Origin of the sequence: Rhodococcus sp. JS3073 (genome assembly GCF_026810085.1) — a bacterium.
GTDB classification, from domain to species: domain Bacteria; phylum Actinomycetota; class Actinomycetes; order Mycobacteriales; family Mycobacteriaceae; genus Rhodococcus_F; species Rhodococcus_F wratislaviensis.
Genome location: NZ_CP113952.1, coordinates 1149950 through 1380635 on the forward strand (window position 1 = coordinate 1149950; position 230686 = coordinate 1380635).

Genomic DNA, 230686 nt, shown 5'->3' on the forward strand with positions numbered 1-230686 from the left:
CGATGGCCCTCATTCCGATAGCGCTGACCACGATGGTGGCGCTCGGAGACGTCAAACCGGTGCTGCACAAGCTGGCGCGATCGGTCGATGCCTCGCGCCGGCAGCAATACTTCAAGGTGCTGTTCCCGGCCGCCACGCCGCTCATCTTTCCCGGGATCAAGCTCGGATTCATCTACGCAGTCATCGGCACCATCGCGATGGAGTTCATTCTGGCGTCGAAAGGCCTGGGGTTTCGTGCGGGCTTTATGTACCGCGAACTCTACGTCGCGGACATGTGGGCCTACATCGCCATTGTCGTGGTCTTCAGCATCGCAGTGAACAGTGCACTCGGCCTGGCTGAACGAGCCATTCGAAGGGACATGTTGTGAACGCCACCACGCTCAACGCCGGAACCGAAGTCGAAGCAGGCAAACAGAATACGGAACAGCGATTCCGCCTGTCACAGCGGTGGACCGACAACCTCCTGCGAATACTCATCGTCATCGGGTTGATCGGTGTCTGGGCTCTTATTGCAGCGACCAGCGACCTTGTGCCGTCCCCGGGCGCGTCGATGTCGGCGGTATGGGGACTGTTCGCAGACGGTTCCATCTACAGGAACCTCAACGCCACGATGAGTGCTGTCGGACTCGGATTCGTCATCGCAACAGCGGTGGGCTTCCCGACCGGATACGTCATCGGGCGAAGCAAGTTTCTCGGTGATGTGTTCGATCCGATCATCGCGGGCGCTTTCGCCATACCACGGGTAATCTTTTTCCCGATCCTGCTGCAGATCTTCGGCCTGGGACTCGGGGCGCAGTCAGCGATGGCCGCGTTGGCCGCGGTGTTCCCCATCATCGTCTCGACGGCGGCGGGAGTACGCGCCATCAACCCCATCCTGCTGAAACTCGGCCGGGCCACCGGTGCAAGTCCGCTTCAGACAATGAGCAAGATCGTGGTGCCCGCGATGGCGCCCTCTCTCATGGTCGGTATCCGGATCGGCTTCAGCATTGCCTTCATCAATGTTCTGATCGCCGAGTTCTTCGCGACCAGAGCAGGGTTGGGGCAGATGGCGATGCTTGCGTACGGCAAGTTGGATCTGCCGACGATGTACGGAGTGATCATGCTGCTGGTCTCGATGGCGCTGGTGGGCAACATCGCCCTGTGGGCCATCGAACGGAAGATCACCGACGCGGTCAACTGATCGCCGCACGCAACTATCCGAATCGGCAGTGGGCCTTTTCGGCCCATACCCACACCCATTTTCCGGAGGACACTGATGAGCGCCCTGACTGCCGCAGCAGAGGAATACCAGCGGTTGCGCACCGAATTCCGGGAGAAAGGTCTGGGCGGCCGCATCGGCTTCGGCGTGCGGCCGGCAGTGGTGGTGGTCGACTTGATCACGGGCTTCACCGATCGCCGTTCGCCGCTCGCAGGTGACCTCGATACCCAAATCGACGCAACGAAGATTCTCCTCGCGCTTGCGCGAAAGGCCAAGGTGCCGATCATCTTCTCCACAGTGGCCTACGACGCGGAACTCCAAGAGGCCGGCGCCTGGATCGGCAAGATCCCCTCGAACAAGTATCTGGTCGAGGGCAGTCAATGGGTCGAGATCGACGAGCGGCTCGAACAACAGCCAGGTGAGACGACATTGGTGAAGAAGTACGCATCGTGCTTCTTCGGCACCGACCTGGCCGCTCGGTTGATCAGCCGCCGGATCGACACCGTGATCATCGTGGGCTGCACCACGAGCGGATGTGTTCGTGCCACCGCGGTAGACGCCTGCTCGTACGGGTTCCACACCATAGTGGTCGAGGACGCAGTGGGGGACCGGGCGGCACTACCGCACACTGCCAGCCTCTTCGATATCGACGCCAAATACGGTGACGTCGTCGGACTCGACGAGGCCAGCGCCTACCTCGAGAGCGTTCGGTCGTCGGGTTGACGGTCACAGTGCCCGCGAGAACGTACCTCGCCGGGTGGACCGGACACTCACCCGAGCGCTGCCGCTAGCTGATCAGCCGCGTCCGTCAGGGCGCGGCCGATGCTGCGTACCTGTGCCGGGCGCAGGCGGTGCTTGGGCGCTGAAACATTCATTGCCAGGCGCATGCCGGGGGCGTTTGTCGGGACCGAGACAGCCACGGAGGCAACACCTTCCTCGGATTCCTCCCGGTTGACCGCGTACCCGTTCCTTCTGACCTCTTCCAGTTGGGCTTCGAGCTCGGTCCGCGTGCTGATGGACTGTGGAGTCACCTGTTCCAGTTCCTCGGTCGGGTACAGCTGATGCAGTTCGTCGAGGGAAAGTTCCGCCAGCATGGCCTTCCCGGTGGACGTGCAGTGCGCCGGCATGATCTTGCCCAACCGGGACGCAACCCGGACTGCCGATGGGCTCTCCAGGGCGGCGATGAAGCGCACGGTTCGACCGTCGAGTGCCCCGATATGGACAGTTTCACGCAGTTCCTCGCTGAGGGTGCGCAGGATCGGTGCCGCCGTCTGAGGAATGTCGAGCCTGGCAAAAATCGCAAACGCGACCCCCGTCAGCGCTGGGCCCGGACGATAGGCCTTGCTGGCCGGATCCTGCCGAATGAAGCCCCGGTACTGGAGCATCGCCAGAAGTCGGTGAGCCGTCGACGAGGCAACTCCGAGGTACTGGCTCGCCTCGGTCAGCCGAATTTCGGGCTGTTCACCGAGCAGCAACAGCAGACGAAGTGCGTTGTCGACGGATTCGATCGGGTACTGCGGTGGTGTCGCCTCCGGCGCCTGTTGCCGTGGACCGTGGTTCTGCATAGCAGAGAGCATACGTGTCAGGTCGTGTCTGCGGTCGACCTGCCAGCGGGTGGAATCCGCGTACGCGCAGGGGGTTGACTCGTCGGGCAGGAGAGAGCAACATCTATATAACAGAAGGCACTTCTGCATAGCAGAGAGACTGTCATCGTCGATCGAAGAGGAATGAACCTTGGAACCCCGGACGACCCACCACACACAAGCGATGGAAGACATTCGCCGCGGCATGATCCCGGCGCACATCTACAACGACAAAGAGATTTTCGAGCGTGAGAAGGCGACCGTCTTCAGTCGATCGTGGTTGTTCGTCGCGCACGAATCCGAGGTACCGCAGGCGGGGGACTACGTTGTCCGCCGGGTGCTCGAGGATTCGTTCATCATCTCCCGCGACTCCAAAGGTGGGATTCGGGCGATGTTCAACATGTGTCTGCACCGCGGGATGCAGGTGTGTCGCGCGGAAATGGGAAACGCGTCGAACTTTCGCTGCCCCTATCACGGTTGGTCGTACCGAAACGACGGCCGCATCATCGGACTGCCGTTCCACGAGGAGGCGTACGGGGGCGAGGAGGGCTTCAAGAAGAAGGGCCAGACACTCCTCCCTGCACCCAATCTCGACAGCTACAACGGAATGATCTTCATCAATATGGATCCGAACGCGGAATCGCTGTCGGACTATCTGGGCGACTTCAAGTTCTACCTCGACTACTACACCAAGCAGAGCGAGTCGGGGCTCGAGGTACGGGGCCCGCAGCGTTGGAGGGTCAAAGCGAACTGGAAGATCGGAGCCGAGAATTTCGCGGGCGACATGTACCACACGCCGCAGACACACACCTCGGTCGTCGAGATCGGCCTGTTCCGCGAACCCAAAGCGGAGAAGCGCAAGGACGGAGCAACCTACTGGGCAGGACCAGGTGGGGGAACGACGTACAAGTTGCCCGACGGCACCTTCGACGAGCGCATGCAGTACGTGGGATACACCGCGGAGATGACCGACCGGGCCAAGGAGGTGTGGTCGGACGAGCAGCAGCGAGTAATCGGCGCAGACGGCTTCATGATCTCGGCAGCATCGGTGTTTCCGAACCTGAGCTTCGTGCACAACTGGCCGAAGGTCGAGGACGGCGACGACGTTCTGCCGTTCATCTCCATTCGACTCTGGCAACCGATCAGTGAGAACGAGACCGAGGTGTTGTCCTTCTTCGCGGTCGACCGGAGCGCGCCGGAAGAATTCAAGAAGAAGTCGTACAAGGCATACCTGATGTGCTTCGGATCCACCGGCATGTTCGAACAGGACGATGTCGAGAACTGGGTATCGCTGACGAACACCTCCGCAGGATCGATGGCGCGGCGCCTGCTACTCAACAGTCGCATGGGTCTGCTCGAGGACGGGACACGCGTCTCCGATGAGCTCACCGCCGACGAGTTCCACGGCCCCGGGACGGCGCAGGTCGGATACAACGAGGCCAATCAGCGCAAACTTCTCGAAATGTGGGCGGACTACCTCGAAAAGCCGGCACTGGAGGTGGGGCCGACATCGGTGGGAACCGACAATCCCGACGGAATCAGGCCGCTGACTCCGACGAACGGCAGCTGCGACCACGCCGCCGGCACCCACAGCAAGGACGCGACTGTCAACGGGGCGGTGCTGGCATGACCACGTCTATCCGCGCTACCAATACCGGTTACAGCCGCGTCGGTGAAGGCTCGACCTATTCGGAGCAAGCCGTGCTGGGCGACCATGCATCGCGCGTCACGCGCACCGGAACTCCGCTGCGGTTCGACGATCGACGGCACCTGGACGCGCACCAATTCTTGATCGACGAGGCATATCTGCTCGACGCACAGGAATACCAAACCTGGCTCGACAACATCACCGACGATATCCACTACCTCATGCCGGTTCGGGTAACCACGGCGCTCAACTCGGGATTCGACACCTCACCAGGAATGGCACATTTCGATGAGAACAAGTATTCGCTCAGCCGGCGGGTCGCGCGGTTCGTCACCGAGCACGCGTGGACCGAGGATCCCCCGTCACGACTGCGCCACTACATCACCAACATCCGGACCTTCGTCACCGACGCCGAGGACCACCTCGTCGTCGAAAGCGCCGAATTGCTGTTCCGCAGCAGAGGCGATGTCAATGAGTCGGCACTCGTCTCGTGTGGACGCGAGGATCTGCTCAGGCGCGTCGGTGACGAATGGAAGCTCGCACGACGCACCATCTTTGTCGACGAGTCCGTGATGCGGATGCAGAATCTCGCGGTGTTCCTATGAGCTTGCAGTGGGAAGGCGAGGAGCAGGACGCACGCGCCGCGCGCCGTGCCACAGACGAGTTCGCGCAGCTCCTGGCTGGTGCCGTCGGAGATCCGCTGACCATCGCCAACGAATTCGCCGAGGTCAGCGTGCACAAGGTGGCGACCCGCAACGGCGTACGTCTGCTGGTGCACGCCCCGAAGTCCGGACAGTGGGTCTGTGTGGACCCGCTGGAACTCGAGGCGCTGACCTGGCAGAACCCGGCCACCTTCGCCGCGATGGTGGGAAACATGTTTGCTCCGTTGATCGCAGAGGGAGACAACGAATGACTGGCTGGCTCGACGGCAAGCGGGCACTCGTCGTTGGCGGGGGATCGGGGATCGGGCGAGCAGTCGTCGATGCGTTCCTCGCCGAAGGCGCGTGCGTCGCGGTACTCGAGCGTGACCCGAACAAGTGTCGGGTGCTGCGCGAACACCTACCCCAGGTACCGGTCATCGAAGGTGACGCCACACGCGCGGCGGACAACGACGCTGCCGTCGCGGCCGCGGTCGCCGAGTTCGGAGGGCTCGACACACTGGTCAACTGTGTCGGGATCTTCGACTTCTACCAGGGCATAGAGGACATCCCCGCGGACACACTCGACGTGGCGTTCGACGAGATGTTCCGAACCAACGTGCTCAGCCACATGCACTCGGTCAAGGCCGCCGTACCGGAGCTCCGCAAGCACCGCGGATCGTCGATCGTGCTGACGGAGTCGGCCTCGTCGTTCTATCCCGGACGAGGCGGAGTGCTCTACGTGTCTTCCAAATTTGCCGTACGCGGGCTGGTCACCACCCTGGCCTACGAGCTCGCCCCAGATATTCGCGTCAACGGAGTCGCCCCAGGCGGCACGCTGAACACCGACCTGCGCGGGTTGGCGAGCCTGGGACGCGACGCCGATCGACTCGACGACAATCCGAATCGTGCACGCGAGTTGGCGGCGCGGACACCGCTCAACGTGGCCCTCTCAGGTGAGGACCACGCCTGGAGCTTCGTGTTCTTCGCTTCCGACAGATCCCGAGGAATCACCGCAGGCGCGACGCATCCCGACGGCGGCTTCGGAATCGGAGCCCCCAAACCTTCGACCCGCTGATACGAGTTCGACCAGTTCGGAAAGAGAGGAAACCGCGATGGCTGTCGTCAAAGCGAATCTTGGTGCATGTCAGGGATATGCCAATTGCGTCGTCGCTGCCGACGACTACTTCGACATCGACGACGACGGTGTCGTCGAACTGTTGAGTGTGGAGGTCCCCGAATCGGAACGGGGACGCGTCGACAGTGCTGCCCGGTCCTGCCCGGTCTCCGCGCTCTGGATCGAAGACTGATGCCGGAATCGACCACGGTCATCGTCGGTGCATCGATCGGTGGTGTCCGAACTGCGCAGGCACTGCGGTCGGAAGGGTATCCGGGCGCCATCGTTCTCATCGGTGCCGAAGGCGAACTCCCCTATGACAAGCCGCCATTGTCGAAGTCGATCCTGGCAGGTGACTCGACGATGGCCGAGATTACGTTGTTGACCACCGAACAGGCTCGGGAACTCGATCTCGAGCTTCGGTTGGGCCAACCAGCCATACGGCTGAGCACGGCAAACCGGGATGTCGAACTCGCAGACGGTACGAGGGTCGCATTCGACAACCTGGTGCTCGCCACCGGCGCTCGCGCCCGGCCGTCACCATGGGGAACGCCGAACGGCCTACACGTGATACGAACAGCCGCGGACGCCCGCGCACTACGCCGCCATCTCGGCACCACCGACCACCTCGTCATTATCGGCGGCGGCTTCATCGGCGCGGAGACCGCGGCAACCGCGGTCGAACTCGGGATACGCGTGACGCTGGTGGATCCAGAACCCGTGCCCATGGCACGCGTGATGGGTGCGGAGATCGGCGAGCTGTTCATCGACCTCCATCGGCGTCGCGGCGTCGACACCAGATTCGGGGTCGGTGTCGAGTCCGTGCACGGTGAGCACGGGTCCTTCGCGATCGGCTTGTCCGACGGGTCGACGCTCGCCGCCGACACGGTGGTCGTCGGAATCGGGGCGATACCGAACGACGACTGGCTCGAGTCGTCCGGTCTGGAGGTGAGCAATGGTGTGGTGTGTGACGTGTACTGCCGTGCAATCGGTCACGACAACATCTACGCAGTCGGCGACGTGTGCCGGTTCGACAACACCCGACGCGGCGGCTCGACCCGGCTCGAGCACTGGACGAACGCGGTGGAGCAAGCCGTCGTGGTCGCCCGGAACATCGCTCGCCCGGACAAGAAGATGCGCCACGAACCGGTCGAATACGTCTGGAGCGATCAGTACGACTGGAAGATACAGACGGTCGGACTGGCGGGCTCGTCGACGCACACTGTCATCGGCGAGGTGACGAACAAGGCTCGGTTCGCGGTCTGCTACCCCGACGAGAACGGCAGACTGGCCGGGGTCGTCGTCGTCAATTGGCCGAAAGCGCTTGTCACCGCCCGCAAAGCGATCGCACTCGGGGTCGAATATGCCGAGTTTGCGGCACGTCTCGAGGCAATGACGGTGTCAGCCCGCACCACGGTCAAGGAAACCACGTGAACGAGACGGACATCGAGGGTGCACGGGTCGTCGTAGCCGAGGCGTGCAGGGTTGCCGCTGCCCGGGGTTTGATGGAGGGCATCCTGGGCCACATCAGCTTCAGAGTCTCCCCTGACCTTCTGCTCATCAGGTGTCGCAGTGCAGACGACACCGGCGTGGCCTATACACGCCCGTCCGACATTCGACTCGTACGGTTCGACGGAACAGCCGGCGCTCCAGGTGAACTCGACAACGGCTATCAGGTACCCAAGGAGTTGCCCGTTCACGTCGAGTCGATGCGGGCCTCGCCCGACATCCGAGCTGTAGCGCACCTGCACCCCCCGTCGATTGTTGCAGCCGACCTAGCGGGTATCTCGCTGCGGCCCATCTACGGGGCCTACGACATCCCCGGTGCAGTTCTCGCGCGGGGTGGGGTGCCGGTGTACCGCCGCGCAGTGTTGATTCATCGCACCCAACTCGGCAAGGAAATGGTGACGGCGATGGGTGATCGGCCCGTCGTCATCTGCCGCGGACATGGCATCACCTCCGTCGCGTCGTCGGTGCAACAGTCGGTTCTGCAGGCCGCCAGCCTGGAAGAGCTGGCGCGCATGTCCTTGGCTGTCGTGAGCGCGGGTGGCACGCTCGTCGACATCGACGACGCCGATTGGGAGGATCTTCCCGACCTCGGCGCCAACTTCAATACCGGCGCAGTCTGGCGACACGAGGTCGCACGCGCAGCGACGGTATAGGCCAATCGTGGGTACCGGCGGTAATTGTCAACCTACTTGAGACACGTGCGTGTTGATTCCCTACGAGTGCGGCGTCTAAACACGGGGCGCACGGTCTGACTCGGGTGGCGATCATGGAAAACGCCGCGCTTGTCATCCGGGTCAATATCCTCGCGCGGGGCTGGACCCGAGACCCCGCTGGATACGGCCCGTGGCTACTCAGAATCGGCGCCAATAGTATCTGGTTCGTCACTCGACGAATTGATTCTCCTTGGACTGATCGCCACGCGTGCGTGCTTTGCGTGACGACCATGCAGAGCATGGGACTCCTCCGTCAGACCCGGATGACGCGACGATCCGCCGATGAACGCCGAATTGAGCCGTCTCGGTGCCCGAGATGCGGCGTCCGGTCAGTCCGCGGTGTTTATGTCTGGTCGTGAACGGGGTGATTGCCCAATGGTTTTCAAATTGGCGCGGTGACCAGCGCGCCGTGCTGACCGGCCAGCTGTGCTGCCCGCCGTACTGCCTGGCCCGCCGGGTCGGACAGGTCGGTCGCCACCAACACCTGCCGCGGCGGACCGTGAACATCGGCAACGCACTCCTTCCGGTGGCTTCATACTGGCAGCATTCGGCCCAACGGTCCTGCGGATCGGGCGCGAGGCTTCCGAACGGCCTTGGTAGTAAGCAGAAACTGATGTGTCACTATTGGTCTTGCGCCGCAAAGCGGGTCTCTTCAGCGCTGGCCAGGCCGAACGAGACGAGCGGGCGGGGGGCGACCATCTCGAGGAGGTACGCCGCCGCGACGGCGAACCGGTTCGCGGTCCGCGGCAGCGCATACAGATGATAGAGGCGGGTCACTATCTTCGCGGGTAGGCCGGACAGGTTGATGCCCAGCGGATTCGCGACCGCGAAACGAGGGCCGAGGTCGACGACCAGCCCCATATTGCGGTGCCTGTACGGTGCCGGCCGACCCATTCCAAGGCTGCTCGCTACGTTTCGGGCCAGCAGGTGGCCTTGTCGAACGGCGTGCTGTGCGGTCGGCGGCGTGATGTGCCCGGGATTTTTCAGGTCGGGTACCGCTGCGGCGTCCCCGGCCGCGAACACGTCGGGAGCCCCCGGCACACTGAGATCGGGTTGGACGATGAGCCTGCCCTCGGTGAGAGGGAGATCGAGTGTGGAGATCAGCGGGCTGGCCGTGACACCGGTGACCCATACGACGGTGCGGGTGGGAATCGTCGTGCCGTCACTGAGCACCACGTGTTCGCCGGTGAGGGCATCGAGAGTCGTGCCGAGGCGCACCTCGATGCCGCGCTGGCGAAGCACCTCCAGTACCTGTCTGCCCAACTTCTCGCCGAGCTCGGGCATCACCCGGTCGGCTCTGTCGAGCAGCAGGAACCGGACCTGCGTGGGATCGAACCGGCGTTGACGCGCCACCTCGTCGGCGAGCGCACGTAGCTGGGCGACCAGTTCGGTGCCGGCATACGAAGCTCCGACCACGACCACCGTCCGCTGCGCTTCCCTCTGCACGGGATCGGTTTCGTGGGTGGAGAGTTCGAGCTGTGTCAGCAGCTGGTCCCGTAGGTACAGTGCCTCGCCTACCGTCTTCAGGCCACAGGCGTTCTCCTTCAGGCCCGGAATGTCGACCGTCCGTGTCACCGAGCCGGGGGTGAGTACCAGTCGATCCCAGTGCAACTGGGCCACATCCGCGTCACAGTCCATCAGCGTGATGGTGCGTGAATCGAAGTTCACCGACGTCACCCGTCCGGTGATCAACTCGACGCCGGGGAGCGAGCCGGCCAGCGGCACCGAGACGTACCGCGGGTCGAGGATGCCGCCGGCCACGTCCGGCAACAACGGGGTGTAGAGCATGTAGTCGTGTGTCGAGACCAATATCACCTCGGTCTGGTTCCGTGGGTCCTTCGCGAGGAGATGCGGGAGTCTGCGGGCACACTCGAAGCCGGCGAAGCCTGCGCCGACGATGAGTACACGTTCTCGGGTCGAGGAATTCTCGGTCGTCACGGCCAGGGCACCTCTCGGTCGTCCTACTTGTGTTTGCCATCTCGAGTCCCGCAGCAGGTCACAGAGCGAACGGGTAGGTCTCCGGCATTTCGCCTTCCACCCACAGGCTGGTGCGTTCGAGCGGTTCGAGGGCGTGCGTGGTGTCGATGTGGATCACCGCGTCGAACTGATCGGACAGCCGCGTGTAAAAGTAGTGGCTCTGCCGTTCCGTCTCCGGGCGGTAGATCACGCCGATCGCCCGCTCCAGGCGCGCGACCCGAAGGGTGTCCGCGGTCCTCCGGTCGTGGTCGGTGCGGACGAGGAACGCGTCCTTTCCCACCTCGTGGAAGAGTTCTTCGACACTGCTGGGCAACGCGGCGCGGACCACCTTCCGTTCCGCCGGTCCACCCCACTCGCTGGCCGCGGTGACCGTTCCCGCGTAGGTGCTGAATCCGATCAGGCGGCAGTCGTCGCGGTACCGTTCGCGCACCAGTTGGCCCACCGTCAGTTCGCCCTGGGTTCCGACCTCGGTGGCACGCGCGTCGCCCACGTGGGAGTTGTGAGCCCAGACGACCACGCGGGCGGTACTCCCGAGCCGGCGGTCGAGATGAGCGATCAGTGCGTCGAGCGTGTCGGCCATGTGACGGTCGCGTAGGTTCCACGACGACACCCGGCCACCGAACATGGTGCGGTAGTACTCCTCGGCGTCGCGCACACTCCACGCGTTCCGTTCCGCGTAGAACTGGTCGTCGTCGGCGAGGATACCGCCGCGGCGGGCGTACTCGAGGGCGTGGTGTTGCAGGTCCACGAGCTGGTCGACGACCTGCTGCTCGCAGGATTCCCCCGCACCGAACGCTGCGGCGTAGCCGTACGCCTGACCGTCTTCCTCGGATACGTGCTCGAAGCACGAATAGCGGGCGCGTGCCCGCTGGGCCGCCGCCGGGTCGACCCGGTCCAGGTAGTCGATCACCTCCCGCATGGAGCGGTGCAGGCTGTAGAGATCGAGTCCGTAAAAGCCTGTCTGGTCTCGGCCGTCCGTCGCGCACCGGTCGTTGTGCTCCCTCAACCACGCGACGAAGTCGCGGACCACCGTGTTACGCCACATCCAGGCCGGGAAGCGCTCGAATCCGCGCAGCGCCTCCTCCGCCGACGTGTCGCTGCCGTGTCCGCGCACGTAGCGGTTGACCCGATAGGCGTCGGGCCAGTCGGCTTCCGCCGCAACAGCGGTGAAACCCTTCTCCTCGATCAATCTCCTGGTGATCTCCGCGCGTGCGGCATAGAACTCGTGTGTTCCGTGCGAGCTCTCGCCGATCAGCACGATCCGCGCGTCACCGACGAGGTCGAGCAGGTCCTGCGGTGCCGGCACACCGTCGGGCGCCTCACGAGATGCCAAGCGAACGATTCCCGCGGCCGAGTTGAATTCGAGTATCCGGGCGTTCGGGGTCCCCGGGCCGACGGTGGGTGTGCGCAGCAACGTCCGCACCTCCTCGTCCGTCACCTGGGCGAAGTTCCAAAACGAGTTCCCCACGGCGCGGAAGGGAAACGGCATCGTCGCACACACGACGTCGTCGACCACCGCTCGGAGATCGCGGCACGTCGATTCCGGCGCGGCCGGTACCGCGACGACGATCTGTTCGGGCTCTTGCTCACGCAGCGCGTCGACCGCCGCATGCATGCTGGCTCCTGTCGCGAGACCGTCGTCGACGAGGATCGCAATCTTTCCCGCGACGTCGGTCGGGGGCCGGTTTCCCCGGTATGCCGCTTCACGGCGGACCAATTCGCGTCCCTCCCGGTCCACGACCCGACGCAGTTGTTCCGGGGTGATCGCGAGATCTCTCACCAGGTCGTCGTTCAGGACCACCACGCCGCCACTCGCCAGTGCCCCCATCGCGAACTCCTCGCGGCCGGGAACCCCGAGCTTGCGTACGACGAAGGCATCGAGGGGTGCACCCAGGGCAGCCGCCACCTCCCACGCGACGGGTACACCTCCGCGCGCGAGGCCGAGGACGACGACGCGTGGGTCTCCCCGGTACGCCTCGAGCAACTCGCCCAGAACGCGTCCAGCTTCTCGCCGGTCTCGAAAGATGCGTTCCGGTCTGTCCGTCGATGTTTGTCCGGAATCCTTCATCGGGTCCTCCTCCCGAGCTGACCGCCCGGCGTCGCACCGCGCGGTGTCGTTGTCGTTGTCGATCGTGTCGTCCTCGGCCCGTGGGTGACAGGGTCGAAGGCCACTTTCGGGGCCAGCACGAGCGCAAGCGGCCGGCTCATGGTTCTCATCTCCTCTTGTGGGTGCGCACCAGGCCCGCTTCCCCTCGGCGAGGTCGGCGCGTGACCGGACTGGCCCCGTCCATCGGGAACGGAGCATGGGGGTTGAGCCGAAAGCCCTTCTCGCCGCGGGTATGACGACCTCGACCCCGGCCGTCGGTGGAGGCCCGAAGAGCGGATCGGGGGAAACACCGTCTGTGGCAACTAGCCGGCATGCGGCAGATCATGACCAGGGCCGAGGGCATGGTGCAGGAGGTTCTGGCTCGTCGATCCCTGAAGGGATCCGGCGAGCCACGACACAGCCTGCAGCGATGACGGTGATCCGTCGGTTCCGACGACGATCGGACGGTCGGCAGTCATTGTGTTCCTACCTTTCTCGACGAGTGATGGAACGCGGAAGTGCCTGTCGGTGATCTCGATGGTCGCCGCCAGCAGATCGTCGCCGTAGGGCAGAAGGTCACCGCCTTCGGGTCGGAGGTCCACCCGCGGCCTGACGACAAATTCACGGCGGCACAGTGACAACGCTCGCGCGCATTTCGCCACGCGCGTGCGCTACCGGTTCATCGTGGTGCGGCAACTCATTTGGTGTGTGCGGACGAAGCCCAGTCCGATAGTCATCGAAAGCAGGGAGAGGGCGGCGTGAATGTCGCGCGGTGCGATTCGCCCGGCACTGCAACGAGCCATGCCGTACCCCTGTTCATCGTCCGCGAAAGGGTCGGGTGGGGGCCGGAGGCCCTCCGACGGACAACAGGTGTCATTGACCTTGTGCCCTACACCGGTCGCGGGCAAGGCTGAAGACTCGAACCGTAGCGATCGGAGGAGTTCTCTCCGAACCGGCGCCGCTGCTGTGGACTCGAGTGCGGGGGTGGCCCTGACCGGATAGATCGGGGTCGCGCTCTTGACTTGCCGGAGCATGTCATCTCCGTTGTCTGGTTGCAAGGATTTGGGGGACCGGGAGATGTGAACGGCGAGTGCAACTCGGGCGGCGGCGGAACCGCTCCGAGCAGGTGACCGCTGCTCCCGTGTCAATCCAGGTTCCCTTCAGAAGGAGGAAAGATCATGGCTCTCATGCGTTTCGATCCGTTCCGCGAGTCGACTGGGTGCGGCCGCTGCTCGCGAGTATCACGCTCGCCTGCTACGGGCTGATTGTCGGTGCCCTCGTCGGTGCCCTGTTCGGGCTGGTCATGTAGGCGCTGCAGCGGGGCGGCGTGATTTCGCGTCCGTCAGCTCACTGCGACCTCGCTATTACGAGGTCCTCGCCGACATCGGGGTTGCGGACGAAGCCATCCGGCTGCTCGCCGGAAGTACCGATCAGAAGGAATAAGAGCGTGGATGGAGAAATGATGTCGATCAAGCTCAACAACACCGCGTACGAACACGCAAAACGCCTCATCAAGTCCGGTCACCGCGTTCTCGACGACCGCGATGCCTGGAGCGAGCATCGGCCGTCGACGCAGCAGGAGAACGAGTACATCGCCGAACACGGCCTCACCGAGTATGCCCACTGGTATCTCGGCATCGACGACGAGCACGACCCGGACACCAAGGGCAGGTACAAATTCCCCTACGGCGACTTCGAGAGCGTGCACAGGTGCGGGGTGCTGTCCGCAGAGTCGCGGGCGGCGCAGTACAAGCACGACGACATCGAGGCGGCGGCCGCCCATCTGCACGGCATGCTGGACGCCTACCGCTGACCGCGGTCGCGGTCATTCTTCCCCTGTTCGTCGAAGCACGCAGGACAGTGCGCTGTGGGATGGAAAACCATCTCCACGACGGCGTCGACGCCGGCACCGAACCCGTCCGGCTGGCGGAGCCGACCTGGAGAAACCGCGCGGATCTCGGTGTCGGACCTGGGCGGGCGGGAGGATCGGAGGAGGGTTCGGTGATGACCCGCGACGTGGAGACACGGTGGGCCGACCGGTCGGTATTGTGCACCGCCGGATGGTATTCGGCCGGCGTGGTCGGTGCGGCCCTGGTCGTGATGGGCGCCGCGGTGGGCTGGGCGGCGGCGGGCCGGGAGCAGTGCGCCGACCCGACCTCGCTGGTGTGTACCGACCCGGCCCGCTACTTGCTGGTGTTCGCGCCGACCGTGATCCTGCTGCTCGGGTGTGGGGGCATTCGTGCGCGCCTACGCGGCGTGGCGGGCGTCGGCAGACCTGGCCGATCTGGCACGGCGCCGGATGGCCTGCCCTTCTCCGTAGATGACGAAGCCCGGCTGACGGCGGAGGCTGCGGAGCGGGCGGTCCTGGCGGAAATTCTGGCCGGGTTGCGTGACCGTTTCCCTACGTCTCGGTGCGGCAGACCTCGTCCGGGACCAGCCGGTGCGTCACCTCCTCGAACTGGCCGACGAGGCCCAGCTGATTGTCGTCGGAAACGGGGGGCGCGGCGGCTTCGCCGGGATGACGCTCGGCTCGACCAGCACGGCCCTGCTGCACACCACTACGTGCCCCTCCTCATCGTCAGACAGTGCACCGACGGCTAGTACGCCGCCGCGATCCAGTCTTTCATCAGGCGAGGAGGGGACCGAAGTCCTCGAAGAGCTGACCAGGTCAATGACCTTGGGCCCTACATCGGCATCTAGGCCTAGAAGAGATCAGCTGGGACGAGTGGTTCGAGAAGTTCGACGAGGCCGGTCTGGCGTTCCTGTACCAGGAGCAAAAGTCGAGCGGCGACGACAGCACTTTCTTCAAGCTGGCCGACCGGGAGTGAGGTTGCCTTCGGCGCCGACGGGTTTCGTTGTATCCCGGTTGGGAGCAGTCTCCGCGCGACGCGTCCGTCGGCACACGCACGGAACTGAGAGCGGTTCGACGGTGAACCCGACGAGGTCGTGGAGGCTACCCACTGGCGAGGCCCTTGCCGTGCTTGAGGATTCGCCGGTCCTGACCGCACCTGTCGGTCCGGTCAGGACCAGGATCAACGACCTTCTCGGCCGGCCGCCAGTCAATGCCCCTCCTGGTCCGACAACGTCTTACCCTCGAGAGCCTTGACCCGTCGGTGCTCGAGAAGGACCAGGACGATGCCGGAGAGGAAGCAGAGGACACAGACCGTACCGGCGACCACGGCCCAACCCTCCATGCCATAGCCGGCGGCCACCAGAGCCATTGCGAGTAACGCGATCCCTATCCCGAGGAGTAGGAATCCCGGCCAGTTACGGCGATCGATGATGGCCTCTCCGGCATGCTCACGCATGGTGCGCCCCTCATCGTGTGGGTGATCTTCGGTGCCTGCCATATTCACTCCTCGTTGTCGGGCGGTCCTCGGGGACCGCGACGAAAAAACATCTACCTCTGCATTTCGCGCTGCGCCGGTGTCTGGAGCCGATTTCCCTCGACCGGCATTCGGGTAGCGAGAGCATCGCGTACGACGGTGCGCACCACCGGTTCGCATGGGGTGCGGTAGTCGGGCTGTGGGCCGGCGTAGATCAGGCCGACGACTGGGACGGGTGCCGTACGGCTGCGGAAGCTGAGGTCCAGGCGACCGGGCTCGCCCGGGCGGTCTCGGGCTATCACGGTATCGAAGTGGCCCTCAGCATCGGGGGGAGTGGTGGATACACCCCACGCGATTCGGGGTTTGCCGGCGAAGACCGCGAGCAGCGGCGTCTCCGCGTCGACAGGTGGTGGACCACGTATCCATACCAAGATGTCGGCATCGGCGGGGTGGACAGTGTCTGCCCGTACCATCGGATAACTGATCAGGTCGGCGTAGCGGGCGATCTCGCTGACGGCAACGCTGAAGCTCACGCGTCGTTCTCGGAGCCAATCCGCCACTGCATCGAGCGCGAGTAGATCCCCGCCGGTGTTGCCGTCGCTGTGCACGGAGAACAGCCGCCGAGCCGTCGAGCGCTCACCGTACCGGACCGCGCCATGCCAGAGGCGGCTACCGGACGATGAGAAGTGGGCAGTTGACCGAGTGCATCAACGCCCTGCTGGTCGACCCCAACAGCAAGCTGGTGAACCCGCCCCGACCGCGGCTACCCACGACGAGCAGCTGCGCATTCTCGGCTTCCTCACGCAGGCCGTGTGCGGGTTGGTCGATGACGACGACTGGGCGGACCTTCACGTCCGGGTATTTCTCGGCGTGACCGGCGAGTCTTTCCGACAACCGGGCTGTTTCGTTCTTCACGACCTCCTGCATCCACGTGGGGTCGGTGCCGCCCTCGAATGCGAGGTGAAGATCGACGTCGGACCAGGCGTGGACGGCCACGAGTTCGGTGTGCCGCAGTGCGGCTTCCTCGAATGCCATGGAGACGGCTGGTTCGGTGTGCGCGGATCCGTCGACGCCGACGACGACGGGTCCTGCGAGGGCGTTGATGTCGGTGTCGGGCAGGCCGTGGATGACGGCGACGGGGCAGTGTGCGTGGGTGGCGACGGCGGAGCTGACCGAGCCCAGGAACATCCTTTCGATGATTCCTTGCCGGTTCGCCCCGACGACGACCATGCGCGCAGTTTTCGACCGCTCGACGAGTTCACCGGCGGGTGTCTCGGTGCCGAGGACGGTGTGGATCTCGAGTGAGTGACCGGGTACCGCGTCGGCTGCGACCTCGGCGGCCCTGGCCAACCTCTTCTTGGCTTCGAGTTCCTCTTCTTCGAAGAAGCTGGGGGGCAGGCCGACGGGAAACCCGTACGCGCCCGGAACGAACGTGGTGGTGAGCACCGTCAGGGGAGCGTTCCGCAGTGCCGCTTCCTTCGCGGCCCACGACACTGCCTGCAGCGATGACGGTGATCCGTCTGTTCCGACGACGATGGGACGGTCGGCAGCCATGATGTTCCTACCTTTCGTGACCGGGTGATGGGACGGCGGAAGTGCCTGTCAGTGATATCGATGGTCGCCGCCAGACGATCGTCGCCGTAGGGCAGAAGGTCACCGCTTTCGGGTCGGAGGTCCACCTGCGGCCGTGCGACCCCCATCCACAGCGTCACAGTAATCCCGCTCGGCGTATTTCGCCCGGCACCGGCGCCACTTGATTATCGGTGTGCGGCAACTCATGTGATGTGCGCGGACGAATCCCCGTCCGATAGTCGGCGAAAGCAGGGAGAGGGCGGCGTCGCGGGAATGTCCCTTGGTTAGCCGAGCGCGGCACTGTTCCATCCGGCGCCGTACCCCGCGCATCGTGCGTGAAGGGTCGGGTAGAGGTCGGAAGTCCTCTGGCAGGCAACGAGGGTCACTGACCTTGTGCCCTACGCCGGTTGCGGTCGTCGCGGAAGACTCGGGAACCGAGCGATCGGAGGAGGTATCTCCGAACCAGCGCAGCTGGGGCTCGAGTCATGGGTGGCCCTGACCGGTTCGAAGCCGAGTCGGCGCCGCCGCAGAGAATTCACGCATAGGAGCAATGATGGCAACACAGTCGAGTGCGGGAACATCGGCAGTACGCCCGAACGAGCCCGCCCACCGAGTAATAGCAACGTTCGACAACTATGCCGACGCCGAGCGTGCCGTCGACTACCTCTCCGACCAGCACTTCGCGGTGGAGAAGGTGGCCATCATCGGCCGCGATCTCGAACTGGTCGAGCAGGTCCTCGGCCGGATGAATTACGGCTGGGCGGCACTACAGGGTGCAATGTCCGGCGCGCTGATCGGCGCGCTGATCGGGTGGATCTTCGGCCTTTTCGACTGGGTGCGGCCGCTCCTCGCGAGTGTCACGCTCGCCTGCTACGGGCTGATCTTCGGCGCCCTCATGGGTGCTCTGCTCGGTCTGCTCATGTATGCGCTGCAACGGGGGCGGCGCGATTTCGCCTCGGTCTACTCATTGCAGCCCCGCCACTTTGAAGTCCTCGCCGACGTCGAGGTCGCGGACGAAGCCACCCGGCTGCTCGCCGGCCGGACCGATCGAAAGGAATGAGTCATGGGAACCGCTGTAGGCATCGATCTGGGCACCACCAACTCGGCCATCGCGTGTTGGCAGGGCGGTGAGCCGGTGGTGATCGCCAACGCCGAGGGAGCGCGGACGACGCCGTCGGTGGTGGCGTTCACCGAGAGCGGTGAGCCGCCTGGTCGGTCAGCTCGCCCGACGGCAGGCGATCTTGAATCCGAAGGGCACGATCTACTCGGCGAAACGGTTCAGCCGAGGCGCCGATCGTGCGAGGTGGAGGACCACGATCGCGACCAGCGGTGCCCAGTTCGAGGAACGTACGGTCGACGGCACGTGCATCAGCGACCGGTTCCGTGCGGCATCGGCACCCTCCTACATGCACCTACCGCGAGTGGGCCCACCAGATCAACATACCCCTGGCGCCGCCCGTGGCCGGCGACTGCCGAACCGCTTCAATGCCCCCAGACAACCGACATCGACCGCAGTGCACATGTCGCCACCACTGCGAGCCGAGCCGTATCATGTTGTGCTACTTGAATTGTCAAAGCACGCGAACCTTGGGTTCGACCGATTCGGGCGCCGTCCAGTGAAATCCGGTCTGGATGGATCCAATGGATGGATAAACCGACAGTCGGAAAATGGATTTCGCCGCTGGTTCGCTTCTGCGCCCGGAGCTTCGGTTCCAATCGCCGAGCACCTGATCCTGTACGTGAGGATGAAGGAGCTGTTATTCCCGGTGCTCCCGCGACTGTACTGTCATGGCGGAATCGGCTTCCTACTTTCGACTTACCGGGACCTTGTCACACACCTCTTCGGCTACGAAGATCCTTCGCATCGGGAGTTCTACTCGTGGAAGCACCGGGGTAGTGGCCGATGCCCGGAGTGCGCGTACCGGCCGCCTCGAGCGGGTTCCGGCGGACGTCTATGCCCAGGGCAGGTGTGGACGCCACTGTCCCCCGTTTTGTCGACGCCCATAGGCAGATGAAGAACTCCCAGGCGGTTGGGCCGTTCGTGAGCTCAACCGGTTGACCGACGTCCGGGCCGTACCGGTACGCACAGGCTCGGCGGATCCCAAGTCATCGACGCCTAGGGGGCGTGATGTCAGAGTCCAGTGGCGGGACCTCCGCGGTACGTCCGAGCCGACCTGCCCGCCAGGTGGTAGCAACGTTCGACAACTACGCCGACGCTGAAAGCGCCGTCGACTATCTCTCCGACCAGCATTTCACGGTAGACAAACTGGCCATCGTCGGTCGCGATATCGAGCTGGTCGAGCAGATCGTCGGCCGATTGAACTACGGCTGGGCCGCTCTGCGCGGCGCCGCCGCGGGCGCGCTGACGGGTGCGCTGTTCGGCTGGATCTTCGGGTTACTCGATTGGGTCCAGCCGCTGCTCACGGGCCTCGCGCTCGCCTTCTACGGGTTGGTGTTCGGTGCCGTTGTCGGTGCCCTGCTCGGCCTGCTCATGTATGCGCTGCAGGGCGGCCGGCGCGACTTCACCTCGATCCAGTCATTACAACCACGTCACTACGAAGTTCTCGCCGATGTCGAGGTCGCGGACGAAGCCGTCCGCTTGCTCACCGGCCGGACCGATCGAAAGGAATGAGTCATGGCGACCGCTGTGGGTATAGACCTAGGCACCACCAACTCGGTCATCGCAAGCTGGCAAGGCGGCGAGCCGGTGGTGATCTCCAATGTCGAGGGAGCGCGGACGACGCCGTCGGTGGTCGCGTTCACCGAGAGCGGCGAGCGCCTGGTCGGCCAGCTTGCCCGACGGCAGGCGATCTTGAATCCGAAGGGCACGATCTACTCGGCGAAACGCTTCATCGGACGCCATTACGACGAGATCTCCGAGGAGGCCAAAGCGGTCAGCTTCGACGTCGTACCAGGTGACAACGGTGAGGCCCGATTCGACGTGCGGGGCAAGAAGTACGCGCCGGAGGAGATCAGTGCCCTCGTGCTGCGCAAGCTCGTCGACGACGCGAGCAAGTTCCTCGGTGAGAAGGTCAAGGAAGCGGTCATCACCGTTCCGGCCTATTTCAACGACGCGCAGCGCAACGCCACCAAAGACGCCGGCCGGATCGCTGGCCTCGAGGTTCTGCGGATCATCAACGAGCCGACCGCTGCGGCGCTGGCGTACGGCATGGACAAGCAGACCCACGAAACCGTACTGGTCTTCGACCTGGGTGGCGGCACCTTCGACGTGAGCCTGCTCGACGTCGGCGAGGGAGTGGTCGAGGTTCGTTCCACGGCCGGCGACTCCCACCTCGGCGGCGACGACTTCGACCGACGCCTGGTGGACTACCTCGCCGACGAATTCCAGCGTGCGGAGAACATCGATCTGCGCAAGGATGCGCAGGCGTTGCAGCGCCTCTTCGAGGCCGCGGAGAAAGCCAAGGTCGAGTTGTCCTCGGTGACACAGGCCCAGGTCAACTTGCCCTTCGTCACCGCTGACGCGAACGGTCCCAAGCACCTCACCACCACGATCATGCGATCGAAGTTCGAGGATCTGACGGCGGATCTGGTGGAACGCTGCCTCGACCCCGTGAAGCAGGCGATGAGTGACGCCAAGGTCACCGCCAACGACATCGACGAGGTGATCCTGGTCGGTGGTTCGACACGTATTCCGGCGGTGCAGGCGCTGGTTCGCCGGCTCACCGGCGGTAAGGACCCCCACATGGGCGTCAACCCGGACGAGGTCGTGGCGCTCGGTGCCGCAGTCCAGGCGGGCGTGCTCAAGGGCGAGGTCTCCGATGTGCTGTTGCTCGATGTCACCCCGCTGTCCCTCGGCGTCGAGACGCAGGGCGGGGTGATGACCAAGATCATCGAGCGCAACACCACGATCCCGGCCCGGCGCAGTGAAGTGTTCTCCACGGCGGAAGACAATCAGTCCGCCGTGGACGTCGTGGTGCTGCAGGGCGAACGCGAACGGGCCGCCGACAACCGGGTGCTCGGCCGGTTCCGGCTGGAAGACATCCGCCCCGCGCCACGTGGCGAGGCCCAAGTCGAAGTCACTTTCGATATCGACGCCAACGGCATCCTCAACGTCACCGCCCGCGACAAGGACACCGGCAAGGAGCAGAGCATCACGATCAGTGAGCAGGGCAACCTGGACCAGGGTGAGGTCGAGCGCATGCTGGCAGAGGCCGAACGGAACCGGGGTGAGGACGAGGCGCTGCGCAAGGCGGTCGACGCACGCAACGCGCTCGATTCGGTTGCCTATCAAGTGGAACGGCGACTCGCCGAACTCGGTGACAGTGCGCCACCGCACGACAAGGCGCGGGCCGAGATGCTGATCGCCGACGCCAGGAAGGCCGTCAAAGACGGTGCTTCACCCGCGGAGGTAGAGCCACTGACCTCGGAGCTCCAGCAGCTGCTCTACGGGCTCGCGCCGGTCCAGGACGGCGGCGACGGACACCAGGCTGGCGGCGCAGAGGCTGCGTCGTCGGATGACGACGACGTGATCGACGCCGAATTCGATCGAAGCTGAGGCACACGATGGAAAGGTCTGCAGATCATTCGACGACCGAGCCGGCTACCGACGGTACCGGCACGGATCAGACCGAGACGGCGCCCGATCGCACCGACACGGGGGCCGAGTTGGCTCAACTCGAGGACCGCTGGCGCAGGGCCCTCGCAGATCTGGACAACCTGCGCAAGCGGTATGCCAAGGATCTGGACCGTGAACGCGCCGCGGAGGTGGCGAAGGTTTCCGCGGCGTGGCTGCCGGTACTGGACAATTTGGAGCTTGCGCTGGCGCATGCGGGCAGCGATCCTCAGACCGTCGTCGAGGGTGTGAAGGCGATCCGGGATCAGGCGGTGCAGGTGCTGTCACGGTTCGGCTTCGAGCGCCACGACGAGGTCGGTGTGCCGTTCTCCCCCGAGCTCCACGAAGTGGTCAGTGTGGTGGCCCAACCCGACCTTCCCTCCGGGACCGTTGTCGAGGTCTTGCGCCCGGGCTACGGAGAGGACGGGCGGCAGCTGCGTCCCGCCGCGGTGGTCGTCAGCCGCCCCGAGGGGTGAGCACCGATGGCGCGCGACTACTACGAAGTGCTCGGGGTCCCGCGGGGCGCCGGCACCGACGAAATCCAGCAGGCCTACCGCAAGCTGGCCCGCAAGTACCACCCCGACGTGAACAAGGACCCCACTGCGGAGGACAAGTTCAAGGAGGCCAACGAGGCCTACCAGGTGTTGTCCGACCCGGACACCCGGAAACGCTACGACCGATTCGGTGACGATTTCCGGCGTGTGCCCGAGGACTACGACGAACGGGTCCGGGCAAGCGCCGGTGGGTACGGCGGCGGCGGGGGGTTCGGCGGCGGCGGGGGCAGAAGGGTGCACTTCGGTCACGGTGTCGGTGGCGAGGGCGGCGTCGACTTCGAGGACCTCTTCGGGCAGATGTTCGGCGGCGGTGGCGGGTACGGGCCGATTCCCGGCGCCGATCAGGAAGCGGAACTGGAACTGCCCCTGGAAGAGGCGTATCGGGGCGGCAAACGCACTCTCAGACTGGACGGCCGGCAGTACGACGTCGACATTCCGGCCGGTGTCCTGGACGGACAGCGAATCCGGCTGGCCGGGCAAGGCGGCCGGGGCAACGGTGACGCGCCGCCCGGGGATCTGTACCTCGTGGTGCGGATCAAGCCGCATCCCCGGTTCCGCGTCCAGGGCCGGGACATCTACGTCGACCTGCCCGTATCGCCATGGGAGGCGGTCCTCGGGTCGACCGTCGTCGTTCCCACCCCGGGTGGCGAGGCGAAAGTCAAAGTGGTGCCGGGCTCGTCGACGGGAAGGAAGCTTCGCCTGCGCGGAGAAGGAATGCCCAATCCGCGGGGCGCCAACGGCAACCTCTACGCCGAAATCAAGGTGATGGTGCCGCCGAAACCGACAGCACGCGAACGCGAGCTGTTCGAGCAGTTGGCCACCGAATCGAACTTCGATCCGAGGAAAGAGACATGAGCACCCCGACCCCGGTCACCCAGTACGTATTGGTTCGCCGTGCCGGTTTGTCGCCAGATGCCTTCGCCGAACGTACCGGGCTGCACCCCGACCTGGCACGAAAGCTTGTGGCTCTCGGCCTGCTCGACGCCCGCCGCGACGCCGGCGGCGAGATGTCGTTCGAACCATCCGAAGTGGTCCACGCCGCCCGCATCCAACGGCTGCGGACCGGTCTGGGCCTGAACTACTCGGCAATCGGGCTCGTGCTCGATCTGCTGGATCGAATCGAGAAACTCGAAGCAGCTTCCCGCAGAAGGAGGACACCCCCATGGACACTGGCAGCCTGACTGAAAAGTCACGAGAAGCCCTGCAGGAATCCCAGAACGTCGCGACCAGAATGGGTCACACCGATAATGCGCTCGCGCACAATCTTTTCCGCTGCGAGAGCATTCTCAACGCCCCACTGTTCGCGGGCTTCCCCGAGTTTCGAAGCTGTGGCTGGCCCACGACGAGAGCAACCGCTACCGCAAAGAAGTGTACGAGTGGGACACGGGCGGGCGCGCCGAATCGTACGTCCGCCACGGTGGTGGCCACTGGCAGTCGTCAGGCCCTTCCAGTCGATCCGGCCTCACATCATCCCGGGAAGACGCCGAGACGAAGCCCTCGCACACCCGCGGCAGAGACCTGGGGCGGAATCGCACGAGAACGAGTGGTGGCGGCCGGTGACCGGCTTGCGGTGACCAGGTCTACACGAGAGATGACTTTCGGCCCTCCCACCTGCGGTCACCGTTACCGCACCGTTGTCCGCAGCCGATCTGCACACATGGAAGTCATCGGCACTGGAACGAGGACATCATGCGGGACAAGCACACACCGCCGTCGTCGAACACCACCGGCGGATCCGCAGGCCGCGGGGAAATCGGCCTCTCCCACGGTGACCATCGGCCCTAACCCCTCGATCGCGGACGGCGAAGACTGAGAGACATGTACCAGACTCCCGCCCCGAATTTGTGGGGAACCGAAGTGGAAGCGTTCGTGGACAGCACCATCCCCGACGTGAACGTCGTTCGCATCGCCGTGGACCTCGCGTGCCGGGCACCCTCGGTCCACAACAGTCAGCCGTGGCACTGGCGGTACGCCGGCGGCCGGCTCGATCTTCACACCGAACGTGGCCGGCTGTTGGCCTCGACGGACCCGACCGGACGGCAGCTGGTGATCAGTTGCGGGGCGGCCCTGCACCACCTGCAGACAGCGCTCACCGCTCTGCGATGGTCGACCGACATCCAACGTCTTCCCGAGGGTCCGCACTCGGGCCATCTGGCGACAATCCGGTTCCACCGCGACGCTCGTCCGCAATCGCACGACTTCGATCTGCTCGCCGCGATCAGGCACCGCTTCTCCGACCGCCGACCGTTCGGCCCAGTCAGCCCCACACACTCGCTTCCCCGTTCACTGCCCGAGCTCGTGGGCCGGTTGGGAGTTGCGCTGACGGAGCTGCCCGAGGACGCGCGCCCGGTGCTCGCCGCCGCCACCGCATACACCGCCGCCGCGCGGAAGTACGATTCCGCATACCAAGCCGAGTTGCATTGGTGGGTGGGGCATTCCATACCCGCCGGCGGTATCCCTGCCGAAGGGCTGGCAACCGCAGACAATAGTGCCCGGGTGGACATCGGACGGAGGTTCCCCGCCGGCCGCGACGATGGTTCGTCGGCGGAGGTGGATCGGTCGACCGTCCTCGTGCTGAGCACGGACAGTGACGGCCGGCCGGATTGGCTCCGCGCCGGCGAGGCGCTGTCCTTGGTGCTTCTGGAGGCCACGGTCGGCGGACTCGCGACGTGCCCCCTCACACATATGACCGAGCTCCGGCCGAGTAGAGAGATGATCCGCGAACTTCTTCCGGACGGTGGATACCCGCAGGCACTGATTCGCGTGGGTGTCACGGAGAAGAGGCGCCCGCCGCGACAGACTCCGCGGCGGCCGACGGACGCGGTGTTCTCGGTGGGCACCCGACGCGGCGGCTACCGATGACGGCGCCCGCACCTCGCCGTGTGCTCATGACGGGCCCGGCCCCTGCCGCAATCTGTGAGGTGATGGCGCCGACCTGCGGACTGGAGGTTGCCCGATGATCAACGTTTTTCTCGTCGACGATCACGAGGTGGTCCGCCGTGGGATAGCGGATCTTCTCACCGTGGACCCCGAACTGGCCGTGATCGGGGAGGCGGCGTCGTATTCGCAGGCGCTGGCTCGGATCCCGGCACTCAAACCCGACGTTGCCGTGCTCGATGTCCGGCTGCCCGACGGCAACGGCATCGAACTGTGTCGTGAACTGCTCTCCCGGATGCCCGGCTTGCTGTCTGATGCTGACGTCCTACACCGACGACCAGGCGATGCTCGACGCCATCCTCGCCGGGGCCAGCGGATATGTCGTCAAGGACATCCGCGGGATGGAGCTGACCGAGGCAGTCCACGATGTGGGTGCGGGCAAATCACTGCTCGACAGTCGTGCCGCCGCCGCGTTGATGGCGAAGCTCCACTCGGACGCACACGCGGAAGACGGCCCTTTCGCGGGGCTCACCGACCAGCAACGGACACTGCTCGCGCTCCTCGGTGAAGGGCTGACCAACCGGCAGATCGCCGAACGCATGTTTCTCGCGGAGAAGACCGTCAAGAACTACGTGTCACAGCTGCTGACGAAGTTGGGCGTGGAACGACGGACGCAGGCGGCCGTCCTTGCGACCAAGATGCCCCTGAACCAACCCCGGAATTGATCGGTTCCGCCTGATTTCCCGGGCCGGAGCGGACCTGTTCGGCCTCTCGAAGTGGCTGCGACGTCCGAGTACGAGGCGATCACCCGCAGCGCACTGCGGATCCGACATCGAACGTCCCCGGCGGCTCCCCCGCGCGTGTGGTCCCCGGCGACTCATGCGTCACCCGGGCGGCAGCGTAGTCCGTCACGTCGGTGAGGGTGACGAGCCTTCCGTAGTCGGCCTCCGGTATGTCGATCCCGAAGGTCGAATGCAGCCTGACGAGGAAGTTCAGCCAATCCAGCGAATCGAGATCCACCTGATCCCGATGCGGCTGGTCCGCGAGCACGACTTCGGGGTGCGATGGCAGTGCGGCGAGCACCACGGCACCGATGTCCTGAGTGTCCACGATCGAATCCTCACAATCGTTCCGACGCATGTCGCGGGCCCTGTGCACCGTCACGCCAGGTTCTGCGGCTGCCGACCCGGCGTTCAGCAGCACGAGCAGCCGGTGAATCGTGCCCTTTCGCCAGATTTCCACGTCCACAGCCGCTTTCACCGTGTCGACGGTCGCGATGGCCTGCCCGCGATCGACTTCGTCTCCGGGCTTGACCAGCCAGTCGATGAGTGTTCCGTCGTCCAGGTCGGAACCGAGAGAGGGCAACGCGAAAACAACCATGAGGCATCCCTACTCTCACCGATCGCCGATCCCAAGCGGTGGAAACAATCGTCTCCACCTGGGGAATCGCAGCCTGTTCCAGGTGTTTGGCGTACGGCACGGGAACCTCCGCACTGCATATACGTCGCGGTGGTGCGTCGAGGTCGTAGAACGCCGTCTCGACGATTCGGCCATCGAGAGGATGCGAGAGTGCCGCTGCGCCAACCTTCGTCGACCACGACTGCGCGACCCGGCTCTCGTGGGCGGCGGAGCGCTCTGGCCGCGCATGATCAACAACCGGGCACCGAGTGAGCAGATCCTCCCCGAGGTTGGGCGCCGGCTTTCCGCCGTGCATCGGGGAGCTGGGACCGAGGTCCTCGAGGCAAGGACTGTCGGCCCTACTGTTACGGCGCGGTGGAGGAGTCCAATCGAAGTGTCACCTTCCACCTCCCTATTGGATTGGAGTAGTCATGAGCATTCTGTCCCCCCGACGCCCGCATCGGTCCACGATGTTGACTCTGCCCGCGCTACCAGATTGGTCGGATGTGGTGGCCGGGTTCGAGTCACTGCCGATCTGGCGGCCGTTCGAAAATCACCTCATCCGGGTCGAAGAACACGTCGACGACGATCGTTACACCCTCCGGGCCGAACTGCCCGGGGTGGACCCCGCCAAGGACATCGACATCAGCGTCCGTGATGGACAACTCACCATCACGGCCGAGCGCACCGAGAAGCAGGAAGAAGGCACCCGGTCGGAATTCCGTTACGGCAGCTTCTACCGGTCGATGCCGCTGCCCCCCGGCGCGCAAGAGGACGACATCAACGCCACCTATACCGACGGAATCCTGACCGTCACCGTGCCGGTCACCGAATCGCAGACGGCGGAGAAGCACGTGGAAGTCACGCAAGGTCCCGCGAAGGAGGCGCCCATTGACCGTGGTGGTAAAGAGTCCTGACCGCAGACGATTCGCGTCTCGCGGCCGAAACGGAGCGAGACAGCAGCCCGAGCGCGGCGCCGAGCACCTTCGTTCTTCCACTCGATCACGATCCCGCTTCAGTGGAACGGCGCCCGCGCTCGGCCTCGCCGGAACGGCAGTCGGTCTGCTGTTTGGAGTGGTGCGGTGCAGCATCCCGGGGTCGATCAAGCCGGGACCACGCCCGAAGGGGGTCGGACAAACCATGGCCACGCGGGGTGCTGCGTCCGAGGTGCTCAGGCCGCCGCCTGCTGCCGGGTCAGGGCATGATTCTGCCCTTCCCGTAGCCCGTAGCCCGTAGCCCGTAGTTGGTGAGGGTGAGCAGCTTTCTCGCCGCGGCGACCTTGGCGACGTACTTATCGTCGACGATCTTCGCCGTGCCCGGGTGCAGCTGAATCGCTTCGATGGCCGCCCACCGCACCTTTCGAGCCCTGTTTGGTCACTCGTGCACCCTTCTTGTTACGGACCGCGAGACGCGTGTCCGTGGTGATGTGCCCGCGACGGACGGTGGTATCGGACTCGTGATGGCGTGGAGTCAGACCCGCCCACGAACACAGCCGGTCCGGGCGGAGTACCGGTGAACGTCGCCGATCTCGGCGCGGCGGCACAGTCATACCGCTCGCGCGCATGTCGTCCAGTAGGGCGCCGCCGGATCACCGGCGTGCGGCAACTCGTGTGATGTGCGCGGACGAAGCCCCGTCCGATGGTCATCGAAAGCGGAGAGAGGGCGGATTCGAGGGAATGACCCTCGGTTCGACGAGCCTGGCACTGCTCCATCCCGCGCCGTACCCCCCGCTCATGGTGCGCGCGAAGGGTCGGGTAGAGGTCGGAAGTCCTCTGGCAGGCAACGAGGGTCACTGACCTTGTGCCCTACGCCGGTTGCGATCCTCGCGGAAGGCTCGGGAACCGAGCGATCGGACGAGGTATCTCCGAACCAGCGCAGCTGGGGCTCGAGTCATGGGTGGCCCTGACCGGACGAAGAAAGGAGCCTCGATGGAACGCCTGATCAATATCGACAACGGTGGGCTGCACGCTATGACACACGCCCACGAACTCTCGAACAGTAGTCGATCGAACGGCCGGGACATCGCCCGCCCGGAATTGCCCACGCCGACTGTCATGGTCGTCGACCCGCGCTTCGGTGAACTGGCCGGCCGGTTCTTCCGGCTCTTCGGCCAGACCTCGGACGGTGGCGGTGCGCTGGCGGTCTACCTGGACGGTGAACCCGTCGTCGACATCTGGTCGGGATGGGCCACCCGGGACACGCGCTGGCAGTCCGACACGGTGTCGGTGTCGTTCTCGACCGGCAAGGGCGTGGCGAGCACGGTACTCCACCGTCTCGTCGACCGGGGGCTGCTCGACTACGATGCACCCGTCGCGGAGTACTGGCCCGAGTTCGCGAGCGCGGGCAAGGACACCGTCACGGTGCGCGAGCTGCTCAGCCACCGGGCCGGGCTCCATCGCGTGCGCGGCCTGGTTCCGGGCCGGCTGGCGCTCCTGAATCATGACGGCGTGGCGGATGCCCTGGCGTCCGCGACGCCCGACCGTCGCCGGTCCGTCATGCCCGGCTATCACGCCGTGACCTTCGGTGCGCTCGTCGCCGAGCTCACGACGCGGGTCACCGGGATGTCGTTCACCGACCTGGTACGCACCGAGATCGCCGAACCCCTCGGCATCCGCGAGTTCTGGTTCCAGGTGCCCGACGAGGAGCGCCGCCGCATCGCGAAACTGTTCCCCCGGATCACTCCCTTCGGAATACCCTGGGAGGCAGCCTCCTTCGCCTTGTCGCGCACTCCCGTGCTGAAGAACATCGCCGCCGCCGGCATGCCGGAAGGATTCGACGAACTGGTCCGGAACCCCGCCATCCACGACTACGTGATGCCCGGCTGGAACGGTGTGTTCAGCGCCCGCGCCCTCGCCCGGATGTATGCGGCGATCGCCAACAAGGGCTTGGTGGACGGCATCCGGTTCCTGAGCGAGGAGACCCTCGACCAGATCGGTGAGGTGCAGACCACGGCCCGCGACTACGTGCTGGGTGTCCGAATGAACTGGCGACTCGGTTACCACTCCGCGTTCGTCGCCAGCCGGACGCAGTCACCGCACGCCTTCGGTCACTACGGTCTCGGCGGCTCCGGTGCCTTCGCCGATCCGCAGACGGGCCTGTCGGTGGCGTTCGTGACCAACCGGATGGGCAACAACCTCACCCCGTTCGCCGACCTGCGGCTGGCCAAATTGGGTGCGCAGGCCGAATCGATCGCGCGACGGTTGTAGTCCGGACGGACGTGACCAATGACCCGGGCCAGGGGTCCGCGCCACGCGGTGCCCGCCGAGTCCGGCATCGGGTCGCACGACGGGGACTCGGCCCGTGGTGATGTCGGCAAGAGCGTGGGAGATGCGGGTGTCGGGGCTGGGAATTTTTTCGCCATGACTCTTGTCATGTTCTATGTCGAACGATATAACAAATCTACAGCGCATGCTGTAGATACTGTGAACAAACAGAGAGGTTTCTGGAGGTGGAAACAATGTTGATGCGCACGGATCCGTTCCGCGACCTCGACCGGTTGACTCAGCAGATCCTCGGTACCACGGCACGACCGGCGGTGATGCCGATGGATGCCTGGCGTGAGGATGATCGGGTCATCGTCGAGTTCGATCTGCCCGGGGTGGACGTCGATTCCCTGAACCTCGACGTCGAACGCAACGTGTTGACGGTGCATGCCGAGCGACCCGCTCGCGACGAGAATCAGGAGATGCTCGCGTCCGAGCGGCCGCGGGGTGTGTTCCGCCGGCAGTTGTTCCTGGGTGAGAATCTCGACACCGACAAGGTCGACGCCACGTACGACGCCGGGGTACTGCGGTTGATCATCCCCGTCGCGGAAAAGGCCAAGCCGCGCAGGATCGAGATCAGCGGCAGCGGAGAGAAGAAGGCGATCCACGCCTGACCCCGACCCGCACGGGAACGGAGTGAGTGGGGTGAGCACGATGACATTGGCGAACATCGGTCCCACGGTTTCGGAGCCGGATGGGTGCGAGGTGTGGCCCTGGTACGAGTTCGGCCTGTTCGTGGCCGATTCGGAGGGCATCCTCGCCGACGCGCTCACGCCGCAGGCCGTTGTCCTGCTCACGTTGGTGGACACCGATCGGCTCGGCTCGCCGCCACCGCTCCCGGCTTCCGCGCAGGGGTGGACTCCGCTACCGGCCCCGCCGCCGGGGCGACCCCGCGCCAAGCAGCGCTCCCCTCCGGAACAAGGAGGGAGCAGGGTCGCGCCTAGGAAGGATGCGGAGCCGCAGGCGCCGGATGGCATCGGCGGCTTCTCCCGTTCCGCCTGGTCAATGGCGGCCGGGGAGACCCACCTCGTCGGCTGATTTGTCGTTGCGCAGTCCTTTCCAGCTGGGATGCCGGAGCCCTTCACCGGTGTATTCGCGGTATTCGACGTCGCCGACGAGGAGCGGTTCGACCCAGTGCGCGCCGCGTGCGATGGATCGCGGTGGGGGAACGTCGAATGGGCTGGTGGGGTGTTTCGAGTTCTGCGAGTTGGGTGCCGACAGGCTGCGATGTCTGCAGCGATGGCACCGGCCGGTTGCGGCGGACCTGTCACCAGGTTCGCTGACGTCGATCGGCCACGGGGTCACCGCGGGTATGCTGTGGTCTTTCGGCCGCCCGCATCGTCCGGATTGGGAGTGCCGCATGGAGGCCTGGAGAATCCGCGATTTCGCGCCGGAGGATCTCGAAGCAGTCGTCCGCATGGACGCGAGTTCCTCAACCACCGACCAGCCTCCGGTGTTCGCGATGTCGGACGTGGTGGGCAGTCTGCTGAACCGTCACCCGGCCGTCGTCGCGGTCGCGGGTGGGCGCATGGTCGGGTCGGCAGTCAGTCGCGTCGACGACGACCGCGCATGGATCATGCGGATCTCCCTCGACCCCGAGTGGCGGGGACGAGGCCTCGGCAGCGCGCTGCTGTCCGAGCTCGAGTTCCGCCTGCTAGCGAAGGGGGTGCGGCGCATCACGGCGCTTCTGCCCGAGGGTGAGACCGGGGCGAGGGCGCTGACCAATTCGGGTTTCGAACCCCGAACTGGGATCACGCACTACGAGAAGGTCGAGACGGTCTCGCCGCGCACTGCGGGGGTGCTCACCGAACTCGGTGGCGGCGTTCCGCCTGCGGGTTTGTGGAAACAGGTGGCGGGCATGACCCGGGAGAAGTCGCTCATCGAACGGCGGATCGTGCTGCCGCTGTCAAAACCCGCCCTGGCGGCCGAGCACGGGGTGATACCGCCGCGGGCTGTCGTGTTGTTCGGTCCACCCGGGACGGGGAAGACCACGTTTGCGCGCGCCACCGCGAGCCGGCTGGGGTGGCCGTTCGTGGAGTTGTTTCCCTCACGCCTCGCGTCGAGCGAGAGAGGACTTGCCGCAGGAATCGGGGAGGCGTTCGCGTCGTTGTCCGAACTCGACCGTGTCGTGGTCTTCATCGACGAGGTCGAAGAGGTGGCAGCCCGCCGCCGACCGGGCTCGACCTCGGTGGGCGTGGTGAACGAGCTGTTGAAATCCATCGTCCGGTTCCGCGAGCGTGCGGGTCGCCTGTTGGTGTGTGCGACCAATTCCGTGCGCGAGCTGGACGAGGCGTTCCTGCGGCACGGGCGGTTCGACTACGTTCTCCCGATCGGTGCACCCGATTCCGAGGCCCGGTATGCCCTGTGGGAGCGCTATTTGGGTAACGAGCAGGTCGATGTTGCCGCGCTCGTCGCGGCGACCGAGGGCTATACCCCCGCGGATGTCGCGCACGCGGCGCGAATGGTCGCGCAGGCGACGTTCGAATGCAGCGTCGATTCGGGCGTGCGCTGCCATGCCAGCACCCAGGACTATCTCGATGTGATCGCGACGGTTCGACCCACGCTGACCCCGGAGATGCTGCAGGCGTTCGATGAAGACATCGAGCACTACGCCCGCACCTGAGTGCTTTCTCGCTTCGGCGCGAGCCCGAGGTCGGTCGGTGGCCGACCCGGTGTTCGGGAAGAACAGAAGCGCGGTGCTCGCGTCGAGATCTTCGATTTGGACGTTCGCCCACGGGTCACCTTTCTTGTTGACCCGCCGGTCGATCGCAGCGACTATCCCGCCCAGAACGACTTGCTGACCGTGTCGGATCCGGCCCTCCAGGATTGTGGGAATCGGTGTATCTGCCAGCGAAGCCAGCGCATCGTTGACCCCGTTCAGCGGATGTCCGGAAATGTTGAGGCCGAGCATTTTCGCTCGACGGTGAGCAGTTTCGCCTTGTCACACTCCCGATCGGGCCACCCCTACGATCGGCGAGGTCAGTGAGGTCCGGTGTGGTGTCGTAGTCTCCGGTCAGACCGAACGCCGGATGGTCGCTGAACTGAGGATTATGATCCCGATCCGCAGCCTCAGCGCCCCACGACACTCGGTGGATCGACCATTGCAACCTCCTCGAAGCGATCAGTCGAGACCCGTGGATTGTCACCGGATGAGCAGTACCCACACTGTTATTGCCGCAGATGGCGACTGGCGGGGCGGTTTCACGATCAGTTCAGGGTGATCGGCGAGCCCTGTATGCGTCCTGCGCCAGTGATCGAGCACGTCAGGGTACGCTCCACTGGCTCCTGCCGGCGGGGGCACGGGCCTGCGCTTCGCGGTGCCTACGCAGTCAGGGGCTGCGCGATATCATGCAATGATGCCCGGCCCGGTCGCGAGGTTGGCACCTCAAGCAGTCCTCACTCCGCCGAGCTCTGCCTCCCTGTTCCTGGTGCTCGTCGCCGGGGACTCCGACGACGACCGCGTGACGGTGTGCGATGTGATCTCCGGGATCGACGGACTGCTCAAGGCGGTGGGTTTCCGCGAACTCGCCGGCTCCCTGTCGTGCGTGGTCGGTGTCGGTGCGCAGTTCTGGGACCGCGTGAGCTCGTCGTCGAAACCGGCGCACCTGCATCCGTTCGTCCCGCTGTCCGGGCCGGTCCACAGCGCGCCCTCCACGCCGGGTGACGTCCTGTTCCACATCAAGGCCGCCCGCAAGGACCTGTGCTTCGAGCTGGGCCGCCAGATCGTCTCCGCGCTGGGCTCCGCCGCCACCGTGGTCGACGAGGTGCACGGCTTCCGCTATTTCGACTCCCGCGACCTCCTCGGATTCGTCGACGGCACCGAGAATCCCACCGACGACGACGCCGCGGACGCCGCACTGATCGGCGACGAGGACCCCGACTTCCGGGGCGGCAGTTACGTGATCGTGCAGAAGTACCTGCACGACATGAGCGCGTGGAGCACGCTGAGCACCGAGGAACAGGAACGGGTCATCGGGCGCACCAAGCTCGAGAACGTCGAACTCGACGACGACGTCCAGCCCGTCAATTCGCACGTCACCCTCAACACCATCGTCGACGACGACGGCGTCGAGCACGACATCCTCCGCGACAACATGGCTTTCGGCAGCCTCGGCGAGGCTGAATACGGCACCTACTTCATCGGGTACGCCAAGGATCCCGCCGTCACCGAGCTGATGTTGCGACGCATGTTTCTCGGCGAACCGCCCGGCAACTACGACCGCATCCTCGACTTCTCCACGGCGGCCACCGGCACGTTGTTCTTCGTGCCGAGCCGGGATGTGCTCGAATCGCTCGGCGACGAGCCGGGCGACGCGGAGTCGGCACCCGAAGACCCGGTCGGGCCCGCCGCGGCCGGCCCGTACGACCTGTCCCTGAAAATCGGTGGTCTCAAAGGAGTATCGCAATGAGTGATTCGAGCAATCTGCACCGCAACCTGGCACCCGTCACCGAGGTTGCCTGGCAGCAGATCGGCGAAGAGGCCGCCCGCACGTTCAAGCGGCACGTCGCCGGTCGACGCGTCGTCGACGTCGCGGGACCGTTCGGATACTCCTACTCGGCCCACAACCTCGGCCGGGTCACCCCGATCAAGACATCGGACAGCAGGATCCGCGCACAGCAGCGGCAGGTGGACCCGCTCGTGGAACTCCGGTTCCCGTTCACCCTCAGCCGCGCCGAGGTCGACGACGTCGCCCGGGGTTCCCTCGACTCCGACTGGCAGCCCGTCAAGGACGCCGCGAAGGCCGTCGCGTTCGCGGAAGACCAGTCGATCTTCCAGGGATTCGACGAGGCGGGCATCCGCGGACTCGGACCGTCCAGCGACAACCCGGTTCTCAGTCTGCCGGAGGATCCGCTGCTCATCCCCGACGCCGTGGCGTCCGCGCTGTCGGCGCTGCGACTCGCCGGTGTCGAGGGACCGTATTCGGTGGTACTCGACGCCGACGCGTACACCGCAGTCAGCGAGACCCGCGACGAGGGACATCCCGTGTTCCACCACCTGCGTGACCTGGTCACCGGCGACATCATCTGGGCACCCGCCATCAGCGGTGGGTACGTGCTGTCCACCCGCGGTGGCGACAACCAGCTGACCCTCGGCACGGACCTGTCGATCGGCTACGACAGCCACACCGCCACCGACGTCACGCTCTACCTCGAAGAGACGTTCACGTTCGCCTCGCTCACCGCGGAGGCTGCGGTCGTCCTCGCACGCTGACCCCGGCCGGGGTCGTCAACCGCCGAACAGCAGGTACAGCCCACCGAAGGTGTACGTCACCATCGTGAACAGCAGTGCCAGCTGCCCGGTCAGCTGATGACCCCGGGGCAGGACCCGAACGGATTTGTCGTGTGCCGCAACCACTCCGAACCATGGAAGCGTCGCCGGCCAACTCGAGAAGGAGGTCGGCGGTCGTCCCGGCGGGCAGCTTGCTCGAGCTGCTCGGGCGCGGCCAGCAAGGCGCGCCTCGAGGAGCTGCGTAAGGAGCTGGCCGACTTGCGGGCCGAGGCCGAGCATCTCGAGCAAGCTCAGTGGGAGGCGGAGCGGCAGGCGATCCGGCGGGTGCAGGAACTGCGGGGAGAGCTGGAACGATTGCGCCACGAGACCGAGGAAGCGGAGCGCAACTACGACCTCAATCGGGCCGCCGAGTTGCGCTACGGCGAGATCACCGAGCTCGAACGCAGGCTCAGGGCGGCGGAGGAGCAACTGGCCACCGGGCAGGGCCGGAATCCGTTGCTGCGCGAGGTGGTCACCGAAGACGAGATCGCAGAGATCGTGGCCGCATGGACGGCCCGCGGCCGGCGACGGCAAACCCCGCTGCGGGAACTGCCACGATCCGCTGCCCCGGATCGCCCGAATCGGTCTGAGCGCAGTCCGGTCCGGACCCCCAACTCGCTCAGCTCGAGGACCGCTGGCGGGCAATGTCTGGATGATGGGTCAATTTGGACAGACTGCCAGTGTCCATGGGCAGGTCCCTCCTTCGACCAGGAGCGGCATCTTCGTCACACAAAATTATCTGTGCCCGAGGATAGATGTTCCTATCAGACCAGGAAGTGTTGGCTACGCCGGAGGCGAGTGCGGTGGTGCGACGGGAGATGGCGAGCGCAGGGTTGACGGTGGGCGCGCGCGTGCGGATCACCGCCGGAAGGGTCGATCGCATCTCGGCGACATCCGATCCCGCACGGACGGGTGTGATCGTGTACGACGTCGGTGTCGACGATGCGAATGTGCTACTCGACGACGGGAATCCGCGGGTGCGGCGCGGTGGGGAGTTCTCCTCGTCGATGGGACGTTGCATTTTCACCACTCCGCGGACTTGACGTCGGTCGCTGCCCCGGCGCCGCCAGTCGAATCGACCAAGACCAAGTTGAGTGTCTGAGTGTGGAGTTCGGCGTGGTCCCTGATGCAGCAGCGGCGAGGGGCGCATCCCGTGTAGTCGAGCAAAATGTGATGGCTCGTGCGGTCGGTCAGGGGAGGGGGGCGGACCACCGGAGGGTGGTTCCGCCGCCCGGAGTAGTGCCAATGGTGCACTGCCCATTGGATTCGCGTGCGCGGGCAGCCAGGTTGTCGAGTCCACTTCTCGCGACGTTCTCGGGAATGCCGGTGCCGTCGTCCGCGACCTCGATGACGAGATCGTCGTAGACGGAGATGCTGACCGTGATCGTGCCGGCGGCAGCGTGGCGGACCGTATTGCTCAGAGCTTCCCGAAGCACAGCTTCTGCATGGTCGGCCAGCGCGGCGTCGATCACGGACAGCGGACCAGACATGTGCACGGTGGTGCGCAACCCGGAGTCGGCGGTGACCTCGGCGATGATTTCGTGAAGCCGGCGTCGAAATTGGGTCGTTCCATCCGCACCAGAGTGAAGATCGAAGATCGCAGTACGAATATCGCGCACGATGTCGTGGAGATCGTCCACCGATTGCCCCAACCGCTGTTTGACTTCCGGCGACTTCGCCCGCTGCAGGGTGCCCTGGAGGGACAGTCCGACCGCGAAGAGCCGTTGGATCACGTGATCGTGAAGGTCACGCGCAATGCGATCGCGGTCGGACAGCACGTCGAGCTCGCGCATCCGCCGCTGGCTGTGGGCGAGCTGAAGGGCGACGGCCGCTTGATCCGCAAAGCCGGACATCAATGCCAACTGTTCGCCGGTGAACGGTGCGGCGTCGGCGTTGCGCAGTGCTACCAGCACCCCGGTCACCGATTGTGCCGCGCGGAGGGGCAGTACCAGGGCCGGGCCGAATGGCGTGGCCGATTCGAAGCCCGGGTCGAACGCCAGCTCGGTGACGCGCAGGGGAGTTCTGTGGCGAAATGCCTGACCAGACGTCGACCCCTCCAGTGGGATGGTTCTGCCGAGGAGGCGGCCGGGTACCGTGCCGGCGGATGCCGTCACGACGAGTTCGGTGACCTCGTGCGACGGAGTGTCGGGATCTTCGGGGACGGCGAGGAAGGCACTGTCCGCTGCGGTGAGGGCGAGTGCGTCGTCCGTTATCACCTGCAACACGTCGGTGGTGTCACTGCCGGCGAGCAATTCCGTGGCGATTTCACGAGTGGCCTCGAGCCAGGTCTGCCTCGTTCGTGACTCGTCGTACAACCTGGCGTTCTCGATCGCGATTCCCGCCGCGGCAGCCAACGCGCGGAGGACCACTTCGTCGTCGTCGTTGAAGGGCCGCCGGTTCGCCTTCTCGGTGAGATACAGATTTCCGAAGACTTTGTCGCGCGTCTGGATGGGGACACCGAGGAAGGTCTTCATCGGAGGGTGGTGGGGTGGGAATCCCGCCGAGGCGGGGTGGACGGAGAGATCGTCGAGCCGCATCGGCTTCGGGTTGGTAATGAGGTATCCGATCAAGCCTCGCCCCCGCGGAAGTTCCCCGATGCGGGCGCGTGTCTCGTCGTCGATGCCCTCGAACACGAACTCGCTCAACTCGCCGTCCGGGCCGAGGACCCCGAGTGCACCGTAGCGGGCGTCGACCAGGTTGATGGCGGCATGGACGATCGTGCGCAGCGTGTTGTCGAGATCGAGTCCCGAGATCACCGAGAGCACGGCGTCGAGCAGGCCGTCGACGTGGTCTCGTGCGTCCACGATCTGCTCGACGCGATCCTGCACTTCGGTCAGGAGCTCGCGGAGTCGAAGCTCGGAGAGGCTGCCGAGGAGTGGCGGGTGATCGTGCTCGTCTGGTTGCCGGGTCACCGCAGGCGCCTACGACTCGGCGCGAGGGGGCGGCATCTTCGCGGCCAGGACGGCGGCTTGGGTTCGGCGCTCGACACCGAGTTTGGCCAGTAGCCGTGACACATAGTTCTTCACTGTTTTCTCGGCGAGAAACATCCGCTCCGCTATCTGGCGGTTGGTCAGCCCCTCCCCGAGGAGCGCGAGTAGTGTCCGCTCCTGATTGGTCAGGTGGCCAAACGGCCCCTTCCCTTCGCTCGAGGTCGCGCGCAACTTGTCCATCAGAGCGGCGGCGGCTCTACTGTCGAGCAGGGACTTGCCCGCCCCGACCTCGTGTACTGCCGCCGCCAATTCCATGCCCCGGATGTCCTTGACGACGTACCCGCTCGCACCAGCGAGGATGGCGTCGAGCATGGCTTGCTCATCGGTGAACGAGGTCAAGATGAGGCATCGCAACTCGGGCATCCGCGCGTGTAACTCGCGGCACAGCTCGATGCCGTTGCCATCGGGAAGCCGTACGTCGAGGACAGCGACATCGGGCCGAAGGGCAGGCACCCTCGCCATCGCCTGCGCGTAGGACGCGGCCTCGCCAATTACTGTCAGATCAGGATCAGCGGTGAGGAGATCCGCTATGCCGCGGCGCACGACCTCGTGATCGTCTACGAGAAAGACCTTGATCATACGGAAACCTCCAGTCCCCGCGTCACAGATTACGCCGCCGACCGATACAAACAGGCGGAGGAGTTGACTTCGTCGTCGAGCTCAGCATCAGTAACACCTCATGCGGGCGTGTGCGCTCAATGTCAGGGCGGAGTCTGCCGGGCGAGGGGGAGCCCCTCCGGGCTCTCTCGGTCGCCGCCCCCGGACGGATGGGGGCCTGTTCCGGACGCCCGATTCCGGGAGCAACTCTCCGATTGCCAACCTGCTTTGCCGGGGTCGGTGACGCGGGTGAGCGCGGTGAGGCGCGTGAGCAGGTAGGCCATACTTCGTTACCGCCGCACCGCAGTCCATTTATGTGCCGGATTCGGTACTCGGGACTCGGGACCGGTATGGGGTCACCTAAACGGTAACGGGGAGTGCCAGGGCTTTCGTCGACGTGGTCGAGGCGGCATCACACCATTGCTACTGCAAGGCATGCGGTGCCGATGAGAGTCGCCGCTGCAGATACTCCCACGAGCGGAGTCGCGAGCCACGCCCCGAGACCGACGACCAAGCCGGCGATGGCGGCGCCCGACAGCAGGGCAAATGCCAGACCCAGGGGGCGTAGATACTTCACGTCCCCGGGATCGTCGTCTCGGGTGGATGTTGCGTCCTGACGCCAGGTCGGCTGTCCATGGTTTTCGACCATCGTGTCCTCCTTTGCCACGGAAACGGTCATGCCGGCTCGAGACCACGATCCGATAAACCCGCTGAGACGGGCAGGGTCGAAGGTCACTCGTTCGATGGACGCTGGTCTTCTGGCGTGCGAACAGGCCGCCGCCATCGGGTGTCCTTCGAAAGTCCAGTTCGGAAGGCTATTCGGGTCTGCGGGCTCGTCCCGCCGGAGGCCGGGAATGATCTGTGCACAGTGTGCGTGGCGCGCCACGGCCGAGCTGACGGAGCCGACCAGACCGCCAGTGAACTCGCCGAGTCCGCGGGCGGCCGACCACGACCATCGCCGCACTCTCGGACCGCGCGACGAGCGCCGCGGGAGCGTACTGATGCGACAACTCGGCGCGGATCTCGACCGCTCCGACGGCGTTCCCTGCCTCGGCGACTTCGACGGCTGCGGCGCGCTCATGCTGTGCCCTGGATTGCAGCTCCTTTCCATGACGCGGGCACGGCATCCATGCCGCGGTAACTGACACAGGACAGCAGCAGCGGCGCCCTGCGAAGTGCCGCCTCTCGACCGGCCCACCACACCGCGTCCAACGACGAGGCCCCGCCCACCCACGACAATCGACGGATCGACCATTGCGACGTCCCGAGCGATCGATTGTGAGGTTCTGGTTGTCAGCGAATGAGCAACGCCCACACCGTTACTACCGTGATGGCGACTTGCGGGGCGAGCCAGGCCGCCAGTCGGAGGGCGAACGACACGGACCCGGCTATTGCTGCGAGCGTGAGCTTGGTGAGCAGGTTCGTGCCTACAGCCACCGTCGCCGCCATCGTTGCGGCGTCAACCGACAACGATTCTCCGGTGGCCGAGGCTGCAGCAAGGGCCGCGGAATGTGCGTCGGCGAGGCCGCCCACTGCGGCCGCCGCGACCGCGCCGCCGCCACCGAAGACGTCGGCGGCGCCTCGGGTGACGACGAGAGAAAGCAGCAGTATTGCTGCCAGCGAGAGGGTCGCCGGGATGGAGATCGGCCGGTCCAGCAGCCCGGCCGACAGATACTGCTCCCGGCCATCACCGCCCTCCGGGGTTCGCCCGCGCCGCCGGAGGATGCAGAAATGCAGTCTCTGCGGCGATCATCATTGCGGCGTCACCGAAGACGAGCGCGAGCCGGGACGAGACCTCAACATTGACGTTCGTGTCGGGCGTCGCGGCGACCGCGGTCATGGGCCGCGCAGAGGAGGCCGCCCCCGAGTCCGACGGCGGGCGACGGGTGATGCCAGGCGAGGGCGCCGAGCAGGAACGCGACCGGGGCGGCGAACGGCCACCGATCTCATGCGCGTGTGCGACCGGACGGCGCTCGGACGCCCCGTCCGCAACCACCCAAGGGCCCCGGACGACAGCGGACCGTGATCGTCACCCGCATCACCGGTCACAGAGCGAACGGGTAGGTCTCCGGCATTTCGCCTTCCACCCATAGGCTGGTGCGTTCGAGCGGTTCGAGGGCGTGCGTGGTGTCGATGTGGATCACCGCGTCGAACTGATCGGACAGCAGCGTGTAAAAGTTCGTGGTCGGTGCGGACGAGGAACGCGTCCTTTCCCACCTCGTGGAAGAGTTCTTCGACACTGCTGGGCAACGCGGCGCGGACCATCTTTCGTTCCGCCGGTCCACCCCACTCGCTGGCCGCGGTGACCGTTCCCGCGTAGGTGCTGAATCCGATCAGGCGGCAGTCGTCGCGGTACCGTTCGCGCACCAGTTGGCCCACAGTCAGTTCGCCCTGGGTTCCGACCTCGGTCACCCTCGACGACATGCGTGATCCGGCCCGGCTAGCCATCCGACGTGGCCGACCGCCGAACTCGTCCCGGCCGTCCGTCGCGCTGGTCAGGTGGCGAGTGTTTCGGCTTCGTCGCGGGCGCGTTGGGCGGCCTGCAGCTCGAGTCCGTAGAGCAGTCCGAAGGTGAATCCGTTCTCGCCCTCGGTGGCCCCGGCGCGGGCGCCGAGCGCGCGGAGGACGCCGCGGGCCACCACGCTGTCCTGGTGTTCACCGAGTACCTCCTGGATTTTCTTGTACTTCGCGACCTTCTTTCTGCTCTTCTTCCTACCGAGGATTGGGATGGTGAGCTCGGCGGCGTAACGGGCCCGCTTCGCGGCCTTCCGTGCCCGGTGGAGGGCCTCATCCCCGCCGTCGTCGAGGGCGGCGGCCAGCCTCTTGTCGGCCTTCTTCCACGCCTTCCGGGCGGCCTTCTCGAGCACCCGGGAACCGGATGAGGCCTCGTCGGTCAGCGGAGGCGCCGTGCGCCACTGGGCCAGGCTGGCGAGCAGCGCACGGTAGCGGCCCGTGTCGAGGGTCGCCATCACCTCGTCCTGATACCGGCGCTGCTCGGCGAGCAGGTCGTTGTCGATGCGGGCGGCGACCGGGCCCATCACCAGCTCGCTCGGCAGGTCGGCGACCGCCTTGGCGAACCGGGCGCGCTGGACCTGCCGGTCACGGACCTCACCGAGTATCCCGGCGTACCAGGACAGTTCCTCGTCGAGGTGCGACCGCGCGGCCGGGTCGAGAACCTTCTGGAACACGCGCAGGGTACTGCGGAACCGCCGGATACCGACCCTGGTGGAATGGATCGAGTCCAGCCCGCGGCGAGCCACACGTCACCGGCGACGATCGCCTGGGCGTGTTGCTCGAGGTAGTCGGTCAGCAGCTTTCGGACAGTCCCCACACCGGCATCCCCGTCGTCGCCTTCGCTGGCGTCCGCGCGACCGCGGTCCGGCGTCAGCGCCGGACAAGCTTCGACGCATACCGCGACGGGTGCGCACCGCTACGGGTCAACCGTGTGCCGATCGCCCGCAGGAGCTTGTCGTCACCGCGGTCGCCGAGCTCGACCTCCACTTCGCGCCACTGGCTGGCGACGGCTCCCTCGTCGCCGGCGGTCGCGGTGGCCTGCACCGTATCGTCGGCGGCCTCCGCCAACAGGTTGCCGTCCGCGTCGAGCAGGCGGTGCCGGTGTCGGGTGGTGGAGATTTCGGCCACCCGCCGCACGGGTTTGCCGAGTGCCACACCGACGACCAGCGTCGCCAACTCGTCGGGCACCGATTCACCCTCGGTGATCGGCAGCCGGATCTCGGTGCGCGCCGTGCCCGCGGGCACCTTCAGGTGCCAGCCGGCGTCCACATCCCCGGATCGGCGCCGCAGCGTCAGGTGCTGGCTCAGCAAATCCCGGTCGGCGGTGTCGTAGTACACGCTGTCGAGGGTGACGGTGTCCCGCTCCACCCGGCCTCCGGCCGGAACCAGGTCGTCGAGGCCCGGTACCACGAAGTCGAGGCTCACGTCGTACTTGTCTTCCCGCTCCCGCCGCATCGACGTCGTGAGTCCAGTCTTCGCTCTCCGGCCCACACGTTCGGGCGACCAGGAAAAGTGGCGGTGCCTGCCCGCCGGGCCGTCGTCTCGCGTGTACGTTGCGCCCTGACCCCAGGTCTGCGGTCCATGGTTTTCGGCCATCTCGTGTCCTCCTTTGCCACGTTCACACGGTCGTGCCGGCTCGGTACCACGATCCCGATAGCCTCGCTGAGACGCGCAGGGTCGAAGGTCACTGGTTCGATGGACGCTGGTCTTCTCGCCTGTGCACACTCGGGTCTGCGAGGACTTCGTCCCGGCACCGCGCATTTCGTTCGGTACGGGCGCCATCGGATCATCGGCGGGCGGCGCCACATGATGGGCGTAGGCGATGCCCAGTCCGATTGTCATCGAAACCAGGGGGCGGCTTTAGGGAATGACCCTCGGTTCGACGAGCGCGGCGCTGCTACGCCTGCTGTGCCGTACCCCGCTCATCGTGTGCGAAGGACGCAGAGGACTGAAGTCCTCCGACAAGCAACGAGTGTCGATGACCTTGTTCCCTACGCCGGGCGCGGTCTGCGCGGAAGACTCGGAACCGAGCCAACGGAGGAGGTACACGATGGACACGAATCAGGCACTCCCGCTGCGCTGGTGGCGAATGGCACCGTGGAGCCGAAACCCACTCATGCGACGCTGCGACCGCGTCGATGCCGCCGCGGCTCTTCTCGCGACCGTGTTCGTACTGATCATGGTGCCGTGCGCGGCCGCCTTCGGGACAGCGACATACACGGGCCTGAGCGAACAATCCCACGCAGACCGCCAGCGCAGCCACCGACAGGCTGCCGTTCTCGTCGCCGACCCGCGGCCCGGATCGGTGGCAGACACACGTACCAGCTCCCGGGAACCCCAGAACCATGCGTCGGCGCACTGGACCGCACCGGACGGCACCCTGCGCTCGGGTGATGTACCGACGCCACCGGACGCGAAGTCGGGCGACAGCATCGACGTGTGGATCGACTCGAACGGCAACCTCACGGCCGAGCCGAGGACTGGGCAGGAAAACGCCACCGTCGCTGTGAGCGCAGCACTTTGCGTGTGGGCCGCCGCCGCGAGCGGTGCCTTCCTCTTGCTGTCCTGCATTCGATGGATGAATTCACGGCGCCGGATGCGGCAATGGGATCGCGAATGGAACGAATTCGGCCGGACACCAGGATGGCCCGTCAGCTGACCCCGTCACTCGAAGCCGCGTGACGCAGGAGCAGCGATCAACCCGACAATCCCCGACCGCAGCACTCACGATCTGGCCGAGACGAACGAGAACGACTCCGGCGCAGCTGGATCCACCGATACGAGAGCAGGACATTCGCGCGTGAACACCTCGACGACAGACGCACACCTTTCCGGCGGGCCCGCCGCACACCTGATCGGTATGCCAGGTATTGCACGTGAACCGGGGGGTGAGGCGGTGGTGGTGGGATCGCGTGTCGTAGTCCGTACCGGTACCGGTTCCGAGCATCTGCACCCGGTTCGTGGCGTGGTGATCGAGGACTACGCGGACGAGCCCGCCGTTCGGGACCAACTCGGCGGGGGCCGGGCGCCGGTCCGCCGGTGGGCGATGGTGCTCGACGACGGCCCACTCGTGTTCGCTGATGACGGCGACCTCGAGCTCGACGCGGAACACCCTGCCGCGGGCCCGGCGGATTTCGACTTCCGGCGCGGCTAGACATCACCGCCTTGCCGCGGACAACAACACGTCTCGGCACCGACACCGCCCTGATCAGAGCAGAAAGGACCACGGAATGAACACCCGCCCCTTCGATTTCGTGCCCGAGGCCGACCGGCTCGAGCAGACGCACACCATCGACACCGTCGGCGGCCTGCTCGACCCCGAACCGGCTTCCCGCGTACCGGTGCCCTGGGATGCGCCCGAAGCCGACCGGCTCGAGCAGGCGCAGCCGGTCGGCACCGTCGACGATGCACTGTCCTCCGCCGGCACCGACCATGCCTGGGACGCGCCCGAGGCGGACTGGCTCGAGCAAGCCTTCGCGGTCCCCTTCGGCGACGACCACGACGTCCGCGACGGGTAGCCGGTCAGAAACTCGCCATCCCGGGGCGCGGCGGACCGTGGACCCGCACCACCCACACGTGCTCGAACCGCACGGCGCTGTGTCGCCACACGGGTGGGGTTCGCCGCCACGCGGTGCCCGCCGAGCCCGGCATCGGGTCGCACGACGGGGACTCGGCCGGTGGTGATGTCGGCAAGAGCGGGGGAGATGCGGGTGCTGGGGCTGGGAATTTTTTCGCCATGACTCTTGTCATGTTCTATGTCAAACGATATAACAAATCTACAGCGAATGCAGTAGATACTGTGACAAACAGAGAGGTTTCTGGAGGTGGAAACAATGTTGATGCGCACGGATCCGTTCCGCGACCTCGACCGGTTGACTCAGCAGATCCTCGGTACCACGGCACGACCGGCGGTGATGCCGATGGATGCCTGGCGTGAGGATGATCGGGTCATCGTCGAGTTCGATCTGCCCGGGGTGGACGTCGATTCCCTGAACCTCGACGTCGAACGCAACGTGTTGACGGTGCATGCCGAGCGACCCGCTCGCGACGAGAATCAGGAGATGCTCGCGTCCGAGCGGCCGCGGGGTGTGTTCCGCCGGCAGTTGTTCCTGGGTGAGAATCTCGACACCGACAAGGTCGACGCCACGTACGACGCCGGGGTACTGCGGTTGATCATCCCCGTCGCGGAAAAGGCCAAGCCGCGCAGGATCGAGATCAGCGGCAGCGGAGAGAAGAAGGCGATCCACGCCTGACCCCGACCCGCACGGGAACGGAGTGAGTGGGGTGAGCACGATGACATTGGCGAACATCGGTCCCACGGTTTCGGAGCCGGATGGGTGCGAGGTGTGGCCCTGGTACGAGTTCGGCCTGTTCGTGGCCGATTCGGAGGGCATCCTCGCCGACGCGCTCACGCCGCAGGCCGTTGTCCTGCTCACGTTGGTGGACACCGATCGGCTCGGCTCGCCGCCACCGCTCCCGGCTTCCGCGCAGGGGTGGACTCCGCTACCGGCCCCGCCGCCGGGGCGACCCCGCGCCAAGCAGCGCTCCCCTCCGGAACAAGGAGGGAGCAGGGTCGCGCCTAGGAAGGATGCGGAGCCGCAGGCGCCGGATGGCATCGGCGGCTTCTCCCGTTCCGCCTGGTCAATGGCGGCCGGGGAGACCCACCTCGTCGGCTGATTTGTCGTTGCGCAGTCCTTTCCAGCTGGGATGCCGGAGCCCTTCACCGGTGTATTCGCGGTATTCGACGTCGCCGACGAGGAGCGGTTCGACCCAGTGCGCGCCGCGTGCGATGGATCGCGGTGGGGGAACGTCGAATGGGCTGGTGGGGCGTTCGAGTTCTGCGAGTTGGTCTCGGAGCTTGCGGCGCATGGATGCCGTGAAGCCGGTTCCAACATGCCCGATGTAGACGAGGGCGCCGGTGTCGCCGTGTGCGCCGAGGATCAGTGAGCCGACGGCGTTGTGGTGCATGCCGGTGCCGGGCACCCAGCCTGCGATGATGGCCTCGGTGTTCTTGCGCAGAGGCGTTTTCACCCAGGACGGTGAACGGATCCCCGGGCGGTACGTCGACTCGACCCGTTTGGCCACGACACCCTCGAGGGATTGTTCTCTCGCGACATCGAGCATGGTCTGTCCGTCGACGTCGACCCAGTGCGGCGGGACCTGAATACGAGGTCCCTCCAGTTCGAGATCTGTGAGAGCTGTGCGGCGGTCGAGGTAGGGAAGGGACATGATTTCCGCGCCGTCGAGGACCAGGAGGTCGAAGACGTAGTAGGTGGCAGGCGTTGTCCTGCGAAGTTCCGCAGTCGGTTTCACCACATGCATTCGATGCTGCAGGCGGCGGAAGGACGGTTTGCCGGTGGCGTCGAGGGCCACTATCTCGCCGTCCACGACTGCCGGTCTACCGGCGAGCGCCGTGCTCAGTGCCTCGACCAGCTCCGGATAGGATTCGCTGACATCGTGGCCGTTCCGGCTCCACAAGATCGGAGCATTCCCTCTGGTAGAGGCCACCATTCGTTGGCCATCCCATTTCATTTCGAACGCCCAACCATCGCCGACCGGCGGGGAACCGAGGGTCGCCAACATCGGTGCTATCGGTCGTTCGCGCGCGGGGCCCACCCACTCATTGTGCGCAAACAGGACGCGTGGGGGGCCCAATCCGTGTCCCCGAAAACCTTCGATTGCCGGCCACCCTACAGACGCGTACAGGAAGTAGGGAGTCCACCTTCAATCAGCTGCAGGACTCGAGGCGCCACGTGTCCACCTACTCCCTGACCTCGCCGAAGTTTGGACTGATCGCACTCGAGGCACGAGGACGACATCAGCCGGATCGGTCCTCCGCCAACGATCGGCAACGAGAACTGGGGCCCGAGTTCGGTGTTCTACTTGGCGGCCCGCCTCGGTGACCTCGAACTTCCCGGTTTGTGCGCGTTCCGCGTTGCACCCGCACGGTCAGCACTCCACCGGCCAACGAAGCCCCGTTTCCCGTTGCCCCGAAGCTCACCCGGCAGCGTGACGCGATACTCGAACTCCCCGGGCGTTCCCGCACCGGCGGGTGCTTCCGCGGGGCCGCGATGTCCCGCGACCATTCGATTGGGAGGCCGTGCTGCCGCGACCTAGCCATCAGCGGGCGCGATATAGCGCAGCGTTTCGGCCGGATCGGCGGTGCGGTCGACGACCCAGGCTCCGCCTTTCGCGGTAGTCGCCGCCCGCGGCACGCATGTCGATCCTTGCGCTCGCGCGAGCTCTGCCAGGGCGTCGAGCACCTCCCGATGGGTACAGAAAACGGCCCCGTCGACACCCGGCGCACCGAGCAGGGCGAAGAGTTCGTCGGTCGGTGCGCCTATTGCCAGTAGCGGGTGAATGTCGATACGCAGCCCGCGCGCCGCGGCGAGAGGCATCAAGGTCTGACGGCACCGTAGCGCTGGACTGGACCACAGTGCCCGTACCTCGATGCCGCTCAGCGCAGCGACAAGGCCGCGTGCCTGCCGATGACCGAGCGTGCTCAGCGGGCGGTCGGCATCGGGGCCGCGCCACCTCTGCTTCTTACCTGCATGCGCATGACGTACCAGGACGAACATCGACACCCTCTCCGGCCGCCCGGCCGGCGAACGCTCCCGGGTGCAGATCACATCCTCGTCGAAGTTCGCTCGTTATGGGACCTTCCCGAGCGCTGATCGCTGATGCCGAAGCTATACCCCTGATCGACCGTGTGTGGGCGTGAACAGCGCGTTACGGACCCCCAGCGGTGGGGTGATTCATTGTGAATCAGAGAGGTGTTGATGATGGGACACGGTCGATCGAGACCGAGCGGTTGCCGCACTCGACGTTGCTGTTGCACGTCGCAGGATCGCGGAACTCGATCTCCTCCGAGCAGTAGTCGAGGCGGACACTGCCCACATTGCGCAGCGCGTGATCCGTGGGCACATCGGGATCTCGCTGCCCAGGATCCATCGCATGCTGCGCACTGTTTGCAGAACCCGGCGCTCCTCGATCGGACACCGACTGACGTCATCGATCGCCGCACTGCTGGAGACATAACCGACGACGAGATGATGGCCGCTCTCCTCAACTGGGGTTACACGTTCGGTCGTGTTCCCGTGAGCGGTGGAATATTGACTGATGCATATGGGCCGGGTAGCAGGGATGAGGGTTGAACGCGCTTCCTGCCGCGGACATCTGACCGAGGATGAGCTCGGCCGGCGCTCATGAAGCGGAACAAGGACGCACTCGAGCGAGCGGCGTTGTCTGCGTGATCAAATCAGATTCACCGCGCGGTGAGGTCGCCGCGCAGCTCGCCGGCATGTCGGCAAGCGGGGCCCCGCTGGACACGAAGTCTCCGACGAACACCAATATCCGCTATGCGGCATCGCTTTCGCGTCGGTCGTTCCGCAAGAACGTCGTTGAGCGGTATCGGTCTCGTGAGACACCGCCGCGTGAAGCGCGTTCTGCGGTTCTCACGGCAGGTGCACCTGGCCCGGGGCGAGAACGTACTGATCGAAGGGACGGTTCTATTCGGTATCGGTTTGCCGGGGGGGGTGTCCCTATGGTTTTCGTCAAGCGGCTGCGGTTACTGGGGGTTGGTAGAGGGTCTTGTTCTTGAGCATGGCGTAGAGGACGTCGCATCGGCGTCGGGCGAGGCAGATCAGGGCGGCATTGTGCTTCTTTCCCTCGGCGCGTTTGCGGTCGTAGTAGCCGCGGCTGGTCGGGTCACCCAGGGCTGCGAACGCGGACAGGAACAGGGCACGTTTGAGCTTGCGGTTGCCTGACCGGGCGGGGTGTTCACCGCGGATGGAGGAGCCGGATCGATGGGTGACCGGGGCAATGCCCGCGTACGCAGCGAGGTGTCCGGCGGACTTGAACGCGGAACCGTCGCCGACCTCGAGCAGGATCCGTGCTGCCGTCCTGACACCGATGCCGGGCATCGAGGTCAGGGCTCGGGAAAGAGGGTGGTCATCGAGCATCCCTTCGACGTCTTCGCCGATCGTTTTCCGTTGCAGAAGGACTTCTTTCAGGGAGTCGGCGAGCTTCGGCAGGACGATCTCGGCGGCCTTGCTGCCGGGCACCGTCACCGATTGTGTTTCCAGTGCGGTGAGGATCTCGGTGGCGAGGCGGGCTCCCATGCGGGGCGCGTGCTTGACCGCGAGCGTGGTGAGTTTGCGTTTGCCGGCCTGCCGGATTCCGGCGGGTCCGCCACAGCGCGTGAGGATCTCGAGGACTGCGGGGTGGGTAACGCGGGGGCCGAGGACCCGTTCGAGGGCTGGGTGGATGGAAGTGAGCAGGCCGCGGATCCGGTTGCTGATGCGGGTGGCTTCGCCGGCGAGGTCGTCGTCGAAGCCGACGAGGACCTCGAGTTCGGCCAGCGCCTCGTCTCCGGGGTCGACGCGGCGCAGGGTGTGCGGCATGGTCCTTGCGGTGTCGGCGATGATGAATGCGTCGCGGGCGTCGGTTTTCGCCTGTCCGGGGTACAGGTCGGCGATGCGGCGCATCGACAGCCCCGGCAGGTAGGCAACGTCGTGTCCGCAGGCGCGGGCGACGGTGACCGGCAGGGCGCCGATCGTGTTGGGTTGATCGACGATCACCAGGACCGGACCGCGCGCGGCCAAGCCGTCGAACACCGCACGCAGCTTCGTCTCGTCGTTCGGCAGTGCCTTGTCATAGAGGCGGCCGCCGGAGGGATCCAGCCCGACGGCGTGGTGTTCGCCTTTTCCCACATCGATGCCGCAAAACACGGCGTAACTCGTGTCCATTCAGCAGTCCTTCGTCCGGCCAGTCCGGTCGCCGATCCAGCATCGATACCCGACACCCACGTTACGAGGAGACCTACCGCAGTTTCCGGTGGCCCTGTCCCTATCAGCGGTCCATCGACGCCACCAGGTTCGGCGACACCCCCCCCGGATCATTCGAGAGACAGGGGCAAGAAGTCATACCGAACATGGCGACCGCAGTCCCGCGGAACGGGACCACGAAGACGGTAACGGGCGTCGGGTGCGTGCGGCGTCGAGGATGCGGTCGCGCATCCATCTGTCGAGGCGTTGGCCCGCCTCGGCGGCCGCGTCCGCGCACAGGGAGTGCTCGGCGTCGGTCAACCGCACGGTGGTGATGTGGGTCGGGCCCGGCCCGGCGGGTTCGCGGCGGTCTTCGGCGACCTGACGAAGAACGTGTTCCCGCAGTCTGTCCAAACTCGCGGGCCCGGCTTCGTCGAGGATCTGTGCACCGGCCGATGACCTGTTGTCGATGAGAGCGAGCAGGAGGTGTTCGGTGCCGATGCCATCGTGGCCGAGCAACGATGTTTCGCGCAGACTCTGTTCGAGCACCTTCTTGGCGTGTGGGGTGAAGGGGATGTGCCCGGCCGGGTCGGCACGCGTGGGCCGATGTCGGAGAGCTTGCTGTTGATGACGTCGGTGGAGATACCCCACGAGGTCAGTGACGTCGCCGCGACACCGTCGGCTTCGAGGACCCCGAGCAGCAGGTGCTCGGTGCCGAGATAATCGTGGTGGTGTGTCCGGGCTGCGTCGGAGGCCAAGACAACTGCTCTGCGTGCCTGCTCGGTGAACTTTTCGAACACCACCACCACTCCCCTCGAAACTCGTCCGGCAATGGGCCGTGCCGGGGCGGCTACCGGACGATGAGGAGTGGGCGGTTGACCGAGTTCATCAACGTCCTGGTGGTCGATCCCAACAGCATGCTCGCGAACCCGCCCCGCCCGCGGCTGCCGACGACGAGAAGCTGCGCATTTTCGGCTTGCTCGCGCAGACTGTGTGCGGGTTGGTCCATGACGACGACTGGGTGGATCGTCACGTCCGGGTATTTCTCGGCGTGGCCGGCGAGGGACTCCGACAACTGGGCTGTTTCGTCCTTGACGATCTGCATCCACACGGGGTCGCCGTCCTCGAAGGCGAAGGGAATGTTGACGTCGGACCAGGCGTGGACGGCCACGAGTTCGGTGTGCCGCAATGCGGCTTCCTCGAATGCCATGGAGACGGCCGGTTCGGTGTGCGCGGAGCCGTCCACCCCGACGACGACGGGTCCTGCAAGGTCGTTGATGTCGGTGTCGGGCAGGCCGCGGATGACGGCGACGGGGCACTGTGCGTGGGTGGCAACGGCCGAGCTGACAGAGCCCAGGAACATTCTTTCGATGACCCCTTGCCGGTTCGCACCGACGACGACCATGCGCGCAGATTTCGCGTGCTCGAGAAGTTCACCGGCGGGTGTCTCGGTGCCGAGGACGGTGTGGATCTCGAGCGAGTGACCGGGTACCGCGTCGGCTGCGACCTCGCCGGCCCTGGCCAACCTCTTCTTGGCTTCGAGTTCCTCTTCTTCGAAGAAGCTGGCGGGCAGGCCGACGGGGGCGCCGTAGACGCCCGGACGGAGCGTCGTGGTGAGCACCGTCAACGGAGAGTTCCGCAGTGCCGCTTCCTTCGCGGCCCACGACACTGCCTGCAGCGCCGACGGTGATCCGTCTGTTCCGACGACGATCGGACGGTCGGCAGCCATGTTGTTCCCTACCTTCTTGGCGGGTGGTGGCACGGTGGGAGGGCTTGTCCTGAGATCCATGGTCGTCGCCTTCGGGGCGGAGGTCCACCGCGGCCTTGCCAGTCCCTACACTTCCGACGATGTCAACGGTGACCGTTGTGCACATTCACCGTCGTGTCGGTCGCCTTTGATGGAGCTGGTCGTGGACCCCGCGGGGCCGGCGTTCGTGTGGTACTCGCGTGCCTTCGTTCGGGGCTGAGGCCGAGGTAGTCCAGGTCCCGTTGCGGGGACGTTGCGCTGCTCGCCGCCCTACGGGTCGTACGGCGGCGCGGGGAGCGGGTATGTTCCTGCTCCGGGTGTCGCCGGATGTCGCCGGGTGGCGAGGCCTGGCTCAGGGGAGGGGAGGACCATCGGAGAGCGGTTCCGCGCCCGAAATATAGCCAATGATCGTCTGCCCTTTTGATTCTCGTGTGTGTGCCGCCGAATTGTGGAGTCCGCTGGTAGGGCAGCCAAGAATATAGATAGCCCGCCAACCCAGCAGGGATGCCGGAGGAATGCCTCTCGAGATATCGAGCATGGTCTGTCCGTCGACGTCGACCCGGTGCGGCGGAGAAATAGCTGACAGATGAAGTTGCGGGTTCCGGGCGGGGTGGGTGGATCATTCGCTGCCCGATGTTTTTCCAATGACACAATCTGCTTATTTACGCCCTACCTGGTCAGCCGTGTCTGGATACAAGGGAAAACGAAATCCGTCAATATTCTCCCAATCGTACATCCACTTTCGCTGCGCTTCCGTGAATAAAAACTCATCCGCAGTAATCCCTGCGGTGACCTCTTCTCCGCCTTCGCTCTCAAGCAAAGCTGGCACCAACACCTGCTCTGCGATCAGCGCTCTGCTGAGAGCATCGTGCCCCCGCAGCGCAAATACTTCCGGCGAGCTGTATCCGACAACAGGTTGCTCCCACGCCGGTGCGGCACCTGACTCAATTGCAGCCAATTCCGATCTGGCGACACGGGATCAACAACAAGGCTGACGATATTACGGTCTGGGCAGCGGTTCGTGCGGCGAGCCCGGTCTGTCACCTTCAGGCTGGGGGCGTCCGAGCAACGATCGTTGCGTCTCGAGCGGACTCGCCATCACCTGCTCGCCCTCGACGGGATCCAAACCCTGCGCACCACCCTAGCGCCCTCGACCTCAACCCCACCGGCGCGTGCACCGCAGGACGTCGCACCCGAAGTCGAGGGCGGCAACGTGGTCGCGGACCAGCCGGTTCGGGATCAGGTGGATCTCGATTCGCTGGATTGGCTGAACTTCCTCGTCAGCCGGCATTCGGCCGTCGAGATCGACATACCGGAGGCCGACTACGGAAAACTCGTCATCCTCACCGACGTGACAGACTACGTCGCCGCCCGGGTGACGCCGTGATTCGCCGAGGACCACATGCGAGGGGGAGCCGCCGCTGACGTTCGATGTCGAAGCCGCAGAGCACTGCGGGTGATCGCCTCGTACTCGGAGGCCGATTCGAACAACTGGTGTGACAGGTCGGCCAGTGCGCGGGCGACGGCGAGCTGCTTGCCGATCGTCACCACGTCGAAATGGGTCGAACGGAGGCCCGCAGATCCCGTGCCCTCGAGTGCGGTGTCGTCCGGTCTCGGTAGGCGGGCCCGCGCCGACACCGACATGTCCGCGTCGTCCGGTTTGTGCTCATCGATGACGATGCTCACCGACCATTGCTCCCCGTTCACATTCACTCCCGTCGTCGCCGGACTCTGCGATCTCTTTCTTCACGTGCGTCGCGTGCGCCTCCATCGAACCTCGGCCGGGAGCGCCGGAAAAGGGTCGCAAGTCCTCGGCCGCGGTGACATCCGACGCTCACCGTGGGGGCCGCGGACGTCGGGCCCCGCTGCGGGTTGTCCCCCGCCGTCGCGGCGCTGTCACGGATGTACTGCGCGAACTCGCGCACTGCCGCAACAACCGGGTGCGGCGCCGAGCGCATTAGCGGACGATGAGCAGCGGGCACAAGAGCACGGAGTGTTCGTTCCTGTTCGGCGGGCCCCGCGAAAGGGCCGTCCTCCGCGTCTGCGCCCGAGCGGAGCTTCGCCATCCACGGGGCGGCGGCACGACTGTCGAGCAGCGACTTGCCCGCACCCACCTCGTGGACTGCCTCGGTCAGTTCCATCCCGCGGATGTCCTTGACGACATATCCCGGCGAGGATGGCGTCGAGCATCGCCTGGTCGTCGGTGTAGGACGTCGGCATCAGACAACGCATGCCAGGCATCCGGGAGAGCAGCTCACGACACAACTCGATGCCGCTACCGTCGGGCAGCCGGACATCGAGCGCGGCAACGTCGGGTATCAGTGCCGGGGTTCGAGCCAGCGCGCCCGCGAATACGTTGCCGGTTCCCCGATCACGGTCAGTTCGGGGTCCACGGTGAGAAGATCCGCTATCCGACGGCGGACCACCTCGTGATATCGACCAGAAAAACGCTGAGCGCAGCCGACTGTCGGGAATGGCAGTGGAGGGCTACGCCGCCCCGCGGGGAGGGTTAGTGCGTGCCGGCCGCGTCGATCGGTTCGAGTAACTCGATGGCAGGCGGGCCCTGGGCCCCTGCGTGCTCGGTGACCTGGGCGATCTTCGTATTGCCTTCGAAGAATTTCCTGGAAGGGCTCGATGCTGTCCCACTCGTCATGACGACGAGCTCACCAATGCCCTCGGCGAACCCGATGATGTTGTATGCCAGCCTGTTTCGTACCGTCGGTGATCTCGTCGAGTAACGCAGCGTTCATCTCTGATGGACTGTTTGGCCGCTTCCAGATCTGAAACGGTGAACCGGCCAACTTCGATCAACTCATCGTCGGCCGCCTTCGAGTCGACAGTGGTTGCACCGTCTGCGAGTCTATCGCGAAGTTCGCCTTGATCGAGGATCGCAGGCGTCTACCGGTCGCCACCGCCATTGTGACTGCGACCAGCACAGCAATGGGCCCCCGGTGGCCGGAGCCTGTCAGGCTGACTGAGTGTCGCCGGGAGACCAGGCGTGGTCGTCAGTTGTTCCCGGGCGGGAATCTCGAGACCGACAAGATTGACGCCACGTACGACGCCGGGTACTGCGGTTGACCCATCCCGTCGCGGAGAAGGCCCCACCGTACACGAAATCAGCAGCAGCAGAGGGAGGAAGGCGATCCATGCCTGACCCCGACCCACGCGGGGACGGGAGTGAGTGGGACAGCGCGATGGCCCTTGGTGAACATCAGCCCCCGGGTTTCGGAGCCGACGAGTTGCGAGTGCGGCGGTAGCAGGAGTAAGAGTACGACCTGCTCGCACGATTCGGACGGCACGGTCGCGACCGGCGACGAAACGACGGAGGGGACGAATGGATCGGACTTCGGTCTACCGTCGTAGCGATGGGCGGATCAGGCTCCCTCGTCCGCGGCCAGGTGGTCGATGTCGGAGAATTTCGTGTCAAGCCCGCTGCGTTTGTTGATCACGAACGTGATCGTCCACAGCACGATGCCGACGACCAGCATCAGTCCGGCGATTCTGTATTGGATCATCTGCTCCTCGGTACGTGCCCACGGTCCGGCGAGGAAAAGACACAGCACCGCCGCGACAACCGGCACCCAGACGGGAGCGCGGAAGAACGTTTTGTCCGCCCGCCGTTTGAGCACCAGGCACGCGATGTTCACGACCGCGAATACGAACAATAACAACAGCCCGGTCGTCCCTGACAGGGCGCCGACCACTGAATTTCCGGACATCTGGTTGACCACGACGATGAGCACAAGAGTCATGCTTGTCGTGAACACGATGGCCGCCCAGGGCGAGCGGCGCGCCGGCAGGACGGACCCGAGTACACCCGGGAGCACCTGCTGCTTCGCCAGCCCGTAGATCAGTCGACTCGCCATCAGCATGTTGATGAGTGCGGTGTTCGCGACCGCGAACACCGTCAGATAGGGAAAGATCTCATCGATCGGAAGCCCGGGTGCCCCGAGCCGGACCACGTGCAACAGGATTCCCTCACTTCCGGAGTCGTAGTCCAATGGGAGCACGGCGATGACCGCGGCAACGACCAGGATGTAGATCAAGCAGGTGACTCCGAGCCCGGTGAGCATCATCTTGGGAAAGATGCGTTCGGGGTTCTTTGTCTCCTCGACCATGTTCACCGAGTCCTCGAATCCGACCATGGCGAAGAAGGCGATGGCGGTCGCAACCGTGACCGCGAGGAACCATCCCTTCTCGTTCGGGTCGTCGAATACCACCAGATTCCCGATGTCGCCTTCGGCGCTGCCGCTGCCGGCCGCGACGAGGCCGATGATGATGACGACTGCGAGCGCGGTCATCTCGATGAGGGTCAATACCACGTTCAATTTCACGGATTCGCCGACGCCACGGAGGTTGATCACAGCGAGCATGCTCATGAAACCCAGCGCGACGACGAGTTGTGCGGTATCCCCGGTCGGAATGTCGAACCAGCCCACTCCCTCTGCATCACTGAATGTTTCGTGCAGCCCGGCTAGTAGGTTACCTGCGACGACGTTCGATGACGTCGACGCACTCGTGATGCCCGAGCAGATGACGGCGAACGCAACAATGAACGTGACGATATGGATGCCGAAAGCCTTGTGCGCGTACAGGGCGGCGCCGGCGGCCTGGGGGTATTTCGTGACGAGTTCGAGGTAGGAGAAGGCAGTCAGCGTTGCAATGATGAACGCGAGAATAAACGGAAGCCAGGCCATCCCGCCAACGTTCTCGATCATGCTTCCGGTGACCGCGTAGACCCCCGCACCGAGAATGTCGCCGACAATGAAGAAGAGTAGCAACCCGGGCCCCAGAACCCGTTTGAGTTCACCGCGCTTACCGGCGGCGCCCGGGTCGCCAGTAGCATGTGCCATGCAAGAAATCCTAGACCCGCAGGTGATCACGCAGGTAGTGCTCGGCAGCACCTACCCGCCTGGCTGTGACCGGCCCGGACGTTTGGGTGGGATCTCCACCCTGACCGCGTTCTGGCCGGCCGTGGAGATCGGGGATTGGCAGCGGCTGACCGGGTGCGCCATCGGTACTTTACTGGGATTGCCCAACACTCTTTCGGCGCAATGCGTGTCCCGGAGTCGATCACCAAGACCGTTAGCCTCCGGCTGCTGATCGAGGCTGCATGGCGTCACCGCCCGTCCTACCACCGAAGTGCGGAGCTGCGCAGACGGTGGGCAAGGCTACCCCGCCGCCGGCGGTCAGCAGGACAACCGGCGACTGCACTTTCCTGGGCTGCGCTTTGAGCGCGCACGGAACGTCCCTCCCTCGCGAACACCGCGGTGGCCCGGGAAACTTGCCGGCTGGTGCTGGTCATTGGCAGTCTTGGAGAGCGGCCGCGAGCCGCAAATGCCCGGACGCGGCCCACGGTGGTGGCGGTGGCACCTGGGAGTGACTCGCGACCGATCTCTGAGCACACATCAATCTCGCGTTGAAAAACGTTCGCGGTCATCAGCTCGGATGCAGTGCCCCGGTAACGGGCTGACGACCGGCACCCGGGGAGCGTCCCCCCGCGGCGCTGTTCGACCGCACCCGAGATCGGGCCGCCGGCGATCCGCGCGTCGAGTACATGCTTGCCGCGTATACGCGCGGCACAGGTATCGGTTTGCCGGCATCATGGTCATGTTCGAGGCCGCCCCCGCGGTGACCGCGTGGTGGTCGATGTCAGCGACCGTGAAGACGAGGCGCTGTCCTGAATGCCCCGCGTTCGGGCGAACCGGTGTCGAAGGCGGTGATCGCCTGGGCGGCCGAGGTGAGCTGAGTGGGACTGTGTGCCGGACAACTCCACCAGCTCGCGCTGTGCGCGTGCCTGGCTTCCGCGACACGCAGGGAGAGGTGCTCGATATTCCGCGGTTAGCGCCTCCGGGACGACAATGGGAGCCGGACCTGCAGACGAGGAGCACACCGTGACCACTGAGTCCGGAGGTAGTCCGCCGGTTCGTGCCGTGGACGGTCGGGAAACGTGTCGGGCCGCCGCGGTGGTTGGGGCACTCGGTGTCGTGTTCGGTGACATCGGGACCAGCCCGATCTACACCATCCAGACGGTATTCAACCCGAAGGACCCGCACCCCGTGCCGATCAGCACGAACAACGTCTACGGCGTCGTGTCGCTGATCTTCTGGTCGGTGATGATCATCGTCACCGTGACCTACGTTCTGTTGGTGATGCGCGTCGACAACGACGGCGAGGGCGGGATCATGGCCCTGATCACGCTGCTGCGGCGCCTCGGTGGCGCGGGGGGCCGTCGCGTGACCGCGGTGCTGGCCGGTCTCGGTGTCTTCGGCGCCGCGCTGTTCTTCGGCGACAGCGTGATCACACCCGCGATTTCCGTGCTGTCCGCGGTGGAAGGCCTGAAGGTCGTCCAGCCGGGACTGGAGAAGCTGATTGTGCCGATCACGGCGGTGATCATCGTGGGATTGTTCTCCGTGCAGCGGCGCGGCACGGCGGCGGTAGGTCGGTTGTTCGGGCCGGTGATGTTCGTCTGGTTCGTCTCGATCGGTGCATGCGGTGTGACCGGCATTGCCCGACATCCGGAAATCCTTCGGGCGCTCTCGCCGACGTATGCGCTGAACTTCATGTTCGGGCACTTCGGCATCGCGTTCTTCGCGTTAACCGCGGTCGTGCTCGCGGTCACCGGTGCCGAGGCGCTGTATGCCGATATGGGCCATTTCGGACGGCCGGCGATCACCCAGGGCTGGCTGCTGCTCGTTTTACCGGCGTGCGTACTGAGCTACCTCGGCCAGGGCGCGCTGCTTCTCGGTGACCAGGGCGCGGTGGGAAGCCCGTTCTTCCTGCTCGCCCCGGGCTGGGCGCGGTTGCCGATGGTGCTACTGGCCACCGCTGCGACGGTGATCGCCTCCCAGGCGGTGATCACCGGCGCCTACTCGGTCGCGTCGCAGGCGGCGAGGCTCGGTTACCTGCCGAGGTTGCGGGTGGTGCACACCTCGGAGTCGAGGATCGGTCAGATCTACGTTCCGTGGATCAACTGGGTGCTGATGGTGTCGGTGCTCACGCTGGTGTTCGCCTTCCGCAGTTCGGCGGCATTGGCGTACGCGTTCGGCATGGCGGTGACCGCGACGATCACGATCACGACGCTGCTGTTCTTCTACGTCGCCCGCACCAAGTGGGGCACGCCGTTGTGGCTGGTCGTGATCGGCGGCGGCTGTTTGCTGGTGGTCGATCTGCTGTTTCTGGCGGCGAACTTGACCAAACTGGTGCACGGGGCGTGGTTGCCGTTGCTGATCGGGCTGACGGCGTTCACAGTGATGACCACCTGGCAGCGCGGTCGCGCCATCGTCACACGCGCGCGGGGACAGGTGGAGGGACCACTGCGCGCGTTCGTCGACCAGCTGCACGATTGTCGGCCGCCGCTGGTTCGGGTCCCCGGCACCGCGGTGTTCCTCAACCGCGGGAAGCAGACCGCGCCGTTGGCGATGCGGGCCAATGTCGAGCACAACCGCGTGCTGCACGAACACGTGGTGATCATGTCGATCGACACGCTGCCGGTGCCGCGCGTACCGGATACGGAGCGGACGGAGGTCGATGCTCTCGGCTACGCCGAGGACGGGATCGTCCTCGTGACAGTGTATTTCGGGTACATGGAAACGCCGAACATCCCGGACGCGCTGCGCCTGCTCGACCCCGCCAACACCGAGGGGCCGATCGCGATCGATGACGCCTCCTACTTCCTGTCGAAGATCGAGCTGACGATGGGGACGGCACCGACGATGGCGCAGTGGCGCAAGCGCCTGTTCATCACCACCTCCTACATCACGGGCGACGCTGCCGAGTACTTCCGCCTGCCGGGCGAGCGGACGGTGATCATGGGTTCCCGAATCGACGTGTAGGGAAGTGGACCCGGCCAATCCGGTTCGTCCGACCCCGCGACAACCGACCGGCTCTGGCCGCACGTACATCGCCGAACATGGCTGGTGCTGAGCCCGGTTCGGTCTGCGACGTGTTTCTGCGTCGGCGACCGAGGCTGAATCGATCGACGGACACAACACCTTCGAAGGGAGCGGGGTGGTACTCATCAAACGAAATACCCCCGCAGTCTGGTGGTGCCCTTAATTCCGCCAGTTCGGCGACGGCCTGCACCCAGAGGAAGGACTTTGTTGGTGCCCAAATCCGCCACCGTCTTGATGTTGAAGGCGGCCTCGAGGTGTTCGGCGTCGGATTCGCTCACACCCTGAAGCGCGGCGATCGGGGCCTGCGCGAGCTCGTCGACCGAAAGGGTCTCGTAGGCCTTGTCGAACTTCGACGCGGCACCTGCCATGTGCTCGTCCTCCAGTCCGCGTCGGATCGATATACCCGGCCCGATCTAATCGAGCGGACTGAAAATCAATTTAATGCTTCGGAAATATGGCCCCGTTCTTCTTCACCGGGAGCGTCAAGGTCACGTAGCCCATGCCTCCTGCCGAATCCGCATTTCATGTACGAGTAAACGGGTTTGCATGGTGCCCAAGACTTTCCAGTCGGCGACGTCGGCGATGAGGGTTCCCGTGGCCGGGTCGTAGACCGGGAACGTGCCGCCGTCGATCGGGTCGGTCTGGGCGCCGTCGATCCACAGACCGGTGGGCAGGGTGGCGCGGAGCCGTTCGAAATCAGTCATCGGAGTCCTCGTGGTGGGAATGGTGGTGATCGCACGCCTCCGGGGTGGGGGCGACGTCGAGGGCGGGGTTGCGGTCGAAGAATCCGACCGGCTTCAGCCAGAACGACTGTGACCAATGCCCGCTTGCGAGATGCCCTCTCACGGACGATGAGTCCGCCTCAGTTGGTGCTCGGGGGTCATCGTCTTGTCCCTTCCTTCTGTCGAGCGCTGGTGTGCCCGCAATATTGTTGTGGCCTGCTCTGAGAGAGCTCGAACTGTGGGCGCGTCCAGTAGCCATGTCCATCGCCGGTAGCCGAGCAGACAGGAGATGCGCTGCCAGAATTGCGTTCGATCGATCCCGAACTGCACCCAGATGTCTTCTGATGAGGGTCCGTTGAACGGTAGCCATTCGATGGCGAGTTCGAGGAGTAGTTGATCGTCGCAAGGGCGGGTGGCGGCTTTCGAACCTCTACCGGCGCTGCCACCACGTCGATTTCCTGTGCTCATGTGGATGTTCAATCTGTGAAGGCCCTGATGAGGATCGACGGCCATGAATGGGAGGCCTGTGCGGTTGCTCCGCGTGGAAGCGATTGTCGGCGCCGGGTGTTCTGGTTCGGGCCTGCGGGAACCGAACCCGCTCGTACAGAGCGGGTTCGGTGCGGCCGCCAGGGCATGGGGTGCGCGTCGATGCGTTGACGGCTCAAGCACGTCGTCTGGATGGCCTATTGCTGTGTGGCGTACTCGGCGAGGTTGGTTTCGAAGCCTGTTTGTGTTCCGAGGGCCAAGACTTCACCGTTGCCGATGTCTTCTTGCCATACGAGCGATCCCGTGGAGGTGTGCAGGGGGTGGTCTTGAACGGTGAGGATGCGGGCTCCTTCACCGCTGATGGTGTGGGCGTGCGCGGCCCATCCGGGTGCGGACAGCATCAGGTCGCCTGCGGACCAGTCGAAGCGTTGGCCGTCGACGATGCTGTATCCGTTGCCGGCGAAGTGGTAGTTGATGGCGGAGCTCATGTGCCGGTGGGTTCCGCCGGCGAAGTCGCCGCCGATCGCGGTGATGGTGGCGAAGAACGAGGGTGTGGTGCCGTTGAGGCGGCCGGTGGAGGGGTTGTACAGGCAATACAGCGGCCGACCCGTGTACCCGGTTTTGAGGCCGAGGACGCCGCTGAGGTGTTGGCTGACCTCTGACCAGGCGAAGAGGAGGGGGGAGTCGGTGACGGGGTCGGGGTCGATGATGTGTTCGTAGGGCAGGAGTTGGCTGCCGTCATCGCCCAATTCGATAGCGGGTGCGAGGTCTTTCGCGCGGCGGCCCGGTGCCGAGACGACATCGTGGTCGTGGGTTTCGGCGGTGCTGCCGAAGTCTTCGTAGTAGGCGGAGATGGCTTCCAGAAGTGCTGCGTTGGTGTAGCGCAGGTACCTGAAGGCGGTGGTGCCGTTGTTGGCCAGCGCCTCGAGGTTCATCGACGGCTTGGTCCACACGTCTTGCTGGACCACGTGCACGGTGCGGGCCCCGATACTGACCGTGCCGCTGCCGGCCAGACACATCGACAGGCCGGTGGTGTTGGCGCGGACGGGGACGGTGGATTCCCCGGGCAGGAGGACGCAGAGGCTGACCTGTGTGGCGGGGGCGAGGCCGCGGACCCCTTGCGGCGCTTGCGGATGCACGATCAGCATCTCGCGGCGGCCCCGGTCGTCGGGTTCACCGGCTTCGAGTGCGGTGAAGGCGGTTTCGATCTCGGTGGCGCTGATCATCAGCGGGGACCATTGTTCCCGCTGGTAGCGGGGTGCCTGGCGACTGTCGAGCAGGTGGGCGTGCGGGCTCATTTCTTCTCCTGGATCGGATCGGTGCGATCGGGTGTGGTGGGTTCGAGGGAGATGCCGGCGGTCTCGGGGGTGAACCGCATGACGAGGGCGCCGAGGAGAGCGGCCACTGCCAGGTAGCCGACGAACACGTACGCAACGTTGTGTTGCGCGGTCCACTGCTGCAGGTAGGGGGCGGTTCCGCCGAACACGACGGCCGAGAGCGCATACGGCATGGCGATGCCTGAGGCGCGTACGCCGGTCGGGAACAGTTCGGACAGGACCGCCGGCAGGATCGAGGCGACGAAGGCGAACAGTACGAGCGCGATCGTCATGGCCAGACCGAATTGCCATGCGCCTTGTCGGGCGAGGTGGTCGAGGGGGAAGGCGGTGACGGCGACGCCGAGACCGTAGATGTAGAAGCTGCGGCGTCGACCGATACGGTCCGACAGCGAACCGAGCAGCGGTAGGACCGAGGCGCTGACGGCGAGCGCGATCACGCCGGCCCACAACGCTGCCGTGGGGTCGAGGTGGGCGACGGAGATTGCCCAGGTGGGTCCACTCACTGCCCAGGCGTAGAACATGGCGGTGACCGATGCCATGAGCAGGAATACGCGTGTCCCGGCGGCGCGGTAGGTCCACAGATTCGCAAAAAGAGACCGTTTCGAGCCGGCGTTCCGGGTGGGGGCCGCGGTGGCGGATGTGAAGGCGTGGGTTTCTTCCATGCCGCGGCGGAGATAGAGGGTTACCAGGCCGAGGGCGGCGCCGAGGAGAAAGGGCAGGCGCCAACCCCAAGTGGCCATCTGGTGCTCGCTGAGGGCGGTGGTCAGGAGGGCGCCCATGATGGTGGCGGCCATGATCGCGAGGAATCCGGAGACATAGATCGAGGAGGACCACAGGCCTCGGCTGGCGGGAGGTGCTTCTTCGGCGATGTAGGTGTAGGCGGCGGCGACTTCCCCGGTGTGTGCGAGGCCTTGCAGAAGTCGAGCGACGAGAAGGACTGCGCCGGCGAGAACACCGACGGAGGCGTAGGTCGGTGTGAGACCGATGAGGAGCATCCCGGTCGAGGCGCAGCCGATCGCGACGAGCAGTGAGTGCTTGCGGCCGAATCGATCAGCCATCCATCCGAAGAGGAGTCCGCCGAAGGGACGGATCGCGAATCCGACGCCGAAGACCACCAGGGTGGACAGCAGTGCGGAGGTGGCGTTCTGGGGGTTGAACAGTGCCTTGGCGAAGAAGGGGGCGAATACGGCGTAGCAGGTCCAGTCGAATACTTCGAGACCGTTGCCGAGTGTGACGCCGATCAGGCTGCGTCGTTGCCGCAGTGCACTGAGGGGTGTTTCGGCGGGGCCGCCGGGAAGCGGCGTGCTCGTGTTCGGGTCAGGACGATCGGTGGGCGGTGCGGTCATGGCACGTCCTCGTTCAGTGGTAGATGTGGTCGGCGTGCATCACGGCTGCACGCTGGTCGACCAGTTGTTTGCGGATCTTCGCCAGGGCGCCTTGGGCATTGAAGCCGGTTGCCCCCACTGTGACCCCGTCACGCGAATAGGTGAACACACGAGCGGAGTGCGAAACTTGCACTGCGTCGACGTCCACTGCGGTCAGGTTCGGGTCGCCCACGTGTTGGATCCGGGTGCCGTGCTGATCGGACCAGACGAACGGCACCGTCGCCGCGTGGCGTGGCGTGTGTGGATGCCCGATGTTGTGCGCGGCGATCCCGGCGTGCTCGCGGGCGTTGGTCCAGTGCTCCACCCGCATCTCCTTGCCGTAGCGGGGGTTGAACCAGCGGGCGACGTCACCGATGGCGTAGAGATTCGATGTGCCCTTTACCCGCAGGTCGGGGCCGCACACGAAGCCGTCCCGGATGGGGAGTGAGGAGTCGGCTGCCCAGTCGGTGCAGGGCGTGGTCCCGATCCCCACCACCACGACGTCGCCGATGATGGTGTCCCCGTCGTCGAGGTTCAACTCGACGGCTTGCCGATCTGCGTCGTAGGACGCACCGTGCACGGCGGTTCCGCATCGCACGCTCACGCCATGTTGTGCGTGTAGTGCCGCCAGCGCGTGGGAGACCGGTTCCGGCATCACCCGGGCCGCCATCCGTGGTCCGGCTTCGATGATGGTGACGTCGAGTCCGAGTTCGCGCGCGCTGGAGGCGACTTCGGAGCCGATGAATCCGCCGCCGATGACGACGACGCGTGGGCGGCGACGCAGGTCGTTGCGCAGTGCAGTTGCCTCGGCGAGGGTTCGGAGATAGTGCACGCCCGGTATCCCGGCGAGCTGGGGGAGGCGGCGGGGTGCGGAGCCGGTCGCGAGGATGGCGCTGTCGTAGCCGATGACGCTCCCGTCGCCGAGGGTGAGTGTCGACGCTGCTGGATCCACGGCGACGGCCTGTGTTCCCCGGAGGTAGTCGGTGCCGTGTCCGATGTGGTCGGTCAGGGTAGGCGACGGGAGGTCGGTGTTCGACAGCACCGCCTTCGACAGTGGTGGCTTGTCGTACGGATCTTCGTCTTCACCGTCGACGAGGACGATGCGGCGGTGCGGGTCGTTGTGTCGTAGCGCCGCCGCCGCTCGGATTCCGGCGACGGAGGCGCCGACGATGACGGTGGTGGCCCCGGCGTTCATGGTCAGGACTCGGAGATTCGGATTGCCCGGACGGGGCAGTCGGCTTCGGCTTCACGAAGGCTGTCGTGGTCTGCCTCCGTGGGGTGGCCGGGCTGGGTGAAGGCGATGTTGGTGTCGGGGTCGAGGTCGAAGACGTCGGGCGCGGCGACCAAGCAGTTTCCGTAGCCATTGCAGGCCGCGGTGTCGATGTGGATGCGCGGTGTCATAGTGCTTCAGCTCCTGGGTGCAGCGTCGATGAAAGCCAAGGGGAGTTTTCGTAATCCGAAATGTGTCCCGGCCTCGATGGCCGTGAAGGCGGGGTCGGCCGCCAGCGTGATCGGCGGATAGTGGCAGAGGGTTTCGAGAAGGATGCGCAGTTCGGATCGGGCAAGTGCAGATCCGACACATTGATGAATGCCCCACCCGAATGCCAAGTGGCCTCTTGCAGAACGGTCGATGTCGAACGCCGTGGGGTGCTCGAACTGGCGGGGGTCGCGGTTGGCTGCGGCATTGAGAAGCAGTACCCACGAGCCTGCCGGGATGGTGGTATCGCCGACATCGACTGCGCGAGTGGTGCGGCGGGCGAACATCTGTGCAGGTGTACGGAGCCGCAGCATCTCCTCGACGTACCGGGGTGCGACACTGGGGTCGGCGCGAAGCCGCTCCTGCAAGGGCGAATCCGATGCCAGCAGATACAGCAGGGTGCTCACCGAATTCAAGGTTGTCTCGTGGCCGGCGACAGCAAGCGTCAGAAGCACCGAGTGTATTTCTCCGATGTCGATCGGGCGTCCGTCGACTTCAGCATCGAGGAGCCAGGTGAGGTAGTCGTCGGGCCGGCGGGCGCGGTGCTCGTCGATGTCGCGGTCGAGGGCATCGACCAGCGCCGCGCGGCCTCGAAGCTGAGACTCGGCCGTCCCGTCCTTCCAAATGTCCTCGGTCAGTTCGCGAAAGCGCGCCACGGTTGCCGGGGAGAAACCGACGATCTTGGTGAGCACGCGCAGCGGAATCGACAGTGCGACCTCAGCCACGGCGTCGCCTCCACCTGACTGGTAGAACGCGGCGACGACCTCGGAGATCATCGAGGTGAGCCACGGCTGCACATCGCGTATCGAGTCGGGAGTCAACGCACGCGTGAGCAACGACCGATAGTGGGTGTGCACCGGGGGGTCGTAGTCGATCGGTATCGACGACATGCCGTCCACCATCGGGATCCGGTGACCAGAGGCCGAGGAGAAGGTCTCGTGGTCACGAAGCGCCTTCTTGACCTCCGAATAGCGACTGATGATCCAGTATCCGCCGTGGAGAGGCGAGTAGGTCGCAGCGCCGGCGGATAACAAGCGCTCGTACGCGTCCCAGAGGGTCGTGTCATTCCAACCCGGACTCAGGTGATCGAATTCGAATCCTTCTGTCGGCGAGGTCATGTGCTCGCCCTCGGCTGTGTGCGTCGTGATGGTTTCCGACACCGGGCAATGCGGTATCCGGTCTCCCGTGCCGATAGTGGACATGGTCCGGTCCTTTCGTGGGCTCGCGACGGCCCCGCCTCGAAATCAGTGCTCCAGGTCACACTAAGAGCGCACCGCTATATAAAACAATTACCGAATTGGAGATAAGGGCATAAGTCACCACTTATTCCGCAAATCGACAAGCGAATAACCGTCTTCTTATAGACTCATCAGAAAGATGATTCTTGCCTTATATCGTGGGAACGATAGTGTGATTGCGATCACTATCCACCTTTGTGCGGGGAGTTCCGCGCAGCACCCGAAGAGGACCACCATGAAGCCGAGAACCGAAGACCCTTCGCAGCTGAGCCTCGGGTACTTCTTTCCCAGCGGAAAGACCAATTTCCTGTACTCGGACGAAGCTGCTCGGCGAACACCGGCGATGACGAAAGCCAACCTGGTCGAACTCGCCCAGGCGGCCGAACGGGTGGGCTTCGACTCCCTGTTCATCGCCGACAACTGGTCCGGGCACCAACGCGTCGCCGAAGAGTTCGGGCACCAGTCGCCGGCGTATCACGCGCCGCTCCTGGCCATGGCCCTGCTGGCAACGACGGAGCACATCGGCGTCATCTCCACGTTCCACACCACTCACCACAAACCCGCCCATGTCGCCCGAATGGGCGCCACACTCGATGCGTTCAGCGACGGGCGGTGGGGCTGGAACGTGGTGACGGGATTCAGCGCCGACGAGGCAGCACTGTTCGGGGAGCCGTTCATCGACCACGACGAGCGCTACGTCATGGCAGCCGAATTCGTCGACATCGTCAAAAGATTGTGGACCGAGCACGAACCCATCGACGTCGACGGCAAGTATTACCGCGTGACCGGGCGAATCAAAACTCCCCGCCCCGTGCAGGATCCACACCCCTTGTTGGTCAGTGCGGGCGCGTCTCCGGCGGGCGCCGAGTTCGCTGCACGGTTCTGCGACCAGTTGGTGACGTTGGCAAACACCGAGGAGTTGGTGCGCGAGGTCGATCGTCGGCTGGCCGCGCTGACCGAAAAGAGTAAACGAGCCGTGGGCACGTGTCCGTTCTCGATGGCGATCGTGCGCCCGAACGAGGGCGAGGCCGAGGAGGAATATGAGCGTCTGCTGCAGACTCTCAACGTCGAGGCCACCAAGGAGATCGCCGCTGATGTGCTCGGATCGATCGAATCCTCCCGGTCGATGTACGAGAAGATGGGGGAAGACGAAGCCACCCGCGCGTTCGGCGGTGCCGGATCGGTTCTGCAGCTGATCGGAACCCCCGAACAGGTCGCGGAGAAGATCATTTCGCTCAAGCGCACCACGGCGACATCGAATGTGCTGATCAACTTTCCCCTGTGGAGTCCGCAGGAGCTGGAGTCGTTCTCAGCGGTGTTGCCGTATCTGCGGGAAGCGGGAGTCTGGTCGCCGCCGCAGGAGCGGAACTGGTCGTGGTGACAATGCGTGACGGCGGCGTCACCGGGATCGAAGCGCGTCGCGGATCTCGTCGACGGCCGCTTGCTGCAGTGGCGAGAAGAACTTGTCCCGCCGCCACAGCAACGCAATACGCTCGGTGAGTTCGAGGCCGGGAACGGCCAACTCCTGTAGCCGGCCCGCGGCGAGATCGGATTCGACGACGTAGCGCGGGGCGAAAATCGCCCATGCGTTCTCGGCGGCGGCCTGCTTCATCGGTTCGGCATGCCCGAATCTGATGATGAAATTCGGCTCGATGCCGCTGAGCCGGGTGAGCTGTTCCATGAGGTTGCGTTGGTAGATCACCTCCCGCGGCGCGCCGACGAACGGCAGCGCCAATGCCTCGTCGAGAGACAGCGCCCTCGACGGGGCGACGAGACCCGGCCCGGCGCAGAGGGTGATCGGCTCGGTGCGGATGACGTCGGAGGACATGGTGTCCGGGAGGTGCCGCTGATCCCAGGTCACGACGGCGAAGTCCGCCTCACCGGTTTCCACCGCACGCAACGCTTCGTTGGGTTGCGAACTGGAAAGGGTGAGGTCCGCACCGGGCCGGCCACGCTGGAACCGGGACAGAATCGGCGGCAGGAGGTAGCTGCCCACCGCCATGCTCGACGCGATGGACGCGGCGCCGCCTCGCCCCGATCCGAGTTCGTCGACGTCGCGCCTGATCTGGGCTGCCGAGGCCAACATCTCCTTCGCCCACTGGTTGGCGCGTTCGCCCGCTTCTGTCAACAGCATGCGGTTACCGCGGCGGACGAACAGCTTTGCGCCGAGCCATGATTCGAGAGCCCGCAACTGTCCCGATACGGCCGGCTGGGCGACCATCAGCACTTCCGCGGCTCGCGTGACACTTCCCTCTTCGACGACGAGCCGGAACACTTCCAGACGTTTGAGCGACAGTTGCGCTTCCATGGTTCCTCTATAAGCAATCGATGATGCGTGTATCGATATCTTGATATTTGCTTTATACCACGGAATCTCTATTGTTAGGTGCATCACAGCCTCAGTGGGATGGATCGCCGATCCGTTCCGCGGGAACGAGGACCACACACCCCGTGCGCACCGATTGCACGGGTGTGTCCGCCCTCGAACACACAACTGGCAAGGAACACGATGAACGTACCGTGGATAACGGAACAGCAAGTACGCGAAAGGGTCTCGATCCTCGACGCCATCGAGTCGGTCACCCGATCGATCACCCGTGAAGTCGACGGCACCGCCCGAAACATCCCGAAAACGATGACGACCTGGGAGCCGGCCAGCAGCGCGCACGCCCTCGGCGCCTATGACGAGGGCGCCGGCCTCGTCGCGTTCAAGACCTGGGTCAACACTCCGGCAGGTGCCTCGGCGCTGATGACGCTGTTCGACGCCACCACCGGTACCCCCCGTGCGGTGCTCGAGGCCGGTGCGCTGGGTGCGCTGCGGACCGCGGCGGTCTCCGGGCTGGCGACACGCCTGATGAGTGCCCCCGATGCGTCCGAGCTCGCCCTGATCGGCAGCGGACGGCAGGCATTGGGACAAGTTGCTGCGGTGTGTGCAGTTCGACCGATCACCCGGGTACGGGTGTGGAGCCGCTCCGAGAACAGCCGGACCGGTTTCGCCGCAACGGTGCGCGAAAACCTCGGCATCGACGCCGTCGCGGCCCCCACACTCGCAGAGGCCGTCGACGGGGCCCCCATCGTCACCCTCATCACCCGAGCGACGGAACCGTTCCTCCCACGAGCACTGTTGTCCCCGGGAACACACCTCAATGCCGTCGGCGCGATCTTGCCGAGCAACGCCGAGTTCGATCCTGCGGTGCTGGCCGACGCCGACCTGACGGTCGTCGACAGCATCGCCAACGCACGTCGATCATCCCGGGAGCTGACCGAGTACTACGGCGAGGACTGGACCCCCGTCAAGACCCTCGGCGACCTTCTCACCGGTGCGGTGGCACGTCCGCTGCACCCCGCTTTGACGATCTTCAAGGGACTCGGGATGGGTCTGGCCGATCTGGCGGTGGCAGCAACGGTGCTCGAGTCGACCAATCGCGAAGGAGCACTGGCATGAGATTCCGCACCGACACCGCACTGATCACCGGATCGATCGCACCCTTGATCACCCCGTTCACCGATGGCGGGGCCCTCGACACGGCAAGCCTGCGCCGACTGGTCCAGTGGCAAATCGCGGCCGGATCGCACGGATTGTCGATCGGTGGATCAACCGGGGAGCCGAGCGCACAGACCGTCGCCGAGCGGATCGAGGCGATCGACGTCGTCGCCGACGAGATCAACGACCGCGTTCCCTTCATCCCCGGAACCGGATCGGCCAAGCTGGACGAAACCCTCGAGATCACCGCAGCCGCTCATGCCGCCGGCGCCGATGCGGCCTTGATCATCACCCCCTACTACGCGCGACCCACCCAAGAGGCGCTGTACCGCTGGTACGCCACCATCGCCGGGGAGTTCCCGGACCTGCCGATCATCATGTACAACGTTCCCTCGAGAACCGCCGTCGAACTGGACCCCTCCACGGTCGCCCGCCTCTACCGGGACTTCGACAACATCGTCGGTATCAAGGAAACAACGAAGGACTTCGAACACTTCTCCCGGGTAATTCACCAAGCCGGAGAAAACATCTCGGTGTGGTCCGGCATCGAACTGCTCTGCCTTCCCCTGCTGGCACTCGGCGGTGTCGGATTCGTCAGCGCCGTCAGCAACATCGCCCCCCACACCGTCGCGCGGATGTACGAACTGTGGACATCAGGTGATCACGACGGTGCCCGCGCACTTCACTACGCGCTGCACCCGCTGGTGGACCTGCTGTTCGTGGAGACCAACCCGGCACCGGCCAAGTGGGTCCTGCACCAGCAGGGACGGATCGCCTCACCGCACGTGCGGTCCCCGCTGATTACACCCACACCGACGGGCATCGACCGGATCGAGACCCTCCTCGGGCAGGCCTCGACCATCCTCACCGAAGAAAAGGCCTTCTGATGCGATTGGCAACGGTCGAACAGGACGGTGATCCGCGGACCGTCGTCCTCGACGCAGACGGCCGCCCGCGGGACGTGACCGGGCTCACCGGTGTGGTGACCGCTGACGTCGACATCGACAAGTTCGCTGCCCTGACGGATCAAGAACTCCACCGATGCCCGGTAATCGATCTCGACCAGATCACCCGCTGGCTACCGCCGGTCACCGATCCGCGGCGGATCCTCTGCGTCGGTTTCAACTACCACAACCACGCCGTCGAGATGGATAAGGAACCGCCGCAACATCCCACCTTCTTCGTCCGTTTCCCCTCGTCGCTCGTCGGGCACATGGAGCCGGTCGAACGAACGCCGGCGTCCGACAGTTTGGACTGGGAGGGGGAGATCGCGATCGTCATCGGCCGCGGCGGCCGGAATATCCGGGCCCGAGATGCGGCGCACCACGTCTGGGGCTACACCGCCTTCGCCGACAACAGTGTCCGGGAATTCCAACTCCACGGAACCCAGGCCACAGCGGGAAAGAACTTCGACCGATCCGGGTCGGTCGGCCCGTGGCTGGTCACGGCGGACGAGATCGCCAACCCGAACGCCCTGGAAGTACACACCTACCTTGGCGACAACCGGGTACAGGCCGGGGTTCTCGCGGATCTGGTATTCGACATTCCCGCGGTCATCGAATATGTCAGCACGTGGACGACGCTGACCCCCGGAGACATCATCGCCACCGGCACGCCGGCCGGGATCGGTTACCGGCAGGATCCGCCCAGATACCTACAGCCCGGGGAAGTGCTGACCATCGACATCCCCGGCGTCACTCGACTCGTCAACCACATCCGCTGACGTAGCGAGGAGGAAGAACATGACGACATGCTCGACAACACCGCACGAGGACATTGCAGCATCACTCAAGGAGGTGATGGCTGCGGTCTGCACCCCGGTCTCGGTGGTGACGGCGATGGACGGGGATCGACCGCACGGGACGACCGTCAGTGCCTTCGCATCCTTGTCGATGGCACCCCCCATGGTCCTGGTTTCTCTCGATCGCACCTCCGAGCTCCTCGGAATCATTCAGCGCGGCAGACGGTTCGGCGTCAACATCCTCGGTAGCGCCCAGTCGGCGGCAGCAACGGCCTTCGCACGCAAGGGGACCGACAAATTCGCCGACACACCGTGGACTCGGGCCAGTGGTGTTCCCCGTTTGACCGGCGCACCGGGCTGGGTGGTCTGTGACGCGTCCTCCTTCGTCGAGGGTGGAGACCACATCGTCGTGTTGGGCGAAGTTCGTGAGGCGGTCGCCCACGACGGATCGCCTCTCACCTACTTCCGCCGCGATTTCGGTACCCACATGTTGCTCGGCCAGGAGCACCGGTGACCCCGGATCGAGCAGGCGATCACGCGGTCAACCGGGCCGTCACGGCGCTGCGGGCCGGCGGCATGGTCGTCGTGCTCGATGGCGAAGATCGCGAGAACGAGGGCGACCTCGTGGCCGGTGCCGACACCGTCAGCGCCGAGCAGATAGCTTTCATGGTCCGCCACACCACCGGCATCCTCTGCGTTCCGATGACCACCGAACGAGCCGATCAGCTCGAGTTGGCGCCGATGGTGCCGGTGAACACCGACACCCACCAGACCGCCTTCACCGTCACCGTCGACCACATCGGCGCCGGGACCGGGGTGTCCGCCAGCGACCGCGCGATGACCGTACGCGCCCTCGCCCGCTCGACCAGTGTCCCCGGTGACTTCCGGCGCCCCGGACATGTCTTCCCGCTTCGCGCGCGCCCGGGAGGTGTCCTGGAGCGGCCTGGGCACACCGAAGCCGCAATCGACTTACTCACCCTCGCCGACCGTGCTCCGGTCGGGTTGATCGGGGAAATCGTCGCGGAGGACGGCTCGATGCGGCGGGGGCCGGATCTGCTCCGATTCGCGGACAGCCATTCGCTGCCCGTGGTCACCATCGCCGACCTCGCGCAATCCCTGCATCCGGAAGCAGCACCCGTGGAAAGACTCTCGACCTCGCGCATGCCCACCGCCTTCGGAGAGTTCCAGGCAATCGCGTACCGGTCGAGCGATGACGGAGTCGAGCATCTGGCGTTGGTGATGGGAGACGTGGCCGCGGCCGCCGAGAGTGAATCCGGTGCCCTCGTGCGCCTGCACAGCGAATGCCTGACCGGCGACATTCTCGCCTCGACCCGGTGTGACTGCGGCAGCCAACTCGAGCAGGCACTGATGGCGGTCAGTCAGGAGCACTGCGGCGCGGTGATCTATTTGCGGGGGCACGAAGGCCGTGGCATCGGTTTGGCGCACAAGATCCACGCCTACGCGCTGCAAGACCGCGGGATGGACACGGTCGACGCCAACCTCGCCCAAGGCCTCGCCGCCGACGCCCGCTCGTACAGGGTCGGAGCCCACATCCTCAGGGAACTCGGAGTAGGCAGAGTGCGCCTGTTGACCAACAATCCGGCCAAATGCGCGGCATTGACCACCGACGGGCTCGAGGTCCTCGCCCGCGTCGGGCTCTCGACCAACGCGACCACCGACAATGTCCGTTACCTCCGTACCAAACGCGACCGCATGGGCCATGTACTCGACATTCCCGATGTCACCGACTCTGAAAGAAGCGTGCTGTGACCGCTCATCTCGGCAATCAGGTCCTGACACCCCTGAACTTTCTCGAACGCGCGGAGGCCATCCACGCCGATCGCACCGCCATGACCTACCACGCCCAGACGTGGTCGTACGGCGAGTTCGCGGTCACCGCCCGCCGCATGGCCGGCACCCTCGCAGGCCACGGAGTCAAACCGGGCGACCGCGTCGCCGTCCTGGCCTCGAACACCCCGCTGATGCTGCTCGCGCACTTCGCCGTTCCCTTGGCCGGCGGCGTGCTCGTCACCCTCAACCACCGCCTGGCCGCCCCGGAACTGAAGTACATCGTCCAACACTCCGGCGCATCACTCGTCCTGGTCGATAGCGAATTCAGCGCCGCCGCAGAATCCTTCGGCATCCGGACCCTCGCTGCCGAACAGGTCCTGGACGCGGACGGACCCGAACACGCACGCACGGTCGAGGACGAACGCAGCCTCATCTCGCTGAACTACACCAGCGGCACGACCGGCCGGCCCAAGGGCGTCATGTACCACCACCGCGGCGCCTACCTGCAGGCGCTTGCAATGACCCACCACGCCAAACTCGGCCTCGAGACCGTCTACCTGTGGACCCTGCCGATGTTCCACTGCAATGAGGCTTTCTCAGTAACGTCCGCGTTGCAGATTTGATAGGAAGATCGTCGCTGCGACGACCCGACCGATCTTCCATGGGCACAGTCGGACTCGTTGCAGGCACCGCCACCGACCCTTGAGTTCGGCGTGAGCGCGTTCCCCGATGGCGCGGACCGCAGTGAGCAGCATGTTGTAGCAGCGATTATCGACATGAAGACCGTGTCCTTTGACCGGAGAGTGCACTCCGATCCCGGCGCCTTGGTATCCCTTGTCGGCCAGGGTAGGAATTCCATCTGCGGCGGCCTGGTACAGAGCACCCAGACAGTGCGTGCGGGCAGCGGTGATGTCCGGGACACTGCCGGGCTCGACCGGAGACGACCACACCGGGAACCCGGTCGGGTCAGCGAGGACCTGTACGTTTCCGCCCTGGCGTTTGTGTTTGCCCGAGTACCACAGATGATGCCCGTTCTCCTTCCGCTCGTTGATCCGGTCGATCTCGATCAACGTCCCATCCAAGATCAGGTGTGTCCACGCTTCCCGCCGGGCCCGATCGAGAACATCTTCCAGTTCAGGGGCTTGTTCGGCGATCAGTTCGATACCCTCGTGCAGGTACCGGTAGGCGGTGGAGATCGACACGCCGGCTTCGGCGGCCAGGATCCGCAGCGGCGCACCGTCACGTAGCCACCGCAGCACCAGCTTCGCCTGGGTACGCGCACTGCCGGCCCGACGGGAGGGTCGGGCACCGAACAGGTGGCGGTGCGCCCACAATAATGCGGTCACCCGCAGCAGGGTTTCGGCCGGCACGTCGCAGAGGGCAGAGTAGGTGAACAACGGGGGTTTCCTCCGCGGATCGACTTCTTGGTCGAATCGATCCCAGCGGAGGACCCCCGTCCCACCGCTACGACACGCTCAAACGTCCTGCTGGCGACAGGAAATCCGCTCGTTAGCGAGAAAGCCTCAATGGCTGGTGTTTTCCCTGGCGGTGTCGACCCGGTGCGGTTTGAGGCCCCGTGCCGACCACACGCGCTGCACGGTGTCTTTCGAGACCCCGACTGCCTCGGCCATTGTCCGGCAACTCCACTGAGTTTCGCCTTCGGGGCGCTGGTTCTGCGTCAGATCGATAATCTTCTCGATTGTTTCCTGCGGGATCGACGCCTTGCGGCCACGGCCCTTGCGGACGTCACCCAGCCGTGCCACCCCGTCCTCGACGAACCGCGCCCGCCAGTTCGATACCGACCCGGGCGAGACGGACAACGCCCGTCCGATCGCGGCATTGGTCTGGCCGTCGGCTGCCATCAACAGGGCCTTGGCGCGCACCACCTCACGGTGGGCACCTGACTGCGACCGGGCCACCGACTCGAGCACCTCAGGTTGACCCGGGGTCATCTCCAGGGCACGGACCGGCTTTCTCATGCGGAAACCCTACCCACCACAAAACCAATTATTTGCGAGACGTAGTACGGGTGGGTACGCCCGACCCGAGTGCAGTCGAGTCGCTTGTCAGGTACGGCCACCATTACCGGACCGGTACGGTAGCGCGGGACTTCATGACCGACCACAACCTTCGGGCTGCGAATTGCCGAAAGTACTCTTCTTTCGGTGCGTCGACCAGCGCCGGCAGAAGGAGCCGCCACGACGTCGCCATCCCTTCGAGCAGACGGTCCGGGTCGGCGGAGGCCGCAGACAACAGACGAATCCCGTAGGCCATGTGCACCAGGAGGAGTCCGAGCTCGTCAGGATCGCTGTCGTCGCGCAGATCGCCCTCCGTGACCGCTCGGCCCGCGAGCTCCCGGCACGTCGCTATCCAGTTCTCGAATGCCAGCGTGCGTGAGCCTCCCCGGTAGTCACCGATCTCGGTGACGAGCCGGAACGCGGCACGGATCACATGATCGTCTCTTCCGTAACCGGCCATCGCATAGGAAATTTCGATGAGCAATTCGAAGGCGCGGGGGTGCGATTCGATGCGCTGCGCGTATGCGCGTTCGAATCGGGTCAGGCCCTCGTCGATGACAGCGCGGGCAAGGTTTTCCTTGGAGCTGAAATGAAAGTAGAGGGCACCCCTGGTGGCGCCGGAACTTCCGATGATGCCGTTCAGGGTTGCGTGCACGTAACCTTGCCTGGCGAATTCTATGGCTGCGTGCTGTAACACCGTATCCCGGGTAATTCGTGCTCGCTTCTGCATGACGATGACCACCCACCTCCGCACTCTTCCGGCGGACCGAGTACCGGGCTCGAGTATGACTGAATCGGGGTATCTCCGAGGCAAGAGTGCGCCACACCAACATTGGAGATTCCAGCCCCAGGCAAGGCGCCTGCCCCCGGCCGGCAGACGCCTTGTGTCACACGGTAGGTCCTGAACAACTTCCTGACCGGACCATGCCGCTACTTCCCGTGAACTTCCTGGTCGGCCAGGTCATTTCTGGCCGGCGGCGGCGGGAGCTTCCTCGCTGTCGGTATCGACCAGAGAGGTGTAGGCCACGATGTTGGACAGGTAGCTGCGGGCGTCCGGGTCGTACTCTCCTCCACAGGTGACCAGTTGCAGCGTTTCATCACCGTGCGAGCCGTACACCTCCTCGGCCGGGAACTCCGTCTTCGGGTACGTCTCCACCTTGGTGACCGCGAAATGAGCGGTGCTGCCGTCGGCCAAGCTCACCTCGATCGGGTCTCCCGCCTGCAGGTCTTTCAATCGGTAGAACACCGCCGGACCCTCATGGGAATCGACGTGCCCCAGGATCACTGCTGAACCCAGTTGGCCCGGAGCCGGCCCGAACTTGTACCACCCCGGCTTGTCGAAATCGGTGGGGACCTCGACTGTTTCGTCGGGATTGAGTCCGAGTGTGATGAGTGATTCGTCCACCCCCAGCGCAGGGATCCGCAGCGCGACCGGTGCCGGTCCGGACGCCCCGTCGGAGGGCGCCGGCACGGTGTCGGTCACCGGTGGCGGTGTCAGCTGCGGATCCGCCCAATCCTGATAGCTGCGCAGGGCGAGGACAGCCGTCGCGATGAGTATCAGGACCGCGGCCAGCACCCACCAGCGTTTCGTCCTGCCCATCGCCCCCTCGGGCCCTGGCCACACGGGACCCGGGGCGGGGTCCGGGAATTCGGGGTTCGGGTCGCTCATCGCTGCCTCCTGCGCAGTCGGGCGCCCTGGGCTACCGCTATGGCTGAGCCGGCCAGGGCCAGACCTGCGAGGGAGCGGGGAAGCCCGCTGTCACCGGAGGGAGGAGTGGTGCCGCCCGCACCCGTTTCCGGATGCCCCTTGGGGATGACGTATCCGTTACCGCCAGGGCCGCCCTTGCCGCCGCCGGGACCGCCCTGACCGGGGCCTCCCTGCTCACCGGGGCCGCCCTGGCCGGGTCCGCCCTGCTCACCGGGTCCGCCTTGTTCACCGGGTCCGCCTTGTTCGCCGGGTCCGCCTTGTTCACCGGGTCCGCCTTGTTCGCCGGGTCCGCCCTGTTCACCAGGTCCACCAGGTCCACCGGGAGGAGCCGGAGGAGCGGGAGGAGCGGGAGGAGCGGGGGTGCCGGCGGGCCGGGGGGTGCCGGCGGGCCGGGGGGTGCCGGCGGGCCGGGGATACCCGGAATGCCGGGAATGCCCCCGCCGGGGGGAATCGGGATGGGAATGGGGATCGGGATGGGAATCGGAATGATGGGACCATTGGTAATGGTGGTCGTGGTCGGCGGTGCCGTGGTTGTGGTTGTGGTCGTGGGCGGCGGTGTCGTCGTGGACGTCGGCGGCGGCGTGACGCAGTTGGGCCGGGAGATGGTATTGGTGTCCAGGGTGACTGCGCCGTTGCGTGCCAATACGCGTCCGTTCACGGTGGTGCCGGTCTGCACCGAGATCGAGGTCAACGCCATGATGGTTCCGACGAAGGTGGTGTTGGTCCCCAGGGTCGCTGAGCTACCCACCTGCCAGAACACGTTGCACGGTGAGGCTCCGTTGATGAGGGCGACCGTGCTGTTCGACGCGGTGATCAACGTGGATCCGGCCTGAAAGATGAACACCGCGTTGGGATCACCCTGCGCATCGAGGGTGACGGTCCCGGTCAGACCCATCGGGCCGGCCGTGTTGTAGGTGCCATCGACCAGGGTCAGGCCACCGAGATCGGGGGGCGCCGCCGCGGTGGGCGGCCGGCCGGCCGCATCGTTGTAGGCCGTCGTCAGATCGGATTGAGCTTGCAGTGCAACGGCATCGGCAACGTGCTGGGTGCCGTTGATCACCGTTCCTGGTGGAAAGCCGGTGACCGCGCTGCCCGGGCTGACACCGAGGTCTCCGGAGATGATCGACGGGCCGGTGTTGGTGACCGTTTGGCCCGCCAAGATCGCGAAGGAGGTGGCGGTCCCCAGTCCGACCGGAGGGTGCGACGCTGACGCCACCCCACCGAAGATCATCAGGGCCGCGGCGGTCGCCATGGCCGCCCCCGCAACAAACCACCGACGCGGAGTACGCGCCTGGGTCGAATTGTGCACCGACGTCACGAATTTCCCCTCAGCGTGGAGCGGTTGATGGCAGGAATCATTCGCAAACCAGCTGGTCTGTGTCAACGACCCCGTCGGTGTGTCGCTTAATTGACTAATTCCCACCCGAGATGGTGGACGTGCTCATCACGGGAATTGTCGAGATTGAATTACCGGCGCCGCTAGCGTGAATCCTTGCCTTTCGTAAGAAATAGAATTCGTTGCGTCCTCGAAAAGCTAAGGTGTACCTGCATAGCGCCTGGTAGAAGGCTTCGTTTAACCTTGTTGGACGTACAGTAAGGTTTTTTGTTGGCTTGTTACCAAGCTACATTGCACGCTTTTTCATACTTATAGTTCATTGGTGGGTCTCCTACCGTTTGCGTGGCAGGGAAAATGGGGAGTTTTTCGGCCAATCGTCATATTTTACTCAACCATTACTTTGCTGGTAACAAGTTACATTGCCGTCATCGTGTTATCTTTCGACGTGTCAGCTTCAGTTCTTGTCCGTTCGTGAATGTGCTTAACAAGCATTTCCGTTACTCGGCGTAACTCTAAAGCGTGTCCGCAGTGCCTGTATCCCTCAGGTCTTTTCGATTCCGGGGTGGGCACGGGAGGTCTGGCAAAGGGTCGCCGTTCTCGTCGACAGCTACCTCATCGGTTCGTCAGGGAGATGAAGATGTCCAAGGACCAACCCGCGGGAGTATTCGCCAGTGCGATGTCGCATGCGGTCCCCGATGGTGATGCAGATTCGCTCGTACCAATGGCTTCAGCCGAGCCCGTTGCACCGTCCGTGGGCGCGAAGAAGCTCCCGCAGTTCTCGGCCCGGGTGGATCCCGAATTGCTGCGGCAGGTGAAAATCGAAGTAGCCACTCGTGGGACGACTTTGCAGGCCGCGACGGCGGAAGCATTCAGGTTGTGGCTGTCCTCGAAGTAGGCACCTCGAGGACAGCTCTCGCCACCATGCCGAACAGATTCACGGTGAGTTTGCCAGTTCGTTCTCCACTTGATGATTACGCAGTGAGGATTCCAGGGCGCCAAAGGAGCCGCGAGTCTGCGCATGGTCGCACGCCGCCTCCGCCCGAGGTCTCCGATGCATGCCCAGTATCACCGGATCGAGTTCCTGGCGAGGCCGTGGGCGGGGCAGCGGCAATACCCTGGATGCGAACGCGGGTTTGCGCAACGTTTCGCTGAACCTACTGCTTGCAAAGGCGTTCCAAGAAATCCTGTAGGTGCCGTCAGCGAAGCCAGGTCGCGTGCAGGGCGGCATCTTCCCGCCGCGTGCGTGGTGCCGTTCTGAGGAGACCTCCCCCCAGAATTGCTCTCAGGACACCTCGTGTCCCCGCGCCACGAACGCAGGGGTGTCTCATTGTTCGGGCCCGGATCGCGGCGGCGACACGACGTCCGAGGAGAGTCAACGCGTGGAGTTCGAGATCGGATGGCGCAGGAAGGTCGGGAAGCCTAGAACGCGTGTGCCGTGTTGCCGATCGTCGTCGGAATTGATTTCGATGCGGCGCGGAGGGGTACGCGGTGTTCTCGCACGGACACAGCGACGACGCCACCGGCCTCTATCGAAGTCCACTCCGGTGAGGCGGCGGCGGTACGGGCCGCCGCCGATCCGCTGGATCAACCGGACAGCGCCGGGCGAGTCCCCGGTGTCCTTCGCCCCGAAATGGTCTCGCAGCGTGAACGAGCCACGAGGCCGAGGGGTGTCGGCGGGTTGTTCGTGAGTGGAGGGCGCCGGGGGACGATGATGCGTGCGGCGGGTGTGTCAGCCGTTGGCGTGGAAGGGGGCGCCGTGTCCGCGGCGCCGTGGGGTGGGGTGGCGGAGGGGGATTGGAGGGCGGAGGGGGATTGGAGGGCGGCGGTGCCGTCGAGCAGCAGCATGAGCAGTGTCTTGTGGATGTTCACGGGATTCCTTCTAGGGTGCGGCCGCGCGACGGGTGCCGTCCTGGGTGCGCTCGGCCTTGGGCGAAACTGGCCATCGATGAAGAGATCCGGATGCCATCGAAGAACGGATCCGCGGGATTACCCCTCACCGGACACCGTTAGAACGGTGTAGCGCTACAACGTCGGTGGGCGCTGCTCACGTGTCAACTCTCCGACGCAATGGCGGTGCATTTTGAGGAGGTTGCCGGTCGTAGTAGCTCAACGGAGGTGCCTGCAGAGGAGACGCTGCGTGAATGTTGTCGAGCGTTCGGGTTGCATGCGCAGCACGTATGCGACGCGTTGTATGGCCCGCACGTGTAACACGTACCGACGGGATCGCCCGTCCTTCTCGCCGAGTAGGTGGCGCTGTCACTCGAGTCGGTGAGCTCGGCGAGCCATCGTCACTGACCGAACCAAATGTGTGACCTCAACTCGCTCAGAATGGGTGCGTGTGTGGGGGTGGGTCCTGGTTCAGGAAGGTGGTGCAGTTGTCTGCGGTCATCGGTGGTGTGAGGTAAAAGCCTTGCGCGAGGTCGCAGCCGCAGGCACGCAGTGCGTCGAGTTGGGCCCGGTTTTCCACACCGGCTGCGGCCACTGTGGCGTGGAAGGCGTGGGCGAGGGCGACCACGGCCGAGACGATTGCGGCGGAGCGCCGGCCGGGTAGGGATGCGGTGTAGGACTTGTCGATTTTGCAGCAGGAGAAGACCGGTCGTTGGCAGCCGAGGTGGGTGAGGGTGCTGTGCGCGGTGCCGATGTTGTCGAGCGCGATCGCGACCCCGAGTTCGTGTAGGGCGCCGAGGGTGTCGACCGGGTGGGCGGTCTCGGCGATCCAGCCCGCTTCGCTGATCTCGAGCCCCAGTTTGGTTGCCGGGAGTCCGGTGGCGGCGAGGACGTCGGCCACCTGAGCGACGAACCGGGGGTCGTGCAGTTGCAGGGAACTGATATTGACCCGGATGTCGACGTCGGCGATATCCTGCCAGTCGGCGGCCTGGGTGCAGGCTGTGCGCAGGACCCACAGCCCCAGCGCCCCTATCAAGCCTGCCCGCTCGGCGACGGGAATGAACTCGGTGGCACTGATCGGCCCGAGCGTGGGGTGTGTCCACCGCGCCAGCGCTTCCACGGCCACCACGGCGCCGTCGCGCAGGTCGAACAGGGGTTGGTAGGCGAGGGTGAGCTCGCCGTGGTCGCCGTGGTCGCCGTGGTCGTCGAGGGCGGTGCCCAGGTCCCTCGACAGGCGCAGCACCCGGTCGGCGTCATCACCGTCGTCGTCTCGGTAGACCGAGTACCGGCCCGCGCCGGCTTTCTTGGCCCGGTACATCGCCAGGTCGGCGCGGCGGATCAGTTCCTCGGGTGTGCTGACCGGACCGGAGAGGGCGATGCCGATGCTGGCGCTGAACGTCAGCGGGTGACCTGCGGCCGGGTCCGGGGTGGCGACCGCCTCGATGATGCGGGTGGCGAGATCGAGAGCCTCGTCCGGACCGGCCATGTCAGCACAGAGGACCAGAAATTCGTCGCCGCCGAGGCGGGCGACGGTGTCGGCGGGACGCACCGCGCCGGTCAGTCGTTCGGCGAGGCCGATGAGCGCGACATCGCCGCCGGCGTGACCGAGGCGGTCGTTGACGGTTTTGAACTCGTCGAGATCGATCAGCAGTACCGCGATCCGGGCGTCGGTACGGTGCGCGGTGGTGAGTGCGGTGGCGATGCGCTGATAGGCCAGGGCGCGGTTGGGCAGCCCGGTCAGCGGATCGTGCAGGCTCTGGTACCGCAGGCGGGTCTCGGCGTCGATTCGGCCGATCGTGGCAGAGAGCACGTCCGCGACAGTGCGCAGGAACGACACCTCCCGGTCGGTGTAGTCGCGGGGGCGGGCGCTGTGCGCAGTCAGCACCCCCCACGCGGGCCGGGCAGCGATCGGAATCGGAACGCAGATACCGCTGCGCAACCCACGGCGGACCATCGACCCGGTAGAGAACCGGGTCTCGTCCTCCCCGTTCGGGCACACCACCACCGACCCGGTGGCCAGGGCATATCCCGGCTGGGATCCCGTCCCCGGCGCGAACGTGTCCGGCCGGGGCAGCTGCCCGCTGTAGGCCAGCACCGTCAGCGGATCACCCGGGGCAGGGGGACGGGAAACCGAGGTGCACTGCACTCCCATCAGGGTGGCCGCTGCCGTGGTCGCCGCAGCGAGGAGCTCGGTGAGCTGGCCGTCGACGGCACGCCGGCTCAGCTCCGCGACCGCGTGCTGCTCCCTGGCCCGATACGCGGCCAGCTCGAGGGCATGGTGGAGTCGACGTTCCTGATCCTCCCAGCGCCGACCATCACGGGCGATCGCGGCGATCACCGCGGGGGCGCCGCCGCCCGTACGGTGGAGCACGAACGTGGCCAGGGACACCGGAATAGGCTTCCCGGTTTCGAAATGCCGCAGTTCACTGAGCCCCTCCCACCGCCCGTGGCGCACGAGCGCCGATTCCACCTCCGGGGCCTGGACCAGTCCCACGTCGGTGAAGAACTCCGCAGTCGTTCTGTTGCGTGCATCGGCACCGTCACGTAGTCCCACCAGCCGCACACCGGCCGGATTGAGATAGGAAACGCGGTCGGTTTCGAAATCGGACACCGCCACCAGGTCTGGGGCGTGCTCGCACACCGCCAGCAGCGCCTCGACCTCCGTCCCCGCGAACTCCACACCCACCTCCCAGGCCGACCGACGCACACCCCACGGGCGGGCACGCCGCACCGGCGCACGCAGCCCACCGAACCCCCGCTGCACGAGCCGAGCCGCCGCCGGGTCTCCCGAACGACTCTAAGCCTCTCCGGGGGCGTTCGGTGCGTACTCCTGGCGTTTCTCCACTGGCTTTCGGTGATGTTCAGCGGAGCGGGTGGGAACGGGTGGGATCGGCGTCGGCTCCTAGGAAGAACGCCGCCGGACGCAATCGGCCCCGGTGCGGCCGAGGTGACTGTCCCCCCATCACTTTGCCCCCGGATGCTGGGGTCGGTCGTTGCTTGGTCCATATCCGTCGTCCACAACCCCGTGTTCGACCACCGCCGCTGCCCGCGACGATCCGCAGGTGACAACAAGTACATCTTCCGATGTTTCTCCTGCGCTTGAACTACCCGGTGGCGCGGATCCCACTGCAACTGGTCGAAGACCTCGGGATGTCCCAACTCGACCAGCGGGCGCCCGTGCGGCTCGCGTACGCACAACTCCTGATCGAATGCGATCGCGCAACTGCGACGTCAAGCACGACCGTGCCACGCTGCCGACGCCATCCTCATCCCGTCGTGTAACCCCGCCCGAAGGCGACTATGCCATGTGGCCTGGGAATCCCGTCGCCGACTACACGTCCTTCGCGTCTGTGTCGGCCCGACCTCCTTGCCTCGATCGGAGTCGGACCGCGGGCTTCGGCAGGCACAATCTCTCCATGCCCGGAGTGAGATGTCGCGAGAACCGGAAGATACCGTGCCGGCCGTCGAGCTCGACTGCGCCGAACTGACATACGCATGTCCTTCGAAGTACTCGCGCTGATCTCCGCCGCAGCCTTGGCCGGCCCCTTGCTTGCGAGTCGCCGGATGTGGCATCTGCCGGTCGTGCTCGGCGAGTTGCTTGCCGGAATCCTCCTCGGCGCCACGGGATTGCGCCTGCTCGATCCCGGCGATCCCATATGCACCTTCCTCGCGGACATCGGCTTCGCACTGATCATGTTCGTGGCCGGGACACATGTGCCGATCCGGGACGCACGCATCCGGCCTGCTCTGGCGAAAGGCGTGGTTCGGGCTGTTCTCGTCGGTGTCGGTGCCACTCTGGCAGGGTTCGGGATCGCTCAGGCATTCGGTACCGGCCACGCCGCTCTGTACGCGGTCCTCATCGCGTCGTCGTCCGCAGCGCTCGTCCTACCCCTGATCGACTCGCTCGGGCTCGAGGGCACACCGATCGTGCAGACCGTAGCCCAGGTCGCGGTTGCCGACATCGCGTGCATCGTCGCTCTGCCGCTCGTGATCGATCCGGTGCAGGCCCCGCGCGCCGCAGCAGGCGCGGTAGCCGTGACGGGAGCGACCGCCGTCTTCTACGCGGTTCTCCGTGCGAGTGACAGCCGCGGCTGGCTTCACAGCCTCCATCAGGAGTCCAAGGAACGCGGCTTCGCACTGGAACTGCGGATCAATCTTGGGGTCCTGTTCCTGCTGGCGGCGTTGGCCGTCCACTCCGACGTGTCGATCATGCTCGCCGGTTTCGCACTCGGACTGGTGATCGCGGCAGTGGGCGAGCCGCGACGCCTGGCCAAGCAGCTGTTCTCGATCACCGAAGGATTCTTCGGGCCGTTGTTCTTCGTCTGGCTCGGCGCATCATTGAATGTCCGGGACCTCGGGGCGGACCCCTCCCTGATACTGCTCGGCGTTGCACTCGGCCTCGCTGCCGTTCTCGTCCACTGCCTGACACGGCTGGTCGGTGTGCCGCTGCCCCTCGGTGCGTTGGCCGCCGCCCAACTCGGCGTGCCCGTGGCCGCGGCAGCGATCGGTGCGCAATCGAATCTCCTGGGCCCCGGCGAACCGTCGGCACTGATCCTCGGCGCGCTGGTCACCATCGCTTCCACCACATTTGCCGGCGCGATGGCGGCACGTCGGGGGTTCTGCGCGCCCTGACAGGCGTCAGGGGCCCACCCACACGCGTCACTTCTCCGCCAGGGCGGTGGGGTGTGGCTCCGTGTCGACTCTCCGTATCCCGCGACCGCGGATGGACGCGCCCGCCGTCTCCGCCACGAAGTACAGGCGAACCCGCGCGTGGGGAACATTGCCGGGAACGTCGCCGACCCGACCATCTGGAGTTGCACCACTCGGTCTTCAGCGATGGAGTCGAGGTCGCTTGGGCGTAGAGCGACCCTCACCGTTCGCTCAAAACCACTCCCGTAGAATTATTTTGATGTGTTAGTTGTCATAAACTAGTCGGATTATTGCCGCGGGACTGCTGCGTCGGGTGGAGTTTCGCTTCCATTGCTCGTCCGGTGCCGGCGGTGGGGAGGCGGCCCGGAGCTGATCGAGCGAGAGCGACACCTCGGTGACCGCACCGAGTCGGGACCGTGCCGCAGGAAGCGCCTCGAAGGCGGTCGACATTCCCAACGCCCACGGCGCCGACTCGACCGGTGTCAGCCCAACACGATTGGAAATGGTCGGACAGCCGGCTGATGGCGAGCTTCACCTCGATCGGCGCTTTTCGAATCGATGGTCAATCGATTCGCTACCGGGTCCGCTGGAATGTTTGCAGCAGCTGGTGTCACGGGAGTGTTCGCCGCAGTCGGACGAGGCGCTGTCTCGGGCGCTGGCCGATCTCGGTCATGTAGTCGCGCGCAGGTCCCGCTGCCCGAGATTTCCGAGTAGTGCACGAAGGCGTCCGGAGTTCCGTCGTCGGGTGCGATGAACCGAAGCCCTTCTCGCCGTTGAACCTTCACAATGTCCTGCGCCACCTACTGCGACTCCCGACTTCGCCGCCCGTCATCGATCAACGAGAGCCGATCCGTCGAGCGACCGCCCGGTGACGTCGACGGAACCCACTTGCCCCTGCCGCGTATGAAATCCCTGGTCAGCCGACTCCAGAATTTCTGTAGTGGCGAGTGTAGACATTGAGGTGTCACCGCTGTAGAGTTCCTTTCGTCGCAAGGAAAGAGTTCACGAGGTGCGGGAGAGGATGAACTGCCCGTAGAGAAGTGCCGCAAGACCAGGATGTGCCGGGCAAGGGATGATGTGAGTGTGTAAGGCCCCGGCATTTCCGACCGGCGGCCGGGCAGCAAAACGAGCCTGGCAGCCGGTAAAAGTGCAGTGAACAAGGAAGTGAAACCCGCTCCGGCCCCCGGTGCCTCACGGCGCCGGGGGCCCTGTCCGTTGGAAAGGTGTCACCCCATTCAGCAAGACTCGCCCGATCACAACCCGGCCGGGAAGCTCGACGACGAGGACTACCCGGCCTACAGCATGGGCCACGCCGCCGAGATCCTCGGCGTGACACAGGCATTCCTGCGCAGCCTCGACTCCGCGAAGCTGCTCACCCCCGGACGCTCAGACGGCGGCCACCGCCGCTACTCCCGATACCAGCTGCGTCTCGCCGCCCGAGCCCGCGAACTGATCGACCAGGGCACCGCACTCGATTCCGCGTGCCGCATCATCATCCTCGAAGACCAACTCGCCGAGGCCCGACGCATCAACACCGAACTCCAGCACCCCCACCGCCCCAAATCGGACGGGCCCGGCCCCGCATCCGGCTGAAACACCGCCGCCTGTTGCCGAACGGGAGATGAAGATGTCCAAGGACCAACCCGCGGGAGCCTTCGACAACACGGTGTCGCATGCGGTCCCCGATGGTGATTCAGATTCGCGCATACCGCAGACTCCGGCCGAGTCCGCTACGCCGGCCGCGGGCGCTGCGAAACACCCGCAGTTCTCCGCGCGGGTGGACCCCGAACTGCTGCGGCAGGTGAAAATCGAAGTAGCCACCCGTGGAACGACTATGCAGGCAGCGACGGCCGAAGCATTCCGGCTGTGGCTGTCCTCGAAGTAGACCCGATATCCGGGCATGAGACCATCCAAGGTGAGTGCGAGTGTCTCACTTCATTCTTTCGGGGAACATGACCACCACACAGGAGTTCGTGATACCCGTCCACCGCACGGTGGTCGAGACCGAGCCAGCAGGGAAACGCTGGGTGGTGGTTCTTCCGCAGTGCCAGCCAGGTCACAGCTTCCAGAGTCGGAGCAGTGCGGCACGCAGGCTGGCGGAGATGATCCGGTGATCGGTGGCCAGCCGGGGATTGGGGTGCCCGAGGGCGGCGAGCTGCTGCTCGGCGTCGGCAACCGGCAGCGGCTGCAGGTCCGCTCGGGTGCGCAGGAGGTGGCCGAAGGCTTTATGGGTGTGCGGGATCGCGATGGCGTCGGAGTCCACGACCGCCGGCGGGTAGATCCATTCGTTGTCGTCGGTGACGAAGATGACGACGTCGCCGCGGTTGAGGCGGGCACGTCGGTCGCCTGGGCGGAACCATTCGAGCTGGTATGTCGCTGCCGGCCCGGTGGCGGCACCGGATCGGTGCGCCTGGGTGGCGGCCCATGCCTGTTTCTCGGCCGGGCTGGGTTCGTATTCGACGATGTGCCGCAGGAACATCCGGGTAACCCGTGCAGGAAGGAAATCCAGTTCGGCGCGCATCCGGCCACCGATTCCGGGGATCGGCACCGACCGACCGATCTGCCATTCGGTGCTGGCGTTGTCGAGAAACACCTGATCGACCTCGGTGATCTCGTCGATACCGTCGATGAACGTCCAGGCGGCGGCGACGATCTCCGGGTCGTCGGTGATGACGACGGCCTCATCGGCGATCGTCGAGCTGTGGGAGGCATTCGCGGAGCCGATGACCGCTCGCCGACTGGTGGCGATCACGCCTGCGTGCAGGTTCGGTGACGACAGGACCCGGACACCGGCCTCGACGTAGTACGCGAGCGCAATCGGCGAGGTCACATGCGCGCGCACCGCCGCCCGGGAAGCGTTCACGACGAGGAGATCACCGGCCCGCAGTGGCAGCAGAGCGGGTGCGTCCTCGCCCAGGTATGCGATCGCGGCATGCCGCGGCCCCCTCACTCGAATGGCGCGGGTGATGTGCGGCCAGGGACTCGGCCCGTGAAATGTTGTCCCCATACGTCGAACGGTAGCGCGGGTGGGATGCGCTGTACCCCTATTGGCTCGGGCCCGGATCGTACGGTGCAGCCCATGAGGCCAATTGCGCCGCCGGTCTCTGCGAAAAATGGTGATGAACTGCGGATATGACACGTCCCCATCTCATAGGGCGACGACGCGTGCCGCCTTACAGTGGCGGCGGCGGTTCATCGCCGTGGACGAGCTTCCACCACAGTGTCGCGCGCTGACGAGGGATCGGGTCGACGATGATCACGTCGGCCCGGTCGGCGGCGGCGAGCATGTAGGGTCGGCGGCGCTCGCGCCATTGCGCGGCGACATCCCCGGGGGCCGTCGATGCTCATCGGACTTCTCGAGGGTCTCGCACGCCAGTTTCAGCCACGGGACGAGGTGGCGTTCGGCTTCTCGGCTGATTCTCCTCGCCCGCTAGGGCGTTCTCGACGAGAAGACTTGTCAGATCGCGGCGGATCCGCCACCGCAGTTCAGCTTGATCGACAATGCAGGACCGTTCGGTGGCCCGATCGTGGCCTGAGCCGGCCGAGTCACCTGGGGCGGTGCGAAGCCGTCGGGTGGCCCTGCGGGGTATGGCCCCGAATATCTCGGGCCGTTGGTGGTGATCGAGGGTGCGGGCATGGCGGTGCAGGCGTCGCACAGTTCGGTGAGCGCGGGCAACGACGGCCGCCGGTGGGTGGCGAGTTGGGCGAGCATGTCGGCGCCGAGGTCTTCGGCGCGCGCGAAGACCTCGAGCCCGTGCCGGTAGCGCATGACCGCCGCGTTCTCCCAGTGGCCGGCGAGTGTGCGCTCGCGGCGGGGGAGCCCAGCGGCAGCTGCGAAGAATCGTTCCTCGGCGTGATGCGCTCTGTCCCGTAACTCGGCGGCTGCGGCATCGCAGCGGTCGGGGGTGATGCCGCGTCGCGGGATCAGCGCTTCCCGGAACTCGTTCGCAGCGTATGCGAGGTTTGAGGGGTTCGACGGGGTGGGCGCGGGTGCGCCTGGTGAGTCCAAGCGCCATGTCGGGAAGCTTAACCGGACCGGTAGGACGGCGATTGTGCTGCCGGCTGGCCGCGACCGAGCTTGCCGGCCGGGTGAGAACGCGCACCAGCGGCACCGGCTCGACATCAGTGCTGGTGGTGTCGTATCCGCCCCTGGATTGTTCTTTGACCAGCAGAAATGACACGTCCCCTGCCCCGGGATTCGGTGCGCTGGTAGTCTGGTCGCCGCGCTCCCACCCGGGAGATTCCTGAGGTCTGTCGTGGTCGGCTTCAGAGGTGGCAATGAGCTTGTGGCACAAGTGTATCCAAGTGCCGCAGCCCCCCTGGGTGGATCAACTGTCTCGATTCCGCCCCAGGGCGTCGGCCTCGATTTTGTGGGGCGGCGGCAACCAGCTGTCTTTGGAAGGGGATCGGATCGAGACGGATGGAGGAACCGCATGAGCGAGCAGCGTGGACGCGACTTCAAGGTCGCACCCTTCGGAGGTCGCGCAGATCGGACAGCGGAGGAAGCGGCGCCCGCAGACCGCGGTCCAGCTCCCAGCCGACCGGCCGGGTCAGGCCGTCGTGGGAATGGCGATCTCAGCTCTGCCGTCGATGGCCGATAGCAGGTAGTGCGGACAGGTGACCACCTGCCGAGGAACGGGAATCGCCTGACAGTCGGTATCGAGATAGAGGCGGTATGCGAGCTGCCCGCGTCGATGGCCGCCGGTGTCCGGGTCGACGGCGCCGAGGAAGTACCCGTGCGCGTTGTCGACGGTCGAGAAGATCGCCCGCGCCCACTCGGCGGGCTCCGCGGGCGGCAGATACCGTGGCACGCCCGTCTGCGCGTCGACGGTGTGCACGATGACCGTGACGGCGAACGCTGCGCTCGATGGCGGTCCGGCCGAGCTCCAGCCGGAGCTTTCTGACAGAGAAACCTTCACGGCAGGCGTACCGTGGGCAGCCTCCGGGTGACGAATTGTCGAAAGTGGTCGGCGGCGAGGTTGAGGTTAACGGTGGCCGAGGACGTCTCCGGCCACGCGTGCCGTGAGGCCTTTTATACCTCGACGACGATTTCCACTTCGACGCACGCATTCAGGGGCAGCGCTGCGACACCGACCGCGCTTCGTGCGTGTTCTCCGATTTCCGGGCCGAAGACTGCGGCGATCAGTTCGCTCGCACCGTTGATCACTTGCGGCTGATTGGTGAAAGACGGAGCGGAGGAGACGAATCCCACGACCTTGACGACACGTTTGACCGCCTGCAGGTCACCGGTCAAGGCGCGTACGGCAGAGCGTGTTCACCGCGCAACGCTGTGCGGCTTCCTTGGCCTCGGCGGGCCGGCGCGAAGGCCCTCGGTACAGCCTCGCCGGGCACATCCACCAGCTGCGCGCACCAGGAGCCGGTCGCCCAGTGGATAATCGTTGACGCAGCACCGACTGGCGGTGCCGTGTACGCGAGGGGAGAGATGGTGCCGGGCAGCAGGAGGGTCGCGGCGCGGCCGTTGCAGCGGGCGGCGTGCACCACACTGTGGCAGCAGTTGCAGGCGGATCTGCAGCGTCGGCTGGCAGAGGGGGAATTCGCCGAGGTCTTCCCGGGTGAGCTGGAACTACGCGACGAGTACGGGGTGAGCCGGTCCACCGTGCGGGAGGCTCTGCGCGCCCTGCGCGAGGACGGGATCGTCACCGCCGCCCGCGGCCGTGCCCCCCGCCTCGGTGGCGACGTCGAGATCTCCCAACCCCTCGGGGCCATCTACAGCCTGTTCGAGTCGGTGGAAGCGGCGCACCTGCATCAACGCAGCATCGTGCGCCGCCTCGACGAGCGGCGGGACGCGCACGCCGCGGTCCGTCTCGGGCTCGAGGAGTCGACGCCGTTGATCTACCTCGAACGGCTACGCCTGGCCGACGAGGAGCCGCTCGCCCTGGACTGCGCGTGGCTGCCCGCGGAGCTTGCCCGGCCGCTGCTCGACGCGGATTTCACCCACACCTCCCTCTACGACGAACTCGCCGGGCGGTGCCGGGTGCGACTGACCGGAGGCCGCGAGCAGATCCACGCGGTCATCCCCACCGCCGCCCAGCGCCGTTTGCTCGAACTGGGACCCGATACCGCCGCGATGCGGGTCCAGCGGACCGGCACCGTCAACGGCGTCGGAATCGAATGGCGCACCACCGTAATCCGCGGTGACCGATTCAGCGTCCTCGCCGACTTCTCCGCCCGCACCGGCTACACCGTCCACCTCAGCGGCGACAACCCTGCGCCGTCGCGGTGAACCATCCCGTGACGGAAAGGCTGATCGCCTGGGAAAAAGATGCGGACGTGTGGTCCGGCGGTCATCACGTGGCGGTGCGCCTGGCCAACAGACTGCTGGCTTCCTGCGCGGCGCTGCCCCCGTCCGCCAGATGTGCCTGCCGAACGGGCCGGGGAAGGTCATGGTGGGCCATCGCCTGCGCATAGAGACGGCTGGCGCGGTACGACGAGCGCACGAGCGGTCCGGCCATGACGCCGGCGAAGCCGATTTCCTCGGCGGCCTTCGAATGCTCGACGAACTCCTCCAGCTGGCCCACCGTTTCGACGGGATGGTGCCGCGGTGACGGGGCGCAGGTACTGGGTGATGGTGAGGATGTCGCAGCCGGCCTGATGCAGGTCGATCTTCGTCTGCTGCACCTCCTGCGGGGTCTCACCCACACCGGTTTTCGGGGATCACGGCGTGAATCTGCCGGACTGTATTGGCGTAGAGCCAGGCACCCTCGTCGGGGAGATCATCGCGGGCGACCCCGGTGACGGTGGAGTCCCGCAGTCCCATCGCCTGCACGGACTCGGCGACCTGGCGGGGCTCGGCGCGGTCGAGATCGGTGGGCTTGCCGGTGTCGATCTGGCAGAAGTCGCAGCGGCGGGTGCACTGATCCCCGCCGATGAGGAAGGTCGCCTCACGGTTTTCCCAGCATTCGTAGATGTTGGGACAGCCGGCTTCCTCGCGGACCGTGTGCAGCCCTTCGCGTCTGACCAGACCCCTGAGTTCCGATTACTCGGGCCCCATCATGGCGCGGGTCTTGATCCAGTTCGGTTTGCGTTCGATCGGGGTTTCGGTGTTGCGGACCTCGATGCGAAGCAGCTTCCGGCCTGCGGGAATAGCGGTCATGGTATCGGCTTTCTACCATTGTCGGCTGACGAGGATATCAAGCACTCCCTCGGGTGCAAGCGTGTGACGGACCGCGAGACGGCTCACTGCAGTGGCGCCGACCGGATTGGCGTTGTCTGCACACAGCACTCCGAATTCGTCGACGACGTTGGGCTCCCCGCTGCAGGGCGTCGTGTCCGTGAGTTGCACATTCGGAGAACGGCCGCGGTCTTCGGCTGCGCCCGTCTCGGTGCTGTGAGGGCAGCGCTGTCGGTGGTGGACCCGCCACTGCGGTGGACGAGGCCACCACCGACATTGTCAGGAGTGCGATGCCGGAGCAGCCACTTCGTCCCACGCGGTGTAACCGCCGATCAGATCGGTGGTGCCGTTGTGGCCCCGCGCCCGCAGCAGGCTGGCGGCCACACTCGACCGCCACCCGCTGCGGCAGTGGACGACCAGCATTTTGCCCTGCGGAATCTCTCGGTGACGATCGGCCAGTTCCGGTAGGGGTATGTGCACGGATCCTTCGATGAAGCCGCTGTCACGCTCACCCGGATTCCGAACATCGAGCAGCGTGATCGCACGACTGTCAAGCAGGGCGGCGAGCTCGGACACCTCGATACGATCGGTGGATTCCACGAGATCGGCGAGCGACGTCGGGAACGCGGGGCCGGGGCCGGGTGTGGTGTTGTTGAATCCGATGACGTTGTCGTAGCCGATGCGCGAGAGCCGAAGCGCCGCTTCCTGTGCGTCACCGGGAGCCGTAACCAGAACGATGCGGTCCTCGAGCGCTGCCACCATGCCGCACGTCTCGGCGAATCGTCCCGCGAGGCCGACGTTGACCGACCGAGCCAGATGGGCTTGCGCGAACTCCTCGGGAGTGCGGGTGTCGATCACGACCGTGTTTCCGTCCGCGACGTGTGCGCGGAGGACGTCCCCGGTCAACCTCGGCAGGGTGCGCGATCCGGTCAGGATCGTCCGAACGCGGCGGTTGAGGTCCGCGTCGGTCTTGAAGTAGCCGGGGATGGACGGTTGACCCGAGGTGACGAGGGTGACGAAGTCGTCCTCGCTCATCGGCTGGACCGATTGATTGGTCAGACGTTGTTCGCCGATGGTCGAGACCAGGTCGGCGGACATGTTCTTCCCGCATGAGGACCCGGCACCGTGTGCCGGCATCACCTGGACGTCGTCGGGCAGGTTCAGCAGTGTCTGGTGGATTGTCGTGTACATAGCACGCGCGAGGTCGGTGTTCGTGCCGTCCCCGAGGTTCGCCAGGTCCGGGCGTCCGACGTCACCGATGAACAGCGAGTCGCCGGTCAGCACCGCGGTCGGGGCAGCATCGACGCGTTCGCGGATCAACAGGCTGATCGACTCCCAGGTGTGGCCGGGGGTGGAGAGGACCTCGATGTCGACGTCACCGAGCGAAATGTGCTCACCATGCCGGAGCCGGCGGATGGGGTAGTCGGTCTGGGCGGCCTCCCCGAATCCGATCCACGCGCCGGTTGCCTCGACGAGTTCGAGGTGTCCGGAGACGAAGTCGGCGTGGAAGTGCGTGTTGATCACGCCCTCGATCTGCAGGCCGCTGCGCTGTGCTTCCTCGAGGTAGTCGGTGATATCGCGGCGCGGGTCGACGACGATCGCTTTCTTGGTGGTCTCGTCGCCGACGAGGTAGGAGGCGTGCGAGAGGCATTCGAGGTAGAACTGCTTCAGTATCACTGGGATGCTCCGTTATTCTGGGTGGGGGAGAGGGTCTGCCGGGCGCGACATGTGGCCGGCCCGGGGAAGTGCTGGACAGTGGTGTTCATTGAGGTACTAGGCCTAGGCTGCGGGCCGCGACGTAGCCGGCGACGACGACCAGCAGCGCAGCGAACGCCCGGGTCAGCGCGGCCTCGGAAACGCGTTGCGTCGCATATTTACCGGCGATCGAACCGATGATGGCTGCGGCCGCGACCGGCAGGATGATCGTCGCGTCGAGGGAATCCTCGCCGACTCGGGCACCCAGAGCGAACGCGGAATTGAGGGTGATCACGAGCAACGAGGTTCCCACTGCCACCGGCATCGAGTATCCGAGGAACAGGACCAACGCCGGAACGATCACGAATCCGCCTCCGACGCCGAAGAATCCGGTGAGCAGGCCGATGGCGGTGCCGGTGAGCACGATCTTGACGGCGGTGACGACTCGACCGGGGCTGCGGTTGTCGTCGGAACCAGTCACCTCCTCCCGGGCCCCGGTGGTGGTGGGCGCACCGACCGTGACCGGGGTTCGCGCACTGTCGTGCTGCGCGCTGGACCGGGTGGTCGCTCTCATCAGCAGGGAGATCGCCACCACCATCATCAACACCGAGAACGCGGCCAGCGTGGCAGCGGGGGAGACAAGCCGACCGAGTGCCGTTCCGGCCGATGCTGCGCCACCACCGACCGCGCCTAGGCAGATGCCGGCGCGCCAGCGCACCCGTCCCCCTCGTGCGTGCGCGAGCATCGCGACCGCCGACGAGATACCGACGATGACCAGGCTCTGGGTGATGGCTGTCTGCAGTGGTTGATGCAGGAGGTAGACGAGGGCGGGAACGGTAATGATCGAACCGCCGCCACCGAGCGCGCCCAGACACAGTCCGATACAGGCCCCGAGGGCAACGGAAATCACGATCATCGGCGCGTGGGCCGACCGCTGCCAGCCGTCATCGAATCGGAAGCGGCACGGGAGGCGGTGGGACGCAGATGTGGACAGGTCAAGTCGGTGGGGGTATTCGGGCCGGCGATCGATCCCGGTGAACACGGGGAGGGACGTTCCATCGAAGCTCCTACGAAGCGGGGTTGGTCTCTGCTGCGGTGAGGTGGACGGTGTAGCCGGTGCGGGCGGAGAAGTCGGCGAGGACGCTGAATCGGTCACCGCGGATTACGGTGGTGCGCCATTCGATTCCGACGCCGTTGACGGTGCCGGTCCGCTGGACCCGCATCGCGGCGGTATCGGGTCCCAGTTCGAGCAAACGGCGCTGGGCGGCGGTGGGGATGACCGCGTGGATCTGCTCGCGGCCTCCGGTCAGTCGCACCCGGCACCGCCCGGCGAGTTCGTCGTAGAGGGAGGTGTGGGTGAAATCCGCGTCGAGCAGCGGCCGGGCAAGCTCCGCGGGCAGCCACGCGCAGTCCAGGGCGAGCGGCTCCTCGTCGGCCAGGCGTAGCCGTTCGAGGTAGATCAACGGCGTCGACTCCTCGAGCCCGAGACGGACCGCGGCGTGCGCGTCCCGCCGCTCGTCGAGGCGGCGCACGATGCTGCGTTGATGCAGGTGCGCCGCTTCCACCGACTCGAACAGGCTGTAGATGGCCCCGAGGGGTTGGGAGATCTCGACGTCGCCACCGAGGCGGGGGGCACGGCCGCGGGCGGCGGTGACGATCCCGTCCTCGCGCAGGGCGCGCAGAGCCTCCCGCACGGTGGACCGGCTCACCCCGTACTCGTCGCGTAGTTCCAGCTCACCCGGGAAGACCTCGGCGAATTCCCCCTCTGCCAGCCGACGCTGCAGATCCGCCTGCAACTGCTGCCACAGTGTGGTGCACGCCGCCCGCTGCAACGGCCGCGCCGCGACCCTCCTGCTGCCCGGCACCAATCTCTCCCCTCGCTCTTGTTGGATGTGACCCCACCAAGGTAATGTACGGACATTGAAAAATGCAATGTCCGGACATTACTCTCCGGCGACCGAAGGGTAAGGCCTGTCACGTATGTCCCCCCATTCCACACATCACGAGATCGTCATCCTGGGCGGCGGTAGCGCGGGCATCAGCGTTGCCGCTCGCCTGAAGCGGCAGGGCAAAAGCGTCTGCGTCATCGACCCCGCGGTCACGCACTACTACCAGCCGCTGTGGACCCTGGTCGGGGGCGGTTGCGCCGGCATGGACGAGAGCGGCCGACCGCAAGCATCAGTCATGCCCAAAAACGTCACCTGGATTCAGCGAGCCGCCGAGGCCGTCGACCCCGAGGCCCGAGAAGTCCGGACCGAGACCGGTCAGGTGGTCGGCTACGACCGACTCGTGGTGTGCCCCGGCATCCAGACCGATTGGGATGTCATCCCGGGAGTGCGCACCGCCCTAGCGACGCCGTACGCATCGAGCAACTACGCCCGCGAACTCGCCCCCAAGACCTGGGAACTGATCCGCAACCTGCGATCGGGCACCGCCGTCTTCACGATGCCGTCCGGCCCGATGAAATGCGCCGGTGCGCCGCAGAAGATCGCCTACCTGGCCTGCGACTACTGGCGCCAACAGGGAGTGCTCGACGACATTCGCGTCGTCCTCGTGCTGCCGACGCCGGCGATGTTCGGGATCAAGGCGTTCGCCGACGAACTCGAGCGCGTCGCCACCGACTACGGAATCGAGGTCCGGACGAACAGTGAACTCGCCGAGGTCGATCCCGACGGCCGCGAGGTTGCGATCGTCGACAACGCCACCAAGAGCACCGATACCATCGCCTACGACATGCTGCATGTCGTCGCACCCCAATCCGCTCCGGACTGGATCAAAGCCTCGCTCATCTCCGATCCGACGAACCCGGCCGGTTGGGTCGACGTCGATCAGTACACACTTCAGCACAAACGGTTCGACAGCATCTTCGCGCTCGGCGATGTTGGCTCGACACCAAACTCCAAAACCGGTGCCGCCGTGCGCAAGCAGGCTCCCGTCGTCGTCGAGAACCTCCTCGCCACGCTGCATGACACGCCGCCGACCGCCCAGTACAGCGGCTACGGATCGTGCCCGCTGACGACCTCACGCAAGACGATGCTCCTCGCGGAGTTCGACTACAGCATCAAACACACTCCCTCGATCCCGGTCATCGACACGACCAAGTCGCGTCGTGACATGTGGTATCTCAAGCGCTACGGCCTGCCGTTCCTGTACTGGAACCTGATGCTCAAAGGCCGCGCGTAGTGACGACGCGAACCGGGGCGGTCGACGGGCTGGGGGACTCCGCCCTTCCGGTCCGTCGGCGGCCACGTGCCCGAGCGCGGTCAGAAGGGCCGACGCCTGCCTCTCGCCCTGTGTCTGGAAACGTCCTTGATCAATGACCGGCGCACAGATGCCGCCGGATACCCGACGGCGAAGCCGATTTGAGAGGCCGCACTGATGAGAACGCCCGCCACGGACCAGCGTAGCCCCGCGCAGCGACACCAGCCGGAACCGTCGCTTTGGATGAGATCGACCGCAACATCCTGCGGGAGCTGCATCGTGACGCCGAACTCACGAACAAGGCGCTCGCCCGGCGGATGGGTATCGCGGAGTCCACCAGCTTTACCGTATTCGGTCCATGCGTGAGTGGGGCGTGATTCTCGGCACGCGACTGCAAATCAGTGCGGTAGCGCTCGGCTCCCCCTGCAGGCGGGGAGCTTTCGACGTGGAAGCTGATGTAGATGCTAGGGAACTCGGGCGACCACGGGAAGATCCTCGCCGGCCGCAACTCGCATGCTGCATCGCGACAGCCTGTCACCACGCAGGCCTGCGCGACGCAGGTACGCGGCCGGCGAAGCCATTGATGTCCGGGGCCTAGGGCTACAGGAGCCTTGGCTGCCACTCGAATCGAACGCTGCGCAGCTATGCCCCCTCTGGGCAGACGTCGTACCCGTCGGTCTTCGCGCGGTCGTGGAGTCCTCCGTTGGCAGATTGGGTGCGAGCTTGTACTCCATCAGGTGGTCTGGCGCGGCGGCGGGACAGCAGCTATTGAGTTGTACCGCAACCATCTCCGCCGTGCCGGTCGGACTAACCGATCGAGGAGTTCAGTGTTGATCGGGTAGTCCGTTCAAGCTGGAGCTATCCGTGCGTGATCGTCAGGGTAACGTTGCTGCCGGCTTTGAGGGTTCGCCCAACGGTACAGAGCTTGTCGACTGAGCGTTCGACGAGCGCGATGAGTCGGTCTTGTGCGTCGGGGTCGAGTTCGCTGAGTTCGAGTTCGAGGACTTCGTCGATCGCTGGGATAGACCTCGTTGTCCTCATCGGCGAGGCCTCCGACGCGAATGGTGACGTTGTAGTCGTCGCCGAGTCGTCGGGCCAGCGGGCTCTCGGAGCTCATGCCGGTGCAGGCTGCAACTGCGATCTTGAGTAGTTCATCGGGGGTGAGGGCTCTCCCTCGGCACCGGCTGTTCCGAGCTTGACCTCGGCGCCCCGGGAGCTGTATCCGGTAAACAGGCCTGCTCCAGTGCGCTCCACCCACAGTTGCGTCTGTCCGGCATTGACAATGGTGGGAGTGGTCGAAAGACCAGCAATAGTCTCAGAACTGATCACGATCTTTCAGCCCCTCGGTTGATTTGTTGAGCATGTTCTGTCGAACATTGTCGTCCCGTGTGCACAAGCGTGTGCTACAGCGATGAAACTATGTATACCACCGCGACCGACAACCGCGTGGGCTGTGTGCAATCTGTGCACTCGGACGAGTGGCCGGCGGTTCAGCGATGTGGGGAGTACAGCGCCACAGAAGAATTCGACATTTGTTAATCTGTTTCAGTAGCGCCTGGCTTGCAGAGGCGCGCGACGTCGAAATTTTTGTATTGCGGCTGTCGGCCTGGGCCCGCGATCCAGGTGTAGTGGTTGTCATCTGGCTCTCTTCTGGATTGTCACGACGAGGCGATGATCTTACGGATAATGCAGAGGTATCGCCTCTTTCGCACGATCGGCGAGCTCGATCTCTTCTGTCCGTGAGGTTTAGTGAGATCAGATCTGGGCAGGTGGGTTTCACTGTCGCTCAGCGAGGAACACACGGCTCGCGAGCTATTTGAAATCGCACCTTCTAAGGAACTTCGCAAACGTGTGCGGCCCCGCTGTGTTCGCGCAGGCGGCCTTGTGGCGCAGCCGTCATGGCCACGACGTCGGTGGGCGTTGGGGGGCGGGTTTCGTGCCGCGCCAGTCCGGCCGGAAGGGCTTCGGCGGTCAGCACCCTTGGCAGCTGGATACCGCCGGGAAGGAGAGGCTTTCCGGCAGTGTCAGGGTCAGATCGGAGCGGCGGCCAGCGAGAAGGACCGGGCCACCGATCCGGACTCCACCTGTGGGCGGCGCGGCGGCCGCCGCCTTCGCGTAGTTACTACCGGCGACCGGCCCGAGACGACCGTGTCCTGTTCAACGGATCGGCTTACAGGGACGGTGGGAGGATTCCCCGCCGACCCCAGACGTAAGTAGTTCGGCTTGACCTGCGCGCGGGCAACGTCGAGCGCTGATCACCCGTCGGTCACGGAGTAGTTCCAGTCGGGTCCGCCGCCCTCCCATTGCTGGGCATCGCGCACGCGGCACCTGCCAAGTCATCTCACAAAGCTTCTCGCGTACCTCCACGATCTCGAACAATCAGCCTCGGTGTATTTCTCTGACGCTCGGGGGATTCCGAACACTGGGATAAAGAATGGGATCCGACGTGAAGTGTGGAAACAAACACGCGATGACCACTCTTGCGATGCCGGCCAAAAACGTTTCCAGCGACCCGCGAATCAGGCGTAAATGCCGACTACGGCTACGATCCAGTGCACGTCGGACACGGTCCGGTACTTGTTTAGTCGGCCTGGCAGTTGACGCTTGGGTTGATGACCATAAAATGGAATGTATTCTTCACGAGGCGGGGATTGATTCGGTGGTAATGAGCGCTCGTTACGTCCGGACCACCAATCAGCCGGCGGGGTCTTCCTGCGGCCAACGCTCCGCGGGCGGGGGTGCCACAATCATGCCCATGCACGACACACCGAAGGAGAACCATGGCCGGATCGGGCCGGGATCACGGGTCCGGGTCGGCGGCGCCCACAGTTCGGACCGACTGGGCCCCGGTGCGCCGGTGGGCCATCGCGGTCGACGACGGGCGTCTGGTCTTCGCCGACGATGGTGACGTCGAACCCGCCCAACCAGACGAGAGCTGAGACGACGTCCGTTGCGGTACCGCACTCGGCTGGTGCGCTGGACGTGTCGCCGAAACATGCGCGCGGCGGGCGACCAGGGTCGCGCCGGCACTGCGGTGATGTGCCGATTCCCGCGGGGACGATGACCCCTCGGGTTTCAGCCGACTGCCGCGGTGGTTTTCATGACGTCGGGCGATGTCCACGCTCGCCGTCACCGCCGAGTCGCCCTGGCGGGTCGGGCCCGCTCACGTCGGAGCGGTTCGCGGTGCTGCAGCTGACGTTCCGATCGGACTCAACCCGTACCTGCCCACGAGCAGCCGAACAGATGACCACCGCGGGTGTGATCGTCCACTCACCATCAGCGGGGGACCATCACCAGGCCGGGCAGTAGTGGTGGCGGTTGCTGGGGTCGGTGCGCCCCGGCCGCCGCCAGGACGGGAGTAGCCGACCCAATGCTGGGGGTCATCTCGGTGGTATGTCGAACTGATTCCACTCGCGGGCCCATTGCTCTACCTTCGGTGGCTCGCACACCGGCCTGTCGATGTCGATGAGGCGACGGCGGAAGCGTTTCATCGTCGTTGGCTGGGCGGCAGAGCAGCTGATCCCGCAAGTAGTGCGGCGCGTGCTGCATCCTGTCCGCCGCGGCTGACCCGATCCCGCCGCCGAAACGGGGTCTGTCGATGCCGGCTGCCGTAGGGGATTCCTTGTGTCGGCACGTGCTGCACTCGAGACTGGAGTCGTTCAGTGACGGTGTCTGGGGTATTGGGGGGTATCACGGGTGAGGGTTCGTAGTGGAGGCCGGCGACGCCTCCTCGCGGCGGTCACCACCACCACCGCCGCGGTGGTGTGCGGTACCGCCCTGCTGTCCGCGCCCGCGATCGCGGATGCGGACCCGGCCGGCTGTGCGTCGTCCTGCCCTGACCACCACCCGAGAGCTGGTGCATGACTTCGCCGAGATCATGACCGACCGCCGCGGCGTCGACCTCGCCGCCTGGATGACCGCTGTCGACGCCGACGGGGAACCGGCGCTGCGGTCCTTCGTCCGGGGTCTGCGCCGAGACCTCGACGCCGTCACCGCGGGACTGACCCTGTCGCACAGCTCCGGTCCCGTCGAAGGCCACGTCAACCGCATCAAATGCTCAAACGCCAAATGTACGGACGCACAAACCTCGACCTTCTCCGCAAACGCGTGATCCACGCCGTATAGTCAAGCCCCGCAACAGAATCACGGCGAGTGCGCCAGATCCGCAAAAGGTGCCCGTGTTATCTGCGTACCAGTCGGAGGTGCGCAGCGGTTTCGCGGAGGTCGAAAACCGGTGCGGTGGTGTCCTCGCGGGTGCAGGTGCCGATCCACTGGTCACGCCACCTCAGTTCTTCCATCGCTCGAGTATTCGGCTGCCGCGGTACACATTGAACACGCATACGTGGCGGTGTCTTTCGCGGCCTGCGTTTTCGATTGTCTGCTCTCAGCCACGCCCAGTACTCAATCCACCGGGTATTTTGGGAAAAGCTTCGAGACTTCGAGTCGACCATCCAAAGCAACTCGCATCGCTGTTGTCTGGCTGCGATGCCGACCTGCTCGCTGAGATCGCTGGGCGAGCTGAAGAATACGTCAACGCAATAGGAAGACTCGGTTTGAGTGAAGTGCTTACGGCTGTTGCGACGTTCGGTAGGGCATCTCTGTATCGGTTGCACGGCCTACGTGCGATTACCCCACAAAGAATCGGACCGCTCTACACGAAGATCATCGGTCTCGAGACCGAACTGGTTGCCGCGGACGAGAACGCTTCCGACCGCCGCGGACATGCATGGTGTGAAGATTCACCGCCAATATTCTAGACCGTATTGCCGCGGTGTGGTCGCGCGCGCTCTCGTCGATTGGCCTGGTAGCGCGCGCCATCGCACAATTGTCGATTGACGGCCGCCCCTGCGCTCCTCGGTGTTACGGGCCCCTGGATACGATCGCCGAGTGGGATTCGGTAGGTGCGGGAACGGACTGGTCCGAAAGGACGCTGAGCGGAGCGCCGGCCCCGTAGACGTGAGTTCCGGACCGTGTCCTCGAAAGCCCCACTCCGTATCGAGTACGGGGTATTGCTTGTAGACACAAACGGGGAGCGTTCCGAGGGCGCCCGGGTGACGACCTTGGTGTGCAAGCCTGTAGCTCAGCTGTTCTCCGGAGCCGGAGCGTTCATCAGGACAATTCGGGCAGGCGGTGCCGCTGACGCTGGCGACGTCGGTCGCCGAATCGCGCGTGAAGAAAGCCACTGAGCTACTCCGCGGTCGGTGATCTGAGCGAACCCAACTCCACGCTCGCACGCTGCGTTGGTCGACGGGAGGACGAACTCGGGGACCTCAACTTGATACTCCTGGTGGACTCGGTGCTCCGCCGACCCAGTTGCCGCGCGCCTCGGGCGATGAGGGCGGCCAGAGTCCGCGCCGGGCTTGCGTGCTTGCTCGAGAACTGTGCGCAGTTGCTGGGTGGCGTGGTCGGCGCCAACAGACCGGAGTGCGCCGGCGGCCACGGCAGGTGTCTCAATTTGACTCAGTATCTTTACGAGTTCCAGAATATGCGCCATAGTTTGCGCGTGTCCTCGACTATGGATTACGCAAGCCGGTTGCGACTCTCCGACTTGCGGGTGACTGGCCCCAGGGTCGCGGTTCTGGAGGCGGTGCACGCGCATCCGCACGCGGGTACGGACGCGATCTTTGAGGCCGTGCGTGCTGTTCTGCCGGGTGTCTCCCGGCAAGCTGTGTACGACGTGCTGCATGCTCTGACCGGCAGGGGACTAGTTCGACGGATCCAGCCATCCGGTTCTGTAGCCCGTTACGAGTCGCGAGTCGGTGACAACCACCATCACGTGGTGTGCCGTTCTTGCGGAGCGATCGCGGACGTCGCTTGCGCGGTCGGCGCGATGCCGTGCTTGACGGCATCTGACGACAACGGATTCTGCGTTGATGAGGCGGAGGTCATCTTCTGGGGCCTGTGCCCGGACTGCTCCACGTCACACACTTCGTAGTCACGCAACTGAATACAGCCCCCCCGAAATATGCACTTGTGGAAGGAAAGCCGTGTCCAAAAACACCACCTCGACCCTCACAGAGGAACATCCGCCGACCGCGGAGGCTCATATAGAACCCGCACAGAGCGGTGGCTGCCCGGTTGTGCACGGTCGGCTCAAGCGACCAGTAGAGGGTGGGGGCAACCGTGATTGGTGGCCGAACCGGCTCAACCTGAAGGCCCTTCAGAGGAACCGGGCCGTGCGGAATCCGATGGACGAGGACTTCGACTACGCCAAGGAATTCGCGGGCGTCGACCTCGATGTCCTCAAGCAGGACATCGAGGAGGTCATGACGACCTCACAGGATTGGTGGCCCGCTGACTACGGTCACTACGGCCCCTTCTTCGTTCGCATGGCGTGGCACGCGGCGGGCACGTACCGCATCACCGACGGTCGCGGTGGTGCCGGGGCGGGCATGCAGCGCTTCGCGCCGCTGAACAGCTGGCCCGACAACGTCAACCTCGACAAGGCGCGCCGGCTTCTGTGGCCGGTGAAGAAGAAGTATGGCAAGACGTTGTCGTGGGCGGACCTGATCGTCTTCGCCGGTAACTGCGCGCTGGAATCGATGGGATTCACGACCTTCGGTTTCGGCGGCGGCCGAGTAGATCAGTGGGAGCCCGAGGAGATCTACTGGGGTCCGGAGACGACTTGGCTGGGCGATGAGCGTTACACCGGGGACCGTGACCTCGAAGGGCCTCTCGGCGCGGTTCAGATGGGTTTAATCTACGCGAACCCGGAAGGCCCGAACGGCAACCCGGATCCGCTCGCTTCCGCGGTCGACATCCGTGAGACGTTCCGTCGCATGGCGATGAACGACGTCGAGACCGCAGCGCTCATTGTTGGTGGCCACACGTTCGGTAAGAACCACGGGGCCGGCCCGGCCGACCTGGTCGGCCGCGAACCCGAAGCTGCTCCGCTCGAGGAGCAGGGCCTGGGGTGGAAGAGTTCCTTCGGTACCGGCAAGGGGGTCGACACCATCTCCAGCGGACTCGAAGGTGCGTGGACCCCCACCCCGCGGACGTGGGACAACAGCTTCGTCGAGACTCTCTACGGGTACGAGTGGGAGCTGACGAAGAGTCCGGCTGGTGCGTGGCAATGGATCCCGAAGGACGGCGGCGGAGCCGGAACTGTACCCGATGCCCACGACTCGTCGAAGACACATGCACCGGTGATGTTGACGACGGACATCGCGATGCGGGTCGACCCGGTATACGAGAAGATCACTCGTCGCTGGCTGGAGAACCCGGACGAGCTCGCCGACGAGTTCGCCAAGGCCTGGTACAAGCTCACCCATCGCGACATGGGCCCCGCCGTGCGCTACCTCGGATCGCTCGTCCCCGAAGAGACGCTGCTGTGGCAGGACCCCATCCCCGCCGTGACGCACGATCTCGTCGAGGCCGCCGACATCGCTTCCTTGAAGGTTCAGATCCTCGAGTCGGGTCTGACTATCGCGCAGTTGGTGTCCACGGCGTGGGCGGCGGCGTCGACCTTCCGGGGCAGTGACATGCGCGGCGGGGCTAACGGCGGTCGTATCCGCCTGCAGCCTCAGAGCGGGTGGGAGGTCAACAACCCTGACGAGCTCGCCAAGGTCGTCCGTGCACTCGAGGAGATACAGGAATCGTTCAACTCGGCACAGACCGGGGCGAAGCGAATTTCGTTCGCCGATCTCGTCGTGCTGGGTGGCAGTGCGGCCGTGGAACTGGCCGCTAAGAACGCCGGACACGACATCGAGGTGCCCTTCACCCCGGGCCGCACGGACGCCACTCAGGAACAAACCGATGTCGAGTCGTTCTCGGCACTCGAGCCGCTCGAGGACGGATTCCGTAACTACCTCGGAAGGCCCCATCGTCTCCCCGCCGAGTACCAGTTGATCGACAAGGCGGACCTGCTGACACTCAGCGCACCCGAACTGACGGTGCTCGTCGGTGGTCTGCGCGTGCTGGATGCGAACCACCAGCAGTCCCCTCTGGGTGTCCTCACCGCGAACCCCGGATCGCTGACCAACGACTTCTTCGTCAATCTGCTCGACCTGGAAACGCAGTGGGCGCCCACGGACGCGGACCCACACGTTTACGAAGGGCGCGACCTCACTACCGGTGCGGTGAAGTGGACCGGAAGCCGCGTCGACCTGGTCTTCGGATCGAACTCGGAGCTTCGTGCTCTGGCCGAGGTCTATGCCGCCGACGACGCGCAGCAGAAGTTCGTTCGGGACTTCGTCGCTGCGTGGGACAAGGTGATGAACCTCGACCGGTTCGACCTCGCCTGAGCGTCCCGCAAACAGTTGCGGCACCCCGCGATCTCACCTCACGGGGTGCCGCAACTGCGGGTGATCTATCGAACGAGTAACTGGTCACGTGGTTTGTGGAGTCCAGGGTTCTCCGGTGGCGAGTCGGATGAGGGCGTCGAGTCCGTCGATGCCGTGTTTCGCGGTGGTGGCGAGGTAGCTGCGTAGGGAGGCGAAGTGTTCGGCTCCGGTGAGGGTGCGCATGCCGCCGGAGATCTTCTACCGCAGTTTGACCATGCGGATTTCCCGTTGGGCAGCATTGTTGTCGAATGGTGTGTTCGGGTCGGTCGCGAACCGCAGGTAGTCCTCGATCCGGGTTCCCATCCGGCGGGCCAGGGCCCGGTGTTTGGCGCCGACCTTGTCGGGTGGGGATTCGTTCGCGCCGATGCGGGCGGCGTGGACGATCAGGTGCCGGTGGTGGGCCAGTACGTCGGCGTCGACGAGGGCCCGGCCGAAGTCGGTGTGGGTTTTGATCGCGAGCAGGCTGTCGATGACCTGGGTTGCCCAGCACCAGGATTCGGGATCATCGGCGTGTACACGGTGGTGGTCGATGACGGCGATCAACTCGCGCAGCAGGTGCGCATTGCACAATGCATGCGTGATCTGCCGGTAGGTGTCGTACGGGGCCCGCGCGTCGTGCACGACGACACCGGTGAAGATGGGCAGGATCCCGGCGGCGTTCATCGTCCCCCGGCCGCGCCGACGGTGGCAGGTGATCGGGGTCCACAGGGAGGCCGAGGCCGAGTGCAGCCAGTGCAGTTTCCCGGCGGCGCGGAACCCGGTCTCGTCGAAGTGCGCCACCTCGGCGGCGGCGATCTCCGCCGCCACCGCGGCGCGGAATCCGTCGAGATCGTCGGCGGCGCGGGCGGTTGCCGAGCTGACGGTGCCCGCCGACACCGGAGTTCCGAACAACTCGCTCAGCGCCTGCGCGGTGCGCTGTTTCGACAGATACTGGCCCATGCACAGGTACACGATGACCGCGAGGATCCGCGGCCCGTACTGCACGGGCGCACTCACACCGGCCGGGGCCTCGGCCCTGGTGGTCGCGCCGCATCCGCAAAGACGGGCGACCAGCTGATGCTCGGTGACCCGGACGCGGATCGGCGGCAGGTCGAACCTGACGCCGGCGATGCCCGCCTCGAACACCTGACGCCGGCGATGCCCGCCTCGGGCGCTGCGGACAGTCCGCCGCCGCATCCCTTGCAGCACGCCGGCTCGTGGCGGATCACCTCATCCGGGTCCGACACTTGGCGCAGGGTCTCGCCCTTGCGGCCGGTTTGGCCTGCGGGCTTGCGCCCGGACTTGGTGCGCAGCGACTTCGGGGCGGGCTTGCCCAAACCATCCGACGACGGTGGCTTCGACGAGTTCCGCGCGTTCGCCGCGAGCTGGCGCTCCAACTCCGCGATCCGGGCATCTTGCTCCGCGATCCTGACGTCCTGGCGCGCGATATGCGCCTTCAACCGCGCGATCTCCTCGGCCTGCAGGGCCACCAACTCGGCAAGCTGCTCATACGTCGGACTGGACACAAAATGTGTTGTCCAACACAAGAATCCGAGACCATCACCGACACGCCGTCAGAGAACGTGACCAGTTACTCGAACGAATAGCAGCCGGTACTGGCAAGAACGGCCGCACACCGCAGTGGCGGGCGAGTCGGATCCCCTTCAGAATCTCAAAGCTGTTGTAGCCGTGCATCGTAAAATTCGAGGTGTGCGCGGGCGCTGTCATTCCAACTGTGCGCTCGTGCCAGTGCTCGGCCCCGCCTAATCCGTTCTCGGCCCACCCGCTGACCAAGGGCAGCTGCCATCTCGTCGTGCGTGGAGGCGAAGGTCGCAGCGTCGCCGAAAACTTCGCGCAGAACGGGTAGGTCGCGTGCTACCACGGGCACTTCTGCGGCGAGCGCCTCCATGGCCGCGAGGCCGAAGCCCTCTTTCGTGGAGAGGAACGCGAATACGGTGGCTTGCGCGACGAGTGAGGGGAGCGCGTCGTCGTCGACGGTGCCGAGGATGGTTGGCCGTACGTCGAGTTGAGCACACCGAGTGTCGAAGTCGTCGCGATACCCCCGGTAGTCGAACAGTGTCTCGCCGCCGGCGAATACCAAACGCAGGTCGGGACGCACGCGGGACAGCAGCGCATAGGCCTCGACGAGGTCGATGCTGCCCTTACGGGGCTCGATGCCGCCGACGGCCAGTACGTAATCGCCGAGTTCGTCGGCCCAGCGGCGCCTCCCCGCCTCGTCGGCGGCGGCCTTCTCGAATCGTGCCGCGTCGACGCCGTTCGGGATCACGGTGGGATCGAGTCCCCATCCGGTGCGCACCTCCGCCGCGACGGCCTCGGACACGCAGATCCGGGCATACGGTTCCACGACCGCGCGTTCGTGACAGGCCGCGAGTGCGGGGGTGGTGAACTGGTCGAGGTGGTGGATGGTGCGGATACATCGGCCGACGGCATTGGCGCTGATACAGTCCTGGGCGTGCACGATGTCATAGGCGTCGGGGGTGAACGCGTCGCGGAGCACGGCGATGGACCGCAAGATCCGATCGCCAACATCCTCGCCCTCGATCGCCGCGAAAGGCACGATGCGCACGGTCACGGCCGGGTCCACCGTGCGGAAAAACGCACCGTCGCCGCCGCGTCCCAGTGACCACACGGTGACCTCGGCGCCATGCCGGGCCAGCGCCTCGGCGAGGGCGAGAGTGTGGACGACACCGCCCCGCGGTTTCGTGGAGTACGTCAGCAGAGCGATCCGCACGTCAGGATGTGCCTTTCTCGAGCAGTGATCGGTAGGTATCGATCCGGCGCTCCTTCAAGTGCCGCAACACCTTCCGGGCCCGATCCACCTCGTAGTCGACGTCGAGGTCGACGACGGCGAGACCCCCTTTGACTCCCGTGCGAGCGAGGACGTCACCGCCCGGACCCACCACCTTCGCCTGGCCCAAGAAACGCAAGCCGCCCTGGATGCCCGTCTGGTTCGACGACACCAGCACCACCTGGTTCTCCGCCGCCCGCGCCGAGTCGTAGAGGTCGAACAACCGGGACTGGCGGTCCTGCGCCAGCCGTTCGGCGCGGTCGGTGATACTCGCCGGCCACGCGGAGAGGGCGGCGATGATCCGCGCCCCGTCGAGGGCCAGGGTGCGAGCGGCCTCGGGAAACGTCTTGTCGTAATCGATGAGCATTCCCATGCGGCCGACCGGGGCGTCGAACGCGGTGAACGTATTGCCCGCGGCGTAGGCGAGCGACTCCCCGGCAGGCTGGTGCACCTTCCGGTGGCTGCCGAGGATCCCGTCCCCGGTCACGCACGCCGCGGTGTTGTACCGGATGCCGTCCGCCATCTCGGTATAGCCGATGCAGACGGTCATCGGTCCTGCCATCCGTGCGATCGCCTTTAATTCCGGTCCGTCCGCGTCGAGGGCGGGCGGGAGTTCCTCCGGATCGGGGCTGCGCAGGTCGGAGATGTAGCCCCCGAGGCAGGCGTCGGGGAGTACGAGCAGGTCGATGCCGTCGGCGCGAGCCTTGGCGAGGAGCGCCTCGAGCTTGAGCAAAGCCCGTTCGACGTCCCGGCCGAAGTGCCCGGCGAGTGCAGCCAGCCTCATGATGGCCACATCCTCAGGCTAGTGAGGACACGGGTGGGTGCACACTTGCCTCAAGCTCGATGCGGTCGGCGAGGTACTCGGCGTCGCGGGCCACCCCGGCAAACCGCCCGGAACCCCAGGTGTGCTGCCACGGCAGGCCGAGGAAGAACAGTCCCGGCACCGCGGTGACACCACGGTTGTGGCACGGATGTCCCTCGCCGTCGAACACTCCGGCGTGCAGCCACCGGTAGTCGGTGCGGAAACCGATGGACCACACCACCGACGTGATCCCGGACGATGCCAGCGCAAGCGACGTCGTCTCGGACTCGGGGTGCCACACCGGGACGTACCGGTTCTCGGTGGGAGCAACGACGCCGTTCCGTTCAATATAGGCGTCGATAGAATCCTTGATGCTCTCCGCGACAACGTCGGCGGCGTCGAGCGACGAGGACAGCGTCGGCGCGAACTGCAGGGTGCCGTCGACGACCTCGAGCAGCCGCCCGTACAGCTTCATGCCCCGCAGGGCGAAGGCGCGCAGGTCGATGTCGCGGCCACCGCCCCGGCCGGTGACGTAGTGGTTCGTGTTCTCCCGCTTGGCGAGGCCACCGGGGTGGTCGGCGATCGACACGTCGTAGGTGCCCATCTCGTGCAACCAGGCGACGCAGTCGCGGCCGCGGTAGAAGCGGGCGACGCGAGGCGCGCCACCGGTCACCAGGTGCACGGTCCGCCCCGACAGCATGAGGTCCTCGGCGATCTGCGCCCCCGACTGGCCATTGCCGACGACCAAGACGTCGCCGTCGGGAAGCGCGTTCGACGACCGGTACTGCGAGGAGTGGACCTGCTCGATCGAGGCCGGAAGCCGTTCGGCGAACCGCGGAATCACCGGGGTGTGATAACCGCCGGTCGCCACCACCACCTGGCCGGCGTGCAGCGGACCCTGCGTGGTGTCGACGTCGAAACCACCATCCGCGGACTGATGTACGGATGTGACCGTCACACCCTCGCGGACGGGCGCCGGGAAGGTGTCGGCGTAGCCGCGGACGAAATCGTAGGTCTGCTCCCGCGTCATGAACCCGTCCGGGTCGCCGCCGGAGTAGGAGTATCCGGGGAGGGTGCACTGCCAGTTGGGGGTGACCAGGGTGAAGTTGTCCCAGCGGCTGTCGCGCCATTCATGGGCGATCGAGTCCCGTTCGAGGACCACATGGTCGATGCTGCGGTGCGTCAGGTGCCAGCTGATCGACAGACCGGCCTGGCCGCCGCCGATCACCACCACGTCATGATGCGTCGTCATCGCGTTCCTTCCGAGACGGTCGCCGGGTGCATGTCGAGGACCCGGACGAGGGAGGTGGGGGTGTGCGCGGAGGCGACCTTCTCCAGCTCGTGGAGTTGTTCGGCCGCGGAGGTGCAGTACATGCCGAACTTTGCCTTGACCCGTTCACTGGCTTCGGTGAGTGCGGCCCGCGACCGCCGCAGGAAATCGGCGACGCTGTACTCCTCGCCGGCGGTCAGGTAGTCGTGCATCACCAATGAGGGGGAGTAGCAGGACTGTTCATGTCGGTCCGGCCACTGCACTCGGAACGTCATCTCAGGCATGGGCGGGTACCTTCCGGGTGGCTGCAGGTCGTTGTTCGGGGGAAAGTAGTGTCCCGGTCACGTGGTTCTCGGCGACGACGTCGCCGTAGACCTCGGGGCGCCGGTCGCGGAGGTTGTACATCCCGCCGCTGCGGATGGCCGCGATCTCCGCCTGCACGTCGAGGCGTGCGGACGCCAGCCCCGAGCGGATGCCGGTGTCGGCGAGGATGTCGCCGCCGGGTCCGACGATCTTGGCGCTGCACACGAATCGGAGCGACCCGAAGGTGCCGGCCTGGTTGGACGCGACCCAGACCACCTGGTTTTCGGTGGCGCGGGCCCGGTCGTAGATGTCGAAGCGCTGCTTCCAACGGTCGTGCGCCATGTTCTCCGCCGGCGCCGTGCGGGCGGTCGGCCACGCCGACAACGAGGTGATGATCTCCGCGCCGTCGAGTGCGAGGGTGCGGGCAGCCTCCGGGAACGCCTTGTCGTAGCAGATCTGCATGCCCATCCGGCCGACGGGAGTGTCGAATGCGTTGTAGGTGTCGCCTGCTGCGTAGCAGAGGTTCTCACCGAGTGGCTGGTGCACCTTGCGGTACGACCCGAGGATACCGTCACCGTGCAGGGTCACGGCAGCGTTGTACCGGACGGGGCCGTCCGCCTCGCAGAAGCCCAGGGTGATCACCAAGTCGCCGGCCATCTCGATGACCCGGCGCAGTTCCGGGCCGTTCAGCTCGAGCGCCGGAGGCAGCCTGCGCAGACGACGATCGCGTTCCTCCTCGGTCTCGTCGCCGCCGCCGAGGCTCGGCAGATACCCGCCCAGGCACGCCTCCGGCAGCACGAGCAACGCGCTACCTGCTGCTCTCGCCTGCTCGATCAGATCCCCGATCGTGGCATATGCCTGTTCCATGTCTCGGCCGAATTCGGCGGCCGCGACAGAGATTCCGATTCCTGTCATGCTGGTCCCAATCCCGTGACGGTGGAGTGCACCGCACGTGTGATCACACCGTCGGGCCAGCGCAGGCCGACCCCCGGTTCGGTAGTCAATTCGCCGCACACCGCGGAGGCGGCGGGCGCTGGAGTAGTCATGTTGGCGCGGTCGGGCCGGTCGGCGGTCAGCATCCCGAACCCGGGGAAGCACGTGAGCCAGTCGCCCATGGTGGCCGTCTCCGGTTTCGGAATCGCCGCCATGTCGAGTACGGCACCGGTCCCGGATGCCTCGGCGAGCATGCCGGCGGTGCCGGCGATGCCGGCCATGCTGACGTCCTTGGCTGCGGCTGGCCGGGCTCGGCGCACGAAGGATCCGAGCGAGATCAAGTCGTCGGAGCTTCGCTGCGAGGTCGAATCCCACTGCGTTCCGGCATATCCGGGTCGCCAGTGCCCGGACAGGTCCGCGGTCAGGCGCAACGCGTCTCCGGCGCATCCGCCGCCGGAGGGGACCGGGTCGGTGGTGCGGCCGAGCGCGGTGACCGACAAGGCGGCCGGGACACCGACCTGTGTGTGCCCGCCGAGCACCGGCACGCCCCACATCGCACTGGCTCGACCCAGACCGCGCATGACCCGGGTCAGGATGGACTGGTTGGGCGCGCCGACGGCGTCCAGCAGTCCGACCGGTTCGGCGCCCATCGCGGCGAGGTCATTGAGGTTGACCAGTGCCGCACACCAGCCGGCCCACTCCGGGTCGCGTTGGACCATCGACGGCACGATCGCATCACAGGCGGCGACCAGGTCGCTGCCGGGCACGGGGGCACCGTCGTCACCGCGAAAACCGGTGCCGCCGAGAGCGGCCGGCGTGGCATCTAGGGGTGCCAGCGTCTCGGCGAGGAGCGCTTTCGTCGATCGCGCGAGTCCATCGATGCGGTCGATCGGCCACCGCATCAGCACGTGCGGTTGGCTGGCGACGGTAACCTCGGCGATCCGGTCCCAGCCGAGCCGGATGAACATCGGCTCGTTCCGGGACTGCACGGTGGCGTCGAACCGCAACACCCCATGCGTCTCGGCGTACGCGCACGCAGCGCGGACGAGTGCCTTGCCGATCCCGTGCCCGTTCCGGGCGCGGCGGTCGACGACGAGCCGGCTGCCTGCCCACCAGCCGATATCGCGGCCGCCGCCGACAGGGGCCAGTCGTACCCCGCCGAGCACGGTCCCGTCGTCACCCGTCGCGATCAGGACGACAGTGCGCGGATCGTCGTCCAGGTCGTCCCGGTCGTGACCGGCGAACAGCCCCTGCTCGGCCACGAACGTCTCTCGGCGCAAACCGTGATAGGTCGCCAGCGCCGCGGCGGTATCCGCCACCCGGACCAGGAACGACGGGCCGGTGGACCTCGGTGCCGGCCCGGTCAGAATCTCGAGATCAACCGCCGCGGCGGTATCGAGCCCGGACAGCGAACTTAGATCGAGCATGTCAGCCCCCCGCATTCTGGAGCACGCTGCAGGCGCCGCACGCTGCACACCCTGCATTCTGATCCGCCCCGCGCATCCCCGCGGCGCGCAGCGCCTTCGCCACGCGAGATGTGACGTCCTCGAGCAGCGTCGCGCTCGGCGCCAGTGCGCCGTCGACATCGACGGCAAGCGTGCCGGCGAGCGGGCGGAACGGGACGACGAACGGGTACACACCCATTCCGATCAGCTCCTCGGCACCGGCGACCAATTCGTCCGGGTCCTCACCGAGGCCGACGAGGAGATATGTCGACACCTGATTGCGCCCGAACACCCGCACGGCCTCGCGCCACGCCGCCCGGTATTCGTCCAACGGCACCGTCGATTTTCCTGGCATCCAACGCCGGCGTACGTCGTCGTCGAGAGACTCGACGTGGATGCCGATCGAGTCCGCGCCGGCCGCGTGCAGGTCGGTGATCGTGGCCAGGTCGCCGGGGGGTTCGCACTGCACCTGGATCGACAAGTCCGGTACGACCGCTTTGACCGCCGCGACGCACCGCGCCAGGTGTCGCGCGCCGCGATCCTTGGCCGCCGAGGTGCCCGTTGTCATGATCATCTGTCTGACCCCGTCGAGCCGGACCGCGGCCTCGGCGACCTCGGCGAGTTGCTCGGGGCGTTTCACCGCGACGGTTGAGCCGGCCTCCAGCGATGCCTCGATGGAACAGAACCGACACCGCTGATCCACGTCGTAGCGGATGCAGGTCTGAACGACGGTCGTGGCAAGCACGTTCGACCCGTGCAGGCGGGCGATCTGCTCGTAGGAGATCCCTTCCGCGGTGTTCAGATCGTAGAACTTCGGCCGCCGAACGGGTTCGACGTCGACCCCCATGTCGGTACCATTCATCAGAAGTCGACTGCCGCTGACCTCGTACGGGCTGTCCGATCGGATCGGGATCGCGCCCCCGAATCCACCGATGAGGACGTGGCCGTCGTCGCTGGGGCCCGCACCCGACTGCCTGCGGACGGGCGCGTCGAGACGGCGGACGCCGCGTACGGCCAGATCGGCGCGAGTTGACAGACCACTCATGCGGTTACACCTCAGACCATGTAGGTGGAGTTGATGATCGCGCCCTTGCGCGAGTAGTGGATGATCGCGTCCTGCACATCGAGGGGATGGGCAGGGATCGCTCCCTCGATGAGGTCCTCCTCGCGGTGTCCGTGGAGTGCGAGGCCGAAGCGGCACACGAACACCTTGCCGCCTTCCTTGATGAAGGTCGTGAGGGCGTCGTTGATGTTCTGCTCGCCCGGGAATCCGTTGTCGCCGGTGGTAGGGAAGCCGCGGGTGGCAATCGCGTTCATCGCACCGGTTCCGTAGAGGTAGATGGCCGACTCGAAGCCCTTGCGCAGTGCGCGGGTGGCCTGCAGGACGGCAACGAAGCTCACCGACGATTCGTGGGCGATCCCGTGAACCAGTGTGAAGTAGCTTTCGCCGTCCTCGGCCTTGTAGTCTGGGAAGATCTTGGTCGACCCGTAGATGTTGCTTCCCTTCGGCAGGGCGGGATGGGGGATCTCCGCGAGGGACTTCTCGATGTTGGCTGCGATGGTCGAATCGATGTCGGACACGGGCTGCTCCTCGGCATCAGTGGTCTCGAGTGGAATCGGCACGGGAGAAATTCCCGGCCTCGTTACTGAAACCAGTACACGCATCAAGCATTTCGTGATGGTTGCCCAAGGAATAACGTCGTGTTTCGTACTCCTCACCGAGGTCCGATTCGCGTAACACGGCCGTAGCATGCGGTAGTCCCCGCGCGGCAATGTCGGCTTCTGGCCCAGTAAGAGCGAGACGTGCCACTGAGACCGCCTCAGTGGTTGACTGCGAAGGTCCACTCGCCGGTCCGGTACTTCGTCACCGTCTCACCTCACCTGACCCGAGCCCCGAGCCGCTGTAACCAAAGGCATGACTCGTCGGGCCCGGGCGAAGCTGCCCCGTCAGGGCCGGGCCGCGTCCAGTCGGGCCAGCTCGTCGGCGGAGAGCTTCAGATCGGCCGCGGCAACCGAATCGCGGATGGTCTCGGGGCGCGACGAGCCCGGAATCGGGATTGTGACAGGTGATGTGGCGAGGATCCAGGCCAGGCACACCTGTTGCGGACTCACCCCGTGCGCCTGCGCCACGTCCGCGAACACGGCGAACCGTGAGCCCAGCTCACCGGCGCGCGAGATCCCGCCGAGGGGGCTCCACGTCAGGAACGTGATCCCCAGCTCCGCGCACAGCTTCATCTCCGGTTCGCTGGAGCGGAACGCCGGCGAGAACTGGTTCTGCACGCTTACCAGCCGCCAACCGAGGATATCGTTGGCCTGCCGGATCTGGGCCGGGTCGGCGTTCGAGACGCCCGCGAACCGGATCTTGCCCGCGTCCAGCAGGTCTCGGATCGCCCCGACCGAGTCCGCGTAGGGGATCGTCGGGTCGGGCCGGTGGAATTGGTAGAGCCCGATGGCCTCGACGCCGAGGCGCTTGAGCGACTCCTCGCAGGCTTTTTTCAGGTACTCGGGCGAACCGTTCAAGGTCCAGGAGCCGTCTCCGGGGCGCAGGTGACCGCCCTTCGTCGCGATCAGCACGTCGGATGTGTCGCCGCCGTAGGTGGCCACTGCGCGGGCGATCAGGGTCTCGTTGTGGCCGACCTCGTTCGCGTCCCGGTGGTAGGCGTCTGCGGTGTCGATCAGCGTCACGCCTTCGTCCAGCGCGGCGTGAATGGTGGCGATCGAACGCTGCTCGTCGGGGCGGCCCTCGATCGACATCGGCATCCCGCCGAGACCGATTGCACTGACCTGGATGTCGCCGATGCTGCGCGTCTGCATGTGAGTTCCTCCTCGGGGTTCAATTCGTACGCGTTCAGCCTCCACGCCAGTCATCGAGCTGTCCAACAGAAGAAGCTGATCCCATTCAGCAGCGCAGGCGATTAATCGTGGAATAGGCGGCGCGATCCAATTGATCACGCGTGTACCGCCTTACGAGGTGGGCCTGACGTCGTCGCGGGAGAGCAGTGCCTTGGCAGCTGCGTTGGGGTGCCTGCCGGTCGCCGTGGCAATGGCGATGTGCCAGGTGGGCGCCGCCGCGAGGGGAATGAACCGCGCCGCAGTCTTCTTGTGGCTGAACACCTCGGGGACGACGGCGACACCCAGGCCGTATCCGACGAGGTCGAGCAGCCAGTGCACATCGTTGACTTCGAACGCGACCCGCCGTTCGACGTGGGCTGCTGCCATCGCCTGGTCCACGACGTCGCGGGTCACCCAGCCGGGGTAGAAGTCGACGAACGTCTCCTCGCGTAGCTCCCGGAGGTCGACGGTGTCGCGATCGCGCAGCGGGTGTGTGGGCCCGCAGGCGAGCATCATGGGCTCCGCCGCGAGCGGTGTGAGCGTCACCCCGGATGCGGCGCCCTCGTCGAAGGGCGTGGAGATGAATGCGAGGTCGAGGTCGCCGGCACGGACACGTTCGATCAGATCGGTCGAGCCGCCCTGCCGGAGCCGGAGCTCCACGCCGGGGTGGGAGGCGTGAAATCGGGCCAGGATCGCGGGGAGGTTTACGGCGCCGAGGCATTGCAGGGTGCCCACCGTCAGCGTGCCGCGCAGCAGCCCCTGCACGGCGGCGACGGCGTCCTTGGCGGCGGTGACGTTCGCCAGGGTGTGACGGGCCTCGGTGAGCAACGCGTGCCCCTCGTCGGTCAGGTGCACGCTGCGGGTGTTGCGCACGAACAGGCGCGCACCGAGCTCCCGTTCGAGCGAGCGGATCGACGCAGACAGGCCGGACTGCGCCACATGCATCCGGGCGGCCGCGCGGGTGAAATGGCGTTCCTCCGCGACCGCCACGAAATACTCGAGTTGACGTAGCTCCACGATCAATCACCACTCCACGTGCCGAGCAACTGGGTCGCATTCGACGGTGCACTCCGCAACGCGAACACCGATCTACGCGACGGCCGGAGTAGGCGGTGGCTCGGTGTCGTTCCCATCCGGGCCATGCACCGACCTGAAACCGCGCCTCGCGTACCGCTTCCCGCTGCACCCTGCCCACCCGTATGTGCGTGGGCGGTCCTGTACGACAATTTCGACGCAGCGGCTTCCCGGATTGCGTGGCAGAGAACCACGATTGAATGTCGATTCCGCCGCGCGGATGGGTGGTCGTCGTGGAGCATTCGACTGCCGATCACGAGAAAAAGCTGTGGTGCATGACGGGACAAACCTCACCAATCGCGGGTGCCGGGACCATGTGTCGTTCTCCGGCAGCCGCGGATGCAGGATCGCTTGATGCGGTGAGGCTCGCGTGACAGGCAGCGATCAGTCGAGTCGTTGCGGGGCTGCTGCCGTCGCCGCAGCGCGGGCAGCGCATGCTCACCGTGCGGGCGATCTCGTCGACGATGACCGTCAACGGCACAGAACAATTGCGGCACCAGCGATGTCGGGTGACCGAGTTGACGTGCGCCGGCGATGCAACACATTGGTGATCCACCGCCGATGCACAGGACAGGTGATCCGATCATCTGGTGACAGAAGGAGCATCTCCTCGGCGAAATCTTCACGGGCCAGTTGCGTATCGAGTGTCGCGCTGCCGTGGGGGTGGTGCATTCCGGGTTGGAAGGACTGCCCTGGGCGGGTCCCTTGCCGCGGCACGGTGTCCGTGGTTGCGGACATCATGATGTCACCTCCATGAGATCGAACCGGGCGTGCAGTTCTGCCCACGTGGCACGGCGTCGGCCGTTGGGGCTGCGGTAGCCGGTGCCCCGGTCGGGAAGCCAGGTGCGCATCAGATCGTCGCGCACAGCAGGTCGGTCGGTGGGCTCGCCCGTGTTACTCAAGGCGGCGACGAGCCAGACCCGCGCGGCGGTGGCAATCGGACGGGCGGAACCCGCGCCTGCACTGTGCCTGTTGTTCGAGATAGTCATGGCGGTCGGCCCTTCCACGTTCCGGCGCGCTGTACCGCGGTGCGGCGGTAGAAGCCGGGGCGAACTCGCTGGGAGGTGCCCGGCCAGTTGCGCAATGATTGTGTGTCTCTATGGTGTGCCCGACCCGATGTGACGACCGTCTCATTTTTCTACACTCTGCGCGTAGAGCTCGTGCGACTTGGTCGGACATGGCTCTCCTTCGGGGCTGATCGATCGGTGGGGTGTCGATTCCGGTTGCGGTGGACGACGGCGAGCAGGGCGTTCGGAGGTCATCTGTTCCCTGGCCGAGACGAGAACCGTCCTACCGCCAACGCGCCCGCCCCGGGCGTGGTGCCATTGACAGTTCGGAAGGCGAGGTCGATGCGCGATGACACCTTCGGGTGGTCCCGGGATCGTGGCAACGAGGTGGTCCCATCACCCTGGCAAGCGACACTTGAAGATCAAGTCACCGGAGCAAGACCGGGCCGGCGTCGCCGCCACGATCGGGTGGACAGATCCTGGAAAGTGCACCCCGGAGGGGCCAAGCGGTTCAAGAGTCACGCCCGGTCGCGGCGACGACATCAATCCTGTCAGCCAGCCCCGGGCCAGCCACTGCAACCACTTACAGGCGGTTCACCCTCCTCCCGAACCAGACTGCCAGCTGCCCACGCTTGGGGTAGCCTCACCCCAGGAGCGTTAGGCGGAGTGCTCATTCCTTTGGCCCGTGTTCGCTTGTTTGATCACCCACGCTGCGATCTGTACGCGTGAGGTGAATCCCAACTTGGACAGTGTGTGCTCAACATGTCCTTGTGCAGTACGTTGCGAGATCATCAGCCTCTCGGCGATAGCCTTGTTGCTGAGTCCCTGCGAGACCAGGTCCGCTACTTGTAGTTCGCGGGGAGTTAGGTTCGCGCCCGTGCCCGTGCCTGGGTTGAGTGCTCGTGCCGGCGACTGATCTTCCCTGAGCGCGAGTGCGATCGCGGCGTGCAACGTGAGCGTTCTCCCGTCTCTGTTGGCTTCGTCGTAACTCCGTTCGCCGAGATCGAGGCGGATCCGGCGTTCACTGTTGTTTGGCTCAGGCTGACAGGTGTGCGGCCTGTGTCTATCGGTTTCCATTGTTTCGCGCAGTGATTCAGCGGCGCTGTGCAGCAGTGCCGCGTGTTGTGGGCGGAGCTCGGTAGCCGCTAGTGACGCGGCTGTTTCCAGGCAACTCGCGGTCGTCGCAGGATCGTTCAGCTCTCGACTCAGTCGTAGACACTGGTCGAGCAAGTAGGCCGCACGTGCGGGCTGGTCCTGCCAAGTAAGGGCCGCCAAGCCAGCGAGTGCTTCTGCACGGCAGACTGATTCACCACACTTTTCGGCGAGGACAAGGGTTTCCTCGAAGCACGTGATGGCTCCTGGCTCGTTGCCAGATCGCCAACGCGCGAGTCCCAGCGTGAGAAGATTGACGAATTCGTTGTCGAGGTCCGCTGCTGCTCGGGACGCGGCGAGCGCAGTCTCGAAATGGGTGACCGCCATTGTCTCGTCGCCGACCGCGAGCGACAGTTGTCCCTCGGCGTGACTCACCAGTTGATCCAGGATGGGGTCTGCTGTGCGGGCCGCGATCTTTCGTGCCTGCGACACCAGGGCGCGCGTGTCCGGAATCTCACCTTGTGCCCGGGCGAGCGTGGCTTCCCGTGCAGATCGCCCTGACGTGCGCCCGGGTTGATTTTTCGGATTGGTGAGCCCTTGCTCGGGCGAGCCAGTATCGGCCTTCGCTCAGTAAGCCACGCAAGATCCAGAATCGACTTAGCGCATTGGCTATCCGTAGGCCGCCGGCCCGGCCGTCATCATTGTCGAAGCAGTATGTCATTGCATCGCGCAGATGTTGTTGCTCGACGTCCAATGTGCGGATCCATTGTCGCTGTTGTGGACTGTTCCAGTATGCGTCTGCGCGTAACGCCTGCTTCATGAACCAGTCTCGGTGCCGCTGTTGCAGGCGTGTATATTTTCCCGCTTCCTGAAGTCTGTCGAGTCCGTAATCGCGAAGTGTCTGTGGGAGTCGGTAGCGGACGACATTGTCGGTCCGTTCTACCGTGAGAATCGACTTGTCGACAAGGGAGGCGACTACATTCAATAACTCGAAAGGTGAGAGTTCCTCTGCAGTGATCATCTCGGCCGCGTCGAGTTCGAACCCGTCCGAGAAGACGGACACCGCCGCCCAAACCGAACGTTCATCACGGGTGCAGAGGTTGTGACTCCAGTCGATGCACCCTCGTAGGCTTTGATGTCGTTGCGGGTCCACGCGACTTCCCGTGGTGAGCAGGCGGAATCGGTTGGTCAGCTGGTGGAGAACTTGATCCACAGACAGTGCGCGCAATCGCGCCGCGGCGAGTTCGATGGGAAGCGGTAGGCCGTCGAGTCGTCGACAGATCTCGGCCACCACGAGTCCGTTCTCTTCTGTCAGGTCGAACCCCGGAACCGCCATCGAGGCCCGTTCAGCGAACATTCTCACTGCCTCGCAGTCGCCGAGTTCTTCAAATGAGCTTCGCCGATCTGGAACAGACAGTGGCCGAACCGGATACGTGACTTCGCCGCGCACACCCAATGGTTCCCGGCTGGTGCAGAGAATGTGTAGTCGCGGACACGTGCGTAGCAGCGCTGCGGCGCTGGTGGCGATGGCCTCGACGAGGTGTTCACAATTGTCGAGGACGAGCAGGAGGTGTAGGGGGCGAGGTGCTCGGCTAGTTCGGTGAGCGCCTTCCCACCGGATTCGAGCTCGATCCCCAGTTGGTCGGCCACACGGCTAGCGAACAAGTGACCATCACGATGCCCATCGACGTCGATGAGCCACACGCCCTCAGCGAACGTGTGTCCCGCGTCAGTGGCGACCCGCAGTGCGACTTTGGACTTGCCGATCCCGCCCATTCCACAGAGGGTGACAAGTCGAGATGCCCCGACCAGCCGTCGTACTTCCGCGACATCATTTCGGCGACCGACGAAACTGCTCAAATCGAGAGGCAGGTTTCCTGACGTTTTCCCCGTCATGGGCGACATGGGACCTGTGCGCACGGAGGCGGCGCCGGTCTTGTCGTCTCGCGGGTATGTCACTGGGACTCCCGGGAGGAGGGCGCACATGTCCGGCGGTTTGCTGGTGGGCCTGGGTAGGAGCCTTCGAGGTGGTGAATGAGCTCGGGATCGATGTCGTTGTTCTCGAGTATCTGACCAATCCCGTGGATCAATCGTGTCTTCATCATCCCGAATTCTGTCGACGCCTCCTCTGCGGATGGCCCGCCGTGAGGCGCCCTGATCTGTGTGAACCTCAGGACAACGCTGGCCTCGTTACCGAGGGCAGAGTGACTGGTTCGTCGGTGTTGTCGCTTCTTCCGTTGCGTGCATTTTGCCCCGGTATCGTCGCCTCTGAGCTTCGATGTCTCGGGCTTCCCGGGCATCCACCCCGCGGTTGGCGCGTGGTTCGAACTGCCGGTGTTCGGTGCAGGGGCTGTCCTCGTGTGTCGACATGGTGTACGTCTGTTCGGCCTCGAACTGCCCCGGCCGGGAGGAAGCCAGGTGCGCATCAGATCGTCGCGCACGGCGGGTCGGTCGGTGGGTTCGCCCGTGTTGCTCGAGGCGGCGACGAGCCAGACCCACGCGGCGGTGGCAATCGGATGGGCAGAACCCGCGCCTGCACTGTGTTTGTTCTTCGAGATGGTCACGGCGGTCGGCCTTTCCCTGTTCCGGCTCACTGTTCCGCGGTCTGGAGGGGGGAGTCGGGGCGAACTCGCGGGGACAGTCCCGCCCGGCCAGTTGCGCAATGATTGTGTGCCTTTATGGTGTGACCGACCAGCTGTGGCGATCGTCTCATTTTTCTACACGGCGTGGCGTAGGGCTCGTGGACGCCTCACCCCGGCGCTGCTTCACGGCCGTCCAGCGGCGCGCCCATGGTCCGACCTCTGGTGGGGCGCTCGAGGCTTTGCCGACGGCAACATCTCATGAGGCGCAACGGCATTCTGCGGCAGACCTGCGTCGCGGAGAAAGTGAAACCGGGGTCCGGGTGTCAGAGGTCGATGCCGAACTCGTTGATCTTGCGGTAGATCGTGGCGCGTGAGATGCCGAGGGCCGTTGCGGCTGCCTTCTTGTTGCCGTGGTTCTCCTCGAGGCTGCGGACGATGGCGTCGCGTTCGAGGGCCTCGATCTGTGTGAGGGTGTGCCGGCTGAGGGCCCGACACGTTGGTGGCAGCTGATCGACCGCGATGCTCCCGGAGCGTTGCCGTTGCACCACCTCGTGGAGGATCTGCCGCAGTTGTTCGACATTGCCGGGCCAGTTGTATTTGCACAGTTGGCGCATCGCCGGTGGGGAGAGGGACAGTTCGTCGCCGCGACTGAGCTGGCGGAGCAGAAGTGGGACGAGGTCGTGGAGGTCCTCGATGCGGTGGCGCAGCGCGGGGACGGGCACGGTCTGGCCGAAGAGGGGCAGGATCAACGCGCCGACGGTGGTGTCCTGGTCGGCGTTGCTCCCGGTGGTGGCACCGATCCATCCGGCGTGCTCGCGCCCTTGGAGGAGCTCGGCGATGGCGGTCAGCTGGGGTTCGGTGAGCAGGTCGAGGTCGCGGAGGATGATGCTGAAATGTTCCTGGTCGAGTTCATGCTCGAGGGCTGTGAGTGCTGCTGGGCGGTTCCGGAAATCCTCGGTGGTGAAGATCCTCGGGTGAGAACGCGGATTGTATTGTTCGGAAGCGGCTTTGAGTGTGGCGGTGCGTCCGGTGCCCTGCTCACCCGAGACGACAATCCATTGTCGTTCACGCACACAGCGGGCGATCTGTTCGCAGCCGCGGCGCCACGACGAGCTGGTTCCCGCGATGCCGGGCAACGCGACCGCGTCGCGCCGCACCGGGGAGCTCGGCGCGGCGGAGGTAGCGAGGAGATGCACGTGAAAGAGGGCCGCCTCGCCCCGCGTGCCGGAAGGGAAGTCGTCCGTGCAGGAAAGGCGGACGGTCTGTCCGCTCGGAAGGACGGTGACGAGGCTGTGTGCGGCGGTCGGGTGTGTCGAGTCGACGGCGTACTCGAGGAGCGCGGCCTGGTCCTGGGTGTTCAGTGCCCGTCGCAGTCGCCGGTTCATCAGGACGACATCGTCGCCGAGGGCGAGGACCCCGGCCTGCGGTAACCGGCGGCAGACCCTCAGGTACGCGTTGAGTAGGGCGGTCTGCGCTGCGCTGGACTGTTCGAGTAACCGGCCTTCGATCTGGTTTGTGGCGGATTTCGCCAGCGTGGCGAGCAGGGGGCCGCCGTCCTCCACCCAGCCGGTGAGGTCGAGTGCACCGACGAGGGTGCCGGATATCGGGTGAATGATCGGGACGCCAGCGCACGCCAGCTGTTCGAGACAATCGGCGTAGTGTTCGGGTCCGGTCACCAGCGTGGGTTTGCGAGTTTCGAGTGTGGTGCCGATTCCGTTTGTTCCGGCGAATTCCTCGGAGTAGCTGTAGCCGGGGGCCAGCTGGACGTCGTCGAGGGCCCGGTTGAGGCGGTTGCTGGCGGAGATCCTGGTCAGTACCACCCCGTCCGCCGATGTCAGGATGACGCCCACGGGTTCGTCGGCCAGCCCGTCCGCCAATTGTTGGAGCACCGGGGCGGCCGCCGATACCAGGGGGCTGTCCAGATTCGGTTCCCGCACGAAGGGAGGGTCGAGCCGATCAGCTCGCACCTTGAGCAGCTCGGACCGTCGCCACGACGTCGAGATGCTCTCCCGCACCGTGCGATCCAGATCATGTTCGGTCAGGAAACGCTCACGCGCCTCATGCGTGTCCTTGGTCGTCATGATCTCTTTCGCCGCGCCTTTCCGCCGACTTCACCGTCGAGGCTACGCCGTCCAAATGTGATACAGGTCTCATTTTGAGACACTGTGCGGTCGGCGGACCGGCGGCGACAGCCGATGCCGTTGATGATGGCGCCGGCGATGACGGTAAAGGGGACGTGGGGTCGTTCACCGCGGTTCCGCTGCGTGAGAGATGAGGGTTCGGCGGTTCCGCGCCGGTCCTCATCTCTCATGAGCGAACGCCCGTGAGGGCCTCGATGACCAGGGTAAGATCTTTTTGGGTCAACACGCCGGGTTCGGGGCGTGTTGCTCGTACCTCCTGATCGCCTTGTCGGGTCTGACGGTGCCTGGCGGTCACACTCGCCTCCTTGATGTCTTCGGCGCCACCACCGCCGGGCCGCGCCCAGAGGATGTCGCGCTTCAGCACGTCGGTATCGACTTGGTCGGACATGGCTCTCCTTCTGCTGCTGGTCATACCGCCCGGCCGGGGTTCAGGATCCCTGCCGGGTCGAAGACGGCTTTCACTCCGGCCATCAGTTCACGTTCCGTCGGACCGATCATGGCCTCGAGATAGGGGCGCTTGAGCACCCCGATTCCGTGCTCTCCGGTGATCGATCCACCCAGCGCCAGGCACTGGGCGACCAGGTCGTCGAAGGCGCGGTGTGCGCGAGCGGTCATGTCAGCGTCTGCTGCGTCGAACACGATCGTCGGGTGCAGGTTTCCGTCGGCGGCGTGCCCGAAGGTGCCGATGAGAAGCTGGTGGCGGTCGGCGATGGCGGTGATGGCGTTCAGCATTTCCGGTAATCGGGGGACCGGGACGGCGAGGTCGTCGAGCAGCGTGCTGCCGCGGCGTTCGAGGGCGGTCAGCGCGACGCGACGTGCCTGGATGAGGCCGTCGCTTTCGGCGGGGTCCGTGGTCTCGTAGATCTCCGTGGCCGCGGCGTTGCGGCACGCTGTCGCACACCGGTCGGCTTCGGTGACCGCACCGTCGCCGTCGCATTGGACGAGCAGCAACGCACCAGCCGATTCGTCGAGGCCCATATGCGTCATGTCGTTGACTGCCGTGATGGTCGTCCGGTCCATCAGTTCGACCAGGCACGGGTCCGCCACGGTCTGAATTGCCATCACCGCGTTCACGGCGTGGACGGGATCGGCGAAGGCGGCGACGACGGTGGCGGTCTTGGACGGCTTCGTCCGTAGCCGCATCGTAGCCTCGACGATCACCGCCAACGTGCCTTCGGATCCGACGAGAAGCTGGGTGAGGTTCAAGCCGGCGACGTTCTTCCGGGTGGCGGAGCCGGTGTGGATGATGCGCCCGTCCGCCAGCACCGCCGTGATCCGTGCGACGTGGTCGGAGGTGACACCGTACTTCGCGCAGCACGCCCCGCCGGCGTTGGTCGCGAGATTTCCTCCGATGGTGGAGATGGCGCGGCTACCGGGGTCGGGCACGTACCAGAGTCCGTGTCCGGCGACCGCGGCGGCCAAGTCGCCGTTGATCACACCCGCCTCGACGGTAGCCGTGCGGGATCGTTCGTCGATCTCCAGAATGCGGTTCAGTTTCTCGGTGCTCAGAACGATGCAGCCATCGAGCGCGTTTGCGCCGCCGGCCAGTCCGGTACCCGCGCCGCGGGTGACCACCGGAATACCGTACCGGTGAGCGGTTTTCAGCGTGGTGGCAACGTCGGCCACGGTCCGGGCCCGAACCAGCGCGAGCGGCTCACCGACGGGGGTCAGCAGTGACTGGTCCCGCCTGTAGGCAATCAACCGGTCGGGGTCGTCGACGACCGCCTCACCGAGCAGCACCGTCAACTCGGCGACGGGATCTGCCACCACTCCGGTCATGATGTCGTCCTTTCGCGCTGGTTCTTTGTCTGTGTCGCACCCACTCCAGGGCCCCGAGCGGAGTAGTCGTCCGCCGCAGACACCGGTGGTCTTTCACATCGCCCACCGATGACGCTCCGGGCGCACTGTGTCCAACCCGGTCAGGTTCGGCCCGGGCGCCGGAAAATGGGCGCGAAAACAACTTCGTGCCCCCGGACACCGGGCAGGGTCGTGTCGTGTCGTGACTTAAGGAAATCGCCGATGATGCGGTGTGCGTTGACTACTGAGTGATCTCGAGTTCACCCATGCGTGACCAGTCGACGCCGGGAATTTCGGTGTTGATGATCCGAGGCGTTTCGCTCAGCGCCGGGCGCATGGATTCCAGACCCCTCTTGAAGTGATCGGCGTTGACGTGATCGGCACCGGCCTGAGGATCCCGGAATGCCTCTACCAGCAAATATTCGGCGGGATTGTCTGCACTATGGAACCACTCGAACCAGAGGTTTCCCGGTTCGGCCCTGGTGGCCTCGGTGAATTCCTTCGTGGCCTGCAGCCAATCGTCCTGATGCCTGTCGAGAACAGCGAACTTCACCACAATAAAAATCATCGTGACCCCAATCAGTATTTCCGGTCGAATCGCCAACCGCGAGCGACGGAAGAAGAAAACCTTGGTCGAAAGAAATGAGACCGCGCCCCGACAACCCGAATAACAGTGATATCGGGAATTATGAGAAGACGAACACCGGACATGAAGCCGTAGACGTCTGCTGTCCTGCGGCAGCATCACAGCGGTTCTCCGTCGGGGCGCGGTGGCGCGGTCGGCCACTGCCTCGAAGGAAGAGACGAGGGGTGGCCGACCGCGACCTGCGTGAGAGGTCAGTAGATGTTCGAGGGGCGGATCATGCCCTCGGCCAGATCTCCGAACCCGGGTGCCACGATGGCGCCGGGGTTACCGAAGACCTCCTCCACCACGGCGGTCTCGGTCGTGATGAGCAGCGCCGCGATCGATGCGGCACTCTCGAGCGCTGCACGGGTGACCTTGAACGGGTCGATGACCCCATCCTCGAACAGGTCGCCGTATTCCCCGGTCAGGGCGTTGAACCCATGGCCCAGGGGCAACCCCGCGACGGTGTCGACGACCTCGTCACCGTCGAAACCGGCATTGATGGCAATCCAGCGCAGGGGCTCGGCCAACGCGCGCCGGACGACGTCACACCCGACCCCCTCGTCGCCCGGAAGGTCGAGTCCAGCGAGCGCGCGGTGCGCCTGGGTCAGAGCCGTGCCACCGCCGGACAGGATGCCCTCCTCGAGGGCAGCCCGGGTAGCGGCCAAAGCGTCTTCGACCCGCAGCATCCGTTCCTTGAGTTCGACGCTGGTGGCGCCGCCCACCCGGATAACGGCGACCCGACCGGTGAGCCGGGCAATACGCAGCTCGAGACTGTCCTGATCGGCGTCGATCTTCGCCCGCTCGAGCTGCGCCTCGAGTTGTGCGATGCGGGCGTCGACCAGGCTCGGATCGCCGTGCCCGCCGACGATCGTCGTCTCGTTCTCGGTCACGGTGATGCGGTCACACGACCCGAGGTGTTCGAGAGATATCTCGGACAGCTCGATACCGGTGTCCTTGGCGATGACATGCCCACCCAATGCCACCGCGAGGTCCTGGAGCTCGGCGACGCGACGGTGACCGAAACCGGGCGCCCGGACGACCACCGACTGCATCGTCTTGTGCATGTTGCCCCCGACCAGAAGCTGCAGGGCGGGACCGTCGACGTCCTCGGCCAGCACCACCAGGGGCCGGTCGGCGCGCTTGGCCACCTCGATGCTCGGCATGATGTCCTGGACCTGGTTGATCTTCTTGTTGGTCAACAGGATCAGCGGGTTCTCGTGCACCGCTTCCATCCGCTCGGGATCGGTGACCATGTAGCCGGAGATGTAGCCGTGATCGAACTCGATCCCGTCGACGATGTCGACCGACATACCGAGGGTGTCGCTCTCCTCGGTGGTGACGACCCCGGACTTACCGACGTAGTCGACCGCCTGGGCGATGGCCAGACCGATGACCTCGTCATCGCTTGCGGCGAGGCTCGCGATCCGCTGCAGGTCGCTCTGGCCGCCGACCTGTGTCGATTGTTGGCGAAGCGAGTCGACGACGACCGGGACGGTCTGCTCGATGCCGCGGCGCACCCGCATGGGGTTGGCGCCGGCCTCGACGGCGCGCATTCCCTCGCGCACCATCGCCTGTGCCAGCACGGTGGCGGTGGTGGTGCCATCACCCACGACGCCGTTGGTCTTCATCGCCACTTCCTTGACCAACTGGGCTCCCATGTTGGCGAAGGGGTCGCGCAGTTGGATTTCCCGGGCGATCGTGACCCCGTCGTTGGTGATCGTGGGCGGGCCGGTGAGCTTCTCGAGTACGGCGTTGCGCCCCTTAGGGCCGAGGGTCACTTTGACCGCGTCGGCGAGGGCGTTGACACCGTGCTCGAGGAGAAGACGTGCCTGCTTGTTGTACCGCAGCTCCTTGGCCATGGCTGTTTCCTTTCGTGCTGACTGAAGTGGAGGAACGCGGTCTAGGGAACGAGGATCGCCCGGCCGCGCACCCGCCCCGAATCCAGATCGTCGAGTGCTTTCTGGAATTCTTCGAGCGGGTACTTGGTCGTATGCAAAGTCACCTTGCCCTGGGCGGCGAGGGTCATGAGCTCCTGCAAGTCGTTGTAGGAACCGACCAGGTTTCCGATGAAGTTGATCTCCGTGGAGATCACATCGATCGTGGGGACATCGATGTTCTCGCCGTATCCGACGACGTAATAGTTTCCGGCACGGCGCAGCATCGCGATCCCTTCCGCCGTTGCACCACCCTCGCCGACGAAATCGACGACGGCTTCCGCGCCGTGGCCGCCCGTCAGGTCCAAGACCTGCTGGATGTGGGTGCCGTCGGCGACGATCCCGTGGTCGGCGCCGATGCTCACGGCGAGCTTGATCGCCTCGGGATTGCGGTCGAGCACGACCACGGTGACACCGGAGATCGCCTTGAGGACCTGGATGCCGATGTGACCGAGCCCGCCCGCACCGATCACCACGCACACATCGCCGGGCCGGGTCGTCTTCGCCACCTTCGCGACCGCGTGGTACGCGGTGAGCCCTGCGTCGGCGAGAGCGGCCACGTCGGCGGGCTCGAGCGAGTCGTCTATCCTCACCACGCTGCGGGCGGTGGTGCGCAGGTATTCGGCGTAGCCGCCGTTGGTGTCGATGCCGGGGAACCGGCTGTTCTGGCAGTGCACGTCGTCGCCGGACCGGCAGGCACGGCAGAGCCCACAGGTGATGAGGGGGTGCAGGATCACCGTGTCGCCCACTGCCACGTTGGTGACGGCGTCGCCGACGGCGTGCACCCAGCCGGCGTTCTCGTGACCGATCGTGTAGGGCAGCTCGACCCCGGACTTCTCCTCCCACTGTCCTTCGAGAACGTGGAGGTCGGTGCGGCACACACCGGCACCGCCGATCCGCACGATGACATCGAGGGGACCGTCGATGGTGGGTTCGGGAATGTCGGTGAGCTGCAGCTTGGTGTGGTATCCCACCACTTGCACGGCCTTCATCGTGGGCTCCTGGTTCTGAGGTTGGTGATTCGCGGTGTGGCGCCGACGGATTCGCTGTCGGCGTAGCGGGTGGCGAGTAGGCCCCGGCAGAAGTGCGCGTTGCCTTCCATCGAGATCCGCACCGACTTGGCGAAGCGCAGCCGCATCGGCACCGACTCCGGTGCGATGCGCTTGCCGTCGTCGTCGACGAACACCCGGCTGGCCGGGCAGATGCTCAACCCGATACCGATCCGGCGACGCAGCAGCGCGGCCTTGGCCTTCCCGGGTGCAAGGTCGCTGAGGGTGAGCCGGTAGATCTCGTTGACCCCCACGTCGGTGGTCTTCAGGTGCGCCTCGACGCACCGCTCCATCGCCGCGGAGTGTGCCTTGGACAGGAATGTCCGGCGCAACTCGTGCAAGCTTTCCTGCGCCTCGGAGCCGAACGTCCCGACGTATCCGGCGTCGGCCGCGAGGCCGGCGTTGATCTTGTCGCTGTCATGATGGTCGTCCAGCAGCACACGCACCTCGCCGATGTCCTCGACCAGGCGTAGGGCGTCGAGGGCGTCGGAGGCCATGAGGTAGGCGAAGTTCGGCGAGCAAAAGGCGGTCGGCAGCCGCAGGTGCACGGTCACCCCGTCGTCGTCGAGCATCACCGACCGGACGAAACCGAGATCGGTGATCGGCTCGTCCAGCTCCGGGTCAGTGACCGTCGACAGGGCCATCAGGACGTCCTGGTCGGTGCAGACAACGGCGGCGGTCATGACGACACGGTCTCCCGCGCCCCGGCGGCGACCTCGACACCCTCCTGCCCGGCCAGCTCGGACAGCTGCAGGCCCGCGGGAACAGCGATGTCGTAGAGCGCCGCCGCGTTGAGGCCGAGGATCTTCTTCTTCTGCTCGACCGTGATCGGGGCGTACTCGCCCTGCATGTCCTCGGGGATCTGGAAGTCGACGAACTGCTCGATCAGCCACCTCGGGGTCCACAGCGCGTAGTCGCTGCTGAACAGGATCTTGTCCTCACCGATCCAGTAGAGGAGCTCGCCGATGATCTGCGCGAAATACCGTGGGCGGGTGTGGATGAAGGGCAACGCCACCGCGAGGCCGCCGTAGACGTTCGACTCCTGGGTCGCGATCCAGCAGAAGTCCTCGAGCCGCGGCAGGCCCACGTGCTCCACGACGAAACGCAGGTCCAGGTAGTCGGTCGCGACCTTGTCGACGTCCGCCACGTCGAAGGCGTCGCGGTCCAGGGGTCGGATCGTGGGGCCCTTGTGTATGTGAATGTTCTTGATGCCCAGCTCGATGCACTCTTCGAGGTAGCGCCGTGACCATTTGTCGTCGAGCTTGTAGCCGCGGGAGTCTCCGTGCCACTCGGCGGTGTAGAGTTTGACGCCCTGCAGGTTCATCCGAGCCGCGTCCCTGCGCAGTTGCTCGAGCCCGGCCTCCTCGTGACGCGGGTCGTAGGCGTGGTTGTAAGTGAGCTTGTCGGGGTGCTTCCGGGTGAGGGCGAACGCTTCCTCGGTCTGCCCGAATCCGTTGCGGTAGAACTCGCTCAGCAACGCCGGCTGGAAGATCGCGTGGTCGACGTATCCGTCCACGAAGAGGTCCTGCATCAGGCGGTCACCGCCGTAGTACGTGTAGGTGTCGTAGTCCCACACGACCTCTTCGGGGCTGAGGTTCTTGTGGTAGTCGTAGAAGCAGTCGATGAACTGCTTGCCGTGCACGTTCTTCTGGTTCGACTCGCGGGCGTCCCAGAGGGCTACATGCGCGTCCACGATGTAGTACTTCTCGCCGTTCTTCTCATACATCTTACGTGCTCCAATTGATGGGATCGGTTGGTACAGAACCGGATATGGCAACGTCGGGTCGTTGGTCACCGAGAGATGGTGACCTTCAAGGCGTCGTGGGAGTCCGCGTGCGCGAAGACGTCATATGCTTCGATCATTTGGTCGAGACCGAATGAGTGGGTGCCGAACGCGCCGGCGTCGATCTTGCCGTGCGCCACCAGATCCAGGAGCGTGGCGATGGTGGTGCCGTTGACCAGGCCGGTGGTGATGGTGATGTTGTTGATCCAGAGGTCTTCGAGGTGCAAGTTCACGGGTTTTCCGTGCACGCCGACGTTGGCGATGTGTCCCCCGGGGCGCACCAGCGTGGTGCACAGTTCGAAGGTCGCCGGGATCCCGACGGCCTCGATCGCCACGTTCGCGCCCTGACCGTTGGTGAGTTCCAGGACGCGTTCACGCACGTCCTCTCTGCCACTGTTGATCGTCTCGTCGGCGCCGAAATCGAGCGAACGTTTGAGCCTGGCCTCCGAGAGGTCGACGGCGATGACGGTCGCGGCGCTGTACAGGCCGGAGGTGCGGATCGCGGATAGTCCGACCGGGCCGACCCCGACGACGACCACGGTGTCTCCGGGCTTGATGTGCGCGTTCTGCACGCCGATCTCGAAACCGGTCGGAAGGATGTCGGCCAGAAAGATCGCCTGCTCGTTGGTGACACCCTTGGGCAGTACGTGCACGCTGGTCTCGGCGTAGGGAACGCGTACGTACTCGGCCTGTGTGCCGTCGATCAGGTGGCCGAAGATCCAGCCGATACCACCGACGGACGCGCAGTGCGAGGGCATCGCGGTCTTACAGGGTGCGCATTTGCCGCACGAGGTGATGGCCGGCACAAGCACCCGGTCGCCGACTTCGAGCGAGGTGACCGCCGTCCCGACGTCGGTGATGGTGCCGACCGCCTCGTGGCCGAGCACCCGACCGGGCGTGACGGCTGGCACGTCGCCTTTGAGGATGTGCAGGTCGGTCCCGCAGATCGTGGTCGTATCGACCCGGACCACCACGTCGGTGGGGTCGATCAGTTGTGCGTCCGGAACGTCGGTCCACGACATCGAGCCCGGGCCCTGGAACACAAGTGCTTTCACGACGGTCTCTTTCGTTGAGGGAAGGCGAGAAATCAAAGGCGGCTATGTCGAGTTGTCTGCCGGCGCCGCCGCACTTTCGAACGTGAATCGGCGGCACCGACGGACATAGGTGAGCTCAGGGGCTAGATCACTGACGCTCCGTGAGATCGAAGCCGATGTATTCGGCGGCGTCCTCGGGGCTGGCGAACAGCATGGTCTTGTCGTCGAGATGGACCATGCGTCCGTAGTGGGTGGAGCTGATCTCCTCGAAGATGGAGCCGTCGAATTCCTCGCCGAGGGCGTCGGTGAGCTCCTCGTAGTCGAAGTTGAGCAGCTTCTGGCCGTCGACGCGGATCATCGAGGGGTACTCGGTCAGCTCCACGCCGTCTTTGGCCCCCATCACTTCGGCGACGACGCGGCCGGTCGGGGTGTTCATCAGGGTGACGCCACACATGTTGGAGAACTCGGTGGACGATCCGAATTGCATGCTCACTGGTCCAACTCCTTGGGGATGTCGAGCCCGAGGTCCTCGAGCAGGGAACGGAACTTCGCCGCGGCGGCGTCGAAACTGGTGGCGAAGGTGACGGCCTTGTCGGCCGGCTGCGACCAGATCGGTTGCAGCGCCCGGGCGGCGTCGAGGCACCGCGGCACCCAGGTCGCCATCCAGGTGCCGAAGAGTTCCTTGTTCGCATCGCCGGTCTCGGGGTCCCGGGTCAGCAGCTGGAAGAGGTTGCGGGTGTAGGCGAGGTCGCGGTCGTAGTCGTGCTCGCCGGTGCCCACGATGGTGGGGGTGATGTAGTCACCGTTACCGGCGGAGATCTGCATGACCAATTCACTGCGGAACAGCGAACCCACGAGCTGTTCGAACACGATGTTGGTGGCGAAAAGCAGCTCACACCAGTCCGGCACCGCGGTCAGTCGTTCGACGACCTCACGGGTCGGCTGCCATTCGGGCGCCGCCTGCCAGACCTCCTTGTGCGCGGGGCCGTCGAAGGCCTCGGCGGCCTCGGACAAGTCGAGGTTGAACAGCGCGAGATCCTGCGCGAACCGCATCTTGTGGACGGCGTTGACGGCGACGGCGGTATTGATCATGTTCGTCGGGCCCGAACGCTGGATGGCTGTGAACACGTGCAGTGCCAGACCGTTCTCCGCGTGCATCCACGCACCGAGGTTGCGTTCGATGAACTTGAGCCACGGCGAGTTCCATCCGTCGTAGGCCCGCGCCCGCTTGGCGTTCGACAGGCACAACTCGACCTGATGTACCACCTTGGAGTTGTTGCGGAAGATGGTCTGGTCCCACTCCTCGTTCGGGTCGAGGAAGGCGTGCCAATTCGACGACTTCGCGGCCGTCCACTCCTTCGGGTATCCGCCGGGACCGTTGCCGAAGCCGTAGATCCAGCCCTGCGACAGGTGGCGGTCGGGGTCGGGCTGCACGTCGACGGTGACGTCCTCGTACATCGTCGCCCGCCGTTTCGCCGGCGTGTAGTAGCTGTAAGTTCTGCTCTTCGAGCTCGGGAACTCCAGCGCCCCCGCCTCGGAGTCGGTGAATTCGATCGAGGGGAAGCTGCGTTGTTTAGGTTCTTTGGTTGCAGTCATCTTTTTCGGTTCCTGTCGATGGATTGGAGGGCGGGATGCCCGCTGCAGTTACTCGAAGGCCGGGCTGGTGAACTTGTCGTAGAAGACCTGGTCGTTCGGGACTCCGTTGGCCTCGAGCAATGCGAGGGCGGCATCGACCATGGGCGGGGGGCCGCACAGGTAGACCTCGGACTTGGCGATGTCCGATTCCCGGCGATCGACCACGTCGGTGACGTTGCCGTCCTCGAACGTGATCAGGCCCGACGTGACCGGGTCCATCGTTTCCGAGAGGCAGGCGACGAACGTGAAGTCCGTCAGGTTCTTGCCGAGCTCGAGGATTTCGTCGAGGTAGAACAGGTCCTGCGGGGTGCGGGCCCCGTAGTAGAAGTGCACCGGCCGCGTGTTGGCTGTCTCGCTCATGTGCCGCAGCAGCGACAGGATCGGGGCCATCCCCGCCCCGCCACCGATGCAGACCACGGGAAGGACGTGGGCGTCCTTGAGGGTGAACGAGCCATAGGGGCCGGTCAGCGAGATGTCGTCACCCACCGAGATCCCGTCGTCGAGCAAGCCGGCGAACCTGCCACCGGGATACTTCTTGATCAGGAACTCGACCTGCCCCGGCGTCGATTGTGTCGTCGCCATCGAGAAGGAGCGGTGCTCGTCGGAGCCGGGGATGTGCAGGTCGGCGTACTGGCCGGGTTTGAACTCGAATGTCTCGGGTTCGACCGGCGCCAGGCGAAGCGAGACGATGTCCTTGGTCATCGGCTCGATCCCGGTCACCCGAGTGCGCACATCCTGGATGGGGACACCGCCGAGGAGTTCGTCCTCGTCGAAGTTGAGTAGCTCAATGGTGCAGTCGCTGTACGCAGTCGAGCGGCAGAGCAGGACGTGTCCCTCGTCGACCTCGGCTTCGTTGCACGCAAACGTCGAGTAGTTCTCCATCTGGATATCGCCGTCGAGGACAAAGGATTTGCAGGCCGAGCATCGTCCTTCGCGGCAGCCGTGCATCAGGTGAATGCCTTGCCGGAAGGCGGCATCGAGGATGTACTCGTCCTCGCCGACCTCCATCTCGATGTCGACGGGCTCGAAGTTGATCCGGTGAGTGTCGGCCACGGGGTATCTCCTGGGCTCGTGGATGATTGCGCTGGATGCGGTGGGCGGCGCCGTGGTGATCAGGCGCCGCCCACCGAGCCTGGGTCAGGCTGTGTCAGGCGGGAACTGCGCCGGCGCGGTACGCCGCGATGTGCGCCTTGCGTTCGGCTTCAGACATCTGGTTCAAGAGCACGTTGGGGCTCTGGAACGTATTGCCGCGGACGTCGTCGAGGGTCCACAGCTTCTTCGGGTCGTCCAGGTGCAGGTGCGGCTGACCGACCAGGGTCTTACCGTCGTCGCGGACATAACCGAGGTCCTGGACGATGTCGGCGAGATCCTTGCCGTGATGCAGCGTTTCCCACTCCCGGAATCCGGTGAGACGCCCCATGTTCGGGGTCGGGCGGCCCTGGTACTCCTCACGGAATGCGACGGCGTCGGTCCAGTAGCAAGTCTCCGAGCAGTAGGTCCGCCACTGGTTGTCCACCTTCTCCACGACCATGTCCTCGCGGATGAGGGCGGGCACCATGCAGGTCCAGCAGCGGTGCGGGTACTGGTACCCGACCTCCTCGAACGCGATCGGCTTGTTGCGGCCGGGGTAGGCGAGGCGGTTGTACTCCTCCCACCACTTGCCGTACTTCGAGTACCAGCCCGGGTACTTGTGCTCGAACCACTCGAAGTCCTTGTCGGTCATAGTATCGATCCGCCAGTAATTCACCGGCCAGCCGGTGGCGAAGAACCGCGCCACCTCGTGCACGTAACCCTTTTCGGTGATCCGCTTCCACGACTCCTCGACCAGATCATGCGGAATCGTCAGCCCGTACTTCTCGAGCGGGATGAGGTAGCTGCGGTAGTAGTCGTCGTAAATCCACCGCCGCCACATCTCGGCGTAACTTTCCCGGTCCTTACGGCGATCCTTCGTCCCGTATTCGATGAAGGTGCCGATCGCGGCGTCGACCACACAGTGGTTGTTCCACCACGCGTACCGCAGATCCCGCTCGAGCAGCGGACGGTTGCGCTCATCGGCGAGTGCCATCAGCAGGATCGAGTAGCCGTTGGAGATGTGCCGCGACTCGTCGGACTGCACCGAGTGAAACACCGTCGGCAGCAGGTAATCACCATTTGCTGCGGCCTCGTCGGGCATCGCCACGAACAGGGTGTTCGTGAACGCGGTCTCCGCCACCACGGTCAGGTAGATGTTCGCCGCGGTGATCGCGTCACCGGTGATGAATCCCTCACCGAACTGCCGGCCGATGGTGCCCGCGTAGTTGTTCGCGAACGCCTTCTCGGTCATATCGAACCCGGCCGGGTCGATGTAGTTGTTCATGTACAGCTTCTTGAGGTTCATCTGAATCGTCGAGTGCCGAACCTCGTCGATCATCTGCACCGCCAGCCCGTTGTGGATTTCCGGGTTGGGGACGGCGTCGATGGCCATCGGCATCGCCCTGGCCGCCGAGATCTCCGGGAACGGGATGATCGACAGGAACAGCTTCTGCCATTCCATCCACCGCTGCTGGACCTGGCGGAACATGTTGCCGCGGATCGCGCCGTCCATGGCGCCGTACACGCGGTTGTCCTTCTCCTCCTCCATCGGGAAGTAGGACCGCATGATCTGCTTGAGAGGGTCCTTCTTCGGGGCCTTCTCGAACGTGTAGTCGGTGCCGAACCGGGTGGCCGGGGTCGCGAAGGTCGGATCCCACGTCATCTCGCTGATCTTCGCGTGGGCCTTCGTCAGGCTCTGTTTACTCAATGTGCGCCTCCTAGATCGAGAGCCGGCTGTGTGCCGGCTTGGGGGGGACGTTGTGCGATTTATTGAACCCCGTGATCCGCGCCGCAGCCGTCTCAGTCTGAGACTGATGTCACACTTGACGGGCTCCCTATACTGCTCCGGCCAGAGAGCAGGGTGCCCGTGACACCACAGCCACCCCCGGGGGGAGATCGACGATGGGCGCACAGAACACGAGCACTTCCCACGATCCCAGAAATTCGAAAGGGGCTACGCCCGCGCCCTTTTCCTCAACCGCGCCCTCCCCACCCAACCCGGCGGCCCTCCGGCTCCGGCACTGGCTACGCGTTTCCTGGTCACGCCCGCCCGAAGCGCTGGGGGAGAACGACGCCCTGACGGCCGCCTATGTCGAACCCGTTCCGGTCGATACCGTTCTCACCCGCGCCGCCCACCCGGGTTCTGTCCGCCTGCGCTTTCACCTCGACGACATCCCCGACCTGGTGCAGGCACTTTTCAACGCTGCCGGGGCCACCGAGCTCGCGCTCTCGCCCGCATCGTTGAACCAAGCTCACACGCCTGGCATGGCGCGGAAATGTCACCCACCTACGCAGCGTCCCTGAAGAAATCCATCGCCGCCGGCCGCTCCGGCGTCATCGAGCCCGACGCCCTGCCCGCCGAGTGCCGAGCGACCACCCGGGCGAACCTGAGCAAGCTTCAATCGCTCGAGCGTGACGCGATCGTGGAGGCGCTCGCCCTGCACGCGGGCGACAAGACTGCCTCCGCTGACAGCGTTGGGCATGTCCCGGGCACGATCCACCGCAAGATCCGCGGGTTCGGCATCGCCTATTGAGCCCCGCCTGTCCTGCCAATATCAAATTGAGACATCACCGAGCCCGGTTCTGAGGGACACTCCTGCCCCAGAGACGTTCACCCGCGTTCCGGCCAGGGTGACCAAACAGGAGAGATCGATGAGCAACCCCCACGGACTCACCACCGCAAACGGTGCACCGGTACCGGACAACTCGAACGTCGTGACCGCACGGCCCCGGGGGCCGATGCTGCAGCAACACTTCTAGGCAGTCAACCACTGCGCCGTGCCGCGTACTTGCAGCCTCACTGCGCGGTGGGTGCTCTGCGCGGTCAGTTTGACAACTGGCGCAGCTTCGAACGCAGGCTTCCCATTACAACGATCCCTCGAGCCGCGATGATTCGAGGCCGAATACCTTTCCGAGACATCAGTAGAACCAGGATTGACACCAGTGCCGACGTTTATTCTCCACGCCCTGATCGCGCTCCTGACACCCCGTGTCGAAATCAATATTTTTCATGGGCTGATCCGCCAGATGGCCCTCGCTCGGACAGAGGAACGGTGGGTACGAATGTGTGTCGAGGAACTGCAGTGCGATCGTGTCCCAGTGGTGCAGGACGCAATTGGGATGTTTCCCAGTGCTTCCCGGAGGCCACCGACCCGTCCGCACACTCACTCGAGGTGCCGAGTCCCGTTGAACACCGGCTCAATACACGGCCCATAAGGCAGAGCAGAAATGCTGCGACCACTCACCGCCCACGACTCACTAGAAGCACAGAACGATGGCATCGCCCCAGCTTTCTGTCCGTCTCCCGCGACCCCTGATGCACCTTTGGGACCGGCAATTCGACGCATTGTGCCGATCATGGATTCCGAGGTGTTCTTCCCCCGGGACGGCGAAGACCGGGGTGCTCGGATTCGCAGAGAACGGGTCGCGAAGGAGATCTGCGGGAGATGCCCGGTTCGGCAGGAATGCCGCGGCTATGCCCTGGCCAGCGGCGAAGCCTGGGGAATCCGGGGAGGCACCAACGAGATCGACCGCCGCCATCTCAACCCGACACCCACCCACCACACTCCCGCTCCACCACCAGCTCTCCGAATCTCGGCACGACATCGTCCCCCGGGAAGGCGGAACGTGTCATGACTTTGACGTTCGCCCCCTCCTGCGGCCACGTCTCGGTATGTGTGCGCCACATGCAGACGTCGGCAAGGGCCAGCGGCTGCCGGCCGAGTACGCCCTGATCGACAGGGCGAACCTGCTGACCCTCAGCGCACCGGAGATGACCGTCCTCGTGGGCGGCCTGCGTGTCCTCGGCGCGAACCACCAGCAGTCGTCTCACGGCGTCCTCACCACGAAGACGGGATCGTTGACCAACGACTTCTTCGTCAACCTGCTCGACCTGGGCACCGAGTGGGCGTCGACGTCCGAGGCGGGCATCTACGAGGGCACGGATGCCGCCACCGGCGAGGTCAAGTGGTCCGGAACCCGCAACGACCTGGTCTTCGGTTCCAACTCGGAGCTGCGTGCGCTCGCCGAGGTCTACGCCTGTGATGACGCGCAGGACAAGTTCGTCCACGACTTCATCTCTGCGTGGAACAAGGTGATGATGCTCGACCGGTTCGATATCGCCTGATCACGGCGCGATGATCGCCCCCGGGCGGATCATCCACAACCTCGTGCGGCACCCCGCGAGCTGACACCGCTCGCGGGGTGCAGTGCACTTCCTCCAGCGCATGGAGTGGCGTGTGGGGGAATCGAAAAGCATTGGTGCCCAGGTGAAACAACTTACCAAGAACGGATAGTGTCGGGTCCTCGCGTGGCCGTGCCCCGTGTGGCATGAGGCCGCCACGCTGCTCGATGGATCGGCATCGAGCAGCCGCTGCCTAAACGCCGACTCACGCAGCATCTCGTCTGGAACCACAGATCGGGAAACGGGTATCTCTCGGAATGCGGTACTGGCCTGGACCGACATCCAGGTCCAGGCGCCCAACACCGTAGGCGCACAGCCGTGCTCTTCCGCGGAGGTCGGTAATCCGTAGCATGTGCGCTGCTGAATGCGTCGTAGCCCCACCGCTCTCCCGCGCGAGCGGGTCCGGATGTGCCTCGTCGTCGGCAACCGAATTCGTCAGTGCGCGACCGCGCGGCGGGTGGGCCTGCGGTCGTCGGCGAACATGGCCTCGATCCTCGACGTGATCTCCGCGGTGCTCATGGAGCCGCTGCGCCGCAGATCGGCGACGAAGCGCCGGGGTCCTCGACGCGATGCCGAAAAGCTCAGTCGCCGAAAAGCTCAGACACCGCGCTGGCGAGGTTGACATCGGGCCCGAACGACTGGCGGGAGACGAACAACGCCCTCCGCGGTGGCCGGCGAGCCCTGCAGGTCGAGATCATCAGACGGATCCCCGGCCGCGTGCGGATTCCACGTGCGGCCCCGGGTTTGGGTAGTCGAGCGCACGTTTGCGTGGATCAACAAGCACCGCCGTTGCGTCCGCGCTTACGAGAGCCGACCCGACCACCACGAGGCCGTCATTCACGTCGCCATGATCGGCCTCATGACCCGACGCCTCGCACGGGCATGACCCACTTTCCGAATGCTTTCTGAGTCCCGTCGCCGGTAATCCGGTGCTGGCAATCGCGCTGCTCTCGGTGACCGCGTCCTGTGTCTATATCGCCCTTCCGCTGTTCTGGCAGTTGCCACTCCGATTCCTGTCTGCGGCGTTCGCAGCCGCGGGCATCGCGATGATCAACTCGGTCGGCAACCTCAGCGGGTTCGTCTGGCCCTACACGACGGGAGCGCTCAAAGCTGCTACCGGTACTTCCACCGTCGCGTTCGTCCTGGTCGCCGCCATGATGTTCATCGCGGCCATAGCCGTCATTGTTCTCGATAGGTCCCGGAAGGAGTCGGCCAGCGAGCCATCCGCGCGTGAGGAACCGGAACTCGCGCCGACCGCCCGAGCCGACCGGTAGAACCAGTCACTCACGAAGGAATCGAGGCTGGATGGTCCGGCCGGACATGCTCGGATCATCTCGCCTCCGGTGAGATGTCAAGCGAACCATCCTCCACCCGTGGCAGACCAGCCCTGGCCAACACCTATCGCCGTGCCACCAGGCAGACCGCCGCCGAGCCAATGCACGCCACGATCCGAGCGTTTGGCGGCCACCGGCAGGAGTTCACCGCCGGGACTACCATCGCGCAACAGCGGCAGACGCCACCCCTTGAGTGCCCTGCGCGTGTATTGGCAACGACCCCTATCCATCTGGTGGACGATGGCACACACAGACACACGTCTTGGTCAGAGTCGCGGGCACCGCGGCTGCTGGTCGAACCACTCGGCGGCGACTGCTCGAGTGGTCGCCGGCAAGCCCCGACGCCTCCGCCATCAAGCTCACGGCGGTCGGCTATTCGACGAGAAACTGCGTTAGTTCATCCTTGTCCTCAAGCTCCGCTGTTTGCGTGCACAACGGCAACAGTCGAACGGCAAGTTGAAAGCGAAACGATCGCTCCGGCGAGGTGAGATCCACGCCGGATGTCTTTGCTGCCTGGCGAAGCCGATAGTCCAGGGTGTTCGGGTGAATGCCGAGTTGGGATGCGGCGGCTCGCCTGTTCATTCCGAGAGTGAAGTACACATAGAGTGTGTGGACCAGATCGACTTTGCTTGTTCGTTCCGTCCCGCCAAGGCCGCCGAGCACGGTCGCAACGAACGTATCGACAGGTGTTCCTTGTCGGAACAGATCGAAGAAGCCGGTGGCCTCGTAGGTGTGCAATCCCCTTTTAGGGAAGAGAATTTCGCCGAGAGTGCGGGCCCGCTCTGCTTCGTGCACGGCCGCGGCCAGGCCCTCGGCTGTAGGCGCAGGCCTGCTCAAGCCTGCGCTGACGTCGTCCGGACCGGCCTTCGACTGACGGAGTGCCTGATTTACCAGAGCTTCGATCCCGCTCGTCGCAGCTGCGGGGACGAGGATGACTACTCCTCGGCGCGTCAGCGCCGACGTAGCGCCTGGGATCAGCCGTCGGCACGTCTGGAGGAGCTCCAGAAGGAGAGCGTCAACTGTGGTGCTTGCGCGTCGTGTCGGCCCAATCACCACTGTGACGTGCGGCTGCTCAGGATTGAGCCCGAGAGAGCGCACGGCGGCGTTGCGTTCGTCGGCGGTGTGGAAGTCGTCGGCGACAATGCGCGACAGCAGCAGGCGGGTCGCCTCCAGCTTCGAGTTCAGCAAATTGTCACGTTCGGCCAAATACGCTCGTTCGGCCTCGCTGCTCACCCAGTCGATGTAGCGAAGGGTGTAATCCGTTAACGCATGAGGGTCGAGGTCTGGCCTGCTTTCGCTGAACTTTTCCCACATGGCTCGGGCGCCGATCCTGTAGGCGCGAAGCATCCCCTCGAGTGGCACGCCCTGACGAACTCTCCTTCGCGCAGCGTCGGCTAGCGAGGCGAGCTCCTGGCTTGTCGGCTGGCTCTGGTGGGCGACGGCATGGAGGTAGATGCGCGCGTTTTGCACATTCGTTTCCACGACGTCGACTAAAACCGCTGCTGGCAGTTGTGCGTAATCCGGGTTCGCCGCACAGATCGTGTCCGTGACGTATCGACCGACGCTGTCGAAGTCCTCCGCGTCTGGTTGTGACTCTGTCACAAATACCGTCCTTCAGGGGGTGTGATGTCTCCGATGACGCCGCGCTGGGACGAGGCGAGACTTACTTTATTCACCGATCTCGTCCGAAGGCTTTCCAAGTAGGGCGGGAATCGACATAAATCTTCACCGAATCAGGAGAAGTCCATGTCGCTCACCCAGAATGTCAGCGAATCGCCGGTACACGCTGACACGATCGAGCAGAGTCTGCTGCGGGCAGTCGCCGGCACATTCGCCACAGGCATAACCATCATCACCTGCTCCACCGACGAGAAGGAGCACGGGTGTGCTGCCAATGCGGTCCTGAGTGTCAGCCTCGATCCGGCCCTGATGTTGATCTCTCTTGCGCACACCTCTCGCACCCGAGCGGCCATCGAGCAAGCCGGCTCCTTCGCAATCAACATATTGCCGGACAGTGCGGAGGGCAGTGATTTGTGCTCGCTCTTCGCCAGCCGTTCCGAGGACAAGTTCGATCAGATTTCCCACCGTAGAGGCAAGGCTGACACGCCGATCCTGAACGGTGCTCTGGGCTGGCTTGAGTGTGCCGTCGAAACCGTCCAGGTCGCGGGTGACCACACCCTTATCGTCGGTCGCGTGATCGACGCCGAGCACGGGCCAGGAGAGCCGCTGGTGTTCTTCCGCGGTCGCCACCGTCGGCTTGCGGCTTGACCACCCACCATCAATGTCCACAAACAGGAGAACTCGGATGCCGAGTACCGATGAGAACAAGAGCCAATCTGATTCAAAGATGGCTCGCCGCGCTCTGATAGCGTCGACCGCAGGCAGTGCCATCGAATGGTACGACTTCTACGTCTACGGCCTGTCCGCAGCCTTGGTCTTCAACCACCTTTTCTTTCCCTCTAGCAGCCCCTACGCCGGGACGCTCTTAGCGCTCGGGACGTTCTTCGCCGGATTCGTGGCCCGGCCAGTGGGCGCGATGATCTTTGGGCACTTCGGTGACAGCATCGGCCGCCGCGGAGTCTTGATCGTCACAACATTGCTCATGGGATTCGGTACGTTTTTCGTCGGATTGGCTCCAACCTACGACATGGTGGGGATCTGGGGCGCTGTGATCCTGGTGGCCCTGCGCGTGGTCCAGGGCATCGGCGTCGGTGGTGATTGGGGTGGCTCGGTCCTGATGGCCACCGAATGGAACTCAGCCAAGGGGAAGCGGGGTTTTATGGGAAGTCTCCCGCAATTCGGCAGCCCGCTCGGACTGATCACCGCAACCATTGTCACCGAAGCCGCCAACCGCATGATTCCCCAGGAGTCATATGAATCGTTCGGATGGCGTATTCCGTTCCTGTTCAGTTTCTTGCTCACAGGTCTCGCGCTGTTCCTGCGGTTGCGGGTAAAGGAAACGTCCTCGTTCGAGGAAGCCAAACGAGACGGCACGATCCGACAGGCACCGGTCGCTTACCTGCTGCGCCACCACTGGCGCAGAGTCCTGCAGGCGACGCTGATGCGAGCGGGCCAGCACGCGTCGTTCTACATCTTCACAACATTCGTTCTCACCTACGGCGTTACCTCGCTCGGACAGACACGGTCGTCCATGCTGCTGGCGGTGATGCTCGCCGCAGCGGTCTCGCTGGGAAGTACGTTGTTCTGGGGATCGATGTCCGACCGAATCGGTCGCAAGAGGATGCTGCAAATCGGCATCATCGTGATGTTCCTCTTCGCGTTGCCCTACTTCGGGTTGCTCAATTCCGGTATCACGGCGCTCATGGTTGCGGGGATCGTACTCTCGCTTGTCGTCCACGACATGCAGTACGGACCGCAGAGCTCGTTCATCGCTGAAAGCTTCCCTGCCGAAGTTCGCTACAGCGGCGCATCGCTCAGCTACCAGCTGTCCTCGATCACGTCAGGAGGCCCAGCTGCACTGATTGCGACGGCCTTTATGGCCACTTTCAATTCCACGCTGCCTATCGCTCTGTATCTGATGGGAATGTGTCTAATCGCTTTTCTGGCACTGTTTTTCATGCCAAGCGTTGACGACCCACAAGACATGCAGGACACACCGGTGCCGGTACGTGACCGGCAGACAGCTTCCTAACCACCCTACGAAGAAAAGGTTGACCTATGTCGACGTCACTCACCCCGGCAACCGCGCTGGCGCCGAGTTCGCCGCTGACCGCAGCAATGGAAAACAAGCTGATCCTGGGTCTCTTCCTGCCGTTGCAGGAGGGCGCATGGAGCCCGTCGTCCGCGCCCCGTGACACCACCTGGACGTACGAGTACAACGCCAAATGCGCGATTGAAGCGGAGAAGTACGGCTTCGACCTCGCCTTCGGCCTTGGACAGTGGCTCGGCAAAGGCGGCTACGGCGGCGACACGAACTTCCGTGAGCACGAGCTCGATCCGCTCATCAGCTCGGCCGCACTCGCCGCCCAAACCTCGAAGCTGATGCTGATCAGCACCGTGCATGTTCTCTACGGTTGGCATCCGGTCCATCTCGCGAAGTACGGCGCATGCATCGACCACATCTCCGGCGGTCGCTGGGGCCTAAACGTCGTGACCGGCTACAAGCCCAGCGAGTACCGGATGTTCGGGCTCGACCCGATCGAGCACGACCTGCGCTACTCCATGGCGGCCGAATTCACCGACATGATGGAAATGCTCTGGGCGAGCGATGACAACGTGACGATGCAGGGCAAGCACTGGTCCATGCAGGACGCGCACATTTTGCCCAAGCCTGTCCACGGGCGTCCGGTCATGGTCAATGCCGCGTCCTCACCGGCTGGTCTCGAATACGCAGCGCAATACTCAGATCTGATTTTCATCACCAGCCCTGGTGGTGCGGATCCTAACCGGGCCGTCGAGACTCTGCCCGCACACAACAAGAAGATCAAGGACCTTGCCCGGGCACACGGTCGCGACGTTCGCACTGTAATCAACCCGCACGTCATTTGCCGCGAGACCGAGAAGGAAGCGTGGGCGGCATATCACGCCATCCTCGAGAACGAGGACCCCATCGCCGCGGACAATTTCGTCGCCGGGTTCACGGGCGGGGACAACACGTCCTGGCGTGGCCACAGTCGCGCACAGTGGGTAGTCGGCGGCAACGTCCACCTGGTAGGTACCCCCGAGCAGATCGTCGAGTGGTTCGTGAAACTGAACGACGCTGGTTGCGATGGCATGCAGGTGAACTTCTACGACTACCTGCCTGATCTGAAGATCTTTGGTGAGAAGGTCATGCCCCTGATGATCGAGGCCGGATTGCGGAAGGCAGGTGCGTGATGCAAACCAACACGGCCGAAGCCCCCTTCGCAGGGCTACGCGTGCTCGAATTCGGGCAGATAGCTGCAGGCCCATTCACCGGATCTCTGCTCGCCGATTTGGGAGCGGACGTCGTCAAAATCGAGCGCGCCGGTGACGGCGATGGCATGCGCCAGTGGCCCCCGTTAATGGATGCACCCGACGGACCGTCCCGCTACAGCGGCAACTTCGCATCCATCAACCGCAACAAGCGCAGCGTCGCATTCGATCTGAAATCGCCCGATGACAAAGCCTCGGTCCTCGAACTTGCCCGCACGGCCGATGTCGTCGTCGAGAATTTTCGTGCTGGAACACTAGATCGTCTCGGCCTAGGCTACGATGTGCTCGCCGACACCAACCCGAAGATCGTCTACTGCTCGATCTCCGGGTACGGCCAGATCGGACCCTATTCCCGGCGAGGCGCATTCGACGTCACCGTACAAGCCATCTCCGGGCTAATGAGCATCACCGGCGATGAACACGGCGATCCGGTAAAATGTGGAGTACCCGTTGGCGACTTCGTTGCCGGTCTTTACGCCGCATACACGATCGCAGCCACCGTGCATCGCGCGACACGTACCGGAATAGGCGGGCGAATCGACTGCTCGATGCTCGGCACACTACTCGGGATCTCGGCGCTACAGACCAGCGAGTATTTCGGCAGCGGTCGAGACCCACGCCGGCTGGGCTCAGCGCACCCCCGCAATGCGCCTTACCGAGCATTCCGTGCCGCAGACAAGAGCTTTGTGGTGGCAGCTGGAAACCACGACTTGTGGAAGCGATTCTGCGACGTCGTCGAGATGCCCCAACTGGTGAGCGACGAACGATTCCGAACCCAGGAGTTGCGGGCCCGCAACCAGGACACACTCACGCATGTACTCGCTGTCCGCTTTTTGGAAAAGAAGGCAGCAGCGTGGCTGATCACCTTCGAGGGGGCGGGTGTGCCTTGCGCGCCGATCAACACCTTCTCCGAAATCCTCGACGACCCACATGTCGCAGCGATGGGACTGGTTAAACCGCTGCGTCTGCCCAACGGAGTCACGACCGACACCATTAGCTTTCCTGTGCCGATCACAGGTCACGAAACAGAACTACGGACCCCTCCCATGCTGGGAGAACACAACGACGAAGTAATGAAGGAGTGGCTCGATGAACGTTGCGATCGATGATTCCAAAATGACTGGCGATGTGCGCGTCGAACGATCCCGAGAGGTCGTCACCGTAACGATCGACCGGCCAGGACGGGCGAACTCGCTCGACGCGGCCACAGTCGAACAACTCCTGGAGGTGCTCGAGAACGTGAGCGCCGAAGACACCCGGGTACTTGTACTGCGAAGCGAAGGCCGCCATTTTTGTGGTGGCTTCGACATGGAGGGTGTTCTGGACGGCTCTGAGGGAGACCTGCTACTCCGCTTCGTCCGAATCGAACAACTACTCCAACGGCTGCGCCGGGCACCGTTTCTCACCGTCGCCTGTGTGAGCGGGAAAGCGGTCGGGGCCGGCGCCGACATCGTCGCTGCCTGCGGTTACCGACTGCTGGATCCGGGAACCTCGATGAGACTTCCGGGATTCAGGTTCGGGGTGGCCCTCGGTACTCGACATCTTGCCGCGATCGTCGGATCCCACGTGGCCCGAGATCTCCTCTTGGAGTCTCGCGATGTAGATGCCTCGACAGCCTTGCGATTAGGGCTTGCGACCGTCATTGTTCCGCGCGAGCACCAGCAGGCAGAGGTAGAGAAGATCGTCGCAGCCACAACTGGTCTCGATACGCCATCGGTGACCATGGTGCTCAACCGTACTTCGATCGCGTCGGACGCAGACGACGCTGCCGACATGGCGACGCTAGTGACCTCGCTGACCAGGCCAGGTCTGCGCAGACGGCTTGCTCACTACTTGGACGGTGCTCGTGGGTAAGAGTTCATTCCTCGCAGCAGGGTGCCTTCGCGGCAGTTGATCGGCCTGAGCCGACATACCGAGCCGATGTGGAGTGTCTGAATCACGATGACACGGCGACGCAGACACTCCACACCGGACAGACAGCAGTCAGCAGCATCAACCGTGCGGCAGAGCGTGGCGATGAACCGAGGAGGCCACGATGACGTTAGAGGAATGGGCGCCCGCATGTCGTTGCCATGTTGGACTGCCCATATCGGCCGCCTTGCGGTCCCGACTCGTCCGTGCCTCGAGTAGATCCACCTCGTTGTCCCCCCGGGCAGGTGGATTGACCCATCAACAGTCGAGGCGGTAACCAAACACGACAACGGCACTCGGCGTTCCTTCCCACACGATCCCACCCACGCCACGGCTCAGGCGTCATTGGTCCAGTGTCCCCACACGCAGTACGGAGTATGAGATGAAATCACGCGTCGCAATCGGCGTTGCTGTGCAGGCAATAGCGGAAGGCCGCATGGTCTTGGTCGCCGACGACGAGGACAGGGAGAACGAGGGAGACCTCGTGATGGCGGCCGAACACCTCGATACCGACGACATGACATTCCTCCTTCGCCATGGCAGCGGAATCGTATGCACACCGATGTCGAACGAGATCGCAGATCGCCTCAAGTTGGACTTCATGGTGGAAGTCAATACTGACAACCACGGCACCGCTTTCACGGTCACGGTCGATGCTAACGGAGCGGGAACGGGCATCTCGGCGAAAGACCGTACAAGAACAGTCCACTCTCTTGCCTCACCAGACACCCGTCCCGAAGATCTGCGGCGTCCCGGTCACGTGTTCCCGTTACGCGCTCGGCCGGGGGGTGTCCTGGAACGCGATGGGCATACCGAGGCGTCCGTCGACCTGGTGCGGATGGCCGGTTGCCGTGAGGTTGCGGTGATAACTGAGCTTGTTGCCGACAATGGTGTCCCTATGTCCGGGCAGACCCTCGCCGCATTCGCGGTCGAACACAACATCCCCATGATCACGATCGCTGACCTCATCGCGCATCGCCGGAACACCGAGACGACCGTCAGATTCGGTGGCTCAGCTAATCTCCCAACCGATTACGGCCACTTCGAGGTACGTTCCTACCTGTCAACCGCAGACGGCGTCGAGCACCTGGTCCTCACTCACGGTGATATCAAAGAGGTCGCACTAGGGTCCAGCGGTCTGTTGACGCGGATCCACAGCGAGTGTTTGACCGGGGATCTCATTCGATCCCGCCGATGCGATTGTGGCCACCAGCTCGACGCAGCGCTCCAGGCCATCGTCGCGGAAGAGGTCGGTGTGCTGATCTACATGCGGGGGCATGAAGGACGTGGCATCGGACTCGGTCGCAAGCTGTCTGCATATGCTCTACAAGAGGCTGGATGCGACACCGTTGAAGCCAACCTACGGTTGGGCCTTCCCGTAGACAGCCGCGATTTCAGTGTGGCCGCAGCGATACTTCAGGACCTCGGAGTCGACAAGATCCGGCTGATCACCAATAACCCGAACAAGGTGGAGGCAGTACGGTCCGGCGGAATACAAGTCGCCGAACGGGTCGAGCTGCCCCCGGCCGTGACCCCGGACAATCTGAGCTACCTGCGCACTAAGCGAGACCGCATGGGCCACCTTCTCGACCTTCCCCGGGCATTGCCCTCATAGAAGCCGAGACGGGTATTCTGGTGCGTTCCCAATCACGGTGCAAGGCTAGCAGTTGCGCCTGGGCCGCCGTGAAGCCTGCTGTGAGAAGGGATCCGAAATCCCAACGGCGACGTCGCCTGCCCGGAGCCACCACAACGTACCCCAAGCAAAGTGAACCAAACGGCGTCATTCGCCTCTACCCAGTCTCGGAGCCGACGCATGCCACGGACCAAGAACGAGCGCCTTCGCTCAATAACCCAGATGATGAAAGGGAAAGTGCTCGACGCTGCCTCCACCGTGGACGCTCTGCAGCGTGTGCTCGAACCAGGAGACCGGGTCGCTCTCGAAGGTAACAACCAAAAGCAAGCAGATTACCTGTCTCGGTCACTCGCACAGGTAAGTACCCGTCGCATCCACGATCTTCACATGGTGATGCCGTGTATCACGCGCCAGGAACATCTTGATCTGTTCGAGTCGGGGCTCGCACGCCGCGCGGATTTTGCATACTGCGGACCAATGTCACAGAAGGTTGCACGAGCGATTACTGAGGAAACGCTTCAGACGAACGCAATCCAAACTTACCTTGAGCTGTATGCACGGATGTACCTCGATCTGGCCCCCCAGGTGGCGTTGGTGGCCGCGGAAATGGCCGACACTGATGGCAATCTCTACACGGGCGCCAACACGGAAGAAACGCCGGTAATCGTGGAGGCCAACGCGTTTCGCGGAGGTGTAGTGATCGCACAAGTGAACAAAATCGTCAATACCGCGGACCTGCCCCGCGTCGATATACCCGGCTCGTGGGTAGATGTCGTAGTCGAGGCCGACCGCCCCTATCACCTCGAGGCGCTGTTCACCCGGGACCCTGCAAAGATCACCGACACGCAGGTATTGATGGCGATGGCCGCCATCCGCGGAGTGTACGAGCGCCATTCGGTGACGTCTTTGAACCATGGCATCGGATACAACACGGCAGCGATCGAATTACTTCTTCCGACATACGGTGAGTCATTAGGGCTGAGAGGAAAAATCTGTCTCGACTGGGCCGTCAATCCCCACCCCACACTCATTCCTGCGATCGAGACCGGCTGGGTGAGATCCGTGATGCCGTTCGGCGGGGAGGTCGGAATGAACGACTACGTCAATGCCCGGCCCACGGTCTTCCCCGTTGGAGCGGACGGCACACTGCGTTCGAATCGAATGGCCGCTCAAACGGTAGGACTCTACGGCACTGACATGTTCATCGGTTCGACGCTGCAAATAGACTCCCTTGGGAACTCCTCGACTGTGACCGCCGGCCGGGTCACGGGATTCGGCGGAGCCCCGAACCTTGGGAACAACCCTGGAGGGAGACGGCACAGCTCACCAGCATGGGCTAGCATGGCCGAATCAAACGACGGCCGCGGGCGCAAGCTGGTTGTACAGATAGTGCAGACCCAAAGCAGCAAAGGCGTTCCACATTTCGTCGAGTCACTAGACGCCGTACAGGTAGGTCGCGAGGCAGGGTTCGATGCTGCACCGATAATGATTTATGGTGACGACATCACTCACATTGTCACCGAACAAGGTGTCGCCTACCTGCACAAGGCCAGAGATCTCGAAGAGCGGAAAGCTGCCGTGTCCTGGGCAGCTGGAGCGACGCCGCTCGCGTTGTCCCGAGATCGATTGAGAGATGAGCAGATGCGGCGGGACGGTCTTATCGCAGCCCCCGAGGACATCGGTGTCAATCGAGGAGATGCGAGCAGAAAGCTACTGGCCGCGCAAACATTCGACGATCTCGTCACCTGGTCGGACGGTCTGTACCTCCCGCCCGTCAGGAGGGTGTAGATGTGTCAGCAGTCAGTACCGCCATCGTCCCGATAGTCCTGCTTCTCGTACTCGGTCTCACCCTGCGACGTCACGTGTTGACCGACACCGCGTTCTGGCGCGGACTCGAGTCCCTGACCTACTTCGTGTTCACCCCGGCACTATTCGTGCACTCGCTCGCCGACGTCGACCTCACCACGGTGCCGGTCCTGCCGATCGCCGCCGCGGTAATCGTCCCGGTCGCGGGCATGACCGGTATCCTGATCGTGTGCCGGCGCCCGCTTCGCCTCGACGGCCCGGCACTGACGTCGATGATCCAGGGCAGCACACGCCTCAACACCTATATCGGCCTGAGTCTCGTGTTCGCGCTGCACGGCCAGGACGGGGTGGCGACATTCGCACTCGCCGCCGCGGTGATGGTGCCGACGGTCAACATCGTGTGTGTGACCGCGCTGTCCGTCTTCGGTGACCAGGACAGTCAAGCAAGCCGTGTCCCCCTGGTACGGGCGTTGGGCACCAACCCTCTGGTCTTGGGATGCCTCGCGGGATTGCTGCTTAATCTGCTCGCTGTGAGGCTTCCCGCGTACGCCGCATCGACGATCTCGACGCTTACGGCACCGACCCTGGCCTGCGGAACCTTGGTTGCTGGCGCGTCCGTAGAGGCTGGCCTGCGACGCACGGACCTCCCGCACGTGGCACTCGCGTCGATCCTCAAACTCGGGGCCCTCCCGCTCGCTGCGGTCGGCATCGGCGCTCTGCTCGGTGTCCGCGGCGTCGCGCTCGACAGCGTCATCATCATCTGCGCGGTACCCACGGCGCCGTCCGCGTACATCCTCGCCACACGGATGGGCGGCAATGCTCAACTGATGGGTTCGATCACCGCTGTGCAGACGATCCTTGCGCTCGCGACTCTGCCGCTCATCCTGACTGCGCTCGGGACCTGACCCGACCATGCTGTTGCGCCGGTAACCGCAATGGCAGGCGGTGCGCAACGGGCGAGCGGAGTATGTCAAGCGAGCCCCCGGAAGCGGCGACGAGTGCCGCCCCGCTCATGACAATTTCACGGTTGGGATGGCACATTCCGCACACCATGCCGGGCGGCATCGCAGTTTGCAAGCCCTCGATTGTCAGGAGGTGAAACTATCGGTTCAGCGCCCGGAAAACGGACTCACGGCGACCAGGCGACGGCCAGTAATCCGGATTGTCGGGCACCACGGCTACCATCACGACATAGAAAACAGGTGCGAGCGCCGCGCTCGCAAGTCCGCTGGCAGTAACGGCGCCAGCAAGTGCGATCCGCCAAGTCTCGATCTTGGGTACCACGAGTAAGTCGGAGATCTGGGCCCGGCGCGCAACGGTATCCAAACCGAAATGAATGTGAGGTATGGAGTTCTCAACGACCAGTATCTGGATTGGTCAGTCACCCTTACGCCCGACGCGGCGACCGCGACGAGTTCTGGCGTACCCAGAAGCAGCTCGAGCGCCGCAAGATCGAGTCGGTAGCGATCACCCCTACAGCGATTCAAAGGCAGACCTTCGACGTCGACACCCCGAGATGCAGGCGCAGCGCGATCCGCTCGGACACCAACGCCGCCAGCCGATGCGTGGCTGAGCGCCACCAGATCGGCATTGTGATGGCGGCCGGCGCCGACCGGACCGTCCTGGACATGTTGCCACCGCGCCCGTGAGGGCCGGCCGAGCCCGGAGTGGGTTTCGACGGGCGGATGGGGGTGTCTCCGGGAGCGAAGTTGTGATGGTGGGTGCGGGCGGCGTCGGCTGCGAGGCCGAGCGGCCTGCGGGTGTGGTCGGAGAATCTCTCCGAAGCATTTCGTCCTAGATGGTTGATTCCTTGAAGGCGTGTCGTTGCGGGGGTGGTAGGCGGAGGGTTTCCAAGATCAAAGCGTGACCAAAGAACTGGAAACCCTCCTGACCGAACTCTATGTCCTCATCGATGATCATGTCGTCGAACCCCGCTCCGGGCGGGGCCGGCGACCCGCGCTCTCCGATGCCGAACTGCTGACTCTGGCGGTGGCCCAGGTGCTGCTCGGATTCCACTGCGAGCGCCGCTGGATCCGGCACGCCCATCACGACACCGAGTTGCGCGCAATGTTCCCCTACCTTCCCGGCCAGTCGGGGTACCACATACGGCTCAAATCTGCACGAGGGTTGCTGTGCAAGGTGATTCGTGTTCTCGCCGAGGTCACCCCGTCGTGGTTCGACGACCTGTGGATCACCGACGCCACCCCGGTACCGTGCGGGATGTCCCGGGAGACGGTGAAACGCTCGGATCTGGCCGGGCACGCAGGGTACGGCTACTGTGCCTCCCACTCGCGGTACTACTGGGGCCTGAAGCTGTACCTGGTCTGCGCCGGCGACGGGATGCCCATTCATGTGGTGCTTGGCGCACCCGAAGATCGGCGAACGCGACGTCGTCGCGGCACTGCTGGACCGCAACCACCACCTGATCCGTTCCGGGCAGGTGCTGCTCGCCGACAAGGGCTTCTCGGGCAAAGAGTTCGCCGCCACCACCGCGGCGATGGGTCTTCGCCTATTACGGCCGGACCGCAAGGACGAAACCTACAAGAACGGCAACCTGGGCGGGGTGCGGCAGTGGATCGAATCGGTCGACCACACCTTGAAAGGGCAGCTTGGCCTGGAGGAACACGGCGGCCGCACCACCCATGGGGTCTTCACCCGCGTCGCCCAACGCCTGCTCGCGATGGCTGCTGGGATCTGGCACAACTGGAACACCGGCACCCCCGCCAAGCGATCATTGATCGCCTATGACCACTGACTCCGTCCAAGGAATCAACCATCTAGGCAATCGCCACAGCGCGACGCGAAACTGATACTGCTGGATGCACTGCTGGCTCATCCTGGGACTCAGCGTCGGGGGTGTTCATAGGTCTTGATGAGGTCCTTGGTCGCCGCGAAGGCTGGACTCCACGGCGAGCCACGGATCGGAAACACGGGGGACGAGTTGGACCTCATTCCCCTCGCGGGGTTATGACGTGTAAGGACAAGACATGTTTGACTCATCGTAATCAGGACACAGTCGACAGGTCACCGCTTTCGGAGACCGTGGCGCGTGCCTTCAGCTCAGCCGCTCGAATCCGATTCCGCCGTTGCCGCCCGTGTGTCCGTGGAGATCCGACGACGCGCCGTCACCGAGGTGCGTGACGGCGCACCCATCGTCGACGTTGCCGAACGGTTCGGGGTCACCCGGCAAACGGTCACCACATGGCGTAAACGATACGAAACCGCAGGCCTCGATGGACTGTCCGAGATCTCGCGCCGACCCCATTCGAGCCCGAGACGTATCTCGCCCGACGTCGAGGCCCTGATCTGCGAGATGCGCCGTCACCACCGACGGTGGGGAGCGCGGCGCATCGCCTACGAATTGCACCGGGAAATCGGTGATCGTGCCCCGTCCCGCTCGACGATCCACCGAGTCCTGGTGCGCAACGGGCTCGTCAATCAACAAGAACAGCAACACAAACGAGTCTACAAGCGGTGGGAGCGAGAAGCGCCGATGCACCTGTGGTCGCTCTGGTTCCGTAGCTGGTACGCCACGTTGACGCGGGTAACCAGGCCGGCGACCAGATTGGCGAATACCACTTCGGGTACGTCGAATCCGACCATCAACATGACCGGAGTCGCGATGAGTGCGGTTCCGAAGCCGGTGGCGCCTCCGATGATCGAGGCGATGCCGATACACAGGGCGCCCACGAGGAGCAGCGTCATCGCGACTCCCTTCCCATTCGGGCAGCACACTCGCGCACAGGTGTGATGCTCAGGTGGCCAGGGATTGACCGCACTCACGAGCGACGTCAGCTCGATGTCGATGCTGCTGCATCCGCGCGAGAGCATTCAATGAGGACATGCCTTGCAGGATCGGTCCCAACGCTATCGCGCCCCTGAGCGGCTGGGCAATCTTGTAGCCGATGTTCCCGGTATCGACATTGGGGAAGACCAAGACATTCGCCCGGTCGGCGACTCGCGAACCGGGCGCTTTGGACGCGCCGATCTCGGCGACCAGGGTGGCATCGAATTGCAGATCTCCGTCCACGTGCAACTGTGGGTCCCGGACGCGCACCAATTCCGCGGCCTCGCGGGCTTCGCCACTCGCCGATGGCTGGGCGCTGCCTGCTCAACGACAATCGCAGCGATCGGAGTCTGCTCGGGGAGCTGAAGTGGGTGGCGCTGGCGGCCAGCGCGATGTCGACCAGTTCGTCGACCGTGGGGTCGGGTACGACGGCGCAGTCGGAGAACGTCCGCTGCCGGCCGTCCGGTAACAGCATCAGGATCGAGCTGGGAAGGGTGGTCGAACCCGGTGCGAGCCCGACGATGCGCAGCCCGGCCCGCAGCACGTTGGACGTCGGCCTGCTCGCACCCGCGACGCAGGCATCGACCACTCCGGCGCGCATAGCCGCCGCGGCGAGGCACACCGGGTCGGACAGAGCCGACTCGATCCGGTCGCGATACCTGGCGAACCCCGATTCGACGGCGTCGCGGATCGCGGTATCGATGGCCGCCTCGGCGATGTCGACGACGAGTTCCTCGGCCAAGGGGATACCCGCGACCTCGGTGATACGCCCGATGACGTCCCGCCGCCCGAACAGACGGGGGGAAACGACACATTCGTGGTGCAGATCGTGGGTTGCACGTCTGTCGACCGTGGCCGCCACGAGCATCGGGTCGCCCTGTCAGCGAAGCGTCCGGGGAGTAAGCCGCGATGGCTGTGGAATCGATGAGTACGTCTGATACCGAAGCGATGGGTCTGGACCGCGACGACGTTCACCTCGACGACTCGCTCCTGATCGTGCGGCGCTCAAAGTTCGACAAGTCCCGGCAGGTTCCGTTGCACCAGACCACCACTGATGCGCTTGAGGACTACGCACGCCGACGTGATGATCTGTGCCCGCACCCGGCCGTGCCGTGTTTCTTCCTCTCCGGCGCCGGCACGCGACTCAACCACACCAACGTGAGCAAGACCTTCGCCGGCCTCCTCGCCGCCGCCGGCGTCGTGGCGCCACTGGGTCGGCGTCGCCCCCGACCCTACGACCTACGCCACAGTTTTGCTGTCGCGACGTTGGTCGCCTGGTATGCCGACGACGTCGCCGTGCCGGCGCGGCTACCGGCACTGTCCACTTACCTGGGGCGGATTCAACCGGTCGTCGCAACACTGTGTCGTGGGGGCGAGTGTAGTTGTTCGGCAAAGACTTCCGCTGGGGAATTCCAACGGTGGATCTTTCGGGGGCGGTTGTTGAGCGCGTCGGCGACCGCATAGAGTTCGCGACGACCGTATCGGGACAGATCAGTTCCATTCGGGAAGTACTGCCGCAGCAGTCCATTGGTGTTCTCATTCGTTCCGCGCTGCCATTGACTGTAGGGATCGCAGAAGTAGACGCGGATACCGGTTGAGGCGGTCAGCTCGGCATGCCGCGCCAGTTCCCTTCCCCGATCCCATGTCACGGATCTGCGTAGGTGCTCGGGCAATGGTGTCAGCGTCGCGGCGGGCGCATGTCGAGGTATGCATTTCCGATCACCTCGGTGGTGTCGGCGTGGCGAGCCTGCAGGGCGCTGGGCAACACGATGTGAGTGGCACCGCACACGTTGCGGGTGCACAGTCACGGTGACGGTGCCCGGCGAGCGGACGGTGCGGGCACGCCCGGACCCCCACTTGGCCACGCTGCCTCGGCGCCGCGGGCAGCGCATGGCACCCGCAGCGTGATAGGCATCGGCCTTCTCGGGCCGGCGATTGACGATCACTGACGATGGCTCCGCTCATGGTGGGACCAGTCTTGACTACCACACCAGATCACGCCAGTGGCCAGTTCGTGTTGGTAGCAGCGCTTCTCACGACATGACGTCACACCGGATGCCGACGAGGCCGCCTCCGTCACCACGCAGTCGTCGGTCAGCGCTCCGCGCAACGGCAACGATCTGGATCCTCGTTCTTCGAATTCACCTTCCGATTCAATCGACGCAGGTCACGAACTCGCGGGATGCTGTTCTACCGGTTGCTGCAGCAGAGCGTCAACACCGATCCCTACCCTCTCGCCGAGCTCATCGGCGGCACCGCAGCCGGCCACCATGTCGAGCATGGGGACGTGGACCCCTTGTCCAGCAATGCAGTCGGCGAATTCTGATCAATCAGTCCACTTAAGCAGATAAGCAGGACGTGCGTCGGATGATCGACTTCCACAACAGCCAAGTCGAGGACTACGCCGCATACTGCATGGCGCCGTCTGCCTCGTCGATCCGCCGACACGTTCGACGTGGAGGGGAAGCGCGCGTACGCCCCACCGACGCGTTGCGGAACCTGTACGCGCTGCTGGTGCGGGCGGGTGTGGTCGAGATCGTCGACTGAACCGGCCGGGTGCGAGCAGCGGTTGCTGTTTCGGCGGAACGGCGATGGGTAGGAAACGATTGTATCGTAAGGCATTCTAGCACAACATAATACAGTCATCGCGTGTTGCTGCGACAGCAGGGTCGAGATCATTGCGGCGGGCCCGGCCGCCGGTCACGGTTCGCAGCCCCTTCCATGGCCTCGAGGAATACCTCGGGAACCGAAGCCCATTCGTCGTTCCATCGGCCAGCCCGCTGATCGTCGCGGAGTGCGACCAGCAGTGCCGCCACTTCTTCGCCCCCATCGAGCAGATACCGGTTCATGCCCTGCCCCGCGCAGATCGCCGCAGCCTCGGCCAGATGCGCCTTTGCCTCCTCGACCCGACCGTCGGCGGCCAGGCAGGTCACGAGGAGCCTGGTTGCCGCCAGCATGGCTCGGCGACGTCCCGTGCCGGTGAGGGACTGCCACCATTGCCGGGCCCAGGCCACGGCGCGGGCCGTGTGCTCCGGGGACCGCTTCGCGAGCAGGGACCGGATCGCGGTGTCGTCCTCGATCTGCGCGGTGACCTGACCGATGCCATCCGCCGACGGCGCCCTGGATGTGTCGCGGGGGCGGGACACGGCGAGGGCACCGGCGGGAAGGCCCAGCAGGATGCGCTCGTTGTCGATGCGGGCGCGCAGCCGATCGAGTGCGAGGAGTTCCGCGGTGCGGGCCCCGTCGGCCAGGTAGTCGGCGGCCGCGATACGGTCGCCGCGCCACGCCTTGATCCGAGCGCCGACGACATAACGCGCGATCATGAAATCGACGACCCCACCTTCGGATCCGAGCTGGTAGCTCTCGTCGATCAGGCGTTCGGCTTCGTCGATCCGGCCCTGCGCATACCGCAGTTCACCGAGCAAGGCGCCGGCGAGCCGGGTCGCGTGCGAGTGCGCTCCGCCGGCCCGCCGGGCCACCTCCAGCGCGTTCGTGAAGTTGTCCTCCACCGCCGCAAGGTCGAGTTGTTCGTAGGCGGCGATCCCGGCGAAGGCGTACCCGTACATGACGCTGAAAGGACCGTTCGTGCGCCCGTGGTAAGTACGTGCCCAGTCCTGCACCTTCGTTGCCGCCGCGTAATCGAATCGGTAGATGAGGCAAAAGGTCTTGACGTTCGCGGCCACCGAAACCGTCCAGGGACGCAAGGTCTCCGGTCTGGTGAGCGCTTCCTCCACCAGTGCGTCGACGCCGTCGATCCGGTCGGCATAGATCTCGAGAACGCCCTCGGCGACCAAGGCTTCGACCCGAATGCTGTCGCGCTCGGTATCGGGAAGCGTGCTCTTGTCGAGAGAGGGCCGGATGTGGTGGAGCGCCCCTTGGGCTTGGTCCGCGCGTTGGAGCAGAATGTTGGCCCACGCGACGGCGAGTTGAAGCGGTGCGCTGTCCCCGACGACCAATGAAGGCAGTTTGGCGACGAGCCCCAACAGCGTCGACATCTGCGAATGCTCGAGCAGGTAGGTTCCGTTCTTCTCGACAAGAGCGACGGCCCGGTGCTCATCTCCGGCAGCAAGGGCGTGGTCGACGGCCTCGCTGAGGAACCGGTGGTCGGCGAACCACCGCGATGCTCGGCGATGTAATTCGTCGATGCGGTCAGGCCGGCCGCGTTCGAGGCGGCGGCGAAGATACTCCGCAAAGAGGTGGTGATAACGGAACCACTCGCCCTCCTCATCGATCCTGCGAAGGAACAAATCACGCTGCTCGACCTCTTCCAGCCGTATCTGCCCGTCCGGAACGGACGCGAGCGTCGAGGCGAGATCGCCACTGACCCGCCCAGTGATCGACGTGGCCATCAGGAAGTCGAGGAGAGCGGGCTCGAGGGTACCGAGGACGTTCTCGGCCAAGAACTCCCCGATCGCGTGATGGCGTCCCGACAAGCTTCCGATCATCTCGGTCGGGTCGTCGCACCCGCGCAGGGACAACGACGCCAGTTGCAGCGCCGCCACCCAGCCGTCGGTCGAATGCGTCAGATTCTCCACATCGTGTTGTCCCAGTGGCAGCCCACCCAGGTCGACGAGGAACGTTCGCGATTCGGAGGGATCGAATCGCAATGCCGCGGCATCTATTTCGAGTACTTCATTGCGCACCTGCATCCGGCTGAGCGGTAAGCCGGATCGTGTTCTGCTGGTCACGATGACCTGAAGTTGCGCACAACAGTTGTCGAGAAGGAAGCCGATGGCGGCCTGGGTTTCGAGACTGCTCACGCGGTGCCAGTCGTCGATGACAACCGCCACCGCGTTCCCGCTGCGGTCGATCTCGTTGATCAGCGTCGACAGGACGTAACGTTCGGCTTGGTCACCATGCTCTTCGAGGGCCTGGCCGAGTTCCCTGGCCAGGGTGGGGCGCACCTGCCGAATTGCCTCGACCAGGTGTGAGAGGAACCAGACGACGTTGTTGTCGTCCGGGTCGACGGAGAGCCACGCGACCGCTATTCCCTCCTCCACCAGCAACTCGCGCCACTGCGCGGCGAGAGTCGTCTTGCCGTACCCGGCGGGGGCATGGATCAGCGTCAGGTGCCGTCCCTTGCCCATACGGAGGAGATCGACCAGGCGGCGGCGCTCGACCAGGGGCCGGTTCGGGGCCGGTGGCCGGTACTTCGTCGACGGAGTGGGTGGCGTCAGTACCGTCTCCGCCCGGATCTGGCCGGAGCCGGTCATCATCTCCGCGAGTGGTGATTGCGCCTGAGTAGCGTCGCCTACGGGTTGTTCCCCCCTGGTGAGCGCCGGCAGCGCCATGTCCACGACGACGAGGCCGTTGCCCTCCTCGGCTCGGCGCAGCTCTTCCCCGAACGCGAGTGCGCTCGCGGGACGGTTGCCCGGCACCGGTTTCATCGCGTGCTCGATCGCGGCGGAGACGTCACGCGGGATGCCCGATTCGTGCAGGTCGGGCACCTCATGGGCGCTGATCCGCAAGAATTGGGCAACGAGCTGCTCACCCTCCCGGCGTTGGAATGCGGCGTGCCCGGTGATCGCGCAGAACAGTGTGGCGCCGAGGCTGTAGACGTCGGAGGCGGGAGTGGGCGATTGTCCTTTGAGCACCTCGGGCGCGGTGTAGGCAGGGGATCCGGTGATGACGCCTGTCGATGTTTCGAATCCGCCGGCGATATGAGCGATCCCGAAATCCGCCAGCTGTGGTTCTCCGTAATCGGTGAGCAGGATATTCGCGGGTTTGACGTCGCGGTGCAGCAGGCCCAGCCGATGCGCGGTCTCGAGCGCACCCGCCATCTTCACCCCGAGCGGAAGCGACTCACGCCAGTCGATCGGGCCCAGCTGGCGAATCCGCGACTCCAGCGATCCCAGTGGGTGGTATTGCATCACGATGTAGGGTCGCCCACCGCGGGTCGTGCCGTAGTGGTGGATGTTCACGATGTTCGGGTGGCCAGACAAGCGGCCCATGGCGCGTTGCTCACGCAGAAATCGTTCGAAATTGTCGGGGTTCAGATCCGCCGTGAGTACCTTGACGGCCACGGTCCGGTCGAGGGAGCGTTGCAGGCAGCGGAGCACGACACCGAATCCGCCCCGGCCGACCGTCGTCGCGTTCTCGAAGCCTGCCGCTTCCAGGTCCGCGGCAAGAACCGTATCGAAGGCACTCACGCCCCCAGATGTTTCAGGATCGGCCATGACTGCAGTCCTCGGCCACCGGAGTACGACCACCGACGATGCCCGTGCGCAGATCCTCGTCGGACGAGTCGGCGACTGCCAAGTGCGGAACCATATGACCACCTCACGCGACGCACCCCGAGCCAATGCTATCGCCGGTCAGGACCAACAAGGGAAAGACAGAAGCGGCCTCCGTCGGCCGGACCATCTGGAGTCAGTGTCTTTCCAACGGTGAAAATGCCCTCGACAGGTAGGCCACCGCCCGGCGCATCACCTCCGCCTCCTACTCGAGCAGCCGGATCCGCTTGCATGCTTCTCCGAGCTCGTCCGACTCGTCCTTGCTGACACCGGGACGCTTCCCGTCCTCGACGTCGGTCTTGCACAGCCAGTTCAACAGGCAGGACTCTTCAGATCCCGAAGTTCTTCCGAACTCTTCCGGATGCGGCTTCGGCATGGCGATCATCCTTCCACCGTGAGGGGCAGATCCCTCACAGGCCAGATGTCAACCAAAGCCGGGGCAGTCCCTTGTGGGTGGATGTGTTGTGCCTCGCGTGTGCGCGTTAGTGAGTACTTCGCAACGAAAGATATTGATTAGGAACGTTAGTACTGGGAGGTAGGGTGTCAGCGTCCGTGGTGTGGGGATGGGTTGTGCCCGCGGGGGTGGGTAGGTGGGATCGGGTGCGGTGGCGTACGAGGCGTCGGTGGGCGCGGCTGCGGCGGTGTGGGGCCGCCGCGGTCGGCGTGTGATGGGGGAGTGCGTCGATGATGTCTTTCGGGAAGCTGAGTGTTCCAAGGTTGCTTGGGGTCGTTGCCGCCGTGGTGGAGTTCGGCGCGCCCTGTATTCGTGGGCGCGGAGTGTTGGGTCGTGTTCGAGTTCGTGGATTGCCGGGCTACCTTGCCGCGGCCCACGAAGGATGCTGTGGTGCAGGCACCACAGCAAACAAGCAGGAGGCCTCGGTCAGCAATCGACCGCACGGTCGTCGCGCACCTGGGGAGACGATCACATGGAAGCGGTGGTGCGGTCCGCGATGACCCAATCGAAAGCATGGGCACGGGAGCGGGCGCCCTGGGCCGCTTTCGAGCGGGGGGCCTCGCCGAGTTCGGCGAGGAGTCTTTCGGAGGTTTCGACGATGCGGGCGAAGGCCGGTGGGTCGAGGTAGGTGGGGCGGGTGGCGAACAGGATGTCTTCGGTGGCGGTGTTGCCGCTGGCGCCGGGCGCGAACGGGCAGCCGCCGAGTCCGCCGAGGGCGCCGTCGACGACATCGGCTCCGGCGGTGATGGCGGCGAGTGTGTTGGCTACCCCCATCCCCCAGGTGTCATGGCCGTGAAAGACGGTGCGGCGTTCGGGGAACAGTGCTTGGGCGTGGTGCACGAGGGAGGTCACCTGGGCGGGGACGGCTTGCCCGAGGGTGTCGCACAGGACGGTCTCGTGAGTGCCGTCGGTGCGAGAGTCGGCGACGATGTCGAGTACTCGTTGCTCGCGAACCGGCCCGTCGAAGGGGCAGGTGAAGGCGGTCGCGATGCACAACTGGATGCGGCCGTCGACCTCGCGGGTGGTCTCGATCGCAGTGGGCATTGCAGTGAGGCTGTCGTCGGTGCTGCGGCCGATGTTCGCCTGGTTGTGGGCGTCGGAGGCGGACAGGCAGTACTGGAAGTTCCTCGCGCCTGCCGCGGCGGCCTTGTCGACGTGTCGTGGAGTGGCCACCCACACCCAGCAGCGGGCGAGCTCCTCCGGGGTCAACTCGGCGATGACCTCGAGGGTGTTGGCCATCGGCGGGACGAGGTCGGGGCGGGCCAGCGAGCCGATCTCCAACTCGGGCACACCGAGGTCGAGGAGGGCGCGGATGATCGCGAGCTTGCGGCCGGTGGGGAGCATCTTGCCGGTCAGCTGCAGGCCGTCACGCAAGGTCACATCCCGCAACGCGGCTCGGGGTTGGTCGGTCATGCGTGGCTCCCATCGAGGTAGCGGGCGCGGATCTCGGCGGTGTGTTCGCCGAGGTCGGGTCCGACGGTGCGGACCGGGAGGGACTTGCCGCCGATCACGGGGACAATGCCGGGGAAGCCCACCTGCTTGGGTTCGTCGTCGCCGATGTCGACGGGGAAGTGCTGGATCATCTCTCGGGCGGCGTACTGGTCGTCGGCGGCGGTGAAGATCGGCCCGGACGGCACCCCGGCTTCGTCGAGGATCTTCAGCGCCAGGTCACGGGGGTGACGGATTGTCCAGGCTCCGATGGCCTGGTCGAGTTCGTCGCGGCGGCGCCACCGGCCGTCGTTGGTGGAGATCGCATCGCGCGCGGGCCCGCAGCGTAAGCAGGTTCGTGGGTGCACTGATCGGACTGTTGCCGATGGGAGCAGCGAGTGTGAACGGCTACGCACGGTGCTCGAATGGCCGGCGGGACCCCGCCGGCACAGCTGTCCCGGCTCGGCATGCCCGGAGTTGAGGAGCCGCGCATGCGGGGGCCGGGGAGTCTCTACCCGAAGTAGCTGTCACGCAATGAAGCAGTGCGCGATTATCTTCCGGGTGGTCGGCAATTGTCGCCCCGGTGTGGACAGCCTCGCTCATTCGGGAAGTCGGCGTCCCTCGAAGCACGTCGAGTAAGTCCCGGCGCGCAGCTGACGAGCCGTGCTGCCGTGCGCACCCGGCTGATGTTGGTCCGCGATGCCGCGGTCCGGGTGCTGTCCGGTTCGCCCCGGGCGGGGTGACACTATTCGACACCACGGCAGTGTGAACCCTGGGTAAAGCTCCTTGCGGGGAAGGGCGGAGCGGTCGATGTGTCCGGGGGTGTCTGCGAGGCTGGACGGACCGCCGCAATGACATTCGGAGTCCCATGAGCACTCACCCACCACACAGTGAACCCGGTACCGCCGATTCCCCGATCGGCGATGCTCTCCTCTGGCTGGGCGGCGGCCAGGCGAACGACCGCGCCGAACCCGTCGAGCGCACCACATACCAGGTCACCGGGCTGGTCGTACTGGCCAACGCACTACTCGCCTGGGTAGTCGCCACCATGGCCGTTGCAAACGCGACAGCCTGGCCAGTCCTCACGCTGCCGCCGTTCACCGTGATCTTCGGTCTGCTGATGGGCGCCCTGGCCCGCACCCTTGCCAGCGGGCGGCAGGTTCGATGGTCCGGGTTGGTGGGCCGCGCGGCGGTCGCACTGTTCATCGGGGCGGTGCTCGGTGAGCTGGCCTTCATCGGCATCACCGCCGGACCGATCGACCGGATACTCGATGACCGGGCCGCCGCGCAGGTCGCCGCGGCCCCGGCTGTCGCGCAGTCGGCGCAGACCCTGGACCGGCTGCGGGCTCAGCGGGCCATTCTCGACGAGTCGGTGCGCGACGCCCGCGCCCAACGCGACGAAGCGCTCGTCGTCGCCCGCTGCGAATTCAACCCATCCCCGGCCTGCCCGCCGGAGAAGATCACCGGTGTGCCTGGCGCCGGACCCGAGACACGCACCGCCAACGAACTACTCGCCGACGCCCAGCACGAACTCGACACCGCCCTCGCGACCCACGATCGCGAAGCACGTGCCCTCGACGCCGACATCGCGCAGGCCACCGACGGTCTCACCGCCGCACAGGCCGCGGCGCCGTCGGACCTGAACCGCGGCCTCGGCGCGCGGTGGACGGCGATGCACGACTACACGGTCGGCCACACCGGCGCGTTGATCCTGCGGTTGGCCACCACTGCCTTCTTTGCGGTGCTGAGCTTGCTGCCGCTGGTGCTGAAGCTGTGGCGCGGTGAAACCGAGCAGGATCGTCGCGACGTCGCCCGTGCAGAGCGGGAGCGGGCTGAACGTGAGGCCGACACCGCGATTGCCGTGAAGCGGGCGCAGGTCAGGGCCGCCGCCGAGGCCCTGTGGGCGGAGCAGCAATTGGCTGCGACCCGTCTCGCCGCCGAGGCGGAGACCGCGATCGCGCGGGAGCGGCAGCGGCGAAGGGTCGTGGCGGCACACGGTGGGGAGCTCACCGCACCGTCACAAGCACTGCGATCGTCCGGAGATCTCACCGAGCCCACGCCGCTGGCGGAGCTGACCGCGGCGGCGCTCACCGCACCGTCCGCCACCGACGAGCCCCCGGCGGGGCCGGAGACCGACGACACCGACACCGACATCGACACCGGGAACCTGCCCGTACCGGTCGACTCGGCGCCGGTGGAGCAGCGCCGAAGCGGGCCGCTCGGCATGCTGCCCGCCGCTCTACCATTAGGCAATCCGATACCGGACATCACCAGGGCCGTCACCGGGATCATCCGCCCGTTCGTGCCGCCGATCCTCGCCCGGGCGGTCGGCCACACCCGGCGGACCCTCGTCGAGGAATTCGAGGAGGTGAACGTCAGCTACACCCGGCGCCGCACGGTGACCGTGGACGAGCAGCAGAGCACCTCGACACCGGTCGGCGATCAGACCGAGGCGGGCGTCGAACAGTCGCTACCCACTCGGGTGACCGCGACCCGCATCGCCGAGCCCCCGCACAGTGGATCGAGGCCTGAGTGGCTGCCGGACTCGCTGGAGCCGGCACCGGACCTCGACGACTCGCACACACTCACCGCGGCGGTCCGCCACGTACCAACTGCACCGAAGGGTCCGCGGGAGCTGCCGCCGGGCGAGTGAAGCGGGCGGGAAGTGCGAGCGACAGAAGGCCGCTGACGTATACGACACACCCCAGTGGTCGACGGAAAGCCCGGGTGGCACAGCGCCGTTCAATTGTTCGGCGGGTCAGTTCGTCTCGATGTCGGAGTACATCGGGAGGCCTTTCCAGTCGATGGTCACGTTGGACACGTTCTCGGACCAGCCGCTGGCGGCGTTGCGGTACCACATGGGGACCGCGGGCAGGTCGCGTAGGAGCACCTCCTGGGCCTGGTCGGTGAGCTGCTGTGCCTTCTGCGGGTCGGTCTCACCGGCGGACGCGCGGAGCAGGCGGTCGAATTCGGGGTTGGAGTAGTCGCCGTCGTTGGAGCTGCCGCCGGTCTGGTAGTTCTGGGCGAGGAAGCCGTACTGCTGCGGGTAGTCGCCTTGCCAGCCCGAACGGAACGCGCTGGGGATGGTGCGGTTGGTGGCCTCGGTGCGGATCTGCGCGAACGTGGGGTATTCCTTGCCCTTCGCGTCGATGCCGAGGGTGTTGCGGATGCTGTTGGTGGCGGCGTCGACCCATTCCTTGTGGCCGCCGTCGCCGTTGTACGCGATCTCGAAACTGCCGGTCCACGGGGCGAGGACGTCGGCTTGGGCCCATAGCCGCTTGGCCGCCTCCGGGTCGTATTTCAGGTTGCCGTTTCCGGTGAGCGAATCCGACCAGCCGGGAAGTGCGGGGCTGGTGAAGTCGAGCGCGGGCGTGCGGGTGTTGTTGAAGATCTGCGCGGTGATCTGGTCGCGGTTGATCGCCATCGAGATGGCCTGGCGGCGCAGCCTGCCCTCGTCACCGCTGAAGTGCGGCAGCCGGCCTGGGATGGTGAAGGCCTCGTTCGTCGCGGACGGCTGGTTTACCGTGCGCCCTGGCAGGTCGGTCTCGTAGGTGGTGACGGCGCTCGGCGGCACCTGGTCGAGGACGTCGAGGTTGCCCGCGAGCAGGTCGGTGTAGGCGGTGTCGAGGTTGTTGTACATGATGAAGTCGACGCCGTCGTTGTGCGCCTTGCGGTTGCCGTTGTAGTCCGGGTTCGGGACCAGGTCGATCCGCACGTTGTGCTGCCAGGCGGCCGGCGCCGCGAACATGTACGGGCCGTTGCCGATCGGGTTCTCCCCGAACGCGGTCATGTCCTGGTACGCGGCGGCGGGCAGCGGGTAGTAGGCCTCGAAGCCGAGGCGGTCGGGGAACGCCGCCTCGGGTTGCTCGAGTTCGATGGTGAAGGTGGAGTCGTCGACGACCTTGAGCCCGGACATCGTCGGCGCGGTCGGGTTCTCGGCGGCCACCTCGTCGTAGCCGCGGATGGGGTCGAAGAACGAGGCCTGGAGTTGCGCGTTCGTCGACAGTGCACCGTAGTTCCACGCGTCGACGAAGGAGGCGGCCGTGACGGGCGTGCCGTCGGTGAACCTCCACCCGCCCTTCAGCCTCACGGTGAAGGTGCGGCCGTCGGTGGTCTCGATCGATTCCGCGACCTCGTTGTGCATGTTGCCGTCGGCGTCGTACGAGACCAGCCCGGCGAACAGCGAATCGACGACGCGCCCGCCCTGGCTCTCGCTGGTATTGGTGGGAATCAACGGGTTCTGCGGTTCACCCGCCCAGGCGTTGACGACACCGGCGCCGCCGCCGCTCGTGGAATCACCGGACGAGCAGGCAGTCAGCATCGTTGCTGCCAGGCCCACCGCTACCAGCCCGGTTGCCACGCAGGTGATGTGCACGAGGGTCCTCCCAGATCTCCCAGTCCCCGGGAGTTGCTTCCCGGCTCGTTCGGTTCCGGTGAGCCGGTCCGATTCCGCGGTGAGATTCCGCGGTGATTGTGACTGGCTGATGGAACCGCCGTCCTCTTGGTCGGGTTCAGAGTGTGTAGCGGATCAGCCGTGAGCTGTTACCGACCACGGCGACCGAGGAGGCGTTGTGCAGGACGGCGGCGAGGACGGGGGAGAGGGCGCCGCCGGCGCTGACGAGCAGTCCGATCGCGTTGACGGCGATGGACATTCCGTAGTTTTGTGCGATGACGGCGACGGCGTGGCGGCCGAGGTCGCGGACATCGAGGATGCGGTCCAGGTCGTCGCTGGCGAGGGCGACGTCGGCGGTCTCGACGGCGACATCGGTGCCGGCTAATCCCATGGCGATGCCGATGTCGGCGGCTGCGAGCGCGGGGGCGTCGTTGGTGCCGTCCCCGACCATGGCGACGACGTGGCCGGCGTGCTGTAGTGCGCGCACCGCTGCGAGTTTGTCGTCGGGCATGACCTCGGCGCGCCATTCGTCGATGCCGAGTTCGGTGGCGACCGCGGCCGCGGTGTCGGGATGGTCGCCGGTGAGCATCACGATCCGTTTCACCCCGTCGGCGCGGAGTTTGCGCAGCACGGCGGCGGCGTTCGGTCTAGCTTCGTCGCGGAGGCTGATCAGCCCGACGAGGGTGCCGTCGACGGCCAAAAGGAGCGGGGTTTCGGCGTGGCCGCGGAGCCGGCTGACCCAGTCGGCGGCCTCGTCGGTGACGGTGATGTTCTCGTTGCGTAGCAGGGAGGGGCTGCCGAGGAGCAGAGTGCGCCCGTCGGCGATGGTGCGCATGCCGAGGCCGACGAGGACCTCGCATTCCTCGTGTGGGGGGATGGCGATGTGCCGTTCCTCGGTGCTGCGGATGACGGCGGCGGCCAGGGGGTGGCGGGAGTGGATCTCGGAGCTGGCGGCGTAGGCGAGCACTTGCTCGGGGGTCCAGGCGTCGTCGAAGGCGACGATGTTGGTCACCACCGGCCGCCCGACGGTGAGGGTGCCCGTTTTGTCGAACACGACGGCGTCGACGCGGCCGGCTTGTTCGAGGTGTGAGCCGCCCTTGATGAGAATGCCGCGGCGGGCACCGTTTCCGATTGCCGCGCTGATCGCGGTCGGGGTCGACAGGCCGACGGCGCACGGGCAGGCCACCAGCAGCATCGTCATCGCCCGGCGAACATCGCGGGTGAGCAGCAGGGTCACCGCCGAGAGCACGAAGGAGGCGGGCACGAAGCGGCGGGAGAAGTTCTCTCCGACGGTCTGGATCGGGGCCCGATCTTCCTGGGCCTGCTCGACCCGGGTGATGATGCGCCCGATGGTGGTGTCCTTGCCGACGGCGGAGGCGCTCACCACGAGGCGACCGCGGATGACCACGGACCCGGCATGCACCCGATCGCCGGTTTCGATGCTGACGGGCAGGATCTCACCGGTGATCGCCGACTGGTCCACGATGGCGTGACCGTCGACGACGATTCCGTCGACGGGGAGCGCCACGTGGTCGTGGACGATGACCTCGTCGCCGACCTCGAGGCGCTCGACGTCCACCGATACCTCGGAGCCGCCGGGGAGCCGCACCCAGGCGGTGTCCTGCGTTCCGGTCAGCAGATCCGAGATCGCGCGGCGGGTGCGGCGCAGGGTCAGATCCTGCAGGTATTCCCCGATGTTGAGCAGCCACAGCACGGTCAGGGCCACCACGTTCTCCCGGAGCACGAGGCTGGCGATGGTGGCGGCCGAGACCAGCGCATCGGTTCCGGCGGAGCGGTTTCCGACGAGCGAGCGCAGCGCCCCGCGCAGGAACGGGTAGCCGGTGAAGACGGTGGCACCGGTGGCGACGAGACGGCCGGTGGGGCCGAGCATCGGGGGCCGGCGTAGTGCGTACCGGCGCAAACCCAGCAGGGTCAGGGCGGCGCCGCCGATCGCCATCCGCAGGACATCACCGTTGGTGACGTCCGCCGACCGGGGCGGCCGATGCGGGATGTGTGACCGGGAGGTCTTCTGCCCGGTGGCGATGGCGCCCAGGACCTCGTGCAGGTCGGCTCGGGTGCGGGAGTACCAGACCACGACCGACGCGGTGCGCGGGTAGGCGTGCACGGCCCGCACCCCGGAGATCATGGTGACGGCGTCCTCGACGGCGACCGCCCGTCCTGGGCTGGATTTGAGCCAGTCCACCTGGATCCGCAGGCGACCAGCGGCATGGGCCACGACCCGCACGCCCTCCGGCACGTCGGCATCGGTCAGCGTGCCGGTTGGTGCGGGGGCGGCGCTGATGTCAGTGAGCGTGGTCATGCCCATGCCCGGGTTCGGTGGGCAGGGATGCCTCCTCACCGATCCGCTCCTTGGCTTCCGCCACGACATCCGAGACCGCGAGCCGGGCGGACTCGGCGCCTTCCTCGGCCTTGCGGACCCCGCGCAGACCCCACGCGGTCGCCGTCACCGCGGCGCCCCGCACCGGGGTCTTCCCGACGAGTTTGCGGACCCCTTCGTATGCGGCCACCCCCACCGCGCCGGTCACGACCGTCGACGCCGCCTTCACCACCAGTGCGTGCAACATGAACCCACTCCTCTTCGTCACGGATCCCGTGCCCGCACCACGTGCCCGAGCCGGCAGGACCTCTCTACCGGGGACTTGCGTCCCATGCTAGTGCCCCGCCAAGCGCCTTGACCTGCGCAAGGGGGAATGGCCGGAAGCTACTTTTGCTGACTGCACCTCGTGGGCCTCCGGGCTGCCGCGCGCCTGCGCTCGCGCTCCGTCATTCCGCCCCACACGCCGTACGCCTCGCCCGCCGCGAGTGCGTAGTCACGACAGGGCCGCATCACCGGGCACTGTGCGCACAGCGTCTTCGCCGCAGTCTCGCGCCGATCCCGTGCCTTCCGGCTCTCACCGGTGGGCGAGAAGAACGTGCTGGTGTCGGTGCCGCGGCACCGAGCGCGCATCGGCCAGCCGGTCGGGTGACTCGGGCGGTGCGCTTTCCGCGGAGGCGACCCGGATCCGGCAGGCGGAGGTGGGGGTACAGCAGTCATCCCTTAATGGTAACTATTGCCAATAAGGGTCGGTGGGGTGGCTGCACTGTCGAACCGGCCTCCGGGCGCCGCACCATCGCCGGACTCGGAAAGACTCTGGTCAGCGGGCCGTTACCGCCCAGCCCGCCGTGGGCTCGGGAGGGTGGGTTCGTCGGCCGTCGTTCGTGCGGTCAGTACGCGTAGGTGTTGGCCGGGGCCGGGATTCGGCGTACGTCCGTGACCGTGAGGGTGGGTGTGTAGCCGGTGTCGGCGGTGGCGGTGTCGGGTTGTACGTCGCCGGTGACCGACAGCCAGGTTCCCTCGGGGATGTCGCCGAGGTTGCCGTCGAGGTGGACCCGGATGGTGCGGGCGTCGGCGGCGCAGCAGATGATCAGGATCCGGGCCAGGTCCAGGCCGTCGCGGCCGTCGTTGCGGGTTGCGAGCACGAAGCCGGCGGTGGTGATCTGCCGGTCATCGAGGCTGCCGGCCCGGTCGCGGGCCGCCCGCCCGATGACCTCGAGGAGCGGCACTTCCGGTGCGGGACCGTCCGGGAGCGGGGGGAACGCTGTCTTGTCCGGCGCCGCCATCGTCTGCTGCGCCGTCGACGAACCTACCGACGACGCCCTGAGGGCGGGCGGTGCCACGAACAGGATCATCGCGGCCGGAATCAGCAGCATCCAGTAGGGCCTCGTGCTGTGCCGGTGCTCGTCTGCGTCCGGCGCCTGCCCGCGGCGGATATCGTGGGCGATCGCGGCGATCCCCAGGACGATGATCACCAGGGCGGCGGCCAGAAGGTACGGGAGCAGGCCGGGTTTGACGTAGCGGACGTAGCTGCCGTCGACGGCGATCTTGACCAGCGCCCCGCCGACCAACAGGAGCAGGACATTGGCGGTTTCGCGGTTCACCGGACACCGCCGAGCACGAGATACCCTGCCACGCAGGCGCAGAGCACTGCGACGACGAAGGTGAGTGGGGCGAACCGGACGGTGAACGCGCGGCCGAAGCTGCCCGCCTGCATGGCGATGAGTTTGACGTCCACCGCGGGCCCGACCACCAGGAACACCAACCGCGGCAGCAGCGGCAGCATCGAGATGCTCGCCGCCACGAAGGCGTCGGCCTCCGAGCACAGGGCCAGCACGACCGCCAAGAGCGCCATCACGAGGATGGCGAGGAGCATCTGACCCGCGAGGTGCTCGTAGATCCACGACGGCACCAGCACGTGCAGGGCGGCCGCGGCCGCGGCGCCGAGGACCAGGTACGACCCGGCCTGCAGCAGATCGTGGCGGGCGGATTCGGCGAACACCACCCACCGGGAACCACCCGTGTCGGTGTCGTGGTGGTTCAGCCTCGCGGTGATCCACTCGGTTCGCCCGAACCGGGACCATACCCACCCCATGACCAGTGCGGTCGCGAGCGAGCCCGCCAGTCGCGCCACCACCATCGCCGGCTCACCCGGGAACGCGACGGCGGTGGCGACCAGTACCACCGGGTTGATCGCAGGAGCGGACAGCAGGAACGTCAATGCCGCCGCGCTCGGCACCCCCTGCTCCATCAGCCGCCGGGCCACCGGCACCGCACCGCATTCACACCCCGGCAGGGCGGCCCCCGCCGGCCCGGCCACCCCGACCGCCACCGATTCACGCCTGGGCAGCACTGCGCGCAGCACCCGCGGGGAGACGAACGCGGCGATCGCCCCGCTGATCAGGACACCGAGCACCAGGAACGGTGTCGCCTGCACGAAGACGCCGGTGAACACGGTGGCAGCGGTCTGCAGTGTCGGAAACGAGTTGACGAACCCGATGAGCGAGTGGCGGAACAACAACGCCGCGACCAGCAGCGCCCCGAATACGTGCATCGAGGTCAGGCGGGGCCCGGTCGCAGCATGCACGAGCCCCATCATGCCTGCTCCCGGGGACGCCACCCCGGGCCACGGGCCGCCCGCATCACTCGTACCGCGCTACGGACGCCGCCGCAGCGACTGTGGCGCCGTCACCGGGCCTCGTGACCAATCGCCGGCGACCCATTCCACGAGGGCGGAGTAGGTCCGCGGAGTATCGGCGCACGCTATCCACGTCGCGCCCTCCGATGTCGCGCTGTGCGCGGGCCGGTAGGCGACGCCGACCATAGGCCCGTCGCTGCACGACCCCATGCACGGGAGTCGCACCAGCACCCCGCCTTTCGTGGCGCGGATCAGGTTCCGAATCCGTGCGGGGCCTTCCGTGCAGAACACATCGGAGGTGGATTCGGCACTGTGCCGGCGCCACAGGGCGGCGCACCGCATTCCTGCGCACAGTCCCACCGTCGGGCCGCCCTCGTCGGAAGGGTCGGTGCGAGCGCCCATGACAACTCCTTAATGGAAATCATTTCCGTTAAGAAGAGCAGGGTGCTGTGCCCTCGTCAGTCCTCGCCAGGGCAACGGCGCCGTCACGTAGCGGTCGAGGACACCTGCTGCTCACTGGTCCTCCTCGGGGAGGTAGCGCACGCGCCCATTGGGGGGCAGTCCGCCGGCGCCGGTGAGGGCGTCGAGGTCGTCGCCGGTCCCGATCACGATGACGCGGCCGCGTACGTGCAGCACCTCGACGTCGGTGCCGTACAGCTCCGACAGCACCGCCGAGGTCATGACCTGGTCCGGTCTGCCGATGCGGAACCGCCCGTTCACCAGATACAGCATCCGGTCGATCAGCGGCAGGATCGGATTGATCTCGTGGGTCACGAACAGCACCGCGGTGTCGTGGGTGCGCCGGCGCCGGTCGATGAGACCCGAGACCAGGCGCTGGTTGGCCAGATCCAGGCTCAGCAGAGGCTCGTCGCACAGCAGGACCTGCGGGTTGCCGACGAGGGCCTGCGCGATCCGCAGCCGCTGCTGCTCCCCGCCGGACAGCGACCCGATCGGCGCATCCGCATAGTCCTGCGCCCCGACCTCGGCGATCGCGGCGTCGACGATCGTGCGCCGCCACCTCCGCCGACGCAGACCGGTGCCCCACCGGTGGCCGTCGACGCCGAGCCCGACGAGGTCGCGTCCCCGCAGCGGCAACCGTCGTCCATGGACCTCTGCTGGGGGATGTACCCGACGTCCGCATTACCCGACCGGGCCGGGGAACCGGCGATGCGTGCGGTGCCGGAGCTGAGGGCCAACTGCCCGAGCAGAATCTTGAGCAGCGACGTCTTGCCGGACCCGTTGGGGCCGAGGACGGCGACGAACTCGCCCGGTTCCACGGTGAGGTCGAGGTCCTGCCAGAGGGTGCGGTCACCGAAGGACAACCGCGCCCCCCGCAGCTGCACTGCGGGGGTGCGACTGTGGTCGGCGTTGCTCGACATCCGTTCGGTCACAAGACGATCAACCCCTATTGCAGGGCTGCGGCCAGCGCCTTCGCGGTGTCGGTCTGCCACTGGAGGTAGTCGAGGCCCTCGGGCAGGGTCTCGGTGACCTCGACGACCGGAATCCCGGCCGCCTCGGCCGTCGCCCGCACGTCCTCGGTGACGTTGTCCTGGGTCTGCACGTTGTAGACCAGGGCCTTGACCTGCTTGTCTGCGAACAGTTGCCGGATGGCCGCGATGTCGGCGGCCGCCGGGTCGTTGCCGTTCTCGATGGCGCTGGTGAACCCTTCCGGGGTGACATCCTGCAGGGAGGCCTCCTCGAGGAGATAATGGGCGATCGGCTCGGTCTGCACGACGGGCGCGTCCCTGTGGGTCGCGGCGATCGAGTCGGTCACCGCCGTGATCTGCGCGAGCTGACCGGAGAAGCTGTCCGCGTTGGCCCGATACGCGCCGGCATTGTCGGGATCGAGTTCGCCCAACTGGTCCGCGATGGCATGCGCGGTCGCGTCGACCGCCGCGACGTCGTACCAGACGTGCTCGTTGATCTCGCCGTGATCGTGCCCCTCGGGTGACTCGCCGGTGTGAGCCGCCGCGCTCTCGTGCTGGTCCCCTCCGGCAGGCGCCCCGCCCTCGAGGATGTCGAAGGCGTTGACGGTGCGCTGATCACTGCTTCCGTCGCCGCTGCCCAGGATGTCGTCGACGAACTGGTCGTAACCACCACCGTTGTAGACCACCAGGGACGCGTCGGTGACCTCGGCGGCGTCGGCCGGGCTCGCCTCGAACGAGTGCGGATCAGCCGAGGGATCGGTGATGATCGAGGTCACCTGCAGGTGGTCGCCCGCGACGGCCTGCGCAACACTGCCCCACACATCGGTGGATGCCACGACGGTCACCGGGCCGGCGGCTGTGTCGGTCTCCTGGTCGGACCCGCACGCGGTGAGGGTCAGGGCTGCGGCAGCGGACAGGCCTGCGGCCACAGTGGTGACACGGAACGATCGGGACCAAGACACGCGAAACTCCTCGATAGGAAAAACATGATCGGTATTGGGAATCATTACCACTAAACCGTCGGCCGGTCGACCCTCAGGCGATGTACGGCGTCACGCACCCCCCGGAATGGCGTGCCGCGGACAACTCCCCTTCTCGCATGTCGATGACCTCGTCGGCGACGGTCTGCACGACGGCGGCGTCGTGGCTGATCACCATCAGGGAGATCCCACGTGTTCGTGTGAGTTCGGACAGGATGTCGAGCACGCGCCGCTGGGAGACGGGGTCCAGGCCGGTGGTGATCTCGTCGCAGATCAGCACTGACGGCGCCGCCGCCAGTGCCCGTGCCAGCGCGGCGCGCTGCGCTTCGCCACCGGAGAGGGTGGAGGGGCGTGTCTGCGCGATCTTCCGGTCCAGGCCCACCTGCTCCAGGGCGGTGTGTGCCGCCGCTGCGGCCTCCGCGTTGGTGGCGCCGCGCAGTCGTAGGGGTCCGCGCACGATCTGTTCCCACACGCTTCGGTAGGGGTCGAAGGCTGCTTTGGCGTCCTGGAAGACGTACGCGATCGCGGCGATGTCGTTTCGGGTGCGGTTGTGCGTCGTTCCTGCCAGCGGCCGACCGTCGAGGAGGACCCGGCCGGCCGTGGGCCGGTGCAGGCCTGCGACGACTCGAGCCGCGGTGGTCTTGCCGCAGCCGGAGGGGCCGACCAGGGCCACGCACTTCCCGGGCTCGACCGAGAGCGAAAAGTTCTGCAGCACCGGGGTACTGCGGAAACCGGCGCAGACGCCGTCCATGCTCACTCGGGTACTCACCCCCGGGGTGGGGTGGCGGATCCGGTTGTGTCGCACCGCCGGGGACTGCGCCTCGACCAGCGCCCGGGTCTGCTCCTGCGCCGGCGCCTCCAACACCCCGGTCTCGCCGGTTTCGATGACCCGCCCGTCTGCCATGACGATCACCTGCTGGGCCACCTGCCGGACGGCGTCGAGGTCGTGCGTGAGGAGTACGACCGTCAGGCCCTGGCCGGCCAGCCGGGTTATCTCGTCGAGGACGGCTGCCCGGTTCGCCGGGTCTTGCCCGGTGGTCGGCTCGTCCATGATCAGGCAGGTCGGGTTCGTCAGCAGGGTGTGGGCGATGACCAGTCGTTGCTGTTGACCACCGGACAGTTGGTGCGGGTAGCGGCGCAGCATGGCCGGATTGGACGGGAAGCCCGCCCGCTGCAGTGCGCCTGGCACCGAGACCTGATGGCCCGCCCGGTGGGCGGCGCGTGCGATGTCGTCGAGGACGGTGCCGATCCGCAGGACCGGGTTGAGCACTGAGGACGGTTGTTGCGGAACGTAGCCGAACCGCACCCCGGCTGCGTCGCGGTGGTCCATCGACAGTGTCACGCCGGGCCGGTGTTCGCCCATCAGTGCCAGTGCGGTGGTGGTCTTTCCGCTGCCGGAGCTGCCGATGATCGCGGTGACGCGGCCGTCGGGGATGTCGAGGTCGACGCCCGCGACCAGGATCCGGTCGCGGGTTTTCGCGGTCACCCCGCGCACGCGGATGGCGGTGCGCTGCGCGTGTACTACCTGCACTGTTTCGGTCATGTCGGATCCTTCGGGGAAGACTGGCGGATGGCGGCGCGGGCCCCCGCGTCGAACAGCAGATTCACGCCCATCGCCAGCGCGATGATCATCACCGCGGGGACCACGACACCCCAGGGGACGAGGGCGATACCGGAGCGGTTGCGGTCGATCATCACGGCCCAGTCGGTGCCGGCGGAGTCCGCGGTCAGGCCGAGAAAGCTCGCGGAGGCCACCAGGTAGATCGCGCCGACGAACCGCAGCCCGGCGTCGGCCGCGAGCACGGGGAGCAGTGATCGGCCGAGGTAGCCGATGCCTCGGCGCCACCACGTTTCGCGTTGCAGCCGCAGCGCCTCCATCGCCGGGGTGTGCGCGGCGTGCAGCGCGCAGGCCCGCACCAGACGGGCCGCGTCCGGGAACAACAGGACCGCCACCGTCACCGCCAACACCACCGTGTCGGCGTCGGTGAGCGCGACCACCAGGAGCAGCAGCATCATCGAGGGCAGCGACAGCAGCAGATCCAGCGGTCGCATCAGCGCCTCGTCGACCCCCCGGCGCCGCGTGGTCGCGGCCGCCACCCCCCAGGGCACCGCGAGCAGATAGGTCAGCCCTACCGCCGCCGTGGCCACCAGCACCAGCGGGCGCCCGCCGAGAAGGAGTTGCGTGAGCACATCGCGGCCCTCGGAGTCGGTGCCGAGGAGCCAGTTCTCGCCGAGGGTGAACGCCGGACCGCGGACGGCGGGCTCGGCGATCAGCGGACCCAGGACCGCGATCAGCAGCGGGACGGCGGTGAGCGACAGGCCGACGAGGTGGCGCGGCTTCGGCAGTCGGCGCCGCACGTCCGACCGTCCGGGGGCGGTCATGACGCCTCGCCTGCGGTGGGGTTGAGCCGGAACGCGACGATGTCCGCGATCGTGTTCACCGTGACGGTGATCAGCGCGAACAGCGCGGCCAGGCCCATCAGCAGCGGGATGTCGCGGCTGCTGACCGCGCCGACCAGGACCTGTCCGAGGCCGCCGAGCGCGAAGACCGCTTCGACGACGACGACCCCGCCGAGCAGCCAGTCCGCCACCCGGGCGAGGTGCTGGACGGCGGGGGTGAGCGAGCCGGGGAGGGCGTGCCGCCAGATCACCCGGCGGGCCGGCACCCCCAGCCGCAGGGTGTGCCGGGTGTATTCGGAGTCGAGGGTGGTGATCATCGAGGCGCGCACCAGCCGCGACAGCGAGCACACCGGGCGGATCACCAGCACCGCCACCGGCAGCACCCACAGTTCCGGCTGCCACAGCAGGGGCCCGTCGGCCCCGACCGCGGTGGGGGCGAACACCCCGAGCCCCACCGCGAACGCCGCGACCAGGATGATCGCGAGGGCGAACTCGGGCACCGCGTAGAGCGCCACCACCGCCCCGGAGATCGTCCGGTCGACCCGCCCGCCGCGGCCGACCGCGGCGGCCACCCCCAACCCCACCGCCAGCGGAATCAGCACCGCCAGCGCAAGAGCGGCCAGGGTGAGCGTCGGTGCCAGTGCCGCGGACAGCATCTCGGTGACCGGGCGGCCGGAGACCGCGGACGTGCCCAGGTCACCGCGGAGCAGACCGCCAAGCCAGTCACCCAGTTGCACGAGCAACGGTCGATCCAGCCCGAGGGTCTCCCTCAGTTGTGCAATCCGCGCGGGGTCGGCGTCGTCCGCGGCGATCACCACCGCCGCGTCCCCGGGCAGCACCGACGCCACCACAAAGACGACGACGAGCACACCGAGCACCTGCGCCAACCCGACCGCGACCCGCACCCCGGCGTACCGGGTGAGGATCACGACAGCCAGGCCTTGTCGAAGCGGGCATACCCGAGGGTGTTGCTGGGCGCGTTCTGGGCCATCCCGGCCAGGTTCGGGGCGAGGCCGTGCAGGCCGTCGGAGAACCCCCACACCAGCAGCCCGCCCTCGGTGTACAGCTGCGACTGCATGTCCCGGTAGGCGCGGGCGCGCACCGCGTCGTCGGTGCTCTCGCTGGCGGTGGCGAACAGTGCGTCGAAGTCGGGTCGCCGCCACTGGGTGTAGTTCTTGGGTGAGGTGGACAGCATCCGCTGCGCCAGGTGCGTTTCGATGGGCATGGCCCCGGATCGGAAGCTCGACAGCACTCCCTCGTCGAGAGTGCGTGTCCAATACGTGGAGCCCTCACCGACTTTCACGTCGATCTTCAGTCCGGCGCGCCCGGCCTGTTCGGCGAGGATGTTGGCGGCCTCGACGAAGCCGTTGGTGGCCCCGGTGGTCTGCAGTTCGATGGTCGTGTTCTGCGCGCCGGCCTTGCGGATCAGCGCCTTCGCCTCGTCCAGGTCCAGGCCGCGCTGCGGCAGGTCGTCGGCGTAGTACTGGGCGCCGCGGCCGAACAGGTCGTTCCCCACCACACCCGAGCGGCCCAGCACGGTGGAGACCAGCTCGTCGCGGTCGACCAGCGCGAACATCGCCCGGCGCAGGTCCAGGTTGTCGAACGGCGGGCGGTCCACCTTCATCGCGAATCCCGACATCGCGCTGCGGGGTGAGCGCAGGATCTGCACCCGGCCATCGGTGTCGTAGGTGCGCGCCGAGGTGACACCGAGGTCGTCGGCGTATTCCACCTGCCCGCCGAGCAGGGCGTTGATCCGGGCCGTCTCGTCCGGGGCGGTGAGGATTTCGAGTTCCTGGACGTGCGGGGCGCCGTCCCAGTAGTCGGTAAAGCGTGCGGCGACGAACGAGCGGCCCGGCTCGAACGAGGTGAAGGTGAACGGGCCGGAGCCGACCGGCGCGGTGAAGTCGGTGGTGCCCTCCGGGATGATGTAGGCGCCGAACGCGGCCAGCACATTTGCCAGGTCGCCGCAGGGCCGGGTGCAGACGAATTCGATGGTGCGGTCATCGAGCTGCCGGGAACGGGCGATGTCGATCACCTCGAGCGATGCCCGTGGGCGCAGGGCGTTCTTCGGGTCCAGGATGCGCTGGTAGGAGTACAGCACGTCCGCCGCCCGCACCGGCCGCCCGTCGTGGAACACCGCGGGGCGCAGCTCGACCGTCCAGGTGGTCGCGTCCTGGTTCGGCTGCCAGGTGGTGGCGAGCCGCGGTACCGGGCCGAGGTCGTCGCCGTATTCGACGAGCTTGTCGTAGAGCGCGTTCGAGCGTGCGACGTCGGCGTACAGGTTGGTCTTGTGCGGGTCCAGCACTTCTTGTGCGCCGCCGCCGGCGAAGACGGCCCGCAGCCGGCCGCCGTCGCGCGGGGCGGCGGTGGGCTGGGTGCCGGTCTCGGCCGAGCTGCAGGCGCCGAGCAGCACGGCGCCGGTGGTGGCGGCGCCGAGTCCGAGGAAGGACCGCCGACTCAGACGCGGCAAGGGAGGCAGGCTCGATCGGTTGACCGGATTCATTGGATTTCTTCTCCTGGGATGGTGGATCAAAGGTGGTGTGCAGGTTGCTCGTAAGCGGACGGTCAGGTCGCCTCGGCGATGACGTGCATCCGGTCGCCGGACATCGGGCCCTCGCCGAGGCCGGGCAGGCCGACCCGCCCCGATCTGGTCGGCCAGCCGCGGTCGGTGCGGGGCCCGGGGGTGTCGAACATCGCCCGCACCGTGAAGCCGGCGCGGCGCAGGTGGCCGGTCAGCTCGAGGGGGAACAGCAGCCGCCACGCGGAGGTCTGGACGAGGTCGTCGGTGGTGTCGGGGATCTGCCACTGTCGGCGGCGGCGGAGCAGTTGGGCGGCGTGGTCGATCCACAGGGTCGTCTCCGCCCGCCAGGTGCTGCCCTGCCATTGGAACGACGACCGGGTCGGGTGGTCGAGGAGTTCGGTGTTGCCGAGGAAGAACGCGCCGTTGCGCATCTCCGCCACCAGTAGTCCGCCGGTGCGCAGGTGGGTGCGGCAGCAGCGCAGGCACGATTCCAGCTCGCTGTCGGTGTGGCAGTACAGCAGGGAACTGTCCAGGCAGATGACCGCGTCGAACCGTTCGCCGACATGGAAGTCCCGCAGGTCGCCGAGTGAGGCGGTCACCCCGGGATACCGCTTTTGTGCGTAGTCCACCATCGCCGGTGATTGGTCGAGTCCGCGGCAGTGGTACCCGCGGCGGGCCAGGAAACCCAGGTCCCGGCCTGTTCCGCAGCCCAGGTCCAGCACCGCGGTGGGGCTGGTTCGAGAACCGTCGGCATCGCCCGGAAGGTAGGCCTGCAGGACGTCGTCGACGAACCGGCCGGCGGTGTGGTCGGGGTCGGGGAACCGTGCCTCGTACAGTGCGGGGTTGTCGGTCAACAGGTTTCGGGCCTCGGCCATGGTCATGCCCGCACCCCGGCCGGACTGGCGAGCAGACCTCGGCGCTGCAGCAGCCACACGCCGGCCGCGGATCCCGCCCCGAGTGCGATGCACACCACGGCTCCGGGCCACCCGTTGCCCAGCTCGATGCCATAGCCGATCAGCGCATTGCCGCCGGCGGCGACCACCCCGGAGACGAGGTAGAACATCCCGAACAAGGTTCCCGATATGCGGGAATCCCCATACGCCGGAATGAGTTCCATCACAAACGGTTGCGCGATCATGATCCCGGCCTCGAGAATCAGCGCGGAGAGCACCAACGGCGCGATCGCCAGGACGATCTCACCGACGCTGTGCCCGCGATCGGCCCACAGCACCGGCAGCAGCACCACGAAGGCGCCGCCCATCAGGGCCAACCCCACCGCGATCGCGGTGCCCCGGCTGGTCCGGGCAGCGAACCACCGGGTCAGCCGCACCTGGAACAGCAGGCTGGAGACGGTGGTGCTCAGGAACAGCGCCGCGACCGCACCCGCCCAGTCGGTGATCCGCCCGGCCAGCACCGGGTACACCAGATACATCTGGGTCTGCAGGGCGAACATGCCGAGCATGGCCAGGGTGAACAGGACGAACCGGCGGTCGGCCAGCACCTCGCCCCAGCCGCGGAGCACCGTGGTGTCGGCGGGTTCGACGGGGTGGGCGGGCAGGAACCGCAGTTGCGCCAGCGTCAGCGCCGCGAAGATCACCGCCGCCGCGAGGGCGACGGTGCGGAAGTCCACCGCCAGCAGGGCACTGCCGATCAGCGGCCCGGACAGCGCGCCGGCCTGAGCGAAGACGTTGAACACCGCGAACGCCTCCGCCCGCCGCGTCGGTTCGGCGACCGCGATGTAGGAGCGGACCGCCGGATTGAACAGCGCCCCCGCCAGTCCCGACAGGATCGACGCGAGCAGGAGCAGCGGCACGCTGGTGCCGAAGGCGAATACGGCGAAGCCCACCGACCGCAGCGCGCAGCCGGCGATGATGACCCGGTGCGGTCCCAGCCGGTCGGCGGCGGTGCCGCCGATCAGGAACAGGCCCTGCTGGCTCAGCGTCCGGACGCCGAGGACCAGGCCGGTGATCGTGAGGGACAGTCCGAGGTTTCCGGTCAGGTGCATCGCCAGGTAGGGCACCAGCATGTAGAAGCCGGTGTTGACGCCGTACTGGTTGAGCACCAGCAGTTGAACGGATCGGGGGAAGCTGCGCAGCAGCGCGAACGTCCCGGGCTTGGCGGCGAGTTCGGTCATCGATCGTCTCCTTCACGGGGGTGCACGCCGAGGCCGGCGACGCCGCTCGGGCGCAACACCCCGTCCTCGCCGCCCAGCCCGGTCCACGGATCCCGCGCGAGCAGCAGGTGCCCGTCGAGATCGCACCACCGCGCCACCGATGCCAGGTGCACGGCCGGGGCAATGCTCAGCGAGCTGCTCGCCAGGCAGCCCAGCATCACGTCCATCCCGCGTTCCCGGGCAGCGGCGGCGAGCTCGTGGGCCCGGTAGATGCCGCCGCACTTGGGCAGCTTGATGTTCACCGCGTCCACGAGACCGTCGAGGTGGTCCAGGTCGGGCAGGGTGTGGATGGCTTCATCCGCGATCACGGGCACGTCCGTGCGGCTGCGCAGCTCGCGCTGTCCGTCACGGTCAGACGCCGGGAGAGGTTGCTCGAGGGCGACCACCGGCAGTCCGCGAGTGTCGGCGAGTACCTGTAAAGCGGTCGTGGCCGTCCACGCTTCGTTCGGGTCGACGATCAGGTCGGCATCGGGCGCGGCCGCGGCGACCGCTGCGAGCCGCCGAACCGATGCGGTCGGGTCGGCATCGGTCTTCACCTTGAGCAGCCGAAATCCCTGGGCGATCAAGGCGGTGGCCTCGGTGGCCATCGACTCGGCTGCCCCGATCCCCAACGTCCGGGAGATGGGAACCTCGGTCGGCAGTGGCAGCCCGAGGTGGTCAGCCAGTGGCTGGGCGGCCGTGCGTGCCCGCAGTTCCGCGACCGCCGACCACACCGCGGCGGCCACCGCCGGATGCACCGCAGTAAGCGCGCGGTCGAGGCCGGTCCCGTCGCGGCCGCAGTGCTCACGGGCATGGCGCAAGTGCTCCTCGATCCGATCGACATCCAGCTGTGCGTAGGGTGAGGTGACGACTTCGCCGCGGCCGACGTGGTTCGAGTTCGGGCCGGTCACGGTCACCGTGACGGCCTCGCGGGTGGCCATGACACCACGGCTGATTCGGAACGGATGCGTGAGTTCGAGGGTGTCGATGGTCCAGGTCAGTCTCATACTGCGGATACCTCCGCCTTGTCGGTGATCTGGTGCGGTGAACGCACCGTTTGGCATCGGGTCCAGCACGCGGTGGGGTCGTGGCAGTCGTCGATTTCGTGGGGTGAGGCGCGCGGTGGGTCGAGTAGACGGTGTCGGTGGCACCAGTCGTCGTCGAAGATGCTGCGCAGGTACCGGTCCGGGCCGTCGGGGAAGATGGTGACCACGGTGCCCGGCCACCGGTCGGCCGCCCACCCGGCGACGGTCGCTGCCGCGCCGGTGGACCATCCTCCGGTGTGGAAGCCGCCGCGGGCCAGGGCGCGGCAGGCGTGGACGGCCTCGCGCGGGCCGACCCAGTGCACCTCGTCGAACATCTCGTAGCGCACGTTGCCGGGGTGCACGCTGCTGCCGAGTCCGCGCATGACGCGGTGCGTGGCGGGTTGGCCGAAGATCGTCGACCCCAGGGCGTCGACGCCGATGATCCGCAGGTCCGGCCACACCTGCCGCAGGCGGTGGCCCACTCCGCTGCTGTGGCCGCCGGTGCCCACGCTGCACACCAACACCTCGGCCCGGTCGACACCCGCCTCGGCGAGACCGGCGACGATCTCGTCGGCGAGACCGTGATAGCCGGCGGCGTTGTCCGGGTTGTCGTACTGATTGGGCCAGTACGCATCCTCGTGCTCGGCCAGGAGGCGGTGCAGGGCGTCGAGTCGGGCCTGCTGCCACCCGCCCGTGGGATGAGGCCTCTCGACGATCTCGAGGGTCGCGCCCAGTGCCCGCAGCAGGTTCCGCATCGGCGGTTCGAGTTCGCGGTCCACCACCAGCGTCACCGGGTGGCCAAGCGGCTGCGCCACGTACGCCAAACCCACTCCCAGGGTTCCGCTGGTGGATTCGACGATCCGGGCGCCGTCGCGCAGCTCGCCGCGCCGGCGTGCGCCGACCAGCATCGACAGTGCCGACCGGGCCTTGAGGCCGCCGAATCCGAGCGACTCGATTTTTGCGAAGTAGCCCGGATGGGGCTGCGGCACCGGGGTGTGGATGCGCACGAGCGGGCTGTGCCCGACCCGTGCGAGCGGTTCGATGATGGTCATCGCGGACACGATCCGCGGTACAGGTGAAGGGTGCTGGTGTCGCCGGTGAGCCAGAAGAACGGGTACGGCTCGGCCGAGAGGGTATCGACACCGCGCCCGAGCAGCTCCCGGGCCACCGCGGCCCCGCTCTGCGCGAAGACGGTGACCGGGACCGGTCGGCCGTTGGCCGCCAGCAACTCGAGTAGCCGGTCGAAGGTGCCGTTGCCGAGCATCATTCCGCTGGCCAGCACCGCATCGCAGTCGTCGAACCCTTCGGCGAAGTCGGCGACGATCGGCTCACCCCACTCCGTGGTACCGCCCTTCAGATCGCACGGCACATACCGCAGACCGCGCTCCCGCAGGCACGCGAGCAGGGAGTTGACGACCCCGATGGCCAGGACCCGTCCACCCGGGGGTGCGTCCACCAGCCCGGTCACGTGATGTGCCCGAGCGAGAGAGCGCTGCAACGAATCACCCGGCGGCACCTGCACTGTCACCGCGCGGTCATCGCCCGCGTGCGGGTTCAGGTGCGCCAGGTACGCGTCGAGCGCGGCGACCTGAACGGCGAGTTGGTCGTGGCGAAGCAACTCGGCCACGGGCACCCCGGCGCAGGCGTACACCACATCCGGATTAATCGACCCGGGTTCGACCGCGCACGAACCGGTCGCCGCGCCCACGCGCAGGCTGATCACCTGATTTCGGTACCCGCCGTGGCGCCCCGGGTGCCGAACCCCCTGAGCGGTGGTGAAGGCCGTCGAGACCGCAACGCCGCCCGGGGAGATAAGGGCCGGATCGGTGCGGTAACGCTCCAGGAGCGCGGTGACGGGACCGGACCGGTCGGTGCCGGTCTGGGCGGCGGCGGTCATGACGTGGGCTCCGCGCCGTAAGTGACCGAGATCGATGACAGCAGAGTCTCGGCGAGCGGCCGGGCCCCGGCCCGCTCGGATGACACGGTCATCAGGCTGCCCAGATAGCTGTTGTTGTCCGCCCCCACCGTCGTTCGGTGCCCGGGCGCCTTGAACGTGGACGCCACCACGTCCGGATGGTCCTCGATCGCTCCCGCACCGTGAAGGTCAGTGAGGACCCCCGCCTCGGTCGGTACCAGCATGCTTACCGCGGCGCTCAACGGCCTTCTCTTGCCCTGCCCGGGGTCCGGGACCGCCGAAGAGGTGGGTTCACGCCCGAGCGCGAGCTCGACCGCGACCCGGGGCAGGTCGACGCCGGTGACGTGCCTGATCAACTCGGTGATCTGGTTACCCGCGGGCCGCGGATTGATCTCGATGATGCGCGGCCCTGAGGCGGTCAGCCGCAGCTCGGTGTGCACCACACCGTGATCGAGGCCCACCGCGTGGATCGCGGTCTCCGCAGCGGTCACCAAGCGTGCGCGGTCCCGGTCGTCGACGGCGGCCGGGAACATGTGTCCGGTCTCGACGAAACCCGATGTGCCGCCCAGGCTCTTGTCGGTCAGCCCGACCGTGTGGACCTCGCCGTCCCGGATCCAGCTCTCCACGCTGAACTCGGGACCGTCGAGGAACTCCTCGAGCAACACCACCGGATCCCGCCGTTGCCCGCGCGCATTGACCTCGAATCGACGCAGATCGCCCGCCGCTGCCTCGACGGTCTCCCAGTCGTCGGCGCGCCGCACGAACATCCCCGCACACAGGTCCGTCGGCTTGATCACCAGCGGAAAACCTACGCCATCGGCCGCAGCGCGGAGCAGTGTCACGTCGTCGACCGGTGTGGTGACGTGGCGCGGTCCCGGGATGTCGTACCGGTCCAACGCCGCTCGGGTGCGCGCCTTGTTGCAGGCCGTCTCGACCGCATCCGGTGGCGGACCAGCAAGCCCCAACTCGGCGGCGATCCGCGCGGCCGTGGGGAGGTAGTAGTCGCAGCTCGTGAGGACACCGTCGATCGGTGCGCCGGTATGGATGCGGCGGGCAGCCTGGAGTGCCGCGGCCGGGTCGTTGGTCTCGGCAGTCACCACCGCACGGCCCAGGTGAAGCGGATGCGGCGATCCCTCGGGCGTGGACTGCGGGTAGTGCTCCGGGCGGCGCGTCAGGAACGTGAACTCGACCCCCAGCTCGGTAATCGCCCTCGGCAGCAACGTTCCCATTGCACCGACCCAGCTCTCCACCAGCAGTAGGTGTGCCACCCGTGACCTCCTTTGTCGCCCGGACCCAAGCGAAGCAACAGTAATGACAATCGTTATCGATAGCAATACGCTTGCAAAGCTGCACGCTGTTCCGGCAGTCGAACTGTTGCGCCACAACGCCAAAAGTCCTGGCGTGTCTGCGCCTCAAGCGCGAGAAGAAGGTGCACTGACATGGCAGCAGCTCGGATCGGCGGCGCGGTCTGAACTCACCCAAGGGGATGTAAGTTCCATCAGCCAGCCACAGCCCATCGGGCAAGACTCTCCATGTCGGGCGCACAGTGACATTGGGTGGCGGGAGAGGGCATTGGGTGGCGGAGAGAGTCGAATACAGGGGGATTAATGAAAACAGTTATCATTACTGGATGACTGTTACGCGGCCTCTCCCGGTCACCGTCCTGTCCGGGTTTCTCGGAGCGGGCAAGACCACCCTGCTCAACCACCTCCTCGCCAACCGGGACGGCCGACGGGTCGCCGTCATCGTCAACGACATGAGCGAGGTCAACATCGACGCGGCGCTCGTCGCCGGGCAGGGCCACCTGGACCGGACGCAGGAAAAGTTGGTGGAGCTCACCAACGGCTGCATCTGCTGCACCCTGCGGGAGGACCTGATCGAGGCGGTCGCGAGGTTGGCGGAGGAGGGCCGGTTCGACCAGCTCGTCATCGAGTCCACGGGGATTTCGGAGCCGATGCCCGTTGCGGCCACGTTCGACTGGGAGTTCGAGGACGGGTTCAGCCTCGGCACGGTCGCGGCACTGGACACGATGGTGACGGTCGTGGATGCGTCGACGTTCCTCGGTGAGCTGGCAAAGGGGCAGCGCCTCGACGAGCGCAACCTCGAGGCCGGAGAGGGCGATCAGCGCAGCATCTCCGACCTTCTCGTGGACCAGGTGGAGTTCGCCGACGTCATTGTGTTGAACAAGACCGACCTGGTGAGCGAGCGCGCCGCGGGGACGGTGGAGGCGGCGCTGCGCAGGCTCAACCCGACCGCGAAGCTAGTGCGAACCATGAAGGGGGCGGTGGACCTCGGCGATGTCCTGGAGACGGGTCTGTACAACCCCGAGCTCGCCGCCCAGGCTCCGGGCTGGGCCGAGGAGCTGGCCGGAGGTCACACCCCGGAGACCGAGGAATACGGGATCCGTAGCGTCACCTACCGGGCGTCGCGGCCGTTCCACCCCGCGCGGCTCGAGCAGGCGTTGGGGCAGTTCACCGGACTGCTGCGCAGCAAGGGTTTCTGTTGGATCGCCAGCCGTCCCGACCTCGCGGCAATCTGGTCGCAGGCCGGTCCCAATCTGGTGATCGAGCCGGCGCAGCTGTGGACGTCGACCAATGAGGCACCCGGACAGGAGATCGTCTTCATCGGTGTGCGACTCGATCCGGACGGGCCCGCGCGCATCCTCGATCGTGCGCTGCTCACCGACGACGAACTGGCGGCAGGGAGCTCCGCGTGGACCCGTTTCGAAGACCCCCTACCGTTGTGGGAGCCGGTGCACGAACACTAGACCGGCGATATGGATGAGAAGTCCAGGTCTCGGCCGACTTGTCGAAAATCGATCGTCTCCGGCCCGATCCCGTTCGTCTACGCGCTGGCCAGGGACTGCGCCATATCCGGTGTTTTTCGGCGATTACTACCGGAACCCCGACTTGCGCGCATCGGGCCGCTCGGGCTCGATCGAGCGCGGGGAGTGGGGCGGGCTCGCCTACGCGGGTTCGAGGTCGCGCTCGAACTCGATTTCATCCCGAAGCGGGATCTTGTGGTAGCCCACGTCGGGGATGTCCGGCTTCAGGGTCCGTCGCGCCTCGTCCACTGCGCCGCATCGAACGGCCGACAGGCGGAAGCCGCGCCGCTGGTAGAACTGCATCGAGTCGAGGTTGTCGTTTGTCGTGACCAACCACAGTCGCGAACAGCCTTGTGCACGGGCGACTTCGGCGATGCGTTCGATGAGTGCCGTGCCGACGCCGCCCCATTGGCCGGATGCGCGCATGTTCACGATTTCGCAGTTCGTGCCGTCGATGTCGTAGATCAGCACCCCGACCGTCTCGTCGTCGGTCGACGCGATCAGGGCCGGGCGGTCGCGTGCGTCGACCAACTCGCCGCGCCGGGCGATCTGGGTGGTGCGCTGCGCCTGGAGGAATGACGTCAGGCGTGGCTCTCCTGCGGGTACCTCATAGATGTCGACCATCGTCCCTATTGTCCTCGCCCCACCGAGGCTGGACCAGGGTGGATCTGTCGAGTTGGGGCCGACCGGCGGTCCGGCGGGCCGTACGGACCGCCTTGCGCACCCGATCCTCGGCCGCATCGACTTCGAGCTGTTCCATCTCGGCGAGACCCAACCAGCGGAAAAGGTATGACGAAGGACTTTCAAATGCCACTGCTCGTTCTTCACGCTGTAACTGCGGGCATCAGTGCCGTGGCACCGAATACCCGACACGTGCGCCGACAGAGGCAACCGATCATCCGCCGTGGGCAGGCTCGGTCCCACGGCCGCCGGCGTCGCCGGACAACCCGATGCCGGCGGTCGCAGGAACCTCTCCGCCCGGGCCTCGGGTCAGCCGGCGCAGTCGCGGCAGATCATCTGCCCGCCGCTGGTGTCGGCACGGCGGATGCTGGACCAGGAAGCACCAGGTACAGGTAAATTCGTTGACCCGCTTCGGGATCACCCGCACGCGCAGTTCCTCCCCGGACAGATCCGCGCCGGGCAGCTCGAACGACTCGACTACCCCGGAGCGGGCATCACCGCGCCGGGTCTGCAGTTCGTCGAGCGATTCCTCGTCCGTTCCTCGGGACGGGTTCGCAGGGGTGCGTCGTGGTCGGTGGCCATGACCTCTCCCTGAGTTCGGGTCGGCACCGGAATCCCACCCGCATTCGGGGTGCTGTCAGGACAACGTCCGGGCGGGCCGTCTCGTGCCCACCAGGCGAAGGTCGCCGCCAACCCCCGTATGAGGTCGGGCTCGAGCGCGCTCTCGATCACCGAGCGAAGCTCCTCCGAATTGGAATGGGCGTGCGAAGAGATGCGTGCTCCACAGCGGCTTTCAGGATCTCCCCGCGTTAACCGGCGATCGTCGGCGCGCAGTTGTTCGCGCTCGGTTGCGCACGACAATCCACGACGCAGCGCGTGTCTCCACCTCAGGGACGGATCTCCGGAACCAGGTTGAGCGGGGTCTCGGCCGCACCGCGGAAGCAGTGCAGTCCCGCGATGAAGGCGCCCTCACGGAGCCGATCCTCGCCGGCGTGCGGCCCCGGCCCGGGACCTCCCGGTCCGACACCGGCCGGGACGCTGGTGTCAGTAGGTGAACTCGCGGTAGGCGAAACCGTCGGGGGCGTGCAGCACCACCTTCGCCGGGTGGTGTGCTTGCGCCTGTTCGCGGGCGGCGGCGATCGCTTCGCGCTGGGTACCGAAGTAGGCGTGCTGGCGCGTACCGTGCTGGTGCATCTCCCAGCGCTGCGCGGCGTCGCCCTCGTGCGGCAGCACGTCGTAGGTCCTCAATCTTGTCGATGGGGTTGCCCGCTTCATGCCGGGCCTCCTGAGCGTGTGGTGGCCACCCTGCGGCGTCTCGACACCGGTGCCGAACGGGGGATGGGGGATCTGTGACGCCTCCAGTGAACGCCCCGCCGGTACCGGACACAACCACCAGTCAGGGGCGGCGGCCGGAGTGGTGAATGTCGCCGGGCTGCACAGCCGCCGAGAGCGAGATCGGAATCCTCGCGGCGGCACGGATCGGGGCTGGCAGGGCAGTCGCGCCCACACGCGTTGCTGGGACTCGAGCACCGCGGCCGATGCCTCGGTGGGTGCACCCCGGCCGACGTCGACGCGTGGCACGCTCAGTGGCCGATCACCTTGACTTCTCGGTGCCGATGACGAACCGGCAGCGCTCCCGCCGACCACCGGCCGGTGTGCAATTCGTAGTCCGGCGGACCTGTCGACCGAACTCGGATGTGGGGTTCCCGTCGTGGGAGAGCGCGTTTCGAGGAGCATCCCGGTATCGGCGTCAGGTCGCCGCGATTCGACGCCGCGCTCCGCAACGTCCTGGGCGAGTAGTTCGAGAGCGTCGTGCGGCGGCTCCAGTCCGCTTCTCGTGGGAGGCAAGTGCACCTGGCGTTCGCGCAGGTCGAGTGCTACACCAGAGGTAGCGCAGCCGGCCGACACCTGTCGCGGTGGCGAGGTGCGGCCACCAACCCGCAGGAGGTGGTTGCTGTGCTTCATCCCGATCCCTTCCGTGACATCGACAGACTCACCGAGCAGCTGCTCGGTGAGTCGGCCGGATCCGCCCGAGCCCCACGGTTCATGCCGATGGACCTCTACCGCTCCGGCGATCACTACGTGCTCCACGCCGACCTCCCGGGCGTGGACCCCGGTTCGGTGGACGTCAGCGTCGATGGCGGCATCCTCTCCGTGAAGGCGCAACGCAGCGAACGCACCGAACTCGACGTGCAGTGGGTGACCTCCGAGCGCTTCACGGCGGCTACCTGCGTCAGCTGGCTCTCGGTCAGGACATCGACGCCGACCACATCGCCGCCACCTATGAGAACGGGGTGCTCACGGTCACCCTCCCCGTGGCGGAAAGGGCCAAGCCGCGCCGCATCGAGATCACCCCCGGGGCACGTGAGGAAACCAAGGTCATCGAGCCCAGCGACTCAACAGACCAGACCACCACGACCTAATCGGAGTGATCGGTGAGCCTTCGTTAGCTAATGGGGCTGGAGGCAGCTGATCGCTGAGCCGCCGGCCGGTGAGCATTGGCGCTGGAAGACCCTGTTCGCATGCCCTCGACTGCCCAGCCCGGTGGAGCCCCGCGGTCGCGACAGGCGCACACCACGAATCCATCTCACCAACGAGGGTCCGATAGTGCTCGAACCGGTGCGCCGGTTCGTCGACGGCAACTCCGCCCCCGTTCAACGTGCCGATTTCCTACATTCCCGGCCCGAGAAGACCCCGGTACTGGAACGGTGCCCACCTGATGCCGTCTGCCCCGCCGCGGCCGTGCTCGGCGGTCAGGCGCTGTCCATCACCGTCACCAGCCGGGCCGGCCAGCTCGAGGTCGGTGTCGTCGGCGACCGGAGCGCCGTCCCCCACCCGCAGCGGATCATCACCCACCTCGAGACCTCGCTCACCGACCTCGAGCACCCGCTCGCCCCACGGGGGAGGTGAGCGGAGGCGTCGGCCACGCTGGAAAAGGCCGTACCACCTGATGTTCAGCGGCCGAACATCACGACCACATCAGTCCCGGCAGCGGTAGCATCGCCCGGTATGTGCGGTGTCCGGTGCGTGCGAGGGCGATAATCCGATGATGACCAGCGGGCACGGCAGCGGCTCCGGCGAGCCCCTCGATATCGGCGACCGTGTGATCGCGGCGGCAGACCTCGGCGGTTTCCTACGCCCGCGCATCCGGCACGGAACGCCGGGTGTGATCATCGGGTGCACGCCCGACGGATTACTGACCGTGCATTTCGCCACCGGTCGCATCCAGCACGCCAGCCCGGGCGACCTCATACTTGCCGCCACCCCACCACCGGCGTAGCGCGAGATCACCGATCCGCTCAGTGACCACGACGGAACACCACCTGCGTGAGCGACACCATCTGCGCCGCGCAGTCGCACCGCGGCGGGTCCGGCGGTGGTGATCGGTGGTCTGGACGAGGGGGTGCTGCACCTGTCTGCGTGGACTTGGGGCCTCGGTCGGAAATCCGTTCATATTCGCAGGTCAGGACCTTGCAGAGGTTGCCGACGAGCGCGTACCGTGGTGTGTGCGGATCAAGGAAAGGGCTGGTCACGGTCACACCTTGTGAAGCAGAGATCAGGCCGAGGGTGTGACGTGGCGCCGACCCCCGGCCCGACCGCTGTTCGGGGGTTGTCCCGGCGGCGCGCGAACGACCGCCCGCGCCTGGCCGTCCAAAACCCTTGGTGACACCGAACTCTCGGTCGAGAACCTCGTCGGTATCGGCTCGCGTGCCTCCCTCGTGGTCTTCCGTCAAGTTCGACAGGCCTCGGTGGTGCGTTGTGCGACCGTCCTGACCACGTCGGCGAGTGTGCCTTGCGCGCAGCGTCCGTTGTTGGTGGTGGGCGCCGTTGCCCCTTGCGGAGGCACTCAGACCGCGCGCCCTGGCCGATGTGGAGCGTGCCCTGGTAATGGCCGATGACGCGGCCGACGTTGCCCGGCGGTACACATCGAGGCTGAAGGAACGCTGATCGGCCAGTGTGAAACCGCACGCCGACGCCGTGCATAGTTATGCGCCGCTATGCGATGGTTCTCATTCGTTAGTTTCTGAGCCTCAGGGGTGCGCGGATCGCCGGGCGAGCGAGTTGGGGGCGTACTGCGTCACAGGTGAGGAACAGTTTTCCCTGGGTCCGCAAGCGGCACGACCTCGCGCGAGCTCCTCCAGGAACTCCTCGAGCCGTTCCATAGTCCACTTGTCCAGTCCGGTTGCGCGGCGGTTTTTCAGGCACGGCTTTCGCTATCCGCTCCATGCCCGACATCCGTCGCGCCCGGGAAAATACGGAATCCCAAGTCCGGAATGCACACTCGGTATTGCAGGTATTGGCCGCAAACCTTGCTGGGCCGCATTCGATTCCGGCCGACGGATCGGGCAAAATTGGCCGCCCCCTTGCCTGCGGCGACCTTGGCAGCTCAACGACGTTGCAGCCGTCCACGTGATGGGTGACGTCTATGGCGCGGGCTGTTCGCGGCTCACTCTCGGTGTGGACCACCGAGACGAAGTCCTTGCCGACCTCGAGAAGTGCGACATCATCGCAGAGTCGGCGTCCCGGTGGCGAGTGCGTGTGTGTTCCGAGCGGCTGAGTCGGTCCGCTGCTATGCCCGCGGGAGCTGTCGGTATTCGGGGCGGTTGGGGGGGCATCGTCGTCGCGAGGACGGCGGCCTGGGTGCGGCGTGCGACGCCCAGTTTGGTCAACAGCCGGGACACGTCGTTCGTGACCGTGTTCTCCGCGAGGATCATCCGTTCGGCGATCTGTCGATCGGTCAGCCCTTCGCCCAGGAGCGCGAGCAACGTCCGTTCCTGGTTGGTGAGTCGCGCGAACGGCCCGTTCTTTTCGTTTGCCTCCGAACGGAGCTTCGCCATCAACGCGGCGGCGCCGCGGCTGTCGAGTAGCGACTTGCCCGCACCGACATCGTGGACTGCCCTGGCCAGTTCCAGCCCCCGGAAGTCCTTGACGACGTACCCGCTGGCCCCGGCGGCGATGGCGTCGAGCATCGCCTGGTCGTCGGCGATGGACGTCAACATCAGGCACCGCAGTGCGGGCATCCGGGAGAGCAACTCCCGGCACAGCTCGATGCCGTTCCCGTCGGGCAACCGGACATCGAGCACCGCGACATCGGGTTTGAGCACGGGGGTCCTGGCGAGGGCCTGCGCGGAGGAGGCCGCCTCCCCGATCACCACCAGTTCGGGGTCCGCGGTGAGGAGGTCCGCGATTCCGCGGCGAACGACCTCGTGAGCGTCCACCAGAAATACGGTGATCATTCGGCAACCTCCAGTCCGCGGGTGGGCGCCATCGCATCACGGGGGCTACGTCGGACGGGCGGCGTGCGAGGGCACAGTCGAGTCGGGTGGCCGCCCGTCATCGCCGACCACCACGGCGGGTTCCCACTGTGTCCGTGGGTCGCCTCCCGTCTGCCGCGGCCGAAGCTCGTGCCCGGTGGTGCCCACCCGAATCAAAGCCTGGGGGTATCCGCCGTCCGGGAGCGGTTCCCGGATCATCTCTCGGCTCTGCCGGGGTTCCAGCATGTGGGTGCGGGGGCTCGTAGTGAGTCCCGCCGACCGTGGCCTCCAGGAGCGCCGCGGACAACGACTCGCCGGATCGGAGCCGCTCTTGCCTCCCGTCGCTCTCGGTGCCCAGCACGAGGACGGTCGACACTGTGGTGGATTGAGGCAGCGCGACAGGCCGGATCGACCGCAATGCGACGACGTTCTCGTCCGGAATGGTGGTGTCCACGATTGCCTCCGCTTCGGTCGACTATCCCCTAGTTTTCGCCGCCGGGGACAGCCGAATTAGGGCCGATAGTCACCACCGGGCGGATCACCCTGGACCTCCGGGTGAGGCCGATGCGGTCTCAGCATCGCCGCGGCCGACCCCACTGTGCCGACCACAGCTGCCACGGCACCCACCCCGGTTGTCGGAGCGGTGGTCGGGGATCGTCCGCGGAATTCGACGGCGGCGGTGTGGGTTTGTCGACCGTGATCTCCTCGTTCCGGTGCCGACGCGTTTCGGTGTGGGATCGGCTCGAGTTCCCCGATCCGGCAATGTCCCGGACACGGGAGGGACGAAGGCCACTTCCCGCGGCGCACTGTCGGTCGCAGCGGGAACCGGCTGTCACCGGGTGTCGTTCGACCCCGCACCGGTCGAGCACGGCACTGTCGAGTCATCACGCCAGGCGGATCGTCGCGGGGCTCCTTCCGCGTCGCCGGGTGGTGTGCACGATTCCCCGACGTCTCGGTGCGGCAGACCCGGGACCGGCCCGTGCGCCATCTCCGCGAACTGGCCGGCGACGCTCAGCTGATCGTGGTCGGCAACCGAGGTCGGGCGGCTTGCCGAGATGACCCTCGGCTCGACCAGTTCCGCCCTGCCGCACACACACTCCATGCCCGCTGCTGATCGTCGGATCGCTCACCGACGGGTAGTGGACTACCCGATTCAATCCTCTATCAGGCGAGGATGAGGCGGAGGTTCTCGAACACCTGAGGAGGGTCGATGACCTTGGGCCCTACATCCGCAATGGCACCTGGCGCAACACTCGAAGGAGACACCGCGGGAGGTCGTCATGAGCGGGGAACAGGCAGCGCCGGTGCGTTGGTGGCGATTGGCGCCGTGGAGCGGCAACCGGCTGATGCGGGGCAGCGACCGCTTCGAATCCTCGGCGTGGGCGCCCGGCCGTGGGCGCTGACTCGTCATGGCCCCGGGTCCCGGGGTACTGAGCCGTTCAGGCGCCCGGCGCCGTCGGGGGATGGTGGGTCCGCGACGCCCTCGATGCCGTTGACGCGGATCGTGACCGACAGATACGACCAGTGGACGGAGATGTCGGTCGGGTCGGGGAGGGGCGGGTTTCGTGCCACGGCAGTTCGGCCGGAAGGACTTCGGCGGTCCGCACCCTTCGCGGCTGGACTCCGCCCGGCAAGGAGAGAATTTCCGGCAGTGTCAGGGTCAGATCGGAGCCGGGCAGCGAGTAAGGACCGGGCCACCGATCCGCACTCCACCTGTAGGTGGCGCGGCGGTTAGCATCCGACCCCGAGCTCACCGCAGCCAGATAGCAAAAGTCTCCGGAGAAGCTGGGTCTCACACCCCCGATCGTGTCGGCGCACGACTGGGAGGCTGCGCGCCGGCGGACTGCTCGTGAATGAGAAGGAGTTGACCCCGCCCGTGACGCGCTGGCCGCCTTGCGTCGGCGGATGCCCCGCGGCGACGAGGCGATGGGGGCACCTGGAGCTACGGGCCGCGAGGAGTGAGAGGACTCGCCGGAAGACTACCCGCGGACCCCGCCGTACGAGGGGTGGAACTGGCACGACGAATACGGCGACACCTCGCCGTCCCGGTCGGAGCGTTCGCAGGTTGAACGTGAAGTTCGAGCCTTCGAGCCTTCGATCCTATGGACTGACCGTGACGAGGACGACCGCGACCCCACCGACCTCACCGAGGCGCAGTTGACCATCATCACGGGCGCCGCCTACGAGGCGTGCCTACGGAGGAAGACCCTGCTGCCCTTGGTGAGCGCGGTGCGCCAGGCCGCTGCTGGCGCGGCTGGATTATCTCGCGCGTGCCAGGCCCACGGGGCTGGCGAGATGACCGGCAACTGGACGCTGGCCGTAGCGCAGGTGCTCCCTGTGATCCCGGTTTCCGAGTTCGACTCCGCCCGCCTCAGTCGTTGTCGGCGAACGGGCCCTCGGAGGTTGCCGATCGCAGCTGCCAGAGATGGCCGTCCGGGTCGGCGAACACGGCCGTGAAGCCCCATGGCTGCTCGGCTGGTTCCATGACGATGGCTGCACCGGCCCGTCTTGCCCGCTCGACCATGTCGCGAACCTCGCGCTGGGCGGCCAGAGTCATGACGAGAAGGCACTCACTTTCGCCGGAGCGGGAGGTGGCGCGGTTGCCCGTCACCCAGCCGACACCACCGGTGGGAATGAACATCACCCGTACGCCGTCATCGAGCGTGAACTGCAACGGCTCGGGGACACCGTCCTCAGCGGGAGCGCCGAGTGGACGAAAACCCAGACCCTCGGCATAGAAGGCGAAAGCCGTTCGCCTGTCGGCAACCGGCAAGGCGACCGTGATGGGTTCCTGCTCGGCGAACGGTTCGGTCATTGCTGCTTCCTCAGCGGTCGCTGGTCTTCGGAGCGCCACAGCCTCAGGACGCGTGAGCTGAGCCTCGAATCTTCCCAAATGGGGACGTCGGTGTTCTGACAATCATCCGTCATCTGGACCGCCGCATGCGCATCAGTGCCGCGATACTGGCCCGACACTGTCCACACCTCGGATCATGGTCCTGTTCGACGATCCGTGGGTTCGTGCGCGGATTGGCATCCCCTCATCCCGGCCGGGAGCAGGACCTGTCGGGTTCACGCGGGCGAATGCGATCGTTGTGCGAGTTGTCCCGGGGAGGGTGCCTCGCATGCGGCGATACGCCGGCCGCCGACGGCCCGGTACATCACCCGGCGATGGTTCGATGCCAGCTGCGCAGCAGGTTCGCGACTCGTTGTGGGTCATCGCACATCGGGAAGTGGTTTGCGCCGGGCACGACCTCCTGCCGTGCCTTCGGGAACCGCTGCTTCCACCGGGGTTGGAATCGGAGCGGGTCGTTGTGCTGACCGAACACGGTCAGCAGGGGGCGGTCGGCGAGGGGGCCGGCCAGCGCCGTGTCGATCTTCCGGTAGATCCTGTCGGCGCTGCGGGCGTCCGCGAAGTACCGATGCCAGGACCGACGGGCTCGTCGGTCGATGCCCGCCCGGAACACCGCCCGGTCGCCTGTCGGCCAGTGCCGGCCCACCCCGAACCTTCCGGACGTCGCCCGCGGGAGCCATCCGAGTGCGGCGTCGCTGGCGCGGAGCGGGGCGGAGCCCATCACGGCGAGCATGCCGCGGAACGCCATGCCGGTCGGCCGCCAGCCGAAACAGTTGACGGCGACGATGGCGGCGATGCGGTCCGGCCCGGCCGCGGCGGCGGCCAGCGCGGCCGGGCCACCGAGGTCGTGGGCCACCAGGGTGACCTCGGTCAGGTCGAGTTGCTCGAGCACCGCGGTCACGGCGTCCGCGGAGCCCTGCAGACTCACGCGGTCACCGGGGACCCGGTCGCTGAGCCCGCAGCCGGGGGCGTCGAGGGTGATGCAGCGGAACGTCGGGGAGAGCGCGGACAGGAGGTCGCGCCACACGAAGCTCCAGGCGCCGGTGTGGACGAAGACCATGACCGGTCCGCGGCCGACGTCGGTGACCGCCACGCGGCCACCTGCGGTGGGCACCGCGCGGGTGGGCCAGGGCCATGCCGTCGCGCTCAGCCAGTCGGGTCGGTCAATGGTTGTGCCGGTGGTCATCGGATTCTCCTCGAGGTGGTGGCGCGGCGAGAGCTGGCTCGAGGAACGCGATCAGCCATCCCAGTTGCACGTCGATGTCCGGGGACTCCATCGGCGGCCGCCCGCCGGGGGAGGAGGTGGCGGTGGCGAACAGGCCGGTGACGATCGAGACCACGAATCCGAGGCGGATGCTCAGCTCGTGTGCCGGCACCTGCGGAAGCGTGTGCCGCAGAAGGGGAATCAGGCGTTCGGCGACGGGCGCGAGTGGTTGTTCGGATCTGTCACCGCTGCGCGGTCATCGGACTGGGCGCCCAATGTCATCGCCTCCTTCTCGTCCTCCGCGACTGTACGGCTCCAGCTCAAACAGTTCAGGTCGGCGGGCGCCGACACTGTTGTCGGTCACGCTGAAGATGAAGCGACAGATGCGCGCTCGATCCGCTGCCGCTGTTTCAACAGATCCCGGGCAACCGGACGGGCATGATCTTTGCGGGTGAGCGGAAGCTATTGCTGTCGAACGGCACCGCCTCTGCGACCGCCGGATCACCGCCGATAAGGTTTCCCGGACCCGACACTGCGCTGGGGGCGATCGGGTCGGGGTGAACCGACCGGTTTGGGTTGTTCGGGCGCGGGCTCTACGGGACGAGCTCGCGCGCGGACGCGCCGAGGTAGATCAGCGTCAAGGTCAACAGGATCCATCCGGCGCCGTGCCAGATCGGCCAGGTGCCTCCGCTTCGCCAGGCGCGGTAGGAGGTGGCGAAGGCCCCGAGGCCGCCGAGAAGCAGAATGCCGGTGTGCGCGAACACCAGCATGTTATGGCCCACATCGGTGCAGGCAATGGGTTGCCCATCCGCGCAATGCTGACTGTCGGTGCCTGCCGCGACGAGGGTGATCACGATGACTGTCAGCGCGGCGCCGATCACGGTTGCCGTGTACCACCCGGCTCGGCGGAGGGTGGCGGGGTCGGACCAGCGTTACTCGACATCTCTGGTCACGCTCTGGTGCTCCGGTGTGCGGTCAGCCGCCGGTGCGGTCGGCGAGGTCGGTGTGCCCGGACTCGTGGGCGCAGTGGGCGCAGCAGTACATCTGCTTGTCTGCTTCGACGCCGTGTCCGAGGATGCGGTACCCCGCAGTGCCGCATTGTGGGGCCATGGCCTGGGCGGCGCATTCGAAGCTGTCGAAGACGGCGGTGCGGTCTCCGCGCGTGACGGTGAAGATTGTTTCGTACTGGTTGCCTCAGGTTTCGCAGGTTCCCATCGCGAATCATCCCCTCGTCGGTGGTGGCGAGCGTGGACCGTGTGGTCGCCCCGGGGTCCGCTCGTTCACCGTGCGGGGAGAAGGTTGCGACACCTCCCCGAGGTGGTGGGCGGAGAAGGACCTCGCCTGGTCGAGCGAATATCCGCGGACCGAAAACGACAAACGATCCACCAAGGCTCGACCAAGGTAAAGACAACCCTCGGCAACCCCATGCCCGTGCCCGTCGCGGCAGCGGAGTCCCTGAACAACCTCCTGGGCGAGCAGTCCGATTTCGATTCGTCCGCGGACCATGTGGGTACTCCGGGAATTTCACCTAACCGACAACTCCAGCCCAGGGCGACCGTGCCCCAGGAGGCGACCCGATGATCATGCAGAGTTCACACCGCCACATCACCACAGATCATGACGAGATCCGCCGTTGGGTCGAGGCGCACCACGGCGCACCCGCGAGGCTGGCGAACACGGCGACCGCCAACAGCGCCGGGGACCTGCGCATCGACGTCCCCGGTCACGGCACCACGGGACTCGAGCACCTTTCGTGGCACGAATGGTTCACCGCATTCGACGGGCAACGTCTGGCCCTGTGTTACCCGGATCCGCACGTACGCGGCGGAACCAGTGCGTGGTTCGAACTCGTGCACCGAGATATCGGGGACGCAGTCTTCTCCTGACCTCGGTGGGTCCGGGAGACCGATTCGCGGTACACCATGCCCACACCGGCCGCGCCGTCCATCCGTTCCGAGCTGTGCCGCAGGATCCGTGCACGGACATCGTGAGGAGACGAGCAGGTTCCGAATCCGTCTCCGACGCTGTGATCACCGACTCGACAGCAGAAGGAGGGACCGTCATCATGAACGATGCGAACATCGCCCACGTGAAGGGCGGTGCAAAGGCGATCCTTCAGTACGGCGCGGACGTTTACACTCTTGATGTCGATGCCGCGGTTGATCTCCTGCACAAGACCCGAGCCATTGCCGACGACGGCGGCACCGGATGGCTGAGCTTCGCCCGCGAGGGTGTCTCGTACATGCTCCTCGTCTCACCCGGAACGCACGTCTCATTTGCCTTCCCGACTCCCGCACTCAACGACGTGCCGCGCTGATCCTGTCGCGCAGTCACCGGCCGAACTGCGCCTCCGCCAGGTCACGGCGAGCGTTTCACCTGCTGTCGACGATGACGTGATCGGAACATCGGCCCTCCTTGCCCCGACGGCGACTATGAGAGCTCGGTGACCTATCGCGGATAGGCGTCGTGGCCTACCCGCGATGGAAGACACCGGCGCGGGGTCGGCCCCGATCACGGCCTGTGCAACGCTCACGCCGACATCGGGGGCTGTCAGTCCGCCGGAGATTCACTCGGACAGAGAATTTCATATTGTAGCCCGCGTTGGTGAGTGGTCCGTCGGTGGCGCGGCCGACCTGTTCGCTAAACCCACCGGGGCGGGGTCGGCCGAGGGCCTCGGGGTGCAGCGGGGCGGAAGTACGGCGGAGCACAGTCAGGGACGGGGAGCGCAGTGCCGAGCCGAGTTTGAGTCGTTGTGGGGTTCCATGCAGGAGGGTGTCGGGTCTGCGAAGTTCGAGCTGTTCAAGGACACCGCCGGCGGGTCCGTTCATGTGAAGGCGGTGAACGGGGCTCGCGACGGTTACTCGGAGCTGTACCTCGAAGGCGTTGGTGTGAAACGGGATTGATTGATCAGGATCAACGCTTCCACCGAGATCTGACCTGAGTTCTGGGGTCCTCCGGCACGGCGGCCGGCTGTGGGGTCGGGAGGGGTTGACGGATCTCGCTGGGGTGTGCGGGTCTACTCGTCGGCCCGGGATTGTTCGGTGAGTTGGTGTCGGAGTCGCTCGCGCATGTCGTGGGTGCTGATGTCGGCGAGGTGGGTGAGGATTCGGGTGCCGGAGGAGGTGGTGTCGGCGAGGAGGGCAAGCAGGAGATGTTCGGTGCCGATGGTGTCGTGTCCGAGGAGTTTCGCTTCCCGCAGGCTTTGTACGAGGGCCTTTTTTAGTGTCGGGGTGAAGGGGGGCCCGGCGCATTCGCTGTCGGTGTTCGGGTAGGCGGGGATCTCGTCGAGGGCGCTGTCGAGGTGGGGGCCGGTGATTCCCCAGGAGGTGAGGGTGGCACCGGTGGGGCCGCCGGCGGCGTGGATGCCGGTGAGGAGGTGTTCGGTGCCGAGGTGGTTGTGGTGGTGGGTGCGGGCCGCGTTGGAGGCGAGCACGACGGCGTGCCGTGCGTGGTCGTTGAATTTGTCGAACACCGGTGATCACTTCCTCGGCGCGCCGTGGAGCCCTCGCCGTCCAGTATCCCCGTGCGGGGTGCGCTGCGCCTGCAAGGCTGGGATCGTCCCGAGGAGGATGGTTCGGCGCTCGGTTCGCTCGGTTGCGGCTCCGGGTGATCTCAGTGCGCATGCAGGCGCGGGGCCGCGCCGTGCGGGCTATGTGGAACAACGCGGAGCCGCGTCCACCGGGCCGGCGAAGAGTCGAACCGGGCCATACCGGCGTGCGTGTGATTCCACATGAGGTAGTCGCGGCCAGGCGGGCTCTGGTAACCGTAGTCGCGGGCTGACCGGGTGCCGGACCTTGGGCATGCGACTCGCCGTCGCTTCCGATGAGCCGCAGCGGGACTGGGGTCGATCGGCGGCGGATCCACCGCGGTAGTTTCACCGGTGTATCCGCCTCTGCCGACGCCGACGAATTGTTCGGATGAGGCTCCGTGCTGTAGTGCGATGCTGTGCGATGTCGGATTCGGGTTGGCGTTGGTGGGTGTCCGCGGCGGCAGCGCCGGTCGGTGGATCTGGTGCTTGTCGGGGATGCTTCGGTCGGGGAGGCGTCGGTTGGGGAGCTGACGTGGCTCGCACGCACCGCCGGCGAGGTCGCCGAGCAGTACCGCGATGACAAAACCGGTGACGACTCTCCGCTGATCTGAGGGCCCCGGGACCTGATGTGGGAGCGTTGGATCTGGCCTGGCGGCTGGCGTGACCCCGGCGGGTGTCCTGCGGTCGAACGAGGACCCGGTCGGTGACGCTACGTCCGGGGATCGTGTCGACACTCCACCGGCGCAGTTGCTCGAGGAACGCGTCGGCTGATTGGTGTCGAAGCGTTGGTACTGCGATACCGTCCACGTAGATCGGACCGGACTCTTGCTCGAATCGTGCCATGGACCGGGTACTTCGTCACAACGTCGCGAGGATGTAGGAGAGGACGAATCCGGCGGCGGTGCTCAACGCGACGGTCGGGCCGCCTTTCTCGTAGGCCTCGGGCATGAGGGTGTCTGCGAGGGACGCCAGCACCGCGCCGGCAGCGAAGGCGAGCGGCAGCGAGATGGTCTCGGGTGGACTCGATGCGAGGGGTCCGGCGCCGACGACCACGGCCAGGGTGAGGAGCACAGCGCAGATCAGCCACGTGCCGAGGATGAAGGTCTGGGATCGGCCCTGCGCGCGCATGGACGCGCTCCCGACGAGGGCCTCGGGGAAGTTGGAGACGAAGATCGCCACGAGCAGCGTCACGCCGCCCGTACCTTCGCCGAGGGACACCCCGAGGGCAACGTTCTCCGGGACTCCGTCCAGGGTGACCGCGGCGAGCAGTGCGAGTCCGGCGGCACCGCTCACGGAGGCGGTCGAGGGCGTCTTCTCTGTCGCGGCGGCGTCGACGTCGAGTTTCTCGCTGCCCTGCGGCTCCCGGTGCCTGCCCTCGGCCATGCGGTCCAATTGCTGGCTGAGGAGGGTGAAGACGACGGCGCCGACAATAAGTCCGAGCGCGGCCCGCCAGATTCCGCCTTGCTGATACGACTCCTCGAACAGCTCGAAGGTCAGCGCGGTGATCAGTGCGCCTGCGGCGAATGCCAGCATGCCGGCGAGTACTCGTTTGGGAAGGGTAAATCGCCCGCCGACCAGGGCCCCGATGACCAGGGCGCTGGAGGCGATCACTCCGAAGACCAACGACTCGATGATGACGTCACCCTCACTCTCTGCCATGGGAAGGTCGGAACTTCCGTCTCCGTCGGCTTCCGAGTACCCAGTTTTCCGATGCCCGGCGTGTTAGGGCATGTCTCCCAATAACTTGAGCCACTCGACGATGCCGGCGAGCAGGAATCCGGCGCGGTAGGTGAGGGCGAGTTTGTCGTAGCGAGTGGCCACCGCACGCCACTGTTTCGCCTTGTTGAAGGCCCGTTCGACCACGTTGCGCCCCTTGTAGGACTCCGGGTCGAAGTTCGGTGGCCGCCCGCCCGCGCGGCCCTTGTTCACCCGGTTCGCTGCCTGATCGGTCTTCTCGGGGATCACCGCCTTGATGCCTCTGCTTCGCAGCAGTTCCCGGTTTGCCCGTGATGAGTACGCCTTGTCGGCCCGGACCTCGACGGGGCGCGTGCGGTGCGCTCCGCCCGCGAGCCGCGGCACGCAGATGCCCTCCAGCACGTGGGCGAACATCGGACTGTCACCGGCTTGGCCTGGGCCGACCAGCACCGACAGCGGGCGCCCGTGACCGTCGCACGCCAGGTGCGCCTTGCTGGTCAACCCGCCCCTCGACCGGCCGATGCCGTGATCGGCAGGCTCGTCACGCAGGTTCGTGTAATTCGGTAGATCCCCCTGTGTGGCGGGCGGCGTTCGCACCGTGCTGATGGACACGGACCACTGTGGAATCGACCGATACCGCCCAGTCCAGGTTCCCGCCGGCGTCGGCCATCGCGACCAGAGCCGTCAGCACCCGATCCCAGGTTCCGTCTCCGGCGTATCGGCGATGTCGCTTCCACACCGTCTTCCACGGCCCGAAATGCGACGGGAGATCTCGCCAGGGCAACCCGGTCCGCAGTCGATACAGCATCCCCTCGACCACCACACGATTGTTCCGGAACTTCCGCCCCCGGAGCCCATCGGAACTGGGCAACAGCAGCGCGAGCAACTCCCACTGCTTGTCCGTCAACACCTCAAACCGATCAACAACGTCTGCCACACCGAAGAGTCTGCAGCACAACACCACAAATCATTGGGAGACACACCCTAGCTCAGGTGATCGGGTGGTTGGGGGTGTCCCGTCATCGGGGTAGGTGTCCAGGGGGTGGGGCATATCCACTTCCCGGGTGGAGGAACGTGCCCCCTGGGGTTGCTTCAGTGCGGGCGTGGACGTGGGCAGAGTTGTACCTGTCAACCGCAGCACTTCCCCGACCTTCTCGAGGAGAACACCAATGGCCAACGCCCGCCGAACCTTTGCCGCCATCACCTTCACTGCCTTCTCTGTCCTGAGTGCGGTCGGGGCAGCGTCCGTCGCTCAGGCCGAGCCGATCGGCCCGAACGGTCCCACCGGTGGTCCGTGCCCGATCGTGAACACGGACTCGCAGGGCAACGAAACGGTGACCTACGGCAAGCCCGGTGACCGCAACGGTGCCCTGGTGTGCGGTGCGGACGGTGAATGGACGATCGGCAAGGCGAAGGGCAACTCCGGACAGATCCAGACCCAGCCCGGTCTGTCGGTCGGATAGGAGAGGACCCCCTGATCCCAGTAGGGCGAATTCCCCGCATCGATGCCGATGCGGGGCATTTTGCCGTCGGAAGGGACGCGTCGTCGCTGCCAATGTAAGGCGTTGCGGGCGGGCGGCAGTCAGCTCCGACCCGTGGCCGACCGTCACCCGCGCGCGAAAGCCGCCGCGTTAAATCCACAGCCGACGAAGCAATTTCGGAAAATACTTTGGAGATTAGCCCCTGCCAAGGCGAGCCACGCTCGTCGCGCATGAAGCTCGGTGCGATGTGAGTTTGGCCTCCAAGAGGTCGTGCTGGTCTGCCACATGGACAATGTCTTTAGGCATTGAAATGTCAGTTCGGATGAGCTTCCTCATCACCGAGACGGACCTGCCGTTACTGTGTGCGGTCGACGATTGCCGATGTAGAAGGAGAGCACGATGGTGGTATCACCGAGGAATTCCGCAGGTTCGGCGACGAGGACGACCAAGGAGATCCGTGAGTGGGCGATCGGAGAGGGCCGCGAAGTGTCGCCCCGCGGTCGGATTTCGGCCGAGATCGAGCAAGCCTTCTATGACGCTCAGGCAAAAACGGCACCAGCGAAGGTAGCCGCGAAATCGTCGGCCGCGAAGAAGACGGCCGCGAGGGCACCGGCTGCGAAGAAGTCGGTCGCGGAGAAGGCAGTCGCCAACAAGGCACCGGCGGCGAAGAAGGTGGCTGCGAAGAAGGCTCCGGCGAAGACAACAGCGTCGGAGACGACGGCCGGGGATAAGATAGTCGCCGGGAAGGCGCCGGCGAAGAGCGCGGCGGCGGTCGGCAAGGATCCGGCGAAGACGACGACCAAAGAGATTCGCGAGTGGGCGATCGGAGAGGGTCGTGAAGTGTCGCCCCGCGGTCGGATTTCGGCCGAGGTCGAGCAAGCTTTCTATGACGCTCAGGCGCAAACGGCGCCATCGAGGAAGGTAGCCGCGAAGAAGGTGGCTGCGAAGAAGACGGCTGCGAAGAAGACGGACGCGAAGAAGGTACCGGCAGCGAAGAAGACGGCTGCGAAGAAGACGGCCGCGAAGAAGACAACAGCGCCGAAGACGACGGCCGGGGAGAAGATAGTCGCCGGGAAGGCGCCGGCGAAGAGCGCGGCGGCGGTCGGCAAGGCTCCGGCGAAGACGACGACCAAAGAGATTCGCGAGTGGGCGATCGGAGAGGGCCGTGAAGTGTCGCCCCGCGGTCGGATTTCGGCCGAGATCGAGCGAGCCTTCCATGACGCTCAGACCAAGGAGATTCAGGCAGAAGCGATGCCGGCGAAGAAGACGCCTGTGAAGAAGGTAGTTGCGGAGAAGGCTCCGGCGGAGACGTCGGTCGCGAAGAAGCCGGACGGGAAGAAGACGGCCGCGAAGAAGGCACCGGCGGCGAAGAAGGTGGCTGCGAAGAAGGCTCCGCCGAAGACGACGGCCGCGAAGACGACGGCCGCGAAGACGACGGCCGCGAAGACGACGGCCGCGAAGACGACGGCCGTGGAGAAGGTCGCGAGGAAAGCTCCGGCGAAGACGTCGGGCGCCAAGACGGCAGGGGCGAAGACGGCGGCTGTGGAATCGGCTGCGGATGCGACGGCCGCGGAGACAACGGCCGTGAAGAAGGTCGCGAGGAAGGCTCCGGCGAAGACGTCGGTCGCGAAGTCGGCGGCTGTGGAGTCGGCTGCGGAAGCGACGGCCGTGAAGAAGGCTCCGGTGACGGGAGCGGCGGCGGGCACCGCTCCGGCGAGGGCGTCGACCAAGGAGATTCGCGAGTGGGCAATCCGGGAGGGCCGTAAAGTGTCCTTCCGCGGTCGGATTTCGGCCGCGATTGTGCGAGCATTCCATGACGCTGCGGCCAAGTTGCCGCTCCCGCTCGGTTGAAACGGGTGGGGGGTTCGCTGATGAGCGTGAGCGACCGACTCCTGTTGCCGCGGTATGCCGTCTCGGGTGATCCTTGGTTCGGCACCGTGGAGGTCACCATCGAGGAGCTTGCTGAGTACCGGGACGTCAAACCGGCGAATATTCTGCTGTCCGAGACCGTGTCACCATGAGGTCCGTGTTGTCGTCCTGCGTGGCGGAGGCCGGTGTCGTCGGGGGTGATCAGTCGTGGGGGTGGTCGTCGACCCAGTAGGTGAGGGTGTGCCGGCTGATGTCGGGGTTTCCGGTGGTCAGGGTCGTCTGGAGAGATAGATCGGAGAAGGCGCGGATACCCTGGGCCCGCAACGACGCGGCGGCCTTCGCCTCCACCTCATCGGGAGCCGAGCCAGTCGGCAGCTCCAGTGATATTCGTTCGATTCCCACCGGGAACACAGTAAGGCAGCGGTATGAGCCCACCACCCGTGACCGGTGGGCAGGGGACTGCTCACGCACACCGCGTTGTTCTCGAGCAGTGACGCACGGCAGGTGCAGGGCGCAGGATATGAGCTGGGTCGCGAGAGGGCGATGGGAAACGCGCGCGGTGCCGGAAAGGTGACGGCGGTGCCGGCGCGAGGTGGCCGTGGCGCGGGGTGTGGCCGCGAGAGGTGTTGTGGCGCAGCCAAGCGCAGCCCCCGCCAACGATGGAGATCAGCTGGCAGGGGCGCTACACGGACAACCTGCACGTGATGACGAGCGGCGCATTTCCGATTTTCGTGAGCGGCAGCACCGAAGTCCAGAGAGTGTGATCCACACCATCCCACTATTTTCGGCCAGCTTCGGCCGGATTGCGGCGAGGGGCGATTGGTGCGCGGCGCCGAGTACGAGCGGGCACTGGAGGTGACCGGGCGGGTTGTCGGCGGCTCCCGGCGCGGGTAGCCGGCCGGCGTCGACTTCAACCGGTTCGGGCGGGGTGTGGTCCGGCGGAGGCTTGTCAGAGGGCGGCGGCGGTCAGGGCGGCGATACCGGCGACTGTGACAAGTATCAACAGGGCGAGCGGTGACGAGCCGCGGACCGCGGCCCACACCAGGATGGTCAGCAGCGCCAGGCCGAGGGGTACGGCGATGCCCGCTTCCCGGCCCTCGAGCAGCGCCGGGTCCTCCGGTGTGCTGCAGTCGTGGCCGGTCTCGGGGTGGGTCTGGGTGGCGGTCGCCGGTGGCATGGATTCTTCCCGTCGAGGAGGGGTGGGTGCGCCTGTCACAGGTATTCGAGTATGGGGAAGAGTGCGATCGCGGACATCATGATGCCGGCGACTCCGGCGACGATGCCCAACAACGCCCGCAGGGAGGCTGCTTCGTCGTCGGCGACGGCGGTCCGGGTGGTGGCGACGGCCCCGCAGATCACCGCGCACAGGCCGAGGGCGAACCCGAGCCCGAATATCCAGAACGACGCGATCGACAACGCCCCCAGCGCGATCGACACGGTGGGTAACCGTGAACCACGTCGCGCCGGGTGCTGAGGTGTCTCGGCGGAGGACCGCCCGTCGCTGGTGGCAGGTGGTTCGCACGGGGCGGCAGGGGCGGTCATGATCCTCCTTGCGAGGGTGTGGTGTCACGGCGAGTGCACCTCGGTGCGAGGGACTCTCACGGTTTCGCGTGTGATCGACTTTGGAGAATTTAGCACTCTCGATGTGAGAGTGCTAACAGTTTTATGGGATAAGTGAGCGTGCACACACCTCTCCTCAATCAGGGGCGGTATGTGCCGCGCGTCTGGGTGAGTCGGTCGCGACCACTCTGTGAGTGTGCCCGACCTTGAACGGGCCGGATCGAACTCGATGACAAGGCGGCGCATGTGGAGCTCGGTCACGCCGAGGTCGTGTTCACGATTGACACGGATTCGGTGCGGCATGCCAAATCGAATCCGCTGGAGGTCCTGGGGACGTACTCGTTGCGGCCGGTGCTTCATTCCGTCTGTCGGACTGCGGACCTGGCCGCGTGCGAGTGTCCGTGCACAGGCGAGGCGCCGACGGCGCGTGCCCATACTCCATGTGCGGCGGCCGCGGCCAGGGCCGTGTTCCGGTTCAGGTGGGGGAGAGGATGGCGCTGTGGTCGGCGATGATGCGGGCGACGAGGTCACGGCCGGGACCGTGGTCGAGGGGCAGGGGCGTGGTGGTGGGGTCGATGGTCAGGGCGGGGTGGGGTGTGATCGCCGGATCACTGGTGAGGATCCAGGCGAGGGTGTCTTCGTTGTGCCGGGGCCGGTAGGCGAACCCGTCGATGTCGGGGTCGGCGGCGCGGATGGCGTGGGCCCATCGGCGGGTGGTGACAAAAGTGCCGGGCTTCGCATTTGGTGAGCCAGAGGTCTTGGCCGACCGCGGAGAGGTGCGGGCCGTGGAGTGCGGCGGTGGTGAGGGTGCGGGTGACGGTGAGGGCGGTCAGGGTGCGGCCGGCCACGGCGGACGCAGGAACGATCCTCGCGATCGAAGGGTCCAAGGGCAGGTCCCGGCAGATGGTTTCGGCGATCGCACCGTCGGGGCTGTCGGCGATGTAGAGGTAGGCGTAGCTGCCGTCGAGGGAGTCGAACCGGCCGCCGGCGAGCTCGTCGGGTTGCGCGGTCGGGTTGGGGGCGTGCGGGGCGCGGTGGCTGCTGTGCACCCGCCACACCACCGTTCCGGCGGTGAGCACGGTTCGGTGCGCCGGCCGGAGTAAACCTGCGGCCGGTGGTTCGATGTTCGGCATCAGTCGGGCAGCACCGCCGAGGCGAGCCGCTCGAGCTTCTGACCGGCCGCGGGGTCCGGGTCGGCGGCGAGGTCGGCCGGGGTCTGCCCCTCGGGTAGGCGGGTGGAAGGGGTCAGCCACCACGACGCCACCCCCCACGGGTCTGCGGCCGCGTTGAGGGCCGTGTTGACGGCGGCGACGGTGTCGCGGACCGAGGCGGTGGCCTCGTCGAACTGGAACGCCGGGTACCGGTAGCTGTTGCCGACAGGGAGGGCCACGACCTTGCCGGTCGTGCGGAGCCTCGAGGCGACGGTGCGATCCGATACGGGCCGGTGCAGGACGGCGGCGACCTGGCCGGCGGTGAGCATCGGGTGGTCGAGGATGTGCCGGCGGGCGGCCTGCTCGATCTCGGCCTGTGCGATGGCGTCGTCGACGAGGTCGGCGCCGATCCGGGCGGCCTGGGTGCGGTCGGTCAGGGTCGGTGCCATCGCCAGCAGCGCGGTGACCTGATTGCGGACCAGGTGCATCTCGGGACGGGCGGCGAGTTCGGAGGCGACGACGTCGATCAGTTCGGGGGTCGACAGATCCGACAAACGCCGGTCGTCCGGCGACGGAGCGGCGTGCGGGCGGTCACCAGCGCGTGTGTAGCGGCCGGTCGCGGTGTCGCGGCGCAGCCGGTAGCCGGCGAGCTTGTGGTGTCGCCTGGGAGAGATCGATCGGTGAGTCGACATACGCACTCCTTGCTACGTTTGCACCGCAATCTTACATCGTTGCCTTCGTTGCGGCGAGTAGATGGGCACATGCGCTTGATCACCGCCCACTCAGGGAAGGATGAAACCGTGAGCGACCGAACCGCAGCAGTCATCGAGCGTGAACTCGCCATGCTCGCCCACGTGCGCGACCGCCTCCGGGCTTCGGAGGGCAGCGACTTCCGCATCGCGACCACCGCCGTCGACCAGGTCCTCGATGAGCTCAACAGACTCGAACGATCACCGTGGGATCCCACCTGATGCAGTGCAGGGCCCGGGGTGCTGGCCACCGGTGGGAAGGGGCGGCGGGCACGGGTTGGTCGCGCCCCGATGACGTCACCGGGCTGGGTATCAGCTGCCACGTCACCCACGTGCCTGGAAACCAGGCCCAAGTCTCTGGGTCAGGGCACAGTCCACATACCCATCCCCGGCCAAAATGTGGTGCTGTAGGGGATGTCCAGGGTGATGGTGGCGACGAGGACACCGGACCCGGTCGCGGCGGCCGCGGGTGGCGGTGATTGTGGGGAGTTGGATGCTCGCACCTCGGCATCCCCGGTCGCGCCGGTGGTGAGGTTGCGCCAATGCACGGTCCCGGTGCATCCGGTCTCCATGCGGAAGTACGTGAGACCCGGTGTCGCGGTGTCGGTTCGCGCGATGACGCGGCCCTGGCAGATACCCATCCACGTCGCATACTGAAACGACAGCGTGTTGCCGGCCACCGGCACGGGCAGAACCGTATCGACCGGTGCCGCGGACACCGTCGGTGCCCCGACGATCGCAGCCGTCAGCGTCGCCAGGCTTGCGATTCCGGCCGCGAGAAGGCGCGGCAGACGGGGGCGCGATGAATCCTTCATGACCGGTCCTCTCGGGCGATGTAAGGCCATCTTGCGCCGGACGTCCACTACGGTTTGCCGGAATCGCGGACTTCAGTGGCGACGTCGGCGTGTGCGCGGCGACGGGGGTACGAGCAGAGGCGGGTGTCGATCGGGGCGGGATAGCTGCAGGGCGCGTATCTTCTCCGTGGTGCGCCCGGCCGGGAGTCGCGCGTTGAGCCCGCGATTATCGGATCTCCGCCATTCGGGGCTCACTTCTGCTGGTTTGCAGTGTCATTCACGTAGATGACACCGCTCGGCTCGGGAGAATCGACCCGTCGACGCCGCGCGGGTCCCGCGGCGGCACGATGTTTGCCAGGTGATGTCCGAGAGTGAAACGAACCGATTAGTATGCGCAGTTGATGCGACGGACGTCGGTAACCGGCTTCGGCCTTTTGTCCGGCCGCGCAGGGGTGGTGCGGTTTTCGGGTCGAACGAGGTGGTTCTGGTGGAGTTTCCGATGCTGTCCAAGGGACAGAACTTGTCGCTGCCCGCTGAGGTGGAGCAGATCGATGTGGTGCTCGGGTGGACCGAGTCGGAGGTCGAGGTCGATGCGTCCGCGTTGCTGCTGAACTCCGGCGGCAAGGTCCGCTCCGACGAGGATTTCGTGTTCTACAACCATCCCGAGTCGACAGACGGGTCGATCCGGTTCCTGGGTACGAGCGGCACCGAGGAAGGTGCGCAGGCGCGGATCGCGATCGACCTGTCCGCCGTGCCGGAAGACGTGCACACCGTCGCCTTGGTCGGCAGTGTCGCCGAGGGCAGGTTCGGTGATCTCGGAAAGCTCGCCCTGCGGGTCGTCGACGGCGCCGGGTACACCCTTGCCGAGTACGTCACCGCCGATGCCACCACCGAGTCGGCGTTCGTGTTCGGCGAGGTCTACCGCCGAGGCGGGCAGTGGAAGATCCGGGCGGTCGGGCAGGGCTGGGAGTCCGGACTGGCAGGGTTGGCCACGGACTTCGGCGTCGACATCGACAACGAGCCGGAACCCGAACCCACCACCGGTGATACCTCGTCCGACCCTGCCGAACCCGCCGTGCCGGCGTCGCACAGCTCCGCCGGTGACGCCACGCAACTGGTGCCCGAACTGCCCACCCCACCCACCGCACCGGCGACACAGGCGAAGGCGAGGACCCGGGGTGTCCGCACCGCCAAGCGGGCGGTGAAAAAGTCGAAGCCGGTCGAATTCACCCTTGCCGAACAGGACACCTGGCAGCCGGCGCGGTTGTTCTCGGTCATCGGTGTCGGGACCGGTGAGGAACAGGAGCGGCGCGCTACCTCGGCGCTGATCGCCACCATGCAGGCGGTGCGTCCCTTCGCACGCGCGGTGTGCGCCCGGATGGGGGCCCCGGTCGGTGTCTTCGAAGGTTATGTCGAGGTGGCGTACGAGCGGGGTGAGACGAAGGTGATCCCCGACGCGGTGCTGAAGGTCTCCCGCGGCACCAGGGTGTGGACCGGCCTGCTCGAGGTCAAGACCGGCAACGGCAAGCTCAAGAAGGAGCAGCTCGAGAACTATCTTGACGTGGCGCGGAAGAAGAAGTACGACGTGGTGGTCAGCCTGTCGAACGACGTCCCCGCCAGTGCCGGGGAGTTGCCGGTGGAGGTCGATCGCCGCAAGCTCGCCAAGGTCGCGCTGCGGCATTTGTCGTGGGCGGAAGTAGGCCATGAGGCACGGATGTTGCTCTCGCACGGCGGTATCGACGATGACCTGCAGGCCTGGATGCTGGCCGAGTTCCTGCGCTACCTCGATCACCCCCGCTCCGGGGCGGCCGAGTTCGTCGACATGGGCCGACACTGGGTGACCGTCCGCGACGCGGTTACCGCCGGTACCCTCCGTGCCGGCGACCAGAAAGCCGCCGCCGTGGCCGACACCTGGGTGTCCCTCTCACGCCATCTGGCGCTGCGGCTGACCGCCGAACTCGGTGTCACCGTCAAACACGTCCTGCCCCGCCGTCACGGCAACGACCCGGCGGCCCGCAACGCGGCGGTAGCCGAAAGGTTGGCCACCGACGGGGTGTTCGAAGCGGTGCTGCGGATCCCGGAGACCGCGGGGGATCTGATGGTGATCGCGGATGTGCGGACCAACAAGATCCGCTGCCACACGACCGTGGAGGCACCGAACGAGGGAACCTCCGGTCGTCGGCTGTCGTGGCTCCTGAGGCAACTCAGGGACGTGCCCGGCGACGTTCAGGTCGAAGCGGTGTTCTCCGAGCCCGGCAACGAAGCCTGCGAGCACCTCGACACGGTGCGGGCGGACCCGAAGGTGCTGACCAATGGGCGATCCGGAGACATCGTGTCCTTCTCCCTGGAACAAACCTTCCCGATGGGCGGCCGGCGGTCGGGCACCGCGGCAAGCTTCATCACCAGCGTGACGTCATCGACCGACGTCTTCTACGGCACGGTGGTTCAACAACTGCGGGAATGGGTGCCGGCAGCGCCGAAACAGACCGACCAACAAGGTCCCGCAGCCGCGGATTCGGAAGTCGAGTAGTCGAGCTGATGCTCGAGCTGCTCGATGATCCGCCCGGCGGGGGTTATGTCGGGGTCGAGACCGCGACGATCGGCCCTGGTTGGACCTCGCGCCCACGTAACGCGGAAGGTGAAGAACGCCACTCCCGCACGCGGCCCGCACCTGATCCCCTGGACTTCACATCGAACGGTGCCGTGCGCTTCACAACCCAGAAGACGTCCGTCCCCCGTACTCACCGCTTGCGCGGCCAAACAGAACGCCGGTTACCTGGGAAATCCGGCCATCCGTTGCATCGATTACCCGCTGAATCCCCGGGAATGGGGAAGCCTGCATTAATGGATTGGCTAGCTGTGCGATGATTCACACGAATTTGACGGTTGGAGGAGAGTTGACGATCGAGTGGCCTGCACACTATCCGTCGCAATGCCCACCTGTGGATGCAGAGCCAGCGGTCGGCACATACTTCCGTCTGGTGGACGCCGCTCCGCCGACGGGCGAGGATATCTTGAGTCACGTCGAACTGAAAAATGCAGGGTTGCGATTTAGGAACCGCGATTTCGGCAACGAGCAATGTATCGCCTCGGGGTTCAGCATCTTCGATACGCAGTTCGCAGCAGAGAGGACGCGTAGTGCAGTAGGCCCTCTTAGAAAGAAGCGCATTGCCAAGGTCGATGTCTCCGGCTCCGGCGTCGTGAAGCAGACTGGAGGCAACACGAGCCACCATACGTGGTGGCGGCCCGCCTCAGATGATGACTGGACTTCATGTGTGGTAGTCACATGAGCTGGTTGCCACAAGGAACTTCACTGGGACGGCTTCGCCTTGAAGAGACGTTCGAATACTACGATGGCCCAAGGCTATTCTCGTGCAGATCTACGACAGGACAGTTGTATGTCGCGGCTTGGGCGGAAGAGGGAACGGATCACGATCTGTGGCTCTACCTGCCAATTTCGCAAGAGCGATTCGATGTGACGCGGTCGGGTGGGATCACTGTACGAGACGCGTTTGTAAATCCCGAAGATGCTGCGTTCTTAGTCAAGATCCCATTCGATGGTCAGTCTCGCGACACAATCGAACAAGTTCTTGATGGTGAATCGATTGCCGACGACTGGCTTCCCGACCCTTCCTACCGAATTGAGCTACAAACGAACACCGCACCGCCCGCGCTATCACCGGGTGAGTTAGCCGCGCGTGCACAGCGGGAGCTTCGGCCAATGCTTCGAGTAGAGATCGATCCAGTCGACAGCAGAAGGACGGCAGCTCCTACGCGCGCAGTAGGCAATCTACTAGTCCTGACGCAGAACTTACTTGACAATGTCGGTTACTCGTTGCGGACAAATGGCCAGGAGACCTCCCAGCGAGGGCGCGTTCCAACCGATATCCAGGAGGCAATGTCAAGCGAGGTCATCAGCCTCACAGCTGCGAGTTTTGTTATCGACATTGCTTCAACGGGATTTGTAAATCTCTTTGGTTCACCTTTCGAAGAGACATCAACTGAAATAGTCAAGGTGTTCGCCTTAGATGACGAGGGTGAGGAATTCAAAGAGCAAGTTGGGAAATTCAATTCACGTGCCGCGAAGAGTTTCCGCAAGCTGGTTAAGCATCTAGCAAGTATCGGTGGCCCGGCCACCTTGGTCTCCGCAAATGAAACTGCTCAATACATTGAGGCACGGCTGCCCGCCGACAAAATTCAGCGAATGCTGGCGGTTCTAAATTATCTCGCGCCGGACAGGGTGGAGCCATCCATCGAAGGAAGAATGCGATTATTCAAGGGGGATGTGGACAGTCACACCTTCGGTGCTGATGATCCACGCACAAATCAGACATATTCCGGATATGTTGACGAGCAGGCCATTCCAGGTTTCCTTCGCTCACCACTTGGAGGCGATTACGAGATGGTTATTGCCGTGACAAGCGTCACGGACGAACTTACGAATGACACTCAATTCAACTATCGCCTGATGCAGATCACTCCCTCAAATCCCTAAAGCCGCAAGTCGGGCGTCCGTTTTCAGGTTCACTTTGCGGGTTCGGTGGCATCCGGACTGCGCCGGCAACGAGGACGTGGTCGCCAGCTCGGCGCTACCGTAGCGCTCATACACCGAGGCACCGTTCGGGTTGGGGTTACGACTGCTCTTGATACGCATGGGTGCCAGTAATTGGTGGTCGTACCGCACAACCGGCGGCGTACAACCGGGTCCACCCGGCCATGGCCGGGTGGACCCGTCGAGCCTATCGTTCGACTCGTGCCGGCCCTGGCGTTCGGGCGATCAGAGGGTGATCTGTGTCGAGGCCTGCGCGGGCTTCGCCGGGTTGCTGTTCTCCCACAGGAAGGTGTATGCGCCGGGTGTGGGTTCGTCCATGACGAAGACGATCCACTCGCCTTCGATCTTGCTAATCGAGGAGATGTTCTCGGAGATGAATCCGCCGCGTTTGTCGCCGCGGTTGGACTGGCCGTCCGGTCCTGTCAGTTCGAAGTCGCCGGGGTTGACATCGGAGAAGCCGCCGGTCGAGCAGCGCCCGCAGTTTGCGTTGATCTTGATCCAGACCTCGTGCTTGTCCTTCTCGCCGGGCTGGTAGCTCGGCCAGAGGAACGCCTCGTCCAGGGTGATCTCCATGTCGGTGCCGAATGTCATCCCGGCAGGGATGCCCCTCGGCTCGATGCTCTCGACGCTGGCGTGTTCGGCTAGCGGGATTCGGGTCTGGTTCTGGTCGGCCTGGCCGTAAACGAGGACGACGCTGTCGACGACGTCGTCGACGTCGGGTGTGTCCGACGGAGTCTTCATGGATGCGGTCGCCGTGCCGGACGCTTGTCCGCCGCCGGCGATCTCGGGACTGTCGAAGGACAGCTTGACCACCGCGCCATCCACCTCGAGGTATGCCTTGTCGGTGGGGGTGTGGCTGACTCCGACCAGGTTCTTGTAGTTCAGGTCGAAATCGAGTGTCGTCGAGGCATCGTCCGAGTTCGCGGTCACCTTGTCGACGGTGATCTCGAAGCCGTCGTGCCAGCCGATCTTGTCGATCTCGCGCTCGACTGCCGACTGACTTTCTTCCGACGTGGGTTCGGCGGCCGAGGCCAGTGCGGGGAGCAGGAGAGCTGCGGGTACAACAGCACTGATCAGAAGAGCCTGGCGAAGGGCGTTGGGCCTCATAGTGAGTCTTTCTTTGACGGGGGTGGCAGCGATCCGTGCCGATCAACGCTTATTAGCTTCTCCCGGACAAGCAGTGGGGATCTTCGACAGCGGGGTGGAAGTTCCTCACCCCAGGAGTTCATGGACCCGCTCCGTGCGCTCCACGACCGGGCCCGACATGGGACTAACACCGTGGTCGGACACGACTTCCACCTCAGGGTCAGCGGAGAGACCCCCCGTCGGCGCGATCACCTGTCGAGCTCGTGCCGATCGACCTTCCTGTCGAGCTCGTGCCGATCGACCTTCCTGCCGATCTCGCAGCAAGGCGGTGCCCCGAAGTGGCTGCGTTGGATCGTCTGCGGAGCGCCGGATGTCCTGCGCGATCCCGTTGACGGTGTTGCCGTACCGAAATATGGACTACACCAACCCGTTTGGATATCCGCCTCGCTCCTGGCACGAAGGGGTTGTGCACCACCGGGTTCGGTGACGCCGCGAAACAACAGCGCCGGGCGTGCCGTCGATGCCCTGCCGATGCAGGGGTGAGGGATTTCAGACCTGCCGAGGATATCAATTCGCTTCATTTCGCGGGAATCTTGTCAGGACAGCAAAACCGGCAAGCAACACAAGGAGTTTCACATGTCGAACATCAAGAAGCGTACCGTCACGGCGATTGCCATTGCAGCCTTCGCGCTGTCGGCGGGTGCGGGAATCGCGTCCGCCGAACCGGGGGCGCCCGGCGGAGCGGGTGGCAGCGCTCCAGGTGCACCGGGTGTCGGTGCACCGGGTGTCGGCGCACCGGGTACGGGTGGCGACGCGCAGAGCAACGCCGAGACCGGCAACGCCAATGCCGGTGACGGCGGCGCCGGTGCCCCCGGAATTTCCTTCGGCGGTCCGACCATCGGACTGAACAACGGCGGCGGCAACGGCAACAGCGAGGTGGGCAGCGGCGGCGACGGCGGCAACGCACGTTCCGGCGACGCCACCACGGGCCCGACCACCGGCGGCGACGGGTTCGGCGGCTGGGGCTTCGGAGGCGACGGTGCGGGCGGCAACGGTGGAGTGGCCCCCGGAGGCGACGGCGGCACGATCCAGCAGGCACCTGCACCTGCTCAGGGCGGCGGCCCTGGCATCTGCGTCATTCCGATTCCGTTCGTCTGCTGATCCCGATCCGCTGCCCATAAGGATCGCGGACTCTCCCAGGGCCGGCCCACCCACTGAGGCACAGGACCGGCCCTGGGAGTCCAGATGCATGCGATTGGAGCTGCGGCGAGCCACTCATCCCGAGAACGCCCGGGCATCGAGCCATCGGGAGAATGGTGCGCTGGGCGGTCTGCCTCCGCCACGGCGATCACACCGAGCATGGCAAGGCGACGATCTCGCCCCGAACACGCTGCGTCGAAACTCCCCTTCCGGCGGCATCGACCACTCCTGCGGCAACCACCCAAACTGGACGATTGCCGCATCCTCATCCATCGCACCCACGTCGACGCGCACGAAACCGCGACCGACCGGCACCACTGCCGCTTCACGTCGCCGCAGACCACCGGCTTCCATACCCGCCGGAGCGCCCAATCGAAGCAATTTCGTCGGGATCGACGGTGGGCCCAGAGGCCGAAGGCTGATCTCGGCGATATCCGTACCGTTTCGAGGCGCCCCAGACCTCTCACGGCATCATCACGCAAGGAGTTTGACCATGTCGAACACTATGAAATTCGCTGTCCCGCTGATCGCCTTCACCGCAGTTGCCCTGTCCGTCGGTGGGGGAATCGCCGCCGCGGAAACGAATGACAGCGGCCCGCGGGAGAGCTACAGCGGGGAAGTGCGGCAAGAAGCTACCGCGCCCGAGCCCTCGGCTGCGCCGCCCACACCGACCGTCTCCGTCTATATCCCCGGTGTTTCCCTGCCCGGGATTACCGTCGGTGGTGTCGGTGTCGGCACCGACGGGATTGCCTTCCCGGGCCCCACCATCGGCCTGCCCGATCCTCCTGAGCTGCCCTAACCGCTCCATCCGCTGTGCGACATAGATGCCGCGATTCGCGGCGACAGTCCCACTTCCCCCGTTCGCTTGGTACTGCGGACGAGGACCAGATGGCCCGGCATCGGACCCTCGCTCTCCGGGCAGATTCGTGGCTCGCGGCTGGCTCCACGGATGGGCCCGCCGGGGACGCGTCGTTCCCGGGGGATGCTGTCGCGGGGGACGGGCATTACCGCTGGTCGGTGGTGGTGCCCGAGGATCTGGTGGTGCGGTGGGTTCGACGGTAACGGCGGCGACGGCCGATGCGGGCGGCGCCGATGGCGGCGGCGGCCCCGGCCCCTGCCGCGACTGCCGCACAGACCACTACGGTGGTAGTGGTCGGTAGGCGAGCGGTGAGAATCCAGAGGGCGCCGACGATCACGGCGCCGAGCACGCCGGCGGTGATGGTGGCACCGATGATTCCGGTGATCCGGCCCCGGCCCCGGCCCCGGCGCAGCGAGCGCAGGAAAGATTCGAGGTAGGCCACGGCGAACAGGGCCAGAGCGGCGAGCCCGACGGCGGCCGCGGTGGTGGTCGCTGGCTGCGTGGTGTGGACCGGAAACGTCCAGGTGTCGATCACCTGTCCGGCTTGGAGCAGGGTCAGTGTTCCGGTGAGAGTTCCGGCCACGAAGTACTGTCCGCCGAGTGGGGGCAGTGTCGCGGCCGCGGCACCACCCTGGTTGATCAGTGGCGCGGCGGCGGTGTTCTTGACCGGAATGTCGAGGACGTCGAGGGCCAGGGTCGCGGCGTCGGCGAGTCCGGCACCGGTCACCGTCACCGGCACCGGCACGGTGAGATCGACAGGGACGGGTGCACCGTCGGCCGGGTCCACGCCGGCGACGGTGACAACGCCGACCGGGGGTACATCGACCGGGGGCGCACCGAGACCGAGCAGGGCAACCAGGACGGTGATGGCCGCCAGGGCGGCGGCGATGAGCAACGGAATGCGGGGGGAGGGGAGATTCACGACCGTGCGGACGTTGACGAGGTCGGCGCCCGAGACGTCGGCCAGGCGGGCGCCGCGGGCGTGGACGGTGATCGACGGGCGCACCGTCGGCGGCGGTTCCGTAGCACGCGACCCGGGTGCCGGCGCGGTGGGTGATGCGGTCGGGTCGACGGATCCGGTCGGTGCTGTCGGGTCGGTGGTTGCCGCCGGGTCGGCCCGGTGCGATTCGGTGCCGGGAGAACCGCCTGGGACGGGCCGTCGGGGTGCGGCGTGTGGCCGGGTCAGCGGCAACGGTGGATGGTCGTCGCTGTCGGTCAGCGTCGGGGTGTGCGGGGGCCCGAGACCGGTGGCCGAGACGATGGTGTCGGCACCCATCACCGGGATGCCCTCGGTGCTCAGCCACCCCGGGCCCCAGCGTCCGGTGGAGGCGCAGGCCAGCGCGATCCCGAAGGCCTCGGCGGACGGGTAACGCAACGTGGGGTCGGTGGCCAGTCCGCGCATGACCACGTCGGCGATCGGGTCGGGGACGGCGGGCGCGGTCTCCTGCAGCGGGGTGGGCTCGTCGAAGGCGTGCATGAACAGCAGGGCCATGGCGTCGTCAGCCGGCGGGAACGGCAGTTCCCCGGCAAGGAGTTCGTAGAGCATGGTGGCCAGCGCGTAGACGTCGGTGGCGGGGGTCAGCTCGCCGCCGCGGGCCTGTTCCGGCGCGATGTAGGACGGGGTGCCGAGAACGTCGCCGGCCTTGGTGGCCAGGGTTTGATCGCCGCCGATGACCTTGGCGATGCCGAAGTCGGTCACCTTGATCGCCCCGGAGGCGGCGAACAGCAGGTTTTCGGGTTTGATGTCGCGGTGCAGGATGGACCGGTTGTGGGCGGCGGTCAGCCCGGCGGCGCAAGCGAGGGCCACCGCGACGGCGGCATGCGCGTTGAATCCGGTGCGGGTGAACCGGTTCCATACGGTGCCGCCGGGGAGCAGTTCCATGACCAGCAGGCACAGGCCGTCGTGTTCGACGAAGTCGTAGACGGGCACTACGTGCGGGTGGTCGAGGGAGGCGAGCAGCCGGCCCTCGGCGGTGAATCGTCGCCGGATGCCCGGGTCGGTGGCGAAGGCGGGCGGGAGCTGTTTGATCGCGACCGGGCGGCCGAGGGCGCGGTGACGGCCGGAGAGCACGACTCCCCATCCGCCGTGGCCGAGTTCGCCGCCCACCTCGTATGCGGGGAGGGTGGCGGTCACACGATCGATGTCGGTATCCATGTGCCGGTCCGATCAATGGGGTCGGTTGGTGCCGAGGGGGCGAGTGGGCGGCGGGCCGGTGTCTGACGGCCACCGGTCGGTGGGATCGTCACCGATCCGGCCGATCCGGCCGGTCCGGTCGTCGTCCACGGCGTCACTGTCGTCGAGTTCGTCGTCGGTCATGTCGTCGACGTCCTCGTCCTCGGCGGTGTCCGGTGTGGGGGTGAGGTAGCCGAGGATGAAGAAGCCGGCGGCGAATCCGCCGGCGAGGAGCAGCCATCGGTCCAGGGTCGGCGCCCACACCCGGGTGGCGGACAGGGTGAAAGCGAGCACCAACCCGATCCCGATGCCTGGGGTGAGCATCCGCAGGCCGCGGCGCCACCGGTTCTCGTGCAGTCGGCGGCGGGCGATGCCGAGGGCGGCGTCGAGCACCGCGAGTGCGGTGAGCAGCGCCAGGGCGAGCCCGAACAGCCCGTACACCGACATCAGTGAGCCGCGCACATCGGTCACGGTCGAGATGTCGCCCAGAACGGTCCCGTCGTTGCCGCGGACGGTGACCGTCCCGTTGATCAGGCCGGTGGCCTGCCCGTCGAGCCCGGACAGATCGAGCTCGAAGTCGAGGGTCTGGGTCTGTCCCGGCGCCACGGTCAACCCGACCGCGGTGTGATAGGAGAAGAAGGTCAGCCCGAGGACGTGCCCGGACAGGTCGACCGCAGCGACGGTGACCGGGGACGCGGTGTCGTTGTCGAGATTTACCTGGACCTGGGCCGGGCTGTGCGGGTCGAGACGGATCGGATTGGTCGGGCCGGCGGTGGCGATGTCCTGACCGTTGACGGTCACCGTCATCCCCACCGACTCTGCTGCGCCGGCGCTGGGAGCGCCGAGTAGCACTGTCCCGAAGGTAATTACGAGCGCACTCAACCACCGCATGATCATGATTCCTCCTCGCGGCCGGGCTGTGGAGTGAGAAGGCGTCGACGGTAGATCGACAGACCTACGAGTAGGAAGAACACGATCACCACGGCGGTGGCGGTGGACCCTGTCGCTTGACTGACGAGCACGATATCCAGTGGCGCGGCGAAGATGGGGCCACAGTCGGCTGACACGTCGTGACGTCCGACATCGGCGCCGACGGCGCGTAGCGGTGCCCGGAAAATACCGGTGTCGTCGGCGCGAACTTCGCCGACTTGCGCACCATCGACCGAGAGCAGTACCTCGGCATCAGGTGGACATCCTGTTCCGGCCATGGTCACCGCTTCGCCGGGTTCGATGGCCGCAGCGGTGAACACCAGACCGGGCTCTTGCGGTGGTGGAACCGCGTCAGGGACGACATCAGCAGGAGTGCCCAGGCTGGGCGCCTCCGGTAGTAGCACGAAGGGCCCGGGAACCGTGAACTCGTTTCCTGGCCCCGGACTCGGTAACCCCGGGACCTCCCGCACAGGAGTACATCGCGCAGGGTCGGGGTCGGTGCATCGCTCGGGCAGCGGAATTTCCGGTGGTGTGCACGGTGGGGTGCATTCCGGTGGTGTGCATGGGGGGATGCAAGTGCCTTCGCCGGTCCGGGTCAGGGGTTCGCGAGGAATGGTGTTGATATCGAAGCAGGGGGATTCGGCCGGCTCGCAGATACGCTCACCGCGTATCGGTGGAATGTCGACCTCGCAGGGAGACTCGGCCGGCTCGCAGATACGCTCACCGCGTATCGGTGGAATGTCGATGTCGCGCTCGCAGTGTGTGCCAGCCGGATAGCAGCCGCCACCACCGATCCCACCCGGGAACTCGTCCGGAATGACCTCCTCCGGCGGCGTCCAGGGTTGCTGCTCCGGTGGCGTCCACGGCTCTTGCTCGGGTGGGGTCCACGGTTGCTCTGGTGGCGTCCACGGCTCTTGCTCTGGTGGGGTCCACGGTTGCTCTGGTGGGGTCCACGGTTGCTCTGGCGGCGTCCAGGGTTGCTGCTCGGGTGGGGTCCACGGTTGCTCGGGCGGCGTCCAGGGAGCGACACCGCCAGGATCCGGTGAACAGTCCGGGGGCACACAAATCGGCTGCTGATCGTCGGCAGCGGTGTACGGTGCCGGGTCGAGACTCTCTCCTGGGCCTGGGAGAGGAAGCTGGGGCATCGTCGGCCACGGCGCGACGGGTTGTTGCCGCACAACAACGGTGGCCACCGATTGTGGCGCAGCGACCGCGAGCGGGGATCCTGAGTGGAACCCGAAAAGCCCGAGAGCGCCGACGACCACCAGGGTGGACATCACCGTGACCGACCGCCGCCAACGGGTAGGCCGGGGCATCTGCCCCACCCCCTCGGGTGCGCGTTCGGTACTTTCAGTCTGCGCCGGGGCTGAGCGCTGGGGCAATACCCGACGCGCACCGAGTTCCAGACTGACGGGGCGAGTGTGGTGACGGGTTCGAGGCATGGCATCTTCCCGGGTCGAGGTGATCGACCTTCAGTGTGATGTGCCGGCCACGGCCAAATCGTCACCCTCCGGGTGGATCCTTATCACCCTTCGTCGAAACCCGCACGCCGATGCGGGATGGAACCGCACCACCGACCATGGTGCCGCGCCGACCTGCGGAATTAGACTGGCACCAAGGCGAAGTGTTCGACCGAAAGTCGTGTGCCCGAAATTGCGGGGAGGACGGCGATGAACGCACTGAGCGAACCGACTCTCTGCTATCTCGATGGTGGAGACGGTACCCGCGAATTCGTGTTGTCCGTGGACGCACCGCGGATCACCGTGGGCCGCTCGGAGAAGGCCGATATCGCGTTGCCATCAGATCCGAATGTGTCGCGGCTGCACGCCACCATCGAATGGATCGGATCTTATTGGACGGTGACCGACGACGGACTCTCCCGCAACGGCACCTTCGTCAACGGCGACCGCCTCAGTGGGCGCCGACGGCTCCACGCCGGTGACGTGATCCGAATCGGATCCTCGTCACTGACTTTCCGCACCTTCATTGCGGCCAGTGGGGAGATGACCGGCACCGCCGACGCCCTGCCCACCCGAGCCGCCCTGACCCCGGCGCAGTTCGCGGTCCTGGTGGAGTTGTGCCGGCCGTACAAAGAAAACGCGGCCTTCGCCCATCCCGCCTCGAATCAGGAGATCGCCGACCACCTCTTCTTGACGGTCGACACGATCAAATGCCATCTCCGCGTCCTCTTCTCGAAGTTCGGTCTCGAGGATCTGCCGAACAACCAGAAGCGCATGCAACTCGTCGCCCGCGCCCGACACAGCGGCATCATCACCACCGGCGACCTGTGAATCCGAGAGAATTCTCTCGGCCGTACGGCTCGCCCCGCTCCTTCCCGGGCCGCCGCGAGTCGGTGCACCGGGTGAATTCCGCAGCCCGAACGAGATGCTGGCCGTTGTGTCAGTGATTCGACCGGCCGACCAACCATCCTCCTTTTGGGACCGATCCAAGCCATGGATCATCCGATGAGTCGCGCAACGATGCCGCCGCAGGGAGAACATTGAAAACCATTGGGGAAAAGTGTAATCCGAATTTAGTTGAAAGCTTCAGTTATCGACAAACCCAGACGCACTGCCTAACAGAAGTTTTGGCGCGGCTTGTCGCGCCTCCGATCAGGCGCGCACTATGTTTCAACGTAGGGCACAGACCACCCGGCTCAGGTGAGCCGGGAGCCCGCCCTCCGCTCCGCAGCTGTTCAGTCATGTCCTGGAAGCAGACGAGGAGGAGGGGATCGTCCTGCCGCATCAGCACCGATCCGCTGACCACCGCCCGCACCATGAAACCCTCCCGAGGAGCAACGTCGAGCACATTGCCGGCGCAATCGTGCAGCCGTCCCAACGCATCGGCATCGCTCGGCGAGGACTCCGGATCGACGATCTCGGTCACCGAGCGGCCGACCAACCCGTTCTCGTCGTGGCCGAGCATGCGCTTGAGCGCGGGATCCGCGTGCACCACGACACAGTTCTAGTCCGCCGCGAGTGTGGGCACCGGAAGCCGCCGCAGCAGCTCTGCGGCGGCCAGCCGCTCGAGAGAGCCCAGCGCGGTGTCCGGGTCCCCGCCGACGAAGGCGGCGCCGAGCCCGCCGCGCAGGGGCGGCATATCGGGCAGTGTCGTCCAGGTCGCGGTAGCCGGGACGACGCGCTCGAAGGCGGCCGGTGTTCGGGTCCGCGGAGAGGTTTCGTCAGCCGGCCGCGTAGCAACACGTTCCGTCCGACACCGCGGCCAGGTGTTCGCGTGGGATGGGGAGGCCGGTGGCGGTGGTCTACATGGTGTCGTCGAACACTTCGGTGTTGGGCACGAGCTTGCCGTTCGTCTGCCCTCCGGTAACCACGATCTTGTCGCCGACCACCGCCGCGGCACCGGCCGCTCGCGGCTCACCGAGGCGGGCCGGGTCCACCCCGTTTCAGTCCCGCGGCGCGAGTACTCGGTCCGAGGTTCGGGCGGTCAGGTTCGGCCCGTCCGGTATCCATCCACCGCGCACGACCAACTCGCCGCGATAGTCATACCGCCATCGCGTGATTGAGCGGCACTGGAAGGTCGGGTCCGGCCTTCCATGCCTCGATGGCTGGATCGTTCCCCTCGAGCTTCCGATCTCCCCAGCGTTGTCCAGCCCGCCGACGACCCAGATCGTTCCGGCCGCCGTGATCACCGGTGCCTGCTGGCGTGCGATCGGCGCAACGGTCGATGACCGCCACGTCGGTGCCCATTGCATGGTGCGCGGCGCGAGCTGCGGCGCTACTGCAAGGGCGGTGGATTCGGCGTGAGCTGGTTTGGTGGCGCCACCGATGGCATACACGGTGTTGCCGACGGCGCCGACCACCATCCCGTGCTGTGGCGTACCGAGAGTGGGTAATTGCGACCAGATCTATTGAGGTCGTCACCCGGCCACTCCGGATGGAAAGGTTATCCCACCGGTTCCCATGCAGGCGCCGTTCACCGGACCCGCAGTCCAGGCGCCAAACAGTGGATCGACGATTTTGCCGTGATGGGTGTTCACGTCCGGGTCGGACACCATCCCGACGGTGAAGCCCTGAGATACCGTGCAGGTCCAGCCTTCCATCGGCAGACCATCAGTCCGGAGGACCGTCCCGACGACCGCGGGTCGTCCATCGGGCTCCAGCGTCGGAGCTGCTGCTGCTACACCTGATCCGAGGACGATCACGGGCCCCGCCGCGACAGAAGCGATGACCGCTCGGATGACGTTCTTGTTCATGGTCTTTCCTCTACCTGTAGGCGGCATCTGCTTCCGCTGCTTCCGGGATCCGGGGAGAATCTCCGTTTGGTACGGACAATCGTCACCCGTGTGACGAGCTGAAACATCAGCTGTCGGGTGGGAAGTCCTCACACCTGAACATCGATGATGATTACGTCCAGGTGACTGGTCTCGCGGGTGTGTTCGTTCGAACATCGACGCGATGTTGATCGCCATACCGTCGACGGAAGGGGTCCATTGCAGGTATCAATTGTGGGCGGTGCACTTCCGGCTGCAGTGATCGAAGACATTGGCGTGTCCTGGTGAGGCCGCCTCCCGGACGGCTCGCCTGGGAACAGGTCGTGATCGTATGCGCCGTCCCCGCACCTCGAGGGCTGGCCGCTGCCGCGAACGACCTCACCCCAGAGCGCCTCGGTCCGGCTGTCTTCGCCGACGCCGGCGACGAGAGCCTCGAGCTGACCGCTCCCGGTCATGGCGTCGCGGCTCGAGGGTGACGATCGATCGCGGCTTGTCGTCGTCGAGGGGCGCCGGGCACGGCACGGGCTGCGGGGGTCCTCGATCGTGTCGGCCCGAGAGGTCGATCACGGTCGGAAGCTCATCCGGTGTGACGAGTTTCCACCCTGGCGAGGATGGTGTCCGCGGGTGCCACGGATCAGGATGGTGTACAGAGCGGGAATCCCAACCTTCCGAACGAGATGCCCGCGAACACGTCACCACAACAAATTCCACCGCCGCGCTCGGCGCTGAGCCAGGCCCATCAGAAATTGGTAAGTGAGCACAATGAAAAACAGAACTTTGCGTGTGGCGGCCGTTGCCTCGGCCGTAATCGCGCCGGTCATCGCCTTCGGGGCCGGCATCGCCTCGGCCGCTCCAACCGCCACCGTCAGCGGCGGAGCAACGATCGCGTACGCCACAGGTGCTAGTCAGCCCGAACCCATTCCGGGGACAGCGGGTCAGCGATGCTCAGGAAATCGGGTCGGAGTCGACGTGAACACCGGCGAGGACATCGTCTGCGTCAACTCCCGCGACTACTACCCGGACGGCGTCTGGGTCACCGCCGACATCGTCGGTGTCCACAACATTGGGGAACCATGCGACCCCACGACCGACCAGGCTTCCCAAACACCGGACGGCCTCCCGATCTTGTGTGTCCAGGGCCAGGGGTGGACGCCCGGACCCTAGGCCGAACGGGTGCAGGCGGTTCCTGGGTTCAGTCGGAGGATGGAGCTCTCCTCGCCCCCCGATGTGGGTCCGGAGGACGGTCTCGGCCGCCGCCGGACCCGAGTCGTTGGATCGGCTGGTGCCCACCGGGGTGCTCTCCCACCACCACCGCCGCGGGGGTGTGCGGGCTGGGGGGGATCTGAATGCCGATCTCGTGGAGCCGACCGCGACCGCCGAATCCGGCTGTCGCTGCCCGAGGTGATCGGACAGCGGAGTTCGCTGTCGCGGGCGGACTGGCAGGTCGTCGATGGGCTGCCGGTGACTACCCCGCACCATCGGTGATCTCGACGCCGCCGGCGCCGATGCCGGTGGGGCCCCGCCAAACAGGTGGCCGCAGCGTCACCTGGCCCCGGTGGTCCGGACTCATCCGAGGTCCGGTCACAGTGGACGAGGTGGTGGTCGTGCTGTCCCCGCGCGCGTTCGATGACGGTCACCGTGTGCTGGACGGGCAGGGTTCGTCGAGGCGCTGATCGTGCAAAGGGGGGCGCCGGCCACGCTGGCCGTCGCGGATATCGCCCGGAAAGGCACTCCCGACCTCACAACACCGCCACCACGGCAGCGGCGTCGGATGTCGGGCAGCTGAGCGTCGCACTGGTGAAGGCGCTGACCGAGTGACAGTAGGCGCGCGATGCGCTGGTGCGGTCGTTCGCCGCCGCCCTCGGGGCGGCGGAACCGTCGGAAAGCCCGATTCCGCCGGGACGATGACGTCCGCGTGGACGGTCGTCGGTGAGCCCGGCAGTGCGGACCCCGCACGGGGGTGCGGGCGAGCATCACCGACCGCCTCGACCAGGTACGCAGAGCATGGGCAGAACGTGGGCCTGGGTGTGCTCACCTGGGGTGGCCCCGGTGGGGTTACTCTTCGGCAGTCAGGTTCACGGTCGCCGAGTACGCGCCGATCGAGTGGGGCGATTGGTTGGATATGCGGGTGATCCTCGGCGGGCCTCGGATATCTCGCCTGGACGAGTACGAGGCGGCCCACTGCGCTCAACACTCGACTCTCCAACCGGAGCCGGCATCAGGGCGGAACGGCAAGAACTCCGGCACGGTTCACGCAGCGCCGCCCCCGTGTGGATGGTCGGCGACCCGATCGGTCGCTGGCGCCGATTCGGGCCGCCCATCCGGCCGCAGGGGAGCTTGATGGAAGATCCCTCCGTTGCCCCTCCGGCATTCCTAGTCGCACATAGTGTTTGGTGTGTGCTGATGCCGGATTAGATTGGTCCCCACACTTGAGGAATCAATCCGCCGCTGACCCCATTGAGGAATCCGGTGAATATCCACGTATACATGATGACCTCCTCTCCTGCTTGGTGTGCCCAATAGTTCTCCGGCTGAGGGGCATTCGGTTTCCTGAACAAGTACAATTCTCGTTCTCGAGGCAGGTGGAGAACATCGCCTGCGGGGCTGAAATGTCCTACCCTCGAGCGTCAGACAAGTAGAGCGGTGTCAGCTTGTGTTGTCGGAGTCGAGGATCGGCGGTGGGCGGTCCGCCGGCTCTCCTGTCCGGGAGCGCCCACGGAGCGTTGAGGAGTGGAATCGGAAGATCGCGAGCGTGGTCTCCTCGTTCGAGGGTGCGTCGCGCCGCCTGCCATCCCTGGCGGGCGCACCAGAGCGAGTCGGCGCTTTCACCGCAACCGACGTCGAGGGCGCGTCCCGGCCGTGCGCTGGTCATCTCGTCAACAAGTGCGTCGTTGGGTTCTCCGCTCCACACGCGCGCGATCCCGTTCGCTGTTGTACGCATCTCATCGGCTGCCTTACTCTGTGCTGCCCTGACCTCGATGAACTCGCCCGCATCTTCGATACCCCACCCCGGACAGCGTCGGGTTCGTCGCGGTCATCCGGTCATCTCCTCCCCGCGGCGCGGCAGGCTCCGGGGGAACCGCGGGATTGGACAAGACTGAGCCGGTGCGGTCCGCGTGACATCGTGCAGGTACTCGCCGGCGACGTCAACACGGGCGCGGGTGCACACCCTTGGCGTTACGATCAGACCATGGGACCGGGCGCCGTGGCGCGAGCGCTGATACGGGCTGCATACAGGCTCGTTCGTTTCCCGCTGCACCTGGTCGACGACGTGGTGCTGCCGGTGATCTTCGACGAGCAGGCGCCGGTGAGGCGGGCGTACGGGAAGTTCCTCCTGGACTGCGACGGTGCCGCGGCGTACCTCCTCGCCGACGACACAGCGACGGTACATGCCACCTTCCTCCGCCGACGCAGCGCCGCCTTCCAACACGCGATCGCCCGCCACCCAAGTAGCATCCACACCGAATCCGAAGTCCTGATGGAGCATCACCGGACACGCTTTCGAGAACGCCGCAGCGCTACCTACACATCCGGCAACTCGACGACTCTCCCGCCCCGGTAGCAGCTCTGCCCACAAAATGCACTGGCGTGGGACCCTGGTGCCAGTGGGGTGCTCCTGGGGAAAGGTGGTTCGCCCGGTGCGCCGCCGTCCCTCGACGGGCCGCCGGTCGGTATTGCGGCACACGATGGTGCCCGCCCAGAATTGAAGAGCCAGAAAATTTCGATTCATCCCGCGGTTCCCGATTTGGCCGGTCGGAGGTCCACCGGATCGGTTGGTGCCGCCTCAACGACGTGGGAGGAAAACCGATGTCCGGTCTCATCCGCAAGAGTCTCGATTCACCCGAGGAAACCCGCCCCTTCGAGGACGAGATGGGCAAGCTCGAACTCGTCAACCTCGCGTCCGGCGCTGTGGGGAGGGCGACCTTCCAGCCCGGCTGGCAGTGGTCCAAGCACGTCAAACCGATAGCCAAGACGGACAGCTGCCAAGCCGCTCACATGGGTTACGTCATCTCGGGTCGCATGAAGATCGTCATGGACGACGGGGAGGACATGGAGTTCGGTCCCGGCGATCTCATGATCTGCCCGCCCGGTCACGATGCCTGGATTCTCGGCGATGAGCCCTGCGTGGTGATCGACTGGACCGGCGTCGCCGACTACGCCAAGCGGTAGACGACAGGCCGCGCGTCCCGGCCCGCTCATTGCGCGCAAGCAGTGGGGCATCGCCCCGGCGCCCAAGGGACGGATGCGGTGGACGATCCTGGTAATGGCCGAGGCCCGGACTGGACGATTCACGCCCCGACGGCGGGACATCTCGCGTTGTGGGCCATCAGGTCACCCTCACATCACTCGCGACCCCGAATAATTACAGAGTGGACCACCTCATCCCACTCGGACACCGAGATCATCACGCCACGCCCCGACCAGGTCGCCGCTCGTTGCTGCGGAAGCGTGGACGCACTCGCGGTCGCCATTGTGGCGACCGCGAGCATGCCCCGGCAACGGCGCGAAGGGCCAGGGGCAGAGGTGCCCGCAAGCCCAAAGTGCGGGTTGCCCAACTGATCCAGGCGCGGCCACATCAGGTATCAGGGGACGGCCCCTGTCCGGGACGCGAAATTCCCGGGGTGACTTAGTTACTCACCTTGATCCGAAGGTGGGGCGGCGGCGGTGCGGAGACCCTGGCTGTGGTCAGCCAGGGTCGGGCGTTCCGCAGCCGCTGTCGATTTTCTCGCTTCGGCACTTTCGCCAGCGTCTGCTTCCTCGCAGATTTGCTTCTCCCAGTACGCATCCGATCGTGCCCGCGGCGCCCACGGAAACCCCATGCGATGTCCTCTCTGTGCGTAAGACGAGAGGAGATCGCTCCACCAGTCACGTACTACGCGCGGGTGGTGGCGTGTCCTGCCACCGGCCGTGCCTCATCGGTGTCTTTCCTTTGTACGCCTGCGGAGTGGGGTCTGTCGCCCCCAGCGGACCAGGTAGCGACCTGCGCAACTCGAGTAGCGAGCGAGTGGGAAGGCATCACCCGGCGCATTCGAGCTCACGTGCGTTGCCTTAACTGAACATGCGGGGTAGACCTGAGGTACGGATCCACGACAGACCAAGGTCGAACCAGAAGAGAAGATTCCACCTCTCGGTCGCGGCACCCAGCACGAGTTGTAGGCACCCACGCACAAGCACAGCCCACTAACTGGGCTCAGCGCGGTGGGCTTGCGTCAGACGGGGGGCTCTCTGACGCCGAGGCCACATTTCACTCCGCGCAACCATGCAGGTTGGTAACCAGATGTTCGTGCTCGCGAGCGGCGCCCCTTCATCAGGGCGCCGCTCGAGGTATGTCTGTGGAACCTTCGCGTAGCTCCGCCGACGTGCAGGTCAGGGCCGCGGCGGTTGCGTCAACGCCACACCGGCCGACATACTGTGGGTGCCCGAGGCAGTAGCCGAGGGAAGTGGTTCGTGTAGGAGGTCTCCGGGGCGTAAGCACCCCTGTAGGCGGCCCCACCCAGCGGTTTCCAGCCTTGCGCGCCCACCCACATACGACGCGAACGCCCCTCTTTTTGGAGGGGCGTTTCTCGTGCTCTCAGAGCTTCACGACGGTGATCCGGTGCGCGATCTTCGCGCGCATGCTGCCACCACGGCCCCCACGCCCAGGCATGCACGTCGGGGATCCATAAGAGCGGGTTGGTGGGCCGGTCGTGGGTGTACCGGAACGGGGCGGCGGCGCCGAGTTCGTCGCGGATGATGCGGTTGTCCTCACGGTCCTGATCGCACGACTCGATGACCAGGTTCGTCACCGGCATCTGCGCGAGATCGCGCACCGCGGCGGCGAGAGTGGCATCGCGGGCCTGGCGTTCGTTGATCTTGTTCGAGCTCATCAGATAGTTGCGGCTGGTCGCCTCCTGCCGGGCGACGTCGGAGACGATCTTCGGGGCCAGCTTCTTCCCCACGCTGGTCATGTGGATGCGGGTGTGCCCGGTGGGCGGAGCGCGTTCA

Annotated in this window: 203 protein-coding genes and 37 pseudogenes (1 of these 240 only partly in view); 98 read left to right on the forward strand and 142 right to left on the reverse strand. The window is 65.8% G+C overall.

Annotated features, from left to right (window positions below):
* The 3 genes from OYT95_RS43165 to OYT95_RS43175 all read left to right on the forward strand — a co-directional run.
* Positions 1–368 carry the 3' portion of an ABC transporter permease gene (locus OYT95_RS43165; RefSeq protein WP_005256008.1) on the forward strand. The gene continues 334 nt to the left of window position 1, outside the view, so the window shows 368 of its 702 coding nt (coding positions 335–702); its start codon lies off the left edge, out of view; it ends in the stop codon at positions 366–368.
* Entirely contained in the window at positions 365–1180 is an 816-nt protein-coding gene (locus OYT95_RS43170; protein ID WP_268792614.1) for an ABC transporter permease, read from the forward strand. Before OYT95_RS43165 ends, OYT95_RS43170 begins: the two co-directional genes overlap by 4 nt.
* Positions 1181–1255: 75 nt before the next feature.
* Positions 1256–1921 carry an N-carbamoylsarcosine amidohydrolase gene (locus tag OYT95_RS43175; protein ID WP_268792615.1) on the forward strand — a complete coding sequence of 222 codons (666 nt, stop codon included), beginning with the start codon at positions 1256–1258 and terminating at the stop codon, positions 1919–1921.
* A gap of 47 nt (positions 1922–1968) precedes the next feature.
* On the opposite strand, the gene OYT95_RS43180 is transcribed toward OYT95_RS43175, so the two are convergent.
* Positions 1969–2763, reverse strand: a complete 795-nt coding sequence (locus OYT95_RS43180; RefSeq protein WP_016885003.1) for an IclR family transcriptional regulator — start codon at positions 2761–2763, stop codon at positions 1969–1971.
* Positions 2764–2965: 202 nt separating this feature from the next.
* Here OYT95_RS43180 and OYT95_RS43185 point away from each other — a divergent pair, with 202 nt between their 5' ends.
* The 7 genes from OYT95_RS43185 (at position 2966) to OYT95_RS43215 (ending at position 8346) form a co-directional block, all read left to right on the forward strand.
* A complete protein-coding gene (locus OYT95_RS43185; protein ID WP_268792616.1) occupies positions 2966–4411 on the forward strand; it encodes an aromatic ring-hydroxylating dioxygenase subunit alpha in 1446 nt (481 codons plus the stop codon).
* Positions 4412–4482: 71 nt separating this feature from the next.
* The gene (locus tag OYT95_RS43190) at positions 4483–5034 is read left to right on the forward strand and encodes a 3-phenylpropionate/cinnamic acid dioxygenase subunit beta (protein ID WP_268793252.1); all 552 of its coding nucleotides are present in this window, start codon (positions 4483–4485) and stop codon (positions 5032–5034) included.
* Entirely contained in the window at positions 5031–5342 is a 312-nt protein-coding gene (locus OYT95_RS43195) for a hypothetical protein (RefSeq protein ID WP_005574176.1), read from the forward strand. The genes OYT95_RS43190 and OYT95_RS43195 overlap by 4 nt, the downstream gene beginning before the upstream one ends.
* On the forward strand, positions 5339–6145 hold the full coding sequence (gene hcaB, locus OYT95_RS43200; protein ID WP_268792617.1) for a 3-(cis-5,6-dihydroxycyclohexa-1,3-dien-1-yl)propanoate dehydrogenase: 807 nt from the start codon (positions 5339–5341) through the stop codon (positions 6143–6145). Before OYT95_RS43195 ends, hcaB begins: the two co-directional genes overlap by 4 nt.
* Before the next feature lie 37 nt (positions 6146–6182).
* Entirely contained in the window at positions 6183–6377 is a 195-nt protein-coding gene (locus OYT95_RS43205; RefSeq protein ID WP_005256000.1) for a ferredoxin, read from the forward strand.
* The gene (locus OYT95_RS43210) at positions 6377–7618 is read left to right on the forward strand and encodes an NAD(P)/FAD-dependent oxidoreductase (RefSeq protein ID WP_268792618.1); all 1242 of its coding nucleotides are present in this window, start codon (positions 6377–6379) and stop codon (positions 7616–7618) included. Before OYT95_RS43205 ends, OYT95_RS43210 begins: the two co-directional genes overlap by 1 nt.
* Positions 7615–8346 (forward strand): class II aldolase/adducin family protein, encoded by a 732-nt coding sequence (locus tag OYT95_RS43215; protein WP_109335569.1) that lies wholly within the window; start codon positions 7615–7617, stop codon positions 8344–8346. The genes OYT95_RS43210 and OYT95_RS43215 overlap by 4 nt, the downstream gene beginning before the upstream one ends.
* A 442-nt stretch (positions 8347–8788) precedes the next feature.
* On the opposite strand, the gene OYT95_RS44590 is transcribed toward OYT95_RS43215, so the two are convergent.
* The 4 genes and pseudogenes from OYT95_RS44590 to OYT95_RS44970 form a co-directional block, all read right to left on the reverse strand.
* Complete coding sequence (locus OYT95_RS44590; protein ID WP_109335568.1) at positions 8789–8890, reverse strand: universal stress protein; 102 nt, start codon at positions 8888–8890, stop codon at positions 8789–8791.
* Between the two features lie 137 nt (positions 8891–9027).
* Positions 9028–10344: an NAD(P)/FAD-dependent oxidoreductase gene (locus OYT95_RS43220; RefSeq protein ID WP_268792619.1), complete on the reverse strand. Its 1317-nt coding sequence runs from the start codon at positions 10342–10344 to the stop codon at positions 9028–9030.
* A 58-nt stretch (positions 10345–10402) separates the two neighbouring features.
* Complete coding sequence (locus OYT95_RS43225) at positions 10403–12451, reverse strand: erythromycin esterase family protein (protein ID WP_268792620.1); 2049 nt, start codon at positions 12449–12451, stop codon at positions 10403–10405.
* A gap of 422 nt (positions 12452–12873) precedes the next feature.
* Positions 12874–13110: pseudogene (locus OYT95_RS44970) on the reverse strand (hypothetical protein); the annotation flags it as partial.
* A 572-nt stretch (positions 13111–13682) separates the two neighbouring features.
* Here OYT95_RS44970 and OYT95_RS43235 point away from each other — a divergent pair.
* From OYT95_RS43235 to OYT95_RS44975, 3 genes and pseudogenes are all read left to right on the forward strand, one after another.
* Positions 13683–13912 (forward strand): annotated as a pseudogene (locus OYT95_RS43235) (general stress protein); the annotation flags it as partial.
* Positions 13913–13931: 19 nt separating this feature from the next.
* On the forward strand, positions 13932–14282 hold the full coding sequence (locus OYT95_RS43240; RefSeq protein WP_268793253.1) for a hypothetical protein: 351 nt from the start codon (positions 13932–13934) through the stop codon (positions 14280–14282).
* Positions 14283–14909: 627 nt separating this feature from the next.
* Positions 14910–15575, forward strand: a complete 666-nt coding sequence (locus tag OYT95_RS44975) for a universal stress protein (RefSeq protein WP_442972606.1) — start codon at positions 14910–14912, stop codon at positions 15573–15575.
* On the opposite strand, the gene OYT95_RS43250 is transcribed toward OYT95_RS44975, so the two are convergent.
* The 3 genes from OYT95_RS43250 to OYT95_RS43260 all read right to left on the reverse strand — a co-directional run bounded on the left by OYT95_RS43250 (position 15529) and on the right by OYT95_RS43260 (position 17349).
* Complete coding sequence (locus tag OYT95_RS43250) at positions 15529–15819, reverse strand: hypothetical protein (RefSeq protein WP_043790043.1); 291 nt, start codon at positions 15817–15819, stop codon at positions 15529–15531. The genes OYT95_RS44975 and OYT95_RS43250 overlap by 47 nt on opposite strands.
* A 50-nt stretch (positions 15820–15869) precedes the next feature.
* Positions 15870–16328: a hypothetical protein gene (locus tag OYT95_RS43255; RefSeq protein WP_268792621.1), complete on the reverse strand. Its 459-nt coding sequence runs from the start codon at positions 16326–16328 to the stop codon at positions 15870–15872.
* A 136-nt stretch (positions 16329–16464) separates the two neighbouring features.
* Positions 16465–17349: a universal stress protein gene (locus tag OYT95_RS43260; protein ID WP_268792622.1), complete on the reverse strand. Its 885-nt coding sequence runs from the start codon at positions 17347–17349 to the stop codon at positions 16465–16467.
* Positions 17350–17920: 571 nt separating this feature from the next.
* Here OYT95_RS43260 and OYT95_RS43265 point away from each other — a divergent pair.
* The 9 genes and pseudogenes from OYT95_RS43265 to OYT95_RS43305 all read left to right on the forward strand — a co-directional run bounded on the left by OYT95_RS43265 (position 17921) and on the right by OYT95_RS43305 (position 26096).
* Entirely contained in the window at positions 17921–18427 is a 507-nt protein-coding gene (locus tag OYT95_RS43265) for a general stress protein (protein WP_268793254.1), read from the forward strand.
* A 3-nt stretch (positions 18428–18430) separates the two neighbouring features.
* Positions 18431–18647, forward strand: a pseudogene (locus OYT95_RS43270) (Hsp70 family protein); the annotation flags it as partial.
* A gap of 848 nt (positions 18648–19495) precedes the next feature.
* Positions 19496–19999 (forward strand): general stress protein, encoded by a 504-nt coding sequence (locus OYT95_RS43275; protein ID WP_037227167.1) that lies wholly within the window; start codon positions 19496–19498, stop codon positions 19997–19999.
* Positions 20000–20002: 3 nt separating this feature from the next.
* The gene (gene dnaK / locus OYT95_RS43280) at positions 20003–21883 is read left to right on the forward strand and encodes a molecular chaperone DnaK (RefSeq protein WP_037227170.1); all 1881 of its coding nucleotides are present in this window, start codon (positions 20003–20005) and stop codon (positions 21881–21883) included.
* Positions 21884–21891: 8 nt separating this feature from the next.
* Positions 21892–22416 carry a nucleotide exchange factor GrpE gene (locus OYT95_RS43285; RefSeq protein ID WP_037227173.1) on the forward strand — a complete coding sequence of 175 codons (525 nt, stop codon included), beginning with the start codon at positions 21892–21894 and terminating at the stop codon, positions 22414–22416.
* 6 nt (positions 22417–22422) lie between these two features.
* Positions 22423–23349 carry a J domain-containing protein gene (locus tag OYT95_RS43290; RefSeq protein WP_268792623.1) on the forward strand — a complete coding sequence of 309 codons (927 nt, stop codon included), beginning with the start codon at positions 22423–22425 and terminating at the stop codon, positions 23347–23349.
* Positions 23346–23675 (forward strand): chaperone modulator CbpM, encoded by a 330-nt coding sequence (locus OYT95_RS43295; protein ID WP_268792624.1) that lies wholly within the window; start codon positions 23346–23348, stop codon positions 23673–23675. The genes OYT95_RS43290 and OYT95_RS43295 overlap by 4 nt, the downstream gene beginning before the upstream one ends.
* 637 nt (positions 23676–24312) lie before the next feature.
* Positions 24313–25356 (forward strand): Acg family FMN-binding oxidoreductase, encoded by a 1044-nt coding sequence (locus OYT95_RS43300; RefSeq protein ID WP_268792625.1) that lies wholly within the window; start codon positions 24313–24315, stop codon positions 25354–25356.
* Positions 25357–25450: 94 nt separating this feature from the next.
* Positions 25451–26096 (forward strand): annotated as a pseudogene (locus tag OYT95_RS43305) (response regulator transcription factor).
* A 79-nt stretch (positions 26097–26175) separates the two neighbouring features.
* Here OYT95_RS43305 and OYT95_RS44980 read toward each other — a convergent pair.
* On the reverse strand, positions 26176–26751 hold the full coding sequence (locus OYT95_RS44980) for a biotin/lipoyl-containing protein (protein WP_442972588.1): 576 nt from the start codon (positions 26749–26751) through the stop codon (positions 26176–26178).
* 34 nt (positions 26752–26785) lie between these two features.
* Positions 26786–26990: pseudogene (locus OYT95_RS43320) on the reverse strand (transketolase C-terminal domain-containing protein); the annotation flags it as partial.
* A gap of 210 nt (positions 26991–27200) precedes the next feature.
* Between OYT95_RS43320 and OYT95_RS43325 the strand changes: the two are divergent.
* Complete coding sequence (locus OYT95_RS43325; RefSeq protein WP_268792626.1) at positions 27201–27686, forward strand: Hsp20/alpha crystallin family protein; 486 nt, start codon at positions 27201–27203, stop codon at positions 27684–27686.
* A 277-nt stretch (positions 27687–27963) separates the two neighbouring features.
* Here the strand turns inward: OYT95_RS43325 and OYT95_RS44985 are convergent.
* Positions 27964–28302 (reverse strand): annotated as a pseudogene (locus tag OYT95_RS44985) (transposase); the annotation flags it as partial.
* A 521-nt stretch (positions 28303–28823) separates the two neighbouring features.
* Here OYT95_RS44985 and OYT95_RS43335 point away from each other — a divergent pair.
* The 3 genes from OYT95_RS43335 (at position 28824) to OYT95_RS43345 (ending at position 31070) form a co-directional block, all read left to right on the forward strand.
* On the forward strand, positions 28824–29975 hold the full coding sequence (locus OYT95_RS43335) for a serine hydrolase domain-containing protein (protein ID WP_237720435.1): 1152 nt from the start codon (positions 28824–28826) through the stop codon (positions 29973–29975).
* A 251-nt stretch (positions 29976–30226) separates the two neighbouring features.
* Positions 30227–30646, forward strand: a complete 420-nt coding sequence (locus OYT95_RS43340; protein ID WP_268792628.1) for an Hsp20/alpha crystallin family protein — start codon at positions 30227–30229, stop codon at positions 30644–30646.
* Between the two features lie 31 nt (positions 30647–30677).
* The gene (locus OYT95_RS43345) at positions 30678–31070 is read left to right on the forward strand and encodes a hypothetical protein (protein WP_268792629.1); all 393 of its coding nucleotides are present in this window, start codon (positions 30678–30680) and stop codon (positions 31068–31070) included.
* Here OYT95_RS43345 and OYT95_RS43350 read toward each other — a convergent pair.
* Positions 31035–31226: pseudogene (locus tag OYT95_RS43350) on the reverse strand (ATP dependent DNA ligase); the annotation flags it as partial. The gene OYT95_RS43345 and the pseudogene OYT95_RS43350 overlap by 36 nt on opposite strands.
* 166 nt (positions 31227–31392) lie before the next feature.
* On the opposite strand from OYT95_RS43350, the gene OYT95_RS43355 reads away from it, so the two are divergent.
* The 5 genes and pseudogenes from OYT95_RS43355 (at position 31393) to OYT95_RS43375 (ending at position 36344) form a co-directional block, all read left to right on the forward strand.
* Positions 31393–32655: an ATP-binding protein gene (locus OYT95_RS43355; protein ID WP_268792630.1), complete on the forward strand. Its 1263-nt coding sequence runs from the start codon at positions 31393–31395 to the stop codon at positions 32653–32655.
* A 733-nt stretch (positions 32656–33388) separates the two neighbouring features.
* Positions 33389–34441: a Dyp-type peroxidase gene (locus OYT95_RS43360; RefSeq protein WP_268792631.1), complete on the forward strand. Its 1053-nt coding sequence runs from the start codon at positions 33389–33391 to the stop codon at positions 34439–34441.
* Complete coding sequence (locus OYT95_RS43365; RefSeq protein ID WP_005251300.1) at positions 34438–35244, forward strand: family 1 encapsulin nanocompartment shell protein; 807 nt, start codon at positions 34438–34440, stop codon at positions 35242–35244. Before OYT95_RS43360 ends, OYT95_RS43365 begins: the two co-directional genes overlap by 4 nt.
* Before the next feature lie 222 nt (positions 35245–35466).
* Positions 35467–35814: pseudogene (locus tag OYT95_RS43370) on the forward strand (type VI secretion system ATPase TssH); the annotation flags it as partial.
* Positions 35815–36056: 242 nt separating this feature from the next.
* The gene (locus OYT95_RS43375; protein WP_268792632.1) at positions 36057–36344 is read left to right on the forward strand and encodes a hypothetical protein; all 288 of its coding nucleotides are present in this window, start codon (positions 36057–36059) and stop codon (positions 36342–36344) included.
* A gap of 147 nt (positions 36345–36491) precedes the next feature.
* Here the strand turns inward: OYT95_RS43375 and OYT95_RS43380 are convergent, their stop codons facing one another.
* The 8 genes and pseudogenes from OYT95_RS43380 to OYT95_RS43415 all read right to left on the reverse strand — a co-directional run bounded on the left by OYT95_RS43380 (position 36492) and on the right by OYT95_RS43415 (position 42857).
* Positions 36492–38213, reverse strand: a complete 1722-nt coding sequence (locus tag OYT95_RS43380; RefSeq protein WP_268792633.1) for a sensor histidine kinase — start codon at positions 38211–38213, stop codon at positions 36492–36494.
* Between the two features lie 9 nt (positions 38214–38222).
* A complete protein-coding gene (locus tag OYT95_RS43385) occupies positions 38223–38870 on the reverse strand; it encodes a response regulator (protein ID WP_268792634.1) in 648 nt (215 codons plus the stop codon).
* A gap of 430 nt (positions 38871–39300) precedes the next feature.
* Positions 39301–39537: a universal stress protein gene (locus OYT95_RS43390; protein ID WP_268792635.1), complete on the reverse strand. Its 237-nt coding sequence runs from the start codon at positions 39535–39537 to the stop codon at positions 39301–39303.
* Positions 39538–40181: 644 nt separating this feature from the next.
* Entirely contained in the window at positions 40182–40325 is a 144-nt protein-coding gene (locus tag OYT95_RS43395; RefSeq protein ID WP_268792636.1) for a hypothetical protein, read from the reverse strand.
* Positions 40326–40331: 6 nt separating this feature from the next.
* Positions 40332–40625, reverse strand: a pseudogene (locus OYT95_RS43400) (DUF4010 domain-containing protein); the annotation flags it as partial.
* Entirely contained in the window at positions 40576–40728 is a 153-nt protein-coding gene (locus tag OYT95_RS43405; protein ID WP_268792637.1) for a hypothetical protein, read from the reverse strand. The pseudogene OYT95_RS43400 and the gene OYT95_RS43405, both read right to left, overlap by 50 nt.
* Positions 40729–40933: 205 nt before the next feature.
* A pseudogene (locus tag OYT95_RS43410) lies at positions 40934–41306 on the reverse strand (erythromycin esterase family protein); the annotation flags it as partial.
* Between the two features lie 77 nt (positions 41307–41383).
* A pseudogene (locus OYT95_RS43415) lies at positions 41384–42857 on the reverse strand (CYTH and CHAD domain-containing protein).
* A gap of 595 nt (positions 42858–43452) precedes the next feature.
* Here OYT95_RS43415 and OYT95_RS43420 point away from each other — a divergent pair.
* The 5 genes from OYT95_RS43420 (at position 43453) to OYT95_RS43440 (ending at position 46079) form a co-directional block, all read left to right on the forward strand.
* Positions 43453–44061 carry an Rv1733c family protein gene (locus tag OYT95_RS43420; RefSeq protein WP_268792638.1) on the forward strand — a complete coding sequence of 203 codons (609 nt, stop codon included), beginning with the start codon at positions 43453–43455 and terminating at the stop codon, positions 44059–44061.
* A gap of 141 nt (positions 44062–44202) precedes the next feature.
* Complete coding sequence (locus tag OYT95_RS43425) at positions 44203–44556, forward strand: hypothetical protein (RefSeq protein WP_268792639.1); 354 nt, start codon at positions 44203–44205, stop codon at positions 44554–44556.
* Between the two features lie 76 nt (positions 44557–44632).
* A complete protein-coding gene (locus OYT95_RS43430) occupies positions 44633–44920 on the forward strand; it encodes a hypothetical protein (protein WP_268792640.1) in 288 nt (95 codons plus the stop codon).
* 315 nt (positions 44921–45235) lie between these two features.
* Positions 45236–45655, forward strand: coding sequence for an Hsp20/alpha crystallin family protein (locus OYT95_RS43435; protein WP_268792628.1), 420 nt, complete (start codon positions 45236–45238; stop codon positions 45653–45655).
* Between the two features lie 31 nt (positions 45656–45686).
* A complete protein-coding gene (locus OYT95_RS43440) occupies positions 45687–46079 on the forward strand; it encodes a hypothetical protein (protein ID WP_268792629.1) in 393 nt (130 codons plus the stop codon).
* Here OYT95_RS43440 and ligD read toward each other — a convergent pair.
* The 7 genes and pseudogenes from ligD to OYT95_RS43475 all read right to left on the reverse strand — a co-directional run bounded on the left by ligD (position 46044) and on the right by OYT95_RS43475 (position 52872).
* A complete protein-coding gene (ligD, locus tag OYT95_RS43445) occupies positions 46044–46985 on the reverse strand; it encodes a non-homologous end-joining DNA ligase (protein WP_268792641.1) in 942 nt (313 codons plus the stop codon). The two genes, OYT95_RS43440 and ligD, sit on opposite strands and share 36 nt — an antisense overlap.
* A gap of 530 nt (positions 46986–47515) precedes the next feature.
* Positions 47516–47980: a SixA phosphatase family protein gene (locus tag OYT95_RS43450; protein ID WP_268792642.1), complete on the reverse strand. Its 465-nt coding sequence runs from the start codon at positions 47978–47980 to the stop codon at positions 47516–47518.
* Positions 47981–48955: 975 nt separating this feature from the next.
* The gene (locus OYT95_RS43455) at positions 48956–50149 is read right to left on the reverse strand and encodes an IS110 family transposase (RefSeq protein ID WP_268792643.1); all 1194 of its coding nucleotides are present in this window, start codon (positions 50147–50149) and stop codon (positions 48956–48958) included.
* Positions 50150–50323: 174 nt separating this feature from the next.
* A complete protein-coding gene (locus OYT95_RS43460) occupies positions 50324–50818 on the reverse strand; it encodes a Clp protease N-terminal domain-containing protein (RefSeq protein WP_268792644.1) in 495 nt (164 codons plus the stop codon).
* 20 nt (positions 50819–50838) lie between these two features.
* A pseudogene (locus OYT95_RS43465) lies at positions 50839–50976 on the reverse strand (Clp protease N-terminal domain-containing protein); the annotation flags it as partial.
* A 41-nt stretch (positions 50977–51017) separates the two neighbouring features.
* A complete protein-coding gene (locus OYT95_RS43470) occupies positions 51018–51896 on the reverse strand; it encodes a universal stress protein (protein ID WP_268792645.1) in 879 nt (292 codons plus the stop codon).
* 676 nt (positions 51897–52572) lie between these two features.
* Positions 52573–52872, reverse strand: a complete 300-nt coding sequence (locus OYT95_RS43475) for a hypothetical protein (RefSeq protein WP_268792646.1) — start codon at positions 52870–52872, stop codon at positions 52573–52575.
* A gap of 117 nt (positions 52873–52989) precedes the next feature.
* Between OYT95_RS43475 and OYT95_RS43480 the strand changes: the two genes are divergently transcribed.
* Positions 52990–53301, forward strand: coding sequence for a hypothetical protein (locus OYT95_RS43480; protein WP_328286581.1), 312 nt, complete (start codon positions 52990–52992; stop codon positions 53299–53301).
* On the opposite strand, the gene OYT95_RS43485 is transcribed toward OYT95_RS43480, so the two are convergent.
* From OYT95_RS43485 to OYT95_RS43495, 3 genes and pseudogenes are all read right to left on the reverse strand, one after another.
* Positions 53274–53600 carry a dsRBD fold-containing protein gene (locus OYT95_RS43485; protein WP_268792647.1) on the reverse strand — a complete coding sequence of 109 codons (327 nt, stop codon included), beginning with the start codon at positions 53598–53600 and terminating at the stop codon, positions 53274–53276. The genes OYT95_RS43480 and OYT95_RS43485 overlap by 28 nt on opposite strands.
* A gap of 293 nt (positions 53601–53893) precedes the next feature.
* Positions 53894–54357 (reverse strand): annotated as a pseudogene (locus OYT95_RS43490) (response regulator); the annotation flags it as partial.
* Between the two features lie 931 nt (positions 54358–55288).
* On the reverse strand, positions 55289–56767 hold the full coding sequence (locus OYT95_RS43495) for an APC family permease (protein ID WP_268792648.1): 1479 nt from the start codon (positions 56765–56767) through the stop codon (positions 55289–55291).
* 1008 nt (positions 56768–57775) lie between these two features.
* Between OYT95_RS43495 and OYT95_RS43500 the strand changes: the two genes are divergently transcribed.
* Positions 57776–59749: a potassium transporter Kup gene (locus OYT95_RS43500; protein WP_268792649.1), complete on the forward strand. Its 1974-nt coding sequence runs from the start codon at positions 57776–57778 to the stop codon at positions 59747–59749.
* Between the two features lie 223 nt (positions 59750–59972).
* Here the strand turns inward: OYT95_RS43500 and OYT95_RS43505 are convergent.
* The 8 genes and pseudogenes from OYT95_RS43505 to OYT95_RS43540 all read right to left on the reverse strand — a co-directional run.
* Positions 59973–60177, reverse strand: a pseudogene (locus tag OYT95_RS43505) (hypothetical protein); the annotation flags it as partial.
* Between the two features lie 120 nt (positions 60178–60297).
* Complete coding sequence (locus OYT95_RS43510) at positions 60298–60513, reverse strand: hypothetical protein (RefSeq protein WP_268792650.1); 216 nt, start codon at positions 60511–60513, stop codon at positions 60298–60300.
* Positions 60506–60655, reverse strand: coding sequence for a hypothetical protein (locus OYT95_RS43515; RefSeq protein ID WP_268793305.1), 150 nt, complete (start codon positions 60653–60655; stop codon positions 60506–60508). Before OYT95_RS43515 ends, OYT95_RS43510 begins: the two co-directional genes overlap by 8 nt.
* Positions 60656–61214: 559 nt before the next feature.
* Positions 61215–62315, reverse strand: coding sequence for a hypothetical protein (locus tag OYT95_RS43520; RefSeq protein WP_268792651.1), 1101 nt, complete (start codon positions 62313–62315; stop codon positions 61215–61217).
* Positions 62312–63700 carry an MFS transporter gene (locus OYT95_RS43525; RefSeq protein ID WP_268792652.1) on the reverse strand — a complete coding sequence of 463 codons (1389 nt, stop codon included), beginning with the start codon at positions 63698–63700 and terminating at the stop codon, positions 62312–62314. Before OYT95_RS43525 ends, OYT95_RS43520 begins: the two co-directional genes overlap by 4 nt.
* Before the next feature lie 13 nt (positions 63701–63713).
* Complete coding sequence (locus OYT95_RS43530; RefSeq protein WP_268792653.1) at positions 63714–64913, reverse strand: NAD(P)/FAD-dependent oxidoreductase; 1200 nt, start codon at positions 64911–64913, stop codon at positions 63714–63716.
* Positions 64914–64915: 2 nt separating this feature from the next.
* Positions 64916–65119, reverse strand: coding sequence for a ferredoxin (locus OYT95_RS43535; RefSeq protein ID WP_167118166.1), 204 nt, complete (start codon positions 65117–65119; stop codon positions 64916–64918).
* Between the two features lie 6 nt (positions 65120–65125).
* The gene (locus tag OYT95_RS43540; RefSeq protein WP_268792654.1) at positions 65126–66397 is read right to left on the reverse strand and encodes a cytochrome P450; all 1272 of its coding nucleotides are present in this window, start codon (positions 66395–66397) and stop codon (positions 65126–65128) included.
* Between the two features lie 271 nt (positions 66398–66668).
* Between OYT95_RS43540 and OYT95_RS43545 the strand changes: the two genes are divergently transcribed.
* Positions 66669–67814: an LLM class flavin-dependent oxidoreductase gene (locus OYT95_RS43545; RefSeq protein WP_268792655.1), complete on the forward strand. Its 1146-nt coding sequence runs from the start codon at positions 66669–66671 to the stop codon at positions 67812–67814.
* 18 nt (positions 67815–67832) lie between these two features.
* Here OYT95_RS43545 and OYT95_RS43550 read toward each other — a convergent pair whose 3' ends face one another.
* Positions 67833–68741, reverse strand: a complete 909-nt coding sequence (locus OYT95_RS43550; RefSeq protein ID WP_268792656.1) for a LysR family transcriptional regulator — start codon at positions 68739–68741, stop codon at positions 67833–67835.
* Positions 68742–68942: 201 nt separating this feature from the next.
* On the opposite strand from OYT95_RS43550, the gene OYT95_RS43555 reads away from it, so the two are divergent.
* Genes OYT95_RS43555 through OYT95_RS43580 form a run of 6 tightly spaced genes read left to right on the forward strand, consistent with a single transcriptional unit; the run spans position 68943 to position 74072 of the window.
* Positions 68943–69878, forward strand: a complete 936-nt coding sequence (locus OYT95_RS43555; RefSeq protein WP_268792657.1) for an ornithine cyclodeaminase family protein — start codon at positions 68943–68945, stop codon at positions 69876–69878.
* On the forward strand, positions 69875–70804 hold the full coding sequence (gene dapA / locus OYT95_RS43560; RefSeq protein ID WP_268792658.1) for a 4-hydroxy-tetrahydrodipicolinate synthase: 930 nt from the start codon (positions 69875–69877) through the stop codon (positions 70802–70804). The genes OYT95_RS43555 and dapA overlap by 4 nt, the downstream gene beginning before the upstream one ends.
* Positions 70804–71640 (forward strand): fumarylacetoacetate hydrolase family protein, encoded by an 837-nt coding sequence (locus tag OYT95_RS43565; protein ID WP_268792659.1) that lies wholly within the window; start codon positions 70804–70806, stop codon positions 71638–71640. The genes dapA and OYT95_RS43565 overlap by 1 nt, the downstream gene beginning before the upstream one ends.
* Positions 71641–71659: 19 nt before the next feature.
* On the forward strand, positions 71660–72172 hold the full coding sequence (locus OYT95_RS43570; protein ID WP_268792660.1) for a flavin reductase family protein: 513 nt from the start codon (positions 71660–71662) through the stop codon (positions 72170–72172).
* Entirely contained in the window at positions 72169–73428 is a 1260-nt protein-coding gene (gene ribA / locus OYT95_RS43575) for a GTP cyclohydrolase II (protein ID WP_268792661.1), read from the forward strand. Before OYT95_RS43570 ends, ribA (OYT95_RS43575) begins: the two co-directional genes overlap by 4 nt.
* Complete coding sequence (locus tag OYT95_RS43580) at positions 73425–74072, forward strand: AMP-binding protein (RefSeq protein ID WP_268792662.1); 648 nt, start codon at positions 73425–73427, stop codon at positions 74070–74072. The genes ribA (OYT95_RS43575) and OYT95_RS43580 overlap by 4 nt, the downstream gene beginning before the upstream one ends.
* Here the strand turns inward: OYT95_RS43580 and OYT95_RS43585 are convergent.
* From OYT95_RS43585 to OYT95_RS43605, 5 genes and pseudogenes are all read right to left on the reverse strand, one after another.
* Positions 74046–74846 (reverse strand): transposase family protein, encoded by an 801-nt coding sequence (locus tag OYT95_RS43585; RefSeq protein WP_268792663.1) that lies wholly within the window; start codon positions 74844–74846, stop codon positions 74046–74048. The genes OYT95_RS43580 and OYT95_RS43585 overlap by 27 nt on opposite strands.
* Positions 74847–74996: 150 nt before the next feature.
* A pseudogene (locus OYT95_RS43590) lies at positions 74997–75428 on the reverse strand (helix-turn-helix domain-containing protein); the annotation flags it as partial.
* Positions 75429–75531: 103 nt separating this feature from the next.
* The gene (locus OYT95_RS43595; RefSeq protein ID WP_268792664.1) at positions 75532–76197 is read right to left on the reverse strand and encodes a ScbR family autoregulator-binding transcription factor; all 666 of its coding nucleotides are present in this window, start codon (positions 76195–76197) and stop codon (positions 75532–75534) included.
* Positions 76198–76428: 231 nt separating this feature from the next.
* Positions 76429–77136 carry a class F sortase gene (locus tag OYT95_RS43600; protein ID WP_268792665.1) on the reverse strand — a complete coding sequence of 236 codons (708 nt, stop codon included), beginning with the start codon at positions 77134–77136 and terminating at the stop codon, positions 76429–76431.
* 37 nt (positions 77137–77173) lie between these two features.
* Entirely contained in the window at positions 77174–78427 is a 1254-nt protein-coding gene (locus OYT95_RS43605; protein ID WP_268792666.1) for an ice-binding family protein, read from the reverse strand.
* A gap of 805 nt (positions 78428–79232) precedes the next feature.
* Here OYT95_RS43605 and OYT95_RS43610 point away from each other — a divergent pair.
* Positions 79233–79406, forward strand: coding sequence for a hypothetical protein (locus OYT95_RS43610; RefSeq protein WP_268792667.1), 174 nt, complete (start codon positions 79233–79235; stop codon positions 79404–79406).
* Positions 79407–80834: 1428 nt separating this feature from the next.
* Here the strand turns inward: OYT95_RS43610 and OYT95_RS43615 are convergent.
* Entirely contained in the window at positions 80835–83162 is a 2328-nt protein-coding gene (locus OYT95_RS43615) for a putative bifunctional diguanylate cyclase/phosphodiesterase (protein WP_268792668.1), read from the reverse strand.
* Between the two features lie 731 nt (positions 83163–83893).
* On the opposite strand from OYT95_RS43615, the gene OYT95_RS43620 reads away from it, so the two are divergent.
* Entirely contained in the window at positions 83894–85030 is a 1137-nt protein-coding gene (locus OYT95_RS43620) for a cation:proton antiporter (protein WP_268792669.1), read from the forward strand.
* Between the two features lie 707 nt (positions 85031–85737).
* Here OYT95_RS43620 and OYT95_RS44595 read toward each other — a convergent pair.
* Positions 85738–85848: pseudogene (locus OYT95_RS44595) on the reverse strand (cold-shock protein); the annotation flags it as partial.
* A 352-nt stretch (positions 85849–86200) separates the two neighbouring features.
* Between OYT95_RS44595 and OYT95_RS43630 the strand changes: the two are divergent.
* Positions 86201–86641, forward strand: coding sequence for a MerR family transcriptional regulator (locus tag OYT95_RS43630; protein WP_442972589.1), 441 nt, complete (start codon positions 86201–86203; stop codon positions 86639–86641).
* Positions 86642–86675: 34 nt separating this feature from the next.
* Positions 86676–86933, forward strand: coding sequence for a hypothetical protein (locus OYT95_RS43635; RefSeq protein WP_268792671.1), 258 nt, complete (start codon positions 86676–86678; stop codon positions 86931–86933).
* Between the two features lie 171 nt (positions 86934–87104).
* Here the strand turns inward: OYT95_RS43635 and OYT95_RS43640 are convergent, their stop codons facing one another.
* The 4 genes and pseudogenes from OYT95_RS43640 to OYT95_RS43655 form a co-directional block, all read right to left on the reverse strand.
* A complete protein-coding gene (locus OYT95_RS43640) occupies positions 87105–88055 on the reverse strand; it encodes a phosphatidylserine/phosphatidylglycerophosphate/cardiolipin synthase family protein (protein WP_268792672.1) in 951 nt (316 codons plus the stop codon).
* 450 nt (positions 88056–88505) lie between these two features.
* A complete protein-coding gene (locus OYT95_RS43645) occupies positions 88506–89057 on the reverse strand; it encodes a hypothetical protein (RefSeq protein ID WP_268792673.1) in 552 nt (183 codons plus the stop codon).
* A 541-nt stretch (positions 89058–89598) separates the two neighbouring features.
* Positions 89599–89919, reverse strand: a pseudogene (locus tag OYT95_RS43650) (hypothetical protein); the annotation flags it as partial.
* Between the two features lie 161 nt (positions 89920–90080).
* Positions 90081–90360: pseudogene (locus OYT95_RS43655) on the reverse strand (RidA family protein); the annotation flags it as partial.
* Between the two features lie 131 nt (positions 90361–90491).
* Between OYT95_RS43655 and OYT95_RS43660 the strand changes: the two are divergent.
* The gene (locus OYT95_RS43660) at positions 90492–91292 is read left to right on the forward strand and encodes a GntR family transcriptional regulator (protein WP_268793258.1); all 801 of its coding nucleotides are present in this window, start codon (positions 90492–90494) and stop codon (positions 91290–91292) included.
* 64 nt (positions 91293–91356) lie between these two features.
* Here the strand turns inward: OYT95_RS43660 and OYT95_RS43665 are convergent.
* From OYT95_RS43665 to OYT95_RS43680, 4 genes and pseudogenes are all read right to left on the reverse strand, one after another.
* A pseudogene (locus OYT95_RS43665) lies at positions 91357–92162 on the reverse strand (lipoyl synthase).
* A gap of 297 nt (positions 92163–92459) precedes the next feature.
* A complete protein-coding gene (locus tag OYT95_RS43670; protein ID WP_268792674.1) occupies positions 92460–93857 on the reverse strand; it encodes an MBL fold metallo-hydrolase in 1398 nt (465 codons plus the stop codon).
* Positions 93858–93942: 85 nt separating this feature from the next.
* Entirely contained in the window at positions 93943–94791 is an 849-nt protein-coding gene (locus OYT95_RS43675) for a sulfite exporter TauE/SafE family protein (protein WP_268792675.1), read from the reverse strand.
* A 151-nt stretch (positions 94792–94942) separates the two neighbouring features.
* Positions 94943–95707, reverse strand: coding sequence for a GntR family transcriptional regulator (locus OYT95_RS43680; protein ID WP_442972607.1), 765 nt, complete (start codon positions 95705–95707; stop codon positions 94943–94945).
* Between the two features lie 148 nt (positions 95708–95855).
* Here OYT95_RS43680 and OYT95_RS43685 point away from each other — a divergent pair, with 148 nt between their 5' ends.
* Positions 95856–97058, forward strand: a complete 1203-nt coding sequence (locus tag OYT95_RS43685) for an NAD(P)/FAD-dependent oxidoreductase (protein ID WP_268792677.1) — start codon at positions 95856–95858, stop codon at positions 97056–97058.
* 257 nt (positions 97059–97315) lie between these two features.
* The gene (locus tag OYT95_RS43690; RefSeq protein ID WP_268792678.1) at positions 97316–97453 is read left to right on the forward strand and encodes an AsnC family transcriptional regulator; all 138 of its coding nucleotides are present in this window, start codon (positions 97316–97318) and stop codon (positions 97451–97453) included.
* Between the two features lie 481 nt (positions 97454–97934).
* Here the strand turns inward: OYT95_RS43690 and OYT95_RS43695 are convergent.
* Positions 97935–98402: pseudogene (locus tag OYT95_RS43695) on the reverse strand (OsmC family protein).
* A gap of 1454 nt (positions 98403–99856) precedes the next feature.
* Between OYT95_RS43695 and OYT95_RS43700 the strand changes: the two are divergent.
* From OYT95_RS43700 to katG, 4 genes and pseudogenes are all read left to right on the forward strand, one after another.
* On the forward strand, positions 99857–100015 hold the full coding sequence (locus OYT95_RS43700; protein ID WP_268792679.1) for a hypothetical protein: 159 nt from the start codon (positions 99857–99859) through the stop codon (positions 100013–100015).
* 884 nt (positions 100016–100899) lie between these two features.
* A pseudogene (locus OYT95_RS43705) lies at positions 100900–101201 on the forward strand (transposase); the annotation flags it as partial.
* Between the two features lie 1378 nt (positions 101202–102579).
* Positions 102580–103011, forward strand: coding sequence for a Fur family transcriptional regulator (locus OYT95_RS43710; RefSeq protein WP_268793259.1), 432 nt, complete (start codon positions 102580–102582; stop codon positions 103009–103011).
* Positions 103012–103063: 52 nt separating this feature from the next.
* A complete protein-coding gene (gene katG / locus OYT95_RS43715) occupies positions 103064–105319 on the forward strand; it encodes a catalase/peroxidase HPI (protein ID WP_442972590.1) in 2256 nt (751 codons plus the stop codon).
* 84 nt (positions 105320–105403) lie between these two features.
* Here katG and OYT95_RS43720 read toward each other — a convergent pair whose 3' ends face one another.
* The 30 genes from OYT95_RS43720 to OYT95_RS43865 all read right to left on the reverse strand — a co-directional run bounded on the left by OYT95_RS43720 (position 105404) and on the right by OYT95_RS43865 (position 136266).
* Positions 105404–105541: a hypothetical protein gene (locus OYT95_RS43720; RefSeq protein ID WP_268792680.1), complete on the reverse strand. Its 138-nt coding sequence runs from the start codon at positions 105539–105541 to the stop codon at positions 105404–105406.
* 15 nt (positions 105542–105556) lie between these two features.
* Entirely contained in the window at positions 105557–106468 is a 912-nt protein-coding gene (gene tnpC / locus OYT95_RS43725; protein WP_268793261.1) for an IS66 family transposase, read from the reverse strand.
* Complete coding sequence (locus OYT95_RS43730) at positions 106351–106863, reverse strand: DUF6444 domain-containing protein (protein WP_268792681.1); 513 nt, start codon at positions 106861–106863, stop codon at positions 106351–106353. Before OYT95_RS43730 ends, tnpC begins: the two co-directional genes overlap by 118 nt.
* Positions 106864–107009: 146 nt before the next feature.
* Positions 107010–108089: an MSMEG_0565 family glycosyltransferase gene (locus tag OYT95_RS43735; RefSeq protein WP_268792682.1), complete on the reverse strand. Its 1080-nt coding sequence runs from the start codon at positions 108087–108089 to the stop codon at positions 107010–107012.
* Between the two features lies 1 nt (position 108090).
* Complete coding sequence (locus tag OYT95_RS43740) at positions 108091–108930, reverse strand: carbon-nitrogen hydrolase family protein (protein WP_442972591.1); 840 nt, start codon at positions 108928–108930, stop codon at positions 108091–108093.
* Positions 108931–108943: 13 nt separating this feature from the next.
* Positions 108944–110200, reverse strand: coding sequence for an MSMEG_0569 family flavin-dependent oxidoreductase (locus tag OYT95_RS43745; protein ID WP_268792684.1), 1257 nt, complete (start codon positions 110198–110200; stop codon positions 108944–108946).
* The gene (locus OYT95_RS43750) at positions 110197–110502 is read right to left on the reverse strand and encodes an MSMEG_0570 family nitrogen starvation response protein (RefSeq protein WP_268792685.1); all 306 of its coding nucleotides are present in this window, start codon (positions 110500–110502) and stop codon (positions 110197–110199) included. Before OYT95_RS43750 ends, OYT95_RS43745 begins: the two co-directional genes overlap by 4 nt.
* Positions 110495–111436 carry a carbon-nitrogen hydrolase family protein gene (locus OYT95_RS43755; RefSeq protein ID WP_268792686.1) on the reverse strand — a complete coding sequence of 314 codons (942 nt, stop codon included), beginning with the start codon at positions 111434–111436 and terminating at the stop codon, positions 110495–110497. The genes OYT95_RS43750 and OYT95_RS43755 overlap by 8 nt, the downstream gene beginning before the upstream one ends.
* Positions 111433–112881 (reverse strand): MSMEG_0567/sll0787 family protein, encoded by a 1449-nt coding sequence (locus OYT95_RS43760; protein WP_268792687.1) that lies wholly within the window; start codon positions 112879–112881, stop codon positions 111433–111435. Before OYT95_RS43760 ends, OYT95_RS43755 begins: the two co-directional genes overlap by 4 nt.
* Position 112882: 1 nt before the next feature.
* Positions 112883–113944 carry an MSMEG_0568 family radical SAM protein gene (locus tag OYT95_RS43765; protein ID WP_268792688.1) on the reverse strand — a complete coding sequence of 354 codons (1062 nt, stop codon included), beginning with the start codon at positions 113942–113944 and terminating at the stop codon, positions 112883–112885.
* Between the two features lie 11 nt (positions 113945–113955).
* Positions 113956–114480 (reverse strand): MSMEG_0572/Sll0783 family nitrogen starvation response protein, encoded by a 525-nt coding sequence (locus OYT95_RS43770; protein WP_268792689.1) that lies wholly within the window; start codon positions 114478–114480, stop codon positions 113956–113958.
* Positions 114481–114846: 366 nt separating this feature from the next.
* Complete coding sequence (locus tag OYT95_RS43775; RefSeq protein WP_268792690.1) at positions 114847–115713, reverse strand: aldo/keto reductase; 867 nt, start codon at positions 115711–115713, stop codon at positions 114847–114849.
* 150 nt (positions 115714–115863) lie between these two features.
* A complete protein-coding gene (locus tag OYT95_RS43780; RefSeq protein ID WP_268792691.1) occupies positions 115864–116748 on the reverse strand; it encodes a LysR substrate-binding domain-containing protein in 885 nt (294 codons plus the stop codon).
* A 794-nt stretch (positions 116749–117542) separates the two neighbouring features.
* Positions 117543–117794, reverse strand: coding sequence for a hypothetical protein (locus OYT95_RS43785; RefSeq protein WP_268792692.1), 252 nt, complete (start codon positions 117792–117794; stop codon positions 117543–117545).
* Positions 117795–118469: 675 nt separating this feature from the next.
* Positions 118470–119396, reverse strand: coding sequence for a helix-turn-helix transcriptional regulator (locus OYT95_RS43790; RefSeq protein WP_268792693.1), 927 nt, complete (start codon positions 119394–119396; stop codon positions 118470–118472).
* Between the two features lie 22 nt (positions 119397–119418).
* Positions 119419–120261: an ATP-binding protein gene (locus tag OYT95_RS43795; protein WP_268792694.1), complete on the reverse strand. Its 843-nt coding sequence runs from the start codon at positions 120259–120261 to the stop codon at positions 119419–119421.
* Positions 120262–120263: 2 nt separating this feature from the next.
* Positions 120264–120800, reverse strand: a complete 537-nt coding sequence (locus tag OYT95_RS43800; protein WP_268792695.1) for a hypothetical protein — start codon at positions 120798–120800, stop codon at positions 120264–120266.
* 1009 nt (positions 120801–121809) lie between these two features.
* Positions 121810–123567: a sigma-54-dependent Fis family transcriptional regulator gene (locus OYT95_RS43805; protein WP_268792696.1), complete on the reverse strand. Its 1758-nt coding sequence runs from the start codon at positions 123565–123567 to the stop codon at positions 121810–121812.
* A gap of 226 nt (positions 123568–123793) precedes the next feature.
* Positions 123794–124015 carry a hypothetical protein gene (locus OYT95_RS43810; protein WP_268792697.1) on the reverse strand — a complete coding sequence of 74 codons (222 nt, stop codon included), beginning with the start codon at positions 124013–124015 and terminating at the stop codon, positions 123794–123796.
* A 20-nt stretch (positions 124016–124035) separates the two neighbouring features.
* Complete coding sequence (locus tag OYT95_RS43815; protein WP_268792698.1) at positions 124036–125406, reverse strand: FAD-binding oxidoreductase; 1371 nt, start codon at positions 125404–125406, stop codon at positions 124036–124038.
* 259 nt (positions 125407–125665) lie between these two features.
* Positions 125666–125992, reverse strand: coding sequence for a putative quinol monooxygenase (locus OYT95_RS43820; RefSeq protein WP_268793262.1), 327 nt, complete (start codon positions 125990–125992; stop codon positions 125666–125668).
* A 269-nt stretch (positions 125993–126261) separates the two neighbouring features.
* On the reverse strand, positions 126262–127911 hold the full coding sequence (gene groL / locus OYT95_RS43825; protein WP_268792699.1) for a chaperonin GroEL: 1650 nt from the start codon (positions 127909–127911) through the stop codon (positions 126262–126264).
* Positions 127912–127952: 41 nt separating this feature from the next.
* On the reverse strand, positions 127953–128978 hold the full coding sequence (locus tag OYT95_RS43830) for an NAD(P)-dependent alcohol dehydrogenase (RefSeq protein WP_268792700.1): 1026 nt from the start codon (positions 128976–128978) through the stop codon (positions 127953–127955).
* Complete coding sequence (locus OYT95_RS43835) at positions 128975–129718, reverse strand: iron-sulfur cluster assembly protein (RefSeq protein WP_268792701.1); 744 nt, start codon at positions 129716–129718, stop codon at positions 128975–128977. The genes OYT95_RS43830 and OYT95_RS43835 overlap by 4 nt, the downstream gene beginning before the upstream one ends.
* Entirely contained in the window at positions 129715–130761 is a 1047-nt protein-coding gene (locus OYT95_RS43840; protein WP_268792702.1) for an amidohydrolase family protein, read from the reverse strand. Before OYT95_RS43840 ends, OYT95_RS43835 begins: the two co-directional genes overlap by 4 nt.
* Positions 130762–130826: 65 nt before the next feature.
* On the reverse strand, positions 130827–131873 hold the full coding sequence (locus tag OYT95_RS43845) for an alcohol dehydrogenase catalytic domain-containing protein (RefSeq protein WP_268792703.1): 1047 nt from the start codon (positions 131871–131873) through the stop codon (positions 130827–130829).
* 127 nt (positions 131874–132000) lie between these two features.
* Positions 132001–132345: a propane 2-monooxygenase effector subunit MimD gene (mimD, locus tag OYT95_RS43850; RefSeq protein WP_268792704.1), complete on the reverse strand. Its 345-nt coding sequence runs from the start codon at positions 132343–132345 to the stop codon at positions 132001–132003.
* Entirely contained in the window at positions 132342–133448 is a 1107-nt protein-coding gene (locus tag OYT95_RS43855; RefSeq protein WP_268792705.1) for an aromatic/alkene monooxygenase hydroxylase subunit beta, read from the reverse strand. Before OYT95_RS43855 ends, mimD begins: the two co-directional genes overlap by 4 nt.
* A 48-nt stretch (positions 133449–133496) precedes the next feature.
* Positions 133497–134540, reverse strand: coding sequence for an FAD-binding oxidoreductase (locus OYT95_RS43860; RefSeq protein ID WP_268792706.1), 1044 nt, complete (start codon positions 134538–134540; stop codon positions 133497–133499).
* A 94-nt stretch (positions 134541–134634) separates the two neighbouring features.
* Positions 134635–136266, reverse strand: coding sequence for a methane monooxygenase (locus OYT95_RS43865; RefSeq protein ID WP_268792707.1), 1632 nt, complete (start codon positions 136264–136266; stop codon positions 134635–134637).
* 568 nt (positions 136267–136834) lie between these two features.
* Here OYT95_RS43865 and OYT95_RS43870 point away from each other — a divergent pair.
* From OYT95_RS43870 to OYT95_RS43890, 4 genes and pseudogenes are all read left to right on the forward strand, one after another.
* On the forward strand, positions 136835–137092 hold the full coding sequence (locus OYT95_RS43870; protein ID WP_268792708.1) for a hypothetical protein: 258 nt from the start codon (positions 136835–136837) through the stop codon (positions 137090–137092).
* 823 nt (positions 137093–137915) lie between these two features.
* Positions 137916–138194 carry a WhiB family transcriptional regulator gene (locus tag OYT95_RS43875; RefSeq protein ID WP_268792709.1) on the forward strand — a complete coding sequence of 93 codons (279 nt, stop codon included), beginning with the start codon at positions 137916–137918 and terminating at the stop codon, positions 138192–138194.
* A 58-nt stretch (positions 138195–138252) separates the two neighbouring features.
* A pseudogene (locus OYT95_RS43880) lies at positions 138253–138684 on the forward strand (peroxidase family protein); the annotation flags it as partial.
* A 986-nt stretch (positions 138685–139670) separates the two neighbouring features.
* Positions 139671–140015: a hypothetical protein gene (locus tag OYT95_RS43890; RefSeq protein WP_268792711.1), complete on the forward strand. Its 345-nt coding sequence runs from the start codon at positions 139671–139673 to the stop codon at positions 140013–140015.
* A gap of 432 nt (positions 140016–140447) precedes the next feature.
* Here the strand turns inward: OYT95_RS43890 and OYT95_RS43895 are convergent, their stop codons facing one another.
* Positions 140448–141677 (reverse strand): PucR family transcriptional regulator, encoded by a 1230-nt coding sequence (locus tag OYT95_RS43895; RefSeq protein ID WP_268792712.1) that lies wholly within the window; start codon positions 141675–141677, stop codon positions 140448–140450.
* Between the two features lie 144 nt (positions 141678–141821).
* Between OYT95_RS43895 and OYT95_RS43900 the strand changes: the two genes are divergently transcribed.
* The 10 genes and pseudogenes from OYT95_RS43900 (at position 141822) to OYT95_RS43945 (ending at position 153094) form a co-directional block, all read left to right on the forward strand.
* Positions 141822–142343, forward strand: a complete 522-nt coding sequence (locus tag OYT95_RS43900; RefSeq protein ID WP_268792713.1) for a flavin reductase family protein — start codon at positions 141822–141824, stop codon at positions 142341–142343.
* 37 nt (positions 142344–142380) lie between these two features.
* A complete protein-coding gene (locus OYT95_RS43905) occupies positions 142381–143727 on the forward strand; it encodes an MFS transporter (RefSeq protein ID WP_268792714.1) in 1347 nt (448 codons plus the stop codon).
* A gap of 26 nt (positions 143728–143753) precedes the next feature.
* Positions 143754–144911 (forward strand): LLM class flavin-dependent oxidoreductase, encoded by a 1158-nt coding sequence (locus OYT95_RS43910; RefSeq protein ID WP_268792715.1) that lies wholly within the window; start codon positions 143754–143756, stop codon positions 144909–144911.
* A complete protein-coding gene (locus tag OYT95_RS43915) occupies positions 144911–146098 on the forward strand; it encodes a CaiB/BaiF CoA transferase family protein (RefSeq protein ID WP_268793263.1) in 1188 nt (395 codons plus the stop codon). Before OYT95_RS43910 ends, OYT95_RS43915 begins: the two co-directional genes overlap by 1 nt.
* The gene (locus OYT95_RS43920) at positions 146079–146843 is read left to right on the forward strand and encodes an enoyl-CoA hydratase/isomerase family protein (RefSeq protein ID WP_268792716.1); all 765 of its coding nucleotides are present in this window, start codon (positions 146079–146081) and stop codon (positions 146841–146843) included. The genes OYT95_RS43915 and OYT95_RS43920 overlap by 20 nt, the downstream gene beginning before the upstream one ends.
* 439 nt (positions 146844–147282) lie before the next feature.
* On the forward strand, positions 147283–148515 hold the full coding sequence (gene ribA / locus OYT95_RS43925) for a GTP cyclohydrolase II (RefSeq protein WP_268792717.1): 1233 nt from the start codon (positions 147283–147285) through the stop codon (positions 148513–148515).
* 198 nt (positions 148516–148713) lie between these two features.
* Positions 148714–150321, forward strand: a complete 1608-nt coding sequence (gene mdcA / locus OYT95_RS43930; protein ID WP_268792718.1) for a malonate decarboxylase subunit alpha — start codon at positions 148714–148716, stop codon at positions 150319–150321.
* A gap of 2 nt (positions 150322–150323) precedes the next feature.
* On the forward strand, positions 150324–151244 hold the full coding sequence (locus OYT95_RS43935; protein ID WP_268792719.1) for an AEC family transporter: 921 nt from the start codon (positions 150324–150326) through the stop codon (positions 151242–151244).
* Between the two features lie 468 nt (positions 151245–151712).
* Positions 151713–151988, forward strand: coding sequence for a hypothetical protein (locus tag OYT95_RS43940; protein ID WP_268792720.1), 276 nt, complete (start codon positions 151713–151715; stop codon positions 151986–151988).
* Positions 151989–152202: 214 nt separating this feature from the next.
* Positions 152203–153094 (forward strand): annotated as a pseudogene (locus tag OYT95_RS43945) (IS982 family transposase).
* Positions 153095–153394: 300 nt separating this feature from the next.
* Here the strand turns inward: OYT95_RS43945 and OYT95_RS43950 are convergent.
* A complete protein-coding gene (locus OYT95_RS43950) occupies positions 153395–153529 on the reverse strand; it encodes a hypothetical protein (protein ID WP_268793307.1) in 135 nt (44 codons plus the stop codon).
* Between OYT95_RS43950 and OYT95_RS43955 the strand changes: the two are divergent.
* Positions 153473–153745: pseudogene (locus OYT95_RS43955) on the forward strand (helix-turn-helix domain-containing protein); the annotation flags it as partial. The gene OYT95_RS43950 and the pseudogene OYT95_RS43955 overlap by 57 nt on opposite strands.
* Positions 153746–153855: 110 nt before the next feature.
* Here the strand turns inward: OYT95_RS43955 and OYT95_RS43960 are convergent.
* The 3 genes and pseudogenes from OYT95_RS43960 to OYT95_RS44600 all read right to left on the reverse strand — a co-directional run.
* A pseudogene (locus OYT95_RS43960) lies at positions 153856–154044 on the reverse strand (sulfite exporter TauE/SafE family protein); the annotation flags it as partial.
* A gap of 49 nt (positions 154045–154093) precedes the next feature.
* Positions 154094–154396 (reverse strand): phosphate acyltransferase, encoded by a 303-nt coding sequence (locus OYT95_RS43965; protein ID WP_268793264.1) that lies wholly within the window; start codon positions 154394–154396, stop codon positions 154094–154096.
* 160 nt (positions 154397–154556) lie between these two features.
* A pseudogene (locus OYT95_RS44600) lies at positions 154557–154994 on the reverse strand (phosphate acyltransferase); the annotation flags it as partial.
* 80 nt (positions 154995–155074) lie between these two features.
* Here OYT95_RS44600 and OYT95_RS43975 point away from each other — a divergent pair.
* Positions 155075–155590 (forward strand): tyrosine-type recombinase/integrase, encoded by a 516-nt coding sequence (locus OYT95_RS43975; RefSeq protein ID WP_268793265.1) that lies wholly within the window; start codon positions 155075–155077, stop codon positions 155588–155590.
* Here the strand turns inward: OYT95_RS43975 and OYT95_RS43980 are convergent.
* Positions 155476–155811: pseudogene (locus tag OYT95_RS43980) on the reverse strand (IS30 family transposase); the annotation flags it as partial. The gene OYT95_RS43975 and the pseudogene OYT95_RS43980 overlap by 115 nt on opposite strands.
* Before the next feature lie 452 nt (positions 155812–156263).
* On the opposite strand from OYT95_RS43980, the pseudogene OYT95_RS43985 reads away from it, so the two are divergent.
* Positions 156264–156452: pseudogene (locus OYT95_RS43985) on the forward strand (IS1595 family transposase); the annotation flags it as partial.
* A gap of 41 nt (positions 156453–156493) precedes the next feature.
* Complete coding sequence (locus OYT95_RS43990; RefSeq protein ID WP_268792721.1) at positions 156494–156673, forward strand: hypothetical protein; 180 nt, start codon at positions 156494–156496, stop codon at positions 156671–156673.
* 128 nt (positions 156674–156801) lie between these two features.
* Here OYT95_RS43990 and OYT95_RS43995 read toward each other — a convergent pair whose 3' ends face one another.
* The 4 genes and pseudogenes from OYT95_RS43995 to OYT95_RS44010 form a co-directional block, all read right to left on the reverse strand.
* On the reverse strand, positions 156802–160302 hold the full coding sequence (locus tag OYT95_RS43995; RefSeq protein ID WP_442972592.1) for a protein kinase domain-containing protein: 3501 nt from the start codon (positions 160300–160302) through the stop codon (positions 156802–156804).
* 262 nt (positions 160303–160564) lie between these two features.
* Complete coding sequence (locus OYT95_RS44000; RefSeq protein WP_268792723.1) at positions 160565–160735, reverse strand: hypothetical protein; 171 nt, start codon at positions 160733–160735, stop codon at positions 160565–160567.
* 546 nt (positions 160736–161281) lie between these two features.
* Entirely contained in the window at positions 161282–162226 is a 945-nt protein-coding gene (locus tag OYT95_RS44005; protein WP_268792724.1) for a hydroxymethylglutaryl-CoA lyase, read from the reverse strand.
* Positions 162223–162564, reverse strand: a pseudogene (locus OYT95_RS44010) (CoA transferase); the annotation flags it as partial. The gene OYT95_RS44005 and the pseudogene OYT95_RS44010, both read right to left, overlap by 4 nt.
* Positions 162565–163109: 545 nt before the next feature.
* Between OYT95_RS44010 and OYT95_RS44015 the strand changes: the two are divergent.
* On the forward strand, positions 163110–164894 hold the full coding sequence (locus OYT95_RS44015; RefSeq protein ID WP_268792725.1) for a DUF4407 domain-containing protein: 1785 nt from the start codon (positions 163110–163112) through the stop codon (positions 164892–164894).
* Positions 164895–164999: 105 nt separating this feature from the next.
* Here OYT95_RS44015 and OYT95_RS44020 read toward each other — a convergent pair whose 3' ends face one another.
* The 19 genes and pseudogenes from OYT95_RS44020 to OYT95_RS44110 all read right to left on the reverse strand — a co-directional run bounded on the left by OYT95_RS44020 (position 165000) and on the right by OYT95_RS44110 (position 185295).
* Entirely contained in the window at positions 165000–166616 is a 1617-nt protein-coding gene (locus tag OYT95_RS44020; RefSeq protein ID WP_268792726.1) for a peptide ABC transporter substrate-binding protein, read from the reverse strand.
* A gap of 136 nt (positions 166617–166752) precedes the next feature.
* Positions 166753–168954: a heavy metal translocating P-type ATPase gene (locus tag OYT95_RS44025; protein ID WP_268792727.1), complete on the reverse strand. Its 2202-nt coding sequence runs from the start codon at positions 168952–168954 to the stop codon at positions 166753–166755.
* Positions 168938–169219, reverse strand: a complete 282-nt coding sequence (locus OYT95_RS44030; protein ID WP_268792728.1) for a DUF1490 family protein — start codon at positions 169217–169219, stop codon at positions 168938–168940. The genes OYT95_RS44025 and OYT95_RS44030 overlap by 17 nt, the downstream gene beginning before the upstream one ends.
* 137 nt (positions 169220–169356) lie before the next feature.
* Positions 169357–169689 (reverse strand): WhiB family transcriptional regulator, encoded by a 333-nt coding sequence (locus OYT95_RS44035; protein ID WP_328286583.1) that lies wholly within the window; start codon positions 169687–169689, stop codon positions 169357–169359.
* Positions 169690–169859: 170 nt separating this feature from the next.
* Positions 169860–170573, reverse strand: a complete 714-nt coding sequence (locus tag OYT95_RS44040) for a TIGR03943 family putative permease subunit (RefSeq protein ID WP_268792729.1) — start codon at positions 170571–170573, stop codon at positions 169860–169862.
* Positions 170570–171568 carry a permease gene (locus OYT95_RS44045; RefSeq protein WP_268792730.1) on the reverse strand — a complete coding sequence of 333 codons (999 nt, stop codon included), beginning with the start codon at positions 171566–171568 and terminating at the stop codon, positions 170570–170572. Before OYT95_RS44045 ends, OYT95_RS44040 begins: the two co-directional genes overlap by 4 nt.
* A 57-nt stretch (positions 171569–171625) precedes the next feature.
* Positions 171626–172009 (reverse strand): hypothetical protein, encoded by a 384-nt coding sequence (locus tag OYT95_RS44050; protein ID WP_268792731.1) that lies wholly within the window; start codon positions 172007–172009, stop codon positions 171626–171628.
* Positions 172010–172120: 111 nt separating this feature from the next.
* Positions 172121–172998 (reverse strand): annotated as a pseudogene (locus tag OYT95_RS44055) (metal ABC transporter ATP-binding protein).
* A gap of 14 nt (positions 172999–173012) precedes the next feature.
* Entirely contained in the window at positions 173013–173996 is a 984-nt protein-coding gene (locus tag OYT95_RS44060; protein ID WP_268792732.1) for a metal ABC transporter solute-binding protein, Zn/Mn family, read from the reverse strand.
* Positions 173997–174069: 73 nt separating this feature from the next.
* Positions 174070–175557: an ABC transporter ATP-binding protein gene (locus OYT95_RS44065; RefSeq protein WP_268792733.1), complete on the reverse strand. Its 1488-nt coding sequence runs from the start codon at positions 175555–175557 to the stop codon at positions 174070–174072.
* Positions 175554–176396: an ABC transporter permease subunit gene (locus OYT95_RS44070; protein ID WP_268792734.1), complete on the reverse strand. Its 843-nt coding sequence runs from the start codon at positions 176394–176396 to the stop codon at positions 175554–175556. The genes OYT95_RS44065 and OYT95_RS44070 overlap by 4 nt, the downstream gene beginning before the upstream one ends.
* The gene (locus OYT95_RS44075) at positions 176393–177343 is read right to left on the reverse strand and encodes an ABC transporter permease (protein ID WP_268792735.1); all 951 of its coding nucleotides are present in this window, start codon (positions 177341–177343) and stop codon (positions 176393–176395) included. The genes OYT95_RS44070 and OYT95_RS44075 overlap by 4 nt, the downstream gene beginning before the upstream one ends.
* Positions 177340–178917 carry an ABC transporter substrate-binding protein gene (locus OYT95_RS44080; protein WP_268792736.1) on the reverse strand — a complete coding sequence of 526 codons (1578 nt, stop codon included), beginning with the start codon at positions 178915–178917 and terminating at the stop codon, positions 177340–177342. The genes OYT95_RS44075 and OYT95_RS44080 overlap by 4 nt, the downstream gene beginning before the upstream one ends.
* Positions 178918–178979: 62 nt before the next feature.
* A complete protein-coding gene (locus OYT95_RS44085; RefSeq protein ID WP_268792737.1) occupies positions 178980–179816 on the reverse strand; it encodes a class I SAM-dependent methyltransferase in 837 nt (278 codons plus the stop codon).
* Positions 179813–181069, reverse strand: coding sequence for an MFS transporter (locus tag OYT95_RS44090; protein ID WP_268792738.1), 1257 nt, complete (start codon positions 181067–181069; stop codon positions 179813–179815). Before OYT95_RS44090 ends, OYT95_RS44085 begins: the two co-directional genes overlap by 4 nt.
* Positions 181066–182094 (reverse strand): enolase C-terminal domain-like protein, encoded by a 1029-nt coding sequence (locus tag OYT95_RS44095; RefSeq protein ID WP_268792739.1) that lies wholly within the window; start codon positions 182092–182094, stop codon positions 181066–181068. Before OYT95_RS44095 ends, OYT95_RS44090 begins: the two co-directional genes overlap by 4 nt.
* The gene (locus tag OYT95_RS44100) at positions 182091–183164 is read right to left on the reverse strand and encodes a PLP-dependent cysteine synthase family protein (protein ID WP_268792740.1); all 1074 of its coding nucleotides are present in this window, start codon (positions 183162–183164) and stop codon (positions 182091–182093) included. Before OYT95_RS44100 ends, OYT95_RS44095 begins: the two co-directional genes overlap by 4 nt.
* Positions 183161–184009: a hypothetical protein gene (locus tag OYT95_RS44105; protein WP_268792741.1), complete on the reverse strand. Its 849-nt coding sequence runs from the start codon at positions 184007–184009 to the stop codon at positions 183161–183163. Before OYT95_RS44105 ends, OYT95_RS44100 begins: the two co-directional genes overlap by 4 nt.
* Positions 184006–185295 carry an ATP-grasp domain-containing protein gene (locus OYT95_RS44110; RefSeq protein WP_268792742.1) on the reverse strand — a complete coding sequence of 430 codons (1290 nt, stop codon included), beginning with the start codon at positions 185293–185295 and terminating at the stop codon, positions 184006–184008. The genes OYT95_RS44105 and OYT95_RS44110 overlap by 4 nt, the downstream gene beginning before the upstream one ends.
* 362 nt (positions 185296–185657) lie before the next feature.
* Between OYT95_RS44110 and OYT95_RS44115 the strand changes: the two genes are divergently transcribed.
* Complete coding sequence (locus OYT95_RS44115; protein ID WP_268792743.1) at positions 185658–186794, forward strand: GTP-binding protein; 1137 nt, start codon at positions 185658–185660, stop codon at positions 186792–186794.
* A 198-nt stretch (positions 186795–186992) separates the two neighbouring features.
* Here the strand turns inward: OYT95_RS44115 and OYT95_RS44120 are convergent, their stop codons facing one another.
* The 3 genes and pseudogenes from OYT95_RS44120 to OYT95_RS44130 form a co-directional block, all read right to left on the reverse strand.
* Positions 186993–187475 carry a GNAT family N-acetyltransferase gene (locus OYT95_RS44120; protein WP_268792744.1) on the reverse strand — a complete coding sequence of 161 codons (483 nt, stop codon included), beginning with the start codon at positions 187473–187475 and terminating at the stop codon, positions 186993–186995.
* Positions 187476–187841: 366 nt separating this feature from the next.
* Positions 187842–188114: pseudogene (locus OYT95_RS44125) on the reverse strand (DUF4193 family protein).
* A 462-nt stretch (positions 188115–188576) separates the two neighbouring features.
* Positions 188577–188807 (reverse strand): DUF2188 domain-containing protein, encoded by a 231-nt coding sequence (locus tag OYT95_RS44130; protein WP_268792745.1) that lies wholly within the window; start codon positions 188805–188807, stop codon positions 188577–188579.
* A gap of 681 nt (positions 188808–189488) precedes the next feature.
* On the opposite strand from OYT95_RS44130, the pseudogene OYT95_RS44135 reads away from it, so the two are divergent.
* From OYT95_RS44135 to OYT95_RS44145, 3 genes and pseudogenes are all read left to right on the forward strand, one after another.
* Positions 189489–189955 (forward strand): annotated as a pseudogene (locus OYT95_RS44135) (Hsp20/alpha crystallin family protein).
* 178 nt (positions 189956–190133) lie between these two features.
* Positions 190134–190442, forward strand: a pseudogene (locus OYT95_RS44140) (WS/DGAT domain-containing protein); the annotation flags it as partial.
* A gap of 139 nt (positions 190443–190581) precedes the next feature.
* The gene (locus tag OYT95_RS44145) at positions 190582–190812 is read left to right on the forward strand and encodes a hypothetical protein (protein WP_268792747.1); all 231 of its coding nucleotides are present in this window, start codon (positions 190582–190584) and stop codon (positions 190810–190812) included.
* Between the two features lie 1321 nt (positions 190813–192133).
* Here OYT95_RS44145 and OYT95_RS44150 read toward each other — a convergent pair.
* Positions 192134–192769 (reverse strand): annotated as a pseudogene (locus OYT95_RS44150) (response regulator); the annotation flags it as partial.
* 1298 nt (positions 192770–194067) lie between these two features.
* On the opposite strand from OYT95_RS44150, the gene OYT95_RS44160 reads away from it, so the two are divergent.
* Together OYT95_RS44160 and OYT95_RS44990 are read left to right on the forward strand one after the other, a co-directional pair.
* The gene (locus OYT95_RS44160; RefSeq protein ID WP_268792748.1) at positions 194068–194190 is read left to right on the forward strand and encodes a hypothetical protein; all 123 of its coding nucleotides are present in this window, start codon (positions 194068–194070) and stop codon (positions 194188–194190) included.
* A 382-nt stretch (positions 194191–194572) separates the two neighbouring features.
* Positions 194573–194698: pseudogene (locus tag OYT95_RS44990) on the forward strand (DUF899 family protein); the annotation flags it as partial.
* Between the two features lie 460 nt (positions 194699–195158).
* Here the strand turns inward: OYT95_RS44990 and OYT95_RS44170 are convergent.
* The 5 genes and pseudogenes from OYT95_RS44170 to OYT95_RS44190 all read right to left on the reverse strand — a co-directional run bounded on the left by OYT95_RS44170 (position 195159) and on the right by OYT95_RS44190 (position 198018).
* Positions 195159–195602, reverse strand: a complete 444-nt coding sequence (locus OYT95_RS44170) for a VOC family protein (RefSeq protein WP_268792749.1) — start codon at positions 195600–195602, stop codon at positions 195159–195161.
* A gap of 343 nt (positions 195603–195945) precedes the next feature.
* A complete protein-coding gene (locus tag OYT95_RS44175) occupies positions 195946–196824 on the reverse strand; it encodes an alpha/beta fold hydrolase (protein ID WP_268792750.1) in 879 nt (292 codons plus the stop codon).
* Positions 196802–197056 (reverse strand): annotated as a pseudogene (locus OYT95_RS44180) (hypothetical protein); the annotation flags it as partial. The gene OYT95_RS44175 and the pseudogene OYT95_RS44180, both read right to left, overlap by 23 nt.
* A gap of 379 nt (positions 197057–197435) precedes the next feature.
* Complete coding sequence (locus OYT95_RS44185; protein ID WP_268792751.1) at positions 197436–197723, reverse strand: hypothetical protein; 288 nt, start codon at positions 197721–197723, stop codon at positions 197436–197438.
* 94 nt (positions 197724–197817) lie between these two features.
* Positions 197818–198018, reverse strand: coding sequence for a hypothetical protein (locus OYT95_RS44190; RefSeq protein WP_268793267.1), 201 nt, complete (start codon positions 198016–198018; stop codon positions 197818–197820).
* Positions 198019–198419: 401 nt separating this feature from the next.
* Between OYT95_RS44190 and OYT95_RS44195 the strand changes: the two genes are divergently transcribed.
* Complete coding sequence (locus OYT95_RS44195) at positions 198420–198728, forward strand: hypothetical protein (RefSeq protein ID WP_268792752.1); 309 nt, start codon at positions 198420–198422, stop codon at positions 198726–198728.
* Positions 198729–198907: 179 nt separating this feature from the next.
* Entirely contained in the window at positions 198908–199159 is a 252-nt protein-coding gene (locus OYT95_RS44200; RefSeq protein ID WP_268792753.1) for a hypothetical protein, read from the forward strand.
* 699 nt (positions 199160–199858) lie between these two features.
* Here OYT95_RS44200 and OYT95_RS44205 read toward each other — a convergent pair.
* Positions 199859–200314 (reverse strand): Clp protease N-terminal domain-containing protein, encoded by a 456-nt coding sequence (locus tag OYT95_RS44205; RefSeq protein WP_268792754.1) that lies wholly within the window; start codon positions 200312–200314, stop codon positions 199859–199861.
* Positions 200315–200844: 530 nt separating this feature from the next.
* On the opposite strand from OYT95_RS44205, the gene OYT95_RS44210 reads away from it, so the two are divergent.
* Positions 200845–200982 carry a hypothetical protein gene (locus OYT95_RS44210; RefSeq protein ID WP_268792755.1) on the forward strand — a complete coding sequence of 46 codons (138 nt, stop codon included), beginning with the start codon at positions 200845–200847 and terminating at the stop codon, positions 200980–200982.
* Positions 200983–201229: 247 nt separating this feature from the next.
* Here the strand turns inward: OYT95_RS44210 and OYT95_RS44215 are convergent, their stop codons facing one another.
* Positions 201230–202030, reverse strand: a complete 801-nt coding sequence (locus tag OYT95_RS44215) for a ZIP family metal transporter (protein WP_268792756.1) — start codon at positions 202028–202030, stop codon at positions 201230–201232.
* A 63-nt stretch (positions 202031–202093) separates the two neighbouring features.
* Positions 202094–203003, reverse strand: a protein-coding gene (locus OYT95_RS44220; RefSeq protein ID WP_370185358.1) for an IS5 family transposase whose coding sequence is annotated in 2 segments (ribosomal slippage) — positions 202094–202609 and positions 202611–203003 — 909 coding nt in all. Because the reading frame shifts where the segments join, the coding sequence is not laid out codon by codon here.
* 232 nt (positions 203004–203235) lie between these two features.
* Between OYT95_RS44220 and OYT95_RS44225 the strand changes: the two genes are divergently transcribed.
* From OYT95_RS44225 to OYT95_RS44235, 4 genes and pseudogenes are all read left to right on the forward strand, one after another.
* Positions 203236–203529 (forward strand): hypothetical protein, encoded by a 294-nt coding sequence (locus OYT95_RS44225; RefSeq protein ID WP_268792757.1) that lies wholly within the window; start codon positions 203236–203238, stop codon positions 203527–203529.
* A gap of 417 nt (positions 203530–203946) precedes the next feature.
* Positions 203947–204180: pseudogene (locus tag OYT95_RS44995) on the forward strand (Lsr2 family DNA-binding protein); the annotation flags it as partial.
* 39 nt (positions 204181–204219) lie between these two features.
* A complete protein-coding gene (locus tag OYT95_RS44230; RefSeq protein WP_442972608.1) occupies positions 204220–205398 on the forward strand; it encodes an Lsr2 family DNA-binding protein in 1179 nt (392 codons plus the stop codon).
* Positions 205399–205424: 26 nt separating this feature from the next.
* A complete protein-coding gene (locus tag OYT95_RS44235; RefSeq protein ID WP_268792759.1) occupies positions 205425–205568 on the forward strand; it encodes a hypothetical protein in 144 nt (47 codons plus the stop codon).
* A 49-nt stretch (positions 205569–205617) separates the two neighbouring features.
* Here OYT95_RS44235 and OYT95_RS44240 read toward each other — a convergent pair whose 3' ends face one another.
* The 5 genes from OYT95_RS44240 to OYT95_RS44260 all read right to left on the reverse strand — a co-directional run bounded on the left by OYT95_RS44240 (position 205618) and on the right by OYT95_RS44260 (position 208819).
* Complete coding sequence (locus OYT95_RS44240; RefSeq protein WP_268792760.1) at positions 205618–205818, reverse strand: hypothetical protein; 201 nt, start codon at positions 205816–205818, stop codon at positions 205618–205620.
* Positions 205819–206365: 547 nt separating this feature from the next.
* Complete coding sequence (locus OYT95_RS44245; protein ID WP_268792761.1) at positions 206366–206593, reverse strand: hypothetical protein; 228 nt, start codon at positions 206591–206593, stop codon at positions 206366–206368.
* Positions 206594–206628: 35 nt separating this feature from the next.
* Positions 206629–206958, reverse strand: a complete 330-nt coding sequence (locus OYT95_RS44250) for a hypothetical protein (RefSeq protein ID WP_268792762.1) — start codon at positions 206956–206958, stop codon at positions 206629–206631.
* A gap of 626 nt (positions 206959–207584) precedes the next feature.
* A complete protein-coding gene (locus OYT95_RS44255; protein ID WP_268792763.1) occupies positions 207585–208109 on the reverse strand; it encodes an RES family NAD+ phosphorylase in 525 nt (174 codons plus the stop codon).
* Positions 208109–208819 carry a hypothetical protein gene (locus OYT95_RS44260; protein ID WP_268792764.1) on the reverse strand — a complete coding sequence of 237 codons (711 nt, stop codon included), beginning with the start codon at positions 208817–208819 and terminating at the stop codon, positions 208109–208111. Before OYT95_RS44260 ends, OYT95_RS44255 begins: the two co-directional genes overlap by 1 nt.
* Before the next feature lie 108 nt (positions 208820–208927).
* Here OYT95_RS44260 and OYT95_RS44265 point away from each other — a divergent pair, with 108 nt between their 5' ends.
* Positions 208928–209098 (forward strand): hypothetical protein, encoded by a 171-nt coding sequence (locus OYT95_RS44265; RefSeq protein ID WP_268792765.1) that lies wholly within the window; start codon positions 208928–208930, stop codon positions 209096–209098.
* A gap of 140 nt (positions 209099–209238) precedes the next feature.
* Here the strand turns inward: OYT95_RS44265 and OYT95_RS44270 are convergent, their stop codons facing one another.
* Positions 209239–209691, reverse strand: a complete 453-nt coding sequence (locus OYT95_RS44270; protein ID WP_268792766.1) for a hypothetical protein — start codon at positions 209689–209691, stop codon at positions 209239–209241.
* A gap of 466 nt (positions 209692–210157) precedes the next feature.
* On the opposite strand from OYT95_RS44270, the gene OYT95_RS44275 reads away from it, so the two are divergent.
* Both OYT95_RS44275 and OYT95_RS44280 read left to right on the forward strand, forming a co-directional pair.
* Positions 210158–212200, forward strand: coding sequence for a TerD family protein (locus tag OYT95_RS44275; protein ID WP_268792767.1), 2043 nt, complete (start codon positions 210158–210160; stop codon positions 212198–212200).
* 756 nt (positions 212201–212956) lie between these two features.
* Positions 212957–214165, forward strand: a complete 1209-nt coding sequence (locus OYT95_RS44280; RefSeq protein ID WP_268792768.1) for a DUF6575 domain-containing protein — start codon at positions 212957–212959, stop codon at positions 214163–214165.
* Between the two features lie 282 nt (positions 214166–214447).
* Here OYT95_RS44280 and OYT95_RS44285 read toward each other — a convergent pair whose 3' ends face one another.
* Positions 214448–215329, reverse strand: coding sequence for a hypothetical protein (locus OYT95_RS44285; protein WP_268792769.1), 882 nt, complete (start codon positions 215327–215329; stop codon positions 214448–214450).
* A gap of 615 nt (positions 215330–215944) precedes the next feature.
* Here OYT95_RS44285 and OYT95_RS44290 point away from each other — a divergent pair.
* Positions 215945–216469, forward strand: a complete 525-nt coding sequence (locus OYT95_RS44290) for a hypothetical protein (protein WP_268792770.1) — start codon at positions 215945–215947, stop codon at positions 216467–216469.
* A 532-nt stretch (positions 216470–217001) separates the two neighbouring features.
* Positions 217002–217307 (forward strand): hypothetical protein, encoded by a 306-nt coding sequence (locus tag OYT95_RS44295; protein ID WP_268792771.1) that lies wholly within the window; start codon positions 217002–217004, stop codon positions 217305–217307.
* Positions 217308–217512: 205 nt separating this feature from the next.
* On the opposite strand, the gene OYT95_RS44300 is transcribed toward OYT95_RS44295, so the two are convergent.
* The 3 genes from OYT95_RS44300 to OYT95_RS44310 are packed head-to-tail and all read right to left on the reverse strand — an operon-like array spanning position 217513 to position 220748.
* Entirely contained in the window at positions 217513–219522 is a 2010-nt protein-coding gene (locus OYT95_RS44300; protein ID WP_268792772.1) for a serine/threonine-protein kinase, read from the reverse strand.
* A gap of 12 nt (positions 219523–219534) precedes the next feature.
* Positions 219535–220437 carry a hypothetical protein gene (locus OYT95_RS44305; RefSeq protein WP_268792773.1) on the reverse strand — a complete coding sequence of 301 codons (903 nt, stop codon included), beginning with the start codon at positions 220435–220437 and terminating at the stop codon, positions 219535–219537.
* A complete protein-coding gene (locus OYT95_RS44310) occupies positions 220434–220748 on the reverse strand; it encodes a hypothetical protein (protein ID WP_268793268.1) in 315 nt (104 codons plus the stop codon). The genes OYT95_RS44305 and OYT95_RS44310 overlap by 4 nt, the downstream gene beginning before the upstream one ends.
* Positions 220749–222140: 1392 nt before the next feature.
* On the opposite strand from OYT95_RS44310, the gene OYT95_RS44315 reads away from it, so the two are divergent.
* Positions 222141–222761, forward strand: coding sequence for an FHA domain-containing protein (locus OYT95_RS44315; protein ID WP_268792774.1), 621 nt, complete (start codon positions 222141–222143; stop codon positions 222759–222761).
* Positions 222762–223020: 259 nt separating this feature from the next.
* Here the strand turns inward: OYT95_RS44315 and OYT95_RS44320 are convergent, their stop codons facing one another.
* The 4 genes from OYT95_RS44320 to OYT95_RS44335 all read right to left on the reverse strand — a co-directional run bounded on the left by OYT95_RS44320 (position 223021) and on the right by OYT95_RS44335 (position 224683).
* Complete coding sequence (locus OYT95_RS44320; protein WP_268792775.1) at positions 223021–223425, reverse strand: PAS domain-containing protein; 405 nt, start codon at positions 223423–223425, stop codon at positions 223021–223023.
* A gap of 9 nt (positions 223426–223434) precedes the next feature.
* On the reverse strand, positions 223435–223569 hold the full coding sequence (locus OYT95_RS44325) for a hypothetical protein (RefSeq protein WP_268792776.1): 135 nt from the start codon (positions 223567–223569) through the stop codon (positions 223435–223437).
* A gap of 163 nt (positions 223570–223732) precedes the next feature.
* Positions 223733–223867 carry a hypothetical protein gene (locus OYT95_RS44330; RefSeq protein ID WP_268792777.1) on the reverse strand — a complete coding sequence of 45 codons (135 nt, stop codon included), beginning with the start codon at positions 223865–223867 and terminating at the stop codon, positions 223733–223735.
* Between the two features lie 480 nt (positions 223868–224347).
* On the reverse strand, positions 224348–224683 hold the full coding sequence (locus OYT95_RS44335; protein WP_268792778.1) for a hypothetical protein: 336 nt from the start codon (positions 224681–224683) through the stop codon (positions 224348–224350).
* A 302-nt stretch (positions 224684–224985) separates the two neighbouring features.
* On the opposite strand from OYT95_RS44335, the gene OYT95_RS44340 reads away from it, so the two are divergent.
* Positions 224986–225177 (forward strand): hypothetical protein, encoded by a 192-nt coding sequence (locus tag OYT95_RS44340; RefSeq protein ID WP_268792779.1) that lies wholly within the window; start codon positions 224986–224988, stop codon positions 225175–225177.
* Positions 225178–225393: 216 nt separating this feature from the next.
* On the opposite strand, the gene OYT95_RS44345 is transcribed toward OYT95_RS44340, so the two are convergent.
* Positions 225394–225597, reverse strand: coding sequence for a hypothetical protein (locus tag OYT95_RS44345; protein ID WP_268792780.1), 204 nt, complete (start codon positions 225595–225597; stop codon positions 225394–225396).
* Between the two features lie 73 nt (positions 225598–225670).
* Here OYT95_RS44345 and OYT95_RS44350 point away from each other — a divergent pair, with 73 nt between their 5' ends.
* From OYT95_RS44350 to OYT95_RS44360, 3 genes are all read left to right on the forward strand, one after another.
* A complete protein-coding gene (locus OYT95_RS44350; RefSeq protein ID WP_268792781.1) occupies positions 225671–225865 on the forward strand; it encodes a hypothetical protein in 195 nt (64 codons plus the stop codon).
* Positions 225866–227891: 2026 nt separating this feature from the next.
* Positions 227892–228263 carry a hypothetical protein gene (locus tag OYT95_RS44355; RefSeq protein ID WP_268792782.1) on the forward strand — a complete coding sequence of 124 codons (372 nt, stop codon included), beginning with the start codon at positions 227892–227894 and terminating at the stop codon, positions 228261–228263.
* A gap of 245 nt (positions 228264–228508) precedes the next feature.
* Positions 228509–228871 carry a cupin domain-containing protein gene (locus OYT95_RS44360; protein WP_268792783.1) on the forward strand — a complete coding sequence of 121 codons (363 nt, stop codon included), beginning with the start codon at positions 228509–228511 and terminating at the stop codon, positions 228869–228871.
* 1217 nt (positions 228872–230088) lie between these two features.
* Here OYT95_RS44360 and OYT95_RS44365 read toward each other — a convergent pair.
* Positions 230089–230649 carry a hypothetical protein gene (locus OYT95_RS44365; protein WP_268792784.1) on the reverse strand — a complete coding sequence of 187 codons (561 nt, stop codon included), beginning with the start codon at positions 230647–230649 and terminating at the stop codon, positions 230089–230091.
* Between the last annotated feature and the right edge of the window lie 37 nt (positions 230650–230686).

Bases quoted from the DNA above. Each gene is read 5' to 3' on its own strand.
- OYT95_RS43175 (WP_268792615.1), top strand. From the start codon at position 1,256: ATGAGCGCCCTGACTGCCGCAGCAGAGGAATACCAGCGGTTGCGCACC.
- OYT95_RS43180 (WP_016885003.1), bottom strand. From the start codon at position 2,763: ATGCAGAACCACGGTCCACGGCAACAGGCGCCGGAGGCGACACCACCG.
- OYT95_RS43185 (WP_268792616.1), top strand. From the start codon at position 2,966: ATGGAAGACATTCGCCGCGGCATGATCCCGGCGCACATCTACAACGAC.
- OYT95_RS43195 (WP_005574176.1), top strand. From the start codon at position 5,031: ATGAGCTTGCAGTGGGAAGGCGAGGAGCAGGACGCACGCGCCGCGCGC.
- hcaB (WP_268792617.1), top strand. From the start codon at position 5,339: ATGACTGGCTGGCTCGACGGCAAGCGGGCACTCGTCGTTGGCGGGGGA.
- OYT95_RS43205 (WP_005256000.1), top strand. From the start codon at position 6,183: ATGGCTGTCGTCAAAGCGAATCTTGGTGCATGTCAGGGATATGCCAAT.
- OYT95_RS43210 (WP_268792618.1), top strand. From the start codon at position 6,377: ATGCCGGAATCGACCACGGTCATCGTCGGTGCATCGATCGGTGGTGTC.
- OYT95_RS43225 (WP_268792620.1), bottom strand. From the start codon at position 12,451: ATGAAGGATTCCGGACAAACATCGACGGACAGACCGGAACGCATCTTT.
- OYT95_RS43240 (WP_268793253.1), top strand. From the start codon at position 13,932: ATGTCGATCAAGCTCAACAACACCGCGTACGAACACGCAAAACGCCTC.
- OYT95_RS43250 (WP_043790043.1), bottom strand. From the start codon at position 15,819: ATGGCAGGCACCGAAGATCACCCACACGATGAGGGGCGCACCATGCGT.
- OYT95_RS43260 (WP_268792622.1), bottom strand. From the start codon at position 17,349: ATGGCTGCCGACCGTCCCATCGTCGTCGGAACAGACGGATCACCGTCA.
- OYT95_RS43265 (WP_268793254.1), top strand. From the start codon at position 17,921: ATGGCAACACAGTCGAGTGCGGGAACATCGGCAGTACGCCCGAACGAG.
- OYT95_RS43275 (WP_037227167.1), top strand. From the start codon at position 19,496: ATGTCAGAGTCCAGTGGCGGGACCTCCGCGGTACGTCCGAGCCGACCT.
- dnaK (WP_037227170.1), top strand. From the start codon at position 20,003: ATGGCGACCGCTGTGGGTATAGACCTAGGCACCACCAACTCGGTCATC.
- OYT95_RS43285 (WP_037227173.1), top strand. From the start codon at position 21,892: ATGGAAAGGTCTGCAGATCATTCGACGACCGAGCCGGCTACCGACGGT.
- OYT95_RS43290 (WP_268792623.1), top strand. From the start codon at position 22,423: ATGGCGCGCGACTACTACGAAGTGCTCGGGGTCCCGCGGGGCGCCGGC.
- OYT95_RS43295 (WP_268792624.1), top strand. From the start codon at position 23,346: ATGAGCACCCCGACCCCGGTCACCCAGTACGTATTGGTTCGCCGTGCC.
- OYT95_RS43300 (WP_268792625.1), top strand. From the start codon at position 24,313: ATGTACCAGACTCCCGCCCCGAATTTGTGGGGAACCGAAGTGGAAGCG.
- OYT95_RS44980 (WP_442972588.1), bottom strand. From the start codon at position 26,751: ATGGTTGTTTTCGCGTTGCCCTCTCTCGGTTCCGACCTGGACGACGGA.
- OYT95_RS43325 (WP_268792626.1), top strand. From the start codon at position 27,201: ATGAGCATTCTGTCCCCCCGACGCCCGCATCGGTCCACGATGTTGACT.
- OYT95_RS43335 (WP_237720435.1), top strand. From the start codon at position 28,824: ATGGTCGTCGACCCGCGCTTCGGTGAACTGGCCGGCCGGTTCTTCCGG.
- OYT95_RS43340 (WP_268792628.1), top strand. From the start codon at position 30,227: ATGTTGATGCGCACGGATCCGTTCCGCGACCTCGACCGGTTGACTCAG.
- OYT95_RS43355 (WP_268792630.1), top strand. From the start codon at position 31,393: ATGGAGGCCTGGAGAATCCGCGATTTCGCGCCGGAGGATCTCGAAGCA.
- OYT95_RS43360 (WP_268792631.1), top strand. From the start codon at position 33,389: ATGCCCGGCCCGGTCGCGAGGTTGGCACCTCAAGCAGTCCTCACTCCG.
- OYT95_RS43365 (WP_005251300.1), top strand. From the start codon at position 34,438: ATGAGTGATTCGAGCAATCTGCACCGCAACCTGGCACCCGTCACCGAG.
- OYT95_RS43375 (WP_268792632.1), top strand. From the start codon at position 36,057: ATGTTCCTATCAGACCAGGAAGTGTTGGCTACGCCGGAGGCGAGTGCG.
- OYT95_RS43385 (WP_268792634.1), bottom strand. From the start codon at position 38,870: ATGATCAAGGTCTTTCTCGTAGACGATCACGAGGTCGTGCGCCGCGGC.
- OYT95_RS43390 (WP_268792635.1), bottom strand. From the start codon at position 39,537: ATGGTCGAAAACCATGGACAGCCGACCTGGCGTCAGGACGCAACATCC.
- OYT95_RS43405 (WP_268792637.1), bottom strand. From the start codon at position 40,728: ATGACCGCGGTCGCCGCGACGCCCGACACGAACGTCAATGTTGAGGTC.
- OYT95_RS43420 (WP_268792638.1), top strand. From the start codon at position 43,453: ATGGACACGAATCAGGCACTCCCGCTGCGCTGGTGGCGAATGGCACCG.
- OYT95_RS43430 (WP_268792640.1), top strand. From the start codon at position 44,633: ATGAACACCCGCCCCTTCGATTTCGTGCCCGAGGCCGACCGGCTCGAG.
- OYT95_RS43435 (WP_268792628.1), top strand. From the start codon at position 45,236: ATGTTGATGCGCACGGATCCGTTCCGCGACCTCGACCGGTTGACTCAG.
- ligD (WP_268792641.1), bottom strand. From the start codon at position 46,985: ATGTTGGCGACCCTCGGTTCCCCGCCGGTCGGCGATGGTTGGGCGTTC.
- OYT95_RS43450 (WP_268792642.1), bottom strand. From the start codon at position 47,980: ATGTTCGTCCTGGTACGTCATGCGCATGCAGGTAAGAAGCAGAGGTGG.
- OYT95_RS43455 (WP_268792643.1), bottom strand. From the start codon at position 50,149: ATGGACACGAGTTACGCCGTGTTTTGCGGCATCGATGTGGGAAAAGGC.
- OYT95_RS43470 (WP_268792645.1), bottom strand. From the start codon at position 51,896: ATGGCTGCCGACCGTCCGATCGTCGTCGGAACAGACGGATCACCGTCG.
- OYT95_RS43495 (WP_268792648.1), bottom strand. From the start codon at position 56,767: ATGGCACATGCTACTGGCGACCCGGGCGCCGCCGGTAAGCGCGGTGAA.
- OYT95_RS43500 (WP_268792649.1), top strand. From the start codon at position 57,776: ATGGGAGCCGGACCTGCAGACGAGGAGCACACCGTGACCACTGAGTCC.
- OYT95_RS43510 (WP_268792650.1), bottom strand. From the start codon at position 60,513: ATGACTGATTTCGAACGGCTCCGCGCCACCCTGCCCACCGGTCTGTGG.
- OYT95_RS43520 (WP_268792651.1), bottom strand. From the start codon at position 62,315: ATGAGCCCGCACGCCCACCTGCTCGACAGTCGCCAGGCACCCCGCTAC.
- OYT95_RS43525 (WP_268792652.1), bottom strand. From the start codon at position 63,700: ATGACCGCACCGCCCACCGATCGTCCTGACCCGAACACGAGCACGCCG.
- OYT95_RS43530 (WP_268792653.1), bottom strand. From the start codon at position 64,913: ATGAACGCCGGGGCCACCACCGTCATCGTCGGCGCCTCCGTCGCCGGA.
- OYT95_RS43535 (WP_167118166.1), bottom strand. From the start codon at position 65,119: ATGACACCGCGCATCCACATCGACACCGCGGCCTGCAATGGCTACGGA.
- OYT95_RS43540 (WP_268792654.1), bottom strand. From the start codon at position 66,397: ATGTCCACTATCGGCACGGGAGACCGGATACCGCATTGCCCGGTGTCG.
- OYT95_RS43545 (WP_268792655.1), top strand. From the start codon at position 66,669: ATGAAGCCGAGAACCGAAGACCCTTCGCAGCTGAGCCTCGGGTACTTC.
- OYT95_RS43550 (WP_268792656.1), bottom strand. From the start codon at position 68,741: ATGGAAGCGCAACTGTCGCTCAAACGTCTGGAAGTGTTCCGGCTCGTC.
- OYT95_RS43555 (WP_268792657.1), top strand. From the start codon at position 68,943: ATGAACGTACCGTGGATAACGGAACAGCAAGTACGCGAAAGGGTCTCG.
- dapA (WP_268792658.1), top strand. From the start codon at position 69,875: ATGAGATTCCGCACCGACACCGCACTGATCACCGGATCGATCGCACCC.
- OYT95_RS43565 (WP_268792659.1), top strand. From the start codon at position 70,804: ATGCGATTGGCAACGGTCGAACAGGACGGTGATCCGCGGACCGTCGTC.
- OYT95_RS43570 (WP_268792660.1), top strand. From the start codon at position 71,660: ATGACGACATGCTCGACAACACCGCACGAGGACATTGCAGCATCACTC.
- OYT95_RS43595 (WP_268792664.1), bottom strand. From the start codon at position 76,197: ATGCAGAAGCGAGCACGAATTACCCGGGATACGGTGTTACAGCACGCA.
- OYT95_RS43600 (WP_268792665.1), bottom strand. From the start codon at position 77,136: ATGAGCGACCCGAACCCCGAATTCCCGGACCCCGCCCCGGGTCCCGTG.
- OYT95_RS43605 (WP_268792666.1), bottom strand. From the start codon at position 78,427: ATGGCGACCGCCGCGGCCCTGATGATCTTCGGTGGGGTGGCGTCAGCG.
- OYT95_RS43610 (WP_268792667.1), top strand. From the start codon at position 79,233: ATGGCTTCAGCCGAGCCCGTTGCACCGTCCGTGGGCGCGAAGAAGCTC.
- OYT95_RS43620 (WP_268792669.1), top strand. From the start codon at position 83,894: ATGTCCTTCGAAGTACTCGCGCTGATCTCCGCCGCAGCCTTGGCCGGC.
- OYT95_RS43635 (WP_268792671.1), top strand. From the start codon at position 86,676: ATGTCCAAGGACCAACCCGCGGGAGCCTTCGACAACACGGTGTCGCAT.
- OYT95_RS43640 (WP_268792672.1), bottom strand. From the start codon at position 88,055: ATGGGGACAACATTTCACGGGCCGAGTCCCTGGCCGCACATCACCCGC.
- OYT95_RS43660 (WP_268793258.1), top strand. From the start codon at position 90,492: ATGGTGCCGGGCAGCAGGAGGGTCGCGGCGCGGCCGTTGCAGCGGGCG.
- OYT95_RS43675 (WP_268792675.1), bottom strand. From the start codon at position 94,791: ATGATCGTGATTTCCGTTGCCCTCGGGGCCTGTATCGGACTGTGTCTG.
- OYT95_RS43685 (WP_268792677.1), top strand. From the start codon at position 95,856: ATGTCCCCCCATTCCACACATCACGAGATCGTCATCCTGGGCGGCGGT.
- OYT95_RS43700 (WP_268792679.1), top strand. From the start codon at position 99,857: ATGGCCGGATCGGGCCGGGATCACGGGTCCGGGTCGGCGGCGCCCACA.
- OYT95_RS43720 (WP_268792680.1), bottom strand. From the start codon at position 105,541: ATGCGCACCCTCACCGGAGCCGAACACTTCGCCTCCCTACGCAGCTAC.
- OYT95_RS43740 (WP_442972591.1), bottom strand. From the start codon at position 108,930: ATGAGGCTGGCTGCACTCGCCGGGCACTTCGGCCGGGACGTCGAACGG.
- OYT95_RS43745 (WP_268792684.1), bottom strand. From the start codon at position 110,200: ATGACGACGCATCATGACGTGGTGGTGATCGGCGGCGGCCAGGCCGGT.
- OYT95_RS43750 (WP_268792685.1), bottom strand. From the start codon at position 110,502: ATGCCTGAGATGACGTTCCGAGTGCAGTGGCCGGACCGACATGAACAG.
- OYT95_RS43755 (WP_268792686.1), bottom strand. From the start codon at position 111,436: ATGACAGGAATCGGAATCTCTGTCGCGGCCGCCGAATTCGGCCGAGAC.
- OYT95_RS43760 (WP_268792687.1), bottom strand. From the start codon at position 112,881: ATGCTCGATCTAAGTTCGCTGTCCGGGCTCGATACCGCCGCGGCGGTT.
- OYT95_RS43765 (WP_268792688.1), bottom strand. From the start codon at position 113,944: ATGAGTGGTCTGTCAACTCGCGCCGATCTGGCCGTACGCGGCGTCCGC.
- OYT95_RS43775 (WP_268792690.1), bottom strand. From the start codon at position 115,713: ATGCAGACGCGCAGCATCGGCGACATCCAGGTCAGTGCAATCGGTCTC.
- OYT95_RS43785 (WP_268792692.1), bottom strand. From the start codon at position 117,794: ATGACTATCTCGAACAACAGGCACAGTGCAGGCGCGGGTTCCGCCCGT.
- OYT95_RS43795 (WP_268792694.1), bottom strand. From the start codon at position 120,261: ATGTTCGCTGAACGGGCCTCGATGGCGGTTCCGGGGTTCGACCTGACA.
- OYT95_RS43800 (WP_268792695.1), bottom strand. From the start codon at position 120,800: ATGACGGGGAAAACGTCAGGAAACCTGCCTCTCGATTTGAGCAGTTTC.
- OYT95_RS43805 (WP_268792696.1), bottom strand. From the start codon at position 123,567: ATGACGACCAAGGACACGCATGAGGCGCGTGAGCGTTTCCTGACCGAA.
- OYT95_RS43810 (WP_268792697.1), bottom strand. From the start codon at position 124,015: ATGTCCGACCAAGTCGATACCGACGTGCTGAAGCGCGACATCCTCTGG.
- OYT95_RS43815 (WP_268792698.1), bottom strand. From the start codon at position 125,406: ATGACCGGAGTGGTGGCAGATCCCGTCGCCGAGTTGACGGTGCTGCTC.
- OYT95_RS43820 (WP_268793262.1), bottom strand. From the start codon at position 125,992: ATGATTTTTATTGTGGTGAAGTTCGCTGTTCTCGACAGGCATCAGGAC.
- groL (WP_268792699.1), bottom strand. From the start codon at position 127,911: ATGGCCAAGGAGCTGCGGTACAACAAGCAGGCACGTCTTCTCCTCGAG.
- OYT95_RS43830 (WP_268792700.1), bottom strand. From the start codon at position 128,978: ATGAAGGCCGTGCAAGTGGTGGGATACCACACCAAGCTGCAGCTCACC.
- OYT95_RS43835 (WP_268792701.1), bottom strand. From the start codon at position 129,718: ATGACCGCCGCCGTTGTCTGCACCGACCAGGACGTCCTGATGGCCCTG.
- OYT95_RS43840 (WP_268792702.1), bottom strand. From the start codon at position 130,761: ATGTATGAGAAGAACGGCGAGAAGTACTACATCGTGGACGCGCATGTA.
- OYT95_RS43855 (WP_268792705.1), bottom strand. From the start codon at position 133,448: ATGACTGCAACCAAAGAACCTAAACAACGCAGCTTCCCCTCGATCGAA.
- OYT95_RS43870 (WP_268792708.1), top strand. From the start codon at position 136,835: ATGTCACCCACCTACGCAGCGTCCCTGAAGAAATCCATCGCCGCCGGC.
- OYT95_RS43875 (WP_268792709.1), top strand. From the start codon at position 137,916: ATGGATTCCGAGGTGTTCTTCCCCCGGGACGGCGAAGACCGGGGTGCT.
- OYT95_RS43900 (WP_268792713.1), top strand. From the start codon at position 141,822: ATGTCGCTCACCCAGAATGTCAGCGAATCGCCGGTACACGCTGACACG.
- OYT95_RS43905 (WP_268792714.1), top strand. From the start codon at position 142,381: ATGCCGAGTACCGATGAGAACAAGAGCCAATCTGATTCAAAGATGGCT.
- OYT95_RS43910 (WP_268792715.1), top strand. From the start codon at position 143,754: ATGTCGACGTCACTCACCCCGGCAACCGCGCTGGCGCCGAGTTCGCCG.
- OYT95_RS43915 (WP_268793263.1), top strand. From the start codon at position 144,911: ATGCAAACCAACACGGCCGAAGCCCCCTTCGCAGGGCTACGCGTGCTC.
- OYT95_RS43920 (WP_268792716.1), top strand. From the start codon at position 146,079: ATGAACGTTGCGATCGATGATTCCAAAATGACTGGCGATGTGCGCGTC.
- ribA (WP_268792717.1), top strand. From the start codon at position 147,283: ATGAAATCACGCGTCGCAATCGGCGTTGCTGTGCAGGCAATAGCGGAA.
- mdcA (WP_268792718.1), top strand. From the start codon at position 148,714: ATGCCACGGACCAAGAACGAGCGCCTTCGCTCAATAACCCAGATGATG.
- OYT95_RS43975 (WP_268793265.1), top strand. From the start codon at position 155,075: ATGGGTCTGGACCGCGACGACGTTCACCTCGACGACTCGCTCCTGATC.
- OYT95_RS43990 (WP_268792721.1), top strand. From the start codon at position 156,494: ATGATCGACTTCCACAACAGCCAAGTCGAGGACTACGCCGCATACTGC.
- OYT95_RS43995 (WP_442972592.1), bottom strand. From the start codon at position 160,302: ATGGCCGATCCTGAAACATCTGGGGGCGTGAGTGCCTTCGATACGGTT.
- OYT95_RS44000 (WP_268792723.1), bottom strand. From the start codon at position 160,735: ATGCCGAAGCCGCATCCGGAAGAGTTCGGAAGAACTTCGGGATCTGAA.
- OYT95_RS44005 (WP_268792724.1), bottom strand. From the start codon at position 162,226: ATGACCGACCAACCCCGAGCCGCGTTGCGGGATGTGACCTTGCGTGAC.
- OYT95_RS44015 (WP_268792725.1), top strand. From the start codon at position 163,110: ATGAGCACTCACCCACCACACAGTGAACCCGGTACCGCCGATTCCCCG.
- OYT95_RS44025 (WP_268792727.1), bottom strand. From the start codon at position 168,954: ATGACCACGCTCACTGACATCAGCGCCGCCCCCGCACCAACCGGCACG.
- OYT95_RS44030 (WP_268792728.1), bottom strand. From the start codon at position 169,219: ATGTTGCACGCACTGGTGGTGAAGGCGGCGTCGACGGTCGTGACCGGC.
- OYT95_RS44035 (WP_328286583.1), bottom strand. From the start codon at position 169,689: ATGACTGCTGTACCCCCACCTCCGCCTGCCGGATCCGGGTCGCCTCCG.
- OYT95_RS44045 (WP_268792730.1), bottom strand. From the start codon at position 171,568: ATGATGGGGCTCGTGCATGCTGCGACCGGGCCCCGCCTGACCTCGATG.
- OYT95_RS44050 (WP_268792731.1), bottom strand. From the start codon at position 172,009: ATGGGCGCTCGCACCGACCCTTCCGACGAGGGCGGCCCGACGGTGGGA.
- OYT95_RS44065 (WP_268792733.1), bottom strand. From the start codon at position 175,557: ATGACCGAAACAGTGCAGGTAGTACACGCGCAGCGCACCGCCATCCGC.
- OYT95_RS44070 (WP_268792734.1), bottom strand. From the start codon at position 176,396: ATGACCGCCCCCGGACGGTCGGACGTGCGGCGCCGACTGCCGAAGCCG.
- OYT95_RS44080 (WP_268792736.1), bottom strand. From the start codon at position 178,917: ATGAATCCGGTCAACCGATCGAGCCTGCCTCCCTTGCCGCGTCTGAGT.
- OYT95_RS44085 (WP_268792737.1), bottom strand. From the start codon at position 179,816: ATGACCATGGCCGAGGCCCGAAACCTGTTGACCGACAACCCCGCACTG.
- OYT95_RS44090 (WP_268792738.1), bottom strand. From the start codon at position 181,069: ATGACCGAACTCGCCGCCAAGCCCGGGACGTTCGCGCTGCTGCGCAGC.
- OYT95_RS44095 (WP_268792739.1), bottom strand. From the start codon at position 182,094: ATGAGACTGACCTGGACCATCGACACCCTCGAACTCACGCATCCGTTC.
- OYT95_RS44100 (WP_268792740.1), bottom strand. From the start codon at position 183,164: ATGACCATCATCGAACCGCTCGCACGGGTCGGGCACAGCCCGCTCGTG.
- OYT95_RS44105 (WP_268792741.1), bottom strand. From the start codon at position 184,009: ATGACCGCCGCCGCCCAGACCGGCACCGACCGGTCCGGTCCCGTCACC.
- OYT95_RS44115 (WP_268792743.1), top strand. From the start codon at position 185,658: ATGACTGTTACGCGGCCTCTCCCGGTCACCGTCCTGTCCGGGTTTCTC.
- OYT95_RS44120 (WP_268792744.1), bottom strand. From the start codon at position 187,475: ATGGTCGACATCTATGAGGTACCCGCAGGAGAGCCACGCCTGACGTCA.
- OYT95_RS44130 (WP_268792745.1), bottom strand. From the start codon at position 188,807: ATGAAGCGGGCAACCCCATCGACAAGATTGAGGACCTACGACGTGCTG.
- OYT95_RS44145 (WP_268792747.1), top strand. From the start codon at position 190,582: ATGACCAGCGGGCACGGCAGCGGCTCCGGCGAGCCCCTCGATATCGGC.
- OYT95_RS44160 (WP_268792748.1), top strand. From the start codon at position 194,068: ATGAGCGGGGAACAGGCAGCGCCGGTGCGTTGGTGGCGATTGGCGCCG.
- OYT95_RS44170 (WP_268792749.1), bottom strand. From the start codon at position 195,602: ATGACCGAACCGTTCGCCGAGCAGGAACCCATCACGGTCGCCTTGCCG.
- OYT95_RS44175 (WP_268792750.1), bottom strand. From the start codon at position 196,824: ATGACCACCGGCACAACCATTGACCGACCCGACTGGCTGAGCGCGACG.
- OYT95_RS44195 (WP_268792752.1), top strand. From the start codon at position 198,420: ATGATCATGCAGAGTTCACACCGCCACATCACCACAGATCATGACGAG.
- OYT95_RS44200 (WP_268792753.1), top strand. From the start codon at position 198,908: ATGAACGATGCGAACATCGCCCACGTGAAGGGCGGTGCAAAGGCGATC.
- OYT95_RS44215 (WP_268792756.1), bottom strand. From the start codon at position 202,030: ATGGCAGAGAGTGAGGGTGACGTCATCATCGAGTCGTTGGTCTTCGGA.
- OYT95_RS44225 (WP_268792757.1), top strand. From the start codon at position 203,236: ATGGCCAACGCCCGCCGAACCTTTGCCGCCATCACCTTCACTGCCTTC.
- OYT95_RS44245 (WP_268792761.1), bottom strand. From the start codon at position 206,593: ATGCCACCGGCGACCGCCACCCAGACCCACCCCGAGACCGGCCACGAC.
- OYT95_RS44250 (WP_268792762.1), bottom strand. From the start codon at position 206,958: ATGACCGCCCCTGCCGCCCCGTGCGAACCACCTGCCACCAGCGACGGG.
- OYT95_RS44255 (WP_268792763.1), bottom strand. From the start codon at position 208,109: ATGCCGAACATCGAACCACCGGCCGCAGGTTTACTCCGGCCGGCGCAC.
- OYT95_RS44260 (WP_268792764.1), bottom strand. From the start codon at position 208,819: ATGTCGACTCACCGATCGATCTCTCCCAGGCGACACCACAAGCTCGCC.
- OYT95_RS44270 (WP_268792766.1), bottom strand. From the start codon at position 209,691: ATGAAGGATTCATCGCGCCCCCGTCTGCCGCGCCTTCTCGCGGCCGGA.
- OYT95_RS44280 (WP_268792768.1), top strand. From the start codon at position 212,957: ATGAGCTGGTTGCCACAAGGAACTTCACTGGGACGGCTTCGCCTTGAA.
- OYT95_RS44285 (WP_268792769.1), bottom strand. From the start codon at position 215,329: ATGAGGCCCAACGCCCTTCGCCAGGCTCTTCTGATCAGTGCTGTTGTA.
- OYT95_RS44290 (WP_268792770.1), top strand. From the start codon at position 215,945: ATGTCGAACATCAAGAAGCGTACCGTCACGGCGATTGCCATTGCAGCC.
- OYT95_RS44295 (WP_268792771.1), top strand. From the start codon at position 217,002: ATGTCGAACACTATGAAATTCGCTGTCCCGCTGATCGCCTTCACCGCA.
- OYT95_RS44300 (WP_268792772.1), bottom strand. From the start codon at position 219,522: ATGGATACCGACATCGATCGTGTGACCGCCACCCTCCCCGCATACGAG.
- OYT95_RS44305 (WP_268792773.1), bottom strand. From the start codon at position 220,437: ATGATCATGCGGTGGTTGAGTGCGCTCGTAATTACCTTCGGGACAGTG.
- OYT95_RS44310 (WP_268793268.1), bottom strand. From the start codon at position 220,748: ATGGCCGGAACAGGATGTCCACCTGATGCCGAGGTACTGCTCTCGGTC.
- OYT95_RS44315 (WP_268792774.1), top strand. From the start codon at position 222,141: ATGAACGCACTGAGCGAACCGACTCTCTGCTATCTCGATGGTGGAGAC.
- OYT95_RS44325 (WP_268792776.1), bottom strand. From the start codon at position 223,569: ATGCCGCCCCTGCGCGGCGGGCTCGGCGCCGCCTTCGTCGGCGGGGAC.
- OYT95_RS44335 (WP_268792778.1), bottom strand. From the start codon at position 224,683: ATGAACAAGAACGTCATCCGAGCGGTCATCGCTTCTGTCGCGGCGGGG.
- OYT95_RS44355 (WP_268792782.1), top strand. From the start codon at position 227,892: ATGGGACCGGGCGCCGTGGCGCGAGCGCTGATACGGGCTGCATACAGG.
- OYT95_RS44360 (WP_268792783.1), top strand. From the start codon at position 228,509: ATGTCCGGTCTCATCCGCAAGAGTCTCGATTCACCCGAGGAAACCCGC.
- OYT95_RS44365 (WP_268792784.1), bottom strand. From the start codon at position 230,649: ATGACCAGCGTGGGGAAGAAGCTGGCCCCGAAGATCGTCTCCGACGTC.